Source organism: Gallalistipes aquisgranensis (genome assembly GCF_014982715.1).
Classification (GTDB): Bacteria; Bacteroidota; Bacteroidia; order Bacteroidales; family Rikenellaceae; genus Gallalistipes; species Gallalistipes aquisgranensis.
On record NZ_JADCJY010000001.1, the window covers coordinates 2,016,970 to 2,247,655 of the forward strand.

A 230,686-nucleotide genomic window follows, 5' to 3' on the forward strand; every position below is an offset into this window, starting at 1 on the left:
TATTCTCTGCATGGCGGATGTAAAGGCCGTGCGAAGGGGTCGTGTAACCGAACATGTTGTTCTGGGGATAGCCGGCCTCCTTTTCGGGCATCACTTTCAGGGCATGCGTCGTGGTTCCCTTGCCCATGCTGCGGATCACGATGTCGCGCAGGGTCACTCCGCTTACCCGGTGGCCGGGAACGCCCGTGATCGAGGAACTCATGAAGCCTTCGCTCTCGGCGGTGACCTGGCTGATGAGCACGTTCTTCAGATGGCGCACCTCGCCATTGCGGGCGCCGAGCCGGATGAAGATCGGGGTCATGACGCCCCGCATGACGATATTGCTGATGGTGATGTTCTCCATCATGCCGCCGTCCACCATCTCCAGCGCGATGCCCATCTCGCACGAGGCCGGATTGGTGATGCCCGTGAAGTTCGTGCGGTCCTTCACGTTGTGGGTCGGGGCCCGGCGGATGGCGCAGTTGGTGATGGCGATGTTGCGGAAACCGGCCCAGCCGGACGTGCCGAACTTTATGGCGTTGCAGTTGGTGGCCAGGATGCAGTTGGTCACCACGACATTCTCCACGATATATTTGCGGGCGCGGCTGTCGCTCTTGAAACAGAGGGCGTCGTCCTCGCTGTATATGATGCAGTCGGAGATCACCACGTTGCACGCGTCGATGTCGATGCCGTCGTTGTTGTGGTTGGAGAACGAATAGATCTTCACCCCGCGCACCTGGATGTCCTCGCTCTGCAACAGGCGGAGCGTCCAGGTTCCGGGAGCCGTGAGCGTGACGTCCTCGATGCGGATATCCTTGCTCTTCATCACCCGGACGTTGTTGAACCGGCGCCCCTTACCTTTGAACTCGGCATTGTCGCCCAGATCGAAGACCGGATCGCCGCCCTGCCCGTCTACCGTGCCGAAACCGGTGAGGGCCGCGTTCTTCACCCCGTCGAAATTCACCAGGGCCGTGGTACCCTTCGGATAATCGCCCGCCTCCTCCGAACTGCGGGTACTACCCAGCAGACGGGCCCGTTTGCTCAAACGCAGTTCGACGTTGTCCCTAATCCAGATCGCACCGGTCAGATAGACGCCGTCGGGTACGATCACCGTACCGCCGCCGGCCGCCGAACAGTCGTCGATGGCCTGCTGCAACGCCTTCGTGCAATAACTTTTCCCGTCGGGTTTGGGTTTGTATTTCATAACGTTTATCTCCATGGCTCCGGCACCCAGCCAGCCCAGGGAGAGCAAAACGACCAAAATCCTCTTCATATCCTTTCGTTGTTTTATCGTACGGACACCTTATCGGCGGCACCGCTCTTCACACGTGCCGAAGGAAGCGAAGCGATCTGCGGCGTGTCGACCGACACGCCTTCCGACCCGCCGGTCACCTCGAACCAGACAGCGGCCGGAGCGGCCTCCGGAATCCGCACGTCGCGGAACCAGACGTCGCGCACCCCTTTCAGCAGGAATACCGAAGCCCCGGCATTGCCCGCCCCAGTGACGAAACCGGTCACCGACACCTCCGCGGCATTCTCCATCAGCACGAGCGGACGCCTGTCGGCCTCGTCGGGGAAAATCTGCACACCGTCGATGCGCATCCCCTTCACGTTCTTGACATACAGGCCCGACACGGGCATGTGGCCCCACATGGTGGCCTCGGGATAGGAGGTCCGCTTCTCCGCCATCTCGACGGCGGCCATCTGTTCGGTTCCGCCCCCTTTGGTATGGATCAGGACGTTGTCGAGCACGACGTTCTCCACGAAAGCGTTCTCGACGGCCGTCACCGAAGAGGCCGTCGAAGCCTCGCGGGCGATCACGTCCGACACGGAGACATTCCGGATCGAGCCCGGGCAGGGCTTGTCGGACTTGTCTCCGGCCGCATTCCGGGCACCGAGCCGGATGAAGATCGGGGCGCGTACCTCGTCCATCACGATATTGGAGACCGACACGCCGTCGATCCGGCTGCCGTCCACGCTCTCGATGGCGATGCCGGCCAGCGGCGCGAGCGCATTGCCCCAGTGGTCGGGCTGAATGGTGGAAGCTCCCGTCCGCGCCAGCTCCTCGTCGGGGCGGCCCGCCTTGATGACCGAATTGCTGAAAACGATGTTGCGGAAATCGCCCAGCGTCTCCGTTCCGATCTTGAAACCGTTGCAGGAGCTGGTCAGGATACAGTTGGTCACGGTGACATTCTCGCAGGCACGCGACCAGTACTTCTGCACACGGTTCTTGAGCACGATGGCGTCATCGGCCGTGTAGATGTCGCAGTCGGAGATCGTCACGTTGCGCGAGGCCACGATGTCGATGCCGTCCGTATTGGGACCGTGCAGGTAGTTGCGGATTTTCACCCCGCGGACCATCACTTCGTCGCACGCCAGCAGGTTCACCGTCCAGCTCTCGGAGTCGCGCAGGGTGACCCCTTCGATCCGCACGTTCCGGCACTCGGTGAGCAGGATCAGATTGCCCGGGGCCAGACGACGCCCCTTGCCGTCGGTGGGATGGTCGTGCCTGAACGTAGTCACCCAGCCGTACTGACGGCGCGAACGGCCCAGATCGGCCGCCACCCAGAACGAGGAACCCCGGCCGTCGAGCGTTCCCTCGCCCACGATGGCGATGTTCTCCGCCCCGGTGGCCCGGATCAGGTTGTAGGGATCGTAATCCTCCATGCGGGTGCTGCCCAGCAGCGTCGCCCCCGCCTCGAGCCGCAGGGTCACGTTGTCCTTCAGATAGAGCGTGCCGCTCAGGTAGAGGCCAGCGGGAAGGAGCACTTCGCCCCCGCCTGCGGCGGAACATTTGTCGATGGCTTTCTGGATCACTTCGGTGCAGAGAGTCTGCCCGTCGGGCTTCGCCCCGGCCCGGGTGACATCGACGGTCACGCCCAGGGCGATCTGGGCAGCGAACAGCATACACGCTGCCAGCAATTTCATTTTCATCATGTCGGTTTTTTCAGGGTTGGGAACACAAAGATGGGGAAAAAATTCAGAATTCAAAAAAATAGCCCTATCTTTCGGACACCTGACTAACAAACCCTTGAAAAAATGAAGAAAACGATTCTGTGGGCGGCACTCGCCCTGTTCATTCCGGCCCTGCTGCGGGCCGGAGAGAAACCGACCCGGCACACATTCGACGTAGTGGTTTACGGAGGCACCTCCTCCGGTGTCATCGCGGCCTGCGCCGCCGCCCGCGAAGGGGCGAAGGTGGCCCTGCTGGAAGAGACCCGTCACCTGGGCGGCATGACCAGCAGCGGGCTGGGCAATGTGGACAAAGGAAAGGAGACCACGATCGGGGGCTACGCCCGGGAGTTTTTCATCCGCGTGGGGGACCATTACGGCATGGGAGGAAAACCCTGCTGGAAGATGGAGCCTTCCGTGGCCGAAAACACGTTCGTCGCCATGGCGAAGGAGGCGGGCGTGCAGATCTTCTACGGAGCCCGTCTGCTGGAGAAGAAGGGCGTGGAGTGCAAGGGCGGTAAAATCCGCCGCATCGTCATGGAAAACGGCGACAGCTTCACGGCCCCGGTCTTCATAGACGCCACGTACGAGGGCGACCTGATGGCCTGGGCCGGCGTATCCTACACCGTGGGCCGGGAAAGCATGAAGGAGTACGGCGAACCAGGAGCGGGCGTACGTACCCGCACGGACCTGCCGGTGCGGAAAGTGGGGGCCAAGCGGATCGCCCAGATGAGGGAAGAGTACAGGAACTTCCCCTACGACTACTATTTCGGGGAGGCGGGCGAACCGGGCGAAGCGGACAACAAGGTGCAGGCCTATTGTTTCCGCCTCACGCTGACCAACCGTCCGGAGAACCGCGTGCCTTTCACCAAACCCGACAACTACGATCCCGTACGCTACAAGGGAACGCTCGACCGGGTGCTGAAGACGAACGTAACCAGGCTGGACGGCGTGTACACCTTCTACCACATGCCCAACGGCAAGACTGACATCAACCACATGGACCTGAGCAACGTGTCGTGGGGGTATCCGGACGGCAGCTATGCCGAGCGGCAGAAGATATGGCAGTACCACAAGGACTACCAGATGGGGGCGCTGTGGTTCTTCACCCACGACCCGCGCGTGCCCGAAGCGCTCCGCCGGGAGGCCTCGACCTGGGGCTTCGCCAAGGACGAGTTCGCGGACAACGGCCACTGGCCGCGTACGCTCTACATCCGGGAGGGCCGCCGCATGAAGGGGGCCTACGTGATGCGGCAGCAGGATGCCTGGGAAAACGCGACGAAGGAGGATGCGGTCGGCATGGGCTCCTACTTCATGGATTGCCACAACGTGCAGCGGACGATCACGCCCGACGGCCGGCTGATCGTCGAAGGGAACATGGGGATTCCCGTTGAGGGCGTACAGGGCAAATTCTCCCACCAGCCCATGAAACCCTACCAGATTCCCTACCGGAGCCTCACGCCGAAAGAGGAGGAGTGCGAAAACCTGCTGGTGACGATCTGCCTCTCGGCCTCGCACGTGATTTACGGATCGCTGCGCATGGAGCCCGTCTATATGATTGCCGGACACGCGGCCGGCGTGGCGGCAGCACAAGCGGCCAGGGAGAAAACCGCCGTGCAGCGGATAGACGTCCCCGGCCTGCAGGCCCGGCTGAAAGTGCAGGGCCAGGTGTTCGAATACACCGACCCGAAAAAGAAATAGGAACGGAACATCCGGATAGACGAAGGAGGGGGCAGCTGCCCCCTCCTTCGTCTATCCGGCCCCCTTTTGCCCTGCCGGCCCGTTTCTCCGGGGCGGCAATGTCCAAACGCGCCGTACGGCTACGGGACTATTCGTCCTCGTGCCACGACTCCACGCCCCGGATCGTCCGGTGCCTGGGATCGAAATAATATGTATGCTGGTATTCCAACAGGAACGGACACGGCCGGCCGGCCCAAAGAATCGTCTCCACCTTCACGGACGACAGCACCCGCTTCAACTCCCTCACATAGGGGTCGTCCGTCTGCGCGATCCGCCTCTCCATCGAATCGATCCGCTCCCTGTACCGCCGGTCCTCTTTCTCCCATCTCGCCACAGCCTCTGCCGAACAGTTCCGGATGCTCGGCCGCATGAATCTCCAGACCATTTCCAGGTTTCTCTTGTCATATTCCGTCTCGGTCAGCACCGCATTGGACAGGTCGTCGCCGACGTAGAAACAAATTTTGACGGATTTGCTTTCGGTCATCTCGGGCGTCCACCGGAAACGTTTCCGTATCCGCTTCACCAGTTGGGGCAGGACGGAACCCGTGTCCAGACTGTCACGGTTCCATATACGGATAAATCCCCTGCGGCCGGCCGCCGTAAGCGTCGAATAATCCTTCTCCTCCGCGGTCGCCACCACTCCGCCCCGCACCGGCCACGACCGCTCCCGTTCACAGATATGCCCCAAACTGTGCCAATAACTTTCATAAACATGGCGTCCGTACTGCGCATACAGCGTATCGGTGTACCAGTCGGCCCACACGCGCCCGTCCCGGCACTTCGGTCCGAAATGATCCGACAGGTCGAGAAGTTTCTCGTCGCACCATATCTCCGTCAGGTAGAGGCTGTCGTTCTCGATCAGCCAGGTGGCTACATAGCCCCGATAACAGGCCGTAGAACCGCCGACCCTCCTTTTGGCCATCTTCTCGATAGTCAGGTTCTGCTGTGCAAAATAACGACCCAGAGGTTCGTCGCACAACTCCATCGTATCGCCTTTCACGACGAGCTGATCTTTCACCTGCGGAGTGGACAGTGCCCCGTACCCGCCGAACGACAACAATATCGACAAAAGAATCGCTTTTTTCATAATCGCATTCTGTTACGGTCGGTAACAAATATAAAAAATTCCGACAAAAAAACAGTGTTTCCCGGGGCCGTAGTTCGTCATGCGAACGCACACGCGCTCTCCGAATACGGGACACCCCGCCGGACGACAGAACCCGTATTCCTGCTCCGGAGTCCGCTTCAACCGCTGCCGTTCCCTCCGTCCATCCGTTCCGGCCAGCCCCCCCCCCGTACGCCGCCCGGCAACACGTTCCTGCAACACAACCGACAGATTATTTTGCAGATTCGGAATAATTACGCTAATTTTGAGCCCTGACAAAAACGGTTCCGTAGCTCAGTTGGATAGAGCAACAGCCTTCTAAGCTGTGGGTCGAGCGTTCGAATCGCCCGAGAATGCAACCTGCAATCGTCTGTAAATATAGCAATTACAATCACGACTTTTTCTCGTTTCTCTTTTCTGAAAATTTTGGTTTACACACTGGTTTACACTCTTTGTGTGAATCGAAGTGTTGGTTAATAAATCAGTTAATTATTTGGTATTATAAATTGCTTGTTGTGCTGTCGGCCGTAGCGTGACTGTACACACATATCTGTATAAGTATAACTCCATAGAAAGCTATTAAACAAAGAGGACAAACATTTGCAAGGGGTCTTAAATAAACCCCTTTGCAAAAGTCTGTCCTTTTCTGATAGTTGTCAGTTTTGCTATCCCTCCAACACTTTCCAGAAACGTTCGGGTAGGTAGATGTTCTCCACCTCCATTGCTTGCTTGAATAGAGGTGCAATCTCTTCGACTCGAAAGCCTGCTATTCCACAACCGATCTCCGTTACCAGAAATTTCAGTTGCGGATTTCGTTTGGCAAACTCGATAAATTCATCCACGTATGGCTTAATGGTCTCCACACCGCCCTGCATGGTGGGTATTCCATAACTTTGACCTTGTAGTCCGACACCTTGTCCCCACACAGCACCGAATTTTTGATAAGCCAGCCGTGCTGCACCACCTCCGTGTTGTCCTGCCAGATTGCTCCCAAAAACGAAAATCTCATTAGGTTGGAGCGTAACGATATGATTGGATGCTATTCTCATAACGGGTCTGTTTCTTCAAAAATAGGAAAAAGGACAAACATAGAAAAGAGTCTAAATAAACTCTTTTTTAATTAACTACTTAGCCCTATTTTTATATAAAAATTGAATTATGAATCATAATAATTCTGGAAATTATCAGTACCCCTATTGTTTGATACGAATATCATCAAAATAGTATATTATTGTGATTTGATTACTATGTGAATATAAATAAAAAATACATATATTTGATTAATAAACTGACATGAACTTATAACAAAAACTAATTATGAAAAAATTACCTTTCATTGTCTTTTTCCTTATTGGCTCATTATACATATATGGGCAAGGTTCTGATTCTTTAAAAGTTGATATAAAACCGCTAACTGAGATTCAGCGCGATAGTTTGTTAACAAGCATAGAAAAAAATGTCTCGGATATTACAAATGATGCTTTCTGGAAAAATCAAATTGGTAGATACAAAGTATATAGGACAACGAATATCTATATTTCGCTAAAATTAGATACTTGCACGGGATGTGTAACAATGCTTCAAATTGGGATAGACAAGGATTCTGATCGAATGGAATGTTCTGTTTGTAATGCGATTAATTCCGATTCTGACGTAATTGGCAGATATGAATTGTATCCAACAGGGAATAATTATAATTTTATTCTTATTGATACTATATTTGGCTGGGCATATCAAGTACAGTGGAGTACTCAACGCGAAGAATGTGGTAGATGGAGAATTTGGTAATAAATTAACTTCTAAAAAAGGACAAACTTATGCAGAACGGTATAATCTAGACCGTCTGCACAAGTCTGTCCTTTAATAGTTAAGAACTCTATTTTATCCGTTTGTAAAAGTGGGTTCCTGTCGCTACGTAGGTGTCAGTTTTTTCCTGATAAAATAACACTAATTGATCGGCCGTGTTATTTTTGATTTCACAAACAAAATCGAGATTATTATCAACTTTATGCTTTACTGTCAAAGTATTGTTAGAGATTGAGTAGGTAAAGCGATTATCGACTTTAGGCTCTCTGTTATCGGCATAAGTCGTCCATATGCATGTTCCATCACCATTAAAAGTGTAAGACCAATAATAACCATATTCTTGTCCATTAAAAGAGAGAGGGTAATCGTTTGAAGCACTTGTGTGTGTTCCATCGTTATAAACAATAGATCCTCCGTCACGAGTGATTTGCCATGTTCCAATTATAGATACTTCTTTGCTATCCTCATCTTTGGAACAAGAATATAAGGCAACGACCATTAATATGGTCAAGAACGAGAGTATTCTTTTCATAAATGAATGCTATTTTATCCGTTTGTATGTTTCTGTACCCTCAGTTGTGTAGTAATCATTTTGGATGTGGTAAAATAATATGAGTTGATCAGATGACAGTTTTTTGATTTCGTAAATATCCTGATCACCATATTGGCTTTGCATGATCAATTTGTTCTCGGAGATGGAATAAGTATAATATTTAGGATCATCATCTTCATCCGATATTCCGATTTCATAAGTTTTATTTACGCACGTTCCATCATTATTGAAAGTGTATGACCAGCAAAATCCATTTTCATGTTCATCGAAAACGGGGTAGTCTTCCGACCATTGATAATGTGGCTTTCCACTATTATCAAATTCCGTCCCTTCGGAATGTGTGATCTGCCATGTTCCGATTATTGAAGGGTTTTCGTCCTCATCTTTCGAACAGGAAGAGAAAGCAACGGCAGCCATCATCACAGCCACAAACAAGAATAGTTTTTTCATGATATAAGAATAAGTTTGGTTGCCACTCAGCCCCTGTATGGCGATTAATCCAAAAAAGAAAGCGCAGGGCTGAAAACTTACTTTAGTTGAACAGGTCGTAGGAAACCTAATAGCATAAAATAAGCAACAACCCCGCGCCCATATCCAGGTGGATAAGAACGCGGCAAGATGCTTGCCTACTCTCCGCTATTAATCGAATTTCCTACGTTCGTTCAACGAGAATAAGCTACACTTTCCGTGTTTGTCAGTATGTTACCGCAAAGATAACCACGCCAAACTAAAAAGCAAAACATCTTACCCGAAGGGGTTGTTGCAGGGTGTAAAATTGAGTGTAAAGTTCTGAAAAATCAATATTGAAAGACAAGTATGTTATTTCCAGATTGGGGAATCATGACCGCACAGGAAGAGAATTTAAGCCAACTTCTATGCAATAACACGCCTATCGTGAAAACCGAAAGAGAGGTTACGAAGATTATGCATACATAAAAACAAAAATCGGGATAACGCTTTAGTGAGACATTTTGTAAATGTCGCATCCTCAGACATTACCCCGATTTTATAAGATAGAGTATCGTGCGGCTATTCTTCGGCGATCTTTTGGATCACGCTGTCGAGACAGATGGCCTGCCCACTCGTTGAACGTCCCCACCAGAAACAGCCGTACTCTTCGATCACCACTTCACCCTCTTGTTGCAACCGTTCGGCCAACCACGAATCAATGAGCCACCACTCCAGTACCTCGTCCGTAAATGGATCAAGATATTCCAGAGAGATCAAATTTGCCTGTATCATCTCTTCTACGACTGTGCTTTGATTCTTCAAAACACAGTTCTCTACGATTCGTTGCGCATTCATCGGATAACCTGTTTTGAAGTACTCTTTAATAGCAAACGGTTGGTCAGACTTGCCAGGTTGTATTGCCCGAATTCATCGAGAAGTATCATGTCGTCGGCGGTTGGTTGGGCGTAACATTGTTCTACTCCGAAGAAGTCGTTCATGTAATGGTAAGGGATGAAGAGTTGGTTTCTCGTGTCATGGCCTATGATGATCTCGGGATCGCGATAACGAACACCCTTTATTTCGATGTGCCACACAAGTGAAACAATGTTGAATTTCCCGATGCGCCCCGTCACTACTGCTTGGACTGATCTGGGGTTTAAGAGGCGTGGTTTTGGTTCTTTTAATAGGTCACACAGGATTTCTGCTGCCCGTTCATTTAATGTTCTCATGGTCTATATGATTTAAGTTATTCCCAACTATCTGTTGAAAAATAACTCCACATATATCCATGAACAATGACAGGAAATCATTCGGTTTTCCTCCCGATATGGGGAGGGGGATTGATATAATGTATCTGTGTGTGCAGAATATATAATTGGACTGCTATGCTACCGACTGATGAACCGACCACGAATGATCGTGAGGCAGGCTATCGTTTTACCGTCGATCTTAGGGGCGGTCTCTTTTACTTCGTATCACTTGGAAAGGTCGGATGCTTTCGCGGTTCGCTTTATTCCTAATGTGTCGTATATCCGTTGCAGTTCGGCTTTTATCCTGCTTTTGGATATGACCGTTTGTTTGGGTAGGGTGGTATTTATCATCTTTACGATCTTGTATTCATCGCCTACGGACAGATTCTTAACCAACTCTCTTTTGATATTGCAGACATGGTATTTGAGCGCCTGTACACGACTTACCCCCAGCTTCTCGTAAGCCTGTTTCACCAACGGGTATTTGGCTGCTATCCGAGCGCATAGTTCCTCGTGGTTATCCAGTGAAAAAAACGGTTGGGTCGTTTTCAACCTGTGGTATTCGTCGAACAACTCTTGAAACGTTACCCGTGCACTCGGTTTGGTCGTGATTTTCTCAATTACACGACTGTATGAGTATTGGGTTATCCTGTACCCGTTACGCTGTAATTCGTCTGTAAGGTTTACATAGGTGCGGTATATATGACGACTGATCTTGAAGTTGACAATATCCATGTTGGCGAGGTTTCGATCCACCACCAGACGATTATTTTCGATCCGCACATATTGTTCATTTATGTAGGGGATTTTAGATAAGGTTTTAATGCGTGTCGCTTCGCTCAGCCCGTTAATCTCCGCGGCATATTCCTCGGCGTCCCGCAAGGTTTTTTTCGTAGCCTCGACAAATTCATCCAATGTGATCTCCCGACTATATTTGGTCGTTGAGTAGACATGAATAATCTCTGTTTTGTATTTTGAATTTCGGATGCGTCCGCAGATTTGGGTGAAGAGGGTGGATATATCCAGTAAGGTATGCGCTTTTCGTCCGTCGCTGACAATGAATGTGACGCCTCTTTCATCGTAGATATCGCATCCCTCGAAGCAGGTCGAGGTATAGAAGTTGATTTTCCTGACAGGATCGGATGGTTGACCGATAGGATAGCTCTTGCCGAGTTTCCTCTCATTCCCCGCTTTTGCATCCCCAGAAGTCGAACAGACCACCTTAACGGATTCAGGGGATAGTTTTAGATCGTCGAGCACTTTGGCGATAAACTCCACGCTGTTCACGAAGATATGCAGATTGTAGGGTAGATCATTCTCTAACACTTTCGCGCACTCCGACATGATATATTTATCGGGCTTGGTAGTTTGGCGGGAACGTATATTGATTTCGGTAAGGTGCGGTCATTCAATCTCGCAGATTGGTATATGCTGCAACTCTTCCAAAAGATATTCCCGTTCGATGGGCGTAGCTGTCATGTAAGTGACACGAGAGAATTTCGATGCTTCCGAAAACAATTCTTTGATTGCTCGATGGCGGAACGAATAGGAGTTGAACAGTACGTGTCATTCATCTACTAATAAGAATAAGTCCTTGTAAGGGTCGATTCCTGTCGCCTGTAATGCTGCGATGGTGCGGGGTAATGAATCGTAGGTGGTGGCGATCTTTAATGGAGTATGCGTTTGGGCATATCCGATGATGTCTTGTTCGGTAACTCCCTCATAAACTCCCAGTACGGGAATGCCATCTTTGCGGTAAAGGGTTTTGTTCTTCACCAATGCCACGTAAGGCATGGCGATAATTGTGGGGATGCTATTACGGATTGCCAGTTCGGTAGCACCGCATCCTGTCTGTTTCTTATTAAATAAACAGTTGATAGGAATTTCGGTCATGAAGTCCGAGAGATAAACGGCTCTCTCGGGAGCCTTGATAATTTGATTTTTCATAATATTAGATAATTAATTGATAGACAAATATCTCTTCATATAAAATCTTCTATATTTTTTTATCTTGTATTTATCTCATTAAAGACAATTTTCATTTCGTACTCAAAAAATGTGGAAAACAGGAATGTCGAAAAGGGCGAAAGGATTCGCCCCTGTCGAACGTGAGAAACTTTGTTTTTAATGGAAGTAGAGGGATGAATCATCCTCTGAATAATTACTTAAATATACGAAATTTCGGTGAGATAGACAAGTTTTTCGGGTGCTATTTGCAGAGATTTTTCGAGATAATTAAGCCAAAATCATGTTGATTTAAGCACCTTTTTACGCACTTTAACTGGATTCATTGGTATTATTCGTGTGTTATTGTTCTTATTTATGGGGTAATGAACCTACAAAAAGATCTGTTAACGGGTATTTTACTATTTCGGCTGGTCTGAAATTCCTTTCGTACCATGCAATTTGGGTATATTAATGGGTATTTACATGTGCTCGATGGTCTAAAATGCCTTTTGAGCTATGCAATTTGGGTATTAACAGGGGTTTTGTACTGCACGGAACGGCATTTTATGGGTAAAAAGAGATAATTTTGGGTGTTTGACACGCTAAATGATACTATCTTACATGGAAACGAAGAACGGAAAACCCCTGCCAGCTGACTATGAGTGGTTAATAAGGGATGGAGAACAGATCGTTCACTGGGATTTGGACCCGTTGTCTCGGGATTTATGCGAGTATGTCGATGTGGCCAGTGTGTATGGGAATGGGAAAGAGGATGATTACGGACACGATGGTGCTGGACAATGGACTTCGCAATTCAGATATCGCTATTGGACAGGCAAATTTAGGATGCCCTTTACAAAAGAGGAGTATTATAACAACGACGATATCATTGCAACGGTTAAGGGATTGGGACTGGATGCTGAAAAGTTCTGGTTTGTCTTGGTGTTTATTTATGATTATGTCGAATCCTCGTTTGATGAAACGGCCGAGATTCTACAACCTGCGTCATTACTGAAAGCCATAAAGGACTTGGGCGAGACGCTGGAAGAGGATTTTTCGGATCAAGAGATTGAGATAACCATGAAGAGGGGCAAAAAGAGTGTTGAGATTTTGCCAGTGGTGAAACGGGCAATCCTGCAATGGTTGCAGGAGACCTATGAGCGGGACTGCAAAGACAGGAGATTTCTGATTTATGGGGCTGATTGTGTACGTGTCGACCACGCAGAGATCAATTCCTCGTATCGGATTTATCGGGCAGTGACGATGTATCGGGATCTGTTTTCAAACTTGTTGGGTAATAAACGTCCGAAGCAACCCGACAAAGAGGTTTCCTTAAATCGGCTGTTGCTGATTTCGAGGATCTGTTACTTCTATAAATTCACAAAAAATAAGAACTTTTTATATGGTGATGATTCAATAAAAGGCATTATAAAGTCTTGTAAAGGGCGTATTCCGCCCTCTAAACCAGCTTGTTATTGGTAAATTACAATAAAGGGAGTAAAAAGAGCTCTTGATTTTACTCCCTCTAATTCGGAGCGAAAAAAGGAAATCTTTGTGGTGTTGAACAACATTAATAACCCATTAAAAAATTAAAATTATGGAAAAGATTTCTCAGATTTCAACCGAACAGAACATGGTAAACAACGCGGCTATTGTTGACGCTAAGGCCCCGCAGACGACCACTCGCCGTCGCCGCTCGAATGCACTGCCCGTTTGGAATGTCATTGCCCAGGCACGCCCTGTCTTTAATGTGCAACTGGAGAAGAGCAATGCCGTAAAACTGAAATGCATTGAGAAGTTCATGCATGCCACTTATGCGGACGCCGACAAATTCTGGAGCGATTTCATGGAACAGGTAAACGTCCTGCTCGACAGTCGCAGATTCTGGCGTGAGTGTGAGAGCATGGGATGTAGGCCCGAATATGTAGCTGAGCATGTTGTGTTTCTCGGTAGCGCGATGATCAAGAAAGTGTTGAAAGAGGGAGTAGCACGCATCTTGGGAAGTGACGTACAACTTTACAAGGAGCGTTTTACACCCGAAGAAGCCAACCGTTTCCTGCTGGATGATGTTAAGCGTCCCGCATACACTCCTGAAGCTTAACGTATAGGCTTACATGATGGAAGAAGGACACCCCGAGGAATAAGGGGGTGTCCTTCTTTGTTTCATAACAGATTTCGCATCGCCTCGTCGATCTGACTATTCTCGAAACTATCCAGATAGATTTGGGTGGTCGACAAGTCCGAGTGGCCGAGAACCTCACTAATTAGGGCCACATTCACGCCCGATTTCTTTAACACGGTGGCAAAACTATGCCGAGCCACATAGGTGGTCAAATGTGCTTCAATCCCGAGTCTTTGGCCAATGTACTGTAAGTTTATATTCACTTTCGACAGAATTTTGTGGATACGATTGTGACGTTGTGTCGGAGTACGGTGTTCACTCTCATGAAGAATCGGGAACAGGTAACCACCATTGTAACCCGAGTAATCTTGCAGGATCTGAATGGCTTTTTCGCACAGCGTAACATTAATTCGTTTACCTGTTTTCTGTCGGATATAGGACAATCGTCCGTTCTCGATATTCTCGGGTTTGAGATAGGCCATATCGACAAAATTGATTCCGCCACACAGGTAACTGAACACAAATAGATCACGGCTTAAACGTATGTAATCCCGCGTATCCGTTAAATCAGCCTCCATGATCTTCATGACGTCCATTTTGGAGATGGCCCGTTTCTTGGTCGAAGTGTCGAATTTACTGATGCGAAAATCATTGAACGGATAATCTTTCTGCTCGGCAATGTTAGCTTTGATCGCCTTGTTAAAAACGCTCCGCAGGGTTCGGAAAAGTACGCTCATGGTCGTCTCTTTGCACTCCTTATCCCTTAGCCATTTTTCGTAATATTCGCACCATTTAGGTGTAATATCCTTAAAACGAAGATTCATTTTCCCGTTACAATAGGAACGTAACGAACGCAAGGAATCGGTATAGATTAGGCTATTCCCAGTCTTTCCTTGTCGTTGATAGTCCTCAATCAATTCCCTATAAAAGTCCTCTATTCGACCCGTTTGGGCGGATTGTTTTGGTGTGGCGAGTATGTCCTCAATCGAATAGTCGCCCCTCATGCCGAGTTCGAAAATGCGTTGCTGCATTTCGCTCTCTTTGTTACGGATGATCTGCATGATGTACTCCCGATTGGGACAGCTGCGTTTGGGTTGGTTCTTCTTAAAATCCCAAAACTTAGGGTCAACAGAGATACCGATGCTGCTATATTTTCGCTCTCGGTCTTTGGTGATCCGCATCATTAATGGAGAAGTCCCATCTTTTAGTTGCTTAGAGGAATAGCAAATCACTGAAAATAAGGCATTCATGTGTAAATTCTGGTTTACACATCGGTTTACACAAATCGTCAATTCAAGAGGCTAAACCGCCATTCTCATGGAGGGAAACGACGAGGAACATCCGTCCGAAATCTGGACATTTTCAGGTGTAATCCGAGAGGATTTTTCGAGGATGTCGGATTCGGATGTGTGTCAAGTAGCTAATTTACAGTAGGATTGATATTTTTTTGCAGATTCGGAATAATTGCGTTAATTTTGTGCTCCGAAACAAAGGTTCCGTAGCTCAGTTGGATAGAGCAACAGCCTTCTAAGCTGTGGGTCGCGCGTTCGAACCGCGCCGGAATCACACAGACGGTCAATGTCTTACACCGGCCGACGCATCCGTCGGCCAATTCGTTCTTCCCCCCGTCTGCACCCCACTCGCCGCACGGGAGGTCCGGACTACCGGACATCGGGAAAAAGGAAATTCCGCCATGAAACAGGCCCCGTGAAAGACCTGTCCCGTACGCCGAATCCCTCCGCATACAATTCCGACCGAGACGAAAGAAGCCGGCATTAAAATCTTCTGACCGCCACCCGCCCGCATTTTCCAGAAAAATCCGGAAACGGAATATTTCGGATACCGAATCAGCGACAAAAGCAACCTTTTCGTATTTTAAATTATATAAATATGCTATTTTATTAAATATAAACATATTAAACGACAGGAAAATAGCCGAAAAAGAGCCGGATTTCTTGTTTGTTCGGCAGATAATGACTATGTTTGTGGCGCCTGAAAGACGGTTCTTCGGGAAGGGACTCTCACCCAGGCAAAAGGGTCTTTGCAAAAAAGACGCTAAAGAGCGGATGCAGATGAAAAACTTGTACACATTCAACCCGCTGGGGAAGGTTAGATGAAATTTTCGGCCTCCCTTTGTTTTTCGACACATAAACAACTGTCAGCCAACGCATTAAAAAGCACGTCGGCGAGGTTGCGAAGTGTACGTATGTGAACGACCGCTCCATTTTCCCGTCCATGGCCGCCAACCCAGACACGTCCAAACCGTTTCTTTCCGGAATCGGAATCCCGGGAGAGAGTGCCAGCCCGCAAAACCGTCATATCGTGAGATGGTACGTGCTGGTTTTCCCCTCCGGCAGTCGGGAGCTGACCCGGGGACTGCAACGGGAACTGGCACGCCGAAGCCGGGACGGGGAGCCCCTCTTCGAATATTTCGCCCCCATGTTCGCGGAGGTGAAAGAGGTGAACGGCCGGTTGGTCGACACGCAACGCCCCCTTCTGTACAACTATCTCTTCGTCCATGCCTCCGAAGCGGAAATATACAGGATCAAACAACGGCTCCCCCAATACAATTTCCTGCCCCGTGTAAAAGACGGGAAAGACGAATACCACTATCCCTATCTCTCCGACGAGGCGATGCGGGACCTGCAGTGGATAGCCCGCTCCTACTCCGACATGGTTCCCCTCTATGCGGCCGATCCGGCATGGCTGGTCAAGGGAGACAGAATCCGCATCACCCAGGGGAGATTCAAGGGAATCGAGGCCCGCATCGTCGTCCAGTCCCGATCCAAACGGAAAGAGGTCATGGCCTGCATCGAGAACTGGATGTGGGTTCCGCTGCTAAAAGTCTGTCCCGGAGAGTACGAACTGATCGAACTGAATAACGAAGGCCCCCGCCTCTACACTCACCTGAACAACGACCGCCTCCAGGGGAGACTGCACGAAGCCCTATGCCGGCACCTCACCGGGAGGACGACCGAAGAGGATCGCGCGACAGCGACCGAAGTCCTGCTGCAATACGCCAACCTCACACCGGAGTCGGACATCATGCGGTGCAAACTCTACTCCCTGCTGCTCCCGGCCTATACGATACTGGACGACAGGGCGAAGTGCGACGGTTTGATTCGGATCGTCCAGACGATGCTTCCGGCCGTCAAAGCCGAGCAGTCGCGGGCACTGCTCTCCGTCACGCTCTACGGATGTACGGACAGCAGCATCCACTACGAACAAGCGCACGGACTGGTCGGTCCGTGGCGGAATGAAGCGAATCCAAAGCGAAGCAAAGAGCAGTTAATCAAACGGTTGTCCGACTACGACCGCTGTCTGGGGCATCTCAAAGAATAAAAATTCCGAAACCGGTTCATCCCCGACAAGCGGAAGGACCCGGCGGCGACAGCCAGCCTCCCGGAGAAGAGCCGCAAAAGGTCGGGGGGAAAGCACGTTTTTCCGCCGTGAGAGACCCGATGCAGGGAAATGGCCCGTTCACAAAACTCTCCGTTCGTAACCAGAAGGCATAAATAACCTGTCCCCCGGTTTTCCCTTATCGAAGGCGACCGGGAAATCCGTGTCATCCGAAACCCGCGACACCAAAATACCTCGCCAACTTCCATGCTGTATCTCGCGTCTTTCTTCGTTTCGATGTTGTGCGTCTGCTGGATTCATCCCCGCCTCGTCACCATCGCGCTCACCAAGAACATCGTAGACAATCCCGACGTCCGCAAACTGCAACGCAAGCCGATCCCCGTATTGGGGGGAATCGCCGTGTTCTTCGGGTCGATAGCAGGCCTGGGATGCGTCAGCCTGTTCTACGATTGCACGGAGTTGTTCATCGTCGTCATCGCCATGACGGTCATGCTTTACACCGGCACGTTGGACGACATTCTCAATCTGACCCCGGCGTCCCGTCTTCTGATCGAGATCGGGACCGTATCGTTCCTGATATGCGCAGGAGGTTACAGCCTCAACGATTTCCACGGCCTGTGGGGAATTCAGGAAATCCCCCGGACGATCGCCATCCCCCTCACCCTGATCGCCGCCGTGGGCATCATCAACGCCATCAACCTGATCGATGGCGTAAACGGATTGTCATCCGGATACTGTGTCATGTCGACCCTTCTGTTCGGAGCGATGTTCCGGTCGGCCGGAGACCATGCCATGGTATTTCTGGCGGCAGTATGTGCCGGCGCCCTGATCCCGTTTTTCTTTCACAACGTCTTCGGAAAGACATCGAAAATGTTCATCGGCGACGGAGGGACGCTCATGATGGGAGCCGTCATGTCCCTGTTCGTCATGCGGGCCCTGCGGCACGGCACCTCATGCGAAACATACGCCGACGAGAATCTGGGACTGATCCCCTTCACACTGGCCGTGCTGTCAGTCCCGGTTTTCGACACGCTACGCGTCATGACGGCGCGCATCCTCAAACGGAAATCCCCGTTCCACTCCGACAAGACGCACCTGCACCACATGTTTATCCTGCTCGGATGCTCCCATGTAACGACGACCCTGGCGATCCTGACGCTGAACCTATCCGTCATCCTATGCTGGTGGCTGGCATATATCGCGGGCTGTCCCGTCGACGGGCAGCTCTACGTCGTGACAGGAGCAGGCCTCCTGGTCACATCCGGGCTCTACTACTTCATGGACTGGCACATTCGCCGGACGACCCGGCTCGTGCGGTGTCTCCGGCGAATCGGATACAGCACGCACCTGAGCAGAACGAAGATATTCCTGAGGCTGCAGAAAATGATGGACAAGATCTAAAACATTATGAAAAAAATCATGCTGGTTTTCGGCACCCGTCCGGAGGCCGTCAAAATGTGTCCCCTGGTGAAGGAGTTCCGGAAACATCCCGATGAATTCGGGGTGACCGTATGCGTGACGGGCCAACACCGTGAAATGCTGGATCAGGTGCTGACGGTTTTCGGCGTGAAGCCGGACTACGACCTGAACATCATGAAAGAGGGGCAGGACCTGTACGATATCACGGCAAGGGTCCTCACCGGAATGCGGGACGTGCTCAGAGAGGTCCGGCCCGACGTGGTGCTCGTGCACGGCGACACGACGACCTCCACGGCAGCGGCCATGGCGGCATTCTACCAGCAGATACCCGTCGGCCATGTGGAAGCCGGGCTCCGCACCCGCGACATATACAGTCCGTGGCCGGAAGAGATGAATCGCCAGATCACGGGAAGGATCGCCGCCTACAACTTCTCCCCGACACCGCTTTCCGGAAACAACCTGAGGGCGGAGCATGCGATGGGAAAGATATTCGTGACGGGCAACACCGTGATAGACGCACTCTACTGGGTCGTGGAAAAGCTGAAATCCGATCAAAATCTCGGCGATGAACAGAAAAGAGTCCTTCTCGACGCCGGTTACGACGTGGACAGACTCGCCAACGGCAAAAAAATGGTGCTCATTACCGGACACCGCAGGGAAAACTTCGGCGACGGCTTCATCTCGATATGCCAAGCCATCCGACAGCTGGCGCAAAAGTATCCGGACGTCGATTTCGTCTATCCGATGCACCTCAACCCGAACGTACGCAAGCCCATCCATGAAGTGTTCGGCGAAGATTCAGGCCACCTCGGCAACATGTTTTTCATGGAGCCGCTCGGATATCTGCCGTTCGTCTATCTCATGAATCAATCGGCCATCGTCCTCACCGACAGCGGAGGCATCCAGGAGGAAGCTCCGGGACTCGGCAAACCCGTCCTGGTCATGCGCGACACGACCGAACGGCCCGAAGCCCTCGCTTCGGGCACCATCCGCCTGGTAGGCACCCATTGCCATAAGATCGTGGACGAAGTGAGCGACCTTCTCGACGACGCAGCGGCATACGAACGCATGAGCCATGCCGTCAATCCCTACGGCGACGGCCATGCCTGCAAAAGGATTATAAACGCTTTAAAATAAATTTAAGGAGATGATAAACGTGATCGGGCTGGGATACATCGGTTTGCCCACCGCCCTGATGCTGGCATCCCACGGAGTCGAAGTCGTGGGAACAGATTACAACCGAAAACTCGTCGACACGCTGAATGAGGGCCGTACCACATTCAAGGAGGAGGGGCTCGAAGAGCTCTTTCGGGAAGCCCGGGAAGCCGGCATCAGGTTCACCACCGAATACCGGCGGACGGACACGTACATCGTGTCCGTACCGACGCCTTACGACAAATTTTCGAAAAAAGTGGATGCCGGCTACGTAGTGGCCGCCGTGAAGGACGTGCTGAAAGTCTGTCCGAAGGGCGCCACGATCATCATCGAATCCACCATCTCTCCGGGTACCGTCGACAAATACATCCGTCCCGAAATAGAAGCCATGGGATTCCGCACGGGCGAAGACATCCATCTCGTGCATGCACCCGAACGTATCATTCCCGGCAATATGGTCTACGAGCTGCTCCACAACAACCGCACGATCGGTGCCGACAGCCGGGAAATCGGCGAAAAGGTGAAAGAGTGTTACGCCTCTTTCTGCCGGGGGGAGATCGTGGTGACGGACATCCGGACGGCCGAAATGACGAAAGTCGTGGAGAACACGTTCCGGGCCGTCAACATCGCCTTCGCCAACGAATTGGCCCGCATCTGCCGCCACGACGACATGAACGTGTACGAGATCATCAGAATATGCAACATGCATCCCCGCGTGAACATTCTCCAACCGGGTCCCGGAGTAGGCGGCCACTGCATCAGCGTCGATCCGTGGTTCCTCGTCGGCGACTATCCCCAACTCGCCAAAGTGATCGACGAAAGCATGAAGACCAACGACAGCCAGCCGACTTTCGTGCTCAACCGGATTTACGAAATCATGCAAAAAGAGGGGATCACCGACAACCGCAAAGTGGGTCTCTACGGCCTGACCTACAAAGAGAACGTGGACGACTACCGCGAAAGTCCGACCCTGCAGCTGCTGGAGGCACAGGAACGCCATCTGGCCCGTCCCCTGAAAGTATACGATCCGTTCATCGCCCGGGACATAACGGCCAATCAATATCATGATTTCGACGAATTCCTCGAAGGAATAGACCTTGTCGTCATTATGGTAAAACACGACCATATCAAACGGAACTGGGAGAAACTGAAAGGAAAAATCATTTTGGACTGCTTCAACATCTGTCCGTTGGAAGGAACGTATCACATTTAACCTCCGCGCCCCGGACCGCCCGGCTTTCCGTGACGAAAAGTTTCGAAAACCGCCGTGGCAAAACTGTCCGCCCCCCCAAAAAAATCATCGCACATGAAAGGTATCGTCCTTGCCGGCGGCTCAGGAACCCGTCTTTACCCCATTACCAAGGGTATTTCGAAACAACTGTTGCCGATCTACGACAAACCGATGATCTACTATCCCATATCGGTATTGATGCTGGCGGGCATCCGGGAAATCCTCATCATCTCGACCCCGCTCGACCTCCCCGGATTCAGACGTCTGCTCGGAGACGGCAGCGATTACGGCGTCCGCTTCGAATACGCGGAGCAACCTTCGCCGGACGGACTTGCCCAGGCTTTCACCATAGGAGCCGGCTTCATCGGCCGTGATGCCGTATGCATGGTGCTTGGCGACAACATTTTCTACGGCAGTTTCTTCACGAGAATGTTGAAGAAGGCCGTCAAGGCCGCGGAGGAGGACGGCAAGGCGACCGTTTTCGGCTATTGGGTCAACGATCCGGAACGTTACGGTGTCGCCGAGTTCGACAAACAGGGAAACTGTCTGGGTATCGAGGAGAAGCCGGAACACCCGAAATCCAATTACGCGATCGTCGGCCTCTATTTCTATCCCAACAAGGTGGTGGACATCGCAAAAAACATCCGGCCTTCCGCCCGCGGGGAGTACGAAATAACGTCCGTCAATCAGACATTCCTGGCGGCCGGCGAACTGAGGATACAACTCCTCGGCAGAGGTTTCGCATGGTTGGACACAGGAACCCACGACTCCCTCTCGGAAGCCTCGACCTACATAGAAGTCGTAGAAAAACGCCAGGGCCTGAAGATAGCCTGCCTCGAGGGGATAGCATACCGGCAGGGCTGGATAACCGAAGAAAAGATTCGGGAGATCGCACGACCCATGCTGAAAAATCAGTACGGCCGGTATCTCCTCAAAGTGGTCGACGAACTGAAAGCGGATATAAACTCCACCAACATTCTCTCTAAAGCCGGAAAATAAGATGGGGAAAAGAAATATAGTGATCACAGGCGGAGCAGGCTTCATCGGAAGCCACGTGGTCCGTCTGTTTGTCAATAAATACCCCGAGTACAGGATCGTCAACCTCGACAAACTGACGTATGCGGGCAATCTCTCGAATCTCAGCGACATAGAAAACAGGCCCAATTACACATTCGTCAAGATGGATATCTGCGATTTCGACGCTTTCCTGCAGCTGATGCAGCGGGAAAAGGTCGACGGCATCATCCATCTGGCAGCGGAAAGCCATGTCGACCGCAGCATCAAGGACCCGTTTACCTTCGCCCGCACCAATGTGATGGGGACGCTGAGTCTGCTCCAGGCCGCCAAACTGTACTGGGAAAGCCTTCCCGGAAAATACAAAGGCAAAAGATTTTATCATATCTCCACCGACGAAGTTTACGGGGCTCTCGAAGTGACGCATCCCGACGGCATCGAACCGCCGTTCGCGGCCCCCGCGAACGCTCCGCATCACAAGGCGTACGGGGAGGATTTTTTCCATGAGACGACGAATTACAACCCACACAGCCCGTACTCGGCTTCCAAAGCCTCCTCCGACCATTTCGTCCGGGCGTTCCACGACACGTACGGCATGCCGACCATCGTGACCAACTGTTCGAACAACTACGGCCCATACCAGTTTCCGGAAAAGCTGATTCCGCTATTCATCAACAACATACGCCACCGCCAACCGCTCCCCGTCTACGGGAAGGGCGAAAACATCCGGGACTGGCTGTTCGTGGAGGACCATGCGAGAGCCATCGACCTGATTTTTCACAGGGGAGCGATCGCCGGGACCTACAATATCGGAGGGTTCAACGAATGGAAAAACATAGATCTCGTCAAAGTTCTCATCCGAACCGTCGACCGCCTGCTCGGCCGTCCGGAGGGCGCTGATCTGGACCTTATCACCCACGTACCCGACAGACCGGGGCATGACGCCCGTTATGCCATCGACTCCTCCAAACTCCGGAAGGAACTCGGATGGGAACCCTCTCTGTCATTCGAAGACGGCATCGAAAAGACGGTGAGGTGGTATCTGGAAAATGAAGCCTGGATGGACAACGTGACCTCGGGAGACTACCAGGCCTATTACAAAAACATGTACCGGTAACAGGTATCGAAAATATCGAACCCCCACTCAACATGTCGGAAGAAAATCTGAAGAAGCGAACGATCAAGGGATTCGGATGGAACTTTCTTGACAACATACTGAACAGAGGGATTTCCTTTGTCGTAGGAATCGTTCTTGCCAGACTCCTGTCCCCGTCCGAATACGGCCTGATAGGCATCATCATGATCTTTATCGCCATCTTCAACAGCATTGTAGACAGCGGTTTAGGAAGTGCGCTGATCCGGAAGAACGACTGCACGGAGGAAGATTACGATACGGTTTTTCACAGTAATCTCTTCCTAAGCATCATTATGAGCCTGTTATTCTTCCTTTGCGCTCCGTTGATTGCAGACTTTTTCAACGAACCGCAACTGAAGCCTCTGGCTCAGGTGATGTCCTGCACATTGATAATCAACGCATTGTCCATCATCCAAAATACACTGCTTCTCAAACAGCTGGACTTCAAAGGGAAGATGGTCATATCCATGATAAGCTCCCTGGCCAGCGGCGCGGCGGGCATCGCGATGGCCTATTCGGGATATGGCGTCTGGAGTCTCGTAGGGCAGCAAATTTCCAGACAGGTTCTCTACACGACGCTCCTTTGGCTCCATAATCGTTGGATTCCCCGGCTCCGGTTCTCCAAAAGCAGTTTTCACGAACTCTTCGGATTCGGTTGGAAACTGCTCGTATCGGGTCTGATCGACACCGTCTGGAAAGAAATATACCAGGTCGTCATCGGAAAATTCTACACTCCTGCCACATTGGGGCTGTACTCGAGAGCCCACCAGTTTTCCACGATCTTTTCATCGAATCTGACATCCGTCGTCCAGTCCGTATCCTTTCCCGCCCTGAGTAAGGTCCAGGACGATCCTGCGAAACTGAAACGGGGATTCCGGAAGGTCAACAAAACCTCCATGCTGATATCGTTCGCCATGATGTTCGGCATGATGGCCGTGGCAGAGCCGATGGTCAAAGTCCTGATCGGAGACAAATGGCTGCCTTGCGTCCCCTTCCTTCAGATCATCTGCCTTCAAATGGTCCTTTACCCCCTCCACTCCCAAAACCTCAACCTTCTTGAAATCCGGGGACGCAGCGACCTGTTTCTGAAAATACAGATAATCAAAAAAGGCATCTCCGTCGTCCCCATCATACTGGGAATCTTCATCAGCATATACTGGATGCTGGTAGGCAGTGTCTTTACCGGTCTGATAGGCCTGTATGTAAATTCCTATTATTCCGGATCGCTATTGGATTACGACCTCCGGGAGCAGCTGAAGGACATCGCCCCCTCTTTCGCCATAACGCTTTCGATGGCGATCTTCGTGTACATGCTCTCGTTCCTCCCGCTGGCCCCCCTCGCCGTTCTAATCATCCAGCTTCTCGCGGGCTTTTCGGTGCTGATCCTGCTATGCGAGACATTCCGTCTGAGCGAATACCTCGAACTGAAAGAAATCGTTCTGACCGGAATCAGAAAAAAATGAAACAGGACAAAGAATTATGATTATACGCTCTCTTCTAACCGACGACAATCCGTTCAATTCCACGAAGGAAATCAGGCAATGGATCGAACAGCGCAATCGTGAGGTCGATGTCCGGGTGGAAAAAATACCGTTCGACCGGCTAAAGATGTGGCATTCGGACCCGGACGGCAGCATCCGTCACGATTCAGGCCGCTTCTTCTCGATCGTAGGCATCGACGTGACCACCGACTACGGCACCAACAATCACTGGCGGCAACCCATCATCCTCCAACCGGAAGTCGGATACCTCGGCATCCTGACCAAAGAGATCGACGGCGTACTCTATTGTCTGATGCAGGCGAAGATAGAACCGGGAAATGTCAACTGCGTGCAAATCTCCCCGACGCTCCAGGCCACCAAGAGCAACTATTCCCGCATCCACTCGGGCAAATCCCCCCATTATCTGGAATACTTCGTCAATGCGAAACCGGAGAATATCATTCTCGACCAGCTCCAGTCGGAACAGGGCGCCCGTTTTATGCGCAAGCGCAACCGCAATATCATCATCAAGGTAGAGGAGGAGGTACCGGTACTCGAAGACTTCCGATGGATGACCCTCGGTCAGATCAAAGAACTCATGCACTATGACAACATAGTGAACATGGACACGCGAACCGTTCTTTCCGGCCTGAAAATAAGCGACTACGTGACGCCACTGGACGGACTGAAAGGCATGTCGGGATTCGGTCGGGACATGATTCTGTCTTCCACCACCAATCATGCCCATATCAGCACCCGGGACCACCTCTCCTGGCTTACGGGACTGAAGGCGAAGTACGACCTGTTCGTGAGTTTCTGCCCTGTCAACGAAATGCCGGGATGGAGAAAGACCGCAACGGAAATCGTCCGCGACGACGGGAAATATTTCAAAATCATCGGGGTGAACGTCACGATTTCCAACCGGGAGGTGGCTTCCTGGTGCCAGCCCCTCGTGCAGCCCATGCAACAGGGCCTCTGCGCTTTCATCATCAAGAAAATCAATGGCGTCTATCACTTTCTCGTGCAGGCGAAACTGGAGTGCGGCAATTTCGACGTCGTCGAATTGGCGCCCACGGTGCAATGCCTGACGGGCATCATTCCCCGGAACGTCGACCTCCAGCCCGAATACTATCAATATATCATGAACGCCCGGAAAGAGCAGATCATCTTCGACACGTTACAGTCCGAAGAGGGCGGCCGTTTCTATAAGGAGCAGAACCGCAACATGATCGTCGAGGCCGACGAAGACTTCCCGCTGGAAGTTCCCGACAGATACACGTGGATGAGCCTCCGCCAGATATACAAGTTCCTAAGATTCAACAACTATCTGAATATCCAAGCCCGCAGCTTGATTTCAGCGCTGAGTTATAAATAGCCGAAAGACCGAAGACATGTTCAAGATAGGCATCATCTGTCCTTCCGAGATAGCGTTCAGGAGGTTTCTCCCCTCTCTCCGGAACGTGAAGGAGTTCGCCTTTGCAGGGGTAGCCGTCGCCTCGCCGGCAGAGTGGGCGGGGAAGGCGGCCGTCACGGACGAAACCCTTGCCGTCCTCGAAAACGAACGGGGCAAGGCGCAGAAATTCACCGACGCCTACGGAGGAAAAATATTCGAGGGATACGAAACCATGATAACCTCCGACGAGATCGACGCAGTCTATATCCCGCTTCCTCCCGCCCTGCATTTCGAATGGACGAAACGGGCTCTCGAAAACGGCAAAAACGCGTATGTGGAGAAACCGTTCACGACCGATCTCACGGACACGCGCCAGCTCCTGCGGATGGCCCGCGAGAAAAACCTGGCCGTCCACGAGAACTACATGTTCGTCTACCACAACCAGCTGAAAGCGATCGACGCACTTATCGCATCCGGCGAGATCGGCCGAGTACGCTCTTACCGCATCTCTTTCGGATTCCCCCGCCGTGCCCCCGGAGACTTCCGGTACGACAAGAGGCTCGGAGGCGGTGCCCTGTTCGATGCGGGAGGATATTGCATGAAATACGCCGGGCATCTCCTCGGCGACTCCGCCCGGCTCGTCTGCGCCGACAGCTGTCGGGACACGGTATCCGAAGTGGATATTTTCGGTTCGGCCACGATGGTGAACGACGAAGGGACCGTCGTACAGCTGGCCTTCGGCATGGACAATGACTACAAGTGCGAACTCGAAGCCTGGGGAAGCGAGGGTACGCTCTCTACCGGCCGTATATTGACGGCCCCGGACGGATTGGAACCGGACATGGTCATCAAGCACAACCGGGAATACACTACGGCGAAACTCCCCGCAGACAATGCTTTCGAAAAATCCATCCGCCGTTTCCACGAATGTCTGACCGATGAAACCTCCAAAAGAGACAATTACAGGGAAATCGAACGTCAAGCCGCATTCGTGAATGAATTCATAAAATTATCCGGGATGCGAACCCGCCGGCTCCGGAAGGGACAACCGGCATAAATAAAATCGGACACAATGGCAAACAAGAACATATACGTAACGATGCCTACGCTGGCACCGCTCGGGGAAGTGACCGAAAACCTCCAGAAGGTCTGGGAAAGCGGCATCATGACCCACAACGGCCCCATATTGCAGGAATTCGAACGCAAAGTGGCCGAATGGCATGGCCTGAAGAATCATGTCGTCGTCGTAAACGGAACCATAGCGCTTCAGCTGGCAATCAAAGCGCTGGAGCTGAAAGGAGAGATCATCACCTCTCCGTTCTCTTTCATCGCCACCACCAGCGCCATCATGTACGAAGGCTGCACCCCGGTATACTCGGACATCGACCCCCATACACTGAATCTCGATCCGGCCGGACTGGAAGAGAAAATCACCGACAAAACCGTTGCCATCATGCCGGTGCACGTATTCGGCAACCCTTGCGACATCGACGCCATCGACGCCATCGCCAAAAGACACGGCCTCAAAGTGATCTACGACGCCTGCCATGCCGTAGGAGTAACTTACAGGGGCAAGAGCGTATTCGCCTACGGCGATATTTCATGCACCAGTTATCACGCCACAAAAATGCTCAATTCGGGGGAAGGGGGCGGCTGCTACACCAACGACGACAAACTTCACGAAAAGATGAAGCGCATCCGCTTCTTCGGTTTCTCCGACGACAAATCCGATATCGTCGAAGAGGGTTCCAACTACAAAATGACCGAGGTGCATGCCTCCGTCGGGCTCGCCAACCTCAAATATCTCCAGGCGGCTCTCGACGACCGCAAGAAGAAATATATGCTGTACAGAAACCTTCTTTCCGACCATCCGGCCCTGACATTCCAGAAGATCAACGGCGACTGCAACTACAGTTACTTTCCCGTGATCTTCGACACTGAAAAGACGCTGCTGAAGGTCGAGAAGGCCCTCAATGCGGAACATATCTTCCCACGAAGATACTTCTACCCCTCGCTGAACATGTTCAAAGACATCGTCCCTTACGTCAGCATGCCCGTTTCGGAGGGGATCGCGGGCCGTATCCTCTGCCTCCCGCTATATTACGACTTAGCGGAAACCGACGTGGCGAGAATAGCAGGCATCGTCATCGACACTTTGAAGTAAACCGCGAACCGGTCCATAAGCACAATCCGACTCAAAACATACGATATGTCAAAAAAAGTGGTGGTTCTGGGAGCCACGGGCACCCTGGGGGCCCCGATAGCGATCCATCTGAAAAAGTGCGGCTACGACGTCATCGCAGCTGGCCGCAGATTATCCGACAACGGTTTTTTCGCCGATCATGATATTCCGTATATATCACTGGACATTTCACAGGCCTGTGAATTCGGGAAACTGCCGGACCGGGACGTGTACGCCGTCGTCCATTTCGCCGGGGCGCTGCCGGCCTCGATGAAGGGCTACGATGCCACGCTATATATATCCTCGATCGTCCAGGGGACCTACAACGTACTGGAATACACCAGAAAAACAGGCGCCGACCGGATCGTGTTCCCTCAGTCGCTGTTCGATATCCGCTATCTGTTCGGGAGCAAAGTTCCCATTCCCGCCGATTCGCTAAGGAAACCTCCGTATGAAGGAGACCATGCCATGTACGTGATCGCCAAGAACGCCGCCGTAGACATGATAGAGCACTATCATGCGGTATACGGGATCAGACGTTTCATTTTCAGACTGTCCCGCATCTACCTGTATCATCCGAATCCGTTCACCTTCACCAACGGGAAAAAACGCCTGGTCGTAGACCGGTATCTGATTTACCGGGCGATGAAAGGCGAACCGCTCGAAATATGGGGCGACCCCCACAGATTGCTGGAAACGATCTGTATAGACGATCTTCTGCAGATCATCGAAAAATCCCTCTGTGCCGACGTCGAAGGAGGTCTGTACAACGTGGGAAGCGGAGGGAGCACCAACGAGGAGCGCATCAGGGGCATCGCGGAAGTATTCTCGCCGAAAGACCATCCGTCGCCCATCTCCTATGCCCCGGAAAAACAGAGCGCCAAACAGTTTGTTCTGGATATACGCAAAACCGTAGATGAACTCGGATACGAACCCCGATACACATGGAAGGATTATCTCATCAAGTTCAAAAAGGACATGGAAGAACAGCCCTTTGCCAAATTGTGGGGGAAAGAGTCCGACTACTATCACGGAGAAGAGTTGTAAAACATGAAAAAACTTCTATTATTGGGTGGAGACGCGACCCTCCTGCCCGTTATCAGGGCGGCCAAAGCGAGAGGATACTACGTCATAACCTGCGACTACCTGCCCGATAATATCGCCCACAAATATTCGGACGAATACATCGGTTACAGCACGACGGACAAAGAGGCGATCCTCTCGTGGGCCATAGAGAATAAGATAGACGGCGTCCTTACGTTCACGGATTCGGGGGTCGTCACGGCCGCTTATGTCTGCAACCGGATGGGCTTGGCCTGTCCGGGCAGTTACGAGGCCATAGAAATCATACAGAACAAGGACCGTTTCCGCAAGTTCCTCGACGAAAACGGATGCAACGTTCCGAAATTCAGAAAGTACGCGGATTGGGACCCGGTCGGGAACGACACGGAAAACTTCCGTTTTCCCGTCCTGGTCAAACCCGTCGATGCCGCCGGCAGCAAAGGCGTGACGAAAGTCTGCCGGAAAGAGGACCTGCGAAGGGCGTTCGATCATGCAATCGGCTTTTCCACCCGCAAAGAGATCATCGTCGAAGAGTTCATCGACCCCGTCGGGCCCCAAATTCACGGAGACTGTTTCGTCCGGGACGGCAAGCTGGTTTTCATCTACCTGGGAGACCACCACTTCGACTCCGGCATCAACAACCTGGTTCCCGTATCCACCTCCTGGCCTTCGACGCATCCGGAGGAAGAGTTGCAAAAAGTCGAACGGCAAATCCGGATGTTTATCGACAAGGTCGGTTTTATGAACGGCTGCATGAATATCGAAAGCAGAATCAGTAAGGCCGACCGAAAGGCCTATCTGATAGACGTAGGTGCCCGGAGCGGCGGAAATTACACGCCCTATGTCATCCGATACGGCTCCGGTTTCGACTTCGTCGAAGCGATGCTGGACTTCTCCATGGAACACAGGCCGTCCGTCCAGACCGCAGATAAAAAAGGGTTCTATGCCTATCTGGTCATCCACGCGAAAACAGACGGCATTCTCGCCCGTGTAACAGTGAACGAATACCTCGAAAACAAAATCCTGGAGCGTCACGACTATATCCCCGTCGGCGGACGCGTCCACTCTTTCCGCAGGGCCAACGCAGCCATCGGGATTCTGATCGTCAGATTCCCTTCCCGGGAAGAGATGCAGCAAGTGACCGACCATCTGGACGATTATATCAACGTAGAAGTGAAATAATGAAACTGGCTATCATAGGGGCATCGCCCGGACAGTATTACTTATGCAGGAAAGCCCGGGAAATGGGCGTGGAAACCCTGTGCTTCGCATGGGAAAAAGGGGCGGTATGCAGAGACCTGGTCGACAAATTCTATCCGATCTCCATCACGGAAGAAGACGAAATACTGCGAATCTGCCGGCAGGAACGAATCGACGGTGTCGTTTCCAACGCTTCGGACAAGACATCGGAACTGGTGGCATTCATCGCAGAGGAGATGCATCTCCACGGCACAAGAAGAAGCGTGATAAGAGCGACGAGGGACAAAACTTTCACCCGGGAAATATCGCAGCACATAGAGGGTCTGACCCCCATCCGGTACTACGATTACGAAGGCGGGACCCCCGGTTTTTTCCCCTGTGTAATCAAGCCCGTTCCCGGAGCGGGCAAACGGGGCGTCTCCTTCGTCGATTCGGAAAAAGAGTTTCGGGAGGCGATACGATATGCCGAAGCAGAACCCCACCGGGCCATTCTGGTGGAAGAGTATATCCGGGGCCGAGAGGTCTCGGTCGAAACCATATCGTACGAAGGGCAGCACCATGTCATACAGATAACGGATAAAGAGACCACGGGCGCACCCCATTTTCTCGAACTGGCCCATCACCAGCCCTCTACCGTCCCTCCGGAAATCCACGACACCATTTGCAGAGTCATCCCCCGCCTGCTGTCCGCCGTGGGATTCGAGAACGGGGCCGCACATACGGAACTGAAGATCGACGGGAAAAACATCTATCTCATCGAGATCAATGCCCGGGGAGGAGGCGACGAAATATCCAACCGGCTCGTCGAACTCAGCACCGGATACGATTATGTCCGGGGTATGATCGAAGTCGCCCTCGGCATTTTCAAGGCCCCCGCAACCGAAGGGAAACGTTATTCAGGCGTCTATTACCTTTGCGAGCAAACGGCCGGCAGAATACCTTTCTTCAAATCCGCCACGGGCAAACCCTGGCTCGTGGAGATGACCATGGATTTCGATACGCCGACCCTCTCTTCCGCCACGAAGAACAGGGAGAGAAACGGCTTCATGGTCTACCAATCGGATCATAAAATAGAGGAGGGAGACTAAAACCCCGTATCGCAATGGACTTGCAGGCACTTTATCTTCGTTCCCGGTTCTGGATATCGGACTTTATGAAAGGGTCCCCCGTCCGGAAACAGTACAACGACATCAAATACATAGACCGCCACACCAAAGAGCGGTGCGCACCGCTCATCGGACAGAAACTGCACAAACTGCTGGAATATGCGCAGACGCACACGGATTTCTATTCCCGTTTCGACAGTTTCGAGTTGAGGGACTACCCCGTGATGAACAAACTGTCTCTTATTCAGAACATGGAGCGCATCAGGGTCGCCCCGGAGAAAATTCCGGGACAAAAGGGAGAAGTCCACATACAGCGCACATCGGGTTCGACGGGCGTTCCCCTTGCGATCCCGCAGGATACGGCGAAACGTCAGCGCAGAATTGCCGAACTGAAATATTACGGGAAGGCCGTCGGCTTCACCACCCACGAGAAACTCGTCCACCTGCGGTCCTGGAACAAATGGCAGAACAAAACGAGCCGCCAGATCAGACTGGAAAACATCATTCCGTTCGACATAAGCAAGTTCGGACCCGAAGAGCTGGAAAATCTGTGCCGTCTTCTCGTCGAGGAGAAGGTGGTCTGCATAAGGGGATATGCGACGACCATATCGAATCTGGCGGCCTATGTCAGGAACTCCCCGGAGAAATGGGTTTTCCCGCATCTCAAAATAGTCATTGCCGGAGGGGAGGCTTTATACGACGATGTGCGGCAGATGGTGAAGGAGTACCTGCACTGTGAAATCATCTCCCAATACGCCGACGAAGAGTGCGGCATACTGGCCCAGGAGAGGGTCCCGACGAAAGAGAACGATAACCCCATGTATTTCAACCACGCCGGATATGTTTTCGAAATTCTGAAACTGGAGAGCGACGAACCGGCGGAGTGGGGCGAAGTGGGACGGATCGTCATTACCGACCTGCACAATTACGCCTGTCCCATCATCCGTTACGACTGCGGCGACACCTGCGTCCTGATGCCCCCCGACAAATACAGCAAAGGCTATCCCGTAATGGCAAAACTGTACGGCAGGCGCTTCGACCTGACTTATTCCACGGACGGCAAGGCCGTCTCTCCCCTTACGTACGGCCGCATCCTCAAGAACTACGACATCATTTCCCAATGGCAATTCGTGCAGCTCCAGGAGAAAAAGTACGAACTCCGGTTGACGCTGAAATCGGAACCGGCCGGACAGATGGCCGATCTGGCAGCCGGGCTCCGGAACATTCTCGGCCAGGATGCCGAATTAGAGATCAAAGAGGTACGGGACATTCCCGTGCTCTCTTCGGGAAAACGGAAACCGGTAATGAACGAATGGAAAAAGAACTGACAGCATGACGGCAGCTTCCCGGGAAATCATATTGACGGTACGCTGCCTCACCTACAACCAGGCTCCGTTCGTACGGCAATGCCTGGACGGTATCGTCATGCAGAGAACCGATTTCGGATTCGTGGCACTGGTCCACGACGACGCCTCGACAGACGGAACGGCCGAGATAGTCGCCGAATACGCAGCCAGATATCCGGAGATCATACATCCGGTACTGGAGAAGGAAAACCTGTATTCGAAACACGACGGATCGTTATCCAAAGTCATTCTCAGCCACTGTACCGGCAAATATGTAGCCTACATAGAGGGGGACGACTACTGGACCGATCCGCTAAAACTCCAGAAGGAGGTCGATTTTCTGGAAAACAACCCGGAATACGGACTGGTGCGGACCCATTTCGATCGTTACTATCAGAAAGAGGGAAAAATCGAAAAGGGCATTTTTCCCGCCATGCACGGCATGACGGACACCCATCAGGGATATATTCTCAACCCCGTATTCGCAGGTCCCTGCACGTGGGTTTTCAGAATGAAATACCAGAGGAACCGGCCGGCGTACGACAGGACGCGGTATTTCGGGGGCGACCTCGCGCTGCTGCTGGAGATAAGCCGTTCGTCCAAAGTCAAGTGCCTCGAAGAGAATACGGCCGTATACCGGATTCTCGGCGACAGCGCCAGCCACACCGAATCGCCGCAAAGGTCGCTGAATTTTCTGATCAAGCTGAAAAACACGCGCATACTGTTCGCAAAGTCGCAACCCCTGTCGTTCAGAGTGAAATTATGGATCAGAATCTGCCGCTCGTACAGGGACAAATACAGAAAGGCAGGCAAATATCACGAATGGTTCACGATGTGCGTTTCCGACTTCGTCGAACTGTTCATCCGCAGAAAGGACAAAGTACTCGACATCTGACATGGGAAACATCAGAAATTCCGTTTTAGGCGGTTACAACTATCTGTACAACAGATTCGGAGAGGGAATCTTCAATATCGGAATCATAGATTACACGGACGACCTCATATACCGGGATCGGTTCCCTGAAATCCGGTGGCTGCAACACGGTTTCAGAGACCGGTGGTTCGCGGACCCCTTCATACTGTCGGCAGACAACGAGACCGTCACCCTGTTGGTCGAAGCCTATATCTACACGAAACGCAAGGGCGTCATCGGGAAAATCACCGCCGGCAGACAACCGTTCACGCTATTGGAATACGAAACCGTCCTGGAGTCGGACACTCATCTCTCCTTTCCGGCCATCTGCAGGGACGGAGAGCATATCTGCGTTTACCCGGAAAACTGTCACAGCCGGAACAGCTACATCTACCTGTACGACCCTTCCGCACAGAAACTCACAGAGAGACGCCTGTTATCCCCGTATCCGCTGGTAGATGCGGCCCTGTTCGAATTCCGAGGCGAAAACGCGATGATCGCAACGTTGTCCTCCGATCCTCACGGCACGACCTGCACCGTTCTCCTGCCCGACCGGGAAAATGTATTCGAACCGTATCAGACCATCGCATTAAAGGACAATTCGTCAAGAGGTGCCGGACTGCCTTTCACCGTGGGGGACAAACTCATCCGGCCGGCCCAGAACTGCAACGGCGGATATGGCGTCGGCATCGTGTTCCAGGAGATAAACAAGGTCGGGGACACCTTCACTTTGACGGAAGTCGGCAGATTCGACGCCTGCGACCCGAAATACGACACGGGATTCCACACATTCAACAAGTCGGGCGACATCGCCATAGTAGACGGCTACCGGCTTCCTCCCCGATTCGTGAAAAAGACATTTGCAGCCATCCAGGGCATTATCAACCGAATCTCGAAAAAATGAACCTGCTTTTTTCCTGTGACGAATACCCTCCGGCAAAAAGCGGGGGAATCGGCACTGCAACAAAGACCGTGGCCGAGGAACTGGCTCGAAGAGGGCACCAGGTACATGTAGTCAGCGGCGTGCTTCCCGGCACGAACTTACCGGCCTATACCACCGACAATGGGGTCAATATCTACCGTTTCCGGTATTTCAGAGGTTTTGGATGGTTTTTCCGGAATGCAGAAACCGGAGCGGAATCATTGCCCCTGAAATTTCTGAAAAAGTCGGGTATCCTGGCATCTTTGGCAAAAAAGGAATTTTACAGGACCCATCGCCTTATCCGGCAAATCATAGCGGAAAAACAGATCGACATCGTCGAGTTTCCCGATTATCTGAAACTCTCGGATTATTACAAATTCAAAAAGAAAATCGACTTCCCCCGATACGACATTCCCGTAATTGCCCGGGTTCACGGATGCCAGTCGTTCGCCTCGTATTACAGGGACGGGAACATACACGAGGTGAACCGGTACAACGACACCTCTTTTTTCAACAGCGCGACGAAGATTCTCGCGGTAAGCCGGTTTTCCGCCGATTTCGTAAACAATCTGCTGGGCATAACGCGCAAAATCGACGTCATCTACAATCCGCTGGACCTAAACGGGCTTCTGCATACCGCAGAGAGTCTTCCCAAAGACGAAGGGACCTCCAAGAACATCGTCTTTCTGGGCAAAATCGTCAGGACCAAAGGGGCCTTCAACCTTCTCGAAGCCTTTAACCGGTTCGCCGCCGGGCATCCGGATTACACGCTGACAATGATCGGCGGCGGAGAGATCGAAAAGGGAGCATCCGTCGTCAGACCGGAATTCCGCAACCGGGTCGTGTTCACCGGCTATCTGTCGGGAGAAGAGGTTTGCCGGCACGTGATGAACGCGACGTTTTGCGCAATCCCCTCGTTCTTTGAGAATTTCAGTATGGCGGCATTGGAAATCATGGCCTTAGGGAAAGCCCTGGTCTACACGACAGCCGCATCCGGCCGGGAAGTAATCGAGGACGGGGTAGACGGACTGCTCGCCGATCCCCATAATGTGGAGGAGATATGCGAAAAGATGGAAATCATGGCCGGCGACGAGACCCTGAGGACAAACATGGCGGCAAAAGCCGCAGAAAAAATAAGACATCGGTACACCACCGACACCATAGTGTCCGAGATCGAAGAGTATTATATGCAACTGATGCGAATCCATGCGTAAGACCCTCACACGATTCAAATCCGTCCTCCTCTTTCCCGTCGTCGCCACGCTCTGCATCGCTGCCGGAAGGGAAAGGAGAAATATCATTGCTGCCGACACGGAAAAGTGGAGCGAGTGGAAGAACTGTCCCCGAGGTTTCCGCGGCCTGCTCCGGCTGTTCGTCCTGTTTCCGGAATACCGCTCACTGTTCTACTACCGGGTGGGACCGGCCAGCCATCTGTTTTCACACATCATAAAAGGGGAATGCTGCCTCTATTTCCGCTCCCCGAAAATAGGGGAAGGATTTCTGATACAACACGGATTCGCCACGATCATCGACGCAGAGACGATCGGTAGGAACTGCAAAGTGTTCCAACAGGTCACCATCGGATACAATGGCGACAAACGTCCCTCGATCGGGGACAATGTGATGATCTGTGCCGGCGCCAAAGTACTCGGAGGAATCACCGTCGGCAATCATGTCGTTATAGGAGCGAATGCGGTTGTCGTTCACGATGTCCCCGACGGTACGGTCGTCGGCGGTGTTCCGGCCAAAGTGCTCAAACGCATAGATGCGGTCGACAACCTGAAATAAAAAAACACCATGTTGGAAAGCATAACGATATACGTCCTGACCGCCTGGATTCTTTATCTGCTGGCACGGCCCTATGCGAACCTGGGGGAGGCCAATACGTTCTGGACCAAAGGGATGATCTGGTCGGTCATCGTCTTCGCATCCATCGCGGGAGCCCGCTATAACGTGGGGGTAGACTATATGGGGTATCTCAACAGCTACGACGAACTGCTGTCGGGCAAAGAGATGTACAGGGACGATTTTGAAATCGGCTTCTTATCCATCTCCCGGTTTCTGGCCTTTTTCGGCCTGCATTTTTTCTTTTTCTTCGCATTATGGGCCGCGCTCCAGATCGGATTCGTCTATTCGGCACTGAAGGACAGCCGTTACATAATACCGTACGTAGCCCTCTGCATCATGCTCGGACCGTATTTCCTGAACTGGATGAACGGTATCCGACAGACGGTGGTGGCCTGTGCATTCGTATGGGCCGTCCAATATATAAAAGACCGGAGGCTCATCCCCTACATGGTTTTCATCGTTCTTGCCTGCACCATCCACCATTCCGCACTGATCCTGATACCATTCTATTGGCTGGGGAGGAAAAAGATAGTATCCGACAGACCGACAACCAGCCTGATCGTTCTTTCCGTATGTATCGCACTGGGTTCCACGCCCACCTGGATCAACTCCCTTTCCTTTGTAGGGTCGTTCTTCGAAACCTTCGGATTCGACAGATACGGAAACGTATTCAACGAACTGACGGGAGGGGCCTCCGAACTGGTGAAATTCGATTGGGGTCCCACCAAAATCGCCGCACTGCTGCTGGAAATCCTCATCATCGTCTACTACCCGAAAATGAAGGTCTGTTTCCGACAGACCAAAATCGACACATTCTTTCTCCTGTTTTTCCTCGGGATATGCTGGTATTATCTCGTCATGAACACGATACACCAGATGATCCGTCCGACCGAATATTTTACCATCTTCCGTTTACCCATGACGGCGTATCTTCTGTATTATCTGAAAACGACGAAAAGGCACAAAGCCTTCACCCTCGCCTGTATTCTGTGTTTCTCCTACATATTCATCACGATCTACAAAGGATACACCAATCCCCAGGGCAGTTACGCCACCGTTCTGTATCATTTCTTCTTCGAAAAGATATGAGAAAACTGCTCATCATAAACAAGGCGCCATACGGCCACCTAGTCGATTCATACAAATGGTGCCTGTACCTCCGCACCGACTACGACATAACGTTCGTCGGCCTGGGAAATCCCGTCCCCGGGACGGATGCCGACGGCATACACGTCGTTTCGGTCCGGACACGGAAAAGCCGGCTGCTGACAGGCGCCGTTTTTCTGGCATCCTGCCTGTATCATCTCTTCGCATTCCGGGGCATCGCCATCGTCGTCTTTTTCGAGCAATGCGGAATTCTCAAACGCCTGTTCCCCCGAAAGAGAATCCATCTGGACATCCGGACGCTCTCCGTATCGAAAGACAGTCGTCACCGGGAACATTACGATCAACTGGTCCGGAAGGCCGTCCTGTCGTACGATTCCGTCTCCGCGATCTCCGAAGGAGTTCTGAAGCGACTCCCCGTGGAAAACAAAAAATCTTTGGTGCTCCCCCTGGGCTCGGACGTGATCTCAACCGCCCGCAAACAGTATGAAAACATCCGGCTTCTGTATGTCGGGACCTTCGACGGACGGGATCTGCACAAAACGATAGAGGGCTTGTCGCTGTTCGCCGCCCGGCATCCTTCGGCCGACATCGCCTACCACATCGTAGGCTACGGATTCGGAGACGAAGAGAAAAAACTCAAACGGCTGAGCGCCTCGCTCCGCCTCGAAGACAAGATCGTGTTCCACGGCCGAATTCCCCACGAAAACTTATCGGACATCATGGGACAGTGCAATGTCGGCGTATGCTTCGTTCCCGTCACCGACTATTACAATATACAGCCGCCCACCAAAACCTACGAATACGCGATGTCCGGTCTGTTCGTGATAGCGACAGCCACCGACGAAAACAAAAAACTCGTCACTCCGGACAACGGCATCCTCATAAGCGACGACGCCGAAAGCTTCGCTTCCGCATTGGAGCACGTCGAAGCCCACAAACGCCGTTTCGAAGAGCGGAAAATACGGGCATCGCTGCACGATTGTACCTGGAAGGCCATCGTCGACGATACGCTGGCTCCGTTTCTGAAATCCCTGCGACCATGAGACTGTTGATCATCACACCCGAAATACACCGCCTGGGAGGCGTGGCGAACCACTATCTCGGCTTGTCCGCCCACTGGACGGTGCCGGTATCGTACCTGTTCTACGGCAAGCGGTCCGACAAGACCCCGACCTGGCTGACCCTGCTGCTGTACCCGTACGATTACCTCCGGTTCATAGGGATGTTGATTACCGGAAAAGGGGATGTCGTGGTTATCAATCCGTCCTTACGGAAAGCCCAGGTGATCCGGGACGGCCTGTTCCTGCTTACAGCGAGAGCATTCCGCCGGCCGGTCGTAACCTTCATCCACGGTTTCGGAACGGACTATGCCGCCCGGCTCGCCCGAAAGGGAGGACTGTTCCGGTGGTGTTACAACAAATCCGCGTTCATCTACACATTGTACAGCGGATTCCGGGAGCAATTGCAGAAAACAGGCATTACCTGTCCCATATTGCTGACCACGACAAAAGTCTCGGACGAATTATTGGAGGGAGCGGTCATCCCCGTCCGAAGCGACATAAAGAACATACTGTTCGCGGCGCGCATCATCAGGGAAAAAGGAATCTTCATCACCCTTCAGGCATTCGAAACGTTGAAACAGAGGCACCCGCAACTGCACCTGACCGTATGCGGAGACGGCCCGGCCCTGGAAGAGGCGAAGAGATTCGCGGACGGACACCGAATCGGAGACATTTCCTTTATGGGCAATATCCACGGCGACTCCCTGCGCGACGCATACCTGAATGCAGACCTGTACATCCTGCCGACCCACCAGGAGGGCATGGCCACCACGGTACTCGAAGCGATGGCGTTCGGCCTGCCGGTCATATCGAGACCTGTCGGAGGCGTAAAGGATTTCTGGCAGGACGGAGACATGGGATACCTTCTGGAATCACTCGACAGCCAGGATTACGCAGCCCGAATCGAACGGCTCATCTGCGACCCCCGGCTCGTACAGCACATTTCGTCATTTAACCGGCAATACGCCCGGCAACATTTTCTCGCCTCCGAGGTGGCGGAAAAATTCGAAGAAGACGTCAGAAAACACATAACAATATGAATATCAGAAAATTACACAGGGGGGGGGTATTTTCTGCTGTATTATGCGATAGCCTATTACCTCCCCAACAGCAACCATCCTCTCCTCGGCGAATTATCACGAAGATTCAGAGGGGCACTCTGCCGCCGTATCTTTATCCGAACGGGCAAATGGATAAACGTCGAACGCCGTGTATATTTCGGCAATAACAGAATATGTTTGGGAGAAGGGAGCGGGCTCGGTTCTAATTTCCATCTTCAGAATTGCGAGCTGGAAGTCGGCGACTACGTTATGGTCGCCCCCGACGTGAAAATCCTGGGGGGCGGACATAAGTTCGAAAACAGAGACAGGACGATCGGCTCCCAGGGGGATTGCCCCAAAAGCAAACTGATCATCGGAGACGACGTCTGGATCGGCAGCAATGCGATAATCCTCGGGAAAGTTTCAAAAATCGGGAAGGGAGCCGTCATAGGTGCGGGCAGCGTCGTCACGAAAGAGGTCCCCGACTATGCGGTGGTGGCAGGCAACCCGGCAAGAATCATCAAATACAGGACACAATGCGCAAACTCAGAGAATCCATCCGCCTGATCGCGATCCGGCTCAGGCATGCCTATTTTACCGGATTGCTGGGAATGGACATCGCAACATCCGCCCGGATTTCCTTCGGCACCCGCCAGGACAAAACGAATCCGAAAGGGATTCATATCGGAGAGGAAAGCTACACGGCATCGGGTGCGATTATTTTCACCCACGATTTTTGCAGGGGGATTCACAGAGATACCCGCATCGGGAAACGGTGCTTCATCGGGGCCAACGCCATCATCATGTGCGGTGTCCGTATCGGCGACAATGTCGTGGTAGGCAGCGGAGCCATCGTGACGAAAGACGTCCCTTCCGGTTGCATCGTGGCAGGCAATCCGGCGAAAATCATCAAGGAGGGCATACGGACGACGAAGTTCGGGCAAATCGTGTGATTCTTGCGGCTGCGGCTCTCCGGAGACCGTCCGGAAGTCACGGCGTTTCCGCTAAAGAAATCCGGCCGATTCCGGCCCACCATTTATCCCGGCACACCGATCATCCGGAACCGGCAGGCTGCTCCGCACAGGAACGAAAAACGAAATGCAGACATGGACAAAATTTCATTGAACGGAGTGGAGGTTTTCCCCTTTTCATCCGACAGGCAGCTACTCTCGTACGTGGACGGACACAAGGGTATCCTGGTGGCCATCAATGCGGAAAAGATACTCCACGCGACCGACCGGACCCGCCGCATCATCAACCGGAACATAGGCTACTGCGACGGCATCGGGGCGGTCGCCGCGTTGCACAAGAAGGGATATACGGATGCGGTCCGGATACCCGGCTGTGAATTGTGGCTGAAGATCATCCGCAGGTTATCCGGCGAAGGAAAGTCTTTCTATTTAGTCGGGGGCAAACAGGAGGTGATCGAAGAGACGATAAGGAGACTGAAGGAGGATTTTCCCGGAATCAATATCGCAGGCTACCGCAACGGGTACATCCAGACCGACGATGAAAAAGGGACCCTGATCGAGGAGATAAAAACGAAAAAACCGGATGCGGTTTTCGTGGCGATGGGATCGCCCAAACAGGAGCTGCTGATGGAAGAGATGGCCGAATCGCACAAGGCCATCTACCAGGGGCTCGGCGGCAGTTTCGATGTGTACACGGGCAGAGTGAAGCGTGCGCCCCGATGGTGGAGGGAACACAGGCTGGAAGGGCTTTACCGCTCCTTGACCAGTTTTGCCAGAATGAAGCGGCTGTTCAAAGCCATGCCTTTCTGGTGGAATGTCCTGACGAACAAATATTAAAAAAACAGGCCGGAGACAGAGTCCCCGTCCTCCCCGGAAGAATCAATCCCGGCGACACGTCCGAACCGGACCGGCCACACACAGCGAAGGACGATCCCCCCGTTGCAACGGGGGGATCGTCCTTCTTTCACATTCGCATCTGAAGACCGTCCTTCCTCACAGTGACCGACATGCAGGAAACCGATCTCTATCCCTGCCTCCTCCGACGTTTTTTCCCGCAACCGTAAAAATTTTTCGCTCATCCTTCGTTTTTTTATGGATAAGTTCGGATATTTAAGTATTGTTTCACTCTAAAACATAAAACAATGACCAACTTATCCCTTCTCCCGGCACGGACAACCGAGCGTTTTCCGGCCGGCAAAGAAAAACCGGGGCCTTGCGTGCCGTGTTCCCGGTGCCTGCACACGCAGGCGGCTTTCCTCGCAAGCCCGAATCCCGGAACGATCTGTCCTCACTTTCAAAACGAACGGCCATGAAAGAGCATGAAGAGTTGATCCCGGGAAAAATTTACCTGTTCCTGCCGGAAGACTCACCCGGAGGAGACGGCGAACGTTTATACGGGCTTTTCGAGGGCAGGAAGAACGGATGGCCCCATATGAAGGCGATCATGTTCGACCGGTGCCGTTTCCTCCACGATCTTCCCCTGCCCTCCGGCTACCGCTGCGTACGGGAAGCCGACTACGAAGAGGTATGCGACTTCTGCTTCCGCCACGGATTCGCCTTTCACCGGCAGCTGTGTCTCTCGGGAGGAGGAAATCCCTGCACGCCTTACGGACATTGGACTTCCGGCGAATAAATTTCTGCCGAACTTCCCTTGCAATATTGAAATTTATAGTTATTTTTGAATAACAAAAAATCGCTGCCGATGGGTTAAAAAAACGGAATAATACGATAAATGGCTTCGCGCTGTTTATTCCCGACTGTAAATATCGCCAATATTTTTCACTATCCACAGGAATAGACAGACAAGTTTGTGTCAGACACACCACGTGCTGCACGGGCTCGTCTTGTTGGTGGAAGGAACCTTGGCGAATCCTACAGTTGAACAAGTTCGGGCCCGTGCTTTTTTCCCTTCCCTTTTCTCCCTCCGCAGAACACCGTTTCCCTGTCTTCATAAAAAAGAACGGTCCGAAGACCGCTCTGTCGCCCCCCAAAAGGCAAACCGGACGGAATCCGTCACCAGAAACGGGCCGTGATGTCCTCCATGCGCACACCGCCCCGCTCCGCCCGTATGCGATAGAGCCGCTGGTTGGTCGTCCGGCTGCGGAGCCCCCCGCACCGTTCCACATAGGGTCCCAGTTTCAGATAATCGAACAACCCGGCATCGACTTCCTCCGGCAGCCGGTTCCGGCCCGAATACCACGCCGTACGTAACCCGGGATAAGCCTCCCGGAGCCACCGGGCCAGCGCGGCCACCTCCCCCGGAGCGCCGTCGCCCCCCATGAAACAGAGGCAGGTAACCGATCCGCCGTACTGTTCCAGCAGTGCCTCCACCTCCTCCGGAACCAGGAGCCGTCCTTCGTCCCGCCACAGATAAGGACTGTGACAGCCCGGACAACCGTTCGGACAACCCGAGATATTGACCGCGAGCGTCACTTCGTCCGGTATCTCCTGAAAGACGATATCGTAACTTACGAATTTAAGCATCTCTTTTTCTGTTTGCCGTTCCGGAAAAGCGAACGGCCCATGTCCGGACCGCCCCTTTTCCTGCCGGTTTTCACACCTGTTCCGAACCGTGCGCGTAATGACGGCGGGCCGCCTCCTTCTGGCGCGCCCGGGAGAAATTGCTCACCCGCTTCAGATAACCGATCACGCGCGTCAGATAGTCCGTATTGCGGCTGTGACACACGGGGCACTCCTGCAGATAGCGTTTGTCGATATGTCCACAGTCGTTGCAGACCGTATTGGGAATGTTGAAGGTAAAATAGTTCGTCCCTTCGCGGGCGGCCACCCGCAACAGCTGGCGGTACTGCGGAGCGCTCAGATGCTCGTCCAGGTTCATGTGCAGGGCCGATCCTCCGGTCAGGTGCTCCACATAATGGCGGCCGTGCAGCCGGAAACGGTCGAGCACGTTGAGCGAGGAGTCCTCCACCACGTAGAAATAGCTGTTGTAGCAGTCGCGCGGCACCGCATAACCGTCCTCCCGGTCCCACTTGGCATGCTTCACCCCCACGTTCTCGGCCGGGATCATCTCGCAGTTGAAGAGCACCTCTTTCGTGCGGTACTGCTTGTTATAGCGCTCCACAATCCCCAGCACATCCTGCACGAAGGAACGGTAGCGTTCGTTGTCGTTGATGGGAATCCCGAGAAATTCGGCTGCCTCGACCAGTCCGTTCACCCCGACGGTCAGATACTGGCGGGCCATATTGATATACCCGGCATCGAACAGCGGAAGCATCCCCTTGCCCTGAAGCACCTTCAGATTCTCGTTGTAGGCCAACTGGAATTTGTGTACCAGATCGACCACCTCCGAGAGGAAAACGGTGTAGTCCGTTCCCTGCCGCACGGCGTACTGGATACAGCGGTTCAGGTTGATCGTCAGCACGCTTTTCGACCCCGTAGAGACGCCTCCGGCACCGAGCGTGTAACTGAACCCGTTGTCCTGTATCTCGTTGCGCAGGCGGCAGCAGCTGCTGAGCGAATCGGCGTTGTCGCTCATATAGGTGAAGAAGGAGTGGCCCTCCGCATACATCTGCGCCGTAAAATCGCCGTATTCCCGGTCCTTCACATCCCCGTTCTCCGAGAGCAGGGCCATGGTCTCCACGGGGAAGGTCAGCACCGTTTTCGTCCGTTCGGCGTTGAACCAGCGCATGAACCGGCGCTGCAGCCAGTCGAGCGTCTCCCACCGGGGACGCGAACCGTCCGGGAAGAAGAAGTTGCCGAAAAGACTCTCGAAATAGAACCGGTCGTAATAGGCTATGTTCCAGAAAACGGCCTGGAAATTCCGGGCCCCCGTAGGCTGGTTGATCGAATAGACGATCTGTTCGAAACAGTCGGTAATCACCTTGTCCAGCGTCCTCTGCCGGAGCGAAAGATCGACCACGCGGTCAGTATCGGCTATGTAGTCGTCGCCGTACTCCTGCCGGATAAAATAGTCGAGGTACATCAGGAACTCCGGCGTGGCGCAGGCCCCGCTGAGCATGCTGCTCACGATGAAGACCATATTGACGAAACCGCCGCAGAACGACTTGAGATTGGTCGGTTTCGTGGAGTTGCCCCCGATCGAGGCCGTGCCGCCGATCAGCCACGGGTACATGGTGATGCTGGCACAGTAGTTGGCCATGCTCGTCTCGTCGTTCTTGTAGATGAAATGACCGTCGAGCAGTTCAAGGTAACGGTCGGCCGTCGCCTTGCCGTACATCTGCTTGATCCGGTCGCAGAGCAGCCGGCGGTTCAGGCGGATGAAGTTCGACTTGGGCAGTTCGCCGATCAGCGTGGCGATGTTCTTGTTCTCGACGTTGGCGTTGGCGTCGTACTTGCTGCCCGTGGCCGGATTCTCGGCCTCGCAGTAGTCGATCAGGAAAGCCAGCTTGTCGCGCACCTCCCGGTCTTCGAGGTGCTGCTGGCGGTAGATGATAAAGGACTTGGCCACCCCGTAATACCCGTGGCTCATCAGGGCCAGCTCCACCTGGTTCTGTATCTCCTCCACGGTGGTCCCCGCACAGATGTAGAGACTGGAAGTCAGTTTTTCGAGCACCGCCTCGGAGGGTTCCTTGCCCACCGAGCGGAAAGCCTTGGCGATCGCCGCCGTGATCTTGTCCATCGAGAAGGGCTCCCGCGTCCCGTCCCGCTTCACGATCGTAAATTCCGATCCGTTCATCGTTTTCATTCGTTTTAAAGGTTCCACATGCGTTCTCCCGGCGGACGACTCCGCCGCGGCGTCCCTGCGAAAATCCCCAGCGGGAAAAGGATCGGAAACACCCGGAACCCAGACACGCGGCACGCGCCGCCGTTCCGGTCTCTCCTGTCGCCCTAACTCCCGAAAGCAGGATCTATCGCTGGCATTTCCGGCAGGTCTTCTGACTCATCTCCTCCCCCGGGGCGCCTTCCCACAAAAACATTGCAGTGGCATCCTGCCCCGGGCTCGTCGAGAATTACAGCAGCGGGTACTGTCACCGATTCGCACGGTGTTCCCTCTTGCGGGACGGGGCCGTAACCCCGCCACCGGAAACAGTGTAAAAGTAGACATATTCGGAACCATTGTTCCTGCCGCACGGAGAAAACTATCATCTTTTTATCAACAATCCGCCCATTCCGGAAGAAATGCTTATTTTTGGGGGCGCGACCGAACGCACACCGAACGACCGGCAAGCATGGAGTGGCTGATGAATCTGGGATATACGGGGCTGTTCGTCGGGGCCTTTCTGGCCGCGACGGTTATCCCTTTTTCGTCCGACGTGATGCTGGTGGGTCTGCTGGCCGCCGGGGGCAATCCCTTCATCGCCATTCCCGTGGCCACTGCGGGCAACTGGCTGGGAGGGCTCACCTCCTACTGGCTCGGATGGCTCGGCCGCTGGGAGTGGATCGAACGGTGGCTGAAGGTCAAACAAGAGACGCTGGAACGGCAGAAATCCCGTGTGGACCGCTGGGGCAGCTGGCTGGCCCTGATGACGTGGCTGCCGCTGGTGGGCGACGTAATGGCCGTGGCGCTGGGATTCTACAAGACGGATTTCAAAAGGACGGCCCTCTTCATGCTGATCGGAAAAGGAGCCCGATTCGTGGCCTGGGCCGCCCTCTACTACTGGATATGGCCCGATCAATAACCCGAACGATATGATAAACCACGCAGAAGTCATCGCATTCGACGCCGACGATACGCTCTGGAGCAACGAACCGCATTTCCGGGATACGGAGAACCGGTATATCGGTCTGTTGGCGAAATACGATGCACCCGAACGCATCTCGGCCGCCCTCTACCGAACGGAAACCGCCAACATGGAGCTGCTGGGCTACGGAGCCAAAGCCTTCACGATCTCCATGCTCGAAACGGCGGTGCAGATCGCGGGCGAGCGTCTGACGGCCCGGGAGACCGCACAGATCGTCGAATGGGGCAAGTCGCTGCTCCGCATCCCGATCCTTCCGCTGGAGGGCGTACGGGAAACGCTGGAGAAGCTGAAGGAGAGAAACCGCTACCGGCTCGTCGTCGCCACCAAAGGCGACCTGCTCGACCAGGAGAGCAAACTGGAACGTTCGGGTCTGGCAGACTGCTTCGAACACACGGAGGTGATGTCCGACAAGGGGGAGAAGGAGTATGCCCGCCTGATGGCAAGGCTGGGCGTGTCTCCGGACCGGTTCGTCATGGTCGGCAACTCCCTCCGGTCGGACATCCGGCCCGTACTCGCGCTGGGCGGCTATGCCGTATACATTCCTTTCGAAGTGACCTGGGAACACGAAAAGGCGGAACCGATCGAACATCCGCATCTGCGGCAACTGAGCCGTTTCGAAGAGCTCGCCGGTCTTTTCTGACAGGTGCCGGACCGCAAAACGGCCCGTTCCGCCGGTCATTCCCTTCTTCCGGCAATCCGCCTGCGGCACCCTGCATCCCGAAACGGGAAAATACGGAAGGAGGGGAGCGTTTCGCCGCTCCCCTCCTTCTCCATATCTCCGGTTCCGGCGGTCAGTTCACCACCCGGCAATAGCTCCGGTACTTGCCCATCACCCGGTCCACGAAAGCGAGCGTCTCGCCGCTCCCCGTGAACCGGCCGTGCCGCACCACCTCGTCCTCCAGATAGGCGGGATCGGCCTTGCACCGCAGGAAAAACGACACGTCGGCCCATGAATTCGGATCGCCTCCGTATTTGGCGGCCAGTCCCCGGGCATCCATCACGTGGCCGATTCCTCCGTTGTAACAGGCCAGGATCAGGCTCATGCGGTCCTCGAAAGGCATCCGCTCCGGCAGTTTCAGCGTCCGCTCGATCTTGCCCAGCAAACGCGCGGCCAGCCGCACGTTGATCTCCGGTTTCATGATTTCGCTCTCGTGCACACCGAACTGGCGCGCCACGACCGGCATGATCTGCATCAGTCCCCGCGCGCCTCGCCGGGATACGATATAGGCATTGAACCGCGATTCGTTGTAGGCGATGGCCGAGAGCAGGCGCCAGTCGTACCCCTCCTCCTGCGCCACGCTGCGGATCAGGTCGTCCCACGCCGAAATACCGCCCGGCACCCGGCGTCCGTCGCCGATGAACTGCCCCACGATACCCCTCTCGAAATAGAGTTCGTTGAGCATGGCATACTCCTCTCCGTTGCGGTACCGCTCCAACCATGCGGCGAAGTGTCTCTTCAGCCCCGCACCTTCCCCCCCGAGCACGACACTCATGGAGACCGTGCCGGGAAAGGCACAGACCTGTTCGATGTTGCGTACCAGAGCACAGCCGAGCTGCGCCTCGCTCTTTTCGCAGATCAGCAGATCGTATTTCCCGTCGCCGAGCTCCTCCATCAGGTCGAAACTGTTGCGCGAAGAGAGAAACACGTTGCTGCCCCGAAGCGAATCGAGCAGCATCCCGTAATCGTCCGTCTTCCGGAAAACGTCGGGTACCATCAGACTGCGGCCTTCGAGCATACGTGCGGTCAGCCCTCCGCCGCGCTCCCGGAATCCGGCGGCCAGCCCCTTGCGGGCCAGCATCACGTAAGAGGTAGTATAGACGGGAAGCGCACGTGCGCTCCAGCTCCCTTCCACATGCGAGGAGAGCGTCGCCACGATATCCGCTTTCCCTTCGGCCAGCAGCCGGGCGCACGAATCGGGCGCGCTCTGCGGCACCACCTTCAGTTCGACGCCCAGTTCATCGGCATAGGCCCCGAGCAGGTCGTACTGGTAGCCGTACCCCTCACCGCCCAGCACGAAATAGCCGGGCATGTCCACGTCCATGGCCACCCGCAGCGTATCGCGCTCCTGCAGGAGGGACGACAGCCCTCCGCGGCGGCCGCAGTCGGAAAAGACAAAAAGAAAAAGAACCGGTACTAAAAAAAATACGTTCCGTTTAAACATAACAGATGTTTAGCGGGCAGCCGTCCGCCGCGCAGAAGCTAATCATAGAAACCCCACGAGAATCCGATCTTGAAAATCCGCTGGTTGAGCGGATAGTGCAGCACCTGAAAATAGTTGCGGCCTCCGATCAGGTCCTCGTTGACGTGCTGGAACTTCAGAAAGATACGCATGCGTTTCCACTTGGCGTTGGCGAACGCATCGACCATCGGATAGTTCCCCAGCTCCTTTTCCCTCTGGTTGTAGAACTTGGCCAGCGCCGGATTGTAACCGAAGGCATAGTACTTCGTGTTATACCGTCCGTCGAGACCGATCTGCATGCGCAGTACGTTCTTCACCACGTTGAATTCGAAGAAATAGGAGAGGTAGGCACTGGCCAGCGGCACCGGGATGACTTCCTGTGACGTGCTCCATTGCAGCAATACCCTGTTGTTGAAGTGAAATCCGCCGGCGCGGAAATCCTTTTGAGCATACAGGCCCGTGACGCTCACGCTTCCGTCGGCCTGGGCGGGCATGGAGTTGGCATCGTAGTAGATTTTGTTTCCGATGACGCTCTGCCAAAGCCCCGCCGACAACCCTATGTAGGGAATCTGCAGCGTAACGTCGAACCGGGTCTCATTCTCCTTGGCAAAGGAGTTCGACCAAATGTAGTGGTTCGAGTAGTAATTCTCCGCCCAGTAATCCGGCGAACGGCGTTCGTACCGGAAACGGCCGGACAGAGTGATGGGATGGTCCTTGATAAACGCGCTGACCGACAACTCCCCGCCCAGACTCAGGTCCTGGCTCTGGCACCCGAGCGGGTGGTAGGTGAGGTCGGCGCCCCAGTCCAGATACTTTTTCAGCTTGCCCGCGATCGACCCGTAGACGTAGAAACTGTTCCGGTTCACGCCTTCGGTGTTGCCCGTGAGATACTGGTCCATATTGAACTGGTAGTAATGATGGTTGTCCAGCCCCACCCCGGCGTCGATGGTTCCCACCACCGCGTCCCGGTCCCAGGGCTGTATCTGCACGAAAATCTTGTTGGAGAGCAGCGACTCGAAAATGGAGTCGCGCGAGGCGGCGGAATTGATGTACCAGTTCTCGTAATAGTCCCCGCTGCCCTCTTTGGTGTCGGTGTATTTCTTGTAAAAGCGGCTGTACACGATCGAATGGCCGACAAAAATAGAGGAACGGCCCGCGATCGAAAAGTCCTCCTCGGTCAGCTTCCGAAGCGGGATACCGTACGACTGTACGGCATAGAAAATATTGTTTTTCAATTTGTTGCGCGCATCGGACAGCCGGATGGGGATATTCTCCGACATTTCGAACACGGTGTCGGTAATGTCCCGGTCGTTCTGTACGCCGCCGTTCTCCTGCACGTCCACCGAATTGTAGATATACCCCCCGTGTGCCGAGTATTTTTTACCCGTGTGGGAAAAGGCCATCGACAGGTTCTTGTCGCGGGCCTTCTGCCACGTGTAGATACCCCGCGTACCCCGGCTCTTGTAGTTGACGTTGAACCCCGACGAAGGAGAGATACTCTGGGCATGGGTCAGCTCCAGCCGCTCTTCCTGCCGCTTTTTCTGTCCGGCCCAGAAATAGGAGAGATGCGTGAAAGGTTTCTTCACGTTGTAGAACGGAGCGTTCTCCGGCGAATAGAAATAGGATTCGTAGGCGCTGGCGAAGGCGAAATTATAGTCGTCCGGCCGCCGGAAGTAGTTCAGAGGGATGGCCGCACCGCCCAGATTGCCCAGATAGGCGCTGCCCACGCCGTCCCGCAGGAAAGGGAAATCCACCTGGAACTGATTGAGCATCGTGTCGATGTCCACCATCCGGATTCTATTGCGGGAAAGGTCCACGTTCCATGCGAAATTAGGTCTCTTGCGCGTAGAGTCGTCGAAGAAATAGGATTCGAGCGGTTTGCGTATCTTTTTCTTGGTCGAGTCGCTTCCCGTCTGGTTCGCCGGCGCACCGGGATTGTTCGGGTCCTCCACGAGAAACGGATTGGCATTTCCCACGCCCGGAGAGCCGTATCCGCCCGTGATGCCGTCCTGGGGTTGCTGTGCGACGAGCCCGGCCGGGTAAAACCCGGCAAGAATCGTTCCGAAAAGCAGAACCCGGCTCCACAGCCGCAGACCTCTTCGCATACCCCTTTTTTTCATCAAAAATCCGCCGCAAAGATAATAAAAATATCGGAACCCCGCCCCGGTCCGCCCAAACCCCTCATCCTCTGCGCAATGACATCACGATATTGCGCACCAGCGACACCAGGATGTAGGCCATGATGATGAAGGGGACCGCCCCGATCCGGAAGAGGACGAGCGCAGCGAGCGACACCAGCAGGAACACGTAGCGCAGCAGGTTCTGCGGTTCGTGCAGCCCGTAGCCGTGGAACTTGAGCGCGAACATCCGCACGGGGCTTACCAGAAAATAGGAGAGGCACAGGGCGCTCAGCAGAATGTAGTAGGGCCGCACGGCATAGACGCCGTCGGCGAAAAGGTACCCCGCCGAGCAGACGAGCAGGGCGGCAGCCGGCGTGGGCAACCCTTCGAACTCGTAGCTCTGGCTTTCGTCGATGTTGAATTTGGCCAGCCGCAGGGCGGAAAAGGCGGCCAGGATGAACACCGCGAATCCCCAGGGGTCGATCCCCCCTCCGGCGAAAGCACCGCTTTGGGTCTGGTACATGACGAAAAGCACGGACGAGGGAGCCACCCCGAAACTCACCATGTCGGAGAGCGAATCGAGCTCCTTGCCCACGGGCGAGAACGATCCGGTGAGCCGCGCCGTGAAACCGTCCAGGAAATCGAAGACGGCAGCGGCCACCACCAGCCAGAAAGCCGTCTGCAGATCGGAGAGGACCAGCGCATAGACCGTGGCCGCCGACCCGCAGAGCAGGTTGCAGAGGGTGACGATATTGGGCAGGGTAATCAATCGGATTTTCATATTTGCAACTCTTTATATCGCGTCTCCCGGACGCCGTTCGCCACAAAGGTAGGAAAAACAGTTTACAAACGCTCTTTGCACCGGTTAAATTTTGCGGCCCCGAAAAATTGTGCTTAATTTGTAAAACGATAAAACACGAAAACCGCATGAACAACAAATATTGCGTCATCATGGCGGGCGGTATCGGCAGCCGGTTCTGGCCCATCAGTCGCACCTCCCGTCCCAAACAGTTCCTGGACATCCTGGGCACCGGGAAATCCTTCATCCGCCACACGTACGAACGTTTCGCAAAGATCGTTCCGCCCGAAAACTTCCTCGTAGTCACCAACCAGTCCTACGCCTCCCTGGTGCTGGAGGAGATTCCCGAGCTGAAACCCCATCAGGTGTTGGGCGAACCGCTCGGCCGCAACACGGCCCCCTGCATCGCCTACGCGGCGTTCCGCCTGCTGGCGGTCAATCCCGACGCCGAAATGATCGTCACCCCGTCGGACCACCTGATCCTCAACGAGGACGAATTCTGCAAAGCGATCGAGGAGGCGGTCGGTTACATCCGCGAGCACGCCGTGCTGATGACCATCGGCATCAAACCCAGCCGGCCCGACACGGGATACGGCTACATCCAGATCGAATCGGGCAAAGGGAAGCACAACCCGATCCAGAAGGTGAAAACGTTCACCGAAAAGCCCAATCTCGAAATGGCGAAGGTGTTCGTCGAGAGCGGCGAGTTTTTCTGGAACGCAGGCATCTTCATCTGGAAGGTGATCGACATCCTGCACGCCCTGCGCCGCCATCTGCCCGAAACCGAACAGCTGTTCGCCTCGATCGGCCAGTATTACAACACGGACTCCGAAGCGGAACACGTGGCCCAGGTCTATTCGCAGTGCCGCGCCATTTCGATCGACTTCGGCATCATGGAGAAGGCGGACAACGTCTGCGTCCGGTGCAGCGACTTCGGTTGGTCGGACATCGGCACCTGGGGATCGCTTTACCAGTATTCGGACAAGGACGAAAACGGCAACGTGACGGGAGGCGATACGGCCCTCTACGACACCCGCGACTGCATCGTGAAGATGCCCGAAGGGAAACTGGCCGTGGTCGAAGGCCTTTCGGACTACATCGTGGTGGAGAACGACAACGTGCTGATGATCTGCCCGAAATCGAACGAACAGAACATCAAGAAATTCATCGACGACGCGAGATACAGCAAAGGAGACAAATATATCTGATTTTTCCGCAGGCGGAATCAAAAACGGCACTCCGGTACACGTACGGCTTAAAGTGCGGGAAGCAGGCAGACCGGACGAAAGATTTGCGGCCGGTTACGCCGGCGTTTACCACGTGACGGAAATCATCCGGATAGAAAAATAATCGCGGAACACCATACAAGAATCACTAAACAAGACCGACCCCATGAAAATTTCCGAAGAGACGATCGCGGCTCTGTACCGGCATTTCCAGACCCATCCGACGGTTTCGACCGACAGTCGCCGGATCACCCCGGGCTCGCTCTTTTTCGCGCTGAAAGGCCCCTCGTTCGACGGCAACCGCTTCGCCTCCGCCGCACTGGACGCAGGCGCCGCCTGCGCCGTAGTCGACAACTCGGCCGTGGCGGCCCGTTCGCTGGCAGGCAAACCGCTCGACGAACGGTTCATCGTCGTGCGCGACGTGCTTTCCGCCCTGCAGCAACTGGCGGCCTTCCACCGCAGGAAACTGGGCATCCCCATCCTGGCCATCACCGGTTCCAACGGCAAGACCACGACCAAGGAGCTGACAGCCCGCGTTCTGGCCACCCGGTTCCGGGTATCGGTCACACAGGGCAACCTGAACAACCACATCGGCGTTCCGCTCACGCTGCTGGCCATGGACCGCCGTACGGAGTTCGGCATCGTGGAGATGGGCGCCAGCGCCTGCGGAGAGATCGCCGCCCTGTGCAAAATAGCCGCCCCGGACTACGGGCTCATCACCAACATCGGACGCTCCCACCTCGAAGGTTTCGGAGGCCCGGAAGGGATCGTGCGGGGAAAAGGCGAACTGTACGACTATCTGGAGCGCCACCACGGCCTGGCCTTTTTCCGCCAGGAGGACCCCGTTCTCCGCGGCATGGCGGACGCCCGGCCCCACCTGTTGTCCAAACCCTATGCCACCGAGGAAGGCGACCTGCCCAACCATCTGGAAGGCAGTTACAACCGGATGAACATCGCGGCGGCAGCGGCTGTCGGCGAATACTTCGGTGTCCACGGACGTGAAATCCGGGAGGCCATAGAGGAATATCGGCCCGACAACCACCGCTCCCAACGGATGCAGACGGCCCGCAATACGCTGATCCTCGACTGTTACAACGCCAATCCGTCGAGTATGGGCGCCGCCCTGGACAATTTCGGGGAGCACAGCTTCGACCCGCAGCTTCCACGCACGGCAATCCTCGGCGACATGCTGGAACTGGGCAAATGGTCGGCGGCCGAGCACGAAGCGATCCTGCGGAAACTGGCAGGAATCCACCCGGCGGAGACGCTGCTGGTCGGCCGGGAGTTCTCCCGTGCGGCGGAGAGCCTGCCTCCGGAAGCGAAAGCGACCCTGCACACGTTCCCCGACCGGGAAGCGCTGGCCGCATGGCTGAAGGAACACCCGCTCTCCGGACGGCTGATCCTCGTCAAGGGATCGCACGGCATCGGGCTGGAACGGATCACGGAACTGCTCTGACCCCCGTTTATCCCGCGCCGGGTGTCCCGGCTTCCCGGTCCTTCGCCGGAAACGGACGAAAAAAGGCCGCATATCGGAATATGCGGCCTCATTCGATCGTATCAGAAAATTATCTGTTCAACAGTTTTTTCACATCGGCATATACGCTCGGACCCGAGAAACCGAACTTCTCGTCCAGCACTTTGTAAGGCGCCGAGTAACCGAAATGGTTCATTCCGTGAATACAGCCGTGTTCGCCCACCAGACCGGCCAGCGTCACCGACAGTCCGGAGGTAAGGCCGTAGCGAACCACTCCTTCGGGCAGGACACTGCGCTGGTACTCCTCGCTCTGGTCACGGAACAACCCTTCGGAGGGAGCCGACACGATCCGCACCCGGACACCCTCTTTCCGGAGCAACTCGGCCCCTTCGACCAGCGTGGAAACCTCCGAACCGCTGGCGATCATCACCACATCGGGCGTACCTTCGCAATCCGCCACCACATAAGCCCCCCTGACGAGCTGACGGGCCTCCTTCGCCCGGTCGCCGCCGGCTGCGGGCAGCGCCTTGATATTCTGGCGGGAGAGGATCAGCGCCGTAGGACGGTCGTTATGCACCGCCAGGTCCCAGGCAGCCACCGTCTCGGCCGCGTCGGCGGGACGCAGCACCACCATCGAACGCTGGTTCTCATGGTTGCGCAGATGCTCCATCAGCCGGAGCTGCGCCTCGTGTTCCACGGGCTGGTGCGTGGGACCGTCCTCGCCCACGCGGAACGAATCGTGCGTCCAGATGAAAGTCACCGGCAGACGCATCAGCGCCGCCAGACGCACGGCAGGCTTCATATAGTCGGAAAAGACGAAGAACGTGCCGCAGGCGGGGATCACTCCGCCGTGGAGCGCCATGCCGTTCATGACGCAGGCCATCGTCAGCTCGCTCACGCCCGCCTGCAGGAACTGCCCGCTGAAATCGCCCTTCGCAAAGGCTTTCGTCTTCTTCAGGAAACCGTCCGTCTTGTCCGAATTGCTCAAGTCGGCCGAAGCGACCACCATATTCTCGATCCGCTCCGCATAGTAGGAAAGCACGGCGGCCGAAGCGGCACGGGTCGCCACATCGGGCCCGTAGCTCACCCGGGTGTAATCCAGTTCGGGCACTTCCCCTTCGAGGAACATTTTCAGCTTGGCGGCCAGTTCCCCGTGTTCCGCCGCCCATTTCCGCTCCGTCTCCCGGATCTCCGCACTCCACCGCTTCAGCTCTTCACGACGCCGGGCATAGAGCTCGGCGCTCTCCGGGAACACCCGGAAAGGATCGTCCGGATCGCCGCCCAGATTGGCCACTGTCCCGGCGAAATCGCTTCCCGCTGCCGAGAGAGGCTGACCGTGGGTGGACACCTTGTTTTCATAGCTGGTGCCGTCGGGCCCTACGGCCCCCTTGCCCATGACCGTCCGGCCGATAATCAGCGTAGGACGGTCGGCGGCCCGCTGGGCCGTGCGCAGCGCCCCGCGAATCTGTTCGGCGTCCTGCCCGTCCACGGTGAGCACGTGCCAGCCCCACGCCTGGTATTTGGCGGCCACGTCTTCCGTGTCCACCTCTTCCACCTTGGTCGAAAGCTGGATATTGTTGGAATCGTAGAACATGATGAGGTTCGACAGGCCCAGGTGACCCGCGATGCGGCCCACCCCCTGCGAAATCTCCTCCTGGATACCCCCGTCCGAAATGTAGGCATAGGTCTTGTGCGCCATCCACTCCCCGAAACGGGCCACGAGGAAACGTTCGGCGATCGCGGCTCCCAACGCCATGGCATGTCCCTGTCCCAGCGGGCCCGAGGTATTCTCCACACCGTGGGCCAGATCGCGCTCGGGATGGCCCGGCGTAACGGAACCCCACTGCCGGAACTGCTTCAGATCGTCCGTCGTGTAGAACCCGGCCAGGCACAACACCCCGTAAAGCATCGGCGACATATGTCCCGGATCGAGAAAGAACCGGTCCCGGAAGGGATGGTCCGGCCGCTCGGGATCGTATTTCAGAAATTCGGAAAAGAGCACGTTCACGAAATCGGCTCCGCCCATCGCGCCGCCGGGATGTCCCGACTTGGCCTTTTCCACCATCGCAGCCGCCAATATCCGAATATTGTCCGCCGCCTTGTTTGTCATGTCTGCCATATATCTCTATTAAATTGGGATTTCTCCCACAAATGTAACATTTCTTCGCACAACCTCCCAGAATCGGGCGGAAAAAAGGCACGAAAAAAAGCACGGCGCTGATGCCGTGCCCTTTACAAAACGTCCTATCCCACCTGTTTGAGCCGTGAAAGGGTCGCCTTCTCGACCTTGCTCCGGGCATAGGGCAGCGTCACGCGGAAACTCCGGCAATCGCTCTGCGAGGGCAGGTCGAACATCGTGTCCATCATGATCGCCTCGCAGATCGACCGCAATCCCCGGGCCCCCAGCTTGAATTCGACCGCCTTGTCCACGATATAGTCCAACACCTCCCCGTCGAACGACAGGTCGATCCCGTCCAGTTTGAACAGGCTCACGTACTGTTTGACGATCGCGTTCTTGGGCTCGGTCAGGATCGAGCGCAAGGCATCGCGGCCCAGCGGCTCGAGGTAGGTGAGCACCGGCAGGCGGCCGACCAGCTCGGGGATCAGCCCGAATGCCTTCAGGTCCTGCGGCATGATATACTGCATCAGGTTGTCGCGGTCGACGCGCCGCTCGTTCAGCCGCCCGTACCCCATCGCCCGGGTGTTGAGCCGCTGGGCGATCCGCTTCTCGATCCCGTCGAATGCGCCCCCGCAGATGAACAGGATATTCGACGTATTGACCTGTATGTACTTTTGTTCGGGATGCTTGCGCCCGCCCTGGGGCGGCACGTTCACCACGGTGCCTTCCAGTATCTTGAGCAGCGCCTGCTGCACGCCCTCGCCCGAAACGTCGCGGGTGATCGAAGGGTTGTCCCCCTTGCGGGCGATCTTGTCGATTTCGTCGATGAAGACGATTCCCCGCTCGGCCAGCGCCACATCGTAATCGGCCACCTGCAGCAACCGCGAGAGAATGCTCTCCACGTCCTCGCCCACATAGCCCGCTTCGGTGAGCACCGTGGCATCCACGATGGTGAAAGGCACCTTCAGCAAACGGGCGATCGTCCGGGCCAGCAGGGTCTTTCCCGTACCGGTCGCACCCACCATCACGATGTTCGACTTGTCGATCTCGATCCGGTCGGATGCATCTTCCTCTGCATGCAGAAGCCGCTTGTAGTGGTTGTAAACCGCTACCGACATATACCGTTTGGCTGCCTCCTGACCGATCACGTACTGATCGAGGAAGGCCTTGATCTCGGCCGGTTTGAGGAGCTCCTCCTTCCGGATTTTCGGAGCGCGGGCCGGACGTCGGGCCGGCTTGCTCTCCATCAGCAGTTCATGGCCGTGCTCGATGCATTTGTCGCAGATGTTGGCCCCGTCCATCCCTCCGAACAGCACCTCCACCTCGCTGCGCGGCAAACCGCAGAACGAGCAGCAATCCATGTTGCCGTCATTTTCTTTCTTTCCCATGTTTCTTCTGTTTCTATTTGGCGTCCCGCTTGGCGAGCACCTCGTCGATCAGACCGTACTTCACGGCCTCCGGGGCGGTCATCCAATAATCGCGGTCGGCGTCCTTCTCGATCTTCTTGATCGGCACGCCGCTGTGTTCCGAAATAATCTCGTAGAGCTCTTTCTTGGTCTGCAGAATCTGCCGGGCCGTGATCTCGATGTCCGAAGCCTGTCCCTCGGCCCCGCCGAGCGGCTGGTGGATCATCACCCGCGAGTGGGGCAGCGCCGAACGTTTCCCCTTCTTGCCGGCCGTCAGCAGCACGGCGGCCATACTGGCGGCCAGCCCCGTGCATATGGTGGCCACGTCCGATGAAATGAGCTGCATCGTATCGTAGATACCCAGCCCGGCCGAAACCGATCCGCCGGGAGAGTTGATATAGATCTGTATATCCTTCTCGGGATCGGCCGACTCCAGGAACAACAACTGGGCCTGGATGATATTGGCCGCATCGTCGTAGATGGGAACCCCGAGGAAAATGATCCGGTCCATCATCAGGCGCGAGAACACGTCCATGGTGGCGACGTTCATCTGGCGCTCCTCGATGATCGTCGGCGAGATGTAGGAATCGGCCACCGACCGGAAACGGTGCAGCTTCAGCGAACTGATCCCCTGCCCCATCGCATATTTCTCAAACTCTGTCTTTTTCATAGCATCGCAATTAAATAATGACTCCACGGAAAGACGATTTCATCAAAAATCAATCCCCGTGGAGTCAAATATACGAATATTGCGGCAAATCGTCCTTCTATCCGCGGTATTTCTCGGCCAGTTTGCCGAACTCTTCCACACTCACGCTCTTTTCGCTTACTTTCACCATCGGCGTGAGGGCATCCACCACCTTGCGCTCGTAGAGCTTCTCGTAAATCTTGCGGGACTCCTCCTTGTTCTCCAGAATGGAGTTGGCGTAGTTGGCCAGCATGTCGTCGGCCACCGTACCCATGCCGTACTGGGCGAACTGCATCCGCGTAAGGGACTTGGCCTCTTCGAGCGCCTCTTCCTTGGTCACGTTGAGTTCCAGCGTCTGGATATAATGTTTCTGGATGATGTTCCACTTCATCATCTCCACGAACCCGGCGAAATCCTTCTCGATATCCTCCATCGTGAACTTACCCTCGTTGATCGTGTAGAGCCAGCGCTTGAGGAACGCCTCGGGCAGGGTCAGATTCGCCTTCTTCACCAGCATGTCGCGCATCTCGAGCAAGAACAGGTAATCGCTCTCGCGGGCCAGGTCCTTCGAAATCTGGGCATCGAACCAGGCATCCAGCTCTTTCTCGCCCTTCACGTTCCCCTCGGGGAAAGCCATCTTGAAGAACTCCTCGTTGAGTTCCGGCTCGGCGAACTTGCGGATCTTGGTAACGGTAAGCTTGAATTCGGGTGCGATACCGGCCAGTTCATCCTCCTTCACGTGCAGGATGGCGGCCCGCTGGGCAGGATTCTTATAGAGTTCGTTGATATTGACATCCATCTGGTCGCCGACCTTCTTGCCGAGGAACGGTTTGCGCTCCTCCTCGCTCATGCTCACCAGCCCCACGTAAGCCTCCTCCACCTTCATCGCCTCGCTGTCGAGCGTCACGGTCAGGGCCTCTTCGCCCTCCACCTTCTCCACGTCCACCAGACGGCCGAACTTGCCGAGGAAACTCTTGCGGTATCCGTCGCGCATCTCCTTGCTCACCTCGATCGTATAGCGGGTCAGCTTGTCCTTCGCACCCAGTTCGATCTTCACTTCGGGCGACACGCCGAACTCGAAGACGAACTCATGCTCGGTGTTGTTCTCGAAATCGAGCGGCTGCTGGCGGTCGCTGGGCAACAGGTCGCCGATATAGTTGATCTTCTCCTTCTCCAGATAGTCGAAGCAGGCGTTCGAAGCCATTTTGTAGGCCTCCTCGGCCACGGCACCGCGGCGGTACATCTTGTTGATCACGCCCATGGGCACCATCCCCGGCCGGAAACCCGGGATATTGGCTTTTTTCTTGTACTGGCGCAGGGTCTTGTCCACCGCCTCGTTGTAATCGGCCTCACCCACGGTCACTTTGAGCAGTGAAGTCAGATCGTCCAGGTTTTCTCTTACGATATTCATTTTGCGTTATCTATGTATTTATTCGTATTTTCGGAACACAAACCGAGCCCACAAAGATAATGCTTTTCGCCGATACTGCAAATTTTTTCATTTTCAGCATGGTGAACGGCCTGCTCCGGCTCCTTTCCGACAGGAAGGCCCTTCCGTACCCGGCCGGAAAGCGGTCGTCCGGAACGAAAAACATCCGGCGGCCTCTTCGGATGCCGTCCGGATGTCTTCGTTTCGGTTTTCCCGTACAAACCGTCGTGCGGATAAAGGGACTCGAACCCCCACGCCTTTCGGCATCAGATCCTAAGTCTGACGTGGCTACCAATTACACCATATCCGCATGTGCGGCACAAAGGTAATGAATTTTATTCACTCTGCAAACCTCGCGTCAGCGCTCCAGTACGCACCGGATATCGAGCCCGTAGATTTCCGGGTTCTGTTCCGGCGAGAGCCGGAGATTCATGGAAGAAAAGAACACCGTGAGCGAATCGGTCCGCCATACGAGCAGTTTCCCGGCATTTTTCTCCAGCAGCCTTTTCCCCGGGCGGGCCTCCTCCGAACAGCCGATCGCCCGCAGCTGTTCCGCCAGCAGCTCCCGACCGGACACGACGCAGCGCAACACGCTGTCGGTATAGATGCGGAGCGTATCGTTCCCGAACGAATAGCGGTCCGGACCCGACGACCATTGCCCGGGGAAGGAAACGGCAGCGTATCCCCGGACATCGAACGAACTCCGGTCATCGCTGAGGTAAAGCGTCCGGGCCGTATCGACCTCCACCGTATCCCACCCGCAGACATAACCTTCGATCGGTTCCGGAGCGATTTTCAGCAAATCGTCCGCCTCCTGCAGACCGAACAGGAAGCGCTTCTCCCGCTCCAAATACTCCAGCGATTCGTACATGCGGCGGTAATCCTCCCGGTACACCGTATCCGAAAGGGGCCGGCGCACCACGTCGAAACGCCCTGTCCCGTCCAGCATCCCGAGACGGGAGGCGATCCGCTCCACCCGGTCCCGTTGCGAGGCTTCGCCCAGCGCCCCGGCCGAAACCGGCGGAATGTACGTGCACAGCACCAGCAGGGCGAGTGCGGCCGTACATATCCCCAGGTAACGCCCTCCCCGCTTCGAAAAGAGCAGCCCCAGGGAGAAGGTCATCACCGCTCCGCAGACCAGCAGATAGACCCGCGCCTCGGTCAGTCCGTATTCCCCCACCCGGTAGAGGACGCCGATCCAGAACATCGCCACCGCCGGCAGGGCGACAAGCCCGAAACGACCGAAAAACCAGCCGTACATCCTCCGCCTCAACAACGGCTGGCAGGCCCCGACCGCCACGGCCGTCATGGCGAACGCGAAAACCATATAGGCGATCCCGCCCTTGGGCAGCGACCACGACACGGCGATGGTCACGAAATAGAGATACAGGATCGCGGTGTAGACGAGCAGGGCCGGCGTGACGATCCAGTTGAGCAGCGTGGTAAACATCCCGCTGCCGGCCATGCCGCCCCCGAGCGCACCGCGCACGAAAGCGAGCAGCATCATCGGGCATGCCGTCCCGTAACAAAGCAGCGCCGAATAGGAGCCGAAATCGGGAATGAAAGAGTATTCCAGCCCGAAGATATAGATCAGCGAATGATAAATGGCCAACAGCAGGCAGTAGGCCACCGTAGCGAAAAACCCGGCCACGGCCGCGGCATAGAGATAGGCGACCGCCTCCTCCGCGAAACGCCCGTCGTCGCGTACCCTCCGGCAGGCGAGCACGGCCAGCAGCAGGCAGGGATAGGCCACGAAATAGGCCGTCGATTCGATCCACTCCTCCGAAGCGCTCCACCACAACGGGAGCATCACGATCCAGCAGAGACGGTACCCCCACCGGAACGCCCCCCCTCGCAACAGGTTGTTCAGCACGTATGCCGAAGCGAAAAAGAGCGGGATCAGCGCCATTCCCTCATGGAAACGGGAAAACGCCCCAGCGATCATCGGGGCGCCGGCAAACAGCGTAAAGGCCACGATTCCCGTCTCCACGGGAAACAGACGGACGGTTTCGGCCAGCGCCGCAAACCATTTTCTGGGCTCGAATCTCATCATCGGAATCTATTGAAAAGGCCGGATCGTCCGACACGGCCGCATCTCTCCCTACCGCACGAATTCCAGCGGCTGACCCCGGAACTCCTCGTCGATTTCTCCATTCCGGTTCACCACGCGGCCGTTCACCAGCGTATAGACCACCCGGTGGCTGAACCGCACCCCCTCGAAAGGAGACCAGCCGCATTTGTAGAGGATATTCTCCGGCCCCACGACCCACGGATCGTCCGGCCGCACCACGGCGATGTCGGCATAGGCCCCTTTGCGCAGGAACCCCCGGTCCCGCACCGCGAACCGGATCGCCGGGGCATGGCACATCTTCCAGACCACCTGTTCGGGCGTCCATAACCCCTGCCTGCCCAGCTCCAGCATCGCCACCAGCGAATGCTGGACGAGCGGCCCGCCCGAAGGGCACTCCCAGTAGGGACGCGACTTCTCTTCCACCGTGTGTGGCGCATGATCGGTCGCCACCACGTCCACCTTGCCGCCGAGCACCCCGCGCCGCAGCGCATCCCGGTCGGAAACCCGCTTCACCGAGGGGTTCCACTTGATCCGGTTTCCCTTCACCGCATAATCCTCCTCGCTGAACCAGAGGTGATGCACGCACACCTCGCTGGTGATTTTCTTCTCCGCCACGGGTTTCGCATCGAACAGCGAAAGTTCCCGTTCCGTACTCAGGTGCAGCACATGCAGGTCCGCCCCGTAGCGGTCGGCCAGCTCTACGGCACGCGCCGAAGAACGGTAGCACGCCTCCGCACTGCGGATCACGGCGTGCATGGCCGGAGATACCCGGTCGCCCAGTTCGCGCCGGTAACGCTCCGCATCGGCCCTCACCGTCGCCTCGTCCTCGCAGTGGGTGGCGATCAGCACCGGACTTTCGGCGAAGATGGCCGAAAGCACCCGCCGGTCGTCCACCAGCATGTTGCCCGTCGAAGACCCCATGAAGACCTTCACCCCGCAGGTGGTGCGGGGATCGACCCGGTGCAGCTCCCGCAGGTTGTTGTTGGTCGCCCCGAAATAGAACGAGTAGTTGGCCAGGGAACGCTCGGCTGCCAGTTCGCGCTTCCGCTCCAGCAGGTCGAGCGTCGTGGTGGTAGGCTTCGTATTGGGCATATCCATGAACGAGGTCACCCCTCCGGCCACGGCGGCACGCGACCCGCTGCGGATATCCTCCTTATAGGTCAGTCCCGGTTCCCGGAAATGCACCTGGTCGTCGATCGCCCCGGGCAGCACCAGCATGCCCCGCGCGTCGATCCGCTCGCCCTGGAATCCGCTTTCGGGCCGGTCGCCCTCCCCGATCTCCGCAATCCGTTCGCCCCGCACCACGAGGTATCCGCGGAAACTCCGCCCCTCGTTCACCAGGGTTCCCCCTTCGATCAATACGTCTGCCATATATTCGTTCTCAATTTTCGCCATGCCGTCGCGCGGCCGCAAACGCGGCCTGGACATCTACCGTACGTTCCGGCCCCGGATCGTGCGGAAACGGAGCTTCAGCACGCCCCAGAAAGCCTCACCGAAAATACCGCTGCTCATCTTCGAGGAACCCACCACCCGCTCGGTGAAGACGATCGACACCTCCCGGATGCGGAATCCCAGCTTCCATGCGCTGTACTTCATCTCGATCTGGAACCCGTACCCCTTCATCTGCACGGCATCCAGGTCGAGCCGTTCAAGCACCTCGCGCGAATAGCACACGAAACCCGCCGTCGCGTCCCGCACGGGCATCCGCGTCACCGTCCGCACATAGACCGACGCATAATAGGACATCAGCAGGCGCTTCATCGGCCAGTTGACCACGTTCACGCCCGTCACGTAGCGCGAACCCACCACCACGTCGGCCCCTTCGACTGCCGCCTGGTAGAGCCGCACCAGATCGTCCGGATTGTGCGAAAAGTCGCAATCCATCTCGAACACATAGTCGTAGTCCCGCTCCAGGGCCCAGCGGAATCCTGTGATGTAGGCCGTTCCGAGCCCCTGCTTCCCGCTCCGTTCGAGCAGGTGCAGACGATCCGGAAAATCCTGCTGGCGGCGCTTCACGATCGAAGCGGTTCCGTCGGGCGAGCCGTCGTCGATGACCAGCAGGTCGAAAGGTTCCGGCAGCGAAAAGACCTTGTCGATCATGGCCGAAATATTCTCCTTTTCGTTATAGGTGGGGATGATTACGACTTTGCGCATGGAATAAAATTTTAATTTCTGAACAAATGTAATAATTTTGTGGCAATTACACGGCCTGTCGAAAAATATTTCACGGGCACGCACAAACAATCTTCAAATCCTATGCCCCGACAGATCACGCTGGTACTCACTCCCCGGCAGGCCGCCGACCCTTCGTTCTACACTCCGCTCGCCATCCGCCGGGCGGGACTTACCGAACGCGAAACGGCCCTCTGCCGCGTGGTCAGACGTTCGATCGACGCCCGCAGCCGCCAGCCCAAAGTGAACCTCACGGTGGAGATTTTCGAAGACCGCGAACCGGCTCCGGACCCCGTGCGCTTCGACTATCCGCAGGTGGAGGGCCGCACGCCCGTGGCGGTCGTGGGCTCCGGACCCGCCGGGCTCTTCGCGGCCCTGCGGCTGATCGAACAGGGGCTGCGTCCCGTCGTGCTGGAACGGGGACGCGACGTCTCGGCCCGCAAACGGGACGTGGCCCGCATCAACCGGGGCGGAGAGGTCGATCCCGACTCCAACTACGCCTTCGGCGAAGGAGGTGCGGGCACCTTCTCGGACGGAAAACTCTTCACCCGTTCAAAAAAACGGGGCGACTACCGCCGGGCCCTCGAACTCTTCGTCTTCCACGGCGCCGACCCCGAAATCCTTTACGACGCCCATCCCCACATCGGCACCGACCGCCTGCCGCGCATCATTTCGCGCATGCGGCAAACGATCGAGGCGGCCGGGGGCACGATCCTCTTCGGTACCCGCATGACGGGCCTGCTCCTGCGCGACGGGAAAACCGCCGGGGTCAGAGCCCTCCGCACCGACCCCGCCTCCGGAGCCGTCACGGAAGAGAAGGTCGAAGCAGCCGCCGTGATTCTCGCCACGGGACACTCGGCACGCGACATCTACGAAACGCTGCATGCGGCTGACATTCCCCTTGAAGCCAAACCCTTCGCCATGGGCGTACGGGTGGAGCACCCGCAGGCACTGATCGACTCGATCCAGTACCACACCCCCGAACGGGGCGAGTGGCTGCCGGCCGCCGCCTACTCGCTGGTGACCCAGGTGGCCGGACGGGGCGTATACTCCTTCTGCATGTGTCCGGGAGGTTTCATCGTCCCGGCCCTCACGGCCCCCGGCGAATCGGTCGTCAACGGCATGTCCCCTTCGGGCCGCAACTCCGTCTTCGCCAATTCGGGCATCGTGACCGAAATCCGCCTCTCCGACTTCGCCCACCTGGTCCCGGAACACGGACCACTGGCCGGCCTCCGCTTCCAGCAGGCGTTCGAACGGGAAGCCCGCCTCCACGGCGACGGCGGACAGGTGGCTCCCGGACAACGTCTGGCCGACTTTACGGCCCGGCGGTCTTCGCGCACCCTGCCCCGCACTTCGTACGTACCGGGAATCACCCCCTCGGAATTCGGTCGCTGGATGCCCGGATTCATCGGCGAAGCGCTCCGGGGCGGGTTCCTCGACTTCGGCCGCAAAATGCGCGGTTATCTGACTAACGAGGCGGTCATCGTGGGGGTCGAATCACGCACCTCGTCGCCCGTGCGGATTCCGCGCGACCCCTCCACGGGCATGCACCCCGCCGTTCCCGGCCTGTTCCCCTGCGGCGAAGGGGCCGGTTACGCAGGCGGCATTCTTTCGGCCGCGCTCGACGGGGAACGAACCGCCGAACAGACCGCCGCCTACCTCGGGAAACGCCGGTAAAATATCCGAAGAATAGGGACTTACCTTGCCGCAGGACAGAAGTTTTCCTTGCAGCGGGTCCGTGCGACGACCTCTCCGATTCCCGGCAAAACCGTCCGCTACTTCCCTTCCGGGCGCACGAACCCTTCCGCCGTCGCCCGTTCGGCCATCACTTTGGTCCGCGCCTCGATGTCGGGATGCGTGGAAAACAACTGCTGTACCTTGCTCGACTTGTCGCCGCCCATCTGCTCCTCCATCTTCTTCAGCTTCTCGAACGAAAGCGCCATGGCCCACGGATTCACCCCGTGGCTCTTGAGGAACTCGTATCCGTACTGGTCGGCGGCATACTCCTGTTTCTGCGAATAACGGGCGCTCATCAGAGCCTCCCCCAGATTTCCCAACTGCGAATCGGTCAGCCGTGCCGCCGTACCTCCCGCCGAGGAGATACCGTCCCGCAGGGCCGAAGTGAGCAGGGCGTTGCGGAACGCGTCCTTGGTATCCTTGTTCCGCACGTGCCCGATCTCGTGACCGACCACGCCCAGAATCTCCTCGTCCGACATGATATCCATCAGCCCCGAATAGACCCGCACGCTGCCGTCGGCACAGGCGAACGCATTGACATCCTGTGTCCGGTACACCCGGATGTTGATTCCGTCCTTATTGTTGAAACTTTGCGTGATCCGTTCCAGCCTCAGGGTATAGGGATCATCGGGCCCGCAGAGCGTGTTGACCGAATCCGACTGCCGGACATACTCCCCGACGTACTGCTCGATCTGGGCATCCGAAAGCGTGACGGCCTGCAGGGTCTTCATCCCCGCCGACAGGGCCTTCTTCAGGTTGAACTGTGCCACGGCTCCGGTGGTGCCCAGCAGCATGAAAAGAGAAATGACGGATAAAATTCTATTCATAACGCATTCGATTTGAGGGTCCGTTCAAAAGCGAAGCAAATATACGACTTTTCCGCTGTCGCCCTGTCGCAAAAAAACTTTTCTTTGGCGATTCCCGGCGGCCAGTGCCCCGAACGCCGTTGAAACCTACCGCGATCGGCCCCGCTTACCGTCCGCCGGCGCGATAATTCGCAAAGTATAGTGCATTATTAAGGATAATACCTTATATTTGTAAAGCGAATCGTGCTATTTGCCGGTTCGTACGGCTCTTACCAATCGTTGGAATAATAGTGGAACCTGTGTTTTGGGCATCAGAACCTGAGAAATTCAAACCCCATGAAACACAGTTTGTCTGCCGGAGGTGTGCTTTTTGCATACCGAATATCCGGCACGGGACAGACTGTCATGGAAGGGGGTTTCTCAGGACCTTGATGCCCGGCAGTTTGCTCCCGTGCCTTTTTTATCCGCCGATCGGAAAGCCGGGAACAAATTCCGTCTGCCATGCGCCAACAGTCACTCAATTCCTTTCCAAATAAAAAAAGCCTGCTCCAGGCAGACTTTTTCCTTGTAGACCCGACGGGAATCGAACCCATATCGTCAGAACCGGAATCTGATATTCTATCCATTGAACTACGGATCCAAAAAATAAACCGGTGGTTTATCGAGAGTGCAAATATGCTATATTTTACCGGGAAATGCAAATAGTTCGGAAAAAATATTTCCTTTTCCTCCACGGAAAGCGTCAAAAGATTCCAATACCAGATTGCATCGGGTTGCAATATAAATGCAATATCGTTACAATATTCAACGGATATTTCGGTTTTTTTAACAAAATTTAGTTTACTTTTGACTCCCAAAACAGACAGAATGGTAACGTTAGACAATTGGCAGCGGATCGAAAAACTGGTCAAATGGACCGGTCTTTCCGTCAACGCCTTTGCCCGGAGCATCGGCCTCAACCGTGGGGAGAACCTCTACCAGATCAAACGCGGCAACAACGGGATCAGCAAGGAACTGGCCGACCTTATCACCTCCAAATACATCACTGTCAGCAAGGCATGGGTTCTCACGGGGGAAGGCGACATGTTCGTCGAGGACGTGGCCAAACAACAGAACGTTACCGTCCCCTACTACAAGATGGACGCCGTGCAGTTCGTCCTCTCCAAGGAGTACATCGCCCCCACCTACCACATATTCGTCCCCATGTTCAGCGGATGCGACTTCGCGGCCCTTTCGTTCGGCGCGGCGATGAATCCCGAAATTCCGCAGGGGGCCATCGTCCTGTGCCGCAAGGCCGAGACGAACAACATCCTGCCCGGAGAGAACTATCTGATCGTAAGCGGCCCCTTCAACGGCATCCGCTGCATCCGCAAGGACCCCGACTCCACGCGCGTGCGTCTCGTGCCAAAAAACAAGGAGGACTACGACGAGATTTCCATCGAACAGAAGGAGATCAAACGGCTCTACCTCATCAAGGGGGTCATCATCAACAAATCCGTCTGACAATAACCCTAAGATATTCATTCTATGTTTTCAGGAATCGTTGAAACGACGGCCACGGTGGTGGCTGTCCGCGAAGAGAAAGGCAACAAGCACTTCACCCTGCGGTGCCCCTTCACCCGGGAACTCAGGATCGACCAGAGCATCGCCCACAACGGCGTCTGCCTGACGGTGGTGGACATCGACGGCGACGACTACACGGTAACGGCCGTACACGAAACACTTCTCAAGTCGAACCTCGGACTGCTCCGCGAAGGCGACCTGGTGAACCTGGAGCGGAGCATGCGTCCCGACGCCCTGCTGGACGGCCACATCGTACAGGGCCATGTGGACCAGACGGCCCTCTGCACGGGCGTCGAAGAGGCCGGCGGAAGCTGGTATTTCTCGTTCCGTTACGTCCCCCAGGGAGACAACACCACGGTGGAAAAGGGCTCGGTGGCCGTGAACGGCGTAAGCCTCACGGTGGTGGATTCGAAACCCGACAGTTTCCGCGTGGCCATCATCCCCTACACCTACGAACACACCAATTTCTGCCGTATCAAGGAGGGAACGACGGTCAACATCGAATTCGACATCGTGGGCAAGTACATCGCCCGCCTGATGAAGAACTACCTCGGCAAATAATCCCCAGCCCTCCTGCGACACCGGTCCGGGTTCCCTTGCGGGAAGGTCCCGGACCGTTCTTTTTTCCCGTAATCCGGCCACGGCGCAGGCCCTTTCCCTCCGAAGAGACGATTCTTAACGTTTTTTTCACAGGCCGGGGAAAGTTCCTCCGCGGCTTTTTGCTACCTTTGCCCAGTCCACCCGTCTCCGGGCAGGAGACAAAACAGGGAAACATGAAGGTCAGGAGTATAGATTCCGCATCGCTGCTGATCGCGGGAGTGGCGGCGGCCACGGGTGTCGGAGCGGGCATCCTGGTGCAGGCCGACGGCTGGGTCGTGGTCGGCATCTGCGTGGTGACGTTCCTGCTGACGGGGCTCGCGGCGCGGGCGGTCATCAAGAAATTCGTCATCTACAAGATCAAACCGATCTACCAGATCGTACTTTCGCGCAACATCAAAACCAGCGAACTGGAAGAGGCCCTCTCCCACAAGACCAACCTGATCGAAGAGGTGGGGGAAGACCTTTCGGATTACGCGGAACGCAACCGTCGGGAAATTCTCCGGCTGCAAGAGAACGAACGTTACCGCAAGGAGTTCCTCGGCAACGTCTCCCATGAGATCAAGACCCCCATTTTCAACATACAGGGCTATATCCTCACGCTGCTCGACGGAGCGCTGGAGGACGAGACGATCAACCGCAAATACCTCGAACGCTCGGAAAAGAGCATTGACCGCCTCATCAACATTGTGAACGATCTTGAGGAGATTTCCAAACTGGAGTCGGGAGCCCTCCACCTGCAGACCGAGACGTTCGACATCGTGGCGCTGGCCCGCGAAATCGCCGACGCCACCGAAATGGAGGCGTCGAAAAAGGGAATCACCCTCCGGGTGGGCCATTCGGCCACGGCCCCGCTCCAGCCGATTCCCGTGAAAGCCGACCGGCGGTACATCGGGCAGGTGCTGGTCAACCTGCTGGTCAATTCGGTCAAATACGGCAAGGAGGACGGTCTCACCAAAATCGCCTTCATCGACCTGTTCGACAAGGTCATGGTGGAGGTCTCGGACAACGGCATCGGCATCGCCCCGGAAGACGTGCCCCGGGTCTTCGAACGCTTCTACCGCACGGACAAGAGCCGTTCGCGGGAGATGGGCGGCACGGGTCTCGGACTGGCCATCGTCAAACACATCATGGAGGCCCACCACGAAACGATCACCCTGCGCAGCGAACCGGGCAAGGGAAGCACCTTCTCCTTCACGCTGCCCAAAGCCTGACCGCCCCTACTTCTCCGGGACGGATCTCCGCTCCCTCCACACGCCGCCGTCCGCCTTTACGGCTTCGAGTTCCCGCCGCAGGCGTTCCGCAATTTCGGGATGCCGTGCCATCACATCGTGTTGTTCGGCAGGATCGTTGCGCAGGTCGAAAAGCCTTGCCTCGGGCCGGTTGCCGTAGAGATACCCCGACCACGAATCGGTGTAGGGATCGTCGCTGGGAGCCACGTATTTCCAGCCGTCCGAAATGATGGCCAGATTCTCCTGGAGGTTCATCACCACGGCCGAAGAACGCCCCCCGCCGCCCTCGCCCAGCAGGACGGAAAGGCAGTCGCGGCTGTCGGGCGCGGCTCCCGGTCCGACGGTGCCGCCGCAAAGCGACGCCAGCGAAGCGAAAAGGTCGATCTGGCTGAAGAGGGCGTCGTCGGAACTGCCGGGAACGATGCGGCCCTTCCACCGCACCACCATCGGCACCCGGGTGCCGGCCTCGTAAATGCTGTATTTGGTGCCGAGGAAAGGTCCCCACGGCTTATGGTCTCCCAACAACTCTTCGGCCCGGTCCTCGTACCCGTCGTCCACGATGGGCCCGTTGTCGCTGGAGAGGATCACCAGCGTATTGTCCGCAATCCCGAGGCTGTCGAGCACCGACAGGATACGGCCCACCGAGTAGTCGAGCGAGAGGATCGCATCGCCTCTCGGCCCCATGCCGCTCCGGCCCGCGAACCGTTCGTGGGGCACACGCGGCACATGAATGTCGTTGGTGCCGAAATAGAGGAAGAAGGGCCCGCTGCTGTTCCGCTCGATAAATTCGCAGGCCTTGTCCGTGATGCGGTCGGCGATCTCCTCGTCGTGCCAGCGGGCGGCCATTCCCCCTTTCATGTAGCCGATGCGCGAAATACCGTCCACGATCGACTGGTCATGCCCCATCGAGGGACGTATCCGGAGCAGTTCGGGATTATCCTTACCGGTCGGTTCCCCGGGGAAAGGCGCCGTATAGCTCACTTCGATCGGATCGGCGGGATCGAGCCCCACCACCCGCTGGTTCTCGATATAGACACAGGGCACACGGTCCCCCGTGGCAGCCATAATGTAGGAGTAGTCGAATCCGATGTCCTCCAGGCCGGGAGCGATCCTCCCGTTCCAGTCCTGCGATCCGGTCGTGTCGCCCAGCCCCAGGTGCCATTTGCCCACGGCCCCCGTGGCATACCCCGCGCTGCGGAACATGTCGGCCATCGTGTACTGTTCGGGACGGATCACCATGCCCGCGTTGCCGGCGGCGATACCCGTGCCCTCCCTCCGCCAGGGATACTGGCCCGTCAGCAGACCGTAACGGGCCGGAGTGCTGGTGGCCGCCACGGTGTGCGCGTTGGTCAGACGCAGCCCTTCTGCCGCCATACGCGCCACATGGGGAGTGCGGACGGTCTCCGAACCGTTCCAGTCCAGATCGCCGTATCCCACGTCGTCCGCCAGGATGACGATCACGTTGGGCGTTTTCGCCTTTTCGGGCTGGGAAGAACATGCGACGGCGCCGAGCGTCAGGAAAGCGGGGATAACGGTATTCGTTCTCATAATCCGGAGAGCCCGATCAGACGGGACTTCCGTAAAAATAAGCATCCGTCACGAAAAATCAAAGTACCGGAAGCGGAAATTTCCGGACCGGCAGACAGTTATTCGGCGATCCGGTCCACGATCACGGCGATGGCCCCGTCACCCGTCACGTTGGTCGCCGTGCCGAAACTGTCCATGGCGATATAGAGGGCGATCATCAGCCCCACGGCCACCTCGTCGAAACCGAGCATGGATTGCAGCAGACCCGCGGCCGCCATGATCGCGCCGCCCGGCACGCCCGGAGCCGCCACCATCGTGATGCCGAGCATCAGGATAAACCCGCAGAAGGCCGCCGCATCGACCGGCAGGCCCCCCAGCGTGATGATCGCCAGCGCACAGGCCACGATCTTCATGGTGCTGCCCGAAAGATGGATCGTGGCGCACAGGGGCACCACGAAACCCGCCACCGAAGGGCGTACGCCGCAGCGCAGGGTGCGGTCGAGAGTCACGGGAATGGTCGCCGCCGAAGACTGCGTACCCAATGCCGTGACGTAAGCCGCCAGCATGGTCCGCAGCAGACGCAAGGGATTCCTGTGCGCGACGGCCCCGGCCGTCGAAAACTGCACCAGCAACAGCACGAGGGTCAGCACGAAGATCAGGGCGATCAGTTTGACGAACACCTCCAATACCCCGGCCACCTGTCCGGAGACGGTCATCGAAAGGAAAATACCGAAAATATAAAACGGCAGCAGGGGAATGATGACACGCTCGATGACGAGGACGATCACCTTACGAAACTCGTCGAACAGCCCTTTGAGCACGCTTCCCGACAGACGGGAGATGCCGATTCCCAGCACGAACGAGAAGATCAGGGCACTCATCACCCCCAGCAGGGGCGGCATGTCGACGGTGAAATAGGGTTCGACGACCGAAGCGCTCTCCTCCATGCGGCTCAGGGAATCGCCCTCCAGCAGCCACGGATAGAGCAGCGTACAGGCTCCGTAGGTGAAAAATCCCGAAAAGAGGGTGAACCCGTAGGAGAGTGCGGCCGTAATCAGCAACAGGCGGCCGGCACTGTTTCCCAGATCGGCGATGCCGGGTACGACCAGCCCGATGATGAGCAGCGGAATGATGAAATTCAGAAAATTGCCGAAAAGGGCATTGAACGTGAGAAAAACCCGTGTCAGGGCTTCGGGAAAGAAGAAACCGCAGCCTACGCCCAAAGCGATGGCAAGCAGGATACGGGGCAGCAGTCCGATCTCGATGCGTTTCATGGCGATAAGATATTTAGGGGCCGGAGCCTATTTCGGTGCCTTGCGGTAGAGATAGATGCCGATGCAGAGGTAGAGCAGGTTGGGCAGCCACACCGAAATCTGCGCCGGGAGCAGACCTCCCTTGGCGAACTCCTCGGTGAATTTGCTCACCAGAATATAGGAGAAACAGAGGGCGATGCCGATACCGATATGGAGCCCCGTGCCGCCCCGCACCTTGCGCGAGGAGAGCGAAACGCCGATCAGCGTCAGGATGAAGGTCGAGATGGGATAGGCGAAACGGTTCTGCCGCTCCACCTCGAACTGGGCGATCTGGTCGGACCCCTTCTGTTTCTGCTGGCGGATAAAACGCGACAGATCGACGATGTTCATCGTCTTGATGAGCTCCTCCACCCGTCCCAGTTCATTGGCTTCCAGATTGATGAGGGTATCGAGCCGCTGATGGGTCTCGAATGTCTCCTTCTCGCCCTCGAACCGGCGGGTAATGTATTTCGGGGCCGACCAGCGCTTGGTCTCGGGATCGAAGCGCACGTCGGAGGCTTCGAGCGAGGAGACGATCGAACTCCCCTCGAACTGTTCCAGCGCGAGGAACGAAGCCCGCTGGCTGTTTCCCGAATAGTCGCGGATATAGGCGAACGTTCCGGGATAGACCTGCCGGTAGATATGCTGGTCGTACCGCTGGTTCTGCTTCTTCTTGAAATACTGGCTTTCGAAATCGACCCGCCGGGCATTGGCCGCGGGAATCACCACCAGATTGAGCGACAGCGAGAGCAGGGTGATCGCCGTAGCCGACACGAAATAGGGCCACATGAGCCGGTTGAAACTCACGCCGCTGGAGAGGATGGCGATGATCTCGGTCTGATAGGCCATCTTCGAGGTGAAGAAGATCACCGCGATGAAGGTGAACAGGCCGCTGAACTGATTGATGAAGAAGGGGATGAAGTTGAAATAGTATTGGGTGATGATCTTCGACAGGGGGGCTTTCAGTTCGATGAAGTCGTCGATCTTCTCCACCGCGTCGAAAATGACCACGATCACGATGATCAGGGCGATGGCGAACACGTAAGTTCCCAGGAACTTCTTGATGATGTACCAATCGAGTATCCTGAGCCCCGGGAACCGGAACCTGCGGTGCCCGTCCAGACGGGGCACGGGAGCCTGCATGCCGCTGTCCGTCATAGCCTTCGTCCCAGTTTAACGACCATTTCCCGTTTCCAGGCGAGGAACGACCCGTCCAGAATCCGCCGGCGGGCCTCTCCCACCAGCCAGAGGTAAAAGGCCAGGTTGTGCATCGAGGCGATCTGGGCGGCCATCATCTCCCCGGCGATGGCCAGATGCCGCAGGTAAGCCTTCGTATAGTGCGTATCCGCGAAGCAAAGACCCGCCGGGTCGATCGGCGAGAAGTCGTCCCGCCACTTCTGGTTGCGGATGTTGACGATCCCTTCGCTGGTGAAAAGCATACCGTTGCGCCCGTTGCGGGTGGGCATCACGCAGTCGAACATGTCCACGCCCCGTTCGATGGCCTCCAGGATGTTGACCGGCGTCCCCACCCCCATCAGGTAGCGGGGTCTGTCCTTCGGCAGGATGCCGTTGACCAGTTCGATCATTTCGTACATCACCGGGGCGGGCTCTCCCACGGCCAGCCCTCCGATGGCATATCCCTCGGCGCCGAACTGCTGCACGAATTCGGCCGAGCGGGTGCGCAGGTCGGGATAGGTGCACCCCTGCACGATGGGAAAGAGCGTCTGGCTGTATCCGTATTTCGGCGAGGTCTTTCCGTAGCGTTCGAAACAGCGTTCCAGCCAGCGGTGGGTCAGTTCGAGCGATCTGGCGGCATAGTCGTAGGGCGCGTCGCCGGGCGGACACTCGTCGAAAGCCATCATGATGTCGGCCCCGATCGAACGCTCGGTGTCGATCACGCTCTCGGGCGTGAACAGATGTTTCGATCCGTCGATGTGCGACGAGAAGCGGCATCCCTCCGGGGTGAGCTTGCGCGAGGTCGCCAGCGAAAAGACCTGGAAACCGCCGCTGTCGGTGAGCACCGGACCGTCCCAGCCGCTGAAACGGTGGACGCCGCCCGCCCGTTCCAGAATATCGGTGCCGGGCCGCAGGTAGAGATGGTACGTATTGGCCAGGATGATCCGGGCCTTCACCTCCTCCTTCAGGTCGCGGTGGAAAACCCCCTTGACGCTGGCTGCGGTCCCTACCGGCATGAAAATAGGGGTCGGGATCGTGCCGTGGTCGGTGGTGATCTCCCCGGCCCGTGCGGCGCAATCGGCGGCGGTATGCTGCAAATCGAACTTCATAGCGGACAAATGTACATATAATTCCCCAGCCCGCCAATTTTTTGGCGGCAGGTTCGGGAAATTTGTGTACCTTTGTCCGATTACAAATCACACCTACCGACGTGTCATTCCTTTCCCGGTTATACGAAAGTCTCGAAACCGCTTACGGGACGCCGGCGCTGGCCCTGGCCGCGGCGGCGGTCGTGCTGTTCATCGTACAGTTGTGTTACTGGATGCGGTGTTACGCCCGCATTCCCTCCTACCGCGTGGACGGCGGACAGGAACGCGACACGCAACGGCCTCCCGTCTCGGTGATCGTGGTGGTACAGGACGACTTCACCTATCTGGAGGAGACGCTGCCGCTGATCCTCGGCCAGCAATACCCCGAGTTCGAAGTGGTCGTGGTCGACCTGGCCTCCGCAGAAGAGTTCTCCGACGCCCTGCAGGCTCTGCAGGAGCAGCATCCCCACCTGTCCGCCACCCGCATCGAACAGGACACCCGCTTCCCGATCGGCCGCAAACTGGCGCTCAACGTGGGAATCAAGGCCGCCCGTTACGAACGGCTGCTGATCACCACCACGGCGGCCCGGCCCACGTCCGACCGCTGGCTCGCGCTGATGGCCCGGGGATTCGAACGGGGCGACGTGGTGTTGGGTTACTGCGGCATGGAACGCAAACCGGGCATCGTGAACCGGCTGATCCGCTGCTCCCGGGTCATGACTTCGGTCCGGGCTCTCAGTTCGGCGATCCGGGGCGTGCCCTACCGGGGCAGCATCCACAACCTCGGGTTCACCAAGACCCTCTATTTCGGTGTCAAGGGCTTCAACTACCTGAACCTCAATTCAGGGGAAGACGACCTTTTCCTGCAGACGATCGCCACGCCGGACAATACGGCCGTGATCCTCAATCCCAAGGCGACCGTGCGCCAGTGGCAGTGGGGCGGTGCGTCCTGGTGGCACGACCTGCGCAAATTCGAGAGCTACACCTACAAATACTATCCCCTGCAAGTGAAAAACGCCGTCCAGTGGGAGCTCGGCAGCCGCCTGCTCTTCCTGGCCACGGTGCTGACCGCCCTGTGCCTGCTCCCTCCCGAATTCAAGCTGGGTACGCTGGCACTATGGCTGCTGCGGCTGGGGATCGTGGAGTTCGAATCGTGGCGCATCCGGCGGCGGCTGGGCGAAGGGGGACTGGGCTGGTGCTGGATCGTCTATGACCTGTGGGCGCCGCTGTGCGAAATACGGCTGTGGCTCTCCCGCACGCTTCGTCCGAGCAAAGGCTTATGGAGATAGAGAGTTACATCGTAGCGAGCGATCAGCAGCTGATCGAGAGGGTACTGAAAGGCGACGCGGCGGCTTTCGAACACCTCTTCGACCGCTATCGGGAGGCCATGTTCCAGCTCTACATGCAGCGCACGGGCGGGAACCGGGACGACACCGACGACCTGCTTCAGGAGACCTTCGTCAAGGTCTACCTCAACCTGCACCGCTACAAGCCCGACTACACGTTCGGACAGTGGATCTACACGATCGCACGCAACACGTTCGTGGACTACGTGCGCAAACGCCGGGACGACCTTTCGATCGACAACGTGCAGGAGAGCCGTTCTCCGGCGCTGATGCCCGCCTCGGCGGCTCCCACTCCGGAAGAGAGTTTCATCAGCGTGCAGCAGCGGGCGCAGCTGGAACACCACCTGGAGCGGATGACGCCCCGCTACCGGCAGCTGATCGAACTGCGTTTCTTCCGCGAATACTCCTACGAGGAGATCGCCCGCGAACTCGACCTGCCGCTGGGCACGGTGAAGACCCAGATCCACCGCGCACGCGAACAGTTGTGCCGGTTCATCACCGAACACACGGACATCCTCCCGTAGGCGATCCGGGAGAACGGACCGGACGACAAGACCCGCAACCACGCTAACGGCCACACACGGCCCCCGCTCCGCACCACGGAACAAAAGCTCTCGCAAACCGACACACCACAACGCATGGAACTGATCGAAAAATATTTCGGGGAGGAACTCTCCCCGCTGCAAAGGGAACGCTTCGCGCGGCTGTACGACCTGTACGGGGGGTGGAACGCACGGATCAACGTCGTCTCGCGCAAGGACTTCGACCGGCTCTACGAACGGCACGTACTCCACTCGCTGGCCATCGCCCGGGTCTGCCGCTTCGGGGCCGGGGCCCGCATCCTCGACGTGGGATGCGGCGGAGGCTTCCCGGGTATTCCGCTGGCGATCCTCTTTCCGCAGGCCCGGTTCACGCTGGCAGACTCGATCGGCAAGAAGATCTCCGTGGTGCGCGGCGTGAGCGGGGCCCTCTCGCTGGAGAACGTGGTCCCCGTACACGGACGGGCCGAGGAGATCGATGCGCAGTTCGACTACGTCGTCAGCCGGGCCGTCACCCGGATGAAGGAGTTCGTCGGCTGGGTATGGAACAGGATCGAACCGGGACAGCAGGGAACGCTGCCCGCGGGCATCCTCTACCTCAAGGGAGGCGACCTGCGGGAAGAGCTGGCCGAAACGGGGAAAAGATACACGCTCTACGACATTCCCGACTTTTTCGAAGAGGAGTTTTTCGAGACCAAGAAGGTCGTCTACCTTCCCCGGTAGCCCTCCTATTCCCGGATGGAATCGGGCGTACCGTACATGGCCCGGAAGGTATGGGCCCCCAGACGGACACCGGCCCCGATGCGGAGCACGCCGTTGCGCACCGCCTTGCCGCCCGAACGCCCCACCCCGCCGTCGGTATTGGTGAGCCCCACGTCGTAGCGGGCCGAGAATTCGATGGACGGAGACAGCAGCCAGGAGAGACCCAGCGCCAGCGACACGTCGAACGTGTTGAAATCCTCTTTGGGCAGACGCCGGGTGACGAGCGTTCCGTCGCCCGGATCGTAGCACGCCTTATAACGCAAGGCGAAACCGAACTGGGGCCCCACGTCGAAAGAGAAGCGGTTGGAAGGATGTATTTTCAGCAGGACAGGCACGGCCAGATAGCTCGACTTGACCCACTGGCGGTCGCCCAGATCGGCACCCTGCCGGGAATAGAGCACCTCGGGCTGGATACCCAGCAGCCGGAAGGCATAGCGGTACTCGGCGAACGCGCCCACGTAATAGCCCGGACGCATATCGGCCCCGACATGGGTCAGTTTGGAGATGTTCCAACCTCCCTTCACACCGCCCGTCCACTGGGCGAATGCCCCCGAAGCGGCCGCCACGCAGGCAGCCAGCAAAATCAGCTTTTTCATAACCAGCACATTACTTGATTGTCCGCATATACAACGCCGCAAAAGCCGCCGTTCGTATCCGAAAGATACAAAAAGCGGACGAAACGGCCGCCCGGACCTAAAAATTTACGGGATTATTTTTGCAAAACCCAAAAATATTGTACCTTTGCACTCCGTTGTACGCCCACGGGCCGGCACGGCCGATAACGGAGCATATTAAACGAAGATAACAAGATACGACAATGAAAAGGACTTTTCAACCCTCGCAGAGAAAAAGACGGAACAAACACGGCTTCCGTGAAAGAATGTCTACCCCCAACGGACGCCGCGTTCTGGCCGCCCGTCGCGCCAAGGGCCGCAAGAAACTGACGGTTTCCGACGAAGCCCGCGCGAAATAGGGTTCCGACATACGACAAGAAAAGGACGGCCGCAGCTGTCCTTTTTTGTTTGCGGTATTTCCACCCTTTTTCGTATCTTTACGGCCGCGGCGGAATCCGGCGGCCGGACCACGGAACCGCAGGAAGGGAGGAACCGCCGCCGCGACATAACCGACAAAACCCATGAATCCGCTGCGAAAACTGATCGAAAGGATAAACGGCAACGTCATCGCCCGCAACGTGGTGCTGGCCGTATGCGCCGTGGTGATCTTCCTGTTCCTGGTCTCCGTGCTGCTGAACCTCTTCACGCGGCACAACAAGTACAAACAGGTGCCCGACTTTTCGGGCATGAACATCGAGGAGGCCCGACAGGCCGGACGCAAGGCCTCGTTGCGGATCGAGATCAACGATTCGCTCTACGTCCCCATGTACGAAGGGGGCGTGATCCTCGACCAGAATCCGGCCCCGGGGGCCGAGGTCAAGAGCGGACGGCGCATTTTCGTCACGGTCAACTCGTTCCGGCAGAAGATGGTGCGAATTCCCTACGTGACGGACTTTTCGCTGCGGCAGGCGAAGAACAACCTGGAGGTGGCCGGGCTGGAGATCGACCGGCTGATCTACCGGGAGGACATCGCCACGAACTACGTGCTCGAAGAGCATTACCGCGGGGAGCTCATCACCTCGGGCAGCGACGTCCGGGCGGAAGTGGGCACCGGCGTGACGCTCGTCGTGGGCATGAGCCCGGAAGATTCGACCACCGTGATCCCGAAAGTGGTCGGCTTCCCCCTCAAGGAGGCCAAAAGCCGGCTGTGGGAAGTGGGCCTGAACGTCGGCAGAATAACGGCGGAGGAGGGCATCAACGCGCTGAACGAAAACGAGGCACGGGTCTACATGCAGGAGCCGGAACAGAGCCATCTTGTGACGCTGGGTACGCCGGTCGCGCTGAAGCTGACGCTGGATACCAAGAAGGTGGAACAGGGAAGCGCGGCTTCGGACCGGGCTGCCGAGGCGATCGTCGAGGCCCGCAAGGAGCAGGAGGAGGCCGAAAAGGAAAAAGACAAGCCGTGATCCGGCATACCGGCACAGCGAACCGATAAAAACCGAGATAACGTGACGACCGAAACGGACGACGATTTTCTGACCGAAGCGGAAGAGGACGGGCAGCAGGACGAACTGTTCGAACACTTCTCCCTCACGGTGGACAAGGGACAGGCGATGCTGCGCATCGACAAGTTCCTGACCAACCGCATGGAGGGATGTTCGCGCAACCGTATCCAGGCGGCAGCCGACAGCGGCAGCATCCTGGTCAACGGCACAGCCGTGAAGGCGAGCTACAAGGTAAAGCCGCTCGACCGCATTTCGATCGTGATGCCTTACCCGCGCCGCAAAACGGAGATCGTCCCGGAAAACATTCCGCTCGACATTCCCTACGAGGACGACGACCTGCTGCTGGTGAACAAACCGGCGGGCATGGTGGTGCACCCGGGCCACGGCAACTGGTCGGGCACGCTGGTCAATGCGCTGGCATGGCACCTGCGCGAACTCCCCATGTTCCGCGAGGGCGACATGCGGGCCGGTCTGGTGCACCGCATCGACAAGAACACCTCGGGCCTGCTGGTGATCGCCAAGAACGAACGGGCCCACGTCCGGCTGGCCAAACAGTTTTTCGATCATACGATCACCCGGCGCTACCTGGCCCTGGTGTGGGGCAATTTCGAGGAGGACGAAGGGACGATCGAAGGCAACATCGGGCGCAGCGTGCGCGACCGGCTCAGGATGGCCGTCTTTCCGGACGGCAGCGCCGGCAAGCATGCCGTGACCCACTACCGCGTGGTCAGACGATACGGATACGTCACGCTGGTGGAGTGCCGGCTGGAAACGGGACGCACCCACCAGATCCGGGTGCACATGGAGTATATCGGCCATCCCCTGTTCAACGACGAGCGGTACGGGGGCGACCGCATCCTGAAAGGCACCACCTTTTCCAAATACCGCCAGTTCGTGGAGAACTGTTTCGCCCTGATGCCCCGTCATGCGCTCCACGCCCGCAGTCTCGGCTTCGTCCACCCGGGTACGGGGAAGGAGGTCTGTTTCGAAAGCGCGCTGCCCGCCGACATGCAGGCCGTGCTGGAGAAATGGGAGAGCTACGCGGCACACCGCGAAACGGAAGCGTGACGCCCACGGCACGGAACATGCACGGAACACAGGAAAACGCACCGGCCCCGGAGCCCGCATCCGGAACCGCCTTTTATACGACAAGCCCATGCAGACGACCAGCCGAACCTTCACCCTCATCAAGCCCAACGCCGTGGCAGCCGGAGCCACGGGCAAAATCCTCGACCGACTGATCGCGGACGGATTCCGCATCCGGGCCCTGAAAATGGATTTTCTGAGCCGCAACCGGGCCGCCCGGTTCTATACCGTACACCGCGGCAAACCCTTTTTCGAAGACCTCGTCCGGTTCATGACCTCGGGCGCCGTGGTGGCTGCCGTACTGGAACGCGACGGGGAAAGGGCCGTCGAAGCCCTCCGGACCCTGGTCGGCGCCACCGATCCCGCTCGTGCCGCAGCGGGCACGATCCGCCGTGAATTCGGCGAAAGCGTCACCCGCAACGCGATCCACGCATCCGATAGCCCCGAAAACGCGCGGGAAGAATGGAGCCGCTTTTTCACGCCCGACGAAATCACGGAGATCGACTACACACCGGAGGTGTGACCGCAGTTACCATTCCGCGGTAACCGGGACAGTACAGCCAGCCGCCAAAACCGGATTTACCGGGTACTGATTTTTCTGTACGTTGTAATATATCCGTATCTGTCGAATACAGACAAACCGCCTGAGGTTTCTATCCGGTAATACTCTTCCGCAACTGATTCGACTGCTTCGTACACCGTATATCCGCCATTGGGGGCTTCAATCAATTCGCAGGACACCTGCCATTCATCCGTACCGGTTCTCCCTATTTCCAGCGCATACAAGCCTTTCTCCTTTTTTACTATCCGCCAAAGCACCTCTCCGTTCGCATTAAAATAATCGGCCCAAACACCTAACAGTTTCTCCCGCTGTTCCCGCGGGATATTTCCCTTTTCTGTACTAAGAGTTATCTTCTTTTCTGAAGGAATCGAACAAGAGGCCGTATCATTACAAATAACCGAATCTACCGGAATACAAACACCCGCTATCGTCCGCCAACTGCAACCGGTCGTCTCCGTCACACCCCGACAACCCCATAACGCATATAAAATCACAAATAGGACGAACAACCCACAAAATAATTTTGCAATATTACCGAGCAATATACCGGTTACAACCATGCGACCGACACTTTCCAATACTTTTTCCTCACGGATAGGGTTCGGCATGAAATTTCCGCATTCCGGACAGAACAACTCCTTGCAATCCCACAAATCTTCCGTGACCTTGGCAGGTGTATAGCAATTCGGACAAATACATACTTTATATTTCCCTTCAACCAAAGGTTTCTTCCGAGGAACAGGCATCAACAATGGAGGAGCAATCCTTTCATAGATTTCATTCACCACGCCATGTTCTGCACTGCTCAACGCCTTACCTTTCCGAACGGATATTCCTCGTTTAAACACCTCTTTATCTATTTCATTAAGTTTTTCCGGATTCCGAATATAAGAGGCATAATATAGCTGCAAGATATTCTCGATCCTATTCAAAGCCCTCAGTCGGATTTCCGTATCTTTCAATCCCCGAGAATGCAAATCCCCAACGATGGATTCTTTGATTTCGTTCCAGTCCATAATTTTCACACCACCCTTAAATACCTACCCAAAATAACAACATTATAAATCTTCTACCATAACTACTGCTCCGTTTCCCGTCAGATAAAACATCTGATCCTTCTCCACATACGCTCCAAAATAGTTTTTCATTCTATATTTGTGTCTCACACGATAATCACCCCATTCTTCCGATGTCGTTTCCGTCACCTCAGACCAATATACACTCACATAGCTCTTCGAATCAGTAATATGCCATTTCAAATAACGTTCAACTGCACGTTTCGTAGCCTCAAGAGCATTTGTAGAAGTTTTCTCTGATAAACGATCGGCATTATCTGAGAGATTACCAACTATCCACAGACAAAGAATGACTCCGGCTGCAACCCACCAGCCTTTCCGTGATTTCTCCAATCCTTTTTCCGTGACTTCCTGCGAAACAGTCTGCAACAAAGGGTTCAGAAATGTTTTCCCGCAATTCAGACATCTCAAATATTTTTCATTCCGGCAGGAGTCAGGAATCACCAAGTCCCAACCGCACCCCGGACATTTCTCAGACACTCGTACATCAATAGGAATGTCGCTTTTTAAATCGAGGACCTTTCCGGTATAAATATTCTGCTTCATACCGATCTTCTCCCGTTTTTTCTCCCCGTCCGCCGACAAGGGAATTTCCCAAGTAACAATTCCTTCCTCCACAACAGGTCGGGCATGCAGCATCTGTCCAGATTCCAACAGTTCATCCAGTTCGGAAGGATCGTCAATCAATCTGGCATCGTACAATAACTGACTGGCCTGCAGAAAATCCAGGTACTCCTTTCCCGTTCTGAGCAACTCGTCATCCATCGTTTTGATGATCGCATCGATTAAAGCCATTTTCCCTTCATTCAAATGTTAGACATACGAAACATAAATTCGCAAGAAATCACAAACGCAATCCTCGCCCGGCTCCATAAGACAATGATATTCTAAATAAGAAAAGTGTGGAGCCTTTTGTCTATCTGAGTAGAGGTTCTGGAATACCCGCAAACAAATAAACAATACCCCACACCTGTATGTATATATCAGAACGATATACAGTGATACAAGCGATGAGCGTCATTGTTCTCCCTGTTTGCTTGAAATTTTCCAGATTTCTACTCAGGATGACACAAAACACTTTCATCTATATATGTCCGTCAGTTACCCGACGTCACAAATATATGAAATGTTTCGGACACTCAATGGGGTATTGCATAACAAAAATCGGCGATATGGATTAAAAAAGCAATATTGACCTCGCATTATCTTTTCTCTATTTTAGGGGATTCCTGGCTCGATGACAATACGGAACAGGGCCCGGAATAGACATCCGGGCCCTGTTCCATATTATTATTCAGCATAGTCAAAACCCCTTTTGCACCTTGTCGAGCACCTCGAGCACGATGCGGGAACTGTCGCGCACCTGTTCCTCGGTGATGACCAGCGGCGGGGCGATCCGGAAAGCCGTGTCGCAGAAAAGGAACCAGTCGGTCATGATGCCGGCCTCCTTCAGACCGCGGGTGACCCGTTCGCGGAGGACCGGATCGCCCAACTCCACGGCCATGATCAGGCCGCTCCGCCGGATTTCCCGCACGAGGGGATGTCGTCCCACCAACTCCTCGTAAAGAGCCCCTTTCGCTTCGACCTGCTCCACGACCCCGTGCGACAGCAGGTATTCCAGCGATGCCAGTCCCGCCGCGCAGCAGACGGGATGACCGCCGAACGTAGTGATATGTCCCAGCACGGGATTGGTCTTGAGTGCATCCATGATCTCCGCCGAAGAGATGAACGCCCCGAGGGGCATCCCCCCGCCGAAAGCCTTGGCCACGCAGAGGATGTCGGGAACCACGCCGTATTTCTGCAGGGCGAACAGGGCTCCCGTGCGGCCCAGCCCGGTCTGTATCTCGTCGAAGACGAGCAGCGCCCCGACCTCCGTACACCGTGCACGCAGGGCCTGCAGATATCCTTCGGGAGGAATCCGCACCCCGCCCTCGCCCTGCACCGGCTCGATCAGGACACAGGCGGTGCGGCGGGTGATCTGCGACAGGTCTTCCGCCTCCCCGAAACGGATATGGCGCACACCCGGAACCAGCGGACGGAACGAGTTCTTGAACTCCTCGCCGCCCATGACGCTCAGCGCCCCGTGGGTCGAACCGTGGTAGGCATTGCGGAAGGCCACGATCTCGCGGCGGCCCGTGCAGCGTTTGGCCAACTTGAGCGCTCCCTCGATCGCCTCGCTGCCGGAGTTCACGAAGTAGACCGAACTCAGCGGATCGGGCAGCAGCGAGGCGATCCGGGCGGCATAGCGCACCTGGGGCGATTCGACGATCTCCCCGTAGACCATGATGTGCATATAGTCGGCCGCCTGCCGCTGCACGGCACGCACCACATCGGGATTGGAGTGCCCCACGTTGCTGACCGAAACGCCCGAAATCAGGTCGTACCAGCGCCGGCCGTCGGGACCGTAAAGGAAGACGCCTTCGGCACGCGCCACCTCGATCATCAGCGGATCGGCCGAAGTCTGTCCCACATGTTCCAGAAACTGTTTTCTAAGTATCGTCATTTCTCTTTCGGATTATTCGTTTTCCGCGAAGCGGGAGAGTATCCGCTCCGAATCGCGCACCGAAGCCATCATCCAGCGGAAGAGCAGTTCGGCGCGTTCCCGCTCCCCGATCCTCCACTGCGCGCCGCACGCGCGGATGCGCTGCGTCAGCACATGGAGCAGCACGGCGGCCGAGGCCGAGACGTTCAGACTCTCCACGAAACCGCACATGGGAATCCGCACGAAGTCGTCGGCCGCCTCGATCACCTCCCGGCTGATGCCGGCATGTTCGGTGCCGAACACCAGGGCCAGCGGACCGCTCTCCACGTCGAGCGTTTCGGGTGTACGGTCGCCCGCATGGGGCGTGGTGGCGACGATCCGGTACCCCCGGCGGCGCAGGTCGGCCAGCGCACCGGCGGTCGATGCGTGGCGGTGCAGGTCGAGCCACTGGTCGGTTCCCCGCACGATCCGCGTATTGGGGCGGAACTTGCAGAGGTTTTCCACGGCATGCACGTCCTGAAGGCCGAACGCCTCGGCACTCCGCAGCAGGGCGCTGGCATTCTGGGGATGGAACGTGTTCTCGGTACAGAACGTGAGGTAACGGGTACGCATCTCCGCCACCCGGCGCAGGGTTCCCTCCCGTTCGGGAGTCATGAACCCGGACAGATAGGCGACCCGCGCATCGTACCACGCCTGCGGTCGGCCCGCCCACCGCTCCCGGTCGTTTTTCGGACGGAAAGCTTCGGCTGAGATTTCGTTATTTTCGGTATTTCTCATCTTCGTCGAGCATCTTCAGATAACTTTCATAACGGCGGAAGGCGATCCCGCCCTCCCGTACCGCCTGCTGCACGGCGCATCCCGGCTCGTGCACGTGGGTGCAGTTGTAGAACTGGCAACCGGGCGCGAAACGCATCAGGTCGGGGAAGTAGCGGGCCAGCTCGTCCGCTCCGATATCGAGCAGGCCGAACCCCTTGATGCCCGGGGTGTCGATCAGGAACCCGCCGTCCGACAGGGGATACATCTGCGAAAAGGTCGTGGTGTGCTTCCCCTTGTGGTGGAACTCGGACACCGCGCCCGTGCGGACATCCGCTCCGGGCTCCAGCGCCGCCACCAACGTCGACTTCCCCACGCCGGAATTGCCCGACAGCAGGGTCGTACGTCCGGCCAGCAGCTCCCGCAGCCCCTCCACTCCCTCGCCGTCCGCGGCCGAAAGGGTCAGTACGCGATAACCGGCCAGGGAATAGGTCTCCAGAAACTCCCCGAGCTCCTGCGGCCGCGTGCGGGCCAGGTCGATCTTGTTGAGCAGGATCGTGGCGGGTATCCTGTAAGCCTCACAGGTGACCAGAAAACGGTCGATGAACTCGTAGCTGGTGGACGGCGAAAAGAGCGACACCACCAGGAACGCCTGGTCGATGTTGGCGGCGATGATATGGGACTCCTTCGAGAGGTTGGGCGAACGGCGGATGATATAGTTGCGCCGGGGACGGATGTCGGTGATGACGGCTTCGCCCCGGGCATCGAACCGGTAATCGACCCGGTCGCCCACCACCACGGGACTCGTGGAACGCGATCCCCGCAACCGCAATTTCCCCCGGATACGGGCCTCGACCCACTCTCCGGAGTCGCTCCGCAGCCGGTACCAGCTGCCGGTGCTCTGCACCACTGTCGCCGTATATTCCCGTTCCATACCTATTCCTGTTTCGAATCGTCCGAGGAAGGACCGAGCAGTTTGTCCTGCACGAAATCCACATAGGGAAAGACGTACTCCCCCAATCCCTTGACCGGAGCGTAGAGCCGCGAACGGCCGAGGGTCTCGCCCGACACCCAGCCGTGCCGGCCGTTCAGGTAGTCGAACCCGCAGAGCAGCACGCTCAGGATCAGCGCCATCTTGAGCCCTCCGAGCACCACGCCCCCCACCGTGTCGAACATGCCCAGCCCCGTGATCTTGAACAGGCCGTGGGCCAGCCGTCCCAGCAGACCGATGGCGATCAGCACGCCGGCCACGATCACGACGAACCCGACAACCGGAGCCAGCGAAGGATCGAGCTTCATGGCAAGCCCGAGCTCCCGTCCGTAGCGGAAGGCGAGCCATACCCCGACCAGAAGCCCCGCAATACCGCCCAACTGCAGGATCACCCCTTCGGTATAACCTTTGTAGAGAGCCCATAACAGCGGAACGGCGATCACCACGTCCAACCAACTCATACGATTTATTTTGCACGAAGATAGCGATTAATTTCGTTTATTCTTACCTTTGTAAAGTAAAATGCGGGCTTATGAAACGTTATCTGATTCTGCTCCTGATCGTTGCCGCGGCATGCGGGGTGCAGGGCCGCGAGGTGTTCAATATCGACCGGAACTGGCGCTTTTTCAGCAACAGCGAGGTGACCAGCGACGGAGCTCCCACCGTGAACCTGCCCCATATCTGGAACAACGACGCCCTGAGCGGCAAGAAAGACTACTTCCGGGGAATCGGCAACTATCTGAAAACGATCGAAATTCCCTCCCACTGGAGCGGGAAGCGGGTCTTCATACGCTTCTACGGGGCCAATGCGGTGACCAATGTCATCATCAACGGGAAACACGTGGGCGAACACCGGGGAGGGTACACGGCCTTCTCGTTCGAGATCACGGACTTCCTCCGTTTCGGCGAACGGAACTACTTCTGGGTGATCGTCAACAACGCGCCCCAGCTCGACATACTGCCTACGGCGGGCGACCTCAACTCTTACGGGGGAATTTTCCGTGATGTGGAACTGATCGTCACGGACCCTGTCACGGTCGCCCCCGTCCTCGGAACGGAAGGCATTTTCGTCCATCCGAAAAAGGTCTCCCGCGAGGAGGTGGAGGCCGAAGCGGTGGTCAAGGTGACCGGTACGAAGGACGGCAGCGCACAGGTGCACCTGACGGTCTTCACCGACGAAATGGACACCGTGGCGCAGGCATCGGCCCGCGTACGGCTCAGCGGACGGACGGTCTCCACGGCCCGGCTGCCTTTCCGGATCGAAAACCCCACGCTGTGGGACGGAGTCTACAACCCGTTCCGCTACAGCGTGGGAATCAGGCTGACGGCAGACGATGTCGCCGCATCCGATTCGGTGGTGATCCGCACCGGTTTCCGCACCTGTACGGTCGATCCCGAACGCGGTTTCCTGCTCAACGGCCGTCCCTACCCGATCCGCGGCGTCAAGGCTCACCAGGACCGGGCACTTGTGGGAACGGCCCTGCAGCCCTATCAGATCGAGGAGGATTTCGAACTGATCCGCGACATGGGCGCCAACATGGTACACACCGCCGGAGTGCCCCATTCGCCGGAGTTCTACGAACTGTGCGACCGCTACGGCATACTGGTGTGGTGCGACCTGCCCTTCATGGGCGCCGCCTACCGCACGGACAAGGCGTTCGTCAATTCGCCGCTGTTCCTGAAAAACGGGAAGGATCAGCTCCGCGAGATCATCCGCCAGCAGATGAACCGTCCCTCGGTGGTGATGTGGGGCCTCTTCTCCGACCTGCACCAGCGGGGCGACGACCCTTCGGACTATATCCGCCAGCTCAACATGCTGGCCAAGCAGGAAGACCCTTCGCGCATGACCGTGGCGGACAGCAACAACGACGGACCGTTCAACTTCATCACCGATCTGATCGTGTGGGACCACTTCTTCGGCTGGACGGCCGGTACCCCCTCCGACATCAGGATCTGGCAGGAGCAGCTGCACCGCGACTGGAGCAACCTGCGCTCGGGTGTGAGCTACGGGGCCGGCGCCTCCATCTATCACCAGGAAGATTCGCTCTACCGCGCCCCCTACATGGGCAACTGGCACCCCGAACGGTGGCAGACCTACCTGCATGAACAGTATTTCGACTATCTCAAGGGCGACAGCCTGCTGTGGGGCACTTTCGTGGCCAACATGTTCGACTACGGGGCCGCGGGACGTTCGTGGGGAGAAGGAAACGGGATCAACGATCTGGGCCTGGTGACCTTCGACCGCAAATACCGCAAGGACGCCTACTATTTCTACAAGGCCAACTGGAACCATACCACGCCGTTCGTCTATATCGCCGAACGGAGGTGGGACACCCGGCGCAGGACCATACAGCAGATCAAGGTCTACTCCAACCGGCCGGAGGTGGAACTGATCGTCAACGGCACGTCGCTCGGCACGAAAACCGGCACGAACGGCACTTTCCGCTGGGAGGAGGTGGCCCTGCACGAAGGAACGAACACGATCGAGGCCCGCAGCGGGGACGTAAACGACCGGATCGGGATCGACATCCTCAACAGCGGATCGAGAAGCATCGTCGACTGACGTTTTTCCACAGGAAAAAAGAGAAAGCCCGGCCGGAAGGGGGCCGGTGCACAGAAAGCTCTCCCACCCTGCTCCTCACGGACGGCAGGAGCGGCGCAGGATCTCCCGTGCGCCCGGACCTTCGCAGAAAAGCAGGTCGATCACCGAAAGGTTCGGCACGAAAGGCATCCGTTCGGAAAAGACCTGGTAATAGGGCTCGGGATCGAACGAGGGGTCAGGCCGGTGAAGACGGGGTTTGGGCGAAAGCGACGAGCGGAAATCGGAGAATCCCGCCTCCTCCGCCTCTCCGGGCGACAGATAACGCTCCGAAAACCGCAGCGGAACCTCCGCACCCAGCAGGCGGAGTATGAGGCGGAGCAGGCCGAGATCGTAATCGAGCAGGAATTCGTAACGTCTTTCATAGAAGGGAGCCAGCTCTCCGCCGTAATAGTCGAAATACGGGGAGCTCTTGTAAGCCGAACGGATCGAATACCAGTGCTGGTGCTGCCACCGTTTGGAGTAGTCGATGCGCATGTCGCGCACGGCGCACCCCCCGCCGGAGGGACGGACTGTCTGCACCGTCAGCGAAAGCGGTCCGCCCGCCGCCAGAATGTCGCAACGGCTGCGGTAGCTCTGTTTCACGAAATGTTCGTGAATGTCGATCACGCAGGGCGCGAAACACAGTTTCGCAAAGTACTGGACATTGCCCAGGTATGTCAGCGGCAGGAGGTTCATCGTTCCGGCTCCGTCCAGTCGCCCCCCTCGCGAATCAGATCCACCAACGCATCGAGCGCCTCCTCCTGCGGAATGGCCCGCCGCACCACTTCGCGCCCCTTGTAGAGCGTCACACGGCCCCGCCCGGAGCCCACGTATCCGTAGTCGGCATCGGCCATCTCGCCCGGACCGTTAACGATGCAGCCCATCACGCCGATCTTCAGCCCTTTCAGGTGCGAGGTGCGCGACCGGATGGCGGCCAGCGTCTTCTGCAGGTCGTAAAGCGTGCGGCCGCACCCCGGGCAGGCGATATATTCCGTTTTGCTCATGCGCACCCGGGCGGCCTGCAGAATACCCAGCGCCAATTCGCGCAACTCTTCCGGCGAAGCGGCCCCGCCATCGTTCTCGATCAGGATACCGTCCGCCAGCCCGTCGATGAACAAGGGACCGAAATCGGCAGCGGCCCGGACCTGAAGGCGCAGCAGAGAACTTTCCCGGTAACGGCGGCGGAGAATCACCGGCCGCCGGTCGCCCCGGGCCGAAAGGTTCAGTATCCGGGCCCGCCAGTCGGCCACGGGATTGCGGTTTCCGCTCTCCAGCAGCACGATCCGCCCGTCCGACACGGCGGAAAGCTCCTCCCCGTCGAGTTCCCCGTACAGGAGCGGCACGTTCGCCCCTCCGACCCGGCCGACCGGATCGGTCTCCCGCCGGCGATACTCGCAGGGGGAATAGGATGAAGCGTCTTCGATCGGTTCCACGGGTTCGTGTCCCGCTCTCTCCGCAAAATAACCGGTCAGCTCGAGCGCCACGGGAATCTCGTTCTCGGGCGGCTCGGTAAGCGACACCCGGATCGTGTCGCCGAGACCGTCGGCGAGCAGCGCCCCGATCCCCACGGCCGATTTCACCCGTCCGTCCGCGCCGTCGCCCGCCTCGGTCACCCCCAGGTGGAGCGGATAGCGCATCCCCTCGGCCCGCATGGCAGCCGCCAGCATCCGGTAGGCGTGCACCATCACGCGCACGTTGCTCGACTTCATCGAGACCACCACGTCGGCGAAGCCCTCGGCCCGGCACGTGCGCAGCATCTCCATCGCCGATTCGACCATGCCGCGCGGCGTGTCGCCCCAGCGGTCCACCATACGCGGGGAGAGCGACCCGTGGTTCACCCCGATCCGCAGTGCCACGCCGCGTTCCCGGCACCGGGCGATCAGGGCGCGGAGCTTTCCCCCGTCCTCGTCATTGTAGTTGCCGGGATTGATACGCACCTTGTCCACGTACCCGGCGGCGATCATCGCCACCTCCGGGGTGAAATGGATGTCGGCCACGAGCGCCACCCGGCCGGGCCACAGCCCCTGCACCTCCAGGGCATCCCGGATAGCCCGCAGGTTCTCCCCCTCGCGCCGCCCGGGAGCCGTGAGCCGCACAACGGGCCCGCCCGCCTCCACGATCCGGCCGATCTGGGCCACGCAGCCCTCCGTGTCGAGCGTGTCGGTATTGGTCATCGACTGCACCGCGACGGGGTTCTCCCCCCCGATCACCGTACAGCCCACACGCACCGGATCGGTCGCCCGGCGCACGTATCTTTCAAGAGATTCGCAGAATTCGATCATAATCCTATGTCGGCATAAACCGGAACAAAGATAGTGTTTTCCCGCCGAAAGCGGACCCCGGGCGGGAAAGAACGGAGGAAATCCCGCCGAATTCGCTACCTTTGTGCGGAAATGTTCCGGATTTTGCTTATCTTAGGGACTGCGGAGCAAGGCGAAAGAGAATGGGCGGGATACTCGACAACGACATCAAGTTCCTCACGGGAGTGGGCGAACGACGCGCGGCCCTGCTGGGGAGCGAGTTGGGCATCCGCACGCTGCGGGACCTGCTCTACTACTTCCCGTTCCGCTACATCGACCGCACGAAAATCTACAAGATCGCAGAAATCCGCGACGATTCGCTCGCCTACATCCAGCTGAAGGCCCGGATCGAGGGGTTTTCCCTCGCGGGCGCAGGTCCGAAGAGGCGTTTCACGGCCATCGTGTCGGACGGCACGGGCACGGCCGAACTGGTGTGGTTCAAGGGGATCAACTGGATCGAAAAGCGGCTGGAGCAAGGACGGGAATACATCGTCTTCGGCCGCCCGAGCATCTACCGGGGCGAACTTTCGCTCGTCCACCCCGAGGTGGAGCCGCTGGGCGCCCTGCTCGGACGTCCGCAGGCGGGAGTACAGGGGGTATACAGCACCACGGAAAAGCTCTCATCGAACCAGCTCGGCACCAAAGGCATCTACACGCTGGTGTGCAACCTCTGGAAGCTGGCGGGCGAACGGATCGAGGAGACGCTGCCCGAGGAGATCCGGCGCGAAAACGGACTGACCGGACTCCGCGAAGCGCTCTGCAACATTCACTTTCCGCAGAACCAGCAGCTGCTGCGCGAAGCCGAATACCGGCTCAAATTCGAGGAGCTGCTGGGTATCCAGCTGAGTATCCTCTCCCGTCGCAGCGGCCGGATCGACAAGAACGACGGGTTCCTCTTTCCGAAGGTAGGAACCTTTTTCCATACGTTTTACGAGGAGAAACTGCCGTTTCCCCTGACCGGAGCGCAGAAGCGGGTCATCCGGGAGATTCGCGCAGACACGGTGACGGGCCACCAGATGAACCGTCTCCTGCAGGGCGACGTGGGCAGCGGCAAGACGCTCGTGGCCCTGATGTCGATGCTGCTGGCGGCCGACAACGGTTACCAGAGCTGCCTGATGGCGCCCACGGAAATCCTTGCCCGGCAACACTTCGCCACGATCCGCCGCATGGCCGGCGGACTGGGCATCCGGGTGGAGGTGCTCACCGGATCGTCCCGGAAAAGCGAACGCAAACCCGTACTGGAGAGCGTACGCAGCGGTGAAACCCACATTCTGATCGGCACGCACGCCCTGCTGGAGGACACGGTGCAGTTCGCCGACCTGGGACTGGTGGTGATCGACGAACAGCACCGCTTCGGGGTGGAACAGCGGGCCCGGCTCTGGACCAAGAACCACCGCCCGCCCCACGTGCTGGTAATGACCGCCACGCCGATTCCGCGCACGCTGGCCATGACGCTCTACGGCGACCTGGACGTTTCGGTGATCGACGAACTTCCTCCGGGCCGCAAACCGGTACGCACGTTCCACTACTTCGACTCGCACCGTCTGCGCCTGTTCGGGTTCATGCGCGAACAGATCGCACGGGGACGACAGGTATACGTGGTCTATCCGCTCATCAAGGAGTCCGAAAAGATGGACTACAAAGACCTTTACGACGGATTCGAAAGCATCACCCGGGAATTTCCCCTGCCCGGATACCGGGTGACGGTCGTACACGGGAAGATGAAGCCCGAAGACAAGGAGGCCGCCATGCAGGAGTTCAAGAGCGGGGCGGCCCAGATCATGGTGGCCACGTCGGTGATCGAGGTGGGGGTGGACGTGCCCAACGCTTCGGTTATGGTGATCGAGAGCGCCGAACGATTCGGACTGTCGCAGCTCCACCAGTTGCGCGGGCGCGTGGGACGGGGGGCCGAACAGTCCTACTGCATCCTGATGAGCGGCGAGAAGCTCTCGCGCGAGTCGCGGGCCCGGCTCGACGCCATGGTCGCCACGACGGACGGGTTCGAACTGGCCGAACTCGATCTGAAACTGCGCGGTGCGGGCGATCTGAACGGAACGCAGCAGAGCGGTCTGGCATTCGAATTGAAGATTGCCAACCTGAGCCGCGACAGTCAGATCGTGGAACGGGCCCGGGAAGCGGCGGAAGCCGTACTGGCCGGCGACCCGACCCTGTCGCTGCCGCAACATGCGAGCCTTGCGAAACTGAGGGAAAAATATTCGTCCCGCGAAGAGATAGATTTCAGTATGATTTCATAATTTTGCGGGCAAGGATAACGTTTTGAGAATATGAAAGTAAAATCCATCATAGCGGGCATCGCGCTGTCGGCGGCCGTGGCGGCGGCCCCGGCGAAGACCCCCGAACGGGTCTTCAAGGACGGGGAGACCCTGACCTACATGGTCAGTTACCGCGCTTCGCTGGTGCCCAACACCGACGTGGCGGAGGTCGTGCTGCGCACCTCGCGCACCTCGCTCGACGGCCGTCCCGTGTGGAACATCTACGGAAACGGGCGGGTGATGCCCTTTTTCCGCTGGTTCTTCGACCTGAACGACACCTACAACACATGGCTCGACACGAAGACCCTCCGCCCGGTGAAGTTCACGGGCGACATCCGGGAAGGGAAATACCGCTTCGTCAGCGCCTACCGTTACGACTGGGATTCGATGAAGGTGCACACCACCTACCGGAACCTCAAGCGCGAACACGACAGCCACAAGACGATGCCCCTCACGGAACGGAGTTTCGACGCGCTGGCCCTGTTCTACAATCTGCGGGGCGAGGACATAGACTCCTTCAAACCGGGCGAGCCCCGTTATCTGGAGCTGGTGCTGGAAGACACGATCCGCCGTGTCCAGTACAAATACCTGGGCCGGGAGACGAAGAACATCCGGGGACTGGGCAAGTTCAGGACACTGAAGTTCTCCTGCCAGCTGGCGACCAGCTCGGGAGAGTCGTTCGAGGACGGCAGCGAATTTTTTCTCTGGATCACGGACGACCGCAACAAGATACCGCTCTACATCGAATCGCCGATCCGGGTCGGCAGCATCCGCGGCAAACTGGTCGGCTATTCCGATCTGCGGTACGACCTCAGTAGCAAAATCAAGTAAATTGCTTATATTTGCAGAACGTAAAGACGAGTGATATGGAAGATTACAACGACGAATACCCCGCCCCGTCCAAGTCGATCAAGGGCTACAAGATAGTGATCGTGATCCTGGCCGTCATCCTGGGCGCGCTGTCGATCCTCTATTTCCAGCAGGTGAACCGGATGAAGGCCGAATTCGCCATAGAGCGCGACACGCTCACCAACCGGCTGACCAACCTGATGAGCGAATACGACAACCTCCGGACCGAGAACGACACGATCTCCCGCCATCTCGAGGAACAGCGGGGCAAAGCCGACTCGCTGTTGCAGCGGCTCAAGAAGGAGCGTTCGTTCAGCGCGGCCAAGATCCGCCAGTACGAGAAGGAACTGGGTACCCTGCGCACGGTGATGCGCGGTTTCGTGCACCAGATCGACTCGCTCAACACCCTCAACAAGAAGCTCATCAACGAAAACGTTGACTACCGCAAGCGGATCACCACCGAAAAGATGCGGGCCGACATGGCCGAAGAGAAGGCCGACGAACTCTCGACCAAGATACGCAAGGGATCGGTGATCCGGGCACGCGACATCTCGCTGCTGGCCCTCAGCAGCAGCGACAAGGTCGTGACCCGTGCCGCACGCGCCTCCCGCCTGCGCGTCGACTTCGTGCTGGCGGCCAACGAACTGGCCACGCCGGGAGAGAGGCACGTATATGCCCGGATTACGGGACCGGACGGTTATGTCATGGCCAACACCTCGGGCGCCGTGTTCGAATTCGAGGGCGACATGCTCACCTACTCGGCCACACGCCAGATCGACTACCAGAACCAGGACCTGGCCGTCAGCCTCTATTACAACGGCGCCGGCATCACGGGCGGCAAATACCGCGTGGTGATCTATATGGACGGATACCAGATCGGCAGCAACGAAGTGATCCTGCGGTAACGCGGACAAAGAGCCACATCATACGGGAGAGGCTGTCGACAAGCCTCGGAAAAAGTTTCCACCCCTGCCGGATTCGTCCCGACGGGGGTGGAACCGTTATAACCGACTTGTCCGAGGGTCTTTTTACCGGCGCCTTTCCGAAGATCCCGCGGATCGGTCCGGACTTTTCATGGCGGGACGGCAGGTACGGCACGACAATTACTCGATCACTATGTCGAAACCGTGGAGCAGACCGGCCAGGTTTCCGTCCGCAAAACGGGCGCCGGACACCAGATTGGTACGTGGATCGAGCGTCCAATCCGTCGCCGAACGGAAATCGGCCTTCCGCAAATCGCAGCCTTCGAAAACGGTGCCGGGCATCGCGGTATCCGGGAACCGGGCGGCCGACAATCCGCAATCGCCGAAAAAACACTCCCGGAGCCGGCAGCCTTCGAAACGGACCGACTTCATCTTCAGACGGGTAAACGTACAGTTGTCCAGTTCGGAATCCACGAAATCCACTTCGAACCCGAACGGCATGCAGTCGCCGAAACAGAGCCCCGTAAACCGGCACCCGGAGAAAAAGAGATTCCGCAGTACGGCACCGCCCAGCGGAACGAGCGTAAAGACGCAGCCTTCGAAACGGCAGTCGGCCATCAGCACCCCGGAGAGGTCCGTCCCTTCGAAACGGCACCCGCTGAAAGTGCACCCTTCCCACTCCGTTCCGGCGAAGGCTCCCGCGGAAAAGACCTCTCCGCACAGCGCCTCTGCCGCATGGAACTTCGAAACGGCCATCGGGCTACTGGAAGAATTTGCGCTGGAAAAGGATCAGATAGATCACGCCGACCGTAATATAGCTGTCGGCCAGATTGAAGATCGGGCTGAAAAAAGTGAACGGATCACCCCCTATACCGGGAAACCACGAGGGATAGTGACCGCTGACGATCGGAAAATAGAGCATATCCACCACCTTGCCGTGCAGGAAACCCGCATAGCCGCCCCCCTCGGGGAAAAGCGTCGCCGGGGAGAAATAGGTGGATTCGGAGAAGATCAGCCCGTAGAACGCGCTGTCGATGATATTACCCAACGCTCCGGCCAGAATCAGACCGAAACCGACCAATACGCCCGCCGGCGCCTTCTTTTTCAGCAGGTGGACGATATACCACCCCAGCGCGACCACCGCACAGATGCGGAACAGGCTCAGGATCAACTTGCCGTAATCGCCGCCGAGCTGGAACCCGAACGCAGCGCCCGGATTCTCGATGAACCGGATGAAGAACCAGTTCGGGAAAACGGTGTAGCTCTGGTCGAGCGCCATGTGGGTCTTGACCCAGAATTTGACGCACTGGTCCACCACCAGCAACAGGACGATGATAAGCAGGATTTTCTTGCGCGACATGTTTCGATCCGTTACGTTCGGGGCAAAGATATACAAAAACTCCGCAATGCGGAAACGGAATCCGCAGAAACAGGGCAAATAAAGAGGGCCGCTTCCTCAAGCGGCCCTCCTGTCGGAAACCCGAGTCTCCTTATTTCACCAGTGCATTCAGCTCCACGCCGGCCTTGAACTTCACCACGTTCTTGGCGGCGATCTTGATGGAGGCTCCCGTGCGGGGATTGCGTCCGGTACGTCCCGGTTTCTTGGCCACGGCGAAAGAGCCGAAGCCGACCAATGCGATCTTATCGCCTCCGGCAAGAGCCTTTCCCGTCACCTTGATAAATGCATCCAGACTTTTTCTTGCATCCGTTTTTGTGATGCCCGCCTCGCTGGCGATGGCATCTACGAGTTGTGCTTTGTTCATTATAAATAAGGTTTAAGATTAAGGTTCGAGCAGCAGTTCTTTCGACGGTCGTATGCAAATGTATAAATAAAATTCCATAATCGCCAGTCACACAGGCGCATTTTTATCCTCCTTTCGAACACTTTCTATGTACTGCAAGGGCTCCGGAACGATATTTTTTTTGCAAATACCGAATATCGGTGCTACTTTTGTCACCGGAAAGATGGCAGAGTGGTCGATTGCGGCGGTCTTGAAAACCGTTGAGCTGCGAGGCTCCGGGGGTTCGAATCCCTCTCTTTCCGCCGGAGGGCTGTCCTGTCAGCCTTGAAAAGCAGTCATCACCCCCGTCAGAGCAAATTCTGACGGGGGTGAAACCGTTAAAACAGCAGCCATCGGGCCAGCCCGTCCCTCCCGAACGTCCTCCCCCCCGGCCGTACCTTCTCCGGCAGAATCCGGCCATTCCCCTGCGGAGACCGGCCGAAGCACCCCCGAATTTCCCCGTCAAACGCCCGGGTACGGCCCTATCCCTGCACTACCGGGCCGATCCGTGGACCGATTACATGAACTATCGTTCGGGCGGAAAATTCAGGTTCGGTTTCTGCCCCCTTTCCTCGCAGCGATATTCTTTTCCAGGCAGCGGGCCACCTCGCAGTCGTCGAGACGGAACCTCCGGAAAGTGTCTCTCGAAATCCCGTACCTACGGCATATTCCGGCCACACTCTCCCCCTGCCTCAACGATTTCAGCACCTCCTTCCGGTTGGAAACGAGCAGGCCCATCTTCGGGCAGTCCCCTTTGCGCCGTCCCAGCACCTTCCCCTCCGCCTTCCGCAACGCCAGGGCCTCCTTCGTCCGCATCGAAATCAGATTCCGCTCGATCTCGGCTACCAGACCGAATGCGAAACAGAGCACTTTGCTGTTGATGCTATCGTCGAACGCATAGCCGTCTTTGGTGCTGTACAGCACGATCTTATGTTTCAGGCAGTGCCCCATGATCGACATAATGCTGGTCAGGGTACGGCTCAGCCGGGAAAGTTCGGTGACGATCAGCGTATCTCCCGCACGGAGTTTTTTGAGCAGTCCCCCGAGCTTCCTCTCCCCCGCCTGTTTCCGTCCGCTGACGACCTCGGTGACCCATTTATCTACCTGTAAGTTTTTCAACCGCGCAAAACGTTCGATCTCGTCCTGCTGATTGGCCAGATGCTGCCGGCCGGTGCTGACTCTCAAATAAGCGATAATCATACTCTTATTTATTTGGTGAATATTCAGATATTTTCCGGTGAATATTCAGAATCCGAGCCATCCGCATACAGTCACAAAAAAATCCGGACTTCCGTCCGGATTTCGCTTGCAAAAAACGTTCGTTTTCACGTACAAAGGTAACACAAAATCACAAAACGCACAAATGTTCCCGTTACGGGAAACAATCTCAGGAATTTAAAAAACAGTTTTGGCACGGTTTTCGGACATTATTCCGATGTCTTCCGCCTTTACGATCAATCGAACGTCAAAACGACAGATCGCGCGCAGCAATACATTGAAAATGAAAGATATATGCCATAAAAAACGTATCCGGCCCCGAACCGGATACCCCGCCGTCGGTCGTCGTCAAGGCGGCCATGCGGATGGACACCGTCCGGGAACCCACGCTTATCCTTTCACCGGTAACCGGTTTATGGCACAAAAGGGCTGTATATAGAACGACAAAGACAAATCATATATATCATCATTAATCGAGGTACCATGAATCTGAAAAAGACCAAAGAGGGAGGTTTCATCAACGAACGTTTCGAAAAACTTTACAGAATGGGAGGATATGCCATGCTGTTCCTGTTGTGTATCGCATTCATCGTTCTGCTCGTCAACTGCTTCACGAATCCGCAATAGAACGGGGAATCCGGTCTTCTTGCGGGTTCCGACATAAAATCCCCCCTGCTGCGGTCGCCGTGGCAGGGGGGATTCTTATTTCCGGGAATCACCGGGAATTCCGGACAGAAAAGGTCAGTTTCCCTTCTCGATCTTCTGTTTCATCATGAACAGCAGGCTCTGGTAGTGCGCACGGGTCGTCCGGTCGCCCGTATTCTGCACCTGCTTCAACAGGGAATAGGTATCCATCATCTTCTTATAGTAGATCGGCTGTTTCGTAGCGGTCGTTTCCGCCAGCGTGTTCAACTCATAGGTAATCCCCTTGTCGGTCAGCACGACCTGCCCGGGATCGGTCATGAGGCGTTCGGACATCTCGCTCTCTCCGATTCCCGCGAAACCGAAAGGAGAGGCGGGAGCGGGTTTGCCCAGACCGTTCTCATCGAGAATCTTCTCCACATAAGCCTGCTGGAAGGTACGGTCGGTCAGCGAAAGGGACTGACGGCGGAGCGTCCGTCTCCATACCCGGTCGAACAGGTCGTCCATGAACTCGGCGTAGGTATAGGCATTCTTCGGATCGAGCTGCTCGAACAGGATCAGGCTCGAAGAGATATTCGAGAAGAACATCCGGTAAATCATGATCGACTGGAGGGTCGAAGCGGAGTAGTAGGGACCGGTGAATTTGGTCACCGTCGTATCGAACGCCCAGTCGGGAAGCTCCTCCAGCGTGGTGAAGATGAAATCGAACGCCTCGCGCTGCTCCTCTTTCGGAGCGAAACGGATCACGGGTCTTCCTCCGTCGTTCCGCACGGGCATGTCGAAGTAGATTCCCCCCAGCGACACGGAGGCATGCAGCAGGTAGCGCTGCATCTGTATCCACAGCTGCTGGTAAGTGGCCATCATCCGCTCGTAGTCCGGATCGCCCTCTTTCGTCCATTCGTTCAGGTGCTTCATGATGTACTTGAGGTTCTTCATTCCGTACTCGGACGCCTTCACGGAGTTATCCCCAAGGTCTTCCGCCTTGCAGCAGGGATCGTACTCATTGATGAAGGGCTGCGGACCGAACTTGTACATCGGATCGTGGGCCTTCTCCCGTATCCACAAATCGAGCGTATCGCGCTCGGCCTCGGGCGTGGAAGCGCCGAAAATCGGTTTGTACCCCCATTTGATCGCATAGATGTCGTATACTCCCAGGTCGGGCGGCGTGAGGCGTACGCCCCGCTCCTTGTCGCCCGGCTGCGCCACGTAATTGTAACGGGCATAGTCCATGATCGAGGGAGTGGTTCCGAACTTCTGCGTGAAGGAGGGCGAACGGAGCGAATCGACGGGATAGGCGTACGAAGCCCCGAAATTGTGAGCCAGTCCCAGCGTGTGTCCCACCTCGTGGGCGGCGACATAGCGCAGCGAACTGCCCATCAGTTCGTCCGAGAAGAGAGGAGTACGCACATCGGGATCGACGGCGCCCGTCTGCACGAAACGCCAGTCATGGAGCAGGCGGACGATGTTCGAGTAGAACAGCACGTCGCCCTGGATGATTTCGCCCGAACGGGGGTCGATCCACGAGGGCCCCATCGAATTCTGGGTCGGCGTGGTGATCATGCGGTAGCAGGTGTACCGGATGTCGTCCGGATCGAAATCGGGATCGTCCGTCGGGTAGTCGCGGGCCACGATGGCGTTCTTGAAACCGATCGCCTCGAAAGCCGTCTGCCAGTCCTCGATACCCATTTTGATATATTTGCGCCACTTCTCGGGAATGGCCGGATCGACATAATAGACGATCGGCTTGGCGGGCTCCACCAGTTCGCCCCGTTTGTAGCGCTCCAGGTCCTCCGGCCTGGGCTGAATGTCCCAGCGGTTGATGATCTCGTACTCCTTGATGCCGTCTTCCTTCTCCGTGTAGAGCCTGCGGCGCTCCGAGAAATAGCCCACCCGCGGATCGTAGTAGCGCGGACGCATCGGCTTTTCGGGCAGCATGACGATATTGCGGGTCATCACCGCGGTGAAAGGCCCGTCGGCATTATACGTAAGCTGACTCTTGATGTTGATGTTCTGCGGGAAGGCCTTCACCCCGATGATCGAGGATTTCGACGAGGAGAGCGATCCGCTCAGCGGTTTCTTCCGCATCAGCACATCCCAGATATTCGCTCCGCGGAAGGGGCTCAGCTCCTCCACATCGCCCACGAACAGATCGGTCATGTCGACCACATAAGCCGTCGAGTCGGGATTCATCGCCTCGATCTTGTAGGCATTCCAGATCGGATCGACATAGTTCTTCACGAAGGCCATGTACATGTTCGAGGCGGTGTCGCACTCGGTGGTGGTGTTCTTCATGTGCATGTACACGTTTTTCTTGTCGGCCGAAAAGGTGATGTGGATCGGACTGCGGGGCATCTGACCGGCGGCGATATCCTTGTTGTTGCTGATGCTGGTCACCCGCGAGGCGAGCAGATAATCACGGCCGAGAAGGTCACGGGGAATCTCGAAATAGTATTTGTCCTTCACCACATGGACATCGAACATTCCCTTGTAGGTCGTGGCATCCTTCAGCAGCTTTTCGTAAGCCTCCTTGCCTTCGTGCTTGGTCGAATCGGTCTTTGCGACCGCCTGTTCTTTCGCCGCCTTCTTCTTTTTCGCATCGAAGATTCCCGTACGGGCCCCGGCGGAACCCGCCACGCCGATCATCAAAACGACGAGGGCGGCACTGAGTAGTTTACGCATAATATTCTGTAAGGTTTAAATAGTTTTTCTGTCTTACTGAGTGATCAGTCCCAGATCGCAGCCGGCATCCTCGAGCGCCTTTTTCACGATGACGTATTTCTGCTGCACCTTTTCATAGGTCCGGCACAACTCCTCGATTTCGGCGTCCGTATGGGAAAAGATGAACTCGACCCACAACGGCAAATCCTCCGAAGGCTGGGGGAACTGAATCTCCCACCCGTCGTAATAGGGATAATCAGGGTCCTCCGTCACGACGGGCTTCAGATTGACGAACCCTTCCTTATACCAGAAAGAGGCGTCGGGCAGCTCGACATAATCGGGATTCGGCACAAATATCGTCTCGAACGTATCCCAGTCTATCTCCATAGTATACTTGCTGCTGCTATTATACCGGCGGTACGCCCCCTCGTCACCGGATTCGCCTCCGCTCACCGTGTAGAATTCGTCCGGAACGGTGAAAAGCTGTCGTACTCCCCCCATAAAGGAGCTCCAGAACGCGGCATTGACGGAAGCCCTGTACTGTTTCTCCGTCTCAGCCGGCAGGGCCCCCATATTCTCATCGACGTTCGAAATGATCAGCATCCCCTTGCTCGAATAGGTATCGACATAATCCGATCCTCCGTGAGCCCGGTTGATGACGCTCTCCGCCAGAATAAGGGTGAAGGGCATATATTGTTTCTTGAACTCCGTGCTGTACAGGTCGAGGAAATTCCGTTTGAGGAATTCGACACCGGCCTGCAACACCTCGGGCGTCTGTGCGGGCGGAACGAGCTCCAGCAGGTTCTGATTCGTAAAATTATACTTGTAATCCTCCTCCGTGGGATTCGTAATCACCACGATTCCGTAATCGCGGTACGTTTCGTGGATGAAGTGCTGCACGGGGTCGTTCGGGTCGTCCTCCAGATTGTATTTCGACTCGATCGGAGCGACGTTCAACGCGTCCTCCTTCTCGCACGAACCGAGCAGAAGGGCAAACGCCGCACAAAATAAAATCGCTATTTTTTTCATGGTTTGAAATCTCTTGTTTGATTATTTCGGATTGCTGACCGGACGGTTGATGTTTTCGATGACCAGATTCTTATCCAGCTCCGATCTCGGAATGGGCAGCGTGTAGGAAACGCTCCCCGCCTCCAATACGTACGTCTGGCCCGAAACAGGATTGTTGACATCCGTGTACACATGCTCGATCTTCGGGCATCCCCACCGGCGCAGATCGAACCAACGGAACCCTTCGAATGCCAGTTCCATACGGCGCTCGTCCCTCACGCGGGCGATCGTCTCCTCCCGGGAAAGCCCTGCGGGAAGCTCGTAGCCGGAGGTGAAACGGTTCCGGCGCAGCGCGTTCAGATCGGCGACCGCCCCGGCGGTGTTCCCGCTCTCGGCGTACGCTTCGGCCCGGTTCAGATATGCTTCGGCCAGCCGGAACACCTGCGGATAAATGTTGTAATCGCTTCCATAGTACTTGAAAGGACATTGATAATTAACGGCCCAACACTCGACCATCGTATAGAAATGATCCAGACGCAGGTCCCTGCCGGCGGCCGGACCTTCTTCTTCTCCTTCCGCTTCCTCGCCTTTCTCATAGAGGCCCATCAACTCCGGCGAAGGCATATAGGCAGCCGTCCAGTTAGAATAATTCTTGATATAGTCATGCAGAGAGAATCCTCCATAGGAGAAGAGCAGTTCGGGATTCTGCCGGTTCAGGAAAGTCTTGTCCCCCGAAAAGGAGTTCAGGTCGTACAAACCGGCGGACGAGACCATCTCCACGGAATCGGCGTATTTGATCGTATGATCCCAGTTCTTCATGACGAGGGCGACCCGGGAAGCCATCAGGTAGGAGGTCGCCAGGTTGGGCCGGAAAATGGTCTTCTCGATGCCGGCCTGTTTGAAATGCCGGATGGAAGCCTGAAGGTCCGATTCGATCTGGCCATAGACCGCCTCCACCGAAGCCCGGGCGAACTGCACGTTCTGAACGGTGGCCTCCAGATTGACGGGCACCCCTTTGGCCGAAGCGGCCGTCGCTTCGTCGTACGGTTCCCCGTAGAGGTTCACCAGCATGTAATAGGAGAGGGCGCGCAGGAAATAGGCTTCGCCGTACAGATCGTTCTTCTCCGCGTCGGACCCCTCGGCATCGGGAACCGCGTCGATGATAATATTGGCGATCAACACCTTATGATAATACCGATCCCATGCCTTGTCGTCCTGCTGGGTGTTCAGCACGTCCAGTTCGGGATTCTGCTGCCACGTATAGTAGCCCCACATCTTCTCCCGCCAGTCATTTACGATCGGACACTGATCGACCACATCGACCACATCGTCCGACATCAGTTCGAGATAGGGAGTCAGGTCGGTTCCGTTGGCCAATCCCTCGCCGTAGAGGAACTCCTTGTAATCCTTCACGGACTTGGGGATCATCAGGTCCTGCGAACTCTCCTTCATGAACTCGCTGCAGGAGGAGAGCACTCCCAGCAACGCACCGAATAACAATATCTTTTTCATCTTCTGATTCGTCTTAGAAAGTTATACTCAAACGTAAGGAGTAGCTCCTCTGGGGAGGAACGGTGCGCGAACCCAGTTCGAGCTGTTCGGGATCGCGGCCCTTCAAATCCTTGGATTTGATGACGAACACGTTGCCCGCGTCGAAACTGAGGCTCGCCCCCTTCATATATACCTTTTTCAGCAGTTTGGGATCGAAATCGTAACGCAGCGACATGGATCGGCAGCGCAGGTAGTTGCCCGACACGACCCGCAGGTCGCTCTTGTTGTACATGTCCCACATGTTATTGGCATACCGGTACAGAACCTCGTTGTCCCTGATCTCCAGAGCCTCCTGGGAGAGCACGGGAATGTTCGTGAAGTTCTCGTCGCCGGGCTTCTGCCAGCGGCCCACGAACTCGCTGGACATGTTCTGCTCCGGCGTGGGAAGCGCCTGTCCTGCGGATTCGTACAGGTCGTTCAGACGCACTTTGTTGCCGAAGCTGAACGAGAAGAGGCAGTTGAAGGTAAACCGTTTGTAACGCACGTAGGTGGAGATACCGCCGGTCAGGTCCGGATCGCGCTTGCCGCTGTAAGCGAATACGCGGTCGAAGGCCTCCTGCTGCGAATGTACGAGGGCTTTGTCTCCGTCCTTCTGCTCCGTTCCGAAGAAGGTGGGGTATCCTTCGCTGTCCAGCTTGTTGAACCGGTAGGAATAGAAGCTGTTCAGCGCCGAACCGTTGACCACCAGCGATCCGTCCACGAAATCGCTCCACGTGATGGACTGGTCCTCCCCGGCATTCAGCACCTTGTTGTAGTTCTTACCCGTATTGAAGGAGATGTGCCATGTCCAGTTCTTGGTCTGGACCGGAACGAACGACACGGCCAGGTCCCAGCCCTTGTTCTCCACGTCGCCCTCGTTGATAGCCACGTAATCGGCTCCGGTCGAGGGGGCCAGCGTCTTCTGCACGACCTGGTCCTTGCCCTTCTTGTAGTAGTAGTCGAACGAACCGTAAATCCGGTTGTTGAGCAGGGCGAAATCAACGGCCAGGTTATACGAATTGGTCTTCTCCCAACGCAGTTTCGTGTTGGGATACTTCGAAAGGGTGGCGATATACTCCTGCGTCATACCGTCCAGCGACCCGAGCGAGGTGATCAGGTTGGGCGTCTGGTCGGGGTGCACGTTACCCTGGATACCGTACGACCCGCGGATCGAGAGGTCGTTGAACACGCCGAGCAGCGGTTCGAAGAACTTCTCGTTGGCGATATTCCAACGTCCCGACACCGACCAGATCGGCAGGAAACGTACGCTGGGGTCCTGTCCGAACTTGTTGGAACCGTCCGTACGGATATTGAAGTTGGCGATGTAACGCCCGTCATAGGAGTAGGTAGCCGTCGCATAGTACGAAAGCACGTTGTCCTTCGTGTCGGTAATCTCGTCGGGATGGGAGCGCAGCAGTTTGGCATAGGCCGGCCACTGGATCGGGTCGATATCCACGAACTTCTTGCCGCGGTCGGGCAGGTAACCGTACTGGGTGGTCTTCACTCCGTCGTATTTCGAAGAGCGCACCTCCTGGCCCAGGTTCGCGGAGAGGCTGTGCTTGCCGAAGTTTTTGAACAGGGCCAGACTGTTCCGCCACGTATAGGAGTTGTTGGAGGTGTTCCGGTTGATCAACTCGCCGCCATAGGGCAGGGAATAATTGTCTGCATAATCCTTGTCTTCGTCCGGCAGGGGAACGATACTTCCGTAAGCCAGTCCCCGCATCTGAGAGATATAGAAACTCTGCTCGTCGGCCCATGTATCCTCCTCGTTCTGGTTGCGTGCGATACCGAGCACGGTCGAATACTTGATCCAGGGAGCGATATCCCAATCGAGATTGACGTTGAGCGAAAGGTTCGTATTGGTGCTTCCGTATCCGCCGTGCTCCAGCTCATTCATGATATTGTACGGAAGTTTGGCGGATTTATGCCCCATGCCCCCCGTATAGAAAGAGAGGCTTCCGTCCGGGTTGTACAGGGGGATGGCCCGGGATGTGTTGTAGGCATACTCGTACATGTCGATCGAAGTATGCGGACGGTCGGTCTCGGACATCGACCCGGCGAGTTTGAAACCCACCTTGAGGTTTTTCGCCAGCTGGGTGTTCAGTTTGATCATGGCCGTGTAACGGTCCACGTCCTCGCCGATGGTCACGCTCCTGTCGTTGGCATAACCGCCCGAAAAATAGTAGTCGGTCTTCTCATTGCCGCCCGACACGGAAATCGAGTGCTGGTGGCTGAACGCCGTACGGAACAGCTCGCCGTACCAGTCCGTGTTGTTGGTGCGCAGCGTGTTGACCTGCGACAGGAATTCGGGGTAGTCGATCTCCCGGTTCCACAGCCTCTGGAGCGCTCCCTCGTATCCCACGTCCATGGCCGTCGAGGTCGAAAACTGCAGGCCTCGGTTCTGCATTTCGATGGACATGTCGATCCGGTCGGCCGAGTTCATGCGGAACATCTTGTCGTAGGTCGGAGGCGAAGTGACCGTCAGCGTAGCGGTATAGTTCACCTGCGGCGCTCCTTTGGTTCCCTTCTTGGTCGTCACCACGATCACGCCGTTGGCGGCCTTCACTCCGTAGATGGCCGTCGCCGAAGCGTCTTTCAGAATATCGACCCGCTCGATGTCTTCGGGGTTGACCGACCCGATGGCATTGCCGATCAGATTCACATAGTCGGGGCTGTTGAGCTCCTCGGCCGAAATGTTCACGGGCTCTTCCAAGATGATCCCGTCGAGCACCCACACCGGTTCGCGGTTACCCGTGATGGAGCTCTGGCCCCGGATACGTATCTTGGGCGCCGCACCCGGCGTAGAGGTCAGACCCGACACGGCCACGCCCGGCAACCGTCCGACCAGCATCCGGTCGAGCGACATCTGGGCGCCGCCCACCAGATCGGCCCCCTTGATCGAAACGATGGAGCTGGACAGCTCGCGCTTGTCGATCTTCTGGTATCCCGTCACCACCACCTCGTCGACACTCTCGGCAGCCTCCTCCATCTTCACGACGACCGGAGTGTTATTCCGGTAGGGAATCTCCTGTTTCTTCATGCCCAGCATGGAGTAGACGAGCACCACGTTCTTGCGGTCGAACAACTCGAGCTCATACTTGCCTTTCGCATCGGTCGCCGTACCGATACTGGTACCCTTGATCACCACGGCCACGCCTGCGATAGGCTTCCCGCTCTGATCGACCACCGTACCTTTGGCCACCGCCGGAGCTTTGCCCTGGGCAAAACCGGACAGACTCATCGCCGTCAGGGAGAGTATCCCCGCCAGCATGACGCACCACGCCAGATGCCGGCACAAAAACGACCTGAGTCCCACACACTGTTTCTTCATCATTTTTGTTTTTTAATTAGTAGAAATTTTACCAAATCACACGTATTTTTAGAATGGTCAACGTATCAAAAGAAGCCGTACCCGTTCGGGCACAACTTTTCAGTTTCCGGAAAGAACCCGGATTATGTTTCAGGAATCAATTATAAGGTGCGATGATGACACGCCACACCGAATCGAGCGAAGTGAAAACCCGATACTCCGGTCCGGCTTTACGATCGAAAGGCACGGAACCGCCCTTTCTGCCGCCCTGCGGAACGCTATGTAAAACAAAATGCATCACGCTTTTTATAGAATTATATCGTAAAAATATAACTTATGATGTTATAAAGATTCTTTTATTCCCATATAGTGCCAGATTAAAGCCAAACGGTGCCAAATAAAAGTCTGAATACACCGTTTCCCTGCCCGTTCGGAAGCATGGAACGGCAAAAACACCGGCAGCCGGAGGAGCCGGACGCTACTCCTCGGCGATCGTGTCCTTGATGTCGTTGATCTCCACCAGTTTGTTGACAATGGCGTAAATGGTCAGCCCGGCCGGGCTGTGGATCTGGAGCTTGGCGGCGATATTGCGCCGGTGGGTGATGACCGTATGGGCCGACAGGCAGAGCTGTGCGGCGATCTGTTTATTGGTGAGTCCCTTCACCACACCCACGACGATCTCCCTTTCGCGGGCGCTGAGCGTCTCCTGGCGCGGCTCGGCCCTCTGCTCCTCCCCGCTCAGGCGGAGCAATTTTTCCCGAATCTGTTCGGCCGTATCGTACACCGTGATCACCTCGTCGTATCCCTTCAGCGCCGCATTGTCCGCCAGCGAATACTGCAAGGCCACGCACCGCAGAGCCCGGCACCCCGATTCGCCCTTGATCCGCTCCAGCGAAAAGAGACCTAACAGGGAAGGGTTGACGATCAGCACATCGGGCTGCTGCCAGCCGAGCGACTTGGCGAGCTGATCGACCTGTCCGATCTCCACGATCTGGATATTCAGCCCGTTGAGCCGCCCCAGCACGGAGAGCAGACCGCTCCGGATGATGAGCGAAGGTTCGACGACGGCTATTTTCAACGGAGCGTTCATCGCCTTCCCTCCCTCTCCCGTTCGAGACGGGCGACCAGCGGTACCAGCAGGCTGTCCTCTATCCGGTTGTGGGAAGCCAGGTCTTCGGCACAGGTAAAGATGTCGAACAGCACGCTGTTGAGTTCGTTGCTGCCCCGGGCCGGATAGTATTTGATCAGAATGTTCTTCAGTTCGGTGAGCCGTGCCTCCACGCTGTCGTGCCGGCGCCGGAAGATGTCGATGTTATAGCAGTCGGGGTGGCCTTCCGCCAGCGAACGCACATAGGGGAAAACCGTCTGGTCCTCGTAGTGCATGTGCCGGCGGACCTCATCCACATACTGGTCGAAGAAGCGGAGGATCGCAAACGAGAGGTCGCTCTGCCCGCAGTCTATGGCCTCGATCAGTTTCCGCCGGATGGCCGGCAGACGGAAATCGAGGAAATAGGCATGGGAATTCTGGAGATATTCGACCACGGCCCCGGGATCGAGCGCCGGATCGACCTCCACAGGTTCGCCCTCCTCGCCGAGCAGCAGATTCACGATGGCCAGAAAGACCCGCTCGTCCACCCCGCTGTCGGCGCACACTTCGGCGATCGTCTTGTCGCCGAAACCGAGCGCGATACCGAAACGGCTCATCACCAGCAGCATCGGATAATTGGCTCCCACCAGATCGCACATCCGTTCCGAGCCCTTGTACTTTCCCAGTTTATGCATAATTTCCCGGTTTGAAAACGCTTCCTCTGCCACAAAGATAACTTTTTCGCTGTTCACGGCAAAGGTACGGGGTATGCGCTCCCCGCGCAATCCACACAAATAGGTATTCGGAGGGGTATCCCCTACCTACATCGTGCCATAAGACACGCAAAGGAGGACGGCCCCCGTACCGGACCGTCCTCTGCAATCTTAAACAGATGGGAATCAGCTTAAGCTATGAAAAACTCTCCTGTGCGGCGGCCCGCCGGCGGCAGAACCGTTCGCACTGTATCGTTATGTCGTACCCGAGCATCGCCCCGAGCATGAAATCCTCTTCGGGCGTCAGTTTGTTCAGCGGCTTGTCCACGAAGGAGCGGATCGCCTCCAGGCAGGCCCGCTTGCCGAAGAACAGATTCACCTTCTCCTCCCCCACCGGCCGGACCAGATAGTCGATACCCTGGCGTTCCAGCCGTTCGGAGAGCAACTGTGCACAGGTGGGACACATGGTGCAGAGCACCAGGTTGCGGATACCCTTCCGGTACTCGTAGATGTGATGCATGAACATCTTCATCTGCCCGAAGCGGAGGTAATCCCGGGCACTCATGCGACCTGTTCCTTTACCAGTCCGGCCCAACGGGCGAGCCTCGCCTCGGTCTTGTCGGGCTCGTTCATCTCGTCCACGGCCAGTCCCACGAACTTCCCGTCCCTGCACACGGCAGACCCCGTCTCGGCGTAATCCTGCGGCTCGTATGCCCCCACGAAACGGCACCCCGTCGAAGAGAGGCCGTCCCGGATCAGGGCCAGCGCATCGCAGAACGTGTCGGGATAGGATTCGGAATCGCCGCAGCCGAACAGGGCGACCGCCTTGCCCGAAAGGTCCTCGGCGCCGAGCGCCTTCAGAAAATCATACCAGTCGTCCTGCAGCTCTCCGCTGCCCCAGGTAGAGGAACCCAGCACGAGCACGTCATACTCCTTCGCCCCGGCGGCGGAAGTATTCGCCACATTGTGCACATCGGCCGCCGACACGCCCAGTGCCCCGGCCACCCGTCCGGCCAACTCTTCGGTCGTGCCGGTGGTGCTGCCATAGAATATTCCGAACTTTTTCATATCGTTTTCGATTTTTTACAAAAGTAGGGAGGAACGCCGTTCCTCCCAATACCTAAAACAAGCGAAAACGACCTCCCGGAATACCTACCGGGCAGGCGAAACGGAGATGACGGTCCGGATTTCCACTCCTTCCGAAACCGCCCCCCGGAAACGGGAGGACGGCAACCTATCCGGGAGCTCCCGTCAAAAGGAAACGCCCGGCTCGACCGGGCGTTTCTCTTCAGGCGTATATCGTATACCGTTAGAAGCGGTAGGTGAAGCCGAGACGGCCGTAAGCACCGTTATACTCCAGTTCGTACACGCGCGATTTGTTACCTATATAGGTATACTCTTCCGCATTGAGCACGTTCACAGCCTCAACCCAGAAAGAGAGACCCTTGCAGAGCTGGACCGAACCGTTGACGTCCATCTGCCAGCGGCCGTCGCGCCACTGGTCCTCTTCGGGATTCGAACCGAAGGCCACGATGTAGGAACCGTTGTAGTTGAAGGCAGCCTGCAGCGTGAAACGCTTGGTCGAGTAAGCCAGCGCGAGGTTGGCGGTATGTGCGGCCTGGCCGGGCAGGCGCGTCGTACCGCGGTCCACATCGGTCGTCGCCTTGGAGTGCACGTAGGTGTAGTTGCTGGTGAAGACCAGATTCTTCAGGAATCCGGGCAGGAAAGTCAGGCTGGAGTTCAGCGTGATCTCGGCACCGAACACCTTGGCGGCCTCGCCGTTCTTGGTCTGCGTGATCCGGTACTCCTCGCCGCCGAACAGATCGCCGGTGCTCATCATCTGGCTCAGATAGTGGAAGTTCTTGATATGCTTGTAGAACACGCCTCCGGAGATGACACCCACGTTCGACAGGTAACGCTCGAACAGGAAGTCGAGATTGTGCGCATAGGCCGGTTTCAGGTTGGGGTTACCCAGCGTAACCTGCAACGGCTCGATCGACATATTCTGCTTGGGAACCAGTTCATCCAGGTTTGGACGGGAATAACCGGTGGTCCAGGCCAGACGGAAGATCGTATTCTTGTTCAGGTCGTACTTGAACTGCACGTTGGGCAGGAACTTGGTGTAGCTCAGCGAGGAGTCGGCCGGCTCTTTCGTATAACCCACGAAATCCTCTTCATTCGCATCGTACTGGCGGGTGATCTTGTTGGCCTTGTAATCCACGTGCGTATTCTCGATACGGGCACCGACCAGCACCATCAGCTTGTTGAACTGCATCTTGTTCATCACATAGGCGGCGCCGATATTTTCACGACCCTGATAATAGTAACCGTCACGGGCCCCGTTGGAGGTCACCTCGTCGACCGAAACCTCCGAAGGATTGCTGGCCAGATAAGCGCGGACCTTATCCAGATCGGGAGCCACGCCGAACGGCAGATGGCCGTCCAGCCACTTGCTGTCGAGCTGGGTCTTGTAGATCATGTTGGTCAGGCTGTTGGCATCGCTGGCCTCCACATCGTAGATGTTGCAATAGTCGGGCACATAACCCGTATTGTACATGAACTTGCCTTTGGCACCGAACGTGAAGGTCGAAGCGAACTTATCGGCGATGAAGTAGTTGTAGGCAGCGTTGCCCTTCACCGTGAAGTTGTGGCCGAAGTTCTGGTAGTCCCAGTTCTCGCTGATATAGAGGTTATAGCGCGAAAGCGCATTGGGAGCGGCCTCGCCTTCGGGCATCCAGCCGTCCGTATAGTCCATCGTCAGATATTTGGTCGTGATCGAAGGCATCGTAGCTACCACCGTTTTCTTCGGAATGGCGATTCCTGCGGCAGTTTTTCCGGCCCTCCACTCGGGGGTCTGGAAACCGTTCATCTCGCTTTCGTAAAAACGGCGCGACTGACTGTAAAAGAGTCCTCCGTCGATCTTCCAGTTGCCGAGAGTCGTCTCTCCGTCCAGATTGAGACTCAGGTTATTGACAGTCTCGTCGGAACCCGTCACCTGGGTGATGTTCCGGATACGGTCGGCACCCAGCACCCCGTCGCCCATATCGTAATAATTGCCGCGGAAACGGCTCCGGTTACGGTAGCGGGTACCCTCGTTGGTACGCTGGTTGAAAATGGTGCTGAACACGATCTTCGTATCCTGGTTGGGCGCGTAATCCAACGTAAGGGTTGCTCCCTGACGCTCGATCGTGCTCTCCTGATAGCGGTAGCGGAAATCGGTCGGCACATATCCCGTTCTCTCTCCGCCCGAAGCTTTGTCCGTAATTGTCTGCTCCTGCCAGCTCTGTGCCTCCAGACGGTCGTAACCCTCTTTCGTATTGAAGTAGCTGTAATTGGCGGCGATACCGAAACGTCCGTTGGGGTTCTTGTTGTTGGCGAAGAACCGCTGCGAATAGGCGGCCTTGCCGTTCCACGACATCTTGTCGCGCAGGAAGTTGTATCCCGTTCCGAGGTCCACCTTGAACGAGGCCACCGTCGAACGGGCCGTAGCCGTACGCATGTTGATCACACCGGCGATGGCGTCGCCGTCGTTCGAGGGAAGCAGCGTCTTCTGCACCTCCATCGAAGCGAGCACGTCGGAAGGAATCACCTCCAGACCCTCGTTACGACGTCCGCCCTCGGCCGATCCCATCATCTGTTCGCCATTGATGTTGATGTTGGTGAAGTTGGCGGGCGTACCGCGCATCTGCACCTCGGAACCGTCCGACGTGACACCGCTCAGACGGCGCAGGGCGTCGGCCACGTTCAAGTCGGGGAAACGGCCCATGGCGTCGGCCGAGAGTACCTGCATCATGTTGTCGGCGGAACGCTGCTGGTTCAGGGCCCGCTGCTGTCCGTCCACGACGGCCGATACCACCACGCCCTCGATCTTGGTCGTGAGCTGTTTCATCACGAAGTTGACCGTAGCGGTCTTGCCGGCTTCGATCTTCACCTTCCGGCTCACCGGAGAATATCCGAGGTAATCCACCGTGACGGTCACGCTGTCGCCCGGGGTGATCCCGCGCAGCGTATAGTACCCGTCCAACTCGGTAGCCGTACCCAGAGTAGTCCCCTTGATGAGCACCGTCGCACCGGGCAGCGGACTGCCCGACTCATCGGTCACCCGGCCGGTCAGGTTACCCCGCGACTGGGCCCATGCCGTAGCCGTGGCGGTCAGCAAAACCGCCAGCAGCAGGAGTTTCTTGGCTGTGTGTTTCATAATTGATAAGGATTTAGGTTAAATGAAGTATTTCAGGTGTTACATGAAGTTTTACAGCAAAAACCGCGCAGCGTCGGCATCCAGGAAGAGCGTCGCATCGTCGTGGCGGCGCAGGATGGAAGCGGGGCAGGATTCGGCCACGGGGCCTTCGATCGTCCGCCGCACGGCCTCGGCCTTGCGTTCCCCCGGCACCACGCCCACCACCGTACGACAGGAGACGAGGGCGGGAATGGTCAGCGTCAGGGCCGAGGTGGGCACCTGGTCGATCGACGCGAACTCCCCGTCGTTGACCTGCTGCTGGCGGCAGACCGTGTCGAGCGTGGTCAGACGCACCCAGCGGGGATCATGGAAATCCGCTTCGTACGGATCGTTGAACGCGATGTGGCCGTTCTCCCCGATTCCCAGGCTCACGATATCCATCGGGGCCTCCTTCAGCAGCGCCTCGTAGCGGCGGCATTCGGCCTCCTTGTCCGCCGCATCCGAAATCACGCAGTTGACCGAACCGAACGGCTGGCGGGAAAAGATCGCCCTGGTCAGGAAATTGCCGAAGTTCTGGGGTGCATCGGCCCCAACCCCATATATTCGTCCATGTGGAAGGCGTCGATCCGACGGAAGTCGATCTGTCGGTCGGCGGCCAATGCATCCAGAAAATCGCTTTGCGAATGAGCTGCCGCGAAAATGGCACGTACGCGGGCCTGTGCCGCCAGCATGGCCTGTACCCGGTCGCGGTAGAGTTCATACGCGGCCTGACCCATCTGACTGCGGTCGGCGAAGACCAGCACATTCAGTTTATCAACCTTGAATTGTTTAATCGGTGAAACCATATATAAATTTATAAAATAAAAAATTATTTCCCGAACTTCAGCGTATAATATTGAGCCAGGAAACGCAGCCCGAACGACGTGCCCACGTCGCGCTGCGTCAGCCACACACGGCCCTTCTTGTTGCGGTAGCGCGTATTGACCACGGCCCCCCGCACATTGGGATCGGGATGGTCCTGCGCATAACGGTTCACGAGAAGCCACTGCGCGCTCCGTTCGTAATTGGGAACGAACTCGTCGTACCCGTAACCGGCCAGACGCATCCACAGAATCCCGGCGAAAGCCACGGCCGAACCGCAGATCGACCCCTTGTCGAAACGCCCGTCCACGTAATTGTCATAGTAGATCGTCCCGTCGTTCCGCTGCGCCCGGGCATACAGGCGGGCGGTCTTGGCAGCCGCTTCGAGATACTTGCGGTCCTTGGTCAGTTCATAGGCCTCCAGCAGCGACTCGGCATACCACAGGTTGAAACGAGGGTGGAACGTTCCCTCCTCCTTGTCGTTGGGATGATAGTCCATCCACGCCCCTTCGGGCGTCTGTTTTTCGATCAGCGAGTTGGCCAGCAGGATATGCGCGTCCTTGAAACGCTCCTCGCCCGTCACCAGATAGGCATCGTAGAAGGGAGAGCCCTCGGTGTTGGGACGCAGGTCGAGCCCCAGATTGTCCCGGTCGGTCTTGAGCACCTCGCCCGTCTTCAGCTCCACGATGTCGTAACATACGCCGAGCTCGGGAGCGTACATGTTGTCCAGCATCCAGGTGATGGCGTCGGTCACCACGCGCGTATAGGTTTCGTTCCCCGTCTCCTTGCCCAGTTCGAACAGTCCGTGCGAACCGTCGGAAACCGTCGAGAACACGATATGGTCGTTGCCGCGCGAATCGCCGTGCGTGGCGGCCACCATGCCTTCGAGCTTCGGATTGTCCTTGATCTCCAGGCCGATCCACCACTTGCCGGCCCGTTCCGCCGCATCGAGGTAGTGCTTGTTCCCCGTCACGCGGTAGGCATCGACCAGTCCGAGAATGATCTGCCCCGTGTGCCACGGCTCCTCGTAGGGGAACCACTGGCCGAGAATCATGTTATAGTCGCAGCGCGACTTGCCCGCCGAATCCAGCAGCACGTCGCTCGCATAGACCGCACATTCGTTCAGGGCCTGCAACACCTGATCCTTTTCTGCGTCTTTCGCCGAAGCGCTGCATCCAGCCAGCGACACCGCGACCGCCAGCGAGCAGACCCACATCACCATCTTTTTCATTGCCTTCATTATTTTCAGAGATTATGATTATTTTCCGAATTTCAACTGATAATACCGGGCCAGGAAACGCATTCCGAACGACGTACCCACATCGCGCTGTGTCAGCCAGATACGTCCCTTTTTCGTCCGCATCCGCGTATTGACCACGGCCCCCCTCAGATTGGGGTCGGGATGGTCCTGCGCGTAGCGGTTCGTGACGAGCCACCGGGCGCTCCGTTCGTAGTGGGGAACGAACTCCTCGTACCCGTAACCGGCCAGACGCATCCACAACAGCCCCGCGAAAGCCGTGGCCGACCCGCAGACCGACCCTTTGTCCGAGGGTTTGCCGTCGACATAGTTGACATAGAAAATCGTGCCGTCCTTCTTCTGCACCCGGGCATAGAGACGGACCGTGCGGGCCGCAGCCTCCAGGTAACGTTTGTCCCCGGTCAGGTCGTACCCCTCGAGCAGCGACTCGGCGTACCACAGGTTGAAACGCGGGTGGAACGAATTCTCGGCCTTCGTGTTGGGCACGTAATCCATCCACACGCCGTCGGGACTCTGTTTCTCCACCAGCGAATTGCACAGCAGGATATGGGCATCGCGGAAGCGCCTGTCTTCCGAGAACTCGTAAGCGTCCTTGAAAGGCGACCCTTCGGTGTTGGGACGCGACACGTCCTCGATCGACTGGTTCTTCTTCTCCTTGTGGAACGGACTGTGCTCCTTGAGCACCTTGCCCGTCTTGAGGTCAATCACATCGTAGCACACGCCCTCCTCGGGGTTGTAGGTGTTTTCCAACAGCCATTTGGCGGCGGAAGTGGCCACCCGCGCATATTTCCCGTCGCCGGTCACCCGCGTCAGCTCGAAAATGCCGGGCGTGCCGTCCGACGTGGTGGCGAAGACGATCTCATCGTTCCCCATCACATCGCCGTGCGTGGCGGCCACCATACCCTTGAGCACCGGATGGTCCTTGATCTCCAGGCCGATCCACCAGTCGCCCGCCCGCTTCGCGGCGTCGAGGTACTTCTGGTTTCCCGTCACCTTGTAGCTCTCCAGAAGCCCCAGGATCACCTGACCCGTATGCCACGGCTCCTCGTAGGGAAACCACCGGCCGAGGGTCAGGTTGTAGTCGCAGCGCGACTTGCCCTCCTTGTCCAGCAGCACGTCGGCCGCATAGACCGAACATTCGTTCAGTGCCTTGAGCACCTCCTCCTTCGTCGGCTCCTGTCCGAATGCCGAACCGCCCAGCAACAGGCAGAGACAACTCACGATCGCTCTTTTCATATCATTCAATTTCAGGTTACTGTATCCGGTATTTCTGTTTGTGGGCCTGGATTTCCCGGCCGTCGATCCGCAGCGAGAACTTCCACTCGTTGACCAGCTGCTTCGACTTGACGATCAGCCGGTTGTTCCCCTCCTTCAGTTTCAGCGGCACGGAGTACTTGTCCGCCGTGAATTCGAGTTCCCGTCCGCTGCGGAACACCCGCTCCCCGTTCAGGATCACCTCCGCCTCGCCGCTGCATCCGAACAGGGCCGTCACCTCCTGCGCCTCGGGCGAGATGATGACCGCCGTCGCATAGGCCAGCGCATTCTGGTCGGAGTTATACCGCTGGTTGAAATCCATCGTGAAACCGTTGGGCGAGATCGTCCGCGTCCAGATGTATCCCTTGTCCCCGATCTGGAACCGCTCGCCCGGAATCGGGTCGGCCTTCAGCTCCCCGCCCACCGGAGCCAGCGGATCGTCGTCGATGTCGTCCGTAAAGGTTCCGCAGAAGAGCCACGTACCGAAATAGTCGCTGTTGATATCGCGCACCACCAGTCCGCACTCCCTGGCAGAAGCGGGTTTCCCGTCGCTGTCAATGGCGTTCACGGCCCCGACGATGCAGTCGCGCAGCCGTCCGATCTGTTTGCGCTTGTCGGCATACCCGGCCAGCCCCCGGTCGAGGAAATAGGACTGGTTCTCGGTCAGCCACAGACGGGTGTAGAGTTCCTCCAGCCGGGCCGCCTGCCGGGCGATCTCCTCCACCCGGGGCAGCAGAGCCACCAGTTCGGCCCGGGCGCCCTCGGGGTCGGAAGCCGCCCGCTCCGCCGCCTTGCCGTACGCCCCGGCGATACGGGCCACACCCTGCCGGCTGTCCACCAGGAAGCGGTACTGTCCGAGCGTATAGCCGAACGTCTCCATATCGAACTCATTCCTCTCCACGCGAATCCGCGCGGCCAGGGCCTCGGCCTCCCGCAGCACGGAATCCACCCGAGCCCACTGTCCGAGGTTGACCGACACCTCTCCGCCGGGCTCCGGCACGAAACGGTCGTCGAACACCTTGTTATTCATCTGATAGGTGATCCCGATCCGAGTCAGCTCCAGCAACTTGTCCATCGCACGCACGAAACCGGCATCGGAACGTCCGTAGCGGTTCCGCTCGAAGCGTGCGTCGAACTCCTCCTTCGGAGCCGTCTCCCCCACGTTCCACATGGTCTCGCCGCCGAGCGCGACGCCGTAAGTCATCGCCCCGAAGTTATGCAGCGCCCCGTCGTCCCACGAGGTGAGGATCGCCCCCTCGGCCCCGGCGGCATATCCCTCGCGGATAAAGCGCATGTTCTCGCGCACCACCTGCATCTCGGGAATCGTCCGCAGTGCGGTCACGATACCGGGGCAGACCATGAAGTGCGCCTTCTCCCGGGCGAAGGGCTCGATCCACGCCCTGAAATCGGGCAGATCACTGTAATTCCACGGCAGATAGACCACGTCGCGGGGCAGTTCCTTAATAAGATGAGGGTATTTCATCACGATGTCGCCCCAGAGCATCATTGTCTTGCCCTTGGCCTTGAGCACGTCATACAGGAACCGGACGTGGTCGGCATAGAAGCGGTCGGCCCCCACCCGGGCCACGTATTCGCGTGAACGGCCCTTGGCCAGGTCCCAGGTCTCGTCGCAGTTGACGTTGAAATATTTCGAGGAGAAATTGTCGCTCAGCTCTTCGAGCACCGCTTTCAGAAACTTGCGGGCCTCCGGGTCGAGCGGAGAAATGAGCGACGGGGTCTCCCCCATCGGCGCGTAGCGCGGCAGAGCGAGGATATTCTCAAAGTGGCCGAAACTCTGGAACCCGCCGATCACCTCCATGTTGTAACGGGCCGCATAGCGGCATATTTCGCGTACCTCCTCCATCGTGAAATGCCCGTTGACCGGCGCGAAGTCGGGATAGGAAGGCACCTTCACGATGTGCTCGATATAGAAAGTCAGGTCCGTGTATTTCCATTCGGCCAGCTGGCGGATCTGCCGTTTCACCTCGCCGAGGTTGGAAAGCGGCCCCCGGCTGATGTCGTCGAAAAAGACGCGGACCGGCATGTCGGGCCAGTCGGCCACCTTCGCCCGGCCGGACCATCCGTCCCTCAGCAGCTGTTTGACCGATTGCAGGCCGTAATAGATGCCCCGCGGCGTACGGGCCGTAAGCGATGCGCGATCCCGGTCGAAAGAGAGCAGGTATCCCTGCGTGCCGATGCTGTCGGCATAGGGGGCGAGGAAAGTCTCGCCGGCTCCCTTCAGAGCCCGGCGCAGCGAAGAGGCTTTCTCCGTCACCCGGCACTCCACGACGAACGTTCCCCCGGCCCCGGAGACGGCCAGCGCCGCAAGTTCCTCCTCCACGGCTGCGGTCAGCGAATCGGCCACTCCCTCCTTGCGGATTTCGATACGGCCGTACTCCGCCGCCACGCCCGGGTCGGCCTCCGCTGCGGCCGCCTGCGGGAGGGGCAGCAACGGAAGCCGTGCCGGAGCGGCTGCACGGGCCGAAAACAGACCCGATGCAAACAGAATCAGTCCAACTATATAAACCCGTTTCAATACCATAATATCTCTCTATTTCTCTTCGATTCCGGAACAATCTTTCTCCGCGACCTCCACGCCCTGCGCACGGCCCTCGGCACGCAACCCGTCCAAAACCGCGCCGTGCACGTCATCCAGAACGACCGTGGGACGGGCGTCGCCGCCCTTCAGTTCGAAAACCACGTCGCGCAGTCCGATATTCTTCGCGTGGCGCACGTAAAGTCCCCACGAAGGCAGGTTCCCGAACATCGTCGATTCGGGATACATCGTCTCGTGCTCCTCGACCGGAGCCGCCGCATCCGCCGCACTGCCTCCGCCCGCGCAGACGAAACGGCAGCCGGACAGGGTGATCCCCTCGACGTAAGCGCCCGGGACACCCGTCACCGAGCAGCTCACCGGGCTCGACGAACGGGCCACCAGGTTCGAGATACGCACACCGCGCATCGAACCCACGCCCGGTTCCGGCGCCCCGTCGTAATGTTTGCGGGCCCGGTTGCCCAGACGGATGAAGAGCGGCACGCGGGGACCGTCGATCACCACGTTCGAGATGGTCACGTTCTCCATCACGCCGCCGTCCACCACCTCCAGCGCCAGCCCGGCCGTCCCCTCGGGAAAGCCGTAGATCGTATTCTTACAGGCCGATTCGCGGATCACGCAGTTGGCGATCGTCACGTTGCGGAACCCGGCCGTGGTCTCCGTGCCGAACTTCAGCGCGTTGCAATGGCTGCTCAGGATGCAGTCCGACACCGTGATGTTCTCACTGACACGGTCGCAGGTGCTCTTGAAGGTGATCCCGTCGTCGTCCGTGTCGCCGATCACCCCGCGGATCACCACGTCGCGGCATCCGTCAATGTCGATCATGTCGTTATTCTTGTTCGAGTGGTTGAAGACCGTAATGTTCTCGATCCGGAGCCGGTCGCAGCGGATGTAGGACTGCATCCACATGGCCGAATTCTGCAGCCGCACGTCGCGCACCCGCACATCCTCGCATCCCGCGATCCACAGCAGGTAGGGCCGGTCGCGGTAACGGTCCGGTTTTTTGGTCGTGGTCTTGGCAAAGGCGGGCGATCCTCCCTGGCCGTCGATCACCCCGCCGCCCTCGATGCCGATATTTTTCGCATTGTGGGCGAATATCAGCGACTGGTAGACCCACGTGTCGCCGTAAAAACGGAAATCGAGCCGCTGGTGCGGATAATCCGCCACGTCGGTCGAACCCAGCAACCGCGCACCCCGTTCCACCACCAGCGTCACGTTGTCCTTCAGGCGGATCGTCCCCGAGAGAAAATCCCCTCCGGAGAGCACCACCCGGCCCCCGCCGCGGGTACAGCGGTCCACGGCGGCCTGAATAGCCTTCGTGTCGAGCGAAATGCCGTCGCCCCGGGCCCCAAAGTCACGCACGTCGTAATCGGCGGCATACGCTCCCGCGACCGCCGCCGCACCTGCCAGCAGGCAGACGGCCGTCCGTTTAAAAAATCCCATACTCCTCGTTTTTCCGTTCGATCCAGCGGGCCGTTTTCAGATAGGCCTCGTCGATATTTTCGATTCCGCTCTCGTCGCCCCCCACGTCGATGGAGAGCTGCCCCGAAAAGCCGATCCGTTTCAGCGCCGAGAAGAACATGTCCCAGTCGATCGCACCGTCCCCGGCAGCCAGATGCTCCACCCGCTGACCGTGGTTGTCCGATATATGGATATAGTCCAGTTCACCGCCCAGTTTGAGCAGGCCCAGCGAGAGGTTTTCCCGCACGAAGAACTGGTTGGCGGTGTCGAAATTGAACCGCAGGTTCTCGCGTCCCACGGCATCCCGCAGGCGGAGGAACCCGTCCGTCGTCTCGGTCAGCGACCCCGTACAGGGATGCAGGTAGTAGCGGAGCCCGTATCCGGCAGCGATGTCGCAGGCCGCCCGGAGCACCTCCGCCAGCGCTTTCCAGTACTCACCCCACACCAGCGAAGCGGGCAGCCCCACGTTGCGGAGCACCTCCTGCGAATAGTGGCGGTGTATCGGCATGTCGGGCGGAAAGGCATAGGGCACCAGGGGACCGTTATCGAGCACAGCCCCGGCACCGAGCGCCGCGGCCGTCTCGCACCCCATTTCGAACGTCTCGAGACTCCTGCGCCGCACGGCCGCGTCCGCCGACCCCAGACCGGGCAGCACCGTGCAGAACACGGGCAACGAAAGCCCCCGGGCCTCGATCGCCGCGCGGATCGCCCCGCGGTCGGCATACACCCGGGCCAGGTGGTCGGCCCCGATCCCCTCCAGCTCGATGGACCGGAAACCCAGGTCGGCCATCTCGTTCACATAACGCACCATTCCCTCCGCGGCGGGCGGATAGCCGTAGCGGGTGATCGAATAGAGAAACGCACAGGTAATGTGGGGATTGAAACGCTCCCCGGCCGGCTGTGCGGCGGCGAACTTCTGCGAATCGAACGAACCGTTCATGACATCTACATGTTAAATATTCCCATAATGCCGACCACGGCGATCACCACCGAAAAGATCAGCACGATCCAATACATGACATTGTCGCGCAGCGTGGCTTTGTATTCGCCCATCTCCGAACGTTTGTTGAGCAGAATCATCATCAGCGCCACCACCAGCGGCGTGGCGATGATGGCCAGCGTCTGCGAGAAGATCATCACCCCCACGGGACTGCCGCCGAACACCGGCACCACCAATCCGCACAGCGTGCAGACCAGCACGATGATCCGCACCCAGGGACGGGTGAGGTCGCGCTTGATGCCCATGTAATCCGAGAAGAGCCACGGGGCCAGAATGATGATCGGGAAGAGCGACGAAAGACCCGCCGCCACGATACCCGCCACGAAAGCCGACACGGCCAGACGGCCGGCCAGCGGCTCCATCAGTTTCACCATGTCGATGGCGTTGTCCACTTTCAGCCCCAGCGGAAACATCGTCCCGGCCGCACAGGCCATCACGGCGAAACTCAGGAAGAACATCAGCGAAACGGAGACACGGGCGTCGCGCTTCTGGAGCTTCATGTCCTCGATCTTCCACCCCTTCTCGCTCACCAGGATCGAACGCACCACGTAGAGAATCCCTCCCATCGTGGTGCCCACCATGCCGGCCACGATCATAAAGGCGTTCGAATCGTCCGGAATGCGGGGCACGAGCCCCTCGATAATATCCACGGGATGCGGGATCACCATGAACATCGTCAGCAGGAAAGCCGCCCCCATGATGAAAACGAAAATGCTGAGAATCTTCTCGAAGAAGCTCTGCTTTCCCTGCCAGAAGATATAGTAGAGGAGCGCACAGAAGAAGAGCGCCATCCAGAACATGCTGAATCCCTCTCCGTCCGCCGTGAGCGGCCTCGACCACTCCTGAAGCACCTGCGTCACCACGCCCATCACGCCCATGCAGGAGACCACCTCGCCGAAGAGCAGCGAAAGCATGATGAAAATGGTGACCGGCCGTCCGAAATTGTTCCGGAACCCCCACAGGGCGGTCTGCCCCGTCACCATCGTATAGCGGCTGAAAGCGATGATAAGCACGTAGGTGAAGATACACGAGAGCAGCAGGGCCCACGTCATGGTCATGTTGTAAGCGGCTCCCGCGGAAGCCATCGTCGTGATGCTTCCTGTACCGATATTATATCCGATCAGAAATATACCGGGGGCGATCGTCGCCCAGAACGCTGCGGTTTTCTTCAGAAACTGGCCCATAAGTCAGATATATATTTGTTTTAGGTTGACCGTGCGAAACCGTGTATTAAGGAATGTATTTATTAAAAATAATTAATATATCGAAATTCCATTATCGGCAATACACTAATTACAAGATGAATACATTCGAAGAACCTTTAAAAATACAACCGTGTTCGAACACAAATGTAATTTATTTTTTATTATATTTGCAAAAAAGTAATGATTTTTTTCATCAAGAAACCCGCCACAAACAACCTAAAACACTATGAAACAACCCATTAAAAAAACAAGACACTCATCGGGCACAATCCTCCGCACACTCGTGCTTCCGCTGGCGTGTCTGGTATGCGCCTGCACCTCCTCCCGGATCGACCCCATCGGATACGCCCGGCTGGCTGCGGACAGAATCGTACGGGACGCCGTGTTCGAAGTGGAACGCATGCCGCAGAAAGGTTACGGATGTCCGGCCGTTGCAGACTGCGTAACATACGGAGATACAACGAGAATCGGAGTGAATCCCCCTGTCGGGGCGGCTCCTTCCTCAGCCCGGGGGACGATCGTCGCCGGAGCCGACAGCCTCTACCTCGTCGGCTTCACCTCCACCCGTGACGCCGTGGTGCGGATCAACGGCCGTGTCGTGTTCAAAGACACGGCGCCCGGCCCCGCCTTTCCGCACGAAATCGCCTATGGCATCTACGAATTTCCGTACACGGCCTCCGTGCCGCTGAAAAAAGGAACGAACACGCTGGAGATCGTGACGGCCGGCAAAGCCTCCGTCGGCATCCTGGACCGGGAGGGATTCCCGGCCGCCGGCACGGAGTGTTCGATCGCGGAATACACCGATCCGCAGGGCACCGTGCACACCCCGTCACCGCTGACCGAATACCGCATCCCGATCGCCGAAGGGGCCCCGTTCCGCAAACACCCCTACACCGAATGGCACTATGCCAACGGCACCACGATGTTCGGCATGCTGGCGCTGGCCGACGTCACGGGCGATTCGACCTATTACGACCTGGCGGAACGCTTCTGCCGCTTCACGCTGGAGAACACGCCGCTCTACGCCCGCCAGTATTACGGACAGAACTCGCTGCGTACCCAGAATTTCCGGATGTTCCGTCTCTCGATGCTCGACGATTCGAGTGCGCCGGCCCTGCCCCTGCTCGAGGAGCGCCTGCGCGGCGTCCTGCAGCCCGGCGAGTGCGACACGCTGCTGGAGCGCGTCTGCCGCTTCGTCATGGAAGAGCAGCCCCGCCTGCCCGACGGGACCTTCGTGCGGCCCGAACCCAAGTGGACGATCTGGGCGGACGACCTTTTCATGAGCGCCCCCTTCCTCCTGCGCTGGGCCCGGCTCACGGGCGACGACACCTATCGGGAAGAGGCCGTCCGGCAGGTATTCGCCTACGACCGCTACCTCTACGATTCGGTGACCGGGCTCTATCACCACGGCTGGAACGCCTCTCTCGGCGAACCGCGCGGCGTGCATTGGGGCCGGGCCAACGGCTGGGTGGCATGGGCCGTTTCGGAGACCCTTTCGGCCCTGCCGGAAGAACATCCCGCCTTCGGCAAAATCCGGGAACTCCACCGCCGCCATCTGGCCAAGGTGTGCGAATACCAGACCGAGAACGGCCTGTGGCATCAGATACTCGACGACACGACCTCCTACACGGAGACTTCGGCCAGCGCCATTTTCGTGATGGCGATGGCGCGGGGCATCCGGCGGGGTTGGCTCGACGAGTCGTTCCGCGACAACGCCCTGCGGGGCTGGAGCGGTGTGGAAAGCCGCATCGACCCGACGACGGGCGTCGTGTCGGGCATCTGCCAAAGCACGGCCATCGGACCCGACCCGCAGTTCTACAAAGAGCGCAAAACGCCGCCCAGCGACCCGCGCGGCATGGGAGCCGTGCTGACGGCCGCCACCGAAGTGGAACGGATGCTCCGCGGCGACGACAAATAGAGATAATATAACAACGTATAACCGATAACGATACCCGAATATGACACGAAAACTTTTCCGCGCGACAGCCGCAACAGCCGTTTGCCTGCTGGCCGTCGCCTGCACGGAGGCCCGGAAAGCGGCTCCGGAACGGATCGTCTACACCGACTCGCTGACCGGCAACGAAGTCTGGCAGATCACCTCGGACGACTCGATGAGCAACATGAGTTACTTCGAGGCCCAGAGTTTCACGGCCGACGACAAATACGCGGTGTTCAAGAGCCGCCGGGGCGACGGCCGATGGAAGCTCTTCCGCTCGTCGATGGCCGACGGCACGGTCTCCCCCCTGAGCGACCGCACGGCCGCCGGTTCGTACACCGTCCACCCCAACGGCCGCGAAGTCTGCTTCCTGGACAGCGGCATCGTCTGGGCCGTCGACGTGGAGACGCTGGCCGAACGTCCCCTGCTCGACACCCGCGGGACGATCGAGGGCGACGACGTCCGTTTCTCCTCCTCGTTCACGGCGGACGGCCATTACACCCTGCTCTCCTCCAACACCGAGGGCATCGGGACCGAAATCTACCGTGCCTATCTGCCCGAAGGACGCATCGAGAAGATATACACTGTGCCCACCCGCTGTTCGCACCCGCTGCTGAACCCGGTCGATCCGAACATCGTCACCTTCGTTCCCTACCCCGACCGGCAGAACGACTTCTCGCTCAGCCTCCAGGAGCGGGCCCGCACCTGGATCATCCGCCTCACGGAAGAGGGGGACGGCTCGCTGAAGGCCGACGCACGTCCGTTCCTGATGATGCCCGAGGGCTTCCGCGCCACCCACGAAACGTGGTCGGCCGACGGGGAGCGCTTCTATTTCTTCCGCAAACAGGTGCGCAGGGACCTGAAATACTTCAAGCCCGTCTCCGTCTGCTCGGTGGACAAAAACGGGGAAGACCTGAAGGTCTACTACTCGAACGATACGGTCAAACTGGGCCACGGACTGGCCTCGCGCGACCAGAAGTGGTTCATCGCCGACTCGCAGGACCCGCGGACCAACCCCCTCTTCCTGATCAATCTGGAGACGGGCGAGGCGCGGATCATCTGCTGGCCCAATTCGAGCCAGACCACCTCGTCGCAGTATTTCCACGTACATCCCTCGATCAGCGCCTCGGGCCGTTACGTGGCCTTCACCTCCGACCGGAACACCGGAACGCCGCAGGCATTCGTGATTCCCATCGGGAAACTGACCGGGCAAGAATGACAGAAAAGAGGTGCCCGGCCCCCGCTGTCCGGGCGCCCCTTTTCATATTAATAGATAATATAGTAATTTTGCCGAAAAAACGAATGCCGTGACCAAACGATACCGGATTAAAGACATAGCCCAGATGGCTGGCGTCTCGGCCGGGACCGTGGACCGTGTCATCCACAACCGGGGCGACGTTTCGCCCGAAAGCCGGCTCAAGGTGGAGGAGATCCTGCGGAAAATCGACTACCAGCCCAGCCTCTCCCTCTCATCCATCGGAGTGAAGAAACAGTACACCCTGTTCGCCGTACTGCCCCAGTTCACCCGGGGCGAATACTGGGAGCAGATCGAGGCGGGCGTGAAACGGGCCGTCTTCGAATTTTCGAATGCCCGGCTGAAACTCCGTTTCTTCTACTACGACCAGTTCGACCTCTTCTCGTGCCGCAGAGCCTTCACGGAGGCATCGGCCCAGAAGTGCGACGCCGTACTGATCGGTGCCACGTTCCACGACGAGGCGATGCACTTCACCAGCCAGCTCTCCAACCGGGGAATACCCTATGTCTTCGTGGACACTTTCGTGAACAACACGGAGCCGATCGCCTTCTTCGGGCCCCACTCCCACCTGAGCGGCTATGTGGAGGCGAAAATCCTGCTCAGCATGATCGAACCGGGACGCGACATCGCCGTATTCCAGGCCTGCCGCATCGGCAACGAGAGTTCCACGCAGACCATTCCCCGCAAGTACGGCTTCATGTCCTGCATCAAGGAACGTTCGCCCGAAACGAAGATCGTCTTCGCCCAATACTACAACTCGGACATCCCCGCCAGCTGGGAGATGATGGACCGCTTCTTCGACGAGAACCGGAACGTGGGAGGCGCCGTCGTCCTCAACTCGCGGGCCTACATCGTGGGCGGGTACCTGCGCGACCGGAAGATCAAAGACATTCGCCTGGTAGGCTGCGGGGCCATCGAGCCGAACGTGGCGCTGCTCAAGGAGGGTTACATCTCCTGCCTGATCGCCGAACGGCCCGAATACCAGGGCTACATGGGCGTCCGGACCCTGCTCGAATACCTGCTCTACAACAAGCGGAGCGAGGTGGCCAACTACACGCCCATCGACATCATCATCCCGGAGAACGTGGATTTCTACCTCAACGTCCAGTAACCGGACCCCGCGGAGGAAAACGGCACGGGGATTGAAGCGACTCTCCGTACACACCAAAACATTCTGCCATGTATTTCCTCTGGTATATTCTGATCGGACTGGTGGCCGGCTACGTGGCCGGCGTGCTGGTCAAAGGCAGCGGCTCCGGCCTGCTGGTCAACATCGTCGTCGGCATCGTGGGCGGCGTGCTCGGCGGCTGGATTCTGAGCCTGTTCGGCGTGCTGGCCGTAGGCACGATCGGCAGCCTCTTCACGGCGGTGATCGGGTCGATCGTCCTGCTGTGGATCGTCGCCCTGCTCTCGCCGCGCAAACGCAGATAACGCGCCCCCTCCCGTCCCCGGGCCCCCGTTCCGGCGGAAACGCGACGGAAAAGAGGCCGATCGGGGGTGCGGAATGCAAATCGGAGGTGATTTCGGACGATTTTTGAGCGGGAATTATTATCTTCGCGCAAAATCTGTCGCCGTATGATCACATTTCTGATTTGCATCGCGCTGCTGGTCGCCTCGTACTTCACGTACGGGAAGTATCTGGAGCGTACGTTCGGTGCCGACAAGAACCGGGCGGTACCTTCGAAAACCCACTTCGACGGGGTGGACTACGTGCCCATGCCCAAGTGGAAAACGTTCCTCATCCAGCTGCTCAACATCGCGGGTCTGGGTCCCATCTTCGGCGCCGTGCTGGGCGCCGCCTACGGTCCCGTGGCCTTCATCTGGATCACGCTGGGAGGCATCTTCTTCGGGGCGGCCCACGACTACCTGTCGGGCATGATCTCCGTGGAGAACAAGGGGCTGAGCTACCCCGAAATCGTCGGCAAATTCCTCGGCAACAACTTCAAGCAGGGCCTGCGCGTCTTCACCGTCATCCTGATGGTGCTCGTGGGAGCCGTCTTCCTGGTCGGGCCGGCGGGCATCCTGGACGGGCTGACCCCCGGCATCTCGAAAACCGCATGGGTGTGGATCATCCTCGCCTACTACGTCGTCGCCACGCTGCTGCCCATCGACAAGATCATCGGCAAAATCTACCCGCTGTTCGGAGCGGCGCTGCTCATCATGGCCGCGGGCCTCTTCTTCGTCATCTGCTTCGGCGACTACACCGTACCCGAACTGACGGGCGGCACACTGGTCAACATGCAGCCGGACACCGCCGCCTTCCCCATCTTCCCCACCCTCTTCATCACGATCGCCTGCGGGGCCCTGTCGGGCTTCCACGCCACGCAGTCACCGCTGATGGCCCGCTGCATCACCAACGAGATGCAGGGCCGCGGAGTCTTCTTCGGCGCCATGATCGCCGAGAGCGTCATCGCCATGATCTGGGCCGCCATCGCCATGGCCTTTTTCGGGGGAGTGGACCTTCTCAACAAGGAACTGGCCGCCCACGGCAGCGACGCCGCGTGGGCCGTGGACGTCATCTCGAAGACCACGCTGGGCCGGGTCGGCGGCATCCTGGCCCTGTTAGGCGTCGTGGCCGCCCCGATCTCCACGGGCGACACAGCCTTCCGCAGCGCACGGCTGATCGTGGCCGACTTCCTCGGCATGGAACAGCGTTCGTTCCTCAAGCGGCTCTATATCTGCATTCCGCTCTTCATCGTGGGATTCGTCATCACACAGCTGGAGTTCGGCGTGGTATGGCGCTACTTCGCATGGGCGAACCAGACGCTGGCCGTCGCCACGCTGTGGGCCATCACGGTCTACCTGTTCCGCCGCAGGAAAAACATCTACATCAGTCTCGTCCCGGCCGTATTCATGACCTTCATCTGTTCGGGCTACCTCTTCACGTCGCCCCAGATGATCGGCCTGCCGCGCCCCTTGGGCATGACGCTGGCCGCCGTCACGGCACTGGTTACCCTCGTCTATTTTATCGTACTGTTCAGAAAGAATGAAAGAATTGGAGCTTAAGCCCACCCCGCAGGACTGTTACCGGATCGACTACCCTGCCGGAGAGAGAGGATTCACGTTCGAAAAGGCCTGGCTGCGCTCGCAGGAGCAGGAGGCCGCCGGAGAGATCGAAGCCGCCTGCAACACACGCTACGAAGCGTTCCAGCGGCTGGCCGACCTGATCCCCGAAGAGGGCGAAACCGAACTGGAGTGGGAGGACGAGCACAACCAGAACGCCATGTTCATCCTCAACAGTTCGGCGATCGACCACTTCCTGATCGGCGATTTCGAGATGTGCGCCGCCATGCTGGAGATGCTGCTCGAGCTCGATCCGGAAGACCACCTGGAGGCCACCAAACTGCTGGCCTACTCCTATGTGGCGCTGGGCGAATACGAACTGTTCGACGAGGTCGTCAACGACATCAGCGACAAATATGCCGACAAGGAGGTGCTCAAGCTCTGGGCCGAATTCCGCCGCAACGGACGGCTGCCCGAAGGAGAACTGTTCCACTTCCGCCGGAATTTCGCCGTTTACTACCGGGAGTTCGTTTCGGACGCACACCCCGTAAGCGAGGAGTACCTGAAGGACGTGGAGAGCCCGCGGCCTTCCCGCGAGGCACTGGCCCGCGAGCTGTGGCTCCAAACCGAGCACCTGTGGACGCTCTTTCCCGGCTTTATCGAGGCTCTGAAAGCATAGTGCCGCCATGCTCTATCCGTGGGGAGATGAAAGGCGGTTCAACAGCTACGCCGGTTATTTCCGCAGGCTGCTGGGCGGCCGAGTCCAGAAGGTGACCATCAATGCCGGGTTCACCTGCCCCAACCGGGACGGGACGGTCGCCACGGGAGGCTGCACGTTCTGCAACAACGAGGCGTTCACCCCCTCCTACTGCACGCCCGACAAGACGGTCGCCACCCAGATCGCCGAAGGAATCGAGTTCCACGCCAACCGTTACCGCCGGGCCGACCGCTTCCTGGCCTACTTCCAGTCCTACTCCAACACCCATGCCCCGCTGGAGCGCCTGCGGGCCATCTACGACGAAGCGCTGCGCGATCCCCGCGTGGCCGGCATCGTGGTGGGCACGCGCCCCGACTGCGTGGACGACGGGAAACTGGACTATTTCGCCTCGCTGGCCCGCGACCGCTACGTCGCCCTCGAGTTCGGGATCGAATCGTGTTACGACCGTACGCTGCGGGCCGTCAACCGGGGCCACGATTTCGAGTGCGCCCGCCGGGCCGTGGAGGCAGCCGCCGCACGGGGGCTCCACGTGGGCGGACACTTCATCCTGGGCCTGCCGGGCGAAACCGACCGGATGCTGGTCGAACAGACCGAGCGGATCAACGCCCTGCCCCTCACCACCGTGAAGTTCCACCAGCTCCAGATTTTCCGGGGCACGCCGATGGCCGCCCGCTACGCCGCCCGGCCGGAGGAGTTCCGTTTCTGGGACCTGCCGGCCTACCTCGACCTCTTCACGGAGATTCTCCGCCGCCTCCGGCCCGACCTGGTGGTGGAACGTTTCGCGGGAGAGGCCCCGCCCCGTTACCATGTCGGCCCCACGTGGGGGCTGATCCGCAACGACCGCCTGCTGGCCCTGCTCGAAAAGCGGCTGGAGGAGCGCAATGCCTGGCAGGGAGAGCTCTACGGGGCGACAACGGCCCCCCGGCACGAATAGGCGGCAAGGAGGCGGGAGGCTCCCGCACCATTCCGCAGTCGTCATCCCCCCAAAAACACGGCCGATCTTGCCGATTCGCATAATGCGAACCCGGACACATGAACCCCCAAACGGACGATTATGAAAAGATTCCTGCCGGTATCCGTCTTTCTGATCCTTGCATTTGCCGGATGCTTTACTGAATACGTGTACATCACCACTTGTGCGTACAAAAATCAGACGGATAAATCTATCAGTTTTACGTGGCACTCACATGATGCAAGACACTCTCTGACAGAAGATACCGTTTTCATTATCCCCCCACAAGGAAGTCATGCATTAAAATTTGGGGCAGAAGGGCATTATCCACTTCCTTTTTGCGGGGACCATATGTCTCCTAATCCCGGCGATTCCATCGTGGTTTCGAACGGGGAGAAACAAGTTATTCATAAGTTTTACCCTCCGGACCCGGAAACGAATAATCTATATCAGATAAAGACATATACTCTCGTGCAGAAAAGGAAACGGCACATAACGTTCGAGTATATCTTCACGGATACCGATTTCGCCGACACGGAACCGTCCGCTCCCATGGAGCCGCACTCCGCGCCGGAATAAAGCGTACCCGTCACCATATTCCCCGCACGAACATGCGCCACACCGCCCATGGGCCATGTAACGACGAAGCGTATTAAATTTCTCCCCGCGCGGCACGATTTTTTCCGCGAAGTCGTATTTTTGCGCCCGAAAAACGACTGAACGATGAAAAAAAGTCTTATCGCGCTGGCCTTCGGAACGCTCGGCCTGGGCATCGCCGAGTTCGTGATGATGGGTATCCTGCCCTACGTGGCGGACGACCTGGGCATCGGCATCGTCACCGCCGGCCATCTCATTTCGGCCTATGCACTGGGGGTCTGCGTAGGGGCACCCATGCTGATCCTCGCCCGCAAATATCCGCTCAAGAAAATCCTCCTCGTGCTGGTCACGATCATCATGGTGGGCAACCTCTGCGCCGCCTCGGCTCCCAACTACTGGGTGCTGCTCCTCTCCCGGTTCGTGTCGGGCCTGCCCCACGGCGCCTATTTCGGCGTGGGCTCGATCGTGGCCGACAAACTGGCCGACAAGGGACACGGTTCGCAGGCCGTCTCGATCATGGTGGCGGGCATGACGGTTGCCAATCTCTTCGGCGTGCCGCTGGGCACCTCGCTCGCCTCGGCCCTCTCCTGGAGGCTCACTTTCCTGCTGGTCGGCTGCTGGGGCGTCATCATCCTCTACTACATCTGGCGCTGGGTGCCGCAAGTGGAGAGCCTGCCCGACACGGGACTGAAGGGACAGTTCCGGTTTCTCCGTTCGCCTGCCCCCTGGCTGCTGATCGGCGCCACGATGCTGGGCAACGGGGGTATCTTCAGCTGGTACAGTTACATCAATCCGCTGCTGGTGAACGTCTCCGGTTTCCCGGCCCACAGCATCACCTTCCTCATGGTGCTGGCCGGTTTCGGCATGGTGGTCGGCAACCTGGCCAGCGGACGCCTCTCCGACCGTTTCCAGCCCGGGCGCGTGGCCGCCACGGTCCAGGGCATCGTCTGTCTCCTGCTGCTGCTCACCTTCTTCCTGTCGCCGGTGCCGTGGCTCTCCGTCCTGCTCATGTGCCTCTGCACGACGGGACTTTTCGCTCTCTCCAGCCCCCAGCAGATCTTGCTGATCCGCTACTCGAAAGGAGGCGAAATGCTGGGGGCCGCCAGTGTTCAGGTGGCCTTCAACCTCGGCAACGCCTTGGGCGCCTATCTCGGCGGCCTCCCGCTCGACGCCGGGCTGGACTACCGCTACACCGCCCTGGTCGGAGCCCCGCTCGCGCTGGCCGGCTTCCTCCTGCTGCGGCTGTTCCACCGACGCTACGAAACGCCCCGGCTTCCTGGGGCCTAAAACCGCTGCCCTGTCCGGAATACGGCCCCGGCCGGCAGCCCCGGATTCACCCCCTCTTCCCGGATACAGTCCGGTTCCCCGCTCCGGGTGCGCCCCCAAACGACAGGAAAGGCCGTCCGTAAGAACGGCCTTTCCCCGTTTCGCGGCAGAGAGAGCCTATTTCTTCCGGTTCTTGATATAGAGGAACCGCTTGATCTTGTGGGTCGGGGTCTTTTCGAAACCGTCCGTCTGTTCCACGACCACCGAAATCCGGGAAAATTTGTTCACCTTGGAGTTGACGTAGCGCATCAGGTCGGACTTGATCTCGTCCATCTTGTTGCCCAGTTCCTCCTTCATGCTGTAATACCGGCGCTCCAGCTCCTCGCGGTTGAAATGGACGAGAGCCACCAGTTTGCCCTTCTCCTCCTTGACGATCGAATCGGTCACCAGAAAATGGCTGTTGATGACCGTCTCGATCTCCTCCGGATAGATGTTCTCCCCGCTGGGCCCGACGATCATGTTGTTCAGACGCCCTTTGATATAGAGGTAACCGCGCGAATCGAAAAGGCCGAGGTCCTTGGTGCGGAACCAGCCGTCGGGCGTGAAGACCTCCTTCGTGGCCTCGGGATTCTTGTAATAGCCGATCATCGTGCTCGGGCTCCTGACCACGATCTCTCCCTCGCCCGACCGGGGATTGATATTTTCGAGCCGGGCCGACACGCCGTCCATCACGGGACCCGTCGAGCCGAGCGACGTACGGCCCGGAATGGCCCCCGCGATCAACGGTGCGGTCTCGGTGAGCCCGTATCCGATGGCATAGGGGAAACGCGCGTCGATCAGGAACTGTTCGGCCTGCGTGTCGAGCTTGGCCCCGCCGATTCCGAAAAAGCGCAGGCGGCCGCCGAAAATCTTCACCAGTTTCCGGCCCGCCACCCGATGGATCATCCGGCGGAACCAACCCCAGCCGTACACCCTTTTCTTGAAGGCGTTTTCCGTGAAAGGTTTGAGCACCTGACTTTTGTATATCTTCTCGATAATCAGCGGCACGCTCAGCATGATCGTCGGCCGGATCGCCTTCATGGCGGGCATGAGGGTCGAAGCCGTGGGCGGACGGTCGAGATAGACCACCGACGAGCCCTCCATGAAAGGATAGAGCATACCGATCGAACACTCGTAGGTATGCGACAGGGGCAGGATCGAAAGGAACACATCCTGCGGACCGATCGGATAGAGCCTCCGGGCCATCTCCAGCTGCGAACAGAGATTGCTGTGGGAGAGCATCACCCCCTTGGGTTTGGAGGTGGTGCCCGACGTGTAGATGATCGCCGCGACATCCTCGCCGCGGGGCTCGGTCATCGTACCCCGTCCCGTACCGTGCCGGGAGATGATTCCCAGGTTCTTGGTGCGGATCACCACATTGAGTTTCTCTATGATCGCTTTGGAAACTTTCGAAAAGAGTTTGTCGGACACCAGCAGCGCCTTGGCATCGGCATGCTCGATAATCATGTCGAGCTCCGGTCCCGAAAAGTCGGGCAGGATCGGAACCACCACCATGCCGGACGAGACGACGGCCAGATAGCAGACGGGCCAGTTGGGCATGTTCCCGCTCAGGAGGGCCACCTTGTCGCCGCTGCTGAGCCCCGCGTCGAGCAGCATCTCCCGGACGGTCTCGACCCGCTCCCCGAACTCCCGGTAGGTCATGGAGCCGGCCTCGTACATCGAGAAAGAGGGCCTTTCGGCGAACGAACCGATACTGTTCAGATACAGTTCGCGCAATGTTTTAAAAGCCATAATCAACAAAAAATACTCCCAATTTCAAACGCAAAAATAGTTTTTATTATTATGAAAACGCTATTTTTACGAAAAATAATGCGATGCTGGAGGCGGAATGGATACGGAGGCAGGCCCTCGGAATAGGATTCGACGACTGCGGAGTGGCCCGTTGCAGACGACTGGACGAACGGGCGGAGGGATTCTCTGCGTGGCTGGCCGAGGGCAATCATGCCGGACTGGGCTACCTGGAGCGCCACGCGGACAAACGCCTCGACCCCGCCCTGCTCGTAGAGGGAGCCCGCACGGTGGTCGTCTGCCTGGTCTCCTGCAACAACGGGGCCTGGCAGGAGAGCTGCCGCCCGGTCCCCGATCCCGCCCGCCCGTGGGAACCCTACCCCCGCATCGCCTCCTACGCCCTGGCACGCGACTACCACACGACCATCCGGGAGATGCTGACCGCCCTGCTCGACGCCGTCCGCCGGCGCTATCCCGGCGTCACGGGCCGCTGCTTCACCGACACGGCCCCGCTGATGGAGAAGAGCTGGGCTGCGGAGGCCGGACTGGGTTGGATCGGCAAGAACTCCCTGCTCGTCTCTCCCCGATTCGGCTCGTTCGTCCTGCTGGGCGAGGCGGTGCTCGACGCCCCCGCCGACCACTACGACACGCCGTTCGCCGGGGAGCGGTGCGGCACCTGCCGGCGCTGCATGGATGCCTGTCCGAACGGTGCGATCACGGCTCCGCGCCGGCTCGATCTGCGGCGCTGCATCTCGCGCCTGACGATCGAACGTCCCGCCCCGGCCGACGCACCCCGTCCGGCATCTCCCGCCACCAGGCCTGCGGAACATCCCGTTTCCACGGAAACAGCCCCCGGACACTCCCCCGTCCCGCCGGCCGACACTCCGGCCGCGCTTTCCGCGAACGCCCCCGTTCCGCCCCCCGGAGGGACCGCGCAGAGCCCTCCGGACGTACCCGGCCTGCACGGCTGGCTCTTCGGCTGCGACCTGTGCCAAAGCGTCTGTCCCTACAACCGCCAGGCCCCCCGGTTCACCCACCCGGCATTCGCCCCGCTTTTCCGGCCCGACGAAATGACGCGCGAGACCTGGCTCGCCCTTTCCGCCGCGGCGTTCCGGACCCGCATGGGCACCACCCCGCTCGTCCGCTGCGGGCTGGAAAACCTGCAGCTGCGACTGATCCGCCGCGACTGACACCCCGACGGGCAGACGCACACTCCGGAGGCAACCGTCCGTCCCGCCGGCTCCCGCCGAAAACAAAACGCCCCGGCCTTGCGACCGGGACGTTCCGTCCTTAAACTTATTCCAGATTACATTGATTACAGCTTCGGACCGGCAGCCACCAGCGCCTTGCCGGCTTCGTTGCCCTCGAACTTGGTGAAGTTCTTGATAAAGCGGGCAGCCAGATCGCGGGCCTTTTCGTCCCACTGAGCCGCCTCGGCATAGGTGTCGCGCGGGTCGAGGATCTTGGGATCTACACCCGGCAGAGCGGTCGGCACTTCGAAATCGAAGTACGGGATCTTCTTGGTGGGAGCCTTGTCGATCGAACCGTCCAGAATGGCGTCGATGATACCCCGGGTGTCCTTGATCGAGATACGTTTGCCGGTTCCGTTCCATCCGGTATTCACCAGATAGGCCTTGGCGCCCGACATCTGCATCTTCTTCACCAGCTCCTCGCCGTACTTGGTGGGGTGCAGCGACAGGAAGGCCGCACCGAAGCAGGCCGAGAAGGTCGGCGTGGGCTCGGTGATGCCGCGCTCGGTACCGGCCAGTTTGGCGGTGAAGCCCGACAGGAAGTAGTATTTGGTCTGTTCCGGGGTCAGGATCGAAACCGGAGGCAGCACGCCGAACGCATCGGCCGACAGGAAGATCACCTTCTTGGCGGCGGGAGCCTTCGAAACGGGCTTCACGATATTCTTGATGAAGTAGATCGGGTACGACACGCGGGTGTTCTCGGTCACCGACTTGTCGCTGAAGTCCACCACGCCCTCGGCGTTGACGGTTACGTTCTCCAGCAGGGCGTCGCGCTTGATGGCGTTCCAGATGTCGGGTTCGTTCTCCTGGCTGAGGTTGATCACCTTGGCGTAGCAGCCGCCCTCGAAGTTGAAGACGCCCTCGTCGTCCCATCCGTGCTCGTCGTCGCCGATGAGCAGACGCTTGGGATCGGTCGAAAGGGTGGTCTTGCCCGTACCCGACAGACCGAAGAAGATGGCGGTGTTCTTACCCTCCATGTCGGTGTTGGCCGAGCAGTGCATCGAGGCGATACCCTTGAGCGGCAGCAGGTAGTTCATGTAGGAGAACATGCCCTTCTTCATCTCGCCGCCGTACCAGGTGTTGATGATCACCTGCATCTTCTCGGTGAGGTTGAACACCACGGCCGTCTCCGAATTCAGACCCAGTTCCTTGTAGTTCTCCACCTTGGCCTTCGACGCGTTCAGCACCACGAAGTCGGGCTCGCCGAAGTTCTTCAGCTCCTCCTCGGTGGGACGGATGAACATGTTCTTCACGAAATGGGCCTGCCAGGCCACCTCCATGATGAAGCGGATCTTGAGGCGGGTATTCTCGTTGGCGCCGCAGAAAGCGTCCACCACGTAGAGCCGCTTGTTCGAAAGTTCCTTCGAAGCGATATCCTTCAGCACCTTCCATGCCTCCTGCGTGGCGGGCTTGTTGTCGTTCTTATACTCGTCGGAAGTCCACCAGATGGTGTCGCGCGTCACGTCGTCCATCACGAAGAACTTGTCCTTGGGCGAACGGCCGGTATACACGCCGGTCATCACGTCCACGGCTCCCATATTGGTCACCACACCTTTCTCGTAACCCTCCAGGCCCGGAGCGGTCTCCTCCTCGAACAGCTGCTCGTAAGAGGGATTGTGTACGATCTCGGTCACGCCCGTGATCCCGTACTTGCTCAAATCGATCTTTGACATAATCAAACTATTTTTAGTTAATACATCTTCTTTTCCGGATGCAAAGGTATAAAAAGTTTTGTATTGTTACACAAATAACAGTAGTTTTTTAAATTTTTTTCTAAATTAATTTTCCGTGTTGCTTTTCCGCCCCGCAGAGACCCCGCAGGGTGCTATCCGAAAGGTCCGTTCCGCTTTTTCTCCCGCCCCGTGCAATATTTCCCGGGAATTTCCCTTTCTTTGACAAGGAAAACACGAAACGGGCATGGCCGGACTCTACATACATATCCCCTTCTGCAAACAGTTGTGCCACTACTGCGACTTCTTCTCCTGCATATCCCTTGCCAAAACCGGCCCCGTGCTGGAGGCCCTGCTCCGGGAGATGGAGCTGCGGCGGCGGTTTCTGCCCGGCGACAGCCTCTCCACGTTCTACGTCGGCGGAGGCACCCCTTCGGTCTACGCTCCGCAGGAACTCGGCCGGCTGACGGCCCGGGCCCGGGAACTGTGGGACTGCACCGGACTGGAGGAGTCCACCGTGGAGGTGAATCCGGACGACCTCTCGCCCGCCTGCCTCGACGGGCTGCTGCGGGCCGGGTTCGACCGGCTGAGTATCGGCATCCAGTCCTTCGTCGACCGCGACCTGCGGCTGATGAACCGCCGCCACACGGCCGAAGGAGCCGAAAAGGCGGTGCGGGAGGCGCAGCGGGCCGGATTCGGCAACATCTCGATCGACCTGATCTACGGTATCCCCGGCATGAGCGACCGGGAGTGGAGGGATAACCTGGAGCGGGCGCTCTCACTGGAGGTCCAACACATCTCGGCCTACCACCTGACCGTCGAACCCCGCACGGTCTTCGGCCGCCGGGCCGCACAGGGGAAATTCACACCCGTGGACGAAGAGACCAGCCAGCGGCAGTACCTCACGCTCCACCGCACGCTCACCGCCGCCGGATACGAACACTACGAAATCTCCAACTTCGCCCGGCCTGGCCGCCGTTCGCGCCACAACAGCGCCTACTGGACGGGCGAACCCTATCTGGGAATCGGTCCCTCGGCCCACTCCTACGACGGACGGCGCCGCAGCTGGAGCCCCCCTTCCCTCGCCCGCTACCTCGGGGAGCTGGAGGAGGGGACTCTCTACGAAGAGGAGACGCTCACCGAGGAGGAACGGTACGACGAACTGGTGATGGTCTCCCTGCGCCGGGCCGAGGGAGTGGACACCGCCGAACTGGAACGCCGGTTCGGGGCACGCAAATTGTGTTATTTCGAGGAGTCGGCCCACCGTTTCGTGGAGGCCGGCATACTGGAACACACGGGCGGCCGCTACCGTCTCCGGCCCGAGGAGTACCTCGTGTCGGACGGCGTGATCTGCGAACTGTTCTGGCCCGGAGACGGGGAGACGCATACATAATAATAAGAAAAACCGTGACAGGAAGTCAAAAAATTCCTAATTTTGCACCCTCGACCATTCGCATCTAAACACATGAAATATGACCGCATGTAACGGAACCAAAGAGAAGCCCGACTACCTGTTCGAGGTGAGTTGGGAAGTATGCAACAAGGTGGGCGGCATCCACACCGTCGTCGCGACCAAAGCGCTGACCATGTCCCAGACCCTGGGCGACCGCTATATCCTGATCGGACCCGACATCCACCGGGAAGGGACCAATCCCGAATTCGAAGAGGACCCGAGCCTGCTCAAGAACTGGAAACAAATGGTCTATAACGACGGTCTCCGCGTCAAGGTGGGCCGCTGGAAAGTAAAGGGCAACCCGCTCGTGGTGCTGGTGGACTTCAGTTCGTTCATCCCCCAGAAGGACGAAATCCTGAAATTCCTCTGGGAGACCTACCGCGTGGATTCGATTAGCGGACAGTGGGACTACATCGAACCGGTCCTCTTCGGCTACGCGGCCGCCAAGGTGATCGAGAGCTACGTGGAAACCTTCTGCGCCTCGACCGACAAGGTGGCGGCCCACTTCCACGAGTGGATGACCAGCAGCGGCGGACTCTACCTGCGCAAGTTCTCGCCCTATATCGCCACGGTCTTCACCACCCACGCCACGGTGATGGGCCGTTCGCTGGCCGGCAACGGCCTGCCCCTGTACGGCAACCTGACCCGTTTCAACGCCGACGAGTACGCCCGCCAGTTCAACGTGGTGGCCAAGCACTCCCTCGAAAAGACGGCGGCCAACTACTACGACGCCTTTCTCACGGTGAGCGATATCACGGCCCGCGAATGCAAATACCTGCTCGGACGCGAGGTGCATCTGGTGACGCCGAACGGTTTCGAGGACGACTTCGTATGGGAGGCCCCCGTACTGGAACAGAAACGGAAAGAGGCCCGCGAGGCGATGATCCGCGTGGCGGAAGCCTGCCTGGACTGCAAGTTCGAACGGGAACCGCTGATCGTGGGCACCAGCGGCCGCTATGAATTCAAGAACAAAGGGCTCGACGTCTTCATGGATTCGCTCAAGAAACTGGCCGAAAACGACGGACTGGAGCGCGACGTGCTGGCCTACATCACCGTACCGGCCGGCAACGAGGGTCCCCGCAAGGACCTGAGGGCCCATCTGGACGACCCGTCCAACCCGATCGACCGCAACCAAAATCCGCACACGACCCACTATCTGTCGGCTCCGGATTGGGACCCGATCCTCAACGCGATGAAGGACAGCCGGCTGCTCGACCCCGCCTGCCGGGTGAAGGTGATCTTCGTTCCCACCTACCTCGACGAGCACGACGGCATCTTCGACAGGCACTACTACGAGCTGCTGGCCGGCATGGACGTCACGGTCTTCGCCTCCTACTACGAACCGTGGGGCTACACCCCGCTGGAGAGCGTGGCTTTCGGCGTGCCGACCGTCACCACGTCGCTGGCCGGATTCGGCCTGTGGGTGGACCGCCACGACAAGGAGCACAAAGGCGTGGAGGTGATCCGCCGCACGGACACGAACGACTCCGAGGTGGTGGAGGCCATCGCCGCCTCGCTGCGCCGTTTCGCCGGCATGAGCGCCGAAGAGTACGCCGGGTACCGCGAATCGGCCGCGGCCATCGCCAGGACGGCCCTGTGGGAGAACCTGATCGAATTCTACTGCCAAGCCTACGAACTCGCCCTGCAGAATGCCGTGGCCCGCACCAATCGCGTGGCCTACGAGGGGGGCGGCAACTATACCGAACAGATCAATTTCGTGCGCCAGCAGTTGGTGAGCAATACGCCCACCTGGACGCGTCTGATGGTGGAAAAGAGCCTGCCGGCCCGTCTTCACCCGCTGGAAATCCTGTCGCACAACCTCTGGTGGTCATGGACGCTGGGAGCCCACGAACTGTTCGAGTACATCGACAACGACCTGTGGCACGACTGCGACCGCAATCCGATCGACTTCCTCGACCGGCTCGACTACAAGCGGCTCAAAGAGCTCGAAAAGGACGCGGAGTTTCTCGCCAAGATGGACGCCGTCTACGCCGAATTCCAGGACTACATGAAGGAGAAGGCGGAGGCCGGCGGGCCGAAGATCGCCTACTTCAGCATGGAATACGGCCTGAACAACACCCTTAAAATCTATTCGGGCGGCCTCGGCATCCTGGCCGGCGACTATCTCAAGGAAGCCAGCGACAAGAACGTGCCGATGGTGGCCGTAGGACTGCTCTACCGCTACGGATACTTCACGCAGCGCCTCTCCGCACAAGGAGCCCAGGAGGCCAGCTACGAGGCGCAGAACTTCTACAAGCTGCCCATCTCACCCGCCCGCGACGCCGAAGGCAACTGGTGCAGCATCCACATCGCCTTCCCGGGACGGACGATCACGGCCCGCATCTGGAAATGCGAAGTGGGCCGCACGGACCTCTACCTGCTCGACACCGACCACGACCTGAACCTGGACGAAGACCGCCAGATCACCCACTACCTCTACGGAGGCGACTGGGAGAACCGGCTCAAACAGGAGATCCTGCTCGGCATCGGAGGCATCCGGGCCCTCAACGAACTGGGCATCCACCAGGACGTCTACCACTGCAACGAAGGCCACGCGGCCTTCATGGGCATCGAACGGATCAACAACCTGATCGGCAAGCACAAGCTCTCGTTCAGCGAAGCGCTGGAGGTGGTGCGCTCCTCGTCGCTCTTCACCACGCACACGCCGGTTCCGGCCGGACACGACGCCTTCCCCGAGTCGATGATCCGCCAGTACATGTCGCACTACCCCGACCGGCTGGGCGTGACATGGGAACAGTTCATCAACCTCGGCAAGACCAAGCCCAACGATCCGAACGAGAAGTTCTCGATGAGCTTCCTGGCCTGCAACCTCTGCCAGGAGGTGAACGGCGTGAGCTGGCTGCACGGCGAGGTGAGCAAGGAGATCCTGGGCGGCATGTGGCCCGGCTACTTCAAGGACGAACTCCACATCGGCTACGTCACCAACGGCGTGCACTTCCCCACCTGGACGGCACCCAACCTCCGCAGGCTCTATGCCCGGTACTTCCCGGAAGGGTTCCGCCGGCACGACTACGACATCGCCGCCTGGCAGAAGGTGCACGAGATCCGGGACGAGGAGCTGTGGAGCGAACGCATGGTCCTCAAGGACAAACTCATCCAGCATATCCGCAAACGGATGGCCGACCCCTCGCAGGCGGTCTTCACTTCGCCGGGCCAGATGGTCCGCAGCATCGAGGCCTTCAAGCCCGACGTGCTGACCATCGGTTTCGCCCGCCGGTTCGCCACCTACAAACGGGCCAACCTTCTCTTCACGAACCTCGACCGGCTCGACGCCATCGTCAACAACCCGGAACGCCCCGTGCAGTTCGTCTTCGCGGGCAAGGCGCATCCGAACGACAAGCCGGGACAGGACCTCATCAAACGCGTGGTGGAGGTGGCGGCCATGCCCCGTTTCGCCGGCAAGATCATCTTCCTGCAGAACTACGACATGGAGCTGGCCCGCAGGATGGTGCAGGGCGTGGACGTATGGCTCAACACCCCGACCCGCCCGCTGGAGGCCTCGGGCACCAGCGGCGAGAAGGCCGTAATGAACGGCGTGCTGCAATTCAGCGTACTCGACGGCTGGTGGGTGGAAGGCTACCGGAAAGGGGCCGGCTGGATGCTGCCGATGGAGCGGACCTTCACCGACCAGAATTTCCAGAACGACCTGGACGCCGAAATCATCTACACCACCATCGAGGAGGAGATCGCCCCCATGTACTACAAACGGGACGAACAGAACATTCCCTACGAGTGGATGCGGGCCGTCAAGAGCTGCATCGCGGACATCGCGGCCAACTTCACGACCAACCGCATGCTGCGCGATTACGAGGAGCGTTTCTACGGCAAGCTCTGCGAGCGTCACCGGACGATGGTCGCCGCCGACTTCACGCTGGCCCGCGAAATCGCCGCCTGGAAACGAAGGGTCAGCAACTCGTGGGACAAGGTGAACATCCTCACCGTCAAACAGCTCGACATGGGCAAGGAGGCCATCAAACTGGGCAACCCCTACCATATCGAGGTGACGGTGGACGTGGACGGGCTCCGTCCGCAGGACATCGGCGTGGAACTGATCGTGGCCAGCCAGATCGACGAAGGCAAGGTGAAGATCGTGGACACCAAACAGCTCGAACTGATCGGCAGCGAAGGCAGCCACGCCACCTACGCCGTGGATTCGGTGCCCGACCGCAGCGGCACGTTCGACATGGCGCTGAGAGTCTACCCCAAGAACGACAAACTGCCCCACCGCATGGACTTCGCGCTGGTGAAATGGGCATAGGACGGCCACCGGCGCACAGCGCCGGGCCGCACGCACGGGAACCCCGGAGCGCCTCGAGGCGCTCCGGGGTTCCCGTTTCCGGACAGGAGCCGCACGAAATACGAAATAAGTCCGAAGACGACATTTACCGGCACGTTTTATGTTGGTTCCCGCAGGGTAAAACCGTACTTTTGCCCTGCCTCCCCGGCCGGTCCGGAACGGTACGGGCCGCACGCGTGCGGGGAAGGGATACGGTAAAAAAACGGGGAAAACCGAAATAATTTATTCGCGGATACCGTTTGATATTTCGGGAAATTTCCTTAAATTTACGGGTGTCCACAAAAGAAAAAACTATGTCTGTATTAAGCTTCGACAAGGACAGCCTCGGCAATCTGGAGTATTCGCTCCAGCGGGAGATGCTGAGCACCAACCGGGCGGGTGGCTACATGAGCACGACGATCGTCTGCTGCAACACCCGGAAGTACCACGGTCTGATGGTCTGCCCGATCGGCGACGGCGAGCAGAACTACGTGCTGCTCTCCAACCTGGACGAAACCGTCATCCAGCACGACCAGAGCTTCAACCTGGCAATCCACCGTTTTCCAGGCATCTACGAGCCCCGGGGCCACAAATACATCACCGACTTCGCCTACACCCCCACCCCCACGATCACCTATCGCGTGGGCGGCGTGGTGCTGCGCAAGGAGATGCTGTGGATACACCGGCGCACGCAGCTGTTGATCCGCTACACGCTGCTGGACGCCCACTCCCCCACACGGCTGCGGCTGCGTCCCTTCCTCGCCTTCCGGAACATGCACGAGCTGAGCCACGCCAACATGTTCGCCGACGGACGCACCTACGCCGCGGCGGGCGGCGTACGGTGCCGGCTGTACGAGGATTTCCCGTGGCTCTACATGCAGACGAACCGGGATGCCGAATTCGTGGCGGCACCCGACTGGTACTACAACTTCGAATACGCCGAGGAGGCGCGGCGGGGCTATCCTTTCCGCGAGGACCTGCTCACGCCGGGGTATTTCGAAGCGGACATCGCCAAAGGCGAGAGCCTCATCTTCTCCTGTTCGCTGGAGGAGGTCGCCCGGGACGGCATCGAAAAAGACTTCGCGGAGGAGCTGGGACGGCGCTCCGACAAGATAGACTTCCTCTCCTGCGTGCGCCATTCGGCCCGACAGTTCATCGCCCGCAGGGGCGACCGGACGGAAGTGGTGGCCGGCTACCCGTGGTTCGGACGCTGGGGCCGCGACACCTTCATCGCCCTGCCGGGCATCACCCTCACGCAGGGCAACGTGCAGGAGTGCATGGATGTCGTGGACACCATGACCCGCGAGATGAAGGACGGGCTCTTCCCCAACATGGGCAGCGCCTACAACTCGGTGGACGCCCCGCTGTGGTTCTTCTGGACGCTCCAGCAACTCGAAAAGCACGTGGGAGCCGAGACGATATGGAAAAAATACGGAACGAAGATGAAGGATGTCCTCGCGGCCTACCGCCGGGGCATCGGCGGCATCATCGCCCTGCACAGCAACGGGCTCGTATGGGCTTCCGCCCCGGGCAAGGCGCTCACCTGGATGGATGCCGTGGTGGACGGCGTGCCCGTGACGGGCAGGGACGGCTATCAGGTGGAGATCAACGCCCTGTGGTACAACGCCCTGTGCTATACGCTCCATCTGGCCCACAAGTTCAGGGACAAAGCGTTCGAAAAGGAGTGGAAAGGGCAGCCGGAACTGACGAAAGCCTCGTTCATCAAAACCTTCTGGTTCCCCTCCGAACAATATCTGGCCGACTATGTGGGTACGGAAGGTCCCAATTGGTTCATCCGCCCCAACCAGATCATCGCCTGCTCGCTGCCCTATGTCATGCTCGACCAGGAACAGATACTGGGCGTGGTGAACATCGTGCGGCAGCACCTGCTGACCCCGAAAGGGCTGCGGACGCTCTCGCCGCGCAACCCCCTCTACCAGGGGCGCTACGAAGGCGACCAGCCCGCACGCGACCGGCAGTACCACCAGGGAACGGTGTGGCCGTGGCTGCTGGAGCACTACGTCAAGACCAATTTCGACCTGCACGGTCCGGCGTTCGTCTCCACGGCCGAGGAGATGCTGGAGGAGTTCGAGGCCTGCCTCAACGTCTACGGCATCGGGTCGATCTCCGAAATCTGCGACGGCGATCCTCCCCATGCCCCCAAAGGGGCCATTTCGCAGGCCTGGAGCGTGGGCTCCGTGCTCCGCATCCAGGAGATGATCGAAACGTACAAAAAGAAAAAACCGCATAAAAAAGGACTGAGATGAGAGTATTGATGTTCGGATGGGAGTTTCCCCCGCATATCGCGGGGGGTCTCGGGACGGCATGCTACGGACTGACCCGCGGGCTGGCCAAACAGGGTGTGGAAGTCACGTTCGTCATGCCCCATGCCTACGGGGACGAGGACCAGCGTTTCGTGAAGGTAGTCAATGCCTCCGACGTGGAGGCGATGTACGGGGACGGCCGCAACGACGATATCTGGGAGAAGATGACTTTTATCCACATCAACTCGAACATGGTGCCCTACATCTCGCCCGAGGAGTTCGAGTCCCGGAGCGAGGAGTTCCGCAAGACGGGAACCGTGAAACGGGACGGGGACGTATGGAAGGAGCGCTACACCTTTTCCGGCAAGTACGGCTCCAACCTGATGGAGGAGGTGGCCCGCTACGCCATGGTGGCCGCCGAGGTCACCCGGCAGATGGAGGGCCGGTTCGACGTGATCCACGCCCACGACTGGCTCACCTACTATGCCGGAATCGCAGCCAAACGGGTGTCGGGCAAACCGCTGGTGGTGCACATGCACGCCACGGAGTTCGACCGCAGCGGCGAACACGTGAACCAGAGCGTCTACAACATCGAGCGGGCCGGCATGCAGGCCGCCGACCGGGTGATCGCCGTGAGCAACCTCACGCGCAACATCGTGATCGAAAAATACGGCATCCCGGCCGAAAAGGTGGTGACGGTGCACAACGCCGTACGCTTCGCCGGCACGCCTTCGGCCGACGTGGAACGGGGCGTGAAGGACAAGATCGTCACGTTCCTGGGCCGCATCACCTACCAGAAAGGGCCCGACTATTTCGTGGAGGCGGCCGCCAAGGTGCTCAAAAGGCTGCCCAACGTACGGTTCGTCATGGCCGGCAGCGGCGACATGATGCACCACGTGATCCGCCGCGTGGCCAAGCTGGGCATCGCGGACCGGTTCCACTTCACGGGGTTCCTAAAGGGCGACGACGTGCAGAAGATGTTCGCGCTGAGCGACGTGTACGTCATGCCCTCCGTCTCGGAGCCGTTCGGCATCTCGCCGCTGGAGGCGATGAAGTCGAACGTACCGGTCATCATCTCCAAACAGTCGGGCGTGGCCGAAGTGCTGGACTACGCCGTGAAGGTGGACTACTGGGACGTGGATGCCATGGCCGACGCCATCTATGCCCTGGTACAGTACCCCGCCCTCGCCCGGATGTTCGCCCAGAAGGGGCTGGAAGAGGTGACGGGACTCAAGTGGGACAACGCCGCCGCAGAAGTGAAAAAAGTGTACGAATCCGTCCTGTGACCGCAGGCGGGTTACGCAAGAAGTATAATTTAAACGCAAGATTATGAAGACCGTTTGTTTCTATTTTCAGGTGCACCAGCCTCTGAGGCTCAAAAAATACCGGTTCTTTAACATGGGTAAGGACCACTATTACCTGGACGACATAGCCAACCGGTCGATACTCCAGAAAGTGGCATCGCGCTGCTACCTGCCCATGAACCGGCTGCTGCTCCGCCTGATCGAGGAAAACAAAGGGGCTTTCAGGGTCAGCTTCTCGCTCTCGGGGCTGGTGGTCGAACAGTTCAGGGCCCACGCCCCCGAAGTGCTGGAGAGTTTCCGGGCATTGGCCCAGACGGGGTGCGTGGAGTTTCTCGGAGAGACCTACGACCATTCGCTGGCCTCGCTGATCGACCAGGAGGAGTTCGAGGCACAGGTCCGGGCCCATTCGGCCATGATCGAAAAGGAGTTCGGACAGCGGCCCGTCACATTCCGCAACACGGAGCTGATCTACTCCGACGAGATCGGGGCCCGCGTGGCCGGCATGGGATTCAAGGCGATGCTGGCCGAGGGCGCCAAGCACATCCTGGGCTGGAAAAGCCCCAACTACGTCTATGCCAACAGCCTGAACCAGAAACTGCGGCTCCTGCTGCGCAACTACAAGCTGAGCGACGACATCGCCTTCCGCTTCTCCGACCGCGGATGGGACCAGTGGCCGCTGACGGTGGAAAAATACGTGGGCTGGCTCACCTCTCCCGACATGCCCGGCGAAGTGGTCAACCTGTTCATGGACTACGAAACTTTCGGAGAGCATCAATGGGCCGAAACGGGCATCTTCGACTTCATGGCGGCCCTGCCCAAAGCGGCGCTGGCTACGGGAAAACTTGAGTTCGCCACGGCGGCAGAAACTGCGGCCAGACACCAGCCGGTGGCGGTGCTCTCCTCCCCGCACGCTATGTCGTGGGCCGACGAGGAGCGGGACGTAACGGCCTGGGTGGGCAACGAACTCCAGAACGACGCGTTCGACACCCTCTACGCCCTGCGTCCGAAAATCAAGGCGATCGCCGACCCTGACTTCGACTACGTGTGGAATTTCCTCCAGGCCTCCGACCACTTCTATTACATGGCGACCAAGTGGTTCTCGGACGGCGACGTACACAGCTATTTCAACCCTTACGACTCTGCCTACGAGGCATTCATCAACTATATGAACGTACTGAGCGACTTCAAGATCGAAGTGGACAAACGCTACGCGCAACTGACGGAGCAGAAACAGGAGCGGGAAACCTGTCCGGTTTCCGCCTGACAGCGGTGCCCGTTCCGGCGGATTGTCCGCCGGAACCGTCCTCCCGCAACATCCGGATAAAACCCCGGCTCCCTCTCGGGGAAAACGACCACCCCTGCCGCACGAACGGCAGGGGTGAATCATTCGGACACAGACCGGCAGTCCGCCCCTTGCCCGGCACCCCGGACCGGAACGACCTCCGGCTCACTCCGCCTTTTCCGGCCGGGTCGGAGGTTCGGGCATTCCTTCGCCGGGCCGCACATTCATTCCCCGCATACGGCGCTCTTCCATCCGACTCTCCAACCTGCGCCATTCGGCATACTGATCGGCCGAAAGTATTTTTTTCATTTTCCTGTCCCGGACGGCCAGCTCCTTCTCCGACTCCTCGGCCGGAGGCACCGCCATACCCTGCGGTCCCGGACCGGAAGGCCGTCCTTCCCGCATACCCGGACCACCGGGAACAGGCCCCATATCTCTGCCGGGACCCATGCCTCCGCCCGGACCGCCCATCGGGGGCCTGCCGCCGCCCATCTCCCCGAACGAACGGAATTCCATCCCGCCCAACAGTTTCTCGGCCTGCTTCAGATAGATCTTATAGACCTTCTTCGCCTGCCGGTCATCGAGCTTCAACTCCCGGGTCAGGTATTCCGTCCTGCCGGCAGCCATCCGCTCCGGAGTCATTGCCGGAATTCTCCCGGCAGGGCGTTGCTGTGCCTGCCCGCAAAGGCAGGAGAACGCCAGCACGCCGCATGTCAATACGAACCGCATTTTTTTCATATCATCCGATCAATTGGTTAAACGACAGATGCAAAATACGGAACAGGGCCGGCCACGGCAAATAAATCCCACAGGCAGCCCGATTTTGCCGGCAAACGCCGAAAAACGAAGGACGTTCCATTTCCGAGCAGTCCGCCCCCTCCCGAAAAAAATCCCCCGGCCGCCGCATGACAGCCGAGGGAACTTCGTATTCCCGGAATCCGGACGACCCTATTCGTCGTCCTCCAGATAACTCAGATCGTCCATCAGGGCGTCGATCTCCCGGCGCTCCTTCTTGGTGGGCCGCCCGGTCCCGCGATCCCGGGCGATGAAGATCGTCTCCCGGGGAATATTGAGCTTGTCGAGCTCCTCCTGCGGGGTGATATTCTGCGCATACAGGGGTACATTCTTCGCCGGCTGCCGGCTCGACACCAGTTCCAGCACGCGGAAGGTGTAGGTAACCGGCATTTTCTTCACGGAGACCACCTCCCCGCACTTCACCTCGCGCGAGGGTTTCACATAGGCCCCTCCGACCAACACCCGGTTGGTCCGGCACGCCTCGGCCGCATCGCTGCGGGTCTTGTAGATCCGCACGGCCCACAACCATTTGTCCAGCCTTACCGAAGACATCGTTCCTATTTTTTATTGTATGCGTTCATCGTGCGCTCCACCCCCTGCAAACCGAACGAACGGATGATCTCGCAGGCCGTTTCGATCCGCGGAGGCATCCCGCTGCGCTCCTGGTCGGTCCACTCTCCCAGCACGTAGTCCACCTGGTGTCCGCGGGGAAAGTCGCCCCCAACGCCGAAACGGAGCCGGGCATAGTTTTCGCTCCCGAGCATCAGGGCGATGTTCTTCAGACCGTTATGCCCGCCGTCGCTGCCCCTGGCCCGCAGACGGAGCGTCCCGAACGGAAGCGCGATATCGTCCACCACGACCAGCAGGTTTTCCGGCTCGATCTTCCCGGCCTGCATCCAGTAGCTGACCGCCTTGCCGCTCAGATTCATGTAGGTGGAGGGTTTCAGCAACACGAACGTACGTCCCTTGTACTTCGTCTCGCACACGGCTCCGTAACGCCCGGCGCCAAAAACAGCATTGGACGCCTCGGCAAAGGCGTCCAACACTTTGAATCCTATGTTGTGGCGGGTTTCGGCGTACTCGGCACCGATATTGCCCAGCCCGACAATCAGATATTTCAACGCTTACCGGACTATTGCGCCTTGGCTGCGGCATCGGCGGCACCGCGTGCGGCACGCGTCATACGCACGGCACAAACGGCGGTCGTAGCCGGAGTCAGCAGGTCGAGGTTATCGAATTTGAGATCGCCCACGAAAATCGACTTGCCCAACCCGAGCGTGGTGACGTCCACCGTCAGTTCGTCGGGCAGATTCTCGATCGTTCCGTTCACGCGGATTTTCCGCTTGCTCAGAATCAGCTTACCGCCCTGCTTCACGCCTTCCGAGTTGCCGGTCAGCTTTACGGGAATGTCGATGGCGACGGGTTTGCCCGGGATCACGCGGTAGAAGTCGATGTGGAGCACGTTGTCCTTCACGGGATGGTACTGCACCTCGCGCATGACGCCCTTCTCCTTCCTGCCGTCGATGTCGAACTCCACGATATAGGAGTTGGGGGTGTAAATAAGCGGCTTGAGCGCCTTCTCGTCCACCGAGAAGTGGATCGTTTCGCCTTCGCCGTAGATAACGCAGGGAACCTGTCCTGCGGCACGAACGGCCTTGCTCTCCTTCTTGCCGAACGCCTCGCGCTTGGCTGCTTTGATTTCCAGTGTCTGCATAATAGAAAAATTTATGATCGATTAAATAAAACCTCGGGCGCCACTCAGCCTCCCCGTATGCCCGGACAGGCCCCATAAACGCTTGCGGGGACAAAATTAGGAATAATTTCCGGATTTGCTATTTTTTTTCGATTTTTTGATTACCTTTGTCACGCTTTACGCAGCGATTAGGTTCTTTTCATACTCCTCGCATGTTAAATAATTGTTAAAAATTTTTAATATGTTTGGAAAATCGAAAATTACTCCTTATCTTTGCAGTGAAGTTTTAAGGTTCATTTTAGGTTAGTAGTTTTAGGTTAGTAGAGGAAATCAGGGGTCCGGCGTTCTGCCGCCCGTGGTTTCCTTGTTTTTTCCCCTCAGGAGAAAACAGCGAACCCGACCGGCCGAACCGAAAAACGGATTCCGAAGATGCGCGAAAAGCAAAAGCCCAGGTGGTGAAATTGGTAGACACGCTACTTTGAGGGGGTAGTGGACGCTTTAGTCCGTGTGAGTTCGAGTCTCATCTTGGGCACAAAAGCCTCCGGTCACAAGCCGGAGGCTTTTTCGTCTCCATACGACACATTCTGGAACGTCCGCCTCCGGCGAATCCGACACCACCGCTCCGTCACCCCTCTCCCTCACTTCCGTCCCCATCCACCCCGACCGGCTGCCATCCCGGAACGGCAGCCTTGATCCGGCCCCGCCGCACCCCGTTTCCGCCGCAATATCCCCATCGGGAATATTTTTTTCCCGAAAAATTTGCACGGTACGATTTATTTTCCTTATATTTGCACACCTTTTCAAACAAAGGCCTACCAAATGCCCAGGTGGCGGAACTGGTAGACGCGCACGTTTCAGGTGCGTGTGCCGCAAGGCGTGCAGGTTCGATTCCTGTCCTGGGCACTGAAAACCCTGTCGGAATTTCTTCCGACGGGGTTTTGCTTTTCCCCAGAAAGGCCATCCTTCTGTCGCCCGCCCGGAATCCACTCTCTCCACCAAGCCTCCCTCTTCCGGAAGACGGCCGCGCTACCTTTCCCCCACCGGCCTCTCCTCCGGCCCTTCGCCGAAATCGAACCGCAGCTGCACGTACACGGGAGCCGTCTCCGGGGCATTGGCCACGGCCAGCCCGACGAGACGCACCTTCCGACCGCCGAAATCCACACCCCCGAGCAGCTCTCCGGCTACCCGTTCCAGTTGTTCCGGCGTCTCCACCGGTCCGGGCAGCGTGTGCGAACGGGTGATCTGCCGGAAATCGTCGTACTTGAGTTTCAGCACCACGGTCCTGCCCCGGAAACCGTATTTCGACACCCGCCGCCACACCTCCTCCCGCACGGCCCCCAGCTCCGCGAGCAGCCGCTCCCGGTCGTCCGTGTCCTCGGCGAAGGTGTTTTCGGCTCCCAGCGATTTCCGGATGCGGTTGGGCTCCACCGCCCTCGGGTCGATTCCCCGGGCATAACCGTAATAGGCATGTCCCGCCTTGCCGAAATGACGCACCAGCTCCTCCTCCGACCGTTCGCGCAGCTCCGCCCCCGTACGTATCCCCAGGCGGTGCATCTTGCGGGCCGTCACCTCGCCGATACCGAAAAACCTCTCGACGGGCAGTCCGGCCACGAACCCGTCCACCATCCGGGGTTCGATCACGAACAGTCCGTCGGGCTTGCGGTAGTCCGAGGCGATCTTGGCCAGCATCTTGTTCACCGACACGCCCGCCGAAGCCGTGAGCCCGGTCTCCGCCAGGATGCGGGCCTTGATCTCGCGGGCCGCGAGCGTGGCCGAAGGCAGATGCGTCACGTCCAGGAAAGCCTCGTCCAGAGAAAGCGGCTCCACCAGCTCCGTGTAGTCGTAGAAGATGGCCCGTATCTGCTGCGACACGGCCTTGTAGACCTCCATGCGCGAGGGGATGAAGACCAGTTGCGGACAGAGGCGCAGGGCACGCACCGAGGAGATGGCCGAATGCACCCCGTAGCGACGCGCCTCGTAGCTGGCCGTCGCCACCACGCCGCGCGGACCGGCATACCCCACGGCCACGGGCAGTCCCCGCAGTTCGGGACGGTCCCGCTGCTCGATGGAGGCATAGAAGGCGTCCATGTCGATATGTATGATCTTCCGCTCCGGCATAAGGGATTCAATCGGGGGATAAATATAACGGATATTTCCGACTTAAATTTCCCCGTCCGCCGCGAGAAAAAAACGACGGAGTCCGACCTCCTCATTTTCTTCACGTTCGCCCCTCCCGGTCCGTCGTGCCGCCGGACCGGACATACGAAACGCCCTCCCGCCGCCGTTTATAGCCCGGATCGAATCATTGTACATACAGTTAAAAACAGAAAAGACCCATTTCCCATGAAACGAGCCTTTTTTATTTTATTCCTGTGCGCAGTCCTCTGCGGCTGCTCGAAACAGATCGAAGACCAACTCCATTTCAACGACATCGAAAAACCTTTCGAGGCGACCTTCCAGCCGGACACCGTCCGCACCGCCGGCCTCGACCCCTCGCGCCTGCGCACCTACTTCGACCCGGCGGGCTCCTCGGCCGAGATCACCGATCCCGAGGAGTATTCGTTCCGCGTGGACGAACTGATCCGCGTGGAGGGCACGGAATCCGGCGACGCCGTGCGCATCCGGAGCTTTTCGGCCAAACCGGTCCTCGGCGTGACGCTGGAAGTCCTCCTGCCGGACTTCGGCCTCTACCTTCCGGTCGCATGGATCGACAGCCTCCCCGGCTTCGCGCAGTTCGAGTTCCCGGCCTCGTTCACCGGCCGGCGCCTCACCTGGGAGCGGGAAGACGGCACGTTCGTCAGTTTCCACTACCCCTATTTCGACGCCGCGAAGATGAAACCGCGCCTGCGGAGCGACGATCCCCACCTCGGCAAGCTGCAACGGATCGACGCCCGGTGGGACTTCCGCTTCTCGAATTACGACTGGAACGGGACGAACTCCTCCACCTGGCGCGAGATGCGCCCGCTGTACGCCCGCGAGTGGGTGGTCATCGTCACCAACTACGCCTACATGATGACCACTCCGGAGTACCGTCACGTCATGGAGAACTTCGGACGCATCTTCGGCGGGGAGCTCTGCGACAACGAACGCATCCCCTTCACCTCCGAAAAGTACGCGTCGGAACGGGAGCGCTTCCTCCGTCCGTTCAGCTTCGTGCTGGGACAGAGCGGCGAACAGGTCGGCGGCCTGGGCGGCGGAGGCGTCTGGGGCATCACGTCCTGGAACTTCTACGGCCACTACGCCTCGTTCAGCGGCTGGGAGGCCATCACCCACGAATTCATGCACAACATGGGCTACGGGCACGCCAGCAACATGACCTACGCGGTGGACGGCGTGGGATGGACGGAATTCATCTGGCAGCTCCACCTCTGGCTGAGCCGCAAGGGCGATCTGCCCTACCTCGACCGGAACCTGCTGGGCTTCCACAAGGACGGGAACGCCCCCTACCGCGACTGTGAGATCCGGGAGGTCTTCCGCGACGACGCGAAACTGGAACAGCAGATCCGGAGCTTCTACGACAAAAGCAAACTGGTGAAATATTTCAAGGAAAACCCCATAACCGAATAACGAGATGAACGCACGCAACACGACCTACGCCCTCCTCTGCGGCACGGCGCTGGCCCTGCTGGCGGCCTCCTGCGACAAGGGCACGGAAATCCGCGAAATCTGGGAAGACCGTTACACGGACCAGAAAACCGACACGGTCGCCGTGATCGACAACTATTACCTGGACGGACACGTCGTCCTCACGGCCGATGCGCTGGGCGACGGCCGTCCCTTCGGCCCCGTCACGCTCTTCCTCGACGGCGACGACCTCTTCGTGGCCAATGCAGGCGGCGGAAGCGTGGAGCTGTTCGACGCCCGCACGCTGGAGCACAAGCGCAGCTACGGAAACGAACGCACCCAGGCACGCGACGTCTGCGCCGAAGGCGACCACCTGTTCGTGGCCGGAGGCGTCAACCGCGAGGTGCAGCTGTTCGACCGGCACACCGGCGACTACCTGACCCGGCTGGGAACCGGCAGCCTGGGCGGCAACGTCTCCTGGGCCGGCAACGTGGCGGCATCCCGGCGGTTCGTATTCGTCCGGGATTCGAAGGAGCGCAACGTGCGGGTCTTCGACCGCGAAACGCTCTCGACCGCGGCCGCCGCCAACAACACGGTCTTCGCCCGCCTCTCCACCGACGACTACTTCCTCGGCCACGGGGAGCAGCCCCAGACCGACCCCTACGACATGGCCGTCATCGGCGACTCGCTCTACGCCTTCCTCTACCAGCCCGACCCGGCCCTGATCTACGCCTGGTCGCTCGCCGACATCGGTTCGCTGAAAGACGCGGCGCCCTGCACCCGCACGACGCTTCCCTCCGGCCGGAAAATCTACTCCGTAGCCGGAAACGGGGAGAAAGTCTGGGTGGCCATGTACCGGGACGGGCAGCCGGTCCTCGGGGAATTCACCCCGGAGGACTTCCGCAGACGCAATTTCGAACGCCCCCTGCGCTCCTTCACGGACGATTCACGCCTCCGGTTTCCCGACCGGCCGATGATCGCCTTCCACGACGAACGCCTGCTCTTCCCGAACGGCGACCGCCTGGAGCAATGGAGCATCCGCAACACCCCCTCCTACGTCCTCCGCCCCCTCGCGGAGTGACCCGCCCCCTTCAGAAATCCCTTCCCGATAAAAAAGAGGGTGCTGAAATGCACCCTCTTTTTCATATATCCGGTCCGACAGCCATATGGTCGCCGGGCCATCCGTCCGACGTTTCCTCCGCCGAAATGACAGGAAAGGAACCGCAGCCTATTTCATGAAGGCCACTACCACCATAATCTCCCCGACTGACCGGTTGACGATCCGGTAACGTGTGCATCCGGCCGGCACGACCACCGTCTCGGCATAGTGCACCGCACGGCGCTCTCCGGATTCGGACTCGATTTCGGCCCGGACACCGTCCACCAGATTCAGCACATGACACTTGCCCCCGGTCTCGACCGTCACGCTGCCCTTAACGTGATAGCGCCACACATCGTACGAATGGTTCGGATGGGTGGGAAGATGATAAAGGCTCCACTCCGCCGTCTGCTCGAGCAAACGGGGCCTGGCCACCAGTTCCCGCGCCACCTTCTCCCCCTTCCGGTCGAAACAGAGGTTCTCCATTCCCCGTGCGACGTTCAGCGGACGGGGCATTCCGTCCAGATCGCGGGCCAGCCAGTCGTACATCTTGAAAGTGAATATATAGGGCGTGGTACTGATCTCCAGCACGAGATTGTTGCGTCCGGAACTGTGGAGCGTTCCCGGCGGAATCAGATAGAGGCCGTGCTTGCGCGAAGGCAGCGAATTGACGTACCGGCCGACCTCCAGCGGCGTATTGTCCCGCTGACTGGTAAGCAGCGCCTGCCGGAAATCTTCCGGAACGATATCCTCCCGGAAACCGAGGTAGACCACCGCATCCTCCTTACAGTCGAGAATATAGTAGGTCTCCTCCTGCGTCAGCACCTCGCCGAAATGTTTTCGGGCATATTCCCTCTGCGGATGGCATTGCAGGGAGAGGTTCCCCCCGTCGAAATTATCGAGAAAATCCATCCGGATGGGAAACTCGTCCCCGCAGGCAGCATAACACGCCTCCCCCACGACCTCTTTTCCGGCCTGATACATCAGCATGTCGAACGACACTTCCATCATCCGTCCCGAACTTTCGAAAACGAGCCCGTTCTCCGGAACGATCAGTTCGAACGACCAGGCATAGTTGGGAGCATCCTGCGGAAGATCCGGTATATGCTCCTTGATCCACTGTCCGCCCCACGCGCCGGGCTCGAACCAGGGCCTGACCCGAAACGGATTCCGCCCCAGATGCGCGAGTCCCCTGCGGAGCGTCTCTCCATCGGTCCAGACCGGCATTTCGGGACGCTGTCCGTCCACGATATAATCCATCCGGGGCAGCAGCGCCTTTTTCCTGTGGTTGAGCACGACCCAATCGACGAAATAGAAGCGCTTGTACATCTTTTTAGGGCTCTCCGGCGCCTTGAAGCCGAGATTCGTGACCGAACCGGCACGGGCTCGGAACTGCAATTCGTTTTTCGGCAAATCGACATAGACCGTCGTTCCCTCCCATCCGGCGCAGGAGGCACCGCAGCCGTAGAGGATATTGACTTCGGCCGACTCGTCGGGACGGATGCGGGCAAGCAGACCGGGATCGAAGAAATCCTCCAGCCCGAGCGTAGTCCGGGTACCGAACAGCGGATCGTCTCCTCCGATGAACGGAGCGGTCATCCGCTCGATCTCCTCCTGCGGTCTGAGCGCCGTGGAGACATCCCACCAGACGGCCCGGACCCCCAACTTCCCGAGTTCCCGGTTCAGCCCCGCGCAGAAAGGCCTGAAAAGAGCCTGCGAGTACCCGTCGATGATGATTCTCTTCCGGTCCGCGACGGCACGGGCCAGCGACTCGTATCCCGCAAAGATTTTTCCCTCGCCGAGCGAATGTACCGGATAAATATCGTACTGCTCCGCATCCGACCGCTCCCGGTCCAACGGCAAAATGCGTTGGGTGGTTTTCCTGTAATCTTCCATGAATAATTATAATAGTCTATCGGTTTTCAACATTCGGAACAGATTCCGGTCAAAGGAACAGCGACGCTGCTCCGACGAGCGTCGCACGGTCCGGCGATGCCGAGGGCGACACACGGGCACGGCAACCGCGTTCGGCAAGGACCCTGCACATGGCAGGGGCGAAACGGTCGAACGCCCGGGAGATGTTCCCGCCCAACACGACAGCCTCGGCCGGAAATCCTTCGCACAGCGAGGCCGTAAAGGCTCCCAGCCGCTCCCCGTAATCGGAGAAAACGGCCGCCGCCTCCGGCACCCGGTCCGCCTCCCCGGCGATCTCGCGGACCCCGGTCGCCTCCCGGCCCGTCAACTCCCGATACCGGCGGAGAAACCACCGGGTCGTGAAGGCGTCGTCCGCGATCGCACCCTCGTACGGCAGGCAGTACACCCACCCTTCGGGAGGGACCCCCTCGCCGTGCGTCACGAGCCGCCCGTCCAGCAGGAATCCGGAACCGAGCCCCGTCCCCAGCGTGAGCGCCAGCCCCCGCCTCACTCCTTTCAACGCTCCGCCCAGGCTCTCCCCGAGGGCGAACGCACTGGCATCATTGACGTACCGGATCCGGCAGGAATCGGCACCGGAAATGCGGACCACCAGCGAAAGGGTGAGATTGAGCCCGAAAATCCGGTCGTATTTCTCCACCCCGCAGATCGTGCTGCTCCCCTCTCCGTAATCGAACGGACCGGGAATGGCAATTCCGATCCCTTCGACCGACCCGGCGACCATCCGGAACGCCGACCCGATGGTCTCGGCCCAGACTTCGAGAATCTCCGAAGCCCCGGCCCGGGTATCCAGGGCGGAAACGGCTACCGAATCCGGCACCACCTCGCCCGAGAGAAGCTCCACGGCAGCCGCCGTCAGATGGCTTCCGCCTATATCCACGCCAATGGCATAACGTTTCATCGGACACATATATTAACAATCATCAATATGTATGAACATAAATTCATGGCAAAGATATACAATAAATCGAAATAACACAGTTTTTTGCATGAAATTTATGTTACTTGTCAAAAAAACCATACTTTTGCGAAGAGACAAATCCTTGTAATCATGAAAGTCAGCTTAGATCACCATAGTTCGGTTCCTCTGCACATACAAGCGGAAGAGTTGTTGCGTTCCATGATTTCACAGCCCGAATACCGCAACGGGAAGTTGCTGCCCAACGAAGTGGAACTCTCCCAACAGTTGCGCATATCGCGCAACACGCTGCGGCAGGCGATCAATCGGCTGGTTTTCGAAGGGCTGCTGATCCGTAAAAAGGGATACGGTACCCATGTAGCGCCGATGAACGTGCTGAGCAATGCACGCAACTGGCTAAGTTTCTCCCAGGAGATGAAGGCACAGGGGATCACGGTACGGAACTTCGAACTGCACGTAAGCTGGAAACAAGCCTCCAACCCGGAAGTAAACGGCTTCTTTAACGTCGCGCCGGACGAACGCCTGCTCTGTCTGGAGCGGCTCAGGGGAAAACCCGACCTGCCGTTCGTCTACTTCATCTCCTATTTCAATCCCGCGATCGGCATGACCGGGGACGAAGATTTCAGCGCACCGCTGTACGACGTCCTCGAACAGCAATATAAAGTAATCGTAAGGACCTCCAAAGAGGCCATCAGCGCCAAAGGAGCCAGCGCATTCACCGCCGAGAAACTGAACATCGAGGAAGGCGATCCCGTCCTGGTCCGCAAACGTTACGTGTACGACATCAACGACCGCCCCATAGAATACAATGTCGGATACTACCGGGCCGACAGCTTCACCTATACGATCGAGTTCAAGAGAGAATAATCCCTTTCACGACCGCCTTCCACCCCCGGAAACGGCTCCACCCCCTAACACCCCGGCCGCGTTTTTTTGCAGCCGGGGTGTTCTATTCACGGCACGGCCGTCCTCCTCGGCACAAACACGACAGGCCCAAATCCGCCCTACTTCCTCAACACCTATTTGTTCACATAAAAAAAACAATTATTTAATTAAAATTTAAAGACCGGGACTATACAAATAAAATACTGATTTCAAGCAAAATAAAATACAGATAAATTCCCATCCCCCCTCCTTCTACCCGATTTTTCTCCTCCCTGCCCGTAAAATCGCTTGTTTTATAAAATTAATTTATATATTTGCACAAGAACAATATATGTTCATACAAATAGAATTTATGAAGAGACCGCTACATTTCGCATGGTGCCTGACGGCACTCGCCGGACTTTCCGGAATCTCCTGCCAGCGGGGAACCGAAAAGGCGGAGACACAAAAGGATTTCACGCAGTACGTCGATCCGTGGATCGGTACGGCCCATTGCAGGTGGTTCCACTTCACACCGGGGGCCCGTCCCTTCGGGATGGCCAAACCCGCGCCCTCCACCAGCGGACACCTCGGCAACCGCAGCGGCTGGGAAGCCGTAGGCTATGATTACAGAGACACATCCATTGAAGGATTCCCCAATTTCCACGAATTCCAGGTCGGCGGCGTGGTGCTGATGCCCACCAACGGCACGCTGAAGACCGTACCGGGCGAAGCCGCCGATCCCGACGGAGGCTACCGCTCGAGGTTCAGCCGCGAAAACGAGACCGCACGCTGCGGATACTACTCCGTCCTGCTCTCCGACTACGGCATCCGCGTCGAACTTACCGCCACGGACCGGGTAGCATTCCACCGCTACACCTATCCCGCCTCGGACCGGTCGCGCATTCTTTTCGACATCGGCAACCGGCAGGGAGAGAGCGGAGCCGTGAAAGACGCCGCCGTCTGCCTCACGCCGGAGGGACGCGTGGAGGGTTTCGTGGAGACCGAACCCGAATACGTCAAGACCTACCAACGGGGAGGTTCCGTCAAAATGTACTTTTCCGCGGTACTCGACAAAAAGCCCTCTGGCTGGGGGACCTTCCGAGGAACATCCATCCAAGCCGGAGCCGCCCAATGCAAAGGTCCCGGAGCAGGTCTGTGGATAGAATTTCCGACTCAGGAAGGAGAACAGGTAAACGTACGTATCGGACTCTCTTACACTTCGATAGAAAATGCCCGGAATAACTTTCAGGCAGAAGCCGAAAATTTAGATTTCGACCGGGCCGCCCAAACAGCCCACGACACCTGGAACGATTGTCTGGGACGAATTGATGTGGAAGGGAAAAACCATGACGACCTTGTCAAATTCTACACGGGCCTGTATCATGCCACCCTCGGACGCGGTCTGTGCAGCGACGTGAACGGTGCCTATCCCCGCAACGACGGATCGGTCGGACAGATCGAACTTCGGGACGGACGTCCCCTCCACGCCCACTACAACACCGATGCGATGTGGGGCGGCTTCTGGAACCTGTCTCAACTCTGGACGCTGGCCTACCCCGAATACCTGTCCGATTTCATCAAAAGCCAGCTGCTCGTCTACCGAGATGCCGGATGGCTCGGCGACGGAATTGCCTGCAGCCGTTTCGTATCGGGCGTTGGCACGAACTATATCGGACTGCTCATCGCAGCGGCCTACAACTGCGGAATCCGCGACTTCGACGTGGACCTGGGCTATGAAGCAGCCCGTAAAAACGAACTGGAATGGAAAGACCGGCCTGCCGGAGCGGGAAAGGCCGACATCCGCGCATTCATCGAACGGGGTTATATCCCTTATCCCGGCGACACAGCCCACTGGACGACCCACTTCACCGCTTCCCATACCCTCGAGTACTCGTTCAGCGCCTATGCCGTAGCCCAAATGGCCCGCGATCTCGGCCATGAAGAGGATTATGAAAAATTAATGTGGCTTTCTCATGGCTGGGAACGCCTTTACGACAGTTTGTCCGGACTGATCGTTCCCCGTGGGTTGGACGGCCAATTCATAGCCAATTTCAATCCCACACAATCATCCCGAGGCTTTCAGGAGGGAAATGCCTATCAATACACCTTTTATGTTCCTCATGATGCTCCCAAACTGATTGAAAAAATGGACGTACATGAATTCGAACGGCGGCTGGACAGCATCTTCACCCTTTCTCGCCGTTCGGTCTTCGGCGGAGGGAAAAAGATCGACGCTTTCGCCGGTCTGGAAGCGCCCTACAACCACGGCAACCAACCCTGCCTGCATATTCCGTGGCTGTTCAACTACACCACCAAACCCTGGCTGACCCAGAAATGGGTGCGCACCATCCTCGACGAGTTCTACGGCACGGAAGGCATTCACGGCTACGGCTACGGACAGGACGAAGACCAGGGACAGCTCGGAGCCTGGTACGTCATATCGGCCATGGGTCTGTTCGACGTCAAGGGTCTCAGCGGCCCGGATCCGACACTGGGCATCGGAAGCCCGCTTTTTGACCGCATCCGCATCCGGCTCGACCCACGGTACTACCCGGGCCAAACGCTCGAAATCCACACGGTGAACGGCAGCCGGGAAAACCGCTATGTCCAGCGAGCCTCATTCGAAAGACGCCCCCTGCCGACCCCGTTCATACCCTTCTCCGACCTGACGGCCGGCGGCACCCTCCTGCTGGAAATGGGCCCGGAACCTCCGGAAGCATAAGCTATCGACCAATCTACTAAATAACCTTGTCAAATGTATGATTCTATGGACAAACTGAAAAATCCGGCACCCGGAAAGGAACGTCGCACCCCGAGGACGGGCGGACGCTCGTTCCTATTGCTCCTGCTGCTGATGCTGACGGCAGGAATCCCCGAAGGATTTTCCCAGAACGACAGCCCCGTCTCCGGACAGGTCAAAGACACCGAAGGGACGCCGCTCGTCGGTGCCACGGTTCTGGTAAAGGGGACTTCCCGCGGCGTCATCACCGACACGCAGGGGAACTACACGATCGGAGCCTCTGTCGGAAAGGACACGCTCGTATTCTCCTACGTGGGCTATGTCACGAAAGAGATAGCTATCGGAAACCAGACCCGACTGAACGTCACGCTCGCCCCCGAAGCATTGGGCATCGAAGAAATGGTGGTGATCGGATACGGGACCCAAACCAAAAAGTCGGTTACCGGAGCGGTCGTCGAAGTGAAACCGTCGAAAAACCAATACGCCTCGCTCGGCACCAACGCAGCTCTGCTCCAGGGACTGGCCCCGGGTATCTCGGTGGTAAACAACGGCGGCGACCCCTCGTCCGATCCGTTCGTCCGTATCCGGGGAATCGGATCGGTCAACTCCGAAGGCCCGCTTTGGGTCGTGGACGGAGTGATTTACAACGGAGCCTACGTCAACAACAACGACATCGAGTCGATCTCCGTGCTAAAAGACGCCTCGGCTTCGATCTACGGTGCAAGAGCCTCGGGCGGCGTGATTCTGGTCACCACAAAAAAAGGCTCGCGCGATAAACTCACCGTCGATGTGGATGCCAAGTTCGGTCTCAGTGTACACGGCGACCTCTATCAACCACTCAATGCCCAGGAATTTCTCGAAATGACCCGCCGGGCTTACACCGGCGACGGACTGTCCATTCCGAGCGCCTTCGATCCCGCCGACGAAAATTTTTACTGGGACGGACAGATCACCCGCACCAACTGGGTGGAGGAGCTGTTCCGGGTCGGCAAAACCCAGGAATACAACCTGAGCATCCGCACCGGAGGTGAAAAACATCGGGTTTACATCGGCGGACAATATCGCCGCGATGACGGCATCATGCTCAACTCCTATTCCGAGGCATACAGTTTCCGGGGTAATTCCGACTTCGACATCACTCCCTGGCTGAAAATCGGGGAGACATTCTCGATCGCCTACACCTCCAAACTCGGAGCCCCGGTCAACGGCTTGGGCGGAGTCATCCAACAGGCTCTCTGTTATCCTTCCAGTGCCAGCGTTTACAATGCCGACGGCAGTTACGGAGGGGTATCTCCCGAAGAATACGCCGGATATTTCGGAGACCTCCAGAATCCCGTGGCCACCCTCAAACGCCGTGACAGCAACAACCGCTATATCCGTACTATGGTCAACCCCTACGTGGAAGTCAAGCTCTTCACGCCCGGACTCAAATTCAAATCCAACTTCAGCTACGAATACCTCCAGAACCACAACCGCAGTTTCACATTCAAGGCACTCGAACCGGGCAAGAAGGTATTCGACAACAAGCTTTCCGACGGATTCGGCAAGGCGATCCGTCTGGTCGCCGAACAGCTGCTCACCTACGACCGTACGTTCGGCGACCACAGTCTCTCCCTGCTGTTGGGATACACCTACCAGTCCGACCAGAACTACACCCTGTCGGCCTCGGCAACCACCTTCCTCTCCGAAGAGGAGTATTACCGGATGTTCATCAACTCCACCATGAACGAGTTCACCCGTCCGAACAACTCTTTCTCCGAAGAACGGATGCTATCCTATGTGGGACGGGCCAGTTACAACTACAAATCGAAATACCTCTTTTCTGCCACGCTCCGCCGGGACGGGTCGTCCAAACTGGTAGGCGACAACCGCTGGGTCTATTATCCGTCGTTTTCCGGAGGCTGGGTCCTCACCGAGGAGAAGTTCATGAAGAACGTAAAACCGATCGACTACGCCAAAATCCGTGTCAGCTGGGGGCAGTTGGGCAACCTGTCGGGATTGGGCCGCTACGGATTCAACGAGACCCTCTCCCAGTCAGTATCCATCATCGGCGAGAACCACGACCAACTGTACGGCTACATCTTCAACCGTCCGTCGAACCCGAACCTGAGATGGGAACGTTCGGAACAGTTCAACGTGGGGCTCGACATGACGATGTTCGGTAACAAATTCACCGTCACCGCCGACTACTTCAAGAAAGTCAATCGGGACATGATCACCACCCAGACCATCAATCCCATGACAGGATACGCTGCCGGCCCGCAGATCAACTTCGGCCAGGTCACCAACCGGGGATTCGAACTGGCACTCGGATACACCGACCGGATCGGCGAAGTCAGCTACGACATCCAGGGCACTTTCTCAACCCTGAAAAACAATTTCGACAAATATCTGGAAGGGCTGACCTACATACAGAGCAGCGCGGGAGGCTCCCGCTACATGCGCCCCGTCTGGTCGAAAGTGGGCTACCCGCTCTACTCCTACTGGGGATACCAGACCGACGGACTGTTCCAAAGCGTGGAAGAGGTGGCAGAACACACCAACTCACAGGGCATCGTTCTCCAGCCCAATGCCCGTCCGGGCGACATCCGCTACATCGACCAGAACGACGACGGCAAACTCGACACCGACGACCGGGTCTACCTGGGCAATCCCTATCCCAAATACGAATTCGGTCTGAACGTCACCCTGCGCTGGCGAAATTTCGACTTCAACATGTTCTGGCAGGGCAATGCCGGCCTGAAACTCTACAATGCCGCCAAGGAACTCACCATGCAGTCGTCCATGACCGGCGCCAACACCTCCAAACTGGCACTTCAGGCATGGAATCCGGAAGACCCGGAAGGTAGCCGGGGCGCAACCGTACCCCGGTTGAGCACCCGCGACGACAACGGCAACTTCTCGAATCCGTCCGATTTTTTCGTAGAAAGCGGCAATTTTCTGAAACTCCGCAATCTCGCCATCGGCTACAACCTTCCCTCCAAATGGCTCAACAAACTCTCCATCCAAAACGTACGGGTCATGTTCTCCTGCCAGAACCTGCTGACCATCACCAACTATTCGGGCATCGACCCGGAAGTGGGCCTCAGCAACCAGGGAATCGACGCCGGGGTTTACCCGATTGCCCGCACATTCACCCTCGGACTCAACCTGACCTTTTAATCATGCATGCGTATGAAAAAGATAATGCTCATAGGAATCGCCGCCGTACTAATGGCCTCGTGCAGCGAATCGATACTCGACCTTAAACCTTACGGAGCGCCGGGCGAAGGGACGTTTCCCGAAACAGAATCGGACATAGAACTGGCTGTCAACGGACTCTACTACGGACTCTGGGACGATGCGGCCTACACGCGCGGTCCGATGTACTGGATCAACGCCTCGGACGACATGATCACCGGACGCATCAACGCCGAAGTCGACACCTACCGCAACTTCGCCATTACCGCCAGCGGCAGTGCCGGCATCGCAGGCCGTCTCTGGAACGCCCTTACCCCGATCATGGGTCGTTCGAACGCCGTAATCAAAATGGAAGACAAAATCCAGATGGCGGATCAGAAGAAGAAGGACTTCCTCTTCGGACAAGCCTATTTCCTCAACGCGCTGGTCCATTTCGACCTGGCCAAACGCTTCGGGAACATGGTGGAAGGGAAAGGCTTCCCGATTCCCAACCGACAGGACCAACTGGACATGGAGTACGACCGGCCGGCCAACGTGAACGTCAACATGGACTACATTATCGCTGACTGTATGGCCGCCGCAGAACGCCTGCCTTACCAGGCCGAACTCGACCCCAAGGACTACGGACGTCCCACCAAGACGGCCGCCTGGGCCTGGGCATCGAAAGTGGCCCTTCAGAAAGGGTGGAACTGCATGAAAGTCCAAGACGAGGCAGGCGCACAGGCTGCATTCCTGCAGGCGGAGAATTTCGCCACCCAGGTAATCGAAGCCACCTACAACGGAGTCAAATGCCACGATCTGATGCCTACCTACAAAGAGGTGTTCCTAATCGAAAACAACTTCGGCAAGGAATATATCTTCTCCTCGCAGGGAGGAACATTCTATGCCGGAAGCCGTCCCAACATGCTTCCGGGCATGATGCTCGAAAACAAGGGATGGGGCAAGTACAACGGTTTCGGGTATTTCGTCCCCACCAAAAGCCTCTATGACGAATTCGAAGCGGGCGACCAGCGGCGGGCGGTCACGATTCTCGCCCCCGGCGACAAGTTCACCTATTTCGGCCAGGAGTGCGTCTACGGGCAGGGTGATTATGCGACATCATCGCCGACAAAAATGCAATTCAACAAATACATGCACCCCTTCTCAATCGGGAGTTCCGAAGCCAACCCCAACGGAGATTCGCCTTCGACCAACCTGAACGTACCGATCATCCGTTACGCAGAAGTATTGCTGATCCGGGCCGAAGCAAGGATCATGCAGGGTAAGTCCGGCAAGGAAGACCTCGACAAAATCCGCCGGAGGGCGGGTCTGCCCGTCAAAGGTTCATACACACTGGACGACCTCAAACACGAACGCCGCTGCGAACTGGCCGGCGAATACGCCGACCGTCATTCCGACCTCATCCGCTGGGGCGACGCCAAAGCCACCTATGCCCGACCGGCGTACGGATTCGACGGAACCCAGGTATGGGCCGGACGCAACTTCCGAGATGACCGCGACGATGTCTATCCGATTCCGGAAAACATTCTTCTCCTGATGGACAACCGTTGGGAGAACAATCCCAACTATTAAACGAACGACACGTATGAAAACCCATCTATTGAACCGCATCGTCCCGTTGGTCTGCATCGCCGCTCTTTGCGGATGTGCGGACGACGACTTCAAAATCGATAACGAACGCAGTTTCGTCACCCCGCCCCATGCCGAGACGGAGTCCATAGAGGTGGCCCCGTCGCTGACCTCAGCCACCCTGCGGATCAAAATATCGGGCGTGGGACTCAGAAGCGCCGGTGTCATCTACGAAGAAGACAATTACAAACCTACCAAAGAGACGGGTACCGTCGTGGAGTGCGAAGAACTGGTCTCCGGGGAGCAGGAAGTCACCGTAACGGGACTCGATCCTTCCAAAAACTACTATCTGAGGGCTTTCGCCACCAATGACCGTGGCACTCACTATGCCAACGTCATCTCAACCCTCGCCTCGATCGAGGAGGTGGAACTGGGCGGAATCACCTACCCCACGGTCTTCTATGGCAACCGTCTGATCATGGCGGAGAATGTCCGGGGTATCCCGACCGGCACCTACAACCCCTCTTCACCCTCGATCGTCTCTCAATACTGCTACTCGGGCGAGGAATCCTCCTACGGATGCCTGATGAGCTGGGGGGCGGCGAATATGGTATGTGAAAGCTTCGGCAACGGATGGCACCTGCCTTCCGTCGAAGAATGGGCCCAGATACTGACCGAGATAGAAGAGGAAGCCGGAAGCATCGCCAGCCATATCGCCGTCATCAACAGTTCCACGGGCAAAGGAACCGTAAACGGGGGTCTGGCCGGACTCTGGTGCAAAAGTACGTCGGGCTGGGGAGCGGCCGAGAAAAACGGCAATAACAATTCGGGTATGACCATCGAGCCGGCAGGTTATTGCAGCGGACTTGCCCCCACTTCGGGCATCAACCACAAGGGACTGCGCACGCTGCTCTGGTCGTCGAGCACGCTCTCCACGGGCGAAGGTCGTGTGGTGATCTTCCATGCCGACAACACCACCGTAAGCTATGATGCCAACAACCCTAACAACTACGGATTCTCCGTACGGTGTGTCAAATAGTCAAACAGGGATAACGATGAAAAGAACATTCTATCGCATGATCTGCATGGGACTGGCCCTCGCGGCGGCCGCCTGCTCGGACGACAAGACATCCGATGTCGACCAGACCCAACTGCCGCAAATCCAGATACTCTCGGCCCCTAAGGTATCCGCGGATGGGACGGCCATCATAGAAGCCGTCCTCACCAGCAACGGAGGTGATGACGCCGTGGATTGCAGTCTCTGTTACAGTTCCGTCAATTCTTTGCCGAACCTGTCGGACCAGGTGGTAAAAATCTCCGGTCCCCGCGAAGGCACCCCTTTTCGCGTCGAACTGGAGGGACTGGATCTGCTCTCGAACTATTATGTCCGTATCTATTCGCACAACCGTGCCGGCGGCATCTACTCTGAAACGGCCATTCTGCAGGCCGCCCGGGGAGTACCCTCCGCTACTACGGGAACGGCCTCCGGAATCGGGTCCAACACAGTGACGCTGGCAGGCTCGCTGGACGACGATCTGGACGATCCGGCGACCGCACGCGGCATTCTGATCGGAGAAGCGCTTCCCGTCGATCCGGCGACCTGGACCAAATATCCGGCCGAAGGTACCGGCACAGGCTCCTTCACCGTATCGGTCGAAGGACTCAAACCGCAGACCAATTACTATTACGCCGCATACGGCGAAAACGACAAAGGCATCGGTTACGGCGAACCCGGCTCGTTCCTGACCCTGGCCGGGCCTCCCTCGATCGAGACGCTCTCCGCATCGAATATCACGGCCCGCATGGCGGACCTGACAGTCACCGCTTTCTCCGACGGAGGCGAAGCCCCTACCGTACGCGGCTTCTGCTACGGCACCTCGCCCGACCCCGTCAAGGAAGAGGGCAACCACACGGAACTCGACCCGGCTTCACCCGGTTTCACGGGCACCCTGACCTTCCCCAGCGGAAATGTCACCTATTACGTACGGGCATACGCGGAAAACAGCAAAGGAATCGGCTACAGCCCCTCGATCACCGTCAAAACCTCGAACGACGGTGTAATCCTCACGGAAACCGTCTCGGCGGGCGGAAAACAGTACGGGCTGGTACGGTGGGCCGGTTACGACATCATGACTTCCAACCTCGCTCTCTGGGACGACAACCAACTCGCTGCCGGAGGCAGCTATTCCGACGAAAACCAGTCGCTCTACTGCTACGACGGAGCGAAAACCTCCTTTGGATGCTTCTACCGCTATCAACAGGCCGTGAACGCCTGTGCCGAAGTGGCCCGCCAGACACACGATGCGTGGCGACTTCCCACGATGGTCGAATGGGGCAATATTCTCAATGCACTGGAGACAGCTTTCCGGGGCGATCCCGAAGGGAATTACAACGGGGGGCTGAATGTCTTCGACCACAATCAGCCCGATTTCGCAAGCGGTGCCAACAGCGGCAAATGGAACGGCCACAAGGCCGGTACCTACTCAGTAGCCCAGCGCACCGGCTCACCCAGCGGATCCGGTCTGGACATCACGGTCGTCGGTTTCATGAACCGGGGCAAAGCATCCGCAGGCGACATCCAGTCTCCCGGCCCTACCACAACCCCACCCTCCTCCCGCACGACAGCCCGCGCCATGTACTGGAGTTCGTCGGCATTCAGCGCTTCGGAAAGCTGGTCCCGGGAATTCCGCCTCTATTACGAGACCGACGGAAGCCTGACCAGCGAGAACAGGGTCAACCCCATCAAATTCTCCAACGAATACGGTTTCTTCGCCCGTTGCATCCGCAGCGCCCGTTAACCGTCTGCATACCGATGAAAACCATGTTCCATATCCTCATTACGCTCCTGCTGACGGTCCCGGCACTGACAGCAGGAGCAACCTCCCCGAAACGCAACATCGACTACGTGGATCCCCTGATGGGGATGCACGAGAGCCGCTGGATGCTCTTTCCTGGCCCGACTATGCCTTTCGGCATGGTCAAGCTGAGTCCCGACAACCAGACCGACACCGTCTGGAAGGCCGGATACGAATACACGGTTGACAACATCGCGGGATTCAACCACATCCACGACTGGACGATGGCAGGGCTCCTCACCATGCCGGTCACAGGCAGGCTCCACACCCGGCCCGGCTCGGAAGACTACGTGAGCGAACCGGGATTCCACTCGAAAATCGACCACAGCAAGGAGAAGGCATCAGTGGGATACTACTCCGTCCTGCTGGAAGACTATGGTATCCGGGCAGAGTTGACTGCCACCACCCGTACCGGATTTCACAGGTACACCTTCCCCGCTTCCGATTCCGCACGGATCATGCTTGCCACCCATTTCTTCGCCGAATATCCGTTCGACGTGGACTGGGCCTCGTTCCGCCGGGTCAGCGACCACGAAGTGGTGGGATTTTCCAAACAGAAGACTTTCGACAACTACTCTCAGCTCAACAATGAATACACAGTCTACTTCGTAGTGCAGGTCGATAAAAAATTCGACTCCATGGGCACCTGGGAAGGCGACGACATCCGTTGGAACGAAGAGCAGGTTTACGGCCGCGGCGAGGTAGGCGCCTTCCTCAATTTCAGGACCCGACCGGGCGAAGTGATCCAGATGAAAACCGGCATCTCCTTCGTCAGTATCGAACAGGCCAGGGAGAATCTCCGCATCGAGAGCGAACCTTTCGGGTGGGATTTCGATGCCGTGGTGGAAAACTGCCGTTCGGCCTGGGAAAAGATACTGGGCACGATCGGCGTCGAGGGCTCCGAAACGGACAAAAAGAAATTCTACACCAACTTCTACCGCGCCTACGCCGGCCGCTCCATATTCAGCGACGCGAACGGCAAATACACGGACATGTGCGAACAGGTGGCCCAACTCCCCGCCGGCGACGTAATCTATTCCAGCGACGCCTTCTGGAACACTTTCTGGAACCTGAACCAGCTCTGGTCGCTGGCCACGCCGGAGGTAACGAACTCATGGGTACGTTCCCTGCTCGAATTCAAAAGACGGGGCGGATGGCTGCCCAACGGTCCGACCGGGCTGGAGTACTGCGACATCATGGTGGCCCACCACGAAATCGCACTGATCAACAGCGCCTATCAGAAAGGCATACGCAACTTCGACGCCGAAGAGGCCTTTCGGGCCATCCGCGACCAGCAGACAATCCCTCCCGCAGCCCATCCCTGCGGCGGTGTGGTCGGCAATCGCCAGATCGTACCCTACATGAAACTGGGCTACGTTCCCTTCGGACCGGATTCCCACTACAAATTCATGGGCACCTTCCGGGAAGGACCCGCCTCCAACACGCTCGACTACGCTTTCGACGACTGGAACGTAGCCATGATGGCCGCAGCGCTCGGCAAGAAAGAGGATTACGATATCTTTCTCCGCCGGGCCTTCAACTACCGCAACATTTTCGACTCCGCAAGCCGCTACATGGCACCGCGCCTGGCCGACGGCACGTTCGTCGATTTCGGCAGACTGGCCGGAGACCCCGCGTGGGCGACCCATTCCAACTCATGGATGGGCACCGGATTCATCGAAGGGAATGCGTGGCAATACACCTGGTACGTTCCCCACGACGTGAACGCCCTGGTCCGGATGCTCGGCCGGGAGGAGTTCGTCCGCCGGCTGGACGAAGGTTTCCGCAAATCGGAAAAATACGGATTCAACGCCCCCGGCGACATGTTCAAAGACTACCCCATCAACCACGGCAACCAACCCAATATGCAGGCCGCCTATCTGTTCAACTATGCGGGCAGGCCCTACCTGACCCAGAAATGGGCCCGGGCCATCATGCGCGACTACTACGGCTCGACCCCCATGCACGGTTGGCTCGGAGACGAAGACCAGGGGCAGATGGGTGCATGGTACGTGATGAGCGCCATGGGACTCTTCCAGATGGACGGGGGAGGATCCACCGAACCCGTCTACGAAATCGGCTCGCCGGTTTTCCGGAAAGTCGTGATCCGGCTCGATCCGGCCTACTACGGCGGAGGAGAGTTCGTGATCGAGGCGAAGAACGCAAGCGAAAAGAACATCTATATCCAATCGGCCACCCTCAACGGCCGGCCGTTACACAAACCGTGGTTCTACCACAGGGAACTCACAGAGGGGGGAAAGCTGACCCTGGTGATGGGCGACAAGCCCAATCTCCGCTGGGGTTCGGGCCCCGATGCGGCCCCGCCGTCGATGAGCACCACATTACGCCAAACCGATTTTCATTCACCCTCCAAACATAACGACCGATGAAATACCGTCACTGCATACTGTTTCTGCTGTGCGCCCTTACACTTTCGGGTACGGCCCGGACCCGGCCCGAAGTGAATCTCCATGCCCATTCCCACAACGACTACCTGCGGGCCCTGCCATTCTATCAGGCATACGGACAGCGCTTCGCCTCGATCGAAGCCGACGTAATGCTGGTAGGCGATCGCTTGCTGGTCGCCCACGACAGACAAGGTCTCGACTCCCTGCGTACGTTCGAGAGACTGTACGCCCGTCCCATAGCCGAACAGATGGAACTCAACGGCGGCACGCCCTACCCCGGAGGAGGACGCCTGCAACTGCTGATCGACTTGAAAACTCCGGCCGCCACGACCCTTCCGGCCCTGCTGAAGGTTCTTGAGCCGCTGCGCCACTGTTTCGATCCGTCCGTCAACCCCTCGGCCGTAAAGGTCATTGTCAGCGGCTCCATGCCTTCGCCCGACCAGTTCTCCCGTTACGACCGGATGATCTTTTTCGACGGTCTCCCCTCGGTGGACTACACGCCGGAACAACGTGCACGGCTCGGAATGGTAAGTGCCCCCTTCACCCGCTTCTCCACCTGGAACGGACTGGGACGAATGACCCACAAGGAGTACGATGCCGTGAAAACCTGGGTCAATTCGATACATGCCACGGGGTTGCCCGTCCGTTTCTGGGCCGCTCCCGACACCAAGACTGCATGGCAGGCCTTTCTCGGCATGGGAATCGACTTCGTCAACACCGACCGGCCCGAAGCGCTGGCAACCTTTCTGAATGAATACGACCGTTCCCGCTTCGACAGGGCGATTCCGTACACCCCCTATCAACCCACCTATGCCTCCGACGGCAGCAAAAAACGTCCCAGAAACATCATCCTGCTCATTGGCGACGGCATGGGACTGGCCTCCATGTGGGCCGGCCACACCCTCAACGGCGGAACCAGCAACATCTCCCGCATGCGACAGATCGGTCTCTGCAATACCGTCTCACTGGACAACTACCACACCGACTCCGCCGCCGCGGCCACGGCACTCGCCTCGGGCGAAAAGACCAACAACCGCAGCATCGGAGTGGATGCCGGAGACAGAAACCTTGCGAATCTTCCGGAACGACTCTCTCCCCAGGGAATCGCCTGCGGCGTGGTGACTACCGATCTGATCACCGGAGCGACCCCCTCAGGATTCTACGCCCACCGGGGTGACCGGGGTGAAGCGGATTCGATCGTATCCGACCTGAAAGGTTCCCCGCTGCGTTTTCTGGTAGGTGGTGCCGACCGCTCGCGGCCCGAAATCAAACCGCGCTGGGAAAAGATCGCCGGAGAGGCCGGCTACCAGATAGCCGACGGAGTGCAGGCGCTGAAAACGGCCCCTCGGGAGACGCAAGTGCTCTGCTTCGCCGACAACTACCATAACGACACGATCAGTATGCTGGAAGAGGCGTTCCCCGTGGCGCTGGAACGTCTGGCAAATTCCGGACGAGGGTTCTTCCTCATGGCCGAAGGTGCGAAGATCGACTCCTACGCCCACGCGAACGACCTCTCCGGAATGTATGCCGAACTCCGTTCGTTCGATCGAACAGTAGGCCAGGCTCTCGCATGGGCCGACCGGGACGGAGAAACCCTCGTCATCGTGATCGCGGACCACGAAACGGGCGGTATCGCCCTGCTCGACGGCAGCTACCGCACCCCGTCCGAACTGTTGGTACATTTCGGCACAACCGACCATACGGGAATTCCCGTTCCGGTCTATGCTTACGGACCCTCCTCCACCCTATTCGGCGGCTTCACCGACAATACCCAAGTCTCCCGGACAATCCTCGAACTGATGCAGAAAAAATGAGACGTACCGGCGTCATAGCACTTCTTGCAGCGGCAACGCTCGCCCTCTCCTGCGGAGAGAGGAGCTACCGGATCGCTGTCACGATCGACAGTTCCCTTCCGGGCGACACCGTGACGCTGAGCGGATTCGACGGACGGACATTCATCCCGGTCGATTCGCTCCGTATACCGGCGGAAGTCCCTCGGGTAATTTTCTCCGCCGACAGCCTGTTGCCCGCAGGACTCTACGTAGTCTCTCTCAACCGGGAAGATCTCTTCGAGATCATCGTATCCGGCCCCGCGGGCCAACGTTTCTCCGCCCGGATAAACCCCGAAAACGGAGACGGAGTCCGGTTCGAAGGATCGGCCGAGAATTCACAAAACGCCGAATTCCAACGACGGATCGCCGCAATCCGTGACCGCCTCCCGGCAGACGGACCCTCTCCGGAAACGGATGCCGCCCTGACCGAACTTCAGCAAAATACGGCAGCAGAAACCCGGGGAAGCCTTCTCTCCTCCATGATTCGGGCACAGATGCCGGTTCCCGTCCCCCTTTACCTGACAGGGAAAGAAGAACGGGAACGTTATCGACGCGAACACATGTGGGACCGGTTCGATTTCTCGGACGAACGGCTGATCCGTACCCCGCTGCTCTACGGTCAACTGCGCCGATTCGTGCAATCCTTTCCGGAAAGGGACGAGGAGGCACGTACCCGTGCGGTCTGTGCCCTGCTGGAACGGACGACGACCGACGGCGTGTCCGGGGCGATGCAGCGTTACATCCCGGCCACACTCTTCTCCCTGTACGACGACCGGGAATCGCCCCTCGCATCCGATTCGATGGTGCTGCTGACGGGAACCTACCTGCTTGCCAACAGACTCCACGACGGACTGGCCGACAGTCTGCGGATCTGTTTTGCCATGGAGAATGCCCGCAAAAACCGGATAGGCCATACGGCCGCTGATTTCACCCTGACCGACGCACAGAACCGCCCCGTATCTCTGCACCGGATCGAAGCCCGGTATACGCTGCTCTACTTCTTCGACCCGGACTGTTCCGTCTGCCAACAGGTGACCGAAGCCGTCGAATTCCTGAAACGGAAATACGGTCCCGCAGGCTTGCAGGTGGTATCCGTCTATACGGAATCCGAAACGGACAAATGGCGCACCTACCTGTCCTCGGGCCGGCTCAGAAACTGCATCAACCTGCATGCCCCATCCGGAGGAAACGATATCCGGGAACGTTACGACCTGTTCGGTATGCCGATCCTCTATCTGCTCGACGAACGCAAACGGGTCGTACTGAAAAACATCCCGCCTACCGACCCGGTAACTCCCGTATTCTACCACATGAACCGAATCAATGAAGAAAAGAAATCCCATTAAATTCCATTGCGTATGAAACGCCTTCTATTCCTGCTTTTCCCGGTACTGGCACTCTGTACGACGCCCGCCCGGGCCCAGTGGAGTCCCCTCGGCTACGACGCCTCGAAAGTGCACTCCCACAATGACTACTCTTCCGCAGCCCCGTTCACCGCAGCCTATGATGCCCGGTGCGGTTCGATCGAGGCGGACATCGTCCTCTCCGGGAACGAGCTCTACGTCACCCACAACACCGGCGACATCAATGCCTCCCGGACCCTCCGGAAACTTTACCTGGAACCGATCATAGAGCGCTACCGGGCCAACGGCGACCGCCCCTACCCGGACCGGGATTACTCTTTCTGCCTGGTGCTCGACATCAAACAGGGAGGTGCCGATGCTGTGGCCAAAGTGTTCGAACAGATCGGTTCCGACCTGGACGTATTCGACACCTCGACCAATCCCCTTGCCGTGAAGATCATCTTTTCGGGCAGCCGGCCTGCAGCTTCGACATGGGCGGACTACCCCGCCTATGTCTGGTTCGATCACACCTCGCCCGACCTCTCTTCCCTGAACGCCGCCCAGCGCAGCCACTTGGGCATGATCAGCCTCCAGTACGGCAACTACCTGACCGTCACAGACCTCAACGAACTGACCGTCATGGAGTACGCCACCCTCAAAAGCCTCGTCACCCGTGCCGACGGCATTCCGGTCCGTCTCTGGGAAGCGCCCGACAACGAACGGGCCTGGTACGTCCTGGCCAACAGCGGCATGGGCTATGTCAACACGGACCAGCCGGCCTCGTGCGCCGATTATTTCGAAAACTACCGCCGTTCCCGCTATCCGGCTCTGGCCCTCGACCGGGAATACGCTCCGGGAGCCGCCGACGTGCCCCTGGTTCTGACCCGTCCTTATGACGCCCCCGTCTACGAGGCTTTCCGCATCGACGGCACCCCCGAGACCTCCGGTTCGCTCCGCCCCTCGACCCTTTCCCCAGGACGCCACAGCGTGGAATACCGCATACGCAGCGCATCCGTACTGACCGTAGTCGAAACCTCCGTACAAATCCGATAACCAACATGAAAAAGACTCTTTTCCATACCGGCATCACCCTTCTCGCAGCCCTGTTGCTGGCCGGCTGCAATGACGATCCCGATTACGGAGCAGAAAGGCGGGCCCGCCACGACCTGTTCCTGAACAACGACGCGCCCATGCTCATCACGGGCGAAGGCGTGACCGACCTCTCCTCACCGGGAGCCAAAAAGGTCTCGACCGTAACGCAGACAGGTTCCGGCAAAGCGACCGTCACCCTTTTCATCGGCACCGAAGATTACGAATATGCCGCCCTGACCACCCCAGAGATGAACACCTCGGAAATCGACGCCTATTTCACCCCAGGGAAAAAAACCTCGGTCGCGCTCGAATATCAGAGCCGCCGTTATCCGCTCGGTTTCCGCCACGAACTGGACATCGAGATCGAACAGGTCAAACCTCTCCCCGAACAGGACGGCATACGCGGCAAACGGGTCTGGATATCGCTGCTCGAACCCAATTCCTGCAAAACGATCTTCCTGATCGCCGAGGTATTCTATCAATAACGGCGGAATGAAAACCATCTCCCTCTGCACGATAGCCCTGTCTCTCTGTCTGACCGCTGCACGGGCTGAAGTGCGGATGCCCGCCATCTTCGGCGACGGCATGGTACTCCAGCGGGAAGACAGTGCGGCCCTCTGGGGCCGGGCCGAACCCGGAAAGAGCGTGACCGTCTTCACCTCATGGAACGGGAAACGCTACCGCACCCGGACCGGCTCCGACGGCAGATGGCGCCTCCGGGTCGAAACCGGACCGGCCGGCTGCGGCCACACCGTCACCGTCACCGAAGGAAACACGCTGCGTTTCGACGACGTGGCCCTGGGCGAGGTGTGGCTCTGCTCCGGACAATCCAACATGGAGATGCCGGTGAAAGGTTTCGTCGGTCAACCGGTAGAAGGGGCAGCGGAGGCCATCTCCACAAGCACCGACCCCGGCCTGCGGCTCTTCTCCGTCGCCCAGCACTGCAGCCCCTCGCCCTGCGAAGGTCTCGACGGCCGCTGGAGCGAAGCATCCCCCGCCTCCGTGGCGGAATTCAGTGCGACGGCCTATTTCTTCGGCCGTATGCTCCGCCGGGCGCTGGGCGTTCCCGTCGGCCTCGTCAAATCCTCGTGGAACGGCACCTCCATCGAACGCTGGATGAGCCGTGAAAGCCTCGAAACGGCCTTCGCGGGAGAGGTTCCCCTCCCCGACACCACACAGGCCGAACTCTTCCGCCACGCGGCCAACACGGGACTCTACAACGGCATGATCGCCCCGCTGGCCGGCTACGGCATACGAGGCGTGATCTGGTACCAGGGCGAAAGCAACCGGCACGATCCCACGCTCTACGGCCGGCTCTTTCCGGTGCTGGTCGAGACGTGGCGCCGGGCGTGGGACATCGGACCGTTTCCGTTCTATTACGTCCAGATCGCCCCTTACGAATACCGTGATCCGGGCCACAACTCGGCCCTCTTCCGGGAAGTCCAGACACTCCTGCAGGAACGGGTTCCCGGCACGGCCATGGTAGCCCTGACCGATCTGGGAGAGGCCGAATGCATCCACCCCTCCCGCAAACGGGAGGTCGGCGAACGGTTGGCCCGCCTCGCCCTGACCCGCGACTACGGACAGCAGGGTTACGAATCCGAAGCGCCGCTCTGCCGGAGCCTGGAGATTCGCGGCGACCGGGTCGAACTGCACTTTTCCCATGCCCCGCTGGGGCTCTGTGCGCAGGGCCCGCTCGAAGGACTCTTCGAAGTGGCGGGTGCCGACCGTGTCTTCCACCCCGCCCATGCCCGGATCAGCGGAAACAAGGTGATCGTCCGCTCCGACCGCGTCGAACACCCGGAAGCCGTGCGCTACTGTTTCCGGGATTTTTGCACGGGCACGCTGTACAACACGTTCGGCCACCCCGTTCCCTCGTTCCGCACGGACGACTGGCCGCTGCTGCCCCCACCTCCCGGCCCGGAACGGAAATGACCCCACGGGACGACCGCACCGGCCTGCACGGAATCCCGTCTCCCCGATGAAAACCGAAGAGGGTGCCTCCGCCGCACCCTCTCTTTTCATGCCTTCTTCCCGTCCGCCGCACAGACAGCCTCCCTGTCCGTGCTCCCTCTTTTTCCCCGCCGCAGTACCAGCCGCCCTCCTTCGGACATACCGCCCGCACCCCGCCTTTCCCCCCATCCCATCCCGGCCTCCCTCACGCTTTTCTCCGCCTCCCCAGCCCGGACATCCGTGGCCCCGCATGTGGAATTTTTCCACACTTCTGTGGAAAGATTCCACCCCGCGCCCCGCACCTCTATTTCCACTATCATATAAAAACCAACACCTTACACTCCGCACATTCTCTGGCACCCCCCTTGCTTCCCTTCTCTCACTACTCAAAAAATCCAAACAGATTCTCATGAGAAAAGAAGCGACATTCATCTCTTTCGGCGGACAGACACGACGGACGGCGGGGCTCGTCCTGCTCCTGCTGGCCTGCCTGTCACTGCCCGCACTGGCAGACGGGGTGACCCCCGGATCCGCCTCGGCAAAAGAAGACCAACCGGCCCGCCGCACCGTCACGGGAACCGTAACGGACGCCCAAGGCAATCCGCTCACCGGCGCCGCCATCGTCGTGAGCGACTCCACCTCGATCGGCACGCTCTCCGACGAAAAGGGCGCCTTCCGGCTCACGGTGCCCGCCCGCTCCACCCTGCTCGTCTCCTTCCTCGGCTACAAAAGCCTGAAGCTGCCCGTCCTGAACCGGGAACGGCTGAAGATCGTACTGGAAGAGGAGGCCGAACAGATGGAGGACGTGATCGTGGTGGGCTACGGCACCCAGGAGAAATCCGACCTGACGGGTTCGATCGCCTCCATCAAGGCCGACGACATCAAGGAGCTCCCGGCCCGGTCGGTCGCCGAAGCCCTCCAGGGCAAGGTGGCGGGCGTCATGGTCTCCAAGACCGACGGCAAACCGGGCAGCGGCTCCGACATCGTGATCCGCGGGGTGGGTTCGATCAACGGACTGAACCCGCTCTTCGTCATCGACGGCGTGGCCGTGGACAACAACAGCAACTACAATCTGAACGACATCGCCTCCATCGAGGTCATCAAGGACGCGAGCGCGGCCGCCATCTACGGTTCGCGGGCCGCCGGAGGCGTGGTGCTCATCACCACCAAGAAGGGCAGCTACAACACCAAGGCACAGGTCTCCTTCACCAGCCGGGTCGGCATCCGCCGCATGGCCGACCGCTACGACCTGCTGGGCACCGCCGACTACATCCGCGTGAAGCAGGAACTCGGCGAGAACTATCCGCTCTGGAGCGACCCCTCGAAACTCCCCGACACCGACTGGTACGACGAAATCTACCGCGACGGCGTGGAACAGAGCTACAACCTTTCGGTCACCGGCGGCAGCGAGAAGTTCCGCTACTACCTCTCGGGCGCCTACGAACGTGAGAACGGCATCCAGAAGAACAACTACTGGGAACGCATCTCGGCCCGCCTGAACGTAGACTACAAGATGAACAAGGCCGTCACCGTCGGGACGCGCATCTATCTGGCCCGCCTGCGCAGCAACCCCTACACGGAGTCCTACCCGTGGATCACCATTCCCTACATGAGCGTCTACAACCCCGACGGCACGTTCGCCGCGGTCCCCGAAGGGGTCGACTTCTCCGGCGGCAACCCCGTAGCCAACATCGCCAAGAACCACCAGAAGGTCTCCGACCTGATGACCAACGCCGACCTCTACTTCGACTGGGAGATCGTCAAGGGTCTGAAGCTGAACGTCACCGGAGCGGCCCAGCTGGGCGGCGGCTACGACGACTACTACGCCGAAGCCAACGACCTGGGCCGTTCGCCCTCGAAGGACAGCTACAACAAGGGGCTGAACTACGCCGAACAGTACACCTTCACCTCGACCCTCACCTACGGCAGGGTCTTCGGCAAGAAACACAACTTCAAGATCATGGTGGGCTACGAGGCCAAGAGCGCCCAGTACGCCGACCTGAGCGCCACGGCCACGGACTTCCCCGTGGACAATCCCCTCTCGTTCGCCCTCTCCACCAACGCGAACAAAACCGCGTCGGGAGCCCTGAGCGAGGACCGCTTCCTCTCCCAGTTCAGCCGGCTGAACTACTCCTTCGACAACCGCTACCTGCTCACGGTCAACGTGCGCCGCGACGGCTCCCCGAAGTTCGGTCCGAAGAACCGCTGGGGCGTCTTCCCCTCGGTCTCGGTCGGCTGGAAAATCTCCGAGGAACCCTTCTTCAAGCGCTGGAACCAGGAGTGGCTCACCTCCGTCAAACCCCGCTTCAGCTGGGGCATCCTTGGCAACGACCAGGCACTCAACAACTTTTCCTACCTGATGGCCTTCCAGAACGTCACGAACCACTCCTTCGACGGCAACTCCTCGGTGGGCGGCTACAACAACATCAAGGTCATCAACGAGGACATCAAATGGGAGTCCATCTACAACACCAACGTCGGCCTCGACCTGGAACTGTTCCGCCACCGGCTCGCCATTTCGTTCGACTACTACCAGCGGATCACCAAGAACATGATCTACGCCATGTCGGCCCCCAACTCCTCGGGCATCACGCAGATGCCCTCGCTGACCACCATGAGCACGATGCCGGTCAACATCGGGCGCATCGACAACAAGGGCTGGGAACTGCTCGTCACCTACCGCAACAACATCGGCTACTTCAACTACGCGATCAGCGGTAACGTCTCCCAGAACCGGAACCGCGTGGTCGACCTCGGCCTGCCCACGGCCTACATCTACGGCGGAGGCGGCTGGCCCAACACGGGCCTCAGCCCCTGCAAGACGGTCAACGGACAGCCCATCAGCCAGTTCTGGGGCCTCCAGACCGACGGGATGATCACCTCCCAGGAGGAGATCGACGCCCTCAACCGCAACGCGCAGGCCCACGGCCACGACTACTACCACCAGCGTCTGACGGGCGTGGGCGACCTGAAATACGTCGACCGGAACGGCGACGGCATCATCAACGACGAGGACTGCACCTTCATCGGCAACCCGTGGCCCACCGTCCAGTACGGCTTCAACATCTCGCTGGAGTACAAGGGCATCGACTTCACGGCCGACTTCACGGGCGTGGCGGGCAACGACGTGATGAACCTGGCCAAATCCTTCACCCAGAGCGTACAGCAGGGGGCCAACACCTCCACCGAAGTCTTCCGCGCCTCCTACTTCCTGGGCAACGGACTGACCGACCGTCCCCGCATCATGGCCTTCGACCGCGACAACGGCAACGCCCCCGTGAAAGACCCCAACTACAACTACCAGCGCTATTCCGACTACTTCGTCGAGGACGGCTCCTACCTGAAACTGAAGAACGTGACCCTCGGCTACACCCTCCCCCGCGAGTGGACCCGCAAAGTGAAGATCGACCGCCTGCGCATCTACGTCACGGGCAGCAACCTGCTCACCTTCACGAAATTTTCGGGTCTCGACCCCGAATTCTCGACCACGGCGAAGACCGCCTACGGCGTCTATTACAACAACACCTATCCGCAGACCCGGATGATCTCCTTCGGGCTGGACATCAACTTCTAAACCGACCGACACATGAAAAAATACCTCAGAACCCTCCGCGTTTCGATGGCAGCCTGCCTCGGGGCCGCCCTGATGACGGGCTGCGGCGACGCCTTCCTCGACCTGAAAGACCCGAACGCCCTTTCGCCGGGCAACTTTCCCACCAAACTGGCCCACATCGACCTGCTGGTCAACTCGGTCTACGGCGCCCAGCACCACTGGCTCTTCCTGGGCAACTACTGGGCCGGTTACGTCATGTACTGCCTCGACCACACCATCGACCTCCAGTTCCACGAGGACCAGTCGTGGGTCGACATCCTCGCCGGCGAGGTGAAGGCGGGCAACAGCAAGGTCACCGACCCCTGGACGGCCCTGAGCATGGGCGTCTACTATTCGAACACGGCCCTCGAGGAGATCGCCGCCTACCGGCTCTCGGCCCCCTCGTCCGAGAGCGGACAGCTCGACAACTACGAGGGGGAGTGCCTCTTCTTCCGCGCCTTCTACTGGTGGCACATGCTCTCCCTCTACGGCCAGCCCCAGATGGACGGGGTCGGCATCCCGATCGTCCGCAAGGTCCCCAAGACGCTGGAGGAGATGTACGTCGGCCGTGAAAAGACGGGCGACTGCTACCAGGCCATCATCGACGATCTGGACAAGGCCGTGGGCCTGCTCACCCAGACCGACAACCACCGCGTGACGGTCTGGTCGGCCAAGGCCTTCCGTGCCAAAGCCTGCTTCTTCGCGGGACAGACCGAACGGGCCAAGGCCGACCTGGAGGACTGCATCCTCAACAGCGGCAAGAGCCTGGAGACGTTCGACCGCTACCGCATGATGTTCAACGGCTACGACCAGTACGAGTACAACAGCGAGTCGTTCTACGAGATGGGCAACAAGGCCGACCCGACCAACGGGGAGGTCTACGGCAAGGTCAACACGGGCTCCACCCTCTCGCTCTACTATCCGCCCTTCTGCATCGCGCCCGACAGCACCCGCACGGCCATGTCCTACGGCAACCAGTACATGCACGACCGCAACCTGGCCCGCTTCGGCTACACCGATCCCGCCCCCCTGTCGTCGGGCGTGCTGAAGTCGGAGCCGCGCTCCGACGGATCGCTCCGCTACTACCTCTCGGAGGAGTACATGCAGCAGCAACAGCGCCACCGCGACCAGCTCGGCCGCGAGGAGAACGGCCCCGATCCCCGGCTCTTCGTCTGCGCCCTCCAGCCCTTCGTGGACGAGGTGCAGATGACCATCGACGGCGTGAACGCCTACCGGAAGGTGGCCCAGGTCGAGTTCGGCAAATGGTGGGAGATGAGCCCCACCACGGGCAACGACCCGGAGACCTTCTACGGCTGGCCCGTGCGCAAGTACAACTACCTCGACGGCCACCTGGCCGACGCCACGCGCAACGTCGCCGGCTACAACATCTACTTCATCCGCCTGCCGGACCTCTACCTCATGTATGCCGAACTGCTGAAGGACACCGATCCGCAGACCGCCCTCGAATACGTCAACAAGGTGAAGCGCCGCGCCTACAACTATCCGCCCGACGCCCCCTCGCCCGTCGACTACACGAGCCTCACCGACCGCACCAACGCCGTCGACCCCGCCGACCACCTGGCCAACGATCCGCTGCTCTACGAGCGCTGGGCCGAATTCTTCGGCGAGATGCGCTGGTGGGAGGACGTACGCCGCCTGCGCCTGGGCAAGAAGGAGGCCGACTACTACAAGACGGTCTCCGGCCCGGGAGCGGCCAAGACCAACATCGTGTGGAAGGATACCAACTACGCCATGCCGATTCCCACATCCGAATTCGAATCCAACCCGAATCCGGCCATGTGCCAGACCCCGGGTTATTGACCAAGGTTCCGTTTTCCACCGAAAGGCCGTCCGCATCCGCCGGGCGGCCTTTTTCAGGATAAAAAAACGCGATATGAGGAATGAAACGGCTCCCAACCCCCTATATTTGCAAATACACAGGCCGACGCCCAGAACCGACTTCCCATGAAAAATTTCCACCACCTTCCGCCAGTCTTCATCCTTTCGCTCCTTCTCCCTTTTCTGACACAGGGAAGAGAACCCTCCGCCAGCCGGAGCGACACGCTGTGGGCTTCCCTGGCCCCCTACTGCACCCCTCCGACCGAATATGCCGGCCGCTACGGCGACTACCGCAGCCCCCTCCGATTCTACGACGGCACCCCCGTGAAGAAACCGACCGACTGGCAGCGCCGCCGCGAGGAGATACGCGAACGGTGGATGACGATGATGGGACCGTGGCCTCCTCCCGTGAAACGGAACGAAATGACGATACTCGACACCCTCCGCAAAGAGCGCTACGCACAGCACCGCGTACGCCTGCGCTGGACACCCGGCGAAGAGACCGAAGGATACCTGTTGCTCCCTTACGCAACCGCCGCCGGCCACCGTACCCATCCGGCCGTCATCACCGTATTCTACGAACCGGAAACCTCTGTGGGGATCGGCGGCAAACCGCACCGGGATTTCGGACGTCTGCTGGCCGACCGGGGATTCGTGGTGCTCTCGGTTGGCACAGCCCGCGCCACCCGCGAAAAGACCTACTCCCTTTTCTACCCCGACATCGACAGCGCCGTCGTCGAACCGCTCTCCATGCTGGCCTGTGCAGCGGCCAATGCACTCGGCTCGCTGGCACTCCGTCCGGAAGTCGACCCGGACAGAATTGGAATCGCGGGCCACTCCTTCGGCGGTAAATGGGCCATGTTCGCCTCCTGCCTCTGCGACGGATTCGCTTGTGCGGCATGGTCCGACCCGGGCATCGTCTTCGACGAATCGAAATCCGCGGTCAACTACTGGGAACCCTACTATCTGGGCTATGTCGCCCCGCCCTGGCGCAAACGGGGCGACATCACGCCCGAAAATCCCGCCTGCGGCCTCTATCCCCGACTGGTACGGGAAGGATACGACCTGCACGAACTGCACGCCTTAATGGCTCCGCGCCCGTTCCTCGTGTCGGGCGGCTCGTGCGATCCCGCCGAACGCTGGATAGCCCTCAACCACACGATCGCTGTAAACCGTCTGCTGGGTTTCGAGAACCGGGTTCTGATGACTAACCGCCCGGAACACTCACCGAACGCCGAATCGAACGAAATTCTTTGCCGGTTCTTCGAATACTTTCTCCGGCCGACCCCCTGATTTCGTTCGCCCCTCCTCCAGTCCACCCTCCCCGGACGTTTTCCCCGCAGTCCATCCTCTCCCTGCATTCCCGCAGCTCGTTTTCCCCTACCCTTTTTCCTCCCCCGGAGCCTCCCCCGTCCCGGAAAACCGCCCGCCTCCGCACCGGCCGTTCCCTTTTTTTCGCTATCTTTGTCCGTCGAACTGCCCAAAAAACTTACCCCGATGCGAAAAACCCTCCTCTCCCTGCTGTTCCTGCTTCCCTGCCTGGCCGCCCGTCCGGCGCAGGACGACTTCGGTAAGATCCGCGAAAGACTCTACGAGATCACCCTCTACCACACGCCCCGCCCGGCCTGCTCCCTCGAAGAGATCATCGCCGCCTTCGACCCGCAGCGGGGCCTCTTCACCGACCTCGACTACACCAACCAGGACCGTGCCCTCTGGCACCCGGGCATCCACTGGCGGCGTCTCACCGAACTGGCCTGCCAGTACCGCCTGCCCGGCTCGCCCCACTACCGTTCGCCCCGCCTGCGCGAGTACATCCTCAAGGGGATCGACTACTGGCTCGCCCACACCGTCGAGTGCGTCAACCGCTGGTGGAACTACATGGGCGTCCCCTACGAGATGGGCAAGGTCTTCATCCTCATGCGCGACGAGCTTCCCGAGGGGCTGATCGCCTCCTGCAAGGAACGCATGCTGCCCGGCGTGCGCCCCGACGCCTACTATTTCCACACGAAAGCCACCGGACAGAACCTGCTGTGGCTCACCACCATCCACATCTACGCCTCGGCCCTCACCGACGACGCCGCAGGGCTCGAACGGGCCTACCGCACGGCCGCGGGCGAAATCGTCGTCACCACGGGCGAGGGTATCCAGCCCGACTTCAGCTTCCACCAGCACGACGCCCAGTCCTACGCCTTCGGCTACGGCAAACAATTCAGCCTCTCGGCGGCCCAGATCGTCTACTCCGCCTCGGGCACCCGCTACGCCCTGCCCGAAGAGAAGATCCGCATCCTCTCCCGCTACCTGCTCGACGGCCAGCAGTGGTGCACCCACGGCCGCCTGCTCGAATACACCGCCATGGGCCGCGAAATCTCCCGCCGGGAGGAGAAGACCGGCGCCCTGGTCACGGCCTGCCGCCTGATGCGGAAAGCCGACCCGTCCCGGGCCGCCGAATACGACCGGTTCATCGCCCAGCTCGAAACCGGACACCGCTCCCGCCCCCTGACCGGCAACCGCTACTTTCCCCGCATCGACCTGATGGTCCAGCACTCCCCCGGCTTCTTCTTCAGCATCAAGGGGGTCTCCGATCGGATCGCCGCCACCGAATCCGGCAACCGCGAGAACCTCAAGGGCTACTACCTGAGCAAGGGGACCCAGTTCATTTCCCGCCGCGGGGACGAGTACGAAGGCATCTTCCCGCTCTGGGACTGGGAGATGCTGCCCGGCTCGCTCAACACCCACAGCGGCAACCCGCTTCCGGTCTTCAAATGGCGGATCGGCACCTGGGGCAACACCCCCTTCGTCTACGGCGTGAGCGACAGCCTCCGCGGCTGCTTCGCCTTCGACTACCGCATGGACAGCGTCACGGCCCGCCGGGGCTGGTTCCTCTGGGAGGACGGCGTGGCCTGCCTCGTCTCGGGGCTCGATTTCGAGACCGTCCACCCGGTCCTCCAGACCCTCAACCAGTGCTACGCCCGCGGCCCCGTCCTCACCGACGGCCGGCCGATGCCCGATACCGATGCCCGGGGCCGGTACCGCACCGTCTGGCACGATTCGGTCACCTACTGCCTGCCCGGCAACCGCGAGGCGCTCGTCTTCGCGGGCCGACGGAGCGGCACGTGGTACGACATCAACCAGTCCATGCCGCAGGACACCGTCTCGGCGCGCCTCTTCTCGCTGGCCCTCGACCTGGGCCGCACCTCCCGCGACGGCTCGTTCCACTGCCTCATCCTGCCCGGCACGGGCCCCGGAGAGGCCACCCCGGCCCGCATCGGACGCTTCCGCGTCCTGCGCAACGACCGGGACGTCCAGGCCGTCTGGAACCGCTCCTGCGACCAGGTGCAGATCGTCGCCTACCGCCCGGCCCACATCGCCCTGCCGTGGAACGGCCGCTCCGTCCGCCTCACGGCCCCCGCCCTGCTTCTCGTCGGCCGCGAGGGCCGCACGCTCCGCATCACCCGCTTCGACCCCTCCACCGGCCGCCGCCTCACCGAAACCTGCCCCCTGAACCGCGACCTCGCCTTCTGACGGGGACCGATATCGCTGTGACGACGAAACCGTCGAAATCCCCCGAGGGAGACAGACAGGACAACCGGAAATCCGCCGATATAGACCCACTGCGGGTACAAGACGCTCCCCGCCGATACCTCCCCATACAAACAGAAGGGCGCCCGGCAATCGCCGGACACCCTTCCGCCTGTTCCTCCGCGCCCTTTACAGCGCCTTCCCTCCCTTGAAGAAGTCGTCGAAGAAGAGCAGCTGGTACAGCACCGCCTGCTTCCAGTATTTCGAGTTGTGCGCCCCGGGCCGCGTGATGAAGTCGTGCCTGATATTCCGGTAGAGCATTCTCCGGTGCAGCTCCTGGTTCACCTCGTAGAAGAAATCCTCCGTGCCGCAGTCCACGATAATGGCCAGCGAACCCGGCTTCACCCGGTAGAGCTGCTCCATCACCGTGTGTTCGTCCCACACCTTCGGATTGCGGTAGTAGCTGCCCAGGCTCTGCGCCATATGCCAGTTCTCGGGGAAGGGCCGTATATCCACCCCTCCGCTCATCGACCCGCAGGCCCCGAACACGTCGGGATGCCGGAAGGCCAGCCACAGCGCACCGTGCCCGCCCATGCTCAGCCCGGCGACGGCCCGCCCCTTCGGATCGGCCTTCGTGCGGTACTTCCGGTCCACGTAGGCGGGCACCTCTTTGGCCACGTAGGTCTCGAAACGGCTGCCCGGATCGACCGGACTGTCCCAGTACCAGCTGTTCTTCGCATCGGGACACACGATAATCATTCCCCTCTGCGAGGCGATCTGCGGCAGCTCGGGTTTCAGCTTGATCCAGCTGTTGTAACGCCCGCCGTGCCCGTGCAGCAGATAGACCACGGGATAACGCTCCCGCACATTCTCGTCATACCCGGCCGGCAGCACCACCACGCACTTGAACGCGGCGTTCATCGCCGCACTCTTCACCTCCACCGTGTCCACCCGCTGGGCGAAAAGGCCGGCCGCCATGAACCACAGGGCCGCCGCCATGCAAATCATTTTCTTCATGCTATCGTCGTTTTTGAGTTAGTTTCCTCTTTTCCGGCCCGTAGGTTCCGGACCCCGTAAAAGTAACCATTTCCCGCGAAAAAGCCCGCCCCCGGGACGATTTTTCACCCCCGGAATCCGCCTCCGGCCCATTTTTTCAATTTTTTTAATAAATTTTTCGGAAAATATTTGCAAAAACCGGAAAGAGCCCTTATCTTTGCATCGAAGTTTTAAGGTTCATTTCAGGTTAGTAGTTTTAGGTTAGTAGAGGAAATCGGAGATCGGGCGTTCTGCCACTCCGCATTTCCTTGTTTTGTTTTCGGATCTTCCCTGATTCCTTCCGTCTTCCCGGAAAACTCCCTGCCACCAGACCGCAGCTCCGGAAACCGTCCGCCCGCCGCCACCCCGGCCAACTTTTCCGATACGGTCCAGCGTCTCCCGCCCGCACCCCCGTCATTCCTCCCTTCCGTTTCCCGCATCCGTCCTTTCCGCTTTTCCCCGTATCCGCCCGGAACACCTCCTCCTTCTCGCCTCCCGTACTCCCCCGCACTCCTTTCCCGCCCCGTATGTTAATTTAATATTAAATTTATTTAAATAATTCCTAAAAAATTTGCATAATCCGAAAACGCCCCTTATCTTTGCATCGAAGTTTTAAGGTTCATTTTAGGTTAGTAGTTTTAGGTTAGTAGAGGAAATCAGGGGGTCCGGCGTTCTGCCGCCCGTGGTTTCCTTGTTTTTTTCCCGCCTCTCCCGACCCTCCGGCAAGTTATCCACAATCTTTCAACCCCTCTTGCCCGTTCCCCTGCGGTTGCCTATCTTTGTTATTCCAAAACCGTCAAACCTATGTTTCTGGAAAATGCCAGCCGCGCCGGCTGGATCGAAGTGATATGCGGCTCCATGTTCTCCGGCAAGACCGAAGAGCTGATCCGGCGGCTGAAACGGGCCAAATTCGCCAACCAGCGGGTCGAGATCTTCAAGCCCCAGATGGACACGCGCTACTCGGCCGAAGACGTCGTCTCCCACGACGCCAACGCCATCCGTTCCACCCCGGTCGACTCCCCGGGCAACATCCTCCTGCTGGCCTCCGACGTCGACGTGGTGGGCATCGACGAGGCCCAGTTCTTCGACGCGGGCATCGTGCAGGTCTGCAAGCAGCTGGCCGACAACGGCGTGCGGGTCATCGTCGCCGGCCTCGACATGGACTTCCAGGGCAACCCCTTCGGACCCATGCCCCAGCTGATGGCCACCGCCGAGTACGTCACCAAGGTCCACGCCATCTGCGTCCGCTGCGGCAACCTGGCCCACCATTCCCACCGCCTGGCCTCCGACGACAAACTGGTCATGCTCGGCGAAAAAGAGAGCTACGAACCCATCTGCCGCCACTGTTTCAACCAGTCCCGCCGGGAGAGATAACGGCGTCCCCGCGACCGCTTCCGCCCCCTGCGGAAAAGGCCGCCCGTTCCGCGGACAGCCTTTCCCTCACAACACCCAATCCCCGAGCAGACGCACCCTGCGGAGCACGTTCCGCTCCGGATCGTACTCCGGGAACTCCCCCGGCGACGACTCGATCCGCTCCACCGCCCGCATCATCAGCGCCTGCGCATCGCTTTTCACCTGCCGCCTGAGCGCGGCGAGCGACCCTCCGTCCACCGCCGTGAAACACTCTCCCCGGAACTGCACCGTCCCGATCGCCCCGCACTGCACGCTCAGCCTCGGCAGCACCAGCCACTTCACGTAATGGGCCAGCGGCGCCTTCACGTACCCGTCCAGCAGCTCCGCATAGCGGCCCTCCAGCATCGCCCCGCAGAGCCCGCCCAGTACCGGACGGACGAACTTATACTGGGCCGTCACGATCGGGGCCTCCCCGATCAGGCTCCCGTCCACCGCCTCCGCACCCCGGAAGGCGATCTCCGCCACCTCGTGCGGCGTCATCAACAACCATCCCATCTCAATCTATGTTGCGCAGCGCATACTTGGTGATCTGGGCCACGAACAACTGCTGCTGCGGATCGTCCGGGTCGTACTCGAGCCCGTCCGCCCGCCGGGCCTCCCACACCTTCATATAGAGCGGCTTGGAGCGGGTCGGCGGACGGTTCACCACCTGCAGCGACGAGGCGTCCACCCCCAGCACGCGCCTCACCGCCTGTCTCAGGGGCTCCATCAGCTCCTCCTGCTCGGCGAGGATGACCGTGTTGAGCGCCACCTCGTACTCGTGCAGAATCCGCTCCGCGTCGAACCCGGCCGCATAGTCCAGCCCGCTCAGCGAGCGGAACCACGAATGGGCCACCACGATATCCGAAGTCGCCTGCTCGTGGAGCGCCTTCCAGTCGCCGTCGTTCTCCGAGGCGATCGGCACGAAGGATGAACCCGAAGCCCCCTCCGCATCCCGCACCATGAACATCACCTGCCCCGGACTGCCTCCGAACCTGCGTTCCGCCCGCCGGACCAGCTCCTCGGCCTCGGCTTCGCTGTCCACCCCCGCATCGAGGGTCATCACCCCCGACAGCTGGAAGGAGTTGTCCAGCCGGCTGATGTTCCAGCGGTCGGTCTTGTAGGCGATCGCCGAGACGTTCAGCCCCGCGATGTAGGGCGGCACCCCGTAGTTCTCGAACAGCGGCTCGTAATCCTTGTAGTGGATCACCGACCGCAGCGTTCCGTCCGCCGCCTCCCCGAAGTCGGGCCACAGCGGCAGACGCACCGCCTCCGAAGCCCGGTAGTGCGCCCAGTCGTGGTGCAGCAGCACGTGCCGGCGGTCCTTCGCCACCCGGCAACGCGAGGCGTCCTGGTGGAACAGCGAGAGGAATCCGCCCCGCCCGTCGGTCACCACCTCCGCAAAGGCGTTCCCGAACAGCGCCTTGTCGAAGGCCAGCTTGTTCAGCAACTGCCGCAGCGACTCCCCCGTCCCGTTCACACACCCGGCCAACTCGCCCAGCTCCGGCACCCCGGGGTCGAACGCAAACCCCTTGCCCGAAATGTAGTCGGCCTTGTCGTTTATGATCCTCCGGTGGGTCGCCGAACGGCGCGACAGGAGCGCCAGCGCACACGGGAAAAGATTGTCGTCCCCCCAGCGCCAGAAATCGTCCGACCCTCCGGTCACGCGCCCCAACACGATGAACGGATCGCGCCTCCCTTCCGTCACGAACATCCTCACCGGCCTCTCCGCCGCCCGTCCCGGCCTCTCCGTCCCGCAGTCCCGCCCCCGGCTCCCGCCGCCGGGCAGACCGCATCCTTCTCTTCTCTCTTCCATATCCGAACCCGTAAAAACAAGGAGCGCGCCCGCCCGCGGCACGGTCCCGCCGCCCCGCCGCAGACACGCCCCCCGGCCCCTACGCCGTCACCTTCTGCACCTCTCCGTTCACATACTCGACCGACACCTGCACCCGGACGATCCCCTCTCCGGCGACCGTTCCCGTATAGATGCCGTCCGATTCCGTCAGCGCCACGGGCTCCCCCGCCGGGTTCCCTTCCGCGTCCAGCCCCGCGGCCTTCACGCCGGCCACCAGCGAGCGGCCGGAGAGAAGTTCCACGGAGAGCTCTCCGCCCGTTGCGGTCACGCCCTTCGTGTCGCACGCCAGCTCGGCGCTCCCGAAGGCGAACGCCACCAGCTCCGGCAGCAGGTAGTCGCACCCGGCCATGAAGACGGCCCTCTGCCGGTTCTCCATCAGGTCGGGGTTGTACCACATCCGCACCTCCGTGCCGGGGAAGTCCGACGTGTTGACCGCCAGCGCCAGATTCCTGCGGTCGGTCAGCAGCGCGAACGACCGCGACATCTCCTTCTGCCGCTCCAGATACCCCGACAGCTGCACGTCCACCACCGGAATGCCCCGGAACATCAGCCCCTCCCGACCCTGCTGCCGGGCCAGGAAAGCCGACTCCAGCGGCATGTCGTCCAGCGCCTCCTCGTATCCCGCATAGACGTCCGACGTGACGAGGAACACCAGGTTCCCCTCCGGGCGGACCGCCCTCAGCGCCCGGGGAGCATCGTTCCACAGCTGCCGGAGCACCAGCTCCGCCCAGCCCGAATTCTCGCTCTCCGGCATCCGGAACCCGGGCACCGCCTCCTCCCCGTCGCCCAGGTCGGCCGCGATCTGCTTCAGGAACCCGTCGAACGTGTCGAGTTCCCCGTCCCGCTGCGTGTCCCCGAGCCACATGGTCGCCCGGATGCTCTCGGCGATCGCCTCCCGGAAGAGCTTCGTCTCGGCCGCCTCCAGCTCCGTGCCCGAGAGGTCGTCGAGGTTCACCTCCGACCGGTTGGTGATCAGCTCGTACACCATGTTGAAATAGTCCTCCGCCGAATAGCCCGCCTCGGCCTTCACCTTCGCCAGCCGTATCGTCTTCTGGAACTTCGAGGCCGGCTTCCCGCCGTTCCACCCGGCTGCGGTGTATTTCTGGAGGATGTCGCCCTCCCGTTTCCAGAAGTGGAGCACCGTGGGTACGGGCATGTTGTACATCACCCGTATCCCGAGCTTCTCCGCATCGGGGCCGCTCAGCATCGGCCTGAAAAAAATCGTCTCGAGCTCCTGTCCCGCGTAGCTCTTCGCCTGTTCTATCCTACTCATCGTCTTTCTCTTTTTTTACCGGACTTTCCGTCCTCCGTTCTACCTGAAACCTTTCGCATCCTGCTCGTACGCCTCCTCGTTGGCCGCCCGCCGGAACTCGTGCACCGAGGGGTCCTCCCTCGGGCGGGTGCACGAAGCCCCCGCCCGCAGCCGCGCGTTCTGCACCTCGAGCTCCCCGATCCGGTCCCGCAGCCGCGCCAGCTCCTCCCGGTGCTCCGCCTCAGCCCGATCCCGCTCCCCGGCCAGACGGCCGATCACCCGGTCCCGCTCCGCGAGCTCCTCTCCGATCCGGCGCATTCCGCTCTCGTCCAACACCTTTTCCTTCCCGGCCTGCCACCCGAGCAGCTCCAGCAGCGCCGTCCATGTCCTCCTGCCGTTCGCCTCCCCGCCCGGCCGCTTCCCGTTCCGTTCCGCACCCGGAAGCTCCGGCAGCCCCAGCTCGGCGACCGCCCGCGCCGCATCGTTCCGCAGCGGCTCCCCCGCCACGATCCGGTCCGCCAGCCCGGCCTCCACCGCCTCCTGCGGCGAGAGCCACCGGCCGTTCCCTCCGTTCTCGCCCATCAGTTCCTCGAACCGCTCCGCCTCCCGGCCCGAACGCCGGGCGTAGAGCTCCGCGATCCTGCGGTCGGTCTGTCTGAGCAGTTCCACCGCCTCTCCCAGCGCCCGGGCATTCCCCTCCCGGCACGACACCGAATCGTGGATCAGATAGAGCGCATTCGACGAAATCTCCCGCCGTCCCGGCGAAGCCGCCTGCGCGATGATCGTCGCCGCCGAAGCCACATACCCGAAACAGCGCGTGGTCACCTCGGCCTCCAGCCCCGCCAGCGCATCGTGGATCAGCAGCGCGTCGTTCACGTCGCCCCCCGTCGACCGTATATTCACCTCCACCTTCGGGGCCCGGATCGCCCGCACCGCCTCCAGCTGTTTCCGGAAGGCCCCGTAGGTCGCCACCCGGTCCTCTCCCCGGCCGGGCTGGGCCTTCTCCGGCACGCCGATCACGCCTTCCACGTCGATCCGCACCACGCCCGCGTCCCGGTTCTCGATTTTCAACTCTCCCATCGTCATCCTTTCGTTTGTTGATCCGCAGGGCGAATATAGCGCTCCGCCGCCCGCAGACGTTTCCACATTTTCCGTCCTACTCCCAGTTCACGTCCCGGTAGTAGTAGACACACTTGCGCACATACTCGTAGGAGCAGGCGAAACGCTCCGCCGCCTCCCACATCGCATCCGTCTTGCCCGCACCCCGCTCCGTCCGTTCCCTCACGTACTCCCTCACGGCGAGTATCCGGCACCGCGAGAAGTCCACGACCCCCATCCGGATCAGCTTCCGCGCCACCTCCCGCGCGGAGAGCTCCCCGCAGCGGCTTTCGATCATTCCGACCAACTGGTTCTCATACGTCGTCATACCACCCTGCATTTTTTTCGTTTCACATCGTCCTCCTCACACCTCCCGCACGAACACGCACCGCGTCGGCCCGCCGCCGGGCACATACCCGTCCACGCTCTCCAGCCGGAACAGCCCGCTCTCCCCGCCGATCCCCAGCCGGAACAGCGCCCTGAAATCGCGCATCAGCCGGTCGGGCACCAGCAGCGCCTCCACGTCCTGCGGCTCCAGCCTCAGCCACACGGTCACCCGGCGGCCCCGGTCGCACCGCCGGAAATCGAAGTCGTAGAAGCGGTGCAGCCCCTCCGCCCCGTCCCGGTCCTCGAACAGCAGCGACACCGCCTCCCGGCCCTCCTCCGCCGTCCGGTGGAACGCCACCTCCGGATACCCGCGCCCCTGGCCGGGCCACCCCCAGAGCTGTCCCTGCGGCAGTTCCCTCATACCGAGGTAACACACGAACTTGGCCGGGAAGTTCACGCTGCCCTCCGCCTTCCGCGCGGCCCGGTCGCCCGTCTGGAGAATCCCCGCGCCGGGAGCCTCCGCATAGACCCCGTCGGCCACGACGGAGGCCGTCGCCATCGGATTGCGCTCGATCCCCTCGCCACGCAGGGCGAACCGGTTGCGGATCTCCGCGCTCCACGACCCCAGCACCTCGCCGTGCTCCGTGTTCCACTGTGCCACGGCTCCGTCGCCCTCCTGGTAGCAGTAGGTCGTCACCCGGTGACGCTCCTCCCCCATCTCCGCGATCTCCACGCCCCGGCCGCGGTCCACCTTCCCGCTCCAGTCCACCACCACATCCTTCCGGTAGAAGTCCCGCCCGGGCTCGATATACACCGTCCGCGTCCGGTTGTCCGTGTAGAAACGGAGGTTGAACAGGTGCTGCACCGCCTCGATCACCCGTATCTGCCGCACGCGGTGCTCGGCCACGATGTCGAACGTCACCGTGCTCCCCTCCCCGGGATGCGCCGTGAACCGGGGCCTGAGGCGCGTATGCCGGCTCAGCGTCATCTTCATCCCCGGCTCCGGGCCCGCGAAGACGATCCGGTCGAAATACTTCGGCTGCGAGGGAAGCAGCCGCTCCGGCCCGCTACACACCGTCAGTTCGATCTCCGTCCGGCCCCGCTCCGCCACGTGACCGTCGTAGAGGGCCCAGTCGCCCCCGTAGGGCACGAACGCCCCCTCCTCCTCCACCCACAGCACGGGATTCGACAGCCTCTCGTCCGTGTAGGTGCCCACCGCACAGCTCCGCGCCGCGAACTCGGCCGCCACCTCCCGCCGGAGCGTCCCCGCTTCCGGATCGCCCACGTCGTGCGTCAGCCGGAAGCGCTGCCCCTCCGCATAGCCGAACACCACCAGCAGGTAACCGAACCCCGCCGCATACTCCTCTCTCCGGTCCGCATTCCGGTTGGCGATCCGGAAGCGCCGGAACTCCTCTCCCGGGAGCTTCACCCGGTCGATTCCTGCCAGCTCCTCCCGCGAGGCGATCCACGTGTCGGTCGTGTAGCGGAGACGGTACTCGAACCCCAGCACCGCCTCCTGCGGCGGACGGAACAGGGCCGTCCCTCCCTCGCAGCTGAAACAGCCGCCCGTGTCGAACACCCCGTCGACCGTCGCGCCCTCCGACTCCTCCTGCGGATCGGCCGTCTCCACCAGCGCCCCCAGCGAGTAGGCCGAAGCCGCCTGCCCCGCATAGACATACCCGAACCGGTCCGTCTCCGCCTCCGCGTCCCGGAAGCGCCCGGCCAGGAAATCCATCCGTCCGCGCAGCAGCCCCACGTCGTGCACGATATAGTTTCCGCTCAGGTAGAGCGAATCGAACAGGGGGCTCCCGAAAAAGTCGGAGACGATCCGGTATCCCGCCTCGGCCATCATCCGCTCCAGCAGCGACCTCACGTGCAGAAAGGGGTGGTAGTCCTCCACCGTCAGCATCCTCACCGGCTCCACCAGACTTCCCTCCGGATTCTCCGTCATCGACTCCCGCCGCTGCACGGGGAGGAAACGCACGGGCTGCCCCCACGTCCAGCTCGCCGCGATCGTCTCCCCGCCGAGCACCTCCCGAAAGCCGATGCCCAGCTCCCGGAGCATCCGCTCCGCCGCCTGCACGGCCCAGCGCTTGCCGGGTCCCACGATCTCGAAACGGTACCACACCCCGCCCGGGCCCCGCTCCACCCCGCACAGCCGGAGCGCCCCCTCGACCAGCCGGCAGCCGTCCTCCTCGATCCGGGCCTCGTGCACCTGCTGGTTGAAGAACACCCCGCCCGCGATCTCCTCCGCGTCGCCCACGATCTCCCGGTTCCTGCGTGTCGCGGGCGCCTTCACCCGCTGGCGGAACCCCTCCCGGCCGCCCTCGTCGAGCCTCGTCAACCACTCCTCCGACAGCGACACCGACACCGGCTCGCTCAGATCCATATCGGCCTCCCGGCCGTCGATGAAAAACCTTACCATACCTTGTTCTCCTCTCAAAATCCGATCTCTTCCTGCGCCGTCACCTCCAGCTCCAGCCGGCACAGCGCCCCCTCCTGCCGGAGCACCGCCCGCCCGGCCGACACGTCCACGGGAACGATCCGCACCCCGCCTTCCCCGGCCGTCCCGCCGCCCCAGTCCTCCGGCGCCGCCGGGCACTGCCCCGTTCCGAGGAGCATCCACACCCGCCGGGCACCCGCCAGCGACGCGAGCCACCGCATCCCCTCCGGCGTCTGGCAGCGGGAGACCAGCGTCATCGACCGCACCGCCCGGCTCGAGGTCACCTGCACGCCCGCCGCCGTCGCGGCCCGCTCCTTTCCGATCCGCAGCTCCTCCCGCACACACCCGGCAAACGTATAGTAATCCATCCCGCCGAACTCGTTCACCCAGCCGAGCCGCACCCCTTCCGGCCGGCGCCTTTCCAGCCGGTACCGGCGCACCACGGCCATCCCGTCCGTCCCGGCACCCTCTTCCGTCTCCGCGCCCTCCGCCATCTCCACGTCCAGCCACGCGAACTCCTCCATCTTCCGGCCCGCGGCCGCCGCCCGTGCCGCCACGTCGTCCCGGTTCACCGCCAGCAGGACCGCCGCCCCGCCGTCCGTCCGGCTCCCCGCCTCCAGCACGCAGTCGTCCACCCCCTTCCCGCGCAGCCTCAGCCGGGCGGCGACACGTTCCGCCCCCTTCCGCCACACGCACTCGTCCCATTCGCCCGGAGCCAGCCTCCGCACCCGGGGCCCGCCCGAGAGCAGTCCGCCCGCCCCGGCGTCCCGCGTCCCGGCCAGCAGCGGACACCATTCGGAAACGGCCTCTCCGACCCGTATCCGCACCCACACCGCATACCCCGTACACTCCGCCCAGCCCGTCTGCGCCCGGTAACGGGGTTCCGCCGCAAAAAGCCCCCTCACGTACCCCGCCACATCGACCCGGTACTCCGTCTCCCCGTACAACACCTTCACGCCCAGCACCGACCCTTCGTCCGTATCCGTCCGGCCCGAAACCTCCACCTCCGTGGCCTCGTCCGCCGCACAGCCCGACACCCGGTACACCACCCCCCGGCCGACACCTCCGCCGGCCGCAGGCACTTCCGTTATCTCCGCCATCTTCCCTGCTCCTTTATTCTCCGCAGTCGTCCGCCCGGAAAAAGAGCGACACCCGGAAACTCACCTTCAACGACACTTCGCCCGCCGCCGTCATCGGACACTCACCCGGTCCGCACTCCGCCGCCCAGACCCGCACGACCCCGGCCGTCCGGGCCAACCGGCGGCAGATCGCCAGCGCATCCCGCTCCAGCCGGTTCCACACCCGCTCCCGACCCCGGCCGTCCACACCGGCCCCGGCCGCCATCAACACCATCTCCACCCGGTAGAGGGCCTCGCCCTCGTCCCCCGTCGCCGCCTCCGTCAGCCGGGGCGGCATCAGCCACACCGCCGGAAAACGGCACACCGTCCCCCCGCACCGGTACCCGAACCCCGAGTAAAAGGCATACCCCGCCTCTCCGGCCGCCCTCTCCAGGCCGGCCGTCAAAATTTTCCGCATATCTCCGAATTGTTTTACGGGAGCACACGCTCCCCGTCCTCTCTTTCCGGGCCCGTTCCGGTACCCCTCCCGTCCGACTCCGGTCGCGTCCCAACCGCTCTCCGGCCAGACCTCCCTCCCGGACCCGGTTCCGGCACCCCACCCACTCTCTCCGGGCTCGGTTCCGATACCTCTTTCCGCCCGGCTCCGGCCGCTTCCCGCAATCCGGCTTCCCTGGCCGACGCCCCGGGACCCGGAACGTGTCGATAACTTTGTCGATTTCCTGTCGATAACCCGTCGGCAACCGGTCAACAACTACCCCGAAAGCGTCCGCTCCCTGTCAATAACTCCGTTCCTCCAGCACCCGGATCAGGTCCTTCAACTCCCGCTCCACTCCGGCGGCACACCCCTCCGACATCTTCCGCCGCACCCGCTCCCGGCACAGCTCCCCGAGCCCGGCCAGCGCCTCCCGCAGCAGCCCGAGCACCCGCTCCCGCCGCTGCTCCAGCTCCGCACAGCGCAGACTGTCAACCTTTTCGCCCGAAACGGCCCTCCTCTCCGGAGACGCGCCGCCCCCTGCGGGGAAACCCGCCCGGGTCCCCGCCGCTTCTCTGACACTACCTCGCATTCGTTCTCTCTTTTTTGAATGACACAAACGACACCGTCCCGGCGCACGCCTCCGGCACTTATCGACAGTGCCGGGCACACGAAACCCCACCCCGAAGGTCTATCCGAATGGTCGACTGCTCCCGGTCCGGCGGCTCTTCCCCTTTCCGCCTTCTTCCCGGGCAACGGATACCGGAACCCGGGGCCCGCGTCCGGGCCCCACCCCCCGCGGCGGTCGACCGCGGGAGCCGGGACAAATATAATACGGCCGCACCCCCCTTGTCAAGAGGTGCGGCCGAAAAATCGGAGATTGTATAATATTTCACCCGCGCGGATCGCGCCGGCACACTATCGTTCAGCCACTTACCCGGACAGCCCCGCATCCGGAAAACCGTGCCGGACAGCCGCCCGGCGCTCCGTTCCTCCCTTCCCGGGCAGATTTCCCGGACCTCCGTCCCCGGTCTCCTCCCCCGGCCGGACAAAGCGGGGAAAAGGGTCCCGCGCCAACGTTCCCGAGTCCCGCTCCGGCGTTCCGTCCGCGCCACGGACCCGGCGAAACCGCCCGCCCCCGGCTCCTCACGCCTCCGCGCCGAAGAGTTCGGGCTCGTAGGAAGAGCGGTTGAACGAAAGCCGGTGATAGGGCGTCAGCCCCAGCCGTGCCACGGCCATGCGGTGTTCCCGCGTCGGGTAGCCCATGTTCCGCTCCCAGCCGTAACCGGGATACTCGGCGGCGATCCGCTCCATGAACTCGTCGCGGTGGGTTTTGGCCAGCACCGACGCCGCCGCGATATCGGCATAGGTCGCGTCGCCCTTCACCACGCACCGGTAGGGAATGTCGAGCGTCGTACGGAAACGGTTTCCGTCGATCAGCAGCAGCCCCGGGCGGACGGACAGCCGCTCCACGGCCTGCGTCATCCCCTCCATCGAGGCGTTCAGGATGTTGATCCGGTCGATCCGCTCCGCATCCACGGCCGCCACGGCCCACGCCACGGCCTCCCGCTCGATCACCTCCCGCATCCGGTCGCGCTGGCGGCGGGTCATCTGTTTCGAGTCGTTGAGCGCCGGATCGGCGAAGTCCGGAGGCAGGATCACCGCCGCCGCGAACACCGGCCCGGCCAGACATCCCCGGCCCGCCTCGTCGCACCCGGCCTCGGGCACCTCCCGCTGGTAGCAGAGCGTCAGCATCGTCCTCCGGACTATTCGATTCCCACCGAGGTGAAGAAGTCGTGGATGCGGTCGGCCTGCGCGGTCTGGTTGTTGGTCTTGGCCAGATTGTAGAGCTCTCCCAGCAGCGCCATCTTCTCCTGCAGCGCCTGCGACACCATGTCGGCCTTCGGCCCGGTGAACTGCATGTAGTAGCGGACGTACTCCTCCAGGTTGGCCGCGTAATCCTCCAGTATGGCGTTCGCCTTGTCGGCGGCCCCGGCCATGTAGTAGGCCTCGATCACGGGCATCGTCAGCACGTAGGAGTGGCGGATCTGCGAGAAGGGCATCTCCTCCACGCCCCGGTCGAGCACCTCCACCGCCCGCAGCGTGTCGCCCCGCTGCACGAGCGCCTTGGCCAGCCGCGCGAAGGCGTTGCGCGTCTGCGCCGCGTTGAAGTTGGTCTGCACGAAGAAGTCGGCGTTCACCCTCGGGTCCTTCACGTTTCCGTAGCGGAACGTGTTCATCAGCTTGTCGTAGAGGTAGTCGGGATCGACGCGCCCGATCTCCAGCGAACTCCTCACGGGCGTCCGGATCGGCACCAGCCGGTAGGCGTAGCCGTCGAACTGGAGGTAGTCCCTCAGCCCCAGCGGCGCCACCGTATAGGTCTGCGTGAAGTAGAGCGGACGCTTCCAGTCGAAATTGGCCAGCAGGTCCACCAGCATCATCTCGCCCTTGTCCAGGTTGCTCTTCGATATGTTGATATAGACCGTGTCCTCGATCAGATGGGCCTCTTCCGGCCGCACGATCCCGCTGGCCAGCACGTTCTCCTTGTTGACCGGGATGGCCAGCCGCTTGGCCGGCAGGTAGTCCACCGACTTGCTGCCCAGCTTGGCCTGCGTCCGCGGGTCGTCGCTCTTGAGGAAGTCGAGCGCCTGCCGGATGTCCACCGGCCGGTCGAAGAGATCCTGCACGAAGATGAAGTCGTTGCGGTTCACATACTTGCTGCGCGGCAGCGAGAAAGGCACCGGCTCCGACTCGTTGGCCTTGATCTTCATCTCGTCGATGTACCAGTCGGCCCCCAGGTAGCTCATGTTCATCACGCGGATGTCGGGCCGCACCCCCTCCACCTCCTGGTTGTACCACAGGGGGAAGGTGTCGTTGTCGCCGTAGTTCATGACGATGGCGTTCGGCAGCGCCGACTGCAGGTAGTTGTAGCCGATGTCGCGCGCCACGTAGCGGTGCGAACGGTCGTGGTCGTCCCAGTTCTGCGCGGCCAGGATGACCGGCACGCAGGCGCAGACCGCCGTCGCCCCCACAGCCGCCGCGACGCCCCGCCGCTTCAGCAGGCGCCCCAGCAGGTCGGAGACGGCCATCACCCCGAACCCGATCCACATGCAGTAGGCGTAGAACGATCCGGCGTAGACGTAGTCCCGCTCTCGGGGCTCGGCCGGAGCCGAGTTGAAGTAGAGCACCAGCGCGACGCCCATCATGAAGAAGAGCCACATCACCACCACGAAGTTGCGCTTGTCGCGGTTGAGCTGGTAGATCAGCCCCACCAGCCCCAGCAGGAAGGGCAGGAAATAGTAGGTGTTGCGCCCCTTGTTGGAGGCCATCTCCGAAGGCAGGTTGTCCTGCGGCCCCAGGTAGAGCTCGTCGATGGCCTTGATCCCGGAGAGCCAGTTGCCGTCCGTGATCTCGCCCGTGGACTGCACGTCGCTCTGCCGGCCCACGAAATTCCAGAGGAAATAGCGCCAGTACATGAAGTTGAGCTGGTAGGCGAAGAAATAGCGCAGGTTCTCGCCGAAGGTCGGCACCGTGATCGCCTCGCCGTTGTAGCGCACCTTGCGCCCCTTCACGTCGCCCCAGGTCTCGTAGTCCTTGATGTGCGACTCCTTGTTGGAGTACATCCGGGGGAAGAAGAACTCGAATTCCGGGGGATACTCGTATCCGGTCACCATGCTGCCCTCCTTGTATTTCCCGTCGTCGCCCATGTAGTAGAAGGTCTTCTCCTTCACCCCGATCGCGGGCGAGGAGTAGTAGGGACCCTTGAGCAGCGGACGGTCGCCGTACTGCTCGCGGTTCAGCAGCGAGAGCAGCGCGTAGGGGTTGTTCGGATTGTTGCTGTTCATCGGGGGATTGGCCGCCGCCCGGATGATGACCGAGGCGTAGGAGGCGTATCCGAGCAGGATCACCGTTCCGCACAGCACCACCATGTTGGCCAGCGCCTTCCCCCGCCGGTGGGTGTACCAGATGCCCCAGCCCGCCAGCGCGAAGACGGCCAGCGCGAAGAAGACGATGCCGCTGTTGACCGGCAGCCCCAGCCCGTTGACGAACACGCGGTCGAACCAGGCGCCCACGGCCACCGACCACGAGATGATCGGCACGTAGATCACCATGAGGATGGCGCCCGACGCCGCCAGCGCCTTCACCACGCCCCAGCGGGTCACCTTCGGGTATTTCCGGAAATAGTAGATGAACACCAGCGCGGGGATCGTCAGCAGGTTCAGGATGTGGATGCCGATCGAAAGGCCCATCAGGTAGGCGATCAGCACCAGCCAGCGGTTGGCGTGGGGCTCGTCGGCCACGTTCTCCCAGCGGAGCATGGCCCACACCACCATCGCCGTGAAGAGCGACGAGAGCGCGTAGACCTCGCCCTCGACCGCCGAGAACCAGAACGTGTCGGTGAACGTGTAGGCCAGCGAGCCGATGAGCCCGGCCCCGATCACCGTCCACACCTCCCCGCGGGAGAGCTCCTCCTCGCCCCGGCCGTAGATGCGGCGGGCCAGGTGGGTGATCGTCCAGAACAGGAAGAGGATCGTGAAGGCGCTGGCCAGCGCCGACATCGTGTTGACCATCGCGGCCACCGACTCCGCATCCGGGGCGAAGATCGTGAAGAAGCGCGAGATCATCATGAAGAGGGGCGCTCCGGGCGGGTGGCCCACTTCGAGCTTGTAAGAGGTGGCGATAAACTCCGCACAGTCCCACAGACTGGCCGTCGGCTCCATCGTCATCAGATATACGGCGGCCGAAATCGCAAAGGCCAGCCACCCGAAGGCGAGGTTACACTTCCTGAAATAATTCATCCGTCGATTCGGTTTTCAATGCCCTGCGGGGGCATTCGTTCGGTTTAAAACACTGTTTCACAACACGCCGGGCACGCGGAACACCCTTCGCCGGCCTCCGCCCCGCCCGCGGGAAGAGGAGCGCCGGGCCCCTTTCCCGTTGCAAAATTAAAAAAATAACGGCGCAAACCTCCATTTTATTCCGTAGTTATTGGGAAAGTTGCTAATTTTACACCCTATATTTGTACGATCCGCGCCCGCCCGGAGCTCCCGGCCCGGACCCGCGCCCATAAACACACCACACGATGATGGACTCGAAACTGACCCTGTACAATACGCTCACCCGCACCAAAGAGGTGTTCGCGCCCCTCGATCCGCCCCGCGTGGGCATGTACGTCTGCGGCCCCACGGTCTACGGCGACCCGCACCTGGGCCACGCCCGGCCGGCCGTCACCTTCGACCTGCTCTTCCGCTACCTCACCTTCCGGGGCTACAAGGTGCGCTACGTGCGCAACGTCACCGACGTCGGCCACCTGGAGAACGACGCCGACCAGGGCGAGGACAAGATCGCCAAAAAGGCCCGCCTCGAACAGCTCGAACCGATGGAGGTGGCCCACTACTACACCGAGCGCTACCACCGGGCCATGGACGCCCTGGGCGTGCTCACCCCCTCGATCGAACCCCGCGCCTCGGGCCACATCATCGAACAGATCGGGCTGGTGAAGCGGATTCTGGAGGCGGGCTTCGCCTACGAAAGCAACGGTTCGGTCTACTTCGACGTGGAGGCCTACGACCGGCAGCACCGCTACGGGCGTCTCTCGGGCCGCGTGCTCGACGAGATGATCGCCAACACCCGCGCCCTCGACGGGCAGGACGACAAGCGCTCCCCCTACGACTTCGCCCTCTGGAAGAAGGCCTCGCCGGAGCACATCATGCGCTGGCCCTCGCCCTGGAGCGACGGGTTCCCCGGCTGGCACCTCGAGTGTTCGGCCATGAGCGCCAAGTACCTCGGCGAACGGTTCGACATCCACGGCGGGGGCATGGACCTCATGTTCCCCCACCACGAATGCGAGATCGCCCAGAGCGTGGCCGCCTGCGGCCACGACTCGGCCCGCTACTGGGTGCACAACAACATGATCACGATCAACGGCCAGAAGATGGGCAAGTCGCTGGGCAACTTCATCACCCTCGAGGAGCTCTTCACCGGCAGCCACCGGCTGCTCGCCCAGGCCTATTCGCCCATGACCATCCGCTTCTTCGTCCTCCAGGCCCACTACCGCAGCACGCTCGACTTCTCGAACGAGGCCCTTCAGGCCGCCGAGAAGGGGCTCGACCGGCTGATGAAGGGCGTGGAGACCCTGGGCAAGATCGTCCCCTCGGCCGTCTCCACGGTGGAGGTCTCCGACCTGGAGAACCGCTTCCGCGAGGCGATGGACGACGACCTGAACTCCCCGATGGTCATCTCGGCCCTCTTCGACTGGGTGCGGCAGATCAACCAGCTGCGCGACGGCCAGCAGACGATCACGGCCCCCGACCTCGACCGCCTGCGCACCCTCGTGCACACCATCGTCTCCGACGTGCTGGGCCTGCGCGACGAGAAGGGCGGCGAGGGCCGCGACCTGGTCGCCCCGCTGGTGGAGATGCTTCTCGACATACGCACGGAGGCCAAGGCGGCCCGCGACTGGGCCACCTCCGACCGCATCCGCGACCGGCTGACCGAAATCGGTATCCGGGTCAAGGACCGGAAAGACGGCTGCGACTGGGAAATCGAATGATCCCGTGCAACGTTTCGCACCGGAAATGCATCTGATTAAAATATATCATAAAAAATATGAATCGACCCATGAAAACACTGAACCTGCTGAAACGAATCGCCCTGCTGTCGCTGGCGGGAGCCGCGCTGGCCGGCTGTAACGAGGACGTCGAGACGACGTTCTCGATCTACTCCCAGGGAGGCGTCTACATCCTCCAGACGAACTCCGGGACGGGCGAAGGGCTGGAGAAGAGCTTCGCACCCTACATCGGCCTCGGAGCCGCCTACGGCACCTTCGCCGACGTGACGATCACCCACAACGGCATGCCCGTCTACGGACGGATGCTCGGTCCCTACTTCTACGAGACCGACGCCTACTCCTCGGAGCACACCCTCTCGGCCGTCAACGGCACCTACGCCATCACGGCCGTCGGCACGCGCGAAGACGGAACCCAGCAGACCGCCACGGGCAGCGTGACCTTCAGCATGGAAGAGGACGACGCCCTGGGCGAACTCAAGGTCAAGGAGTTCTCCTTCGACGGAAGCCGGGTGAAGGGCCTCCTGGGAGAAGGTGGACAACGCCACGGCCGCCGGTATCATCATTTCCGTGCGCGAAACCCCTCCGGGCTACACCGAGGGCTTCTACCGGCTGGGCTACAACATGACCTACCTCCAGAACGACTATATCTCGACGAACGAATGTTCGGTCCATCTCGACCTGAGCGCCTACCCCGAGGGACAGGAGTTCGAAATCAAGGTGGCCGCCCTCAATTCGGTCTACGGCAAGGGCTCCATCCTGCTGGAGGGTCCCACCAAAACGATCGTCAAGGGTACCAACCACTTCATCGAAGACCCGGAGGAGTAGCCTCCTCTCCCCGGCCGGCGGCCGACCGGACCCTTCGGGACGGCTTCTCCGACCGGGCGGGCCTGCGGCACTCCGCCGGAGCCCGGACACGGAACACGGCCCCTGCGGGAGCAGACGCTCTCCGCGCGGCACGTCCGGCACCACACGGGGCTTGTCCGACAGTCCGGCCGTAACGATCTCACCCCCACCGGAAAAATTCCGGTGGGGGTGATTGTTTTCCGGGACAGCGCTTCCCCCGCGCCGTGGCAGTGAGAGCGGGACAAGACCGAATTTACCGGTCCGAACAGAATTAAACTGCCTTCCTTCCATACAGATCCGGAATTTTCGTCTATTTTACATATATATTCACGATTTTTGCCTACTTTTACGATTATGACACTCGCCGGCACCTCCCGCATCCGATTCCGGGCATTGGGCGGCAAACATAATTTTCTCATCATGAAGACGGAATACTATGATCTAAACGGCAAAAAATTGTGCATCCCCGTCCCGGAAAGTTATAGCGACTGTATAACTTTAATCAAAAGCGACAGATTCAGACTAACCGGCAAAACGGAATCGTCATTCCCGATCATCCTGCGGAACCTCAGACCATTCGGCCATCACACGCGCTGGCTTTTCTGGCTGCGCCTCTCCTCGTACAAAGGCGTTTTCCACCCCTTCTGCCGCTTCATGTACGGGATAACCAGCAGAAAGGCACAGGTACAGATACCGCCATTTTCCAAAATCGGATACGGTCTCTATACCGGTCACGGCATCTGCATCATCATCAACGAAGGAACTGTCATCGGCAACAATGTAAACATATCGCAACTCTTAAACATAGGGACCAATCACTGCACGCCGGCAATCATAGGGGACAATGTCTATATCGCCCCGCATGTCAGTATCGTGGAAGATGTAAAGATCGGAAGCAACTCTTCGGTCGGCGCCGGGGCGGTGGTCACCAAAGACGTACCGGAGAATGCCACCGTCGCAGGAGTCCCGGCCCGGGTTCTCAATTACAATCACCCCGGGCGATACATTGGCCGGAGATACCCATGCGAATGACGCGGAACAGCGGCGCCATTCCGCGCGTTTCAGCCTGCAATTCTCCATTCGGGAAAAATCCGGGAAAAATTTCCGGAAAATGACGGGGGCGATCCCGGGAAGCTATCCCACGAGCCCCTCCTGCCGGAAACTGAAATGATCCCCGTCCGTTATGACGAGGTGGTCCAGCACGCTGATGTCGAACAGCGAGGCGGCCGCCACCAGTTTGTCGGTCAGCATGCGGTCCTCCTCGCTGGGGCGGGCCACTCCCGACGGATGGTTATGGACCAGGATCAGCGACGAGGCCAGCAGTTCCACGGCCCGTTTCACCACGATCTTGTAGTCCACCACCGTACCCGCCACGCCGCCCTGGCTGACGCGCACCCGGTCGAGCACCCGGTTTCCGGCCGTCAGGTAGAGCACCCAGAACTCCTCGTGGCTGAGACCCGTCACCAGCGGACGGAACATCCGCACCACATCCTGCGTGCCCTCGATCCGGCTCACCTCCGACACCCCTTCGAACCGCAGACGGCGGCCCAACTCCAGCGCTGCCAGCAACATCGCGGCCCGCGTCGCACCCAGTCCGCAGCTGCTGCGCAGCTCCCGGAACGAAAGGCCCGCCAGGCGCGTGAGCGATCCGTCCACCCCGGCGAGCAGCCGCCGCGCGGTGTCGATCGCCGGTTCGGTCTTGATCCGCTCCCGGATCACGATGCTCACCAGTTCCGCGTCGCTCAGGCGTCCCGCCCCGCGCGTCACCAGCCTTTCACGCACCGCCCGGTCCTCCTCGCTTTCAGCCACGGGGCACCTCCTTTCCCTCCGGCTCTCCGGACCCGGAACCGGCCGGGGCCGTCTTCTTCCGCCGCCGGCGTCTGCGTCCGGCACTCCGGCCCGCACCTTCCGGCGCTCCGGCCGGCACCCCGCCGGACCCCTCTCCCGCGGCGGAGTTCTCCGTCCGCACCCCGGCTGCCGGCTCTCCCGGGAGCGGTTCGTCCAGCGAATCGTCCAGAAGCTCCAGCAGGTGATAGCCCGTCTCGTCCGAAAGGGCCTGCGACACCGCATAGGCGGCATGCTGTTCGGCCTCCTTCTTCGAGGAGCCGTTGCCGTAGCCCATCTCCACGCCGTCGATCAGCACCCTCGACCGGAACTCGGGCGACTGGGCCGTGGATTCGGGCGTATGGGCCGTGTCGAAGACGATCTCCCGCCGGCTCTTCTGGCACCACTCGATCAGACGGCTCTTGAAGTCGCTCTCGGTGCGGGTGATCGTCTGCAGGTTGATATTCTCCTTCAGGATACGGTTGATGAGCAGGCGGTTCACGAAATCGAACCCCTTGTCGAGGTAGATGGCTCCGATCATCGCCTCCAGCGCATCGCCGAAGAGGTGTTTCTGCACGTAGACACCGCCCTGCTGCATGATGATATGCTGCGAGAGGCCGATGCGTATGCTGATCTGGTTGAGCGTGGCGCGGCTGACGATCTTCGACCGCATCTGGGTGAGGAAACCCTCGTCGCGCCCCGGGAACTCGATGAACAGGTAGTCCGAGACGACCGCCTCCAGCACGGCGTCGCCCAGAAACTCGAGCCGCTCGTTGTTGAGCGGCACCCCGTCCTCCGTAAGCAAAGAAGCTGACCTGTGAATCAAGGCCAGCTTGTAGAGTTCTATGTTGTCCGGAGAGATTCCGAATACCGTATCCACGATTTTATAATACTCCCTGTCGCGGCCGAAACGCTTTCTCAGCGGACGTAACAGGAATCCGAACACGGCCCGAACGGTTGATTCGATCAGATTTTACCGAAGATCACCGTCGAGTTGTGCCCGCCGAAGCCGAACGTGTTGCTCATGGCGTATTTCACGTCGCGCTCCTGCGCCTGGCCGAGGGTCAGGTTCAGCTTGTGGTCGATCACCGGATCGAGCTCCTCGACGTTGATCGTGGGAGCCACCACGCCGCGGTCGAGCGTCATGATGCAGGCCAGCGCCTCGATCGCGCCGGCGGCACCCAGCAGGTGCCCGGTCATCGACTTGGTCGAGTTGATGTTCATCTGGTACGAATGGTCGCCGAACACGGAGAGGATACCCTTCAGCTCGGCCGGGTCGCCCACGGGGGTCGAGGTACCGTGCGTATTGATGAAGTCGATCTGCTCGGGGTTGAGCCCTCCGTCCTTCAGGGCGTCCTTCATCGCCTTCTTCGCGCCCAGTCCTTCCGGATGCGGGGCGGTGAAGTGGTATGCGTCGGCGCTGATGCCGCCGCCCACCATCTCGGCGTAGATCCTGGCACCGCGTGCCTTGGCGTGCTCGTACTCCTCCAGCACGAGGGCTCCGGCGCCTTCGCCGATCACGAAACCGTCACGGTTCACGTCGAAGGGACGCGAGGCGGTCTGGGGCGAATCGTTGCGCGTGGAGAGCGCCTGCATGGAGTTGAACCCGCCCACGCCGGGCTGGTTCACGGCGGCTTCCGAGCCTCCCGTCACCATCACGTCGGCCTTCCCCATGCGGATGTAGTTGAAGGCGTCGATCATGGCGTGGTTCGACGAGGCACAGGCCGACACGGTACAGTAGTTGGGACCCATGAAGCCGTACTTCATGGAGATGTAACCGGCCGCGATGTCGGCGATCATCTTGGGGATGAAGAAAGGGCTGTAGCGGGGGACGAATCCACCCTCTACAAAGCCCTTTACCTCCTGGTAGAAAGTCTCCAGCCCGCCGATTCCCGATGCCCAGATCACTCCGGCCATCTCCAGGTCGATCTTTTCGGGGTCGATGCCCGAATCCTTCATGGCCTGGTCGGCCGCCACCAGCGCATACTGGGTGAACAGGTCGTACTTGCGTACCTCCTTGCGGTCGAAAAAGTCGGTGGGGTTGTAGTTTTTGACCTCGCAGGCGAACTTCGTCTTGAACAGCGACGCATCGAAGTGAGTGATCGGTCCAGCTCCGCTGACTCCTTTTTCCAGATTTGAAAAATACTCTTCAACGCTGTTTCCCAAAGGGTTAATAGTCCCGATACCCGTGACGACAACTCTTCTCAATGCCATAAACAATACTGTCTTAGTTAAACAAAGTCCGGATGTGAAATCAGAAATTTAGGTCGAATTATTTCTTCGATTCGATGTAGGAGATCGCGTCGCCTACGGTGGTGATTTTCTCTGCGTCCTCGTCGGGGATCGAGATTTCGAACTCCTTCTCGAACTCCATGATCAGCTCGACGGTATCCAGCGAATCTGCGCCGAGATCGTTGGTGAAGCTGGCTGCGGGAACGACTTCTGCTGCGTCAACGCCCAGCTTGTCCACGATGATCTCTACTACTTTTGAAGAAACTTCTGACATGATTCAAAAATTTAAGTTTAACAATTGTTATTTTTCAGATTACTTCGTTTTTCAACGACAATTTTTTGCAAAAGTAACACTTTTTCCATTACTTTTGATACTTCCAAAGTTTTTTTCACCTCTTTTTTACCCAAACAGCTGAAAATGAAAAATATAGCCATATTCGCCTCCGGCTCGGGCACCAACGCAGAACGGATCATCCGCCATTTCGCGCAGAACCCGGCGGCCCGCGTCGCCCTGCTGCTGTCGAACCGGCCCGACGCCGGAGCCCTCGGCCGCGCCCGTGCGCTGGGGGTCGAAACGCTCGTCGTGGACCGGGAGACCTTCCGCGACGGCGACCGCGTAGCCGGTCTCCTGGCCCGGCGGCAGATCGACTTCATCGCCCTGGCCGGCTTCCTCTGGCTCCTGCCGCCGGAGCTGGTGCACGCCTATGCGGGCCGCATCCTCAACATCCACCCCTCGTTGCTTCCGGCCTACGGGGGCAAGGGCATGTACGGCGACCGGGTACACCGGGCCGTGATCGAGGCGGGCGAAAGGGAGTCGGGCATCACGATCCACCGCGTGGACGAGGTGTACGACAACGGCGACGTGGTGGCCCGCTACCGGCTGGAGGTGCGGCCCGGGGAGACGCCCGAATCGCTGGCCGCCCGCATCCACGAGCTGGAGTACGCCCACTACCCCCGCACGATCGAACGGGAAATCATGAAACTGTAAACATACATAAATATATAAAACACGCAACACCATGAGACTTCTTCTGATCAGCAACTCCACCAACGCCGGCGAACCCTATCTGAAATATCCGATCGGGGAGATCGGCCGCTTCCTGGGCGAGGTGCGCGAGGTGGTTTTCGTCCCCTACGCCGCCGTCACCTTCTCCTACGACGACTACGAGCGCAAGGTGCAGGATCGCTTCGACGAGATCGGCGTGCGCGTCCGCTCCGTCCACCGCTACGAGGACCCCGCCGCCGAGGTGCGCCACGCGCAGGCCGTGGTCGTGGGCGGGGGCAATACCTTCGCCCTGCTCCGCAAGATGCAGGAGTACGACCTGGTCGAGGCCATCCGCCGCCGCATCGCGGCCGGGGTGCCCTACATCGGCTGGAGCGCCGGCAGCAACGTGGCCTGCCCCACGATCGGCACCACCAACGACATGCCCATCGTCGAGCCGCAGTCGTTCCGCGCCACGGGAGCCGTCCGCTTCCAGATCAACCCCCACTACACCGACGCCCATCCCGAGGGACACGCCGGGGAGACGCGCGAGGTGCGCATCACGGAGTACGTCACGGCCAATCCGGAGGTCACCGTGGTGGGTCTGCGCGAGGGGTGCATCCTGCGGCTGGAGGGGAACGACCTGCAACTGATCGGGCCGCGGCCGATGCGCATCTTCCGCCACGGAGAGCCGACCCGCGAGGTGAATGCCGGCGACGACCTGAGTTTCCTGCTCTGAGTGCCGCAGCACATGGAAGGGACCCTCAGCGCCGGACGGCGGGGCGAGCAGGCCGCGGCCGACTACCTCTCCGCCCGGGGTTACCGCATCCTCGACCGCAACTGGCGGGCGGGCCGCTACGAGCTCGACATCGTGGCCCGGAGAGGGGACACGATCCACTTCGTAGAGGTGAAGAGCCGCCGGCGGGGTTCGCTCACCACACCCGAGGAAGCGCTCACCCCGGCCAAGTTCGAAGCCTTGTGCAGGGCCGCCCGGGCCTGGATAGCCGCCCACCCCTGCGACCTGGAGATCAGTTTCGACCTGGCCGCCGTGGAGCTCGCGCCCGAGGGGTGCCGGGTGCGCCACATTCCCGGTGCCGCCGCGCCCCGCTGGTGAAGGACGATTTGCATTTCTCGGAGGAAATGTCTACTTTTAACGGACGTTTTAAAGCACGCATACCATGTATGACATACTGACCGAATGCCCCCTGTTCCGGGGCATGACCGCCGCCCAGATCGAGGAGATCGTCGAACCGGGCCAGAACTCCACCGTGACCCGCTACGGGGAGGGCGACCTGATCGCCCGCAAGGACACGGCCTACTCGGGGCTGATGATCCTGCTCCGGGGCAACGTACGGGGCCAGGTGACCGACGCCGCCGGGCGGATTCTCAAGGTGGACACCATCGAGGCGCCGCAGCTGATCGCCCCGGCTTTCCTGTTCGGGGGCTACAACCGCCTGCCGGTGGACGTGATCGCCAACACGGAGGTGGAGATCCTCACCCTCCACCGCGGACTGGTCTTCGAACTGATGCAGGAGAACATCCTGATCCTCTCGAACTTCATCGACATCATCTCGAACCGGGCCAACGTGTGGTCGAAGAAGATCTACCTGCTCTCCTACAACTCGCTCAAGGCGAAGGTGGCCCACTACCTGCTCGACCACACGAGCGACCGGACCCCGTCGGTGGAGATCCCCTCGATCACCGAGATCGCCGAATATTTCGCCGCCACGCGCAACTCCCTGCTCACCGTGCTCGAAGGGCTGGAGAAGAAGCACGTGATCCGGCTCGGGGAGGAGCGGATCACCGTCATCAACCGCGAGGCGCTCCGCGAGCTGCTCAACTGAAGCCCCCTGCCAGAGAACCGATCCGATGCTGCTATATAATATAGGTATCTACCTCTTCGCGGCGGGCATGCGGCTCGCCGCGCTCTTCCATCCCAAGGCCCGGCTGTGGCTGCGGGGACGCAAACACATCTTCCGCCGCCTGCGGGAGGCCATCCCGGAGGGCGAACGCATCTTCTGGGTGCACGCTGCCTCGCTGGGCGAATTCGAACAGGGCCGCCCGCTGATCGAGGCGGTGCGGGCCGGACATCCGGAGTACAAGATCCTGCTCACCTTCTTCTCCCCCTCGGGCTACGAAATCCGGAAGAACTACCCCGGCGCCGACTACATCTTCTACCTGCCGGCCGACACGCCCCGCAACGCGCGGCGCTTCCTGCGGACCGTCCGCCCGGAAATCGCCGTCTTCGTCAAGTACGAGTTCTGGCTCAACTTCCTGAAACAGCTGCGGCGCAGCGGCTGCCGCACCTTCATCGTCTCGGCCATCTTCCGGCCGGACTCCGTCTTCTTCCGCTGGTACGGCGGCATCTTCCGCCGCGGACTGCGCACGTTCGAACGGCTCTTCGTCCAGAACAGCGACTCGGAGCTGCTGCTCGACAACATCGGCATCAGCAACATCTCGATCGCCGGCGACACCCGTTTCGACCGCGTGAACGCCATCGCAGCCTCGGCCCGGAGGATCGGGATCGCGGAGCGTTTCGCGCAGGGCGGAGGGCACGTCTTCGTGGCGGGGAGCACCTGGCCGCCCGACGAGGAGCTGCTGGCGGAGCTGATCGCCCGACGGCCCGGCATGAAGTTCATCATCGCCCCCCACGAGATCGACCCGGCCCGCATCGAACGGCTGCGCGGCCGCCTCGGCTGTCCGTCGGCCCGATACACGGAGTGCACGGAAGAGACCGACCTGTCGGGGGTGCGCGTCCTGTTCATCGACACGATCGGCATCCTCTCGTCGGTCTACCGGTACGCCGACTACGCCTACATCGGCGGCGGATTCGGGGTCGGCATCCACAACATCCTGGAGGCGGCCACCTTCGGCCTGCCGATCGCCTTCGGGCCCAACTACGGCAAATTCCGCGAAGCCCGCGAGATGATCGCCCTCGGCGCCGCCCGCAGCGTGCGGGAGTGCGGCGAGCTGAACGACTGGCTCGAAGCGCTCGAATCCGATCCGCAGCTCTACGAGCACACGCGGAGGCTCTCGGCCCGCTACATCGGAGAGAACAAGGGGGCCACGGAGAAGATCATGCGGTACATCTTCGGGAAACGGTGACCGCGGAGAGCGGTCCCGGGCAAGCGCGGAGGACGGCCCCGGCCGGCACACAGCGGGAAAAGGTGAGGAAGCAAAGGAAGAAAATCCGTCATACGGGTAATCCGAACCGTAATCCGTATCTCCCGGAATCCGGATAAACCGACTATCTTTGCAGGCGAAACCCAACCGACAACACGAGGCATGAGAACATCACCGATCCTGCTCGCCGCGCTGGCCTGCCTGCCGGCGCTCCTGCGGGCCGAAGGGGAGGAGTCCCCCGCCGGAGGCGGTCCGGCCATCGCCGACAGCGCCGACATCCAGCGCATCGAAGTCTACTCCACGCGCACGCGCGTACACCGCAACATCCTGCCGATCACCCTCTCGGTGGTCACGCGCAGCCAGATCGAGAACAGCAGCGAATCGTCGCTGCTGCCCGTCCTCTCGCAGCACGTGCCGGGCCTGTTCGTGACCCAGAAGGGCATCACGGGCTTCGGCGTCTCCTCCGGGGCGGCCGGAGCCGTCAACGTCCGGGGCGTGGGCGGCGGCAACCAGGTGCTCATGCTCCTCGACGGGCAGCCCCAGTGGGCGGGCATCTTCGGGCACGCCCTGCCCGACATGTACGTGGCCTCCGACGCCGAACGGGTCGAGGTGATCCGCGGTCCCGGATCGCTCATCTACGGCTCGAACGCCATGGGCGGCGTGGTGAACGTCATCACCCGCAAGCCCGACGCCGACGGCACGCAGACCCGCGCCCGCATGCTCTTCGGCTCCTACAACACCCAGAAATACCTGCTCAACAACGGCTACCGCAAGGGGCGTTTCAGCAGTTTCGTCTCGGTCAACCACGACCGCACGGACGGGCACCGTCCCGATTCGCGCTTCCGCATCACCAACGGCTACGCCAACCTCGGCTACGAACTTTCGGACCATTACAGGCTCACGGGGAACCTCACCCTGGCCGGCATCCACAGCCAGAATCCGGGCGAGGAGGACGATCCCCTGCTCGACAATATCATGGACATCCTGCGCGGGAGCGCCGCCGTGGCCCTCGAGAACACCCACGCCCGACGCGACGGGGCGGTCCGCCTCTTCTACAACTGGGGGCACCACAAGATCGACGACGGCTACTCGCCCGGTTCGCAGCCCCGGAACGATCTTTTCCGCTCGGACGACCACCATTTCGGCGCCATGGCCTACCAGACTTTCCGCCCCGTACGCGGGAACCGTCTCACCGCGGGCCTCGACTACAAGAACTGGGGCGGACACGCGTGGTACATCTACCGCGACGGCTCGCCGCGCAGCGACCTGGTGCACCGCACGATCAACGAGACGGCCGCCTACCTCTCCGTACAGCAGGAGTTCGCCCGGATGCTGACCCTCAGCGCCGGGGTGCGCTACGAGTACAACAGCCGTTTCGGCGGCGTGTGGGTGCCGCAGGCCGGGTTCAGCTTCCGCCCCGCGGAGAACACCACCCTGCGGGGCTCCTTCTCCAAGGGTTTCCGCAGCCCGAACATCCGGGAAATGTACATGTTCCCGCCCCAGAATCCCGACCTGCAGCCGGAGAACATGCTCAACTACGACCTGACCCTGGCCCAGTCCTTTCTGGAGGGACGCCTCTCGGCCGAACTGACCGCCTTCTTCATCGACGGGCGCAACCTGATCGAGACCGTGCGGGAGAACGGCCGCCCGGCCAACCGCAACACGGGCCGGTTCATCAACAAGGGAATCGAGTTCGACCTCCACTACCGGGCGCTCCGCGACCTGTCGGTCGACGCCAATTACAGCTATCTGGCCACCAGCCGTCCGCTGCTGGCCGCCCCGCGCCACAAGGCGTTCGCCGGAGCGACCTACACACCGGGACGCTTCTCGCTGAACGTCAGCCTGCAGGTGGTGTCGCGCCTCTACACGCGACTGCCCTCGGCCGGGCAGAGCGCCGCGCTCCAGAACAACTACACGCTGCTCGGCGCCCGGGCCGCCTACCGTTTCGGTCCCGCCGACCGGGGCATCAACCTCTTCGTCAAGGGCGAGAACCTCACCGCCGACCGCTACACGATCAACTACGGATTCCCCATGCCGCGCGCCCTGGTCTTCGGCGGCCTCGACTTCACGTTCTGAGAGGCGGAGTGCCCCGGGACCGGCCGGGAAAACCGCCGGAAAAGAGCCGTCCCCTGCCGCAGATAGTCGCGGCAGGGGACGGCTCTCCTTAACGTACAAGGAATCAAGTTAAATTCTGACAGATAATGCCTGCTTCGTTACAAATCTTCACCGTTCGCATGATTGTATTCATTATCATAATACATATTTATGCGATATTTTCCATAATCGTTCGATATCATAAACCAAACAGGTCTTTTTAAATAATCTACTATCATAGACTCAGAGATTTTAATGATCTCAGATTGTAATTCTTCCGTCGGATTTTCCAATTGTTCGTCTGTATATTTGGACAGCAGGGTTGTCCTAAAAGTTTTCACAATACCCACAGTATCCATAGCCACCGGTTTCTGATAAAACACCGCCTCATAACGTTTTTTATCAACGATCATCTTATAAGAAATATTCTCATCTTCAGGAATAGTATAATCCTCGTCGGAGGACATATATTTAGAATTGTTTGCAAACTGTTTGCAAAGTTCATTGAACCGTATTCGAATATTCAGTTCATCGCTCGAATTGGCATCAGCCACCATAATACGCCAAACTTTATTATTATTCGTTACCACAACAATATTTACATTCACCCCATTAAACTCTCCCACCAAAACATCACTTATCGGACTACTCTGATACCCCTTGGCTTTAAGTTTTCGTATCATTTCTGATTTGCTTCCATCTACGGGGATGCCAAGAAATCGGGTAACATTTTGTTGCGCATATACAGTCATTGAAAACATGAGCAACATTGTAATTGAAAACAAACTTTTCATATTACTAATTTTTTTCTGTCCTCCAGTTCCCCAAGAACCATTATTAACCACGAAGCGTGGAACTGCAATGCCACGTCTCAGTTGAAGGTCGTAGGAAACCCGTGTACGGATGTAACAATAGCAGCCCACGCTATGCGTGAGAACCACTATGCCTTCCTTGTACACGTTTGAAAATTTCCTACATTTATAAAGTAAGATTCGAAAATGAAAACAAGAACTAATCAAATGAAAATAAAATAGCATTATATCAGTATATTATAACGACTACCGTATTTTCACTTGCTTTCAGTATTTATAGTTACTTGGTTCTTTTTCGGTGTATTTTTGTTTCTTATTTGTTCCTTAATTCGGATTATTCTTTCTACCTTTGCGGCAAGAAGAACGAGTAAAAAAGAGACATTATGCCCCGAGTAAAGAAACTCGCGAAAGTTAAGGAGCCGATTCGCCTTCGGATGAAAGATTTGGCCGACGGCAGCAAGAGCCTGTATCTCGATATATACCGCAATGGCAAACGGTCGTATGAATATCTGAAGATGTACATCATCCCTGAAACGGACGATAACGCCCGCAAGCGGAATGCAGCGACCATGACGGCAGCCAATACGATCAAATCTCGTCGCATCATCGAACTGACCAACGGCGAAGCGGGCATAAAGCGTACCGATGATAAGGAAACAGTCTTATTGCTGGATTGGATGAATACCTACATGGAAAACCAGCAAAAGCGCGGCAAGAAGGACGGACATCAGATCAAAGTCGCTATTCAGATTCTGAAAAACTATGCCGGAGAACGGGTAACGATGGAGCAGGTGGACAAAACCTTTTGTCAAGGATATATCGACTACCTTCTGACGGAGTACCGCCCCATGGGTAAGCCCATTTCCAAGTTCACGGCACAGAACTACTATCGAGTACTGAACGGAGCGTTGAACGCCGCTGTCCGTGCCGACGTAATCAAACTGAACCCCTTTACGAAAATCGGCAATTCGGACAAGATACATCGTCCTGAAAGCAAAAGGGAGTATATGACCATCGAGGAACTTCGGGCATTGATCGCCACTCCGATGAAGAATGAGGCGGTAAAACAGGCTTACCTGTTCTCCTGCTTCTGCGGACTGAGGATAAGCGATATAATCGGCTTAAAATGGGGGAACGTATATGCGGATAACGGACAATATCGGTTAGAGGTCGTAATGCAGAAGACAAAGGAACCGATTTACCTCCCGCTTTCGCCCGAAGCGCTACGGTGGATGCCCGAACGGGGCGAGAAGACGGCGGAGGATGCGGTGTTCGACCTGCCCTCCACGACGCATATAAATATTCTGCTCAAGCCGTGGGCGAAAGCGGCGGGTATCGACAAGCGGTTCTCGTTCCACACGGCCCGGCATACGTTCGCTACGATGATGCTGACGCTCGGTGCGGACTTATATACGACTTCGAAACTGCTCGGCCATACGGATGTGAAGATGACGCAGGTATACGCCAAAATCATCAATCGCAAGAAAGACGAGGCGGTGAATCTTGTGAATGGATTGTTCGATTGATTCTGAATCAAGCGCGGTTTGGAAAACGGTTTACTTTGCTATGGGGGCGTATAGGAGAAAAAGAAAGTAAACTTTTTTGCGGGCTGAATATATAGCCCTGAATAAAGCCGGCAAATGCGATGGCGCGTAGCATGAATACATCTGAGAAGAAATAAATATTTCTTCTATAAGAGGTGTTCCTTGTATTCTCCGCTTATCTTGAACGTTTGTTGCGAGACCTTGACAAAGTAGCAGGGATATGTCGCCTCGCAATATGACGGTTATAATAGGGGCATTCTGCAACCTTGCAGGGCTTATCCTATTACTTCCCTCAATCCGGATAGCTTTCAAAACCGCGCTGCAAATTCTTTTCTAAGTTCCCTCTTATCGTTAAAATTTTGATGGGCGATAAATAATTGCTGTTCCTGCAGCGAATAGACCCTTTGTTCATTTGTTTTGCCGAATCCAAACAGCCCACTATCGAACAATCATATAGCCTCTGCTTGCAGATTGAATGGCATTGCTCCCGACGATGAATGTCTGTTGGGGTATTAGGCTACCCCGACAGTTGTCGGGCTGTACAGCAGGCAAGATGGATCAACTTTGCAAATGGCAGATAAAGTTAAACAGCTGTAAGTCTGTCAAATTGCGTTAGCCAATTATTCAAAGGTTTATGAGTTGCAAGCAGCGAATGGACACACAAATATAGAAACATCATTCTTTGGGTTGTCGAACGATCCCTATATAACAATACTTTTTGCAAGCGGCCTTTAATCCATAAAAAAGTTATCCAAATTAAGATTTTGTCATTTAATTTGTTATATTTGCAAGGAAATTACAAATTTAGGGGATAAAATGGTACTTGAAATTCGTCTGAGCAACTTCTTTTCAATTAAAGATGAGGTGGTGCTGGATATGCAGGCAGCAAGCATCCAGACTAAAAAGGCAAAGGAGCTTGAAGAAAATACATTTGTATGCAGTGATGAGCGGCTACTTAAAACTGTTGCCATTTATGGTGCAAATGCATCAGGAAAAAGCAGTCTTATCAAGGCTATTCGCGCTTGTGTGGGAATGATATTCTCATCTCACAATTACAACGAGAATACGATATTTGCCTTTACTCCGTTCAAATTCGGGGGCATTGGCAAGCCAAGTACATTTTTCATTCGCTTTCTTCTTGAGGGGATCGAATATGAATATTCTTTTGAGCTCAATAAAGTTGAGATCCTGAAAGAGGCACTGTATTATTATCCGAATGGACGTCGTTCACTGGTGTTTTCTCGCGATGAGACAAAGGGACCCGACAAAAAGGATATCTATGAATTCCGTTCGGTAATTCGCCGCCCGATGGATGTTGCTGCCAATACGTCCAAGAAAACGCTTTTTGTGTCGCGTGCCAGTCAGATGGACCGAGATGTCGCAAAAGATGTTTTTCGGTACTTCAATGAGCGTTTTATTCTGAATTATTTCGGATATAATTCGTTCTCTGTCGAGCGCTTGTTGAATGAGAACAAAGAGCAGTTCCTTAATGTGCTGCGAATTGCTGACAGCGACATTGTCAAAATCGACAGCCGGCACGAGAATAAAGTTCTGTCTACTGCGGTGATTGATCCAGCTGAAAACCAGATATTGTCGGTAGAGGATATTCAGAAATCGCAGCTGGTCATTACGACCTATCACAGAAATAACCCGGATGTTCCTTTCAACTTTTTTGCAGAAGAGTCTGATGGAACACAGCGCTTATTCAACATGATGCTGACGATTCTGGATATCGTCAAGAATAATAAAATCTTGTTGATAGATGAAATCGAGACGCAGTTGCATATAAAACTGGTAGAGTATATTATCGGTTTGTTCAATAAAAGCGAATCGGCGCAGCTGATATATACTACACACAATACATACCTGCTTAATACCAACAAGCTGCGTAAGGATCAGATATATTTTGTCAACAAACGGGATGACGGGTCTTCGGATTTGTATTCGCTGTTTGATTACAAAGATTTCCGCGACGGACTGGATGCAGAGAAGGCATATCTGCAAGGTCGTTTCGATGCCATCCCGTATATTGACGAACAGGCGGATAGTTTTATAAAATAGACACTGATATGGGACGACAAATAAGAAAATCCAAAGGCAAAACAATGAAGCCGAACTTCTTTGTTTTCTGTGAGGGAGAGTCGGAAGTTGCCTATATCAGTCACCTCCGTTCACAATACCGTGCGCCTATTCAGATTATCCCAAGAAAGAGCGATTCGAACATATCCGTTCGGTATATAGAGAATTGCAAGCGGGAATATATTGTGACCAAAAATGATAAAACGTTTCTAATGTATGACCTTGATGTGGACGGAATGCTGGAACATCTGCAAAGCATCCCGAATGCCGTATTGCTGGTGTCGAATCCATGTATTGAGTTATGGTATCTGCTGCACTTTGAGGAGTGTCATGCCGAACTAACTCAAAACGCCTGCATCAAGAAACTGAAAAGACATCTTGAACACTATGTAAAGGGAATTTTGGCATTGAATGAGAAACAGCAGCTGTCCGACAAGACATCAGAAGCAACGGCAAGAGCCAAGGTGTTGGAGACATATAATAATCCGTCAACTACCATCTATAAAATGATAGAACTACTGGAAAGTCTGTAATTTAAAAATCATGGAGAATAGGGAAATAACGTTAGCCGATATCTTTCTTGACGTCTTGTCAAAATCACAAGATAAAGGTGCTAAACAAATGGCAGAGCGAATAAAGGCAGCTGTTAAATCGCCAGAGGTATTGGAACTGGTAAACATATGTGTTATAAATGCATTGGGATTTAAATCCAAAATCAGCAGCAAAACCGTAGATGATGCAATCGATGGTATTATCAGTTTTGTACACGCTGAAATTGACAGCAGCTCTTTATCGGATGATGACAAAGAGAAAGAAAAGAATTCATACAAACAGTTTGCAAAAAGTCTCGGTAAAATATTAAAAGAGAATTTACGGGCGGAGCAACAGCTAATATAGAAGAAGTAATTACGGACATCTATAATTATTCTGCAATATTTTCAAGCAGCTGGATATTGGCAGGTAGTCAGAGGGCAGATTCGTGTCTATTGAAGTAAAACTATGCACATAACAGTATATGTCAGCAGAGCATATTCAGTCAAAGGCAGGATAGTTCCATTCAATGGATTGTATCGTATTGACGTCTTCGATTTAGACTCAAACCCTTTGCGAATTTCTTGAATCAGCGCAGTCGGCATCTATTTTTCCGCTCAGAAACTCACGCAAGCCTTATTCGCCGTAACTACACTTACGAATATTCGATTGCAGCAATAATTTACAGTGGTTGCGCTCACGATTTATAACTCATGACATCATAGAAATTTCGATGATTATTCAAACTTCACAGTTCAGTGATGCTGGCCGAGAACGTTAAATTTGACGTGAAAGATAGAAATTAACAGCATCTGTACTGCTTTGTGCTAATTGATTTTAATATAGTGCTTTAAGGTGCGCTTCTAATGATTGAAACTATTTGATTAATGGTTTGTAATAATTGGGATTTATTTATTTCGCATTCCCATATTATAACAACTTTCCATCCTAACTGCTGAAGCTTCAATATAGTTTCTTTATCTCTTTGATGATTGCGGAGGATTTTTGATTCCCAGTATTCTACATTTGATTTTGGCAGAACAAAATGCTTGCATCCCTCATGTCCGTGCCAGAAACATCCATTAATAAAAATCACCGTTTTGTATTTGGGCAAAACAATGTCTGGTTTGCCAGGCAATTTGCTGACATTGATCCGATAACGATATCCTCTGCGGAAAAGCTCATGTCTTACAAGAATCTCAGGCTTGGTATTCTTGGACCGAATATGCGACATACAGCGGCGGCGTTGTTCTTGAGTTAATGTATCAGGCATTTTGATGCTTATTATCTTTTGGTAAAGGTAGTGATTATTTAAAATATTTAGGCTTGCTGACAAACAACATTCAGCATTCTTCAGATCTTATTCAAATGAAAACGTTTACAGCCCTCTGAATTATTTTCATTTAGTCAATCTCTGTTTGTGGAAAAAATGTATCTTTGTAAAATATGATTCAGCCGATTGAATACATTCAGTGTGCTGAAGAGTGGTAAAGATGCAAGATGCAAACTACAAAATGAAGAAGCCCAACAAACAGCTGATTGGCATAGACCTTTTTGCAGGTGCAGGCGGATTAAGTCTGGGTGCAGAAATGGCTGGTATATCCATGCGGTATGCAGTTGAAGCAGACACTTATGCCGCAGCCTCATATAAAAGAAATTTTAAGAATGCAGCCGTTTTCTGTGAAGATATAAGAAAACTTTCAGCTGATAGATTAAATACTCACCCGGTTTTTATAATAATGGGCGGCCCCCCATGTCAGGGATTCTCTCTTTCAAACACAAAAACCAGAGATATGTCAAATCCAAATAACAGGATGTTTGAGGAATTTTTGCGTTTTGTTGATAAAATTGCTCCAACATGGTTTGTATTTGAAAATGTATATGGCCTGACAAAGTTTAAAAACGGAGAGGAGAATATACAGAATCATATAGAAAACCGATTTAGACATATTGGCTATACGGTCAAATCAAAAATACTGTATGCATCTGATTTTGGTGTGCCGCAGCGCCGGAACAGGCTGTTTATTGTCGGGAATAGAAATGGGATAGATTTTGAGTTCCCCAAAGAGTTTGATTATTCAGTTTCTGTCGATGAGGCGATTAGCGATTTGCCGGTTCTTGAAAATGGAGAAATTCAAATGAAAGGGGAATACACGGTCCCTTTTGAGCAGGCGTCTCCATATGCTCAGTTGATGAGGCAAAAATCAAAAGCCCCCACCCAGAATATCGTATCACGCAATAAGGACTATGTAGTTGAACGCTATAAATACATTGGCCAAGGTGAAAACTGGTCTTCTATCCCCGACCATTTAATGGGGAACTATGCCGATAAAAAACGATGCCACAGCGGAATCTATAAACGATTGATAGGCAGCAAGCCGTCGGTGGTTATATCGAACTATAGAAAAAGCATGCTTATCCATCCTCATCAGGATCGAGGGTTGTCTGTTCGTGAGGCGGCCCGGCTGCAAAGTTTTCCCGATGATTTCATATTTGAAGGCCCCGTATCGTATGTTCAGCAGCAGATTGGCAATGCTGTTCCTCCGTTGCTTGCCAAAGCTGTTATGAAGAAGATATTGACTTATAAATAACATTGCAGCTATGGGCACTTATAAAGAGAATATTCCTAAAGCCGATATGCTGATGGGGTCGATGCGCTCAATGGGTTATTCGTTCGAGTCTGCAATCGCTGATGTTATTGACAACAGCATTAGTGCCGGGTGCTCATATGTTTATCTGCTTTTCCCAACCGATTCTTTCCAAAAACAGGCTGTGGGTATTCTTGACGACGGCTGCGGACTGTCTCGTGAAGAACTTTTCGAAGCAATGTGCTATGGCAGTTCTGCAGCAGAAGCAGCCCGATCTGAAAATGATTTAGGAAGGTTTGGGCTGGGACTTAAAGCTGCATCATTGTCTCAATGCCGCATATTGACTGTTGTGAGCATGCAGGACGGAGAAGTCAGTGCGTATTCGTGGGACTATAATTACATACTTGAACACAAAAAATGGTTTGTTAACGAGCTGACCGCTGATGAAATATCAAATCTGCCGTACATAGAGAATCTGCGAGAAGCAGGAAAGACAAATGACAGCGGAACTCTTGTGATATGGGAGGATTTTGATGTGTTGGAAAAGTCGAGTCATGGACAGGTCTTCAGCACACTTCGTGAATTAAGTGATAAGGCGCAGGAGCATGTGGCCCTTATTTTCCACCGCTATATCTCGGCGAAGAAACTTGTTATCTGGGTTAACAGCGCAAAAGTAAAGGCACAGGACCCATTTCTTGAAGGCAATGCCAAAACTACGACGAAAAAAGAGCTCGCTATTGCACTGCGGGACAGCCAAGGTATTGAACGGCTGATAAAAGTGCGTCCGTTTGTGCTGCCTTTCGGCTCGGACCTGACAGAAAAAGATAAAAAACTTTTAGGCGGTACTGATAATCTGAGAACAAGACAGGGTTTCTATATTTACAGGAATCAGAGGCTTATTATTTATGGAACATGGTTTGGGCTCAAACGCAGTGAACTGACAAAAAATGCCAGAATACGCGTAGACATCCCCAACTCTCTGGATGATATTTGGGGCATCGATATTAAGAAACAGAATGCGTCAATACCTAAATCAATTCAGAACCAGCTTAAAAAGACCGTTGAAGAAGCAATGGACATTTCTGTTAGAAAACAGACGCATCGCGGCCGCAAAGATAATTCGGAAGATAATATAAGCCACATTTGGGATAGAATGCGCGGCAGAAATGATGCCTACTACTATCAGATCAATCGAAACAGCCCCCTCTGCAAATATGTAATGGAGCATATCCCTGACGATGCAGCAGATATTGTCGAGACTCTGTTATCTGAAATAGAAAAGGGAATCCCGGTGCAGGATATATATGTGGACAGATGCAATGATGCTATTGTTGTAGAGGATAAAGTGCAATACCTTGAAGATGATTTTCAATTGGGTATTACGCTGATTGACAAAATGGTTAAATACGGCAGGGAGCTCAATGACGCTGTTGATACTATTATGAAAGCCGAGCCATGGTGCTGTCTTCCGCAATTGAAAGAAATGCTGATAAATTATTATACAAATGAAGATAAGCAGTGATGAGTTCAATGATCTCATTATGGTTATCAAACGCCGCATTGGAGCAGACAAGCGAAACGGGAAAACCATAAAATACGAAGATATTGACTCCTATATAGACAAGGGTCTTGAATTTATTCCAGTCAGCCTGACTGCTGAAGACAGGGCAGAAGTTTTTTGCGCCATCGAAACAGAAGAGGCAATAAAACACACCAAAGGCAATTGTATATTCGACGACTATGATGATCCTCACAATTGGTATGAGCATGCAGAAATCGAAGATGAGCATTTCTGGAGGTTGTACAGCAAATATCTTCTGGAAGAATCATCGCTGGATGACAGGAGCATAGATATTTTGGGCAAGAAGACTCTTCCTGCCATAATGAATTGTCTTTGCAACCCGAAAGAAGCGCATGAAGGAAGGCGGCTGGTTCGCGGTTTGGTTATTGGTGACGTTCAGTCTGGAAAAACAGCGACATATTCCGGTCTGATATGCAAAGCTGTTGATGCTGGTTACAAGGTTGTCATTTTGCTTGCAGGCATAACGGAGAATCTTCGCCAGCAGACTCAGGAACGTATTGACCAAGGCATTGTAGGTCTTGAAATCAAGAAAGATGATATAACAAAAATAGAAAAACCCAGACGTGTAGGCGTAGGCAAATATGACAAACAGTTGCTGGCATCGTCTTATACAACTCAATCATCAGATTTTGTCGGACAGAAAGACAGTATTTTTGTGTCGCTTGAAGCACAGCGTTCAGTTGTATTGTTTGTTGTCAAGAAGAATGTATCTGTTCTTACAAAATTGCACAACTGGCTAAAGAACAGCAATTATGATCATTCGGAAGAGTGTGTCAATGCGCCTTTGCTGCTTATAGACGATGAAGCGGACAATGCATCTGTCAATACGAGCAAGGATGAAACGAATCCAACAAAGACAAATGCCATTATAAGGAAAATCTGCAATTTGTTTAAAACCGCATCGTATGTCGGTTTTACAGCAACCCCATTTGCAAATGTTTTCATCGATCCGGATTCTGTTGATGAAATGAAAAATGCAGATTTGTTCCCGGAACATTTTATATACACACTGCCAACCCCCTCGACATACATTGGAGCAAAGCAGATATTCAATGCCGGCTCCAAATATTATCGCAATATAAGACATATCATTGATATTGATGAACCCGACTATGGAGATGAATGCTGGCGTGATTGGGCTCGCACCCACATTGAAGAATTGAATGCGGGAACATTCTACTATCGGCATCAGAAAGAATGGAGCGGTATCCTTCCCGATTCGTTAAGAGAGGCTGTTTATTGTTTCTTTTTGGCGAATGCTATTCGGGATTTGCGAGGACAAAGTTCTGCGCCGAGAAGCATGCTGGTGAATATGTCTCGATTCGTGAAAGTGCAAAATGTGATTAAGGAAGAGGTAGAACACATTTATGATGAATTCAAAAGTATAGTTGAAAAAGATTTCAACAGCGATTCTCGCAAAAACACGAATCTGCCTCTATATAAAGAATTGAAGCAGTTGTGGGATAAGCATTACAGTTTTGTCTCAGATGTTTCATTTGAGAGAGTTGTTAGGAAAGAAAACCTTTTCAAAGCAATTGAACACATAAAAGTTCTCGTGGTAAACGGATTAAAATCAAGCGGAAAGCTTGACTACAAAGAAAATCCGTCATTGCGGGTTATTGCTGTCGGAGGAATGGCATTGTCCCGAGGCTTGACCTTGGAGGGGCTGCTGACAAGCTATTTCTACCGCAATACAGCTACTTTTGATGTTTTGATGCAGATGGGGCGCTGGTTCGGATATAGAAAAGGATATGAAGATATTTTCCAAATATGGACGAGCGAGGAAAGTGCAAGCTGGTATGATGAGATTTCTATGGCGTCAGAGGATTTGAAGGAAGATCTGAAAGAGATGTTTGCACAGCGGCTGACGCCAAAGGATTTCGGAATTAAAGTGCGCGACAATTGTCAGGAGCTGCAAATCACTGCAGGCAATAAGATGAGGCAGTCTTTCAATCTGGATATACAGGAATCCTATTACGGCAATATATATGAAACACCGTATATCAGTCTGAATGCGGCTCACAACACTCTTAATCTCGAGCAAGTGACTTGGCTGGCGGAGGAGCTGTTTAAAAGAAACTTGTCGTTTGACAGATTCAAAAACAATACGTCTCTGATAGTAAAAGATGTGCCGAAAGATGTTGTAACGGCTTTTGTGAAAAATATTAAAAGCTCAAAGGTTAATCCGAATTTCAACACTGAATATATTCTGGATTTCATAACAGATGAAAACACTGTAGGATTAGAACATTGGGATATAGTTTTCCAAAGCGGCGAGTCTGACAAATGTTATGAAATACCGCACATAGCATCTGTCAGATGTGCAGCACGCACTGTCCATATTGAAAATAATGCTATTGCTGTAAGCTCGCGGCGCAAATTGCTGAGCACTCAGGAAGGGGCTTATGGACTATCTGAAGATCAGTTGAATATCGTAAAAAGAAAATGCAAAGAACAGTGGAGGAAGGAAGGTAAAAATGAAAATCGGGAAATTCCGAACAGAGCATACTTTGAACATTTGGCAGACCGAAAACCTCTGTTGATAATTATGCTTATCGAACCTGTGAGGACCGAGGGAAAAGATGAAAAGAAAAAGCTGTCTGAATACCGGGAAGCATTGGGTAAAGATAAAATGGCTGCTTTTGCCATAGGATTCCCTGGTGTAAAGAGTGCTCAAAATGTAAAACATTATAAGGCAAACAAAATATATTATCAGCAGTTTATGCAGGATGAGTCTGAAGACATTGAAGACAATGAAACAATACAATAGCCAGGATATATACAGTATCTTCTCTGAAGGATTTGAACAGGGCTTTTTCAAAAGAGTTGGAACAGCAGGGGATCTTAACACCTATATAGGCAAAGACGACAAAGGCCGGTATGCTTTCAAGTTCAGAGGGCAGTATGTTCCGACAAGAATATTTGGCTCCGAGGTGATATCTGTCGAGCAATATGAAGATGACAGCTCATATTCACTGTTTTTCTTGCTTGAAAAGGAAGAACTTCTTGAACGTTTCTGTACATTCTGCCAGGACCTTCTGTCCTCTCTTGACGGAATAACAGACCAGATTGAAGGCTATCGGGCTGTATGCAACAGATACGCATCATGGAAGCGTCTGTTCAAACCCAATCACGGAGACATGACTGAACCGGGAATTATGGGCTTGATCGGAGAAATGCTGTTTTTGAAAGACGAAATGATTCCGATGTATGGAACAGACAAGGCTATAGACAGCTGGACAGGGCCTGAAAAAACCAGTAAAGATTTTTCAATAGACAGCATCTGGTATGAAGTGAAAGCAGTCAGTGCCGGAAAAGATGCTGTGTGCATCTCTTCAATTGAGCAGCTGGACAGCAATGTTGACGGCTGTCTGGCCGTATACAAGCTTGAAAAAATGAGCCCTGGATATGACGGTGTTAAACTCAGCTCTCTCGCCAATGAAATTATGACATTGATAAGCAATGATTTCTACAAGGAAATGTTTGCAAGGAAACTGATGTCATACGGCTTTGACTGGTCAAGCGATTACGACAACTTTGTATATTCCCAAAGCTCATTTGCCAAGTATATTGTGTCAGAGGGATTCCCGCGCATTATGCGGAACAGTATTGCACTGCCAATTGTAAAAGTTCAATATGAACTCATGCTTTCAAATATAGAAGAATTTAAACAATCATAATAAGCACTGCAATGGAGATAGGCGAATTTAGAAAACAGTTTATGGAGCAGCTCCGCTTTGATGCCGAGCATGAAGGGTCGGCGCCGGAGTCGCAGTTTATCAGCAGGGCTCTGGAACTTCTGGAAGATATAGGAGATGTTTCTGATCCTATGCCTATGTCCATTGAAATGAAAGGACGCCGGGGGCGAATAATGTCTTTTGACGCCTATGCTTATGATGAAGCTGATGGAGCGCTGGTTATGATTGCCAGTGATTTTGTCAATGAAATCGACAATATTCCCACTTTAACCAATACACGCATTGATGAATTATTCCTTCACATGAGGAATTTTATTGAAGAGAGTGTTGATGGTGATATATCTGCATATTGCGACGATTCAGACCAAGCCATTAATGTGGCAAAGGAGATAAAGGCGAAAGTGGGCAAAAGTATGCTTGCTACCGAAATATCCCGATTCAAGTTTATCATTCTATCCAATGCCATTCTCAGCAAACAGGTTAAAAACGTCAGCCGCGAGGAATTTCTCGAACGACCGGTAGAACTGAATGTGTGGACAATAGAGCGGTTTCATCAGACATATGCCTCTAATTCCAGTGAAATCATTGAGATTGCAACCAAGGATTTTGATTGTGACGGCATTCAGTATCTCAAAGCAGACATTGGCGAGGATGCGAACTATGATGCTTATCTGGGTATTGTTCCGGGAGAGTTTCTGGCGAAGATCTATTGCAAATATGGAAGCAAGCTGCTGCAGGGCAACATTCGTGCTTTTTTGAGCGTGAGAGGCAAAGTCAATAAAGGAATACGTGAAACCATTATAAAACATCCGGGAAATTTCTTTACATATAATAATGGCATTGCTGTGGTCGCCCGCTCAATCGGTTTTTCCGATGACGGGACCAAAATAGTATACCTTAAAGATCCCCAAATAATAAATGGCGGTCAAACTACGGCGTCACTGGCCAATGCAAAAATCAAGAAAGAGGTAAAGGACGGAGGCATGGATAACCTGTTTGTACCGATGAAGCTGACAGTGCTTAACGTTGATGATGATATGTCCGAGGATGATATTGAACGATATAACAATATTACCAAAACAATATCTCAGTGTGCAAACAGCCAGAATGCTGTGTCTGAAGCCGACTTTTTCTCAAACCATCCATATCATGTTATAATGGAGCAATTGTCAAGAAAGAGGATGGCTCCGCCGATAAATGGCAATCCATATCAGACAATTTGGTTTTACGAGCGTTCAAGAGGAAAGTGGGAGCAGGAACAAATGCAGCTCAGTCCCGCGGCTCGTGCAAAATTTTGCGAGAAACACCCTAAAAATCAAGTCATCAAAAAGGAGAAACTTGCCAAATGTCTCAATGCGTTTGCAATGAATCCTCATGAGGTATGTCAGAGTTCAGCTATTAACTTCTCGCGATTCGCCAAAACAATTGACAGCCTGTATGAAACTTCCAAGGAGAGTATCAATGAGGTATATTTCTCAAGATGTGTATGTTCTGTAATTATCTTTGATTCATTGGACCGTCGCATAAATAAAGCGGACTGGTATCCGACAGGAGGTAATAAAGCCCAAATAATTCCCTATGCCATAGCAAAAATGATGGCTATGATTCCCAAGAACATGGATCTTGACTGGAAACTCATTTGGCAAAAGCAGGAAATGTACCCGGCTCTTGAAAAGGAACTGATGAAACTGGCGCATATTATTCATAATTTCTTTGAGGAGGAAGCACAAGGCGGATTGGTTAGAAGTATGGCCCGTCGTGCAGATACCTGGAATAAGTGCAAAAATCTGCAGCTGTCCTTATCGGACGAGTTTGTATCAACCTTAATCTCAAAAAATGAGACGAAGCAGGAAGAGGCTGCCGCTAAAAAAGAAAGGAAATTCAGTCAGA

At 57.9% G+C, this 230,686-nt stretch carries 184 protein-coding genes, 6 tRNA genes, 2 pseudogenes and 1 riboswitch (2 of these 193 running past the window's edge); of the genes and pseudogenes, 105 read left to right on the forward strand and 87 right to left on the reverse strand.

Features of this window, described 5'->3' with window-relative positions:
- Nucleotides 1-1,252 carry the 5' portion of a glycoside hydrolase family 28 protein gene (locus INF32_RS08135; protein ID WP_226387843.1) on the reverse strand. It extends 305 nt beyond the left edge of the window, so the window shows 1,252 of its 1,557 coding nt (coding positions 1-1,252); the start codon lies at nucleotides 1,250-1,252; its stop codon lies beyond the left edge, outside the window.
- A gap of 14 nt (nucleotides 1,253-1,266) precedes the next feature.
- On the reverse strand, nucleotides 1,267-2,913 hold the full coding sequence (locus INF32_RS08140) for a glycoside hydrolase family 28 protein (protein WP_226387844.1): 1,647 nt from the start codon (nucleotides 2,911-2,913) through the stop codon (nucleotides 1,267-1,269).
- Between the two features lie 105 nt (nucleotides 2,914-3,018).
- On the opposite strand from INF32_RS08140, the gene INF32_RS08145 reads away from it, so the two are divergent.
- Nucleotides 3,019-4,632 (forward strand): FAD-dependent oxidoreductase, encoded by a 1,614-nt coding sequence (locus INF32_RS08145; protein WP_226387845.1) that lies wholly within the window; start codon nucleotides 3,019-3,021, stop codon nucleotides 4,630-4,632.
- A gap of 127 nt (nucleotides 4,633-4,759) precedes the next feature.
- Here INF32_RS08145 and INF32_RS08150 read toward each other — a convergent pair whose 3' ends face one another.
- Together INF32_RS08150 and INF32_RS08155 are read right to left on the reverse strand one after the other, a co-directional pair.
- Complete coding sequence (locus INF32_RS08150; RefSeq protein WP_226387846.1) at nucleotides 4,760-5,758, reverse strand: hypothetical protein; 999 nt, start codon at nucleotides 5,756-5,758, stop codon at nucleotides 4,760-4,762.
- 683 nt (nucleotides 5,759-6,441) lie between these two features.
- Nucleotides 6,442-6,825 carry an A1S_2505 family phage non-structural protein gene (locus INF32_RS08155; RefSeq protein ID WP_226387847.1) on the reverse strand — a complete coding sequence of 128 codons (384 nt, stop codon included), beginning with the start codon at nucleotides 6,823-6,825 and terminating at the stop codon, nucleotides 6,442-6,444.
- A gap of 268 nt (nucleotides 6,826-7,093) precedes the next feature.
- Between INF32_RS08155 and INF32_RS08160 the strand changes: the two genes are divergently transcribed.
- Complete coding sequence (locus INF32_RS08160) at nucleotides 7,094-7,564, forward strand: hypothetical protein (protein WP_226387848.1); 471 nt, start codon at nucleotides 7,094-7,096, stop codon at nucleotides 7,562-7,564.
- Between the two features lie 88 nt (nucleotides 7,565-7,652).
- Here the strand turns inward: INF32_RS08160 and INF32_RS08165 are convergent, their stop codons facing one another.
- The 6 genes from INF32_RS08165 to INF32_RS08190 all read right to left on the reverse strand — a co-directional run bounded on the left by INF32_RS08165 (nucleotide 7,653) and on the right by INF32_RS08190 (nucleotide 11,782).
- Nucleotides 7,653-8,114: a lipocalin family protein gene (locus INF32_RS08165; RefSeq protein ID WP_226387849.1), complete on the reverse strand. Its 462-nt coding sequence runs from the start codon at nucleotides 8,112-8,114 to the stop codon at nucleotides 7,653-7,655.
- A gap of 9 nt (nucleotides 8,115-8,123) precedes the next feature.
- The gene (locus INF32_RS08170) at nucleotides 8,124-8,585 is read right to left on the reverse strand and encodes a lipocalin-like domain-containing protein (RefSeq protein WP_226387850.1); all 462 of its coding nucleotides are present in this window, start codon (nucleotides 8,583-8,585) and stop codon (nucleotides 8,124-8,126) included.
- A 579-nt stretch (nucleotides 8,586-9,164) separates the two neighbouring features.
- A complete protein-coding gene (locus tag INF32_RS08175; RefSeq protein ID WP_226387851.1) occupies nucleotides 9,165-9,440 on the reverse strand; it encodes a hypothetical protein in 276 nt (91 codons plus the stop codon).
- Complete coding sequence (locus tag INF32_RS08180; protein WP_226387852.1) at nucleotides 9,437-9,814, reverse strand: hypothetical protein; 378 nt, start codon at nucleotides 9,812-9,814, stop codon at nucleotides 9,437-9,439. The genes INF32_RS08175 and INF32_RS08180 overlap by 4 nt, the downstream gene beginning before the upstream one ends.
- A gap of 246 nt (nucleotides 9,815-10,060) precedes the next feature.
- Complete coding sequence (locus tag INF32_RS08185) at nucleotides 10,061-11,122, reverse strand: hypothetical protein (protein WP_226387853.1); 1,062 nt, start codon at nucleotides 11,120-11,122, stop codon at nucleotides 10,061-10,063.
- A 279-nt stretch (nucleotides 11,123-11,401) separates the two neighbouring features.
- The gene (locus INF32_RS08190) at nucleotides 11,402-11,782 is read right to left on the reverse strand and encodes a hypothetical protein (protein ID WP_226387854.1); all 381 of its coding nucleotides are present in this window, start codon (nucleotides 11,780-11,782) and stop codon (nucleotides 11,402-11,404) included.
- A gap of 621 nt (nucleotides 11,783-12,403) precedes the next feature.
- On the opposite strand from INF32_RS08190, the gene INF32_RS08195 reads away from it, so the two are divergent.
- Nucleotides 12,404-13,264, forward strand: coding sequence for a hypothetical protein (locus tag INF32_RS08195; protein ID WP_226387855.1), 861 nt, complete (start codon nucleotides 12,404-12,406; stop codon nucleotides 13,262-13,264).
- Between the two features lie 115 nt (nucleotides 13,265-13,379).
- The gene (locus tag INF32_RS08200; RefSeq protein WP_226387856.1) at nucleotides 13,380-13,883 is read left to right on the forward strand and encodes a hypothetical protein; all 504 of its coding nucleotides are present in this window, start codon (nucleotides 13,380-13,382) and stop codon (nucleotides 13,881-13,883) included.
- Between the two features lie 62 nt (nucleotides 13,884-13,945).
- On the opposite strand, the gene INF32_RS08205 is transcribed toward INF32_RS08200, so the two are convergent.
- A complete protein-coding gene (locus tag INF32_RS08205; protein WP_226387857.1) occupies nucleotides 13,946-15,154 on the reverse strand; it encodes a site-specific integrase in 1,209 nt (402 codons plus the stop codon).
- A gap of 242 nt (nucleotides 15,155-15,396) precedes the next feature.
- Here INF32_RS08205 and INF32_RS08210 point away from each other — a divergent pair.
- The 26 genes and pseudogenes from INF32_RS08210 (at nucleotide 15,397) to INF32_RS08335 (ending at nucleotide 42,483) form a co-directional block, all read left to right on the forward strand.
- Nucleotides 15,397-15,470 (forward strand) — tRNA-Arg (locus tag INF32_RS08210).
- A gap of 756 nt (nucleotides 15,471-16,226) precedes the next feature.
- Nucleotides 16,227-17,246, forward strand: coding sequence for a transcriptional regulator (locus tag INF32_RS08215; protein ID WP_226387858.1), 1,020 nt, complete (start codon nucleotides 16,227-16,229; stop codon nucleotides 17,244-17,246).
- Nucleotides 17,247-17,510: 264 nt separating this feature from the next.
- The gene (locus INF32_RS08220; RefSeq protein WP_226387859.1) at nucleotides 17,511-18,665 is read left to right on the forward strand and encodes a glycosyltransferase family 4 protein; all 1,155 of its coding nucleotides are present in this window, start codon (nucleotides 17,511-17,513) and stop codon (nucleotides 18,663-18,665) included.
- A gap of 6 nt (nucleotides 18,666-18,671) precedes the next feature.
- Nucleotides 18,672-19,820, forward strand: a complete 1,149-nt coding sequence (wecB, locus tag INF32_RS08225; RefSeq protein ID WP_226387860.1) for a non-hydrolyzing UDP-N-acetylglucosamine 2-epimerase — start codon at nucleotides 18,672-18,674, stop codon at nucleotides 19,818-19,820.
- 10 nt (nucleotides 19,821-19,830) lie between these two features.
- Nucleotides 19,831-21,051: a nucleotide sugar dehydrogenase gene (locus INF32_RS08230; RefSeq protein WP_226387861.1), complete on the forward strand. Its 1,221-nt coding sequence runs from the start codon at nucleotides 19,831-19,833 to the stop codon at nucleotides 21,049-21,051.
- Nucleotides 21,052-21,144: 93 nt separating this feature from the next.
- Entirely contained in the window at nucleotides 21,145-22,068 is a 924-nt protein-coding gene (rfbA, locus tag INF32_RS08235) for a glucose-1-phosphate thymidylyltransferase RfbA (RefSeq protein ID WP_226387862.1), read from the forward strand.
- 1 nt (nucleotide 22,069) lies between these two features.
- Complete coding sequence (gene rfbB / locus INF32_RS08240) at nucleotides 22,070-23,200, forward strand: dTDP-glucose 4,6-dehydratase (RefSeq protein ID WP_226387863.1); 1,131 nt, start codon at nucleotides 22,070-22,072, stop codon at nucleotides 23,198-23,200.
- Between the two features lie 32 nt (nucleotides 23,201-23,232).
- Nucleotides 23,233-24,681, forward strand: coding sequence for a lipopolysaccharide biosynthesis protein (locus INF32_RS08245; protein WP_226387864.1), 1,449 nt, complete (start codon nucleotides 23,233-23,235; stop codon nucleotides 24,679-24,681).
- Nucleotides 24,682-24,697: 16 nt separating this feature from the next.
- Nucleotides 24,698-26,074, forward strand: coding sequence for an NDP-hexose 2,3-dehydratase family protein (locus tag INF32_RS08250; RefSeq protein ID WP_226387865.1), 1,377 nt, complete (start codon nucleotides 24,698-24,700; stop codon nucleotides 26,072-26,074).
- Between the two features lie 16 nt (nucleotides 26,075-26,090).
- Nucleotides 26,091-27,149 carry a Gfo/Idh/MocA family protein gene (locus INF32_RS08255; protein ID WP_226387866.1) on the forward strand — a complete coding sequence of 353 codons (1,059 nt, stop codon included), beginning with the start codon at nucleotides 26,091-26,093 and terminating at the stop codon, nucleotides 27,147-27,149.
- A 15-nt stretch (nucleotides 27,150-27,164) separates the two neighbouring features.
- Entirely contained in the window at nucleotides 27,165-28,256 is a 1,092-nt protein-coding gene (locus INF32_RS08260) for a DegT/DnrJ/EryC1/StrS family aminotransferase (RefSeq protein ID WP_226387867.1), read from the forward strand.
- A 45-nt stretch (nucleotides 28,257-28,301) separates the two neighbouring features.
- Entirely contained in the window at nucleotides 28,302-29,321 is a 1,020-nt protein-coding gene (locus tag INF32_RS08265) for an NAD-dependent epimerase/dehydratase family protein (RefSeq protein ID WP_226387868.1), read from the forward strand.
- Between the two features lie 3 nt (nucleotides 29,322-29,324).
- Nucleotides 29,325-30,518, forward strand: coding sequence for an ATP-grasp domain-containing protein (locus INF32_RS08270; protein WP_226387869.1), 1,194 nt, complete (start codon nucleotides 29,325-29,327; stop codon nucleotides 30,516-30,518).
- On the forward strand, nucleotides 30,518-31,624 hold the full coding sequence (locus INF32_RS08275; protein WP_226387870.1) for an ATP-grasp domain-containing protein: 1,107 nt from the start codon (nucleotides 30,518-30,520) through the stop codon (nucleotides 31,622-31,624). Before INF32_RS08270 ends, INF32_RS08275 begins: the two co-directional genes overlap by 1 nt.
- 65 nt (nucleotides 31,625-31,689) lie before the next feature.
- Nucleotides 31,690-32,970, forward strand: a complete 1,281-nt coding sequence (locus tag INF32_RS08280) for a phenylacetate--CoA ligase family protein (RefSeq protein WP_226387871.1) — start codon at nucleotides 31,690-31,692, stop codon at nucleotides 32,968-32,970.
- A gap of 4 nt (nucleotides 32,971-32,974) precedes the next feature.
- Entirely contained in the window at nucleotides 32,975-33,883 is a 909-nt protein-coding gene (locus INF32_RS08285; protein ID WP_226387872.1) for a glycosyltransferase, read from the forward strand.
- A gap of 1 nt (nucleotide 33,884) precedes the next feature.
- Complete coding sequence (locus INF32_RS08290; RefSeq protein ID WP_226387873.1) at nucleotides 33,885-34,805, forward strand: glucosamine inositolphosphorylceramide transferase family protein; 921 nt, start codon at nucleotides 33,885-33,887, stop codon at nucleotides 34,803-34,805.
- The gene (locus tag INF32_RS08295; RefSeq protein ID WP_226387874.1) at nucleotides 34,802-36,037 is read left to right on the forward strand and encodes a glycosyltransferase family 4 protein; all 1,236 of its coding nucleotides are present in this window, start codon (nucleotides 34,802-34,804) and stop codon (nucleotides 36,035-36,037) included. The genes INF32_RS08290 and INF32_RS08295 overlap by 4 nt, the downstream gene beginning before the upstream one ends.
- On the forward strand, nucleotides 36,030-36,611 hold the full coding sequence (locus INF32_RS08300; protein ID WP_226387875.1) for a serine O-acetyltransferase: 582 nt from the start codon (nucleotides 36,030-36,032) through the stop codon (nucleotides 36,609-36,611). Before INF32_RS08295 ends, INF32_RS08300 begins: the two co-directional genes overlap by 8 nt.
- Before the next feature lie 9 nt (nucleotides 36,612-36,620).
- The gene (locus INF32_RS08305; protein ID WP_226387876.1) at nucleotides 36,621-37,760 is read left to right on the forward strand and encodes an EpsG family protein; all 1,140 of its coding nucleotides are present in this window, start codon (nucleotides 36,621-36,623) and stop codon (nucleotides 37,758-37,760) included.
- Nucleotides 37,757-38,821 (forward strand): glycosyltransferase, encoded by a 1,065-nt coding sequence (locus INF32_RS08310; RefSeq protein WP_226387877.1) that lies wholly within the window; start codon nucleotides 37,757-37,759, stop codon nucleotides 38,819-38,821. Before INF32_RS08305 ends, INF32_RS08310 begins: the two co-directional genes overlap by 4 nt.
- Nucleotides 38,818-39,879 carry a glycosyltransferase family 4 protein gene (locus tag INF32_RS08315; protein ID WP_226387878.1) on the forward strand — a complete coding sequence of 354 codons (1,062 nt, stop codon included), beginning with the start codon at nucleotides 38,818-38,820 and terminating at the stop codon, nucleotides 39,877-39,879. Before INF32_RS08310 ends, INF32_RS08315 begins: the two co-directional genes overlap by 4 nt.
- A gap of 369 nt (nucleotides 39,880-40,248) precedes the next feature.
- Nucleotides 40,249-40,446: pseudogene (locus INF32_RS12130) on the forward strand (DapH/DapD/GlmU-related protein); the annotation flags it as partial.
- The gene (locus tag INF32_RS08325; protein ID WP_226387879.1) at nucleotides 40,416-40,832 is read left to right on the forward strand and encodes an acyltransferase; all 417 of its coding nucleotides are present in this window, start codon (nucleotides 40,416-40,418) and stop codon (nucleotides 40,830-40,832) included. The pseudogene INF32_RS12130 and the gene INF32_RS08325, both read left to right, overlap by 31 nt.
- Nucleotides 40,833-40,985: 153 nt before the next feature.
- Nucleotides 40,986-41,687 (forward strand): WecB/TagA/CpsF family glycosyltransferase, encoded by a 702-nt coding sequence (locus tag INF32_RS08330; protein WP_226387880.1) that lies wholly within the window; start codon nucleotides 40,986-40,988, stop codon nucleotides 41,685-41,687.
- 472 nt (nucleotides 41,688-42,159) lie between these two features.
- A complete protein-coding gene (locus tag INF32_RS08335) occupies nucleotides 42,160-42,483 on the forward strand; it encodes a hypothetical protein (RefSeq protein WP_226387881.1) in 324 nt (107 codons plus the stop codon).
- A gap of 380 nt (nucleotides 42,484-42,863) precedes the next feature.
- Here the strand turns inward: INF32_RS08335 and nrdG are convergent, their stop codons facing one another.
- Both nrdG and nrdD read right to left on the reverse strand, forming a co-directional pair.
- On the reverse strand, nucleotides 42,864-43,334 hold the full coding sequence (nrdG, locus tag INF32_RS08340) for an anaerobic ribonucleoside-triphosphate reductase activating protein (RefSeq protein WP_226387882.1): 471 nt from the start codon (nucleotides 43,332-43,334) through the stop codon (nucleotides 42,864-42,866).
- A gap of 70 nt (nucleotides 43,335-43,404) precedes the next feature.
- On the reverse strand, nucleotides 43,405-45,507 hold the full coding sequence (nrdD, locus tag INF32_RS08345; protein ID WP_226388130.1) for an anaerobic ribonucleoside-triphosphate reductase: 2,103 nt from the start codon (nucleotides 45,505-45,507) through the stop codon (nucleotides 43,405-43,407).
- A gap of 172 nt (nucleotides 45,508-45,679) precedes the next feature.
- Nucleotides 45,680-45,871: riboswitch (cobalamin riboswitch) on the reverse strand.
- A gap of 129 nt (nucleotides 45,872-46,000) precedes the next feature.
- Between nrdD and INF32_RS08350 the strand changes: the two genes are divergently transcribed.
- Nucleotides 46,001-46,450 carry a YqaA family protein gene (locus INF32_RS08350; RefSeq protein ID WP_226387883.1) on the forward strand — a complete coding sequence of 150 codons (450 nt, stop codon included), beginning with the start codon at nucleotides 46,001-46,003 and terminating at the stop codon, nucleotides 46,448-46,450.
- A 10-nt stretch (nucleotides 46,451-46,460) separates the two neighbouring features.
- A complete protein-coding gene (locus INF32_RS08355; RefSeq protein WP_226387884.1) occupies nucleotides 46,461-47,153 on the forward strand; it encodes an HAD family hydrolase in 693 nt (230 codons plus the stop codon).
- A 151-nt stretch (nucleotides 47,154-47,304) separates the two neighbouring features.
- Here INF32_RS08355 and INF32_RS08360 read toward each other — a convergent pair whose 3' ends face one another.
- From INF32_RS08360 to pssA, 3 genes are all read right to left on the reverse strand, one after another.
- Entirely contained in the window at nucleotides 47,305-48,675 is a 1,371-nt protein-coding gene (locus INF32_RS08360) for an MltF family protein (protein ID WP_226387885.1), read from the reverse strand.
- A gap of 38 nt (nucleotides 48,676-48,713) precedes the next feature.
- A complete protein-coding gene (locus tag INF32_RS08365; RefSeq protein WP_226387886.1) occupies nucleotides 48,714-50,798 on the reverse strand; it encodes a putative porin in 2,085 nt (694 codons plus the stop codon).
- 76 nt (nucleotides 50,799-50,874) lie between these two features.
- Nucleotides 50,875-51,594, reverse strand: coding sequence for a CDP-diacylglycerol--serine O-phosphatidyltransferase (gene pssA / locus INF32_RS08370; protein WP_226387887.1), 720 nt, complete (start codon nucleotides 51,592-51,594; stop codon nucleotides 50,875-50,877).
- 146 nt (nucleotides 51,595-51,740) lie between these two features.
- Here pssA and INF32_RS08375 point away from each other — a divergent pair, with 146 nt between their 5' ends.
- Both INF32_RS08375 and INF32_RS08380 read left to right on the forward strand, forming a co-directional pair.
- Complete coding sequence (locus INF32_RS08375; RefSeq protein ID WP_226387888.1) at nucleotides 51,741-52,820, forward strand: mannose-1-phosphate guanylyltransferase; 1,080 nt, start codon at nucleotides 51,741-51,743, stop codon at nucleotides 52,818-52,820.
- A gap of 184 nt (nucleotides 52,821-53,004) precedes the next feature.
- The gene (locus INF32_RS08380) at nucleotides 53,005-54,294 is read left to right on the forward strand and encodes a UDP-N-acetylmuramoyl-tripeptide--D-alanyl-D-alanine ligase (RefSeq protein ID WP_226387889.1); all 1,290 of its coding nucleotides are present in this window, start codon (nucleotides 53,005-53,007) and stop codon (nucleotides 54,292-54,294) included.
- 109 nt (nucleotides 54,295-54,403) lie between these two features.
- Here INF32_RS08380 and INF32_RS08385 read toward each other — a convergent pair whose 3' ends face one another.
- From INF32_RS08385 to INF32_RS08420, 8 genes are all read right to left on the reverse strand, one after another.
- Nucleotides 54,404-56,431, reverse strand: a complete 2,028-nt coding sequence (locus tag INF32_RS08385; protein WP_226387890.1) for a transketolase family protein — start codon at nucleotides 56,429-56,431, stop codon at nucleotides 54,404-54,406.
- 125 nt (nucleotides 56,432-56,556) lie between these two features.
- Complete coding sequence (clpX, locus tag INF32_RS08390) at nucleotides 56,557-57,819, reverse strand: ATP-dependent Clp protease ATP-binding subunit ClpX (RefSeq protein WP_226387891.1); 1,263 nt, start codon at nucleotides 57,817-57,819, stop codon at nucleotides 56,557-56,559.
- 13 nt (nucleotides 57,820-57,832) lie between these two features.
- Nucleotides 57,833-58,507 carry an ATP-dependent Clp endopeptidase proteolytic subunit ClpP gene (gene clpP, locus INF32_RS08395; protein ID WP_226387892.1) on the reverse strand — a complete coding sequence of 225 codons (675 nt, stop codon included), beginning with the start codon at nucleotides 58,505-58,507 and terminating at the stop codon, nucleotides 57,833-57,835.
- A 97-nt stretch (nucleotides 58,508-58,604) separates the two neighbouring features.
- Complete coding sequence (locus INF32_RS08400; RefSeq protein ID WP_226387893.1) at nucleotides 58,605-59,936, reverse strand: trigger factor; 1,332 nt, start codon at nucleotides 59,934-59,936, stop codon at nucleotides 58,605-58,607.
- Nucleotides 59,937-60,182: 246 nt separating this feature from the next.
- Nucleotides 60,183-60,264 (reverse strand) — tRNA-Leu (locus tag INF32_RS08405).
- 48 nt (nucleotides 60,265-60,312) lie between these two features.
- Complete coding sequence (locus tag INF32_RS08410; protein WP_226387894.1) at nucleotides 60,313-62,007, reverse strand: DUF4153 domain-containing protein; 1,695 nt, start codon at nucleotides 62,005-62,007, stop codon at nucleotides 60,313-60,315.
- A gap of 48 nt (nucleotides 62,008-62,055) precedes the next feature.
- Nucleotides 62,056-63,396, reverse strand: coding sequence for a dihydroorotase (locus tag INF32_RS08415; protein WP_226387895.1), 1,341 nt, complete (start codon nucleotides 63,394-63,396; stop codon nucleotides 62,056-62,058).
- Between the two features lie 57 nt (nucleotides 63,397-63,453).
- Entirely contained in the window at nucleotides 63,454-64,179 is a 726-nt protein-coding gene (locus tag INF32_RS08420) for a polyprenol monophosphomannose synthase (RefSeq protein WP_226387896.1), read from the reverse strand.
- A 102-nt stretch (nucleotides 64,180-64,281) separates the two neighbouring features.
- Here INF32_RS08420 and INF32_RS08425 point away from each other — a divergent pair, with 102 nt between their 5' ends.
- A complete protein-coding gene (locus tag INF32_RS08425) occupies nucleotides 64,282-65,874 on the forward strand; it encodes an NAD(P)/FAD-dependent oxidoreductase (protein WP_226387897.1) in 1,593 nt (530 codons plus the stop codon).
- A 98-nt stretch (nucleotides 65,875-65,972) separates the two neighbouring features.
- Here the strand turns inward: INF32_RS08425 and INF32_RS08430 are convergent, their stop codons facing one another.
- Entirely contained in the window at nucleotides 65,973-66,761 is a 789-nt protein-coding gene (locus INF32_RS08430; RefSeq protein WP_226387898.1) for a M48 family metallopeptidase, read from the reverse strand.
- A 547-nt stretch (nucleotides 66,762-67,308) separates the two neighbouring features.
- Nucleotides 67,309-67,380, reverse strand: a tRNA-Arg gene (locus INF32_RS08435).
- Between the two features lie 227 nt (nucleotides 67,381-67,607).
- Between INF32_RS08435 and INF32_RS08440 the strand changes: the two genes are divergently transcribed.
- From INF32_RS08440 to INF32_RS08450, 3 genes are all read left to right on the forward strand, one after another.
- Nucleotides 67,608-68,243 (forward strand): S24 family peptidase, encoded by a 636-nt coding sequence (locus INF32_RS08440; RefSeq protein WP_226387899.1) that lies wholly within the window; start codon nucleotides 67,608-67,610, stop codon nucleotides 68,241-68,243.
- A gap of 24 nt (nucleotides 68,244-68,267) precedes the next feature.
- Complete coding sequence (locus tag INF32_RS08445; RefSeq protein WP_226387900.1) at nucleotides 68,268-68,864, forward strand: riboflavin synthase; 597 nt, start codon at nucleotides 68,268-68,270, stop codon at nucleotides 68,862-68,864.
- Nucleotides 68,865-69,076: 212 nt separating this feature from the next.
- Complete coding sequence (locus tag INF32_RS08450) at nucleotides 69,077-70,114, forward strand: sensor histidine kinase (RefSeq protein WP_226387901.1); 1,038 nt, start codon at nucleotides 69,077-69,079, stop codon at nucleotides 70,112-70,114.
- A 6-nt stretch (nucleotides 70,115-70,120) separates the two neighbouring features.
- Here the strand turns inward: INF32_RS08450 and INF32_RS08455 are convergent, their stop codons facing one another.
- The 4 genes from INF32_RS08455 to tgt form a co-directional block, all read right to left on the reverse strand.
- Nucleotides 70,121-71,680: a sulfatase-like hydrolase/transferase gene (locus INF32_RS08455; RefSeq protein WP_226387902.1), complete on the reverse strand. Its 1,560-nt coding sequence runs from the start codon at nucleotides 71,678-71,680 to the stop codon at nucleotides 70,121-70,123.
- A gap of 98 nt (nucleotides 71,681-71,778) precedes the next feature.
- Entirely contained in the window at nucleotides 71,779-72,933 is a 1,155-nt protein-coding gene (locus INF32_RS08460) for a dicarboxylate/amino acid:cation symporter (protein WP_226387903.1), read from the reverse strand.
- A gap of 27 nt (nucleotides 72,934-72,960) precedes the next feature.
- Nucleotides 72,961-74,109 (reverse strand): LptF/LptG family permease, encoded by a 1,149-nt coding sequence (locus tag INF32_RS08465; RefSeq protein ID WP_226387904.1) that lies wholly within the window; start codon nucleotides 74,107-74,109, stop codon nucleotides 72,961-72,963.
- Entirely contained in the window at nucleotides 74,106-75,236 is a 1,131-nt protein-coding gene (gene tgt, locus INF32_RS08470) for a tRNA guanosine(34) transglycosylase Tgt (RefSeq protein ID WP_226387905.1), read from the reverse strand. The genes INF32_RS08465 and tgt overlap by 4 nt, the downstream gene beginning before the upstream one ends.
- Nucleotides 75,237-75,337: 101 nt before the next feature.
- On the opposite strand from tgt, the gene INF32_RS08475 reads away from it, so the two are divergent.
- From INF32_RS08475 to rsmG, 3 genes are all read left to right on the forward strand, one after another.
- The gene (locus tag INF32_RS08475; protein ID WP_226387906.1) at nucleotides 75,338-76,504 is read left to right on the forward strand and encodes a glycosyltransferase; all 1,167 of its coding nucleotides are present in this window, start codon (nucleotides 75,338-75,340) and stop codon (nucleotides 76,502-76,504) included.
- Nucleotides 76,495-77,085 (forward strand): RNA polymerase sigma factor, encoded by a 591-nt coding sequence (locus tag INF32_RS08480; RefSeq protein WP_226387907.1) that lies wholly within the window; start codon nucleotides 76,495-76,497, stop codon nucleotides 77,083-77,085. Before INF32_RS08475 ends, INF32_RS08480 begins: the two co-directional genes overlap by 10 nt.
- A gap of 114 nt (nucleotides 77,086-77,199) precedes the next feature.
- Nucleotides 77,200-77,823 (forward strand): 16S rRNA (guanine(527)-N(7))-methyltransferase RsmG, encoded by a 624-nt coding sequence (rsmG, locus tag INF32_RS08485; protein ID WP_226387908.1) that lies wholly within the window; start codon nucleotides 77,200-77,202, stop codon nucleotides 77,821-77,823.
- A gap of 5 nt (nucleotides 77,824-77,828) precedes the next feature.
- Here rsmG and INF32_RS08490 read toward each other — a convergent pair whose 3' ends face one another.
- Nucleotides 77,829-78,458, reverse strand: coding sequence for a porin family protein (locus INF32_RS08490; protein ID WP_226387909.1), 630 nt, complete (start codon nucleotides 78,456-78,458; stop codon nucleotides 77,829-77,831).
- A 221-nt stretch (nucleotides 78,459-78,679) separates the two neighbouring features.
- On the opposite strand from INF32_RS08490, the gene rpmH reads away from it, so the two are divergent.
- The 4 genes from rpmH (at nucleotide 78,680) to ndk (ending at nucleotide 81,530) form a co-directional block, all read left to right on the forward strand.
- On the forward strand, nucleotides 78,680-78,835 hold the full coding sequence (rpmH, locus tag INF32_RS08495) for a 50S ribosomal protein L34 (protein ID WP_226387910.1): 156 nt from the start codon (nucleotides 78,680-78,682) through the stop codon (nucleotides 78,833-78,835).
- Between the two features lie 162 nt (nucleotides 78,836-78,997).
- Nucleotides 78,998-79,882, forward strand: coding sequence for a PASTA domain-containing protein (locus tag INF32_RS08500; protein ID WP_226387911.1), 885 nt, complete (start codon nucleotides 78,998-79,000; stop codon nucleotides 79,880-79,882).
- 42 nt (nucleotides 79,883-79,924) lie between these two features.
- The gene (locus INF32_RS08505; protein WP_226387912.1) at nucleotides 79,925-80,989 is read left to right on the forward strand and encodes an RluA family pseudouridine synthase; all 1,065 of its coding nucleotides are present in this window, start codon (nucleotides 79,925-79,927) and stop codon (nucleotides 80,987-80,989) included.
- Between the two features lie 88 nt (nucleotides 80,990-81,077).
- Entirely contained in the window at nucleotides 81,078-81,530 is a 453-nt protein-coding gene (gene ndk / locus INF32_RS08510) for a nucleoside-diphosphate kinase (protein WP_226387913.1), read from the forward strand.
- A 56-nt stretch (nucleotides 81,531-81,586) separates the two neighbouring features.
- Here the strand turns inward: ndk and INF32_RS08515 are convergent, their stop codons facing one another.
- The 6 genes from INF32_RS08515 to INF32_RS08540 form a co-directional block, all read right to left on the reverse strand.
- On the reverse strand, nucleotides 81,587-82,585 hold the full coding sequence (locus tag INF32_RS08515) for a hypothetical protein (protein WP_226387914.1): 999 nt from the start codon (nucleotides 82,583-82,585) through the stop codon (nucleotides 81,587-81,589).
- A gap of 42 nt (nucleotides 82,586-82,627) precedes the next feature.
- Nucleotides 82,628-83,440 (reverse strand): hypothetical protein, encoded by an 813-nt coding sequence (locus INF32_RS08520; protein WP_226387915.1) that lies wholly within the window; start codon nucleotides 83,438-83,440, stop codon nucleotides 82,628-82,630.
- A gap of 508 nt (nucleotides 83,441-83,948) precedes the next feature.
- Nucleotides 83,949-85,148, reverse strand: coding sequence for an aspartate aminotransferase family protein (locus tag INF32_RS08525; protein WP_226387916.1), 1,200 nt, complete (start codon nucleotides 85,146-85,148; stop codon nucleotides 83,949-83,951).
- A 12-nt stretch (nucleotides 85,149-85,160) separates the two neighbouring features.
- Nucleotides 85,161-85,781, reverse strand: coding sequence for a TrmH family RNA methyltransferase (locus tag INF32_RS08530; RefSeq protein ID WP_226388131.1), 621 nt, complete (start codon nucleotides 85,779-85,781; stop codon nucleotides 85,161-85,163).
- A 103-nt stretch (nucleotides 85,782-85,884) separates the two neighbouring features.
- The gene (rsgA, locus tag INF32_RS08535) at nucleotides 85,885-86,814 is read right to left on the reverse strand and encodes a ribosome small subunit-dependent GTPase A (RefSeq protein ID WP_226387917.1); all 930 of its coding nucleotides are present in this window, start codon (nucleotides 86,812-86,814) and stop codon (nucleotides 85,885-85,887) included.
- A gap of 2 nt (nucleotides 86,815-86,816) precedes the next feature.
- Nucleotides 86,817-87,332, reverse strand: coding sequence for a CvpA family protein (locus tag INF32_RS08540; protein WP_226387918.1), 516 nt, complete (start codon nucleotides 87,330-87,332; stop codon nucleotides 86,817-86,819).
- Nucleotides 87,333-87,403: 71 nt separating this feature from the next.
- On the opposite strand from INF32_RS08540, the gene INF32_RS08545 reads away from it, so the two are divergent.
- Entirely contained in the window at nucleotides 87,404-89,434 is a 2,031-nt protein-coding gene (locus INF32_RS08545) for a glycoside hydrolase family 2 protein (protein ID WP_226387919.1), read from the forward strand.
- Between the two features lie 75 nt (nucleotides 89,435-89,509).
- On the opposite strand, the gene INF32_RS08550 is transcribed toward INF32_RS08545, so the two are convergent.
- Together INF32_RS08550 and ispG are read right to left on the reverse strand one after the other, a co-directional pair.
- Complete coding sequence (locus INF32_RS08550; RefSeq protein WP_226387920.1) at nucleotides 89,510-90,148, reverse strand: WbqC family protein; 639 nt, start codon at nucleotides 90,146-90,148, stop codon at nucleotides 89,510-89,512.
- Nucleotides 90,145-91,734, reverse strand: coding sequence for a (E)-4-hydroxy-3-methylbut-2-enyl-diphosphate synthase (gene ispG / locus INF32_RS08555; protein WP_226387921.1), 1,590 nt, complete (start codon nucleotides 91,732-91,734; stop codon nucleotides 90,145-90,147). Before ispG ends, INF32_RS08550 begins: the two co-directional genes overlap by 4 nt.
- 161 nt (nucleotides 91,735-91,895) lie before the next feature.
- Between ispG and recG the strand changes: the two genes are divergently transcribed.
- The 3 genes from recG to INF32_RS08570 are packed head-to-tail and all read left to right on the forward strand — an operon-like array spanning nucleotide 91,896 to nucleotide 95,779.
- On the forward strand, nucleotides 91,896-94,007 hold the full coding sequence (gene recG / locus INF32_RS08560; RefSeq protein ID WP_226387922.1) for an ATP-dependent DNA helicase RecG: 2,112 nt from the start codon (nucleotides 91,896-91,898) through the stop codon (nucleotides 94,005-94,007).
- A 30-nt stretch (nucleotides 94,008-94,037) separates the two neighbouring features.
- Nucleotides 94,038-94,856, forward strand: a complete 819-nt coding sequence (locus INF32_RS08565) for a DUF3108 domain-containing protein (RefSeq protein ID WP_226387923.1) — start codon at nucleotides 94,038-94,040, stop codon at nucleotides 94,854-94,856.
- A gap of 35 nt (nucleotides 94,857-94,891) precedes the next feature.
- Nucleotides 94,892-95,779: a hypothetical protein gene (locus INF32_RS08570; protein WP_226387924.1), complete on the forward strand. Its 888-nt coding sequence runs from the start codon at nucleotides 94,892-94,894 to the stop codon at nucleotides 95,777-95,779.
- Between the two features lie 198 nt (nucleotides 95,780-95,977).
- On the opposite strand, the gene INF32_RS08575 is transcribed toward INF32_RS08570, so the two are convergent.
- From INF32_RS08575 to INF32_RS08585, 3 genes are all read right to left on the reverse strand, one after another.
- Nucleotides 95,978-96,553: a pentapeptide repeat-containing protein gene (locus INF32_RS08575; protein WP_226387925.1), complete on the reverse strand. Its 576-nt coding sequence runs from the start codon at nucleotides 96,551-96,553 to the stop codon at nucleotides 95,978-95,980.
- A 4-nt stretch (nucleotides 96,554-96,557) separates the two neighbouring features.
- Nucleotides 96,558-97,157, reverse strand: coding sequence for a lipoprotein signal peptidase (locus INF32_RS08580; RefSeq protein ID WP_226387926.1), 600 nt, complete (start codon nucleotides 97,155-97,157; stop codon nucleotides 96,558-96,560).
- A gap of 130 nt (nucleotides 97,158-97,287) precedes the next feature.
- Nucleotides 97,288-97,560 carry an HU family DNA-binding protein gene (locus INF32_RS08585; RefSeq protein ID WP_226387927.1) on the reverse strand — a complete coding sequence of 91 codons (273 nt, stop codon included), beginning with the start codon at nucleotides 97,558-97,560 and terminating at the stop codon, nucleotides 97,288-97,290.
- Nucleotides 97,561-97,756: 196 nt separating this feature from the next.
- Here INF32_RS08585 and INF32_RS08590 point away from each other — a divergent pair.
- A tRNA-Ser gene (locus tag INF32_RS08590) sits at nucleotides 97,757-97,841 on the forward strand.
- Nucleotides 97,842-98,124: 283 nt separating this feature from the next.
- Here the strand turns inward: INF32_RS08590 and INF32_RS08595 are convergent.
- Nucleotides 98,125-98,778, reverse strand: a complete 654-nt coding sequence (locus INF32_RS08595) for a recombinase family protein (RefSeq protein ID WP_226387928.1) — start codon at nucleotides 98,776-98,778, stop codon at nucleotides 98,125-98,127.
- Nucleotides 98,779-99,279: 501 nt separating this feature from the next.
- On the opposite strand from INF32_RS08595, the gene INF32_RS08600 reads away from it, so the two are divergent.
- Complete coding sequence (locus INF32_RS08600; protein ID WP_226387929.1) at nucleotides 99,280-99,423, forward strand: hypothetical protein; 144 nt, start codon at nucleotides 99,280-99,282, stop codon at nucleotides 99,421-99,423.
- A 114-nt stretch (nucleotides 99,424-99,537) separates the two neighbouring features.
- On the opposite strand, the gene INF32_RS08605 is transcribed toward INF32_RS08600, so the two are convergent.
- From INF32_RS08605 to INF32_RS08680, 16 genes and pseudogenes are all read right to left on the reverse strand, one after another.
- Nucleotides 99,538-102,117, reverse strand: a complete 2,580-nt coding sequence (locus INF32_RS08605; RefSeq protein ID WP_226387930.1) for a zinc-dependent metalloprotease — start codon at nucleotides 102,115-102,117, stop codon at nucleotides 99,538-99,540.
- Between the two features lie 33 nt (nucleotides 102,118-102,150).
- On the reverse strand, nucleotides 102,151-103,125 hold the full coding sequence (locus tag INF32_RS08610; RefSeq protein WP_226387931.1) for a hypothetical protein: 975 nt from the start codon (nucleotides 103,123-103,125) through the stop codon (nucleotides 102,151-102,153).
- Between the two features lie 21 nt (nucleotides 103,126-103,146).
- Nucleotides 103,147-104,616, reverse strand: coding sequence for a RagB/SusD family nutrient uptake outer membrane protein (locus INF32_RS08615; protein ID WP_226387932.1), 1,470 nt, complete (start codon nucleotides 104,614-104,616; stop codon nucleotides 103,147-103,149).
- Between the two features lie 13 nt (nucleotides 104,617-104,629).
- Nucleotides 104,630-107,965 (reverse strand): SusC/RagA family TonB-linked outer membrane protein, encoded by a 3,336-nt coding sequence (locus INF32_RS08620; RefSeq protein ID WP_226387933.1) that lies wholly within the window; start codon nucleotides 107,963-107,965, stop codon nucleotides 104,630-104,632.
- Nucleotides 107,966-108,422: 457 nt separating this feature from the next.
- A complete protein-coding gene (locus INF32_RS08625; protein ID WP_226387934.1) occupies nucleotides 108,423-109,034 on the reverse strand; it encodes a response regulator transcription factor in 612 nt (203 codons plus the stop codon).
- On the reverse strand, nucleotides 109,031-109,726 hold the full coding sequence (locus INF32_RS08630; RefSeq protein ID WP_226387935.1) for a hemerythrin domain-containing protein: 696 nt from the start codon (nucleotides 109,724-109,726) through the stop codon (nucleotides 109,031-109,033). The genes INF32_RS08625 and INF32_RS08630 overlap by 4 nt, the downstream gene beginning before the upstream one ends.
- Before the next feature lie 214 nt (nucleotides 109,727-109,940).
- A complete protein-coding gene (locus INF32_RS08635) occupies nucleotides 109,941-110,309 on the reverse strand; it encodes a DUF2023 family protein (RefSeq protein WP_226387936.1) in 369 nt (122 codons plus the stop codon).
- Entirely contained in the window at nucleotides 110,306-110,812 is a 507-nt protein-coding gene (gene fldA / locus INF32_RS08640) for a flavodoxin FldA (RefSeq protein WP_226387937.1), read from the reverse strand. Before fldA ends, INF32_RS08635 begins: the two co-directional genes overlap by 4 nt.
- A 241-nt stretch (nucleotides 110,813-111,053) precedes the next feature.
- A complete protein-coding gene (locus tag INF32_RS08645) occupies nucleotides 111,054-113,942 on the reverse strand; it encodes a TonB-dependent receptor (protein WP_226387938.1) in 2,889 nt (962 codons plus the stop codon).
- 51 nt (nucleotides 113,943-113,993) lie between these two features.
- Nucleotides 113,994-114,766 (reverse strand): annotated as a pseudogene (locus tag INF32_RS08650) (glucosamine-6-phosphate deaminase).
- Nucleotides 114,767-114,789: 23 nt separating this feature from the next.
- Nucleotides 114,790-116,013, reverse strand: a complete 1,224-nt coding sequence (locus INF32_RS08655) for a hypothetical protein (protein WP_226387939.1) — start codon at nucleotides 116,011-116,013, stop codon at nucleotides 114,790-114,792.
- A 27-nt stretch (nucleotides 116,014-116,040) separates the two neighbouring features.
- Nucleotides 116,041-117,276, reverse strand: a complete 1,236-nt coding sequence (locus INF32_RS08660) for a beta-L-arabinofuranosidase domain-containing protein (protein ID WP_226387940.1) — start codon at nucleotides 117,274-117,276, stop codon at nucleotides 116,041-116,043.
- Nucleotides 117,277-117,292: 16 nt separating this feature from the next.
- Nucleotides 117,293-119,836 (reverse strand): family 20 glycosylhydrolase, encoded by a 2,544-nt coding sequence (locus INF32_RS08665; RefSeq protein ID WP_226387941.1) that lies wholly within the window; start codon nucleotides 119,834-119,836, stop codon nucleotides 117,293-117,295.
- Nucleotides 119,837-119,845: 9 nt separating this feature from the next.
- Complete coding sequence (locus tag INF32_RS08670) at nucleotides 119,846-121,291, reverse strand: glycoside hydrolase family 28 protein (protein ID WP_226387942.1); 1,446 nt, start codon at nucleotides 121,289-121,291, stop codon at nucleotides 119,846-119,848.
- Complete coding sequence (locus tag INF32_RS08675; protein ID WP_226387943.1) at nucleotides 121,278-122,249, reverse strand: sugar phosphate isomerase/epimerase family protein; 972 nt, start codon at nucleotides 122,247-122,249, stop codon at nucleotides 121,278-121,280. The genes INF32_RS08670 and INF32_RS08675 overlap by 14 nt, the downstream gene beginning before the upstream one ends.
- Before the next feature lie 5 nt (nucleotides 122,250-122,254).
- A complete protein-coding gene (locus INF32_RS08680) occupies nucleotides 122,255-123,493 on the reverse strand; it encodes an Nramp family divalent metal transporter (RefSeq protein WP_226387944.1) in 1,239 nt (412 codons plus the stop codon).
- A gap of 247 nt (nucleotides 123,494-123,740) precedes the next feature.
- On the opposite strand from INF32_RS08680, the gene INF32_RS08685 reads away from it, so the two are divergent.
- The 9 genes from INF32_RS08685 (at nucleotide 123,741) to araJ (ending at nucleotide 133,262) form a co-directional block, all read left to right on the forward strand.
- Nucleotides 123,741-125,432, forward strand: coding sequence for a glycoside hydrolase family 88/105 protein (locus INF32_RS08685; protein ID WP_226387945.1), 1,692 nt, complete (start codon nucleotides 123,741-123,743; stop codon nucleotides 125,430-125,432).
- A 40-nt stretch (nucleotides 125,433-125,472) separates the two neighbouring features.
- On the forward strand, nucleotides 125,473-126,669 hold the full coding sequence (locus tag INF32_RS08690) for a TolB family protein (RefSeq protein ID WP_226387946.1): 1,197 nt from the start codon (nucleotides 125,473-125,475) through the stop codon (nucleotides 126,667-126,669).
- 88 nt (nucleotides 126,670-126,757) lie between these two features.
- On the forward strand, nucleotides 126,758-127,816 hold the full coding sequence (locus INF32_RS08695) for a substrate-binding domain-containing protein (protein ID WP_226387947.1): 1,059 nt from the start codon (nucleotides 126,758-126,760) through the stop codon (nucleotides 127,814-127,816).
- Between the two features lie 68 nt (nucleotides 127,817-127,884).
- Nucleotides 127,885-128,136 (forward strand): GlsB/YeaQ/YmgE family stress response membrane protein, encoded by a 252-nt coding sequence (locus INF32_RS08700; protein ID WP_226387948.1) that lies wholly within the window; start codon nucleotides 127,885-127,887, stop codon nucleotides 128,134-128,136.
- Between the two features lie 144 nt (nucleotides 128,137-128,280).
- Entirely contained in the window at nucleotides 128,281-129,711 is a 1,431-nt protein-coding gene (locus tag INF32_RS08705; protein ID WP_226387949.1) for a carbon starvation CstA family protein, read from the forward strand.
- Nucleotides 129,692-130,387 carry a tetratricopeptide repeat protein gene (locus INF32_RS08710; RefSeq protein ID WP_226387950.1) on the forward strand — a complete coding sequence of 232 codons (696 nt, stop codon included), beginning with the start codon at nucleotides 129,692-129,694 and terminating at the stop codon, nucleotides 130,385-130,387. Before INF32_RS08705 ends, INF32_RS08710 begins: the two co-directional genes overlap by 20 nt.
- A gap of 7 nt (nucleotides 130,388-130,394) precedes the next feature.
- Nucleotides 130,395-131,360, forward strand: coding sequence for a TIGR01212 family radical SAM protein (locus INF32_RS08715; protein ID WP_226387951.1), 966 nt, complete (start codon nucleotides 130,395-130,397; stop codon nucleotides 131,358-131,360).
- Between the two features lie 120 nt (nucleotides 131,361-131,480).
- Nucleotides 131,481-131,957, forward strand: coding sequence for a hypothetical protein (locus INF32_RS08720; RefSeq protein ID WP_226387952.1), 477 nt, complete (start codon nucleotides 131,481-131,483; stop codon nucleotides 131,955-131,957).
- A gap of 144 nt (nucleotides 131,958-132,101) precedes the next feature.
- Nucleotides 132,102-133,262, forward strand: coding sequence for an MFS transporter AraJ (araJ, locus tag INF32_RS08725; RefSeq protein WP_226387953.1), 1,161 nt, complete (start codon nucleotides 132,102-132,104; stop codon nucleotides 133,260-133,262).
- Between the two features lie 156 nt (nucleotides 133,263-133,418).
- Here araJ and INF32_RS08730 read toward each other — a convergent pair whose 3' ends face one another.
- Nucleotides 133,419-135,032, reverse strand: coding sequence for an AMP-binding protein (locus INF32_RS08730; protein ID WP_226387954.1), 1,614 nt, complete (start codon nucleotides 135,030-135,032; stop codon nucleotides 133,419-133,421).
- 83 nt (nucleotides 135,033-135,115) lie between these two features.
- Here INF32_RS08730 and INF32_RS08735 point away from each other — a divergent pair, with 83 nt between their 5' ends.
- Nucleotides 135,116-136,219, forward strand: a complete 1,104-nt coding sequence (locus tag INF32_RS08735) for an epoxyqueuosine reductase (protein WP_226387955.1) — start codon at nucleotides 135,116-135,118, stop codon at nucleotides 136,217-136,219.
- Nucleotides 136,220-136,344: 125 nt separating this feature from the next.
- Here the strand turns inward: INF32_RS08735 and pckA are convergent, their stop codons facing one another.
- A complete protein-coding gene (gene pckA / locus INF32_RS08740) occupies nucleotides 136,345-137,952 on the reverse strand; it encodes a phosphoenolpyruvate carboxykinase (ATP) (RefSeq protein ID WP_226387956.1) in 1,608 nt (535 codons plus the stop codon).
- Nucleotides 137,953-138,196: 244 nt separating this feature from the next.
- On the opposite strand from pckA, the gene hemW reads away from it, so the two are divergent.
- The 5 genes from hemW (at nucleotide 138,197) to INF32_RS08765 (ending at nucleotide 148,531) form a co-directional block, all read left to right on the forward strand.
- Complete coding sequence (gene hemW / locus INF32_RS08745; RefSeq protein ID WP_226387957.1) at nucleotides 138,197-139,342, forward strand: radical SAM family heme chaperone HemW; 1,146 nt, start codon at nucleotides 138,197-138,199, stop codon at nucleotides 139,340-139,342.
- A 79-nt stretch (nucleotides 139,343-139,421) separates the two neighbouring features.
- Entirely contained in the window at nucleotides 139,422-143,681 is a 4,260-nt protein-coding gene (glgP, locus tag INF32_RS08750) for an alpha-glucan family phosphorylase (protein ID WP_226387958.1), read from the forward strand.
- Nucleotides 143,682-144,013: 332 nt separating this feature from the next.
- Nucleotides 144,014-145,966 carry an amylo-alpha-1,6-glucosidase gene (locus tag INF32_RS08755; protein ID WP_226387959.1) on the forward strand — a complete coding sequence of 651 codons (1,953 nt, stop codon included), beginning with the start codon at nucleotides 144,014-144,016 and terminating at the stop codon, nucleotides 145,964-145,966.
- Entirely contained in the window at nucleotides 145,963-147,249 is a 1,287-nt protein-coding gene (locus INF32_RS08760; RefSeq protein WP_317172699.1) for a glycosyltransferase family 4 protein, read from the forward strand. The genes INF32_RS08755 and INF32_RS08760 overlap by 4 nt, the downstream gene beginning before the upstream one ends.
- A 43-nt stretch (nucleotides 147,250-147,292) precedes the next feature.
- Nucleotides 147,293-148,531, forward strand: coding sequence for a glycoside hydrolase family 57 protein (locus INF32_RS08765; protein ID WP_226387960.1), 1,239 nt, complete (start codon nucleotides 147,293-147,295; stop codon nucleotides 148,529-148,531).
- 183 nt (nucleotides 148,532-148,714) lie between these two features.
- On the opposite strand, the gene INF32_RS08770 is transcribed toward INF32_RS08765, so the two are convergent.
- The 4 genes from INF32_RS08770 to INF32_RS08785 form a co-directional block, all read right to left on the reverse strand.
- Nucleotides 148,715-149,287, reverse strand: a complete 573-nt coding sequence (locus INF32_RS08770; RefSeq protein WP_226387961.1) for a hypothetical protein — start codon at nucleotides 149,285-149,287, stop codon at nucleotides 148,715-148,717.
- A 210-nt stretch (nucleotides 149,288-149,497) separates the two neighbouring features.
- On the reverse strand, nucleotides 149,498-149,896 hold the full coding sequence (locus INF32_RS08775; protein WP_226387962.1) for an RNA-binding S4 domain-containing protein: 399 nt from the start codon (nucleotides 149,894-149,896) through the stop codon (nucleotides 149,498-149,500).
- A gap of 5 nt (nucleotides 149,897-149,901) precedes the next feature.
- Entirely contained in the window at nucleotides 149,902-150,465 is a 564-nt protein-coding gene (gene pth, locus INF32_RS08780) for an aminoacyl-tRNA hydrolase (protein ID WP_226387963.1), read from the reverse strand.
- A gap of 11 nt (nucleotides 150,466-150,476) precedes the next feature.
- Nucleotides 150,477-151,058 carry a 50S ribosomal protein L25/general stress protein Ctc gene (locus INF32_RS08785; RefSeq protein ID WP_226387964.1) on the reverse strand — a complete coding sequence of 194 codons (582 nt, stop codon included), beginning with the start codon at nucleotides 151,056-151,058 and terminating at the stop codon, nucleotides 150,477-150,479.
- 425 nt (nucleotides 151,059-151,483) lie between these two features.
- Here INF32_RS08785 and INF32_RS08790 point away from each other — a divergent pair.
- A tRNA-Leu gene (locus INF32_RS08790) sits at nucleotides 151,484-151,569 on the forward strand.
- A 289-nt stretch (nucleotides 151,570-151,858) separates the two neighbouring features.
- Nucleotides 151,859-151,940 (forward strand) — tRNA-Leu (locus tag INF32_RS08795).
- Between the two features lie 123 nt (nucleotides 151,941-152,063).
- Here INF32_RS08795 and dinB read toward each other — a convergent pair.
- Nucleotides 152,064-153,155 carry a DNA polymerase IV gene (dinB, locus tag INF32_RS08800; protein ID WP_226387965.1) on the reverse strand — a complete coding sequence of 364 codons (1,092 nt, stop codon included), beginning with the start codon at nucleotides 153,153-153,155 and terminating at the stop codon, nucleotides 152,064-152,066.
- Nucleotides 153,156-153,380: 225 nt separating this feature from the next.
- Between dinB and INF32_RS08805 the strand changes: the two genes are divergently transcribed.
- The gene (locus INF32_RS08805; protein ID WP_226387966.1) at nucleotides 153,381-154,604 is read left to right on the forward strand and encodes a hypothetical protein; all 1,224 of its coding nucleotides are present in this window, start codon (nucleotides 153,381-153,383) and stop codon (nucleotides 154,602-154,604) included.
- A gap of 4 nt (nucleotides 154,605-154,608) precedes the next feature.
- The gene (locus INF32_RS08810; protein WP_226387967.1) at nucleotides 154,609-155,682 is read left to right on the forward strand and encodes a YncE family protein; all 1,074 of its coding nucleotides are present in this window, start codon (nucleotides 154,609-154,611) and stop codon (nucleotides 155,680-155,682) included.
- Between the two features lie 147 nt (nucleotides 155,683-155,829).
- Here INF32_RS08810 and INF32_RS08815 read toward each other — a convergent pair whose 3' ends face one another.
- On the reverse strand, nucleotides 155,830-157,596 hold the full coding sequence (locus INF32_RS08815; RefSeq protein ID WP_226387968.1) for a class I mannose-6-phosphate isomerase: 1,767 nt from the start codon (nucleotides 157,594-157,596) through the stop codon (nucleotides 155,830-155,832).
- A 49-nt stretch (nucleotides 157,597-157,645) separates the two neighbouring features.
- Nucleotides 157,646-158,533, reverse strand: coding sequence for an ROK family protein (locus INF32_RS08820; protein WP_226387969.1), 888 nt, complete (start codon nucleotides 158,531-158,533; stop codon nucleotides 157,646-157,648).
- A 150-nt stretch (nucleotides 158,534-158,683) separates the two neighbouring features.
- On the opposite strand from INF32_RS08820, the gene INF32_RS08825 reads away from it, so the two are divergent.
- From INF32_RS08825 to INF32_RS08880, 12 genes are all read left to right on the forward strand, one after another.
- Nucleotides 158,684-159,418 carry a GntR family transcriptional regulator gene (locus tag INF32_RS08825; RefSeq protein WP_226387970.1) on the forward strand — a complete coding sequence of 245 codons (735 nt, stop codon included), beginning with the start codon at nucleotides 158,684-158,686 and terminating at the stop codon, nucleotides 159,416-159,418.
- Nucleotides 159,419-159,788: 370 nt separating this feature from the next.
- Nucleotides 159,789-162,140 carry a GH92 family glycosyl hydrolase gene (locus INF32_RS08830; RefSeq protein WP_226387971.1) on the forward strand — a complete coding sequence of 784 codons (2,352 nt, stop codon included), beginning with the start codon at nucleotides 159,789-159,791 and terminating at the stop codon, nucleotides 162,138-162,140.
- A gap of 45 nt (nucleotides 162,141-162,185) precedes the next feature.
- Complete coding sequence (locus INF32_RS08835) at nucleotides 162,186-165,320, forward strand: SusC/RagA family TonB-linked outer membrane protein (RefSeq protein ID WP_226387972.1); 3,135 nt, start codon at nucleotides 162,186-162,188, stop codon at nucleotides 165,318-165,320.
- Between the two features lie 12 nt (nucleotides 165,321-165,332).
- On the forward strand, nucleotides 165,333-166,910 hold the full coding sequence (locus INF32_RS08840; RefSeq protein WP_226387973.1) for a RagB/SusD family nutrient uptake outer membrane protein: 1,578 nt from the start codon (nucleotides 165,333-165,335) through the stop codon (nucleotides 166,908-166,910).
- Nucleotides 166,911-166,923: 13 nt separating this feature from the next.
- Nucleotides 166,924-167,946, forward strand: coding sequence for an FISUMP domain-containing protein (locus INF32_RS08845; RefSeq protein WP_226387974.1), 1,023 nt, complete (start codon nucleotides 166,924-166,926; stop codon nucleotides 167,944-167,946).
- A 16-nt stretch (nucleotides 167,947-167,962) separates the two neighbouring features.
- Complete coding sequence (locus tag INF32_RS08850; RefSeq protein ID WP_226387975.1) at nucleotides 167,963-169,705, forward strand: hypothetical protein; 1,743 nt, start codon at nucleotides 167,963-167,965, stop codon at nucleotides 169,703-169,705.
- A 14-nt stretch (nucleotides 169,706-169,719) separates the two neighbouring features.
- On the forward strand, nucleotides 169,720-172,152 hold the full coding sequence (locus tag INF32_RS08855; RefSeq protein WP_226387976.1) for a GH92 family glycosyl hydrolase: 2,433 nt from the start codon (nucleotides 169,720-169,722) through the stop codon (nucleotides 172,150-172,152).
- Nucleotides 172,149-173,984, forward strand: a complete 1,836-nt coding sequence (locus INF32_RS08860) for an alkaline phosphatase (protein ID WP_226387977.1) — start codon at nucleotides 172,149-172,151, stop codon at nucleotides 173,982-173,984. The genes INF32_RS08855 and INF32_RS08860 overlap by 4 nt, the downstream gene beginning before the upstream one ends.
- Nucleotides 173,981-175,348 (forward strand): DUF5106 domain-containing protein, encoded by a 1,368-nt coding sequence (locus INF32_RS08865; RefSeq protein ID WP_226387978.1) that lies wholly within the window; start codon nucleotides 173,981-173,983, stop codon nucleotides 175,346-175,348. The genes INF32_RS08860 and INF32_RS08865 overlap by 4 nt, the downstream gene beginning before the upstream one ends.
- A gap of 12 nt (nucleotides 175,349-175,360) precedes the next feature.
- Nucleotides 175,361-176,398, forward strand: a complete 1,038-nt coding sequence (locus INF32_RS08870) for a PI-PLC domain-containing protein (RefSeq protein WP_226387979.1) — start codon at nucleotides 175,361-175,363, stop codon at nucleotides 176,396-176,398.
- A 5-nt stretch (nucleotides 176,399-176,403) separates the two neighbouring features.
- A complete protein-coding gene (locus INF32_RS08875; RefSeq protein WP_226387980.1) occupies nucleotides 176,404-176,922 on the forward strand; it encodes a hypothetical protein in 519 nt (172 codons plus the stop codon).
- 7 nt (nucleotides 176,923-176,929) lie between these two features.
- Nucleotides 176,930-178,372 carry a sialate O-acetylesterase gene (locus tag INF32_RS08880; RefSeq protein ID WP_226387981.1) on the forward strand — a complete coding sequence of 481 codons (1,443 nt, stop codon included), beginning with the start codon at nucleotides 176,930-176,932 and terminating at the stop codon, nucleotides 178,370-178,372.
- An 86-nt stretch (nucleotides 178,373-178,458) separates the two neighbouring features.
- Here INF32_RS08880 and INF32_RS08885 read toward each other — a convergent pair whose 3' ends face one another.
- A complete protein-coding gene (locus INF32_RS08885; protein WP_226387982.1) occupies nucleotides 178,459-178,710 on the reverse strand; it encodes a hypothetical protein in 252 nt (83 codons plus the stop codon).
- Nucleotides 178,711-178,799: 89 nt separating this feature from the next.
- On the opposite strand from INF32_RS08885, the gene INF32_RS08890 reads away from it, so the two are divergent.
- The 4 genes from INF32_RS08890 to INF32_RS08905 all read left to right on the forward strand — a co-directional run bounded on the left by INF32_RS08890 (nucleotide 178,800) and on the right by INF32_RS08905 (nucleotide 187,343).
- The gene (locus INF32_RS08890) at nucleotides 178,800-181,964 is read left to right on the forward strand and encodes a SusC/RagA family TonB-linked outer membrane protein (RefSeq protein ID WP_226387983.1); all 3,165 of its coding nucleotides are present in this window, start codon (nucleotides 178,800-178,802) and stop codon (nucleotides 181,962-181,964) included.
- A gap of 12 nt (nucleotides 181,965-181,976) precedes the next feature.
- Nucleotides 181,977-183,803: a RagB/SusD family nutrient uptake outer membrane protein gene (locus tag INF32_RS08895; protein ID WP_226387984.1), complete on the forward strand. Its 1,827-nt coding sequence runs from the start codon at nucleotides 181,977-181,979 to the stop codon at nucleotides 183,801-183,803.
- A gap of 144 nt (nucleotides 183,804-183,947) precedes the next feature.
- Entirely contained in the window at nucleotides 183,948-185,114 is a 1,167-nt protein-coding gene (locus INF32_RS08900) for a dienelactone hydrolase family protein (RefSeq protein ID WP_226387985.1), read from the forward strand.
- Between the two features lie 204 nt (nucleotides 185,115-185,318).
- Nucleotides 185,319-187,343: a polysaccharide lyase family 8 super-sandwich domain-containing protein gene (locus tag INF32_RS08905; RefSeq protein ID WP_226387986.1), complete on the forward strand. Its 2,025-nt coding sequence runs from the start codon at nucleotides 185,319-185,321 to the stop codon at nucleotides 187,341-187,343.
- A 186-nt stretch (nucleotides 187,344-187,529) separates the two neighbouring features.
- Here INF32_RS08905 and INF32_RS08910 read toward each other — a convergent pair whose 3' ends face one another.
- The gene (locus tag INF32_RS08910; RefSeq protein ID WP_226387987.1) at nucleotides 187,530-188,357 is read right to left on the reverse strand and encodes an alpha/beta hydrolase; all 828 of its coding nucleotides are present in this window, start codon (nucleotides 188,355-188,357) and stop codon (nucleotides 187,530-187,532) included.
- 822 nt (nucleotides 188,358-189,179) lie between these two features.
- Here INF32_RS08910 and INF32_RS08915 point away from each other — a divergent pair.
- Entirely contained in the window at nucleotides 189,180-189,749 is a 570-nt protein-coding gene (locus tag INF32_RS08915) for a thymidine kinase (protein ID WP_226387988.1), read from the forward strand.
- Between the two features lie 66 nt (nucleotides 189,750-189,815).
- Here INF32_RS08915 and INF32_RS08920 read toward each other — a convergent pair whose 3' ends face one another.
- The 11 genes from INF32_RS08920 to INF32_RS08970 all read right to left on the reverse strand — a co-directional run bounded on the left by INF32_RS08920 (nucleotide 189,816) and on the right by INF32_RS08970 (nucleotide 203,092).
- Nucleotides 189,816-190,283, reverse strand: a complete 468-nt coding sequence (locus INF32_RS08920) for a DUF6712 family protein (protein ID WP_226387989.1) — start codon at nucleotides 190,281-190,283, stop codon at nucleotides 189,816-189,818.
- 1 nt (nucleotide 190,284) lies between these two features.
- Complete coding sequence (locus INF32_RS08925) at nucleotides 190,285-191,481, reverse strand: phage portal protein (RefSeq protein WP_226388133.1); 1,197 nt, start codon at nucleotides 191,479-191,481, stop codon at nucleotides 190,285-190,287.
- A 181-nt stretch (nucleotides 191,482-191,662) separates the two neighbouring features.
- Nucleotides 191,663-192,895 carry a hypothetical protein gene (locus INF32_RS08930; RefSeq protein WP_226387990.1) on the reverse strand — a complete coding sequence of 411 codons (1,233 nt, stop codon included), beginning with the start codon at nucleotides 192,893-192,895 and terminating at the stop codon, nucleotides 191,663-191,665.
- Nucleotides 192,896-192,934: 39 nt separating this feature from the next.
- Nucleotides 192,935-193,954, reverse strand: a complete 1,020-nt coding sequence (locus tag INF32_RS12090; protein ID WP_262892968.1) for a Clp protease ClpP — start codon at nucleotides 193,952-193,954, stop codon at nucleotides 192,935-192,937.
- Nucleotides 193,955-194,030: 76 nt separating this feature from the next.
- Nucleotides 194,031-194,300, reverse strand: a complete 270-nt coding sequence (locus tag INF32_RS08940; RefSeq protein ID WP_226387991.1) for a hypothetical protein — start codon at nucleotides 194,298-194,300, stop codon at nucleotides 194,031-194,033.
- A 36-nt stretch (nucleotides 194,301-194,336) separates the two neighbouring features.
- Nucleotides 194,337-196,724 (reverse strand): hypothetical protein, encoded by a 2,388-nt coding sequence (locus INF32_RS08945; RefSeq protein WP_226387992.1) that lies wholly within the window; start codon nucleotides 196,722-196,724, stop codon nucleotides 194,337-194,339.
- Between the two features lie 14 nt (nucleotides 196,725-196,738).
- Nucleotides 196,739-197,842 (reverse strand): hypothetical protein, encoded by a 1,104-nt coding sequence (locus tag INF32_RS08950; protein WP_226387993.1) that lies wholly within the window; start codon nucleotides 197,840-197,842, stop codon nucleotides 196,739-196,741.
- Between the two features lie 13 nt (nucleotides 197,843-197,855).
- Nucleotides 197,856-198,278 (reverse strand): hypothetical protein, encoded by a 423-nt coding sequence (locus tag INF32_RS08955; protein WP_226387994.1) that lies wholly within the window; start codon nucleotides 198,276-198,278, stop codon nucleotides 197,856-197,858.
- Nucleotides 198,279-198,597: 319 nt separating this feature from the next.
- Entirely contained in the window at nucleotides 198,598-198,885 is a 288-nt protein-coding gene (locus tag INF32_RS08960) for a hypothetical protein (protein ID WP_226387995.1), read from the reverse strand.
- A gap of 554 nt (nucleotides 198,886-199,439) precedes the next feature.
- On the reverse strand, nucleotides 199,440-200,048 hold the full coding sequence (locus tag INF32_RS08965) for a ribonuclease HII (RefSeq protein ID WP_226387996.1): 609 nt from the start codon (nucleotides 200,046-200,048) through the stop codon (nucleotides 199,440-199,442).
- 11 nt (nucleotides 200,049-200,059) lie between these two features.
- Entirely contained in the window at nucleotides 200,060-203,092 is a 3,033-nt protein-coding gene (locus tag INF32_RS08970; RefSeq protein WP_226387997.1) for a glycosyltransferase family 117 protein, read from the reverse strand.
- A 287-nt stretch (nucleotides 203,093-203,379) separates the two neighbouring features.
- Between INF32_RS08970 and cysS the strand changes: the two genes are divergently transcribed.
- The 3 genes from cysS (at nucleotide 203,380) to INF32_RS08985 (ending at nucleotide 206,739) form a co-directional block, all read left to right on the forward strand.
- Entirely contained in the window at nucleotides 203,380-204,846 is a 1,467-nt protein-coding gene (gene cysS / locus INF32_RS08975; RefSeq protein ID WP_226388134.1) for a cysteine--tRNA ligase, read from the forward strand.
- 549 nt (nucleotides 204,847-205,395) lie between these two features.
- Nucleotides 205,396-205,689 (forward strand): hypothetical protein, encoded by a 294-nt coding sequence (locus INF32_RS08980; protein ID WP_226387998.1) that lies wholly within the window; start codon nucleotides 205,396-205,398, stop codon nucleotides 205,687-205,689.
- Nucleotides 205,690-206,061: 372 nt separating this feature from the next.
- Nucleotides 206,062-206,739 carry a serine O-acetyltransferase gene (locus INF32_RS08985; RefSeq protein WP_226387999.1) on the forward strand — a complete coding sequence of 226 codons (678 nt, stop codon included), beginning with the start codon at nucleotides 206,062-206,064 and terminating at the stop codon, nucleotides 206,737-206,739.
- Nucleotides 206,740-206,841: 102 nt separating this feature from the next.
- Here the strand turns inward: INF32_RS08985 and radC are convergent, their stop codons facing one another.
- The 4 genes from radC to INF32_RS09005 are packed head-to-tail and all read right to left on the reverse strand — an operon-like array spanning nucleotide 206,842 to nucleotide 210,037.
- Nucleotides 206,842-207,516 (reverse strand): RadC family protein, encoded by a 675-nt coding sequence (gene radC, locus INF32_RS08990; protein WP_226388000.1) that lies wholly within the window; start codon nucleotides 207,514-207,516, stop codon nucleotides 206,842-206,844.
- The gene (gene rnc, locus INF32_RS08995; RefSeq protein WP_317172700.1) at nucleotides 207,509-208,477 is read right to left on the reverse strand and encodes a ribonuclease III; all 969 of its coding nucleotides are present in this window, start codon (nucleotides 208,475-208,477) and stop codon (nucleotides 207,509-207,511) included. The genes radC and rnc overlap by 8 nt, the downstream gene beginning before the upstream one ends.
- Before the next feature lie 20 nt (nucleotides 208,478-208,497).
- A complete protein-coding gene (fabF, locus tag INF32_RS09000) occupies nucleotides 208,498-209,745 on the reverse strand; it encodes a beta-ketoacyl-ACP synthase II (protein ID WP_226388001.1) in 1,248 nt (415 codons plus the stop codon).
- A 58-nt stretch (nucleotides 209,746-209,803) separates the two neighbouring features.
- Nucleotides 209,804-210,037, reverse strand: coding sequence for an acyl carrier protein (locus INF32_RS09005; protein ID WP_226388002.1), 234 nt, complete (start codon nucleotides 210,035-210,037; stop codon nucleotides 209,804-209,806).
- A 144-nt stretch (nucleotides 210,038-210,181) separates the two neighbouring features.
- Between INF32_RS09005 and purN the strand changes: the two genes are divergently transcribed.
- The 6 genes from purN to INF32_RS09035 all read left to right on the forward strand — a co-directional run bounded on the left by purN (nucleotide 210,182) and on the right by INF32_RS09035 (nucleotide 215,944).
- A complete protein-coding gene (gene purN / locus INF32_RS09010) occupies nucleotides 210,182-210,751 on the forward strand; it encodes a phosphoribosylglycinamide formyltransferase (protein WP_226388003.1) in 570 nt (189 codons plus the stop codon).
- Nucleotides 210,752-210,782: 31 nt separating this feature from the next.
- Nucleotides 210,783-211,484, forward strand: coding sequence for a dipeptidase PepE (gene pepE / locus INF32_RS09015; protein WP_226388004.1), 702 nt, complete (start codon nucleotides 210,783-210,785; stop codon nucleotides 211,482-211,484).
- 12 nt (nucleotides 211,485-211,496) lie between these two features.
- Complete coding sequence (locus tag INF32_RS09020; protein WP_226388005.1) at nucleotides 211,497-211,859, forward strand: YraN family protein; 363 nt, start codon at nucleotides 211,497-211,499, stop codon at nucleotides 211,857-211,859.
- 64 nt (nucleotides 211,860-211,923) lie between these two features.
- On the forward strand, nucleotides 211,924-212,589 hold the full coding sequence (locus INF32_RS09025) for a Crp/Fnr family transcriptional regulator (protein WP_226388006.1): 666 nt from the start codon (nucleotides 211,924-211,926) through the stop codon (nucleotides 212,587-212,589).
- 25 nt (nucleotides 212,590-212,614) lie between these two features.
- On the forward strand, nucleotides 212,615-213,850 hold the full coding sequence (locus INF32_RS09030; RefSeq protein ID WP_226388007.1) for a 3-deoxy-D-manno-octulosonic acid transferase: 1,236 nt from the start codon (nucleotides 212,615-212,617) through the stop codon (nucleotides 213,848-213,850).
- Between the two features lie 180 nt (nucleotides 213,851-214,030).
- Nucleotides 214,031-215,944: a TonB-dependent receptor plug domain-containing protein gene (locus INF32_RS09035; protein ID WP_226388008.1), complete on the forward strand. Its 1,914-nt coding sequence runs from the start codon at nucleotides 214,031-214,033 to the stop codon at nucleotides 215,942-215,944.
- 137 nt (nucleotides 215,945-216,081) lie between these two features.
- Here the strand turns inward: INF32_RS09035 and INF32_RS09040 are convergent, their stop codons facing one another.
- On the reverse strand, nucleotides 216,082-216,756 hold the full coding sequence (locus INF32_RS09040) for a hypothetical protein (protein WP_226388009.1): 675 nt from the start codon (nucleotides 216,754-216,756) through the stop codon (nucleotides 216,082-216,084).
- A gap of 401 nt (nucleotides 216,757-217,157) precedes the next feature.
- Here INF32_RS09040 and INF32_RS09045 point away from each other — a divergent pair, with 401 nt between their 5' ends.
- From INF32_RS09045 to INF32_RS09060, 4 genes are all read left to right on the forward strand, one after another.
- Entirely contained in the window at nucleotides 217,158-218,300 is a 1,143-nt protein-coding gene (locus INF32_RS09045; protein WP_226388010.1) for a site-specific integrase, read from the forward strand.
- A gap of 834 nt (nucleotides 218,301-219,134) precedes the next feature.
- Entirely contained in the window at nucleotides 219,135-220,379 is a 1,245-nt protein-coding gene (locus INF32_RS09050) for an AAA family ATPase (protein ID WP_226388011.1), read from the forward strand.
- An 8-nt stretch (nucleotides 220,380-220,387) separates the two neighbouring features.
- Nucleotides 220,388-220,930 carry an RloB family protein gene (locus INF32_RS09055; protein WP_226388012.1) on the forward strand — a complete coding sequence of 181 codons (543 nt, stop codon included), beginning with the start codon at nucleotides 220,388-220,390 and terminating at the stop codon, nucleotides 220,928-220,930.
- A 10-nt stretch (nucleotides 220,931-220,940) separates the two neighbouring features.
- Nucleotides 220,941-221,294 carry a hypothetical protein gene (locus tag INF32_RS09060; protein WP_226388013.1) on the forward strand — a complete coding sequence of 118 codons (354 nt, stop codon included), beginning with the start codon at nucleotides 220,941-220,943 and terminating at the stop codon, nucleotides 221,292-221,294.
- Nucleotides 221,295-221,778: 484 nt separating this feature from the next.
- On the opposite strand, the gene INF32_RS09065 is transcribed toward INF32_RS09060, so the two are convergent.
- Entirely contained in the window at nucleotides 221,779-222,201 is a 423-nt protein-coding gene (locus INF32_RS09065; protein ID WP_226388014.1) for a very short patch repair endonuclease, read from the reverse strand.
- A 241-nt stretch (nucleotides 222,202-222,442) separates the two neighbouring features.
- On the opposite strand from INF32_RS09065, the gene INF32_RS09070 reads away from it, so the two are divergent.
- The 5 genes in view from INF32_RS09070 to INF32_RS09090 are tightly spaced (at most 11 nt apart) and all read left to right on the forward strand, a layout consistent with a single transcriptional unit that may run on beyond the window.
- Entirely contained in the window at nucleotides 222,443-223,519 is a 1,077-nt protein-coding gene (locus INF32_RS09070) for a DNA cytosine methyltransferase (RefSeq protein ID WP_226388015.1), read from the forward strand.
- Between the two features lie 10 nt (nucleotides 223,520-223,529).
- Nucleotides 223,530-225,038 carry an ATP-binding protein gene (locus INF32_RS09075; RefSeq protein WP_226388016.1) on the forward strand — a complete coding sequence of 503 codons (1,509 nt, stop codon included), beginning with the start codon at nucleotides 223,530-223,532 and terminating at the stop codon, nucleotides 225,036-225,038.
- On the forward strand, nucleotides 225,022-227,868 hold the full coding sequence (locus INF32_RS09080; RefSeq protein ID WP_226388017.1) for a Z1 domain-containing protein: 2,847 nt from the start codon (nucleotides 225,022-225,024) through the stop codon (nucleotides 227,866-227,868). Before INF32_RS09075 ends, INF32_RS09080 begins: the two co-directional genes overlap by 17 nt.
- Nucleotides 227,852-228,778, forward strand: coding sequence for a PD-(D/E)XK motif protein (locus tag INF32_RS09085; RefSeq protein WP_226388018.1), 927 nt, complete (start codon nucleotides 227,852-227,854; stop codon nucleotides 228,776-228,778). The genes INF32_RS09080 and INF32_RS09085 overlap by 17 nt, the downstream gene beginning before the upstream one ends.
- A gap of 11 nt (nucleotides 228,779-228,789) precedes the next feature.
- Nucleotides 228,790-230,686: the 5' portion of an AIPR family protein gene (locus INF32_RS09090; protein WP_226388019.1), read on the forward strand. It continues 221 nt past the right edge of the window; only the first 1,897 of its 2,118 coding nucleotides appear in the window; its start codon is at nucleotides 228,790-228,792; its stop codon lies off the right edge, out of view.

Bases quoted from the DNA above. Each gene is read 5' to 3' on its own strand.
- rsmG (WP_226387908.1), top strand. From the start codon at position 77,200: ATGGAACTGATCGAAAAATATTTCGGGGAGGAACTCTCCCCGCTGCAA.
- ndk (WP_226387913.1), top strand. From the start codon at position 81,078: ATGCAGACGACCAGCCGAACCTTCACCCTCATCAAGCCCAACGCCGTG.
- INF32_RS08145 (WP_226387845.1), top strand. From the start codon at position 3,019: ATGAAGAAAACGATTCTGTGGGCGGCACTCGCCCTGTTCATTCCGGCC.
- INF32_RS08915 (WP_226387988.1), top strand. From the start codon at position 189,180: ATGTTTCTGGAAAATGCCAGCCGCGCCGGCTGGATCGAAGTGATATGC.
- INF32_RS08465 (WP_226387904.1), bottom strand. From the start codon at position 74,109: ATGACGGACAGCGGCATGCAGGCTCCCGTGCCCCGTCTGGACGGGCAC.
- INF32_RS08670 (WP_226387942.1), bottom strand. From the start codon at position 121,291: ATGGGATTTTTTAAACGGACGGCCGTCTGCCTGCTGGCAGGTGCGGCG.
- INF32_RS08775 (WP_226387962.1), bottom strand. From the start codon at position 149,896: ATGTCTTCGGTAAGGCTGGACAAATGGTTGTGGGCCGTGCGGATCTAC.
- INF32_RS08360 (WP_226387885.1), bottom strand. From the start codon at position 48,675: ATGTTTAAACGGAACGTATTTTTTTTAGTACCGGTTCTTTTTCTTTTT.
- INF32_RS08305 (WP_226387876.1), top strand. From the start codon at position 36,621: ATGTTGGAAAGCATAACGATATACGTCCTGACCGCCTGGATTCTTTAT.
- recG (WP_226387922.1), top strand. From the start codon at position 91,896: ATGGGCGGGATACTCGACAACGACATCAAGTTCCTCACGGGAGTGGGC.
- INF32_RS08415 (WP_226387895.1), bottom strand. From the start codon at position 63,396: ATGGCAGACGTATTGATCGAAGGGGGAACCCTGGTGAACGAGGGGCGG.
- INF32_RS09060 (WP_226388013.1), top strand. From the start codon at position 220,941: ATGGAGAATAGGGAAATAACGTTAGCCGATATCTTTCTTGACGTCTTG.
- fldA (WP_226387937.1), bottom strand. From the start codon at position 110,812: ATGAAAAAGTTCGGAATATTCTATGGCAGCACCACCGGCACGACCGAA.
- INF32_RS08230 (WP_226387861.1), top strand. From the start codon at position 19,831: ATGATAAACGTGATCGGGCTGGGATACATCGGTTTGCCCACCGCCCTG.
- INF32_RS08675 (WP_226387943.1), bottom strand. From the start codon at position 122,249: ATGAACGGTTCGTTCGATTCGCAGAAGTTCGCCGCCGCACAGCCGGCC.
- INF32_RS08960 (WP_226387995.1), bottom strand. From the start codon at position 198,885: ATGCGAGGTAGTGTCAGAGAAGCGGCGGGGACCCGGGCGGGTTTCCCC.
- INF32_RS09025 (WP_226388006.1), top strand. From the start codon at position 211,924: ATGTATGACATACTGACCGAATGCCCCCTGTTCCGGGGCATGACCGCC.
- INF32_RS08170 (WP_226387850.1), bottom strand. From the start codon at position 8,585: ATGAAAAAACTATTCTTGTTTGTGGCTGTGATGATGGCTGCCGTTGCT.
- INF32_RS09040 (WP_226388009.1), bottom strand. From the start codon at position 216,756: ATGAAAAGTTTGTTTTCAATTACAATGTTGCTCATGTTTTCAATGACT.
- INF32_RS08325 (WP_226387879.1), top strand. From the start codon at position 40,416: ATGCGCAAACTCAGAGAATCCATCCGCCTGATCGCGATCCGGCTCAGG.
- INF32_RS08810 (WP_226387967.1), top strand. From the start codon at position 154,609: ATGAACGCACGCAACACGACCTACGCCCTCCTCTGCGGCACGGCGCTG.
- INF32_RS08310 (WP_226387877.1), top strand. From the start codon at position 37,757: ATGAGAAAACTGCTCATCATAAACAAGGCGCCATACGGCCACCTAGTC.
- pepE (WP_226388004.1), top strand. From the start codon at position 210,783: ATGAGACTTCTTCTGATCAGCAACTCCACCAACGCCGGCGAACCCTAT.
- INF32_RS08690 (WP_226387946.1), top strand. From the start codon at position 125,473: ATGACACGAAAACTTTTCCGCGCGACAGCCGCAACAGCCGTTTGCCTG.
- INF32_RS08755 (WP_226387959.1), top strand. From the start codon at position 144,014: ATGTCTGTATTAAGCTTCGACAAGGACAGCCTCGGCAATCTGGAGTAT.
- INF32_RS08905 (WP_226387986.1), top strand. From the start codon at position 185,319: ATGCGAAAAACCCTCCTCTCCCTGCTGTTCCTGCTTCCCTGCCTGGCC.
- INF32_RS09035 (WP_226388008.1), top strand. From the start codon at position 214,031: ATGAGAACATCACCGATCCTGCTCGCCGCGCTGGCCTGCCTGCCGGCG.
- INF32_RS08890 (WP_226387983.1), top strand. From the start codon at position 178,800: ATGAGAAAAGAAGCGACATTCATCTCTTTCGGCGGACAGACACGACGG.
- INF32_RS08385 (WP_226387890.1), bottom strand. From the start codon at position 56,431: ATGGCAGACATGACAAACAAGGCGGCGGACAATATTCGGATATTGGCG.
- INF32_RS09045 (WP_226388010.1), top strand. From the start codon at position 217,158: ATGCCCCGAGTAAAGAAACTCGCGAAAGTTAAGGAGCCGATTCGCCTT.
- INF32_RS08930 (WP_226387990.1), bottom strand. From the start codon at position 192,895: ATGAGTAGGATAGAACAGGCGAAGAGCTACGCGGGACAGGAGCTCGAG.
- INF32_RS08815 (WP_226387968.1), bottom strand. From the start codon at position 157,596: ATGGAAGATTACAGGAAAACCACCCAACGCATTTTGCCGTTGGACCGG.
- INF32_RS08290 (WP_226387873.1), top strand. From the start codon at position 33,885: ATGGGAAACATCAGAAATTCCGTTTTAGGCGGTTACAACTATCTGTAC.
- INF32_RS08500 (WP_226387911.1), top strand. From the start codon at position 78,998: ATGAATCCGCTGCGAAAACTGATCGAAAGGATAAACGGCAACGTCATC.
- INF32_RS08480 (WP_226387907.1), top strand. From the start codon at position 76,495: ATGGAGATAGAGAGTTACATCGTAGCGAGCGATCAGCAGCTGATCGAG.
- INF32_RS08920 (WP_226387989.1), bottom strand. From the start codon at position 190,283: ATGGGATGGTTGTTGATGACGCCGCACGAGGTGGCGGAGATCGCCTTC.
- INF32_RS08845 (WP_226387974.1), top strand. From the start codon at position 166,924: ATGAAAACCCATCTATTGAACCGCATCGTCCCGTTGGTCTGCATCGCC.
- wecB (WP_226387860.1), top strand. From the start codon at position 18,672: ATGAAAAAAATCATGCTGGTTTTCGGCACCCGTCCGGAGGCCGTCAAA.
- INF32_RS08440 (WP_226387899.1), top strand. From the start codon at position 67,608: ATGGTAACGTTAGACAATTGGCAGCGGATCGAAAAACTGGTCAAATGG.
- INF32_RS08335 (WP_226387881.1), top strand. From the start codon at position 42,160: ATGAAAGAGCATGAAGAGTTGATCCCGGGAAAAATTTACCTGTTCCTG.
- INF32_RS08255 (WP_226387866.1), top strand. From the start codon at position 26,091: ATGTTCAAGATAGGCATCATCTGTCCTTCCGAGATAGCGTTCAGGAGG.
- INF32_RS08550 (WP_226387920.1), bottom strand. From the start codon at position 90,148: ATGAACCTCCTGCCGCTGACATACCTGGGCAATGTCCAGTACTTTGCG.
- glgP (WP_226387958.1), top strand. From the start codon at position 139,422: ATGACCGCATGTAACGGAACCAAAGAGAAGCCCGACTACCTGTTCGAG.
- INF32_RS08275 (WP_226387870.1), top strand. From the start codon at position 30,518: ATGAAACTGGCTATCATAGGGGCATCGCCCGGACAGTATTACTTATGC.
- INF32_RS08870 (WP_226387979.1), top strand. From the start codon at position 175,361: ATGAAACGCCTTCTATTCCTGCTTTTCCCGGTACTGGCACTCTGTACG.
- pckA (WP_226387956.1), bottom strand. From the start codon at position 137,952: ATGTCAAAGATCGATTTGAGCAAGTACGGGATCACGGGCGTGACCGAG.
- INF32_RS08620 (WP_226387933.1), bottom strand. From the start codon at position 107,965: ATGAAGAAACAGTGTGTGGGACTCAGGTCGTTTTTGTGCCGGCATCTG.
- INF32_RS08520 (WP_226387915.1), bottom strand. From the start codon at position 83,440: ATGGCTTTAATCGATGCGATCATCAAAACGATGGATGACGAGTTGCTC.
- INF32_RS08575 (WP_226387925.1), bottom strand. From the start codon at position 96,553: ATGGCCGTTTCGAAGTTCCATGCGGCAGAGGCGCTGTGCGGAGAGGTC.
- INF32_RS08715 (WP_226387951.1), top strand. From the start codon at position 130,395: ATGCTCTATCCGTGGGGAGATGAAAGGCGGTTCAACAGCTACGCCGGT.
- INF32_RS08910 (WP_226387987.1), bottom strand. From the start codon at position 188,357: ATGAAGAAAATGATTTGCATGGCGGCGGCCCTGTGGTTCATGGCGGCC.
- INF32_RS08685 (WP_226387945.1), top strand. From the start codon at position 123,741: ATGAAACAACCCATTAAAAAAACAAGACACTCATCGGGCACAATCCTC.
- INF32_RS08400 (WP_226387893.1), bottom strand. From the start codon at position 59,936: ATGAATATCGTAAGAGAAAACCTGGACGATCTGACTTCACTGCTCAAA.
- INF32_RS08330 (WP_226387880.1), top strand. From the start codon at position 40,986: ATGGACAAAATTTCATTGAACGGAGTGGAGGTTTTCCCCTTTTCATCC.
- INF32_RS08540 (WP_226387918.1), bottom strand. From the start codon at position 87,332: ATGAGTTGGTTGGACGTGGTGATCGCCGTTCCGCTGTTATGGGCTCTC.
- INF32_RS08460 (WP_226387903.1), bottom strand. From the start codon at position 72,933: ATGAAACGCATCGAGATCGGACTGCTGCCCCGTATCCTGCTTGCCATC.
- INF32_RS08515 (WP_226387914.1), bottom strand. From the start codon at position 82,585: ATGGACTGGAACGAAATCAAAGAATCCATCGTTGGGGATTTGCATTCT.
- INF32_RS08720 (WP_226387952.1), top strand. From the start codon at position 131,481: ATGAAAAGATTCCTGCCGGTATCCGTCTTTCTGATCCTTGCATTTGCC.
- INF32_RS08855 (WP_226387976.1), top strand. From the start codon at position 169,720: ATGAAAACCATGTTCCATATCCTCATTACGCTCCTGCTGACGGTCCCG.
- INF32_RS08270 (WP_226387869.1), top strand. From the start codon at position 29,325: ATGAAAAAACTTCTATTATTGGGTGGAGACGCGACCCTCCTGCCCGTT.
- pssA (WP_226387887.1), bottom strand. From the start codon at position 51,594: ATGAAAATCCGATTGATTACCCTGCCCAATATCGTCACCCTCTGCAAC.
- INF32_RS08625 (WP_226387934.1), bottom strand. From the start codon at position 109,034: ATGAACGCTCCGTTGAAAATAGCCGTCGTCGAACCTTCGCTCATCATC.
- INF32_RS08450 (WP_226387901.1), top strand. From the start codon at position 69,077: ATGAAGGTCAGGAGTATAGATTCCGCATCGCTGCTGATCGCGGGAGTG.
- INF32_RS08195 (WP_226387855.1), top strand. From the start codon at position 12,404: ATGGAAACGAAGAACGGAAAACCCCTGCCAGCTGACTATGAGTGGTTA.
- INF32_RS08410 (WP_226387894.1), bottom strand. From the start codon at position 62,007: ATGATGAGATTCGAGCCCAGAAAATGGTTTGCGGCGCTGGCCGAAACC.
- INF32_RS08860 (WP_226387977.1), top strand. From the start codon at position 172,149: ATGAAATACCGTCACTGCATACTGTTTCTGCTGTGCGCCCTTACACTT.
- INF32_RS08350 (WP_226387883.1), top strand. From the start codon at position 46,001: ATGGAGTGGCTGATGAATCTGGGATATACGGGGCTGTTCGTCGGGGCC.
- INF32_RS08970 (WP_226387997.1), bottom strand. From the start codon at position 203,092: ATGAATTATTTCAGGAAGTGTAACCTCGCCTTCGGGTGGCTGGCCTTT.
- INF32_RS08610 (WP_226387931.1), bottom strand. From the start codon at position 103,125: ATGAAAAAAATAGCGATTTTATTTTGTGCGGCGTTTGCCCTTCTGCTC.
- araJ (WP_226387953.1), top strand. From the start codon at position 132,102: ATGAAAAAAAGTCTTATCGCGCTGGCCTTCGGAACGCTCGGCCTGGGC.
- INF32_RS08445 (WP_226387900.1), top strand. From the start codon at position 68,268: ATGTTTTCAGGAATCGTTGAAACGACGGCCACGGTGGTGGCTGTCCGC.
- INF32_RS09050 (WP_226388011.1), top strand. From the start codon at position 219,135: ATGGTACTTGAAATTCGTCTGAGCAACTTCTTTTCAATTAAAGATGAG.
- INF32_RS08665 (WP_226387941.1), bottom strand. From the start codon at position 119,836: ATGGTATTGAAACGGGTTTATATAGTTGGACTGATTCTGTTTGCATCG.
- INF32_RS08155 (WP_226387847.1), bottom strand. From the start codon at position 6,825: ATGAGAATAGCATCCAATCATATCGTTACGCTCCAACCTAATGAGATT.
- INF32_RS08700 (WP_226387948.1), top strand. From the start codon at position 127,885: ATGTATTTCCTCTGGTATATTCTGATCGGACTGGTGGCCGGCTACGTG.
- INF32_RS09085 (WP_226388018.1), top strand. From the start codon at position 227,852: ATGAAACAATACAATAGCCAGGATATATACAGTATCTTCTCTGAAGGA.
- INF32_RS08885 (WP_226387982.1), bottom strand. From the start codon at position 178,710: ATGATAGTGGAAATAGAGGTGCGGGGCGCGGGGTGGAATCTTTCCACA.
- INF32_RS08635 (WP_226387936.1), bottom strand. From the start codon at position 110,309: ATGAGTGCCCGGGATTACCTCCGCTTCGGGCAGATGAAGATGTTCATG.
- INF32_RS08655 (WP_226387939.1), bottom strand. From the start codon at position 116,013: ATGAAAAAGATGGTGATGTGGGTCTGCTCGCTGGCGGTCGCGGTGTCG.
- fabF (WP_226388001.1), bottom strand. From the start codon at position 209,745: ATGGCATTGAGAAGAGTTGTCGTCACGGGTATCGGGACTATTAACCCT.
- INF32_RS08595 (WP_226387928.1), bottom strand. From the start codon at position 98,778: ATGATTATCGCTTATTTGAGAGTCAGCACCGGCCGGCAGCATCTGGCC.
- INF32_RS08900 (WP_226387985.1), top strand. From the start codon at position 183,948: ATGAAAAATTTCCACCACCTTCCGCCAGTCTTCATCCTTTCGCTCCTT.
- INF32_RS08160 (WP_226387848.1), top strand. From the start codon at position 7,094: ATGAAAAAATTACCTTTCATTGTCTTTTTCCTTATTGGCTCATTATAC.
- INF32_RS08785 (WP_226387964.1), bottom strand. From the start codon at position 151,058: ATGCAGACACTGGAAATCAAAGCAGCCAAGCGCGAGGCGTTCGGCAAG.
- INF32_RS09055 (WP_226388012.1), top strand. From the start codon at position 220,388: ATGGGACGACAAATAAGAAAATCCAAAGGCAAAACAATGAAGCCGAAC.
- INF32_RS08250 (WP_226387865.1), top strand. From the start codon at position 24,698: ATGATTATACGCTCTCTTCTAACCGACGACAATCCGTTCAATTCCACG.
- INF32_RS08420 (WP_226387896.1), bottom strand. From the start codon at position 64,179: ATGCGCAAAGTCGTAATCATCCCCACCTATAACGAAAAGGAGAATATT.
- rfbA (WP_226387862.1), top strand. From the start codon at position 21,145: ATGAAAGGTATCGTCCTTGCCGGCGGCTCAGGAACCCGTCTTTACCCC.
- INF32_RS08375 (WP_226387888.1), top strand. From the start codon at position 51,741: ATGAACAACAAATATTGCGTCATCATGGCGGGCGGTATCGGCAGCCGG.
- INF32_RS08430 (WP_226387898.1), bottom strand. From the start codon at position 66,761: ATGAATAGAATTTTATCCGTCATTTCTCTTTTCATGCTGCTGGGCACC.
- INF32_RS08180 (WP_226387852.1), bottom strand. From the start codon at position 9,814: ATGAGAACATTAAATGAACGGGCAGCAGAAATCCTGTGTGACCTATTA.
- INF32_RS08645 (WP_226387938.1), bottom strand. From the start codon at position 113,942: ATGAAACACACAGCCAAGAAACTCCTGCTGCTGGCGGTTTTGCTGACC.
- INF32_RS08490 (WP_226387909.1), bottom strand. From the start codon at position 78,458: ATGAAAAAGCTGATTTTGCTGGCTGCCTGCGTGGCGGCCGCTTCGGGG.
- INF32_RS08200 (WP_226387856.1), top strand. From the start codon at position 13,380: ATGGAAAAGATTTCTCAGATTTCAACCGAACAGAACATGGTAAACAAC.
- INF32_RS09020 (WP_226388005.1), top strand. From the start codon at position 211,497: ATGGAAGGGACCCTCAGCGCCGGACGGCGGGGCGAGCAGGCCGCGGCC.
- INF32_RS08355 (WP_226387884.1), top strand. From the start codon at position 46,461: ATGATAAACCACGCAGAAGTCATCGCATTCGACGCCGACGATACGCTC.
- INF32_RS08985 (WP_226387999.1), top strand. From the start codon at position 206,062: ATGACACTCGCCGGCACCTCCCGCATCCGATTCCGGGCATTGGGCGGC.
- INF32_RS08950 (WP_226387993.1), bottom strand. From the start codon at position 197,842: ATGGCGGAGATAACGGAAGTGCCTGCGGCCGGCGGAGGTGTCGGCCGG.
- INF32_RS08760 (WP_317172699.1), top strand. From the start codon at position 145,963: ATGAGAGTATTGATGTTCGGATGGGAGTTTCCCCCGCATATCGCGGGG.
- rpmH (WP_226387910.1), top strand. From the start codon at position 78,680: ATGAAAAGGACTTTTCAACCCTCGCAGAGAAAAAGACGGAACAAACAC.
- INF32_RS08380 (WP_226387889.1), top strand. From the start codon at position 53,005: ATGAAAATTTCCGAAGAGACGATCGCGGCTCTGTACCGGCATTTCCAG.
- INF32_RS08300 (WP_226387875.1), top strand. From the start codon at position 36,030: ATGCGTAAGACCCTCACACGATTCAAATCCGTCCTCCTCTTTCCCGTC.
- INF32_RS08190 (WP_226387854.1), bottom strand. From the start codon at position 11,782: ATGAAAAATCAAATTATCAAGGCTCCCGAGAGAGCCGTTTATCTCTCG.
- INF32_RS08940 (WP_226387991.1), bottom strand. From the start codon at position 194,300: ATGACGACGTATGAGAACCAGTTGGTCGGAATGATCGAAAGCCGCTGC.
- INF32_RS08175 (WP_226387851.1), bottom strand. From the start codon at position 9,440: ATGAATGCGCAACGAATCGTAGAGAACTGTGTTTTGAAGAATCAAAGC.
- INF32_RS12090 (WP_262892968.1), bottom strand. From the start codon at position 193,954: ATGGGAGAGTTGAAAATCGAGAACCGGGACGCGGGCGTGGTGCGGATC.
- rsgA (WP_226387917.1), bottom strand. From the start codon at position 86,814: ATGGAACGGGAATATACGGCGACAGTGGTGCAGAGCACCGGCAGCTGG.
- INF32_RS08260 (WP_226387867.1), top strand. From the start codon at position 27,165: ATGGCAAACAAGAACATATACGTAACGATGCCTACGCTGGCACCGCTC.
- INF32_RS08820 (WP_226387969.1), bottom strand. From the start codon at position 158,533: ATGAAACGTTATGCCATTGGCGTGGATATAGGCGGAAGCCATCTGACG.
- INF32_RS08955 (WP_226387994.1), bottom strand. From the start codon at position 198,278: ATGCGGAAAATTTTGACGGCCGGCCTGGAGAGGGCGGCCGGAGAGGCG.
- INF32_RS08600 (WP_226387929.1), top strand. From the start codon at position 99,280: ATGAATCTGAAAAAGACCAAAGAGGGAGGTTTCATCAACGAACGTTTC.
- INF32_RS08770 (WP_226387961.1), bottom strand. From the start codon at position 149,287: ATGAAAAAAATGCGGTTCGTATTGACATGCGGCGTGCTGGCGTTCTCC.
- nrdD (WP_226388130.1), bottom strand. From the start codon at position 45,507: ATGAACGGATCGGAATTTACGATCGTGAAGCGGGACGGGACGCGGGAG.
- INF32_RS08710 (WP_226387950.1), top strand. From the start codon at position 129,692: ATGAAAGAATTGGAGCTTAAGCCCACCCCGCAGGACTGTTACCGGATC.
- INF32_RS09075 (WP_226388016.1), top strand. From the start codon at position 223,530: ATGGGCACTTATAAAGAGAATATTCCTAAAGCCGATATGCTGATGGGG.
- INF32_RS08205 (WP_226387857.1), bottom strand. From the start codon at position 15,154: ATGAATGCCTTATTTTCAGTGATTTGCTATTCCTCTAAGCAACTAAAA.
- INF32_RS08965 (WP_226387996.1), bottom strand. From the start codon at position 200,048: ATGCTGACGCTCTGCTACCAGCGGGAGGTGCCCGAGGCCGGGTGCGAC.
- INF32_RS08165 (WP_226387849.1), bottom strand. From the start codon at position 8,114: ATGAAAAGAATACTCTCGTTCTTGACCATATTAATGGTCGTTGCCTTA.
- nrdG (WP_226387882.1), bottom strand. From the start codon at position 43,334: ATGCTTAAATTCGTAAGTTACGATATCGTCTTTCAGGAGATACCGGAC.
- INF32_RS08895 (WP_226387984.1), top strand. From the start codon at position 181,977: ATGAAAAAATACCTCAGAACCCTCCGCGTTTCGATGGCAGCCTGCCTC.
- INF32_RS08925 (WP_226388133.1), bottom strand. From the start codon at position 191,481: ATGTTCGTGACGGAAGGGAGGCGCGATCCGTTCATCGTGTTGGGGCGC.
- INF32_RS08730 (WP_226387954.1), bottom strand. From the start codon at position 135,032: ATGGCTTTTAAAACATTGCGCGAACTGTATCTGAACAGTATCGGTTCG.
- INF32_RS08945 (WP_226387992.1), bottom strand. From the start codon at position 196,724: ATGGTAAGGTTTTTCATCGACGGCCGGGAGGCCGATATGGATCTGAGC.
- clpX (WP_226387891.1), bottom strand. From the start codon at position 57,819: ATGGGAAAGAAAGAAAATGACGGCAACATGGATTGCTGCTCGTTCTGC.
- INF32_RS08705 (WP_226387949.1), top strand. From the start codon at position 128,281: ATGATCACATTTCTGATTTGCATCGCGCTGCTGGTCGCCTCGTACTTC.
- INF32_RS08865 (WP_226387978.1), top strand. From the start codon at position 173,981: ATGAGACGTACCGGCGTCATAGCACTTCTTGCAGCGGCAACGCTCGCC.
- INF32_RS09030 (WP_226388007.1), top strand. From the start codon at position 212,615: ATGCTGCTATATAATATAGGTATCTACCTCTTCGCGGCGGGCATGCGG.
- INF32_RS08295 (WP_226387874.1), top strand. From the start codon at position 34,802: ATGAACCTGCTTTTTTCCTGTGACGAATACCCTCCGGCAAAAAGCGGG.
- INF32_RS08680 (WP_226387944.1), bottom strand. From the start codon at position 123,493: ATGGGCCAGTTTCTGAAGAAAACCGCAGCGTTCTGGGCGACGATCGCC.
- INF32_RS08315 (WP_226387878.1), top strand. From the start codon at position 38,818: ATGAGACTGTTGATCATCACACCCGAAATACACCGCCTGGGAGGCGTG.
- INF32_RS08585 (WP_226387927.1), bottom strand. From the start codon at position 97,560: ATGAACAAAGCACAACTCGTAGATGCCATCGCCAGCGAGGCGGGCATC.
- INF32_RS08285 (WP_226387872.1), top strand. From the start codon at position 32,975: ATGACGGCAGCTTCCCGGGAAATCATATTGACGGTACGCTGCCTCACC.
- INF32_RS08830 (WP_226387971.1), top strand. From the start codon at position 159,789: ATGAAGAGACCGCTACATTTCGCATGGTGCCTGACGGCACTCGCCGGA.
- INF32_RS08245 (WP_226387864.1), top strand. From the start codon at position 23,233: ATGTCGGAAGAAAATCTGAAGAAGCGAACGATCAAGGGATTCGGATGG.
- cysS (WP_226388134.1), top strand. From the start codon at position 203,380: ATGGACTCGAAACTGACCCTGTACAATACGCTCACCCGCACCAAAGAG.
- INF32_RS08880 (WP_226387981.1), top strand. From the start codon at position 176,930: ATGAAAACCATCTCCCTCTGCACGATAGCCCTGTCTCTCTGTCTGACC.
- INF32_RS08840 (WP_226387973.1), top strand. From the start codon at position 165,333: ATGAAAAAGATAATGCTCATAGGAATCGCCGCCGTACTAATGGCCTCG.
- INF32_RS08365 (WP_226387886.1), bottom strand. From the start codon at position 50,798: ATGCGAAGAGGTCTGCGGCTGTGGAGCCGGGTTCTGCTTTTCGGAACG.
- rfbB (WP_226387863.1), top strand. From the start codon at position 22,070: ATGGGGAAAAGAAATATAGTGATCACAGGCGGAGCAGGCTTCATCGGA.
- dinB (WP_226387965.1), bottom strand. From the start codon at position 153,155: ATGCCGGAGCGGAAGATCATACATATCGACATGGACGCCTTCTATGCC.
- tgt (WP_226387905.1), bottom strand. From the start codon at position 75,236: ATGAAGTTCGATTTGCAGCATACCGCCGCCGATTGCGCCGCACGGGCC.
- hemW (WP_226387957.1), top strand. From the start codon at position 138,197: ATGGCCGGACTCTACATACATATCCCCTTCTGCAAACAGTTGTGCCAC.
- INF32_RS08660 (WP_226387940.1), bottom strand. From the start codon at position 117,276: ATGAAAAGAGCGATCGTGAGTTGTCTCTGCCTGTTGCTGGGCGGTTCG.
- INF32_RS09065 (WP_226388014.1), bottom strand. From the start codon at position 222,201: ATGCCTGATACATTAACTCAAGAACAACGCCGCCGCTGTATGTCGCAT.
- ispG (WP_226387921.1), bottom strand. From the start codon at position 91,734: ATGATCGAATTCTGCGAATCTCTTGAAAGATACGTGCGCCGGGCGACC.
- INF32_RS09005 (WP_226388002.1), bottom strand. From the start codon at position 210,037: ATGTCAGAAGTTTCTTCAAAAGTAGTAGAGATCATCGTGGACAAGCTG.
- INF32_RS08805 (WP_226387966.1), top strand. From the start codon at position 153,381: ATGAAACGAGCCTTTTTTATTTTATTCCTGTGCGCAGTCCTCTGCGGC.
- INF32_RS08825 (WP_226387970.1), top strand. From the start codon at position 158,684: ATGAAAGTCAGCTTAGATCACCATAGTTCGGTTCCTCTGCACATACAA.
- INF32_RS08835 (WP_226387972.1), top strand. From the start codon at position 162,186: ATGGACAAACTGAAAAATCCGGCACCCGGAAAGGAACGTCGCACCCCG.
- INF32_RS08280 (WP_226387871.1), top strand. From the start codon at position 31,690: ATGAAAGGGTCCCCCGTCCGGAAACAGTACAACGACATCAAATACATA.
- INF32_RS09080 (WP_226388017.1), top strand. From the start codon at position 225,022: ATGAAGATAAGCAGTGATGAGTTCAATGATCTCATTATGGTTATCAAA.
- INF32_RS08425 (WP_226387897.1), top strand. From the start codon at position 64,282: ATGCCCCGACAGATCACGCTGGTACTCACTCCCCGGCAGGCCGCCGAC.
- INF32_RS08735 (WP_226387955.1), top strand. From the start codon at position 135,116: ATGCTGGAGGCGGAATGGATACGGAGGCAGGCCCTCGGAATAGGATTC.
- INF32_RS08530 (WP_226388131.1), bottom strand. From the start codon at position 85,781: ATGACTCCCGAACGGGAGGGAACCCTGCGCCGGGTGGCGGAGATGCGT.
- INF32_RS08615 (WP_226387932.1), bottom strand. From the start codon at position 104,616: ATGAAAAAGATATTGTTATTCGGTGCGTTGCTGGGAGTGCTCTCCTCC.
- INF32_RS08630 (WP_226387935.1), bottom strand. From the start codon at position 109,726: ATGCATAAACTGGGAAAGTACAAGGGCTCGGAACGGATGTGCGATCTG.
- INF32_RS08140 (WP_226387844.1), bottom strand. From the start codon at position 2,913: ATGAAAATGAAATTGCTGGCAGCGTGTATGCTGTTCGCTGCCCAGATC.
- INF32_RS08875 (WP_226387980.1), top strand. From the start codon at position 176,404: ATGAAAAAGACTCTTTTCCATACCGGCATCACCCTTCTCGCAGCCCTG.
- clpP (WP_226387892.1), bottom strand. From the start codon at position 58,507: ATGAAAAAGACAGAGTTTGAGAAATATGCGATGGGGCAGGGGATCAGT.
- INF32_RS08220 (WP_226387859.1), top strand. From the start codon at position 17,511: ATGCTGTATCTCGCGTCTTTCTTCGTTTCGATGTTGTGCGTCTGCTGG.
- INF32_RS08765 (WP_226387960.1), top strand. From the start codon at position 147,293: ATGAAGACCGTTTGTTTCTATTTTCAGGTGCACCAGCCTCTGAGGCTC.
- INF32_RS08455 (WP_226387902.1), bottom strand. From the start codon at position 71,680: ATGAGAACGAATACCGTTATCCCCGCTTTCCTGACGCTCGGCGCCGTC.
- INF32_RS08150 (WP_226387846.1), bottom strand. From the start codon at position 5,758: ATGAAAAAAGCGATTCTTTTGTCGATATTGTTGTCGTTCGGCGGGTAC.
- INF32_RS08525 (WP_226387916.1), bottom strand. From the start codon at position 85,148: ATGACGATACTTAGAAAACAGTTTCTGGAACATGTGGGACAGACTTCG.
- INF32_RS08605 (WP_226387930.1), bottom strand. From the start codon at position 102,117: ATGCGTAAACTACTCAGTGCCGCCCTCGTCGTTTTGATGATCGGCGTG.
- INF32_RS08580 (WP_226387926.1), bottom strand. From the start codon at position 97,157: ATGTCGCGCAAGAAAATCCTGCTTATCATCGTCCTGTTGCTGGTGGTG.
- INF32_RS09070 (WP_226388015.1), top strand. From the start codon at position 222,443: ATGAAGAAGCCCAACAAACAGCTGATTGGCATAGACCTTTTTGCAGGT.
- INF32_RS08265 (WP_226387868.1), top strand. From the start codon at position 28,302: ATGTCAAAAAAAGTGGTGGTTCTGGGAGCCACGGGCACCCTGGGGGCC.
- INF32_RS08850 (WP_226387975.1), top strand. From the start codon at position 167,963: ATGAAAAGAACATTCTATCGCATGATCTGCATGGGACTGGCCCTCGCG.
- INF32_RS08545 (WP_226387919.1), top strand. From the start codon at position 87,404: ATGAAACGTTATCTGATTCTGCTCCTGATCGTTGCCGCGGCATGCGGG.
- purN (WP_226388003.1), top strand. From the start codon at position 210,182: ATGAAAAATATAGCCATATTCGCCTCCGGCTCGGGCACCAACGCAGAA.
- INF32_RS08570 (WP_226387924.1), top strand. From the start codon at position 94,892: ATGGAAGATTACAACGACGAATACCCCGCCCCGTCCAAGTCGATCAAG.
- INF32_RS08565 (WP_226387923.1), top strand. From the start codon at position 94,038: ATGAAAGTAAAATCCATCATAGCGGGCATCGCGCTGTCGGCGGCCGTG.